Raw genomic sequence first — 225,073 nt, forward strand, 5'->3', positions numbered from 1 at the left:
GAGCGGCAGTATTTTATTATCTCCGGTCCGCGGAAGGGCGCGAGCGATATTTCGAGCGTGCGCATACGGAGCTGCGGCTTTATGTTGCGCAGCATCCCCTCCGCCGCGGCGGCGCTTTCGGGGCGCGCGGTCATGAATATCACGGCGGATATCTTCAGCTCGGAGAGGAAGACGCGCAGCGTGTCGAAAGATTTGTCGTCGAACCAGTGCAGGTCCTCGAATATAAATACGGGCTTGCCGCGGTCGCAGAGGCGCTGCGCAAGCGAGGCGAGCGCGCGCCCTACGGTGAGCGGCGTGCGCTCCGGGGAGAAGGCGGCGCTCATAGGCGTCTGCCCGCCCATGAAGCCGTAAAAGACCGAAGAGAGCATCGCGCGCTCCGCTGGCGAGGGCTCGACGCCGCGTTCCGCGCAGAGCGCGCCCATAGCGGAGGCTATGCCGTCCCACGACGAATATTGGAATTTCTCGCCGACCGAGAGCGGGGAGGCGCGGAAGACGCCAGCGCCGCCGAAGGCCGAGCGCAGCGCCTGCTCGACGAGCGCCGTCTTTCCGACGCCGCCCTCGCCGTGGATGAAAATTACGTCGAGGCCTCCGCCGCTCTGCGCGAGCTCCAGAATTTTCTTTATCTCGCCCTCGCGTCCGCAGAAGAATTCTCCGGGAGACTTCGCCGCCTCGAGGGCTTGCCTATAGTGAAGAGGAAGCTCTTCGCGCGTTCGCTCGGCTCTATGCCGAGGTCGGCGCGCAGCTTTTCGCGGTATGTGTTGTAGACGGAGACGGCCTTCGACGGCGCGCCCTCGTCGCGGTAAATTTCCATCAGCTCGAGGACGGAATCCTCCTCGTAGGGCTCGAAGAAAAGCAGCGCCGAGAGCGACTCCGCCGCCCCGTCCATGTCGCGCGCGTCGTAGCAGGCCGTGATGCGGTCGCGCAGCGCCGAGACGGTCCTTTCGCGCAGCCGCGCGCGCGTCTCGCCGAGCCACTCCGCGAACTCCGGCCTGTCGAGCATGTCGAGGCCGCTCAGCGGCTCGCTGAAAATAGCCTCGGGCAGCGGTTCCGCGCGCGAGGCCAGCCTGTCTATAACGTCCGCGTCGCGCGTGAAATCCGCGAGGCGTATCTCTTTTTTATTCGCGGACTATATTTCCCGGGAAGTTCCTGCGCAGCAGGCATAGCGCGTTGCGCAGGCTGCCCGCCGCCTGTTTTTCGTTCTTGTCGCCCCACAGCAGAAAGGCTATTTTTTCCTTCGGCGCGCCGCCCTCGGAGGCGAGGAAGAAAAGCAGCGCCTCGGCCTTTTTGAAAGGAAGCTGCACGGCTTCGCCGTCTTTCGTGACCTGCGGTTCGCCGAAAAAAGAGAAATTCAGAGACATCGTGCGCGCTCCTTCCGTAAATCTCGCCTGTACGCAGAAATTATAGCAAAAAAGAGCGGCCTCCCGCGCTCCGGACGAGCTTCGGAAGGCCGCGAAATTTCGCGCTCCGGCGCGCTTAGAAGGCGGGGAGCACGCCCTTGCTCGCGAGCTCCTCCGTGATGAACTTCTTCACCTCGGGCGAGTTCAGCGCGGCGGCGAGCGCCTTTATCTGCGGCTTGTCCTTGTCCTCTCCGCGGCAGGCGAGCACGACGGCGTAGGGAGAATCCTTGTCCTCGAGCGCGAGCGCGTCCTTCGACGGGTCGAGCCCCGCGTCCACCGCGAAGTTCATGTTTATGACGGAAATCGTCGTGTCGCTGAGCGTGCGCGGAAGCTGCGGCGCTTCGAGCTCGATTATCTTGAGGTTCTTCGGGTTCTCGAGAATGTCGCGCGCCGTGAGGTTCACTCCGTCCTTCATCTTGAGCAGCCCTTCGCGCTCGAGCAGCTTGTAGGCGCGGAAGCCGTTTCGTCGGGTCGTTCGGCACCGCGACGACGGCGCGGTCCCCGACCTCGGCGAGCGACTTGATTTTATGCGAATAGATGCCGATGGGCAGAAGGTGCACCTTCGTGATGGCTACGATGTCGAGGTTCTTTTCGGTCCTCATATTTTCGAGGAAGGGGAGATGCTGGAAGAAGTTCGCGTCGAGGCTGCCGTCCTCGAGCGCGAGGTTCGGCTGGATAAAGTCGGTGAATTCTTTGATTTCGACCTCGTAGCCCTGCTTTTCGAGGACCTCCGCCGCGACCGCGGCGATCTCCTGCGCGGGGAAGGGCGTCACGCCGAGGACAATCTTCTCGGCGGCCTGTGCCGCCGAAGCGAAAAAGAGCAAAGCGCAGAAAACAGAAACAAGTTTTTTTCATTCGTCATACCTCCGTCAAAATTTTGCCAATGGCCCGAAGGCCGCCCGTTTGCCGCAGACGCCGCGCGAAGCGCAGAATTTCCTTCCTTTCCATCACTCCTCCGTAAGCGCGTGAAAATAAAAAAAGACCGGACCCGCACCAGCGGATCCGGTCCCCTAATCGACGACGCGAAGTCTAAGCGCCGGTCAATTCAGGAGAGGAGCCGCCGCAGCCGCGCATCATCATGCACATTATCATCGTAAAGTTCGTATAAGCCATGACGTTTCCTCCGTTCCCCGAATGTCGGCTGACCGCCGCAAAACATGCGGAAATTTTACACGGCGCGCGGCGCGCCTGTCAAGCCCGAAGCGCGCCGCCGCGTATTATAATTGTCGTAAACTCGACGGAGGTGCTGCTTTATGAGGGAAATAATGCTCAACACGGAGATACATAAATTTGAAACCTGCGCGGAGTTCGCGCGCGAGTTCGCGCTCGGCGCGGATGACCTGCTCTTTACGATAAGGCCGATATACGAGGCGCACTTCGCGCCGCTCGGCCTGCCGGTCAAGACGCTCTTCTGGGAGGACTTCGGCAGCGGCGAGCCGACCGACGTGATGACCGACGAAATAATCGCAGCGGCCTCGAAGCTCGGCTTCAAGCGCCTCGTCGCGGCGGGCGGCGGCTCGATAATAGACATCGCGAAGGCCGTCGCCGTCTCCGGCGGACGCACGACCGACGAGCTCTACGCCGCCGCGCCGGATATCAAGCGAAGCTGCGGCCTCGTCATAGCGCCGACGACCTGCGGCACGGGCAGCGAGGTGACGAACATCTCGATAATCAACCGCACGCGCCTCGGCACGAAGATGGGGCTCGTCGCCCCCGCGCTCTTCGCCGACCAGTGCGCGCTCATCCCCGAGCTGCTGCACGGCCTGCCCTTCGAGGTGTTCGCCGCGAGCTCGATAGACGCGCTCGTCCACGCCGTCGAGTCCGCGCTCTCGCCGAAGGCGACGGAATTTTCGAAGCTGCTCTCCTACAAGGCCGCGGAGATGATAATAAGACACTACGAAACGATAGCGCGCGAGGGCCGTGAGGCGCGGACGGCGATGCTCGGCGGCTTCCTGCTTGCCTCGAACTACGCGGGCATAGCCTTCGGCACCGCGGGCTGCGCTGCGGTACACGCGCTCTCGTACCCGCTCGGCGGAGCCTACCACGTCCCGCACGGCGAGAGCAACTACGCCGTATTCACCGGCGTCATGAAAAATTATCTCGAAATCAAAACGGACGGCGAAATCTCGAAAATGATGGACTTCATCGCCGCGCTGCTCTCCTGCGAAAAATCGCGCGCGTGGGACGAGCTCGAGAAGCTTCTCGACACGATACTGCCGAAGAAGCCGCTGCGCGCCTACGGCGTGAAGCCCGAGGATCTGCCGCGCTTCACCGAGGCCGTCATGACCGCGCAGGGCCGCCTTATGAGCAACAACTTCGTCCCGCTCGACGAAGCCCGCGTGCTCAAGATATACGAGGAGCTATATTAGCGCGCCTCCGAGCTTTTTGCGGCGCGCGCCGAAGCGCGGCTTTATGAACTTACAGAACAAAATTGTTCCAAACTTTGCCGCGTGTCATAAAGCGCGCGCCCTCCGCAAAATTATGCGGACACGGCTTGAATTTGCCCCCTTTTCAAATCGGCGGTTTAATGATAGAGTAATTACGTCAGCAAGAAAAAATAAACACCGGCAATTACTAAGTTCACAATAAAAATTTACAAGGAGGACGACACAATGCTCAGCACTCAGCAGATCATCGACAAGACAAACGAACTCGGCGCACACAACTATCATCCGAAGGACGTCGTTATAGTCGAAGCCGACGGCGTAATGGTCCGCGACCCCGAGGGACGCGAATACTTCGACATGCTCTCCGCCTACTCGGCGCTGAACTTCGGCCACCGCCACCCCGAGATAATCGAAGCGGCGAAGCAGCAGCTCGACAAGGTCACGCTCACCTCGCGCGCCTTCCACAACTCGGTGCTCTGTGACTTCTATGAGAAGCTCTGCGGGCTGACCGGCAAAGAAATGATCCTCCCGATGAACACCGGAGCCGAAGCCGTCGAAACCGCGCTCAAGACCGCGCGCCGCTGGGGCGTGGAGAAGAAGGGCGTCGAGAACGGCAAGCAGGAAATCATCGTCTGCGAGAACAACTTCCACGGGCGCACCATCGCCATCATCAGCTTCTCGACCGACCCCGACGCGCGCATCAACTACGGCCCGTACTGCCCCGGCTTTAAAATCGTCAAATACGGCGACGCCAAGGCCCTCGAAGAGGCCATCACGCCGAACACCGTCGCCTTCCTCGCCGAGCCGATACAGGGCGAAGCCGGAATAATCGTCCCGCCCAAGGGCTACCTCAAGGAAGTCCGCGAAATCTGCACGAAGCACAACATCCTTTTCATCGCCGACGAAGTCCAGACCGGCTTCGCGCGCACGGGCCGCATGTTCGCCTGCGAGTTCGAGGAAGTCGTCCCCGACATGTACATCCTCGGCAAGGCCCTCGGCGGCGGCGTAATGCCGATATCCGCTGTCGCTGCCAACAAGGACGTCCTCGGCGTCTACACGCCCGGCACGCACGGCTCCACCTTCGGCGGAAACCCGCTCGCCTGCGCCGTCTCCATCAAGGCGATGGAAATCCTCGTCCGCGACAACTATCCGAAGCAGGCCGAAGAGAAGGGCAACTACTTCATGCAGAAGCTGCGCGAGATAGACAACCCCGAAATAATGGAAGTCCGCGGCTCGGGCCTCCTCATCGGCGTAGAGTTCACCGTCAACGCCGCGCCCTACGTCAAGAAGCTCATCGCGAACGGCGTACTTGCGAAAGAGACGCACGAGCGCACCATCCGCTTCGCGCCGCCGATCGTCATCACCTACGAGCAGATAGACAAAGCCGTCGAAGGCATCAAAAAAGCATTCGCGAAATAAGACTAATTCGCCTGCCTTTCCGTTTCCTCAGAAGGGGCGCGCCCGAGCGGCGCGCCCCTTTCATATGCGCGCACCTTCGCGGAAGCCGCGCATATTCTGCGCGCCCGCCGCATGTTGTATAATCGCCGTAAACTTATCGAACGGCGGTGTTGTTTATGATAGATTTGACATTGGGCTTCATCGGCACTGGCGGCATTGCCTCCGCAATGGTGCGCGGCTTCTGCGCCTCGCCCGACTTCTCGGGCGGAATCAACCTCACGGTACATAAAAACCGCGAAAAGGCCGACGCGCTGAAAAAACTCTTCCCCGACAGAATTTCCGTACACGAATCGAACCAGGCCGCCGCCGACGGCTCCGACGTAGTCTTTATATGCGTGCTGCCGCAGCAGCACGAGGCCGTAGTGCGCGCGCTGCGCTTCCGCGCGGACCAGCGCGTCATGCACATAACCGGCGGCGCGAAGCTCGCCGACTCGCTCGCGCTCTACGCCCCGGCGAAAAGCGCGGCGCGCGCGATACCGCTGCCCTTCGCGGCGCGGCGCACCGGGCCTCTGCTCTTCTACGGCGAGGACGAAACGCTCGCGCAGCTCATGTCGCTCATAGGTACGCTCGTGCGCGTAAAGAGCGAGCGCGAGCTTGAGATACTCGGCCCCGTCACGGGCATGATGGTGCCCTACTACGCGCTGCTCGCCGAAAGCGTCCGCTGGGGCATAGACAAGGGCCTCGACTTTCGCACCGCGCTCGACTACTCGTCGATAATGAACGAAACGCTCTCCTCCTTCATGCGCACCGACTGCGGCGAGGACGTGGAGAAGTTCCTCGTCGAAAATTCCACCCCAGGCGGCGTCAACGAACTCGGCCTGAAGCTCCTGCGCAAGCGCGGCTTCTACGGCGAATGGCGCGAAGTCCTCGAAAAGGTGTACGAGCGGTACAACTCGATGGGGAAGGACGGCGCGCGCTGATTCGCGGAAAACGCCGCGGATTGAGGCGGAAGGGCGAACTCGGCCGGGAACGGAAAATGTTACGAAACAGCAACGTGTTATAAAGCCGCGTCAAAAGCGCGGCGATGGCGTGAAACTCAAATGATGGTATAATACGAGATAGGAAGAGAGAGGCCCGCGGAAGGGTAGCGGGAAATCTCCTCTCCGGCCTGCCTAGCTGAGCTTCGGACTCAGCCTAGACGTTTAAGGCCAAGTGTTCAGTGGCGTTAGCGGAGAAACTCCGCAAGAGCTGCAATAAGCGCCGCGAGCGCCGTTAGCAGCTTGACGATTAGGGTCGCCCATTCATAAGATGAGCGGCCTTTTTCGTTTTTTGCCATCCGGTTCCCTCCTTCCTAGCCGAGGGAATCCCGTTGCTCGGCAGTTCCCGGCTATACTGCCAGGGCCCTTCCGCGAACATTATACAATACAAGTTAAGACGCCGCGCGTGAAATCGTTAGGCAGTGAAAACAAAAGGAGAGGCTAGAGCCTCTTCCTTTTGCGCTGTTTGTGCGTGTCGCAATATAAGCATTTCAACTCACGCGTGCTCAAAAGACGCGGATGTTTTTATGCCTGTTCGCAAGCGTCGGGGCCGTCTCCGCCGTCCGGCTGTACGGCGTATAAAAAAGAGGCGGGGAGCCGAGGCTCTCCGCCCTATTGGTGTTGTGCAGTCCGCGCTACTTCACCAGCGGCAGGACTTCTGTTTCAAAGAATTCCGTTACCTTGTCCGGGGAGACTGAGTAGAATTTGTCGTCGACGGTGACGCAGACGCCTTCCTGGCAGCGGCCCATGCAGAAGACGCCGCCGAGGTTGATTTTGTCTTTGAGCTTGCGCTCGGCTATCTGGTACTGGAGCCCTTCGACTACGCGGCGCGAGCCTTTTACGTGGCAGGCGCTTCCTATGCAGACTTTGATTTTTATCATTTCATTTACCTTCCTTCGGCTCGCTATTCGTAATCGGCGACGTTGGTCCAGTGGCGCAGGAATTCCGCCTCTTCGGCGCGTCCTGCGGCGAGGCGCTCCGCGGCGCGCAGCGGTATCCACGCCTGCACGGCGGATTTCGGCAGACCGCTCTTGGCGCAGTAGAGCTCGAGGTATTCTTCCGCGCCGTCTATCTCGCCGTTCAGCCAGAAGAGCAGATATGTGCGGGCGGCGTCGGCCTCGGGGGAGCCCTGCGCGGCGCGCGACCAGTCAACGGCGCAGTCTCTGCCGTCGCCGCAGGCTATGAGGTTGCTCGGCGCGAAGTCGCCGTGGCAGACCTTGTCGCCCTGCGGCAGCGATTCGAGCTTCATGTGGAGGTCGTAGAGCGTCGCGGAGGAGAGGCCCGCTTCGAAGAGGCTTTCTTCTATGCGCTCCTTGAGCTTGGCGAGGCCGCGCGCTTTCGTCGAATTTATGCGGAGCTGCGCGTCGACGAAGCGGCTCATGTATTCTCCGCGCTTCTCGGGCTCTTCGTCCATGAGGCGTTCGATCGTCTTTCCGGCTATAAATTCGGAGACTATCGCCCATTTGCCCTCTGTCTTGGTTACTTCGAGTATTTTCGGAACGTCGAGCCCCGTTTCCTCGATTTTCGCGTGGGTCGCGGCTTCCGCGAGGATTCTGCTTTTCGCGTAGTCGTCCCCGAATACCTTGATGCAGAGCTCTCCGTCGCGGTAGACGGTCTTTGAGGTGCGGACCGCTATTATCCTTTCGAGCTTCATTGCCTCTCCCTCCTATTTACCGTAATAGGCTTTGAGATACATTTCTTTTATCTCGGACATCAGCGGATAGCGCGGGTTCGCGCCGGTGCACTGGTCGTCGAAGGCCTGCTCGGTCATTTCGTCGAGCGTCGCGAGGAAGTCCTCTTCCGCTATGCCGTAGTCTTTTATCGCGTTCTTTATGCCGACGCGCTCTTTGAGCGCGTGTACCGCGGCGATGAGACTTTCGAGCTTTTCTTCGTCGGTGCTTCCCGCGAGGCCGAGATAGTTCGCGATTTCCGCGTAGCGCGCGAGCGTGTGCGGGTAGGCGTACTGCGGGAAGGTCCCCATCTTCGCCGGAACTTCGGCGGCGTTGTATCTCAGCACGTATTCTATCATCAGAGCGTTAGCGACGCCGTGGGGCAGGTGGTGGAAGGCGCCGAGCTTGTGCGCCATCGAGTGGCAGACGCCGAGGAATGCGTTGGCGAAGGCCATGCCCGCCATCGTCGCGGCGTGGGCCATTTTTTCGCGCGCGACGGGGTCGTTCGCGCCGTCGTCGTAGGCGCGCGGCAGGTAGTCGAATATCGAGCGCAGCGAGCGCAGAGCCATAGCGTCGGTGAACTCCGTCGCCATCAGCGAGGCGTATGCCTCGAGCGCGTGGGTGACGGCGTCGATGCCGGAGGCCGCGGTCAGCCCCTTCGGCGCGTTCATCATCATGTCGGCGTCGACTATCGCCATGTTGGGCATCAGCTCGTAGTCGGCGAGCGGGTATTTGACGCCGCTCTTTTCGTCGGTGATTACCGCGAAGGGCGTCACCTCGGAGCCTGTACCCGCGGAGGTCGGCACGGCGATGAAGTACGCCTTTTCGCCCATCCTCGGGAAGGTGTAGACGCGCTTTCTGATGTCGGCGAAGCGCATCGCCATGTCCATGAAGTCCGCTTCGGGATGCTCGTAGAGCACCCACATGATTTTGCCGGCGTCCATCGCGGAGCCGCCGCCGACCGCTATTATGCAGTCGGGGCCGAAGTCCGTCATCGCCTTCGCGCCTTCGCGCGCGCAGGCGAGCGTCGGGTCGGGGGCCACGTCGAAGAATGTCGCGTGCTTTATGCCCATTTCGTCGAGGCGGTCGGTTATCACCTTCGTGTAGCCGTTGTTGTAGAGGAAGCTGTCGGTTACTATGAATACCTTCTTTTTGCCGAGCACTTCCTTGAGCTCGCGCAGCGCGACCGGCAGGCAGCCCTTCTTTATGTATGTTTTCTGCGGCGTGCGGAACCAGAGCATGTTCTCTCTCCTTTCGGCGACGGTCTTGATGTTGAGCAGGTGTTTCACGCCGACGTTCTCCGAGACGGAGTTGCCGCCCCACGAGCCGCAGCCGAGCGTGAGCGAGGGCGTCGTGTCGAAGTTGTAGACGTCGCCTATGCCGCCCTGCGACGAGGGCGTGTTGACGAGGACGCGGCCCGTCTTCATGTGCGCCTTGAAGTAGTCGAGCTTTTCGCGCTCCGTCACGACGTTGAGGTAGACCGCCGAGGTGTGGCCGAAGCCGCCGTCCGCGACAAGGCGCTCCGCCTTCGCGACGGCGTCCTTGAAGTCCGCGGCGCGGTACATCGCGAGCACGGGCGAGAGCTTTTCATGCGCGAACTCCTCGCTGATGTCTACGCTCTCGACCTCGCCGATGAGTATCTTCGTGCTCTCGGGGACCTCGACGCCCGCCATCGCGGCTATCTTGTGCGCCTTCTGCCCGACTATCGCCGCGTTGACGCCGCCGTTGACGATTATCGTCTTGCGCACGCGCTCCGTCTCCTCTTTGTCGAGGAACCAGCATCCGCGCGCGGCGAACTCGGCCTTGACCTTGTCGTAAATCGAATCGACGGCGATGACCGACTGCTCCGAGGCGCATATCATGCCGTTGTCGAAGGTTTTTGAATGAATGATTGAGTTGACGGCGAGCAGTATGTCGGCGCTCTCGTCTATAACCGCGGGCGTGTTGCCGGGGCCGACGCCGAGCGCGGGCTTTCCGCTGGAATACGCGGCCTTCACCATGCCAGGGCCGCCAGTCGCGAGTATCAGATCCGCGCCGCGCATGACGGCGTTCGTCAGCTCGAGCGACGGAACGTCTATCCAGCCGATGATGCCCTCGGGCGCTCCCGCCGCGACCGCCGCGTCGAGAATCGTCTTCGCCGCGAGAATCGTCGAGCTCTTCGCGCGCGGGTGCGGGCTGATTATCATTCCGTTGCGCGTCTTGAGCGCAAGCAGCGTCTTGAAAATCGCCGTCGAGGTCGGGTTCGTCGTCGGAATGACGGCGGCTATCACGCCGACCGGCTCCGCTATCCTCTGCGTGCCGAACTCCTTGTCCTCTTCGATGACGCCGCAGGTTTTGACGTTCTTGTAATAGTTGTAGATGTACTCGGCTGCGAAGTGGTTTTTGAAAATCTTGTCCTCGAGCACTCCCATGCCGGTCTCTTCAAACGCCGCGCGCGCGAGCGGAATGCGCGCCTTGTCCGCCGCGACCGCAGCCGCGAGGAAAATTTTGTCGACCTGCTCCTGCGTGTACGTCGCGAACTTCCTCTGCGCCTCGCGCACCTCGGCCATCCGCGCCTCGAGCGTTTCGAGACTGTCGACCGTCATGCTCCTGTTGTCCTGCTCCATATTACACTCCCGTCCTTTCTTGCCCGGACGAAAATTCGCCGCGCGTTTAAGTGAAAAAAATCTCAAACTCACTGAGGACATGATACAGGAGAAAGCGCGGAAGCAGAAGATACGGAAAAGAGTATATCGCTATACCAATATCGATATGACATTATCCATAAACGTGCGGCCGCGGCGCAAAGCTTCGGCGCGCGCGCGGTTTGACAGCGAAAAACTAAACTGCTATCTTTTAACGCGGAATTCCGGACGGCCGTCGGGAAAGGAGGCGGAGGCTGTGGACGAAGAAAGAGCGCGCGAGCATCATAAGATGGCTTCGATTGAGGAGCTTGCGGAGAAGATGCCGAAGGAGGAGTCCTTCGGGCAGGTCGCCTCCGTCTTTCAGCAGATTTCGGACTGCACGCGGCTGCGCATACTGTGGCTGCTCTGCCATACGACGGCGAGCGTCGGCGCGATCGCGCGCGCCGTCGGCATGAGCGACTCCGCCGTGTCGCACCACCTGCGCGTCCTGCGCGCGGACGGCCTCGTCAGCGCGAAGCGCAGCGGCAAGGAGGTCTACTACACACTTGCCGCGAGCGACAAGGCGCGGCTTCTGCACCGCACCATCGACGCGATGTTCGAGATAGCCTGTCCGAGCGAGGACGACTGAAACGCACAAAGAGATAAATATAAGAAGAGGGCGCGTCCGTGCGGGCGCGCCCTCTTCTTGTGGCGGCAGCGTGAAAGAGCGGAGAAGTCTGCGCTTTCGTCATTCTTAGAGAAACGCGCCGTTGCAGACCTGGAGTACCTGCCCGCGCACGGCGCGGCCCATTTTGCTTGCGAGGTAGAGGCAGGCGTAGGCCTGGTCTATCGCCTCGCACTCGGGGCCGGGGAAGTAGACGAAGTGTCCGCTGTATTTGAGCATCTCCGCGCCGCCGGGCTGTTCGCCCGCCTTGTTTGCGAGGTGTGCGGGCGTTATCGTCGCGCCGGGCGCTACGGCGTTGCAGCGGATGTTTGTGTCGATTAGGCGCATCGCGACGTTTTTCGTCAACGTGTTGAGTGCGCCTTTCGTCGAGGTGTATGTCGCGCCGCAGAAGGGGCGTGTGCCGTTGACCGACGAGATGTTGATGATGACGCCGTCGTTCTTCGGCAGGAAGATTTTGAGCGCCTCGCGGATGTAGCGCATCGGGCCGCCGAGGTTGGTGTTCATGACGTAGAGCATCCACTCGTCGTCGGTCTCGTCGATGAGCTTCTGCTCGCCTATTCCCGCGTTGTTGATGAGAATGTCCACGTCGCCGAACTCGCGCAGCGCCGTCTCGAATACGCGCTTCGTGTCCTCGGTCGAGCAGGTGTCGGCGACTACGCCGACGGCCCTGCCGCCCCTGTCGTTTATCGCCTTAACGACCTCGTCGAGCTTTTCTTTGCCGCGCGCCGTAATTACCACCGACGCGCCCTCTTCTGCGAAGAGCTCCGCCATCGTGCGCCCCATGCCGTAGCTCGCGCCCGTTATTATCGCTACCTTGCCATCAAGCATTTTTGCGTCCATCGATATATTTCTCCTTTGTCTGATTTTTTCTTTTCGGCGGTTTTGCGGTTTTTGTCCGCGTTCCCCGTAACTGCGGAAAGTCTAATCCCGCGCAGGACGAATAGCAAATGCTTAGTATTTATAGGCTGGCTATGCCTTTGAGGTATATGTAGGACGGAGTTGCGAGGGTGCAAAAAAACCGGCGGGGGAGCCGAGGCCCTCCGCCGGTTTTGTAATTTGTCGTTTGCGCTACGCTATCGCCTTCGCGACTATCGCGCGCGCCTCTTCGTTTATCTTTTCGAGATGTTCCTCGCCCTTGAAGCTTTCCGCGTAGATTTTGTAGATGTCCTCGGTGCCGGAGGGGCGCGCGGCGAACCAGCCGTTCTCCGTCGTCACCTTGAGGCCGTCTATCGGCGCGCCGTTGCCGGGCGCGTTGGTCAGCTTCGCCGTTATCTTCTCGCCCGCGAGCGTTTCGGCGGTCACGTCGGTGGGGGAGAGTTTCTTTAATTTGTCCTTCTCCTCGCGCGTCGCGGGCGCGTCCTTGCGCGAGTAGCAGGGGCAGCCGTAGCGCGCCGTCATCGCGTCGTAGAGCTCCGAGGGGCTCTTTCCCGTTACGGCGGTGATTTCGGCGGCGAGCAGACTCATTATGAAGCCGTCCTTGTCGGTGCTCCAGACGCTGCCGTCCATGCGCAGGAACGACGCGCCCGCGCTCTCCTCGCCTCCGAAGGCGAGCGAGCCGGAGAGCAGCCCGTCGACGAACCATTTGAAGCCGACGGGGACTTCGTAGATTTTACGCCCGACGCCCGCCGCGGCGCGGTCTATGATGGAGCTAGAGACGAGCGTCTTGCCTGTCATCGCATCCGCGCTCCATAGCGGCCTGTGCGTGAAGAGGTATTCGACGGCGACCGCGAGATATGCGTTCGGCTTCATCAGCCCCGCCTTCGTCACGATGCCGTGGCGGTCGTAGTCGGGGTCGTTGCCGAAGGCCACGTCGTATTTGTCCTTAAGCGCGACGAGCTTCGCCATCGCCCACGGCGACGAGCAGTCCATGCGCACCTTGCCGTCGTGGTCGAGCGGCATGAAGGAGAAGGTCGGGTCGACGGCCTTGTTGACGACCTCGATGTTGAGACCGTACTTCTCGGCTATCGGCTCCCAGAAGTATATGCCCGAGCCGCCGAGCGGGTCCGCGCCTATCTTGAGGCCCGAGGCGGCAATCGCCTCCATCTTTATAATCTCGCCGAGGCCCGCGACGTAGCCCTGCACGTAGTCGACGAAGCCGACGTTCGGCGCTTTGACGGCGCGCTCGAACGGTACGCGCTTGACCTCCTTCAGGCCGTTCGCGAGGATTTCGTTCGCGCGGTTCTCTATCCATTTCGTCACGTCCGTCCCCGCGGGGCCGCCGCTCGGCGGGTTGTACTTGAAGCCGCCGTCGCTGGGCGGGTTGTGCGAAGGCGTGATGACGACGCCGTCCGCCGTCGTGCCGTGCTTCGCGGCGTTCCACGTCAGTATCGCGTGCGAGACGACGGGCGTCGGCGTGTAGGTGAAGCCCTCCTGCATGCGCAGCTCGACGCCGTTCGCGGCGAAGACCTCCGCCGCGGTGCGCAGCGCCGCCTCGGAGAGCGCGTGCGTGTCCATGCCCATGAAGAGCGGCCCAGCGATGCCCTTTCCGGCGCGGTACTCGCATATCGCCTGCGATATCGCGGCTATGTGGTCCTCGTTGAAGCTGCGCTTCAGCGACGTGCCGCGGTGGCCGGACGTGCCGAAGGCGACGCGCTGGTCCTTCTCTCCGGCGTCTGGATGCTCGGTGTAGTAGGCCGTCATAAGCCTTGGAATGTTGATCTCCGGACGTTTTTCCATCTGATGTCCCCCTGCCTGTTTTATATGTTTCCTTGCTGCGTCTATGATAGCTCAAATTTCCGATTTGTGCGATTTTACGTCCCGTGTCACGCAAAACGTTACAAAGCCGTCACTTTTTTCGTCATTGTTAAGTCGTTCACTATTTTGTTAAACTCCGGCAAGCAGTTGAGTTTTATATTTCTGGCAGAAAAAGGAGGAAAACTATGAAGCTGGAAATTGGAAAATTCATGGTCAAGGACATAGTCTTTGGCGACAAAACGGCTTACGCGAACGGCGTTCTTACCGTAGATAAGGACGACGCTCTCGCGTGCGTCCGCGAGGACAAGCACATCACCGACGCCGATCTCAGGATCGTGCACCCCGGCGATATGGTGAGGCTCTGCCCCGTTAAGGATTCTGTCGAGTTCCGCTGCAAGGTCAGCGGCGGAGAAGGCGCCTATCCCGGCGTAACCTCGCCGCTCGGACAGGCGGGCATGGGAAGGACGCACGTCCTCGACGGCGTTTCGCTCCTTTCCGTCGGCAAGCACTGGGGCGGATTCCAGGACGGACTTCTCGACATGGGCGGCCCCTACCAGCACTACACGATCTGGGGCGACATGCCGAACCTCGTCCTCATCGCCGACACCGACGAGCTTGACGAGCAGCGCGAGCAGCAGAAGCGCAACCACGCTATCCGCTGGGCGACGCTCCGCCTCGCCGAGCACATCGCCGAGTGCGTGCGCGACATGGAGCCGGAAGAGATAGACACCTACGAGCTGCCGCCGCTTGCTGAGCGCAGCGAAGAGGTCAAGAAGCTCCCCGGCGTCGTCTACGTGCTCCAGCCGCAGACGCAGATGGAAGCCCTCGGCTACAACACGCTCATCTACGGATGGGACGGCAACAGAATGCTCCCGACGCTCATGCACCCGAACGAGCTCCTCGACGGATGCCTCGTCTCCGGAAGCTTCATGCCGAGCTCCTCGAAGATTTCCACCTACGAGTTCTCGACGAACCCGATGCTCAAGCGCCTCTACGCCGAGCACGGCAAGACCATCAACTTCCTCGGCGTCATCATGTCGACGCTGAACCCGAAGATGGAAGAGAAGCAGCGCTGCGTACAGATCGCGGGCCAGATAGCGGTCGCGATAGGCGCGCAGGGCGCGGTCGTCGCCGAAGAAGGCTACGGCAACCCCGACGTCGACTACACGGCGATGCTCGTCGAGCTTGAGCGCCTCGGCATCAAGACGATAGGACTCTCCGACGAGGCCACCGGACGCGACGGCGCTTCGCAGCCGCTCGTTTCGATGAACCCCGCCACCGACGCCCTCGTCACCACCGGAAACGTCTCGCAGTTCTACGAGATGCCCGCGATGGAGGTCATCGGAGAGCTTGAAGCGCTCGCGCGCGACGGAAACTCCGGCGGCTGGGAAGGCTGCATCAACCCCGACGGCAGCTGCGTAATGGAAAACAACGGAATGTTCTGCGCCAACCACATCAGCGGCTACTCGCGCAGAAGCTGCGCCGATTTCTAAGGAGGACGGAATAATGAAGGCTATACATTATATCAACCAGTTCTTCGGACAGGTCGGCGGTGAGGACGCGGCGGACGCGAAGCCGATATTCCACGACGGCATAATCGGCTGCTCGATGATGCTCAACGGCATGATGCCGGACGTCGAAGTCACGAACACCATCGTCTGCGGCGACAACTACATCACCAACCACACCGAAGAGGCTCTCAAAGAGATATTCGCGTGGCTCGACGGCAAAGAGTTCGACATGTTCTTCGCGGGCCCGGCGTTCATGGCCGGACGCTACGGCGTAGGCTGCGGCATCATCTGCAAGGCCGTCAAGGAGCGCTACAACGTTCCCGTCTTCAGCTCGATGAACGAAGAGAACCCCGGCGTCGCCGAGTACAGAACCGAGTTCCCGATTTTCAAGGGCGGACGCAAGGCGACCTTCATGAAGGACGACCTCACCGCTATGGCGAAGTACGCCGAGAAGATAGCGAAGGGCGAGCAGCTCCTTCCCGCGGCTGAGGAAGGCTATTTCCCGCGCGGAATCCGCAGCGAAATCCCCGCTCCGGGCAACGTCATGGCCGCCGACCGCGTCATCGACATGCTCGTCAAGAAGCTCAACGGCGAGCCCTTCCAGACCGAGCTCGTCATCCCGAAGACCGACAAGGTCCCGCCTGCACCCGCAGTCAAGGACCTCAGCCAGTGCACGATAGCGCTCGTCTCCTCGAGCGGCGTCGTACCCCTCGACAACCCCGACCACATCCAGAGCGCTTCCGCTCAGAAGTGGGGCAAGTACAACATCGCCGGTAAAGACTGCCTGCCGCCGACCGAATTCAAAACGATTCACGCCGGATTCGACCCCGCGGCCATGTGCGCAGTCCCCGACCGCGGAGTTCCCGTGGACGCGATGCGCTTCTTCGAGAAGCAGGGCAAATTCAAGAAACTCTACGACTACTACTATGTAACGGTCGGAACGGGAACCACGCAGAACTTCGCCGCGAAGTTCGGTAAAGAGATAGCCGCCGAGCTGCACGCCGCGGGCGTCGACGCCGTGATCCTCACCGCCACCTGAGGAACCTGTACTCGTTGCGGTGCAACGATGGCTAGAGAAATCGAGCGTACAGGCATCCCCGTCGTCGTCATGTGCAACCTCCTCGACGTTGCCAAGACGGTCGGCTCCAACAGGATAGTCCCGACGGTCTCCGTCCCCTATCCGCTCGGAGATCCGAACCTTTCCAAGGAAGAAGAGTGGACGCTCCGCACCCACCGTGTGGAAGTCGCGCTCGACGCCCTCACGAAAGAAGTCGAAGGACCGACGGTATTCAAAATATAACGGTACATCCTCCGGAGAGCGACGCATTCCTCCGCTCTCCGGGGGCTTTTCGTTCCTCAGCATTGTGAAAGGAGTAACTTTTAGCCATGGCAAGCAACAGCTCAGAAACTAAGAGCAATTCCGTATACATAGTTTCTCTCGTGATTACCATAGCCGTCGTCGCCTGGGGCCTCATTTCCCCGGACAGCTTCGGCGCGTTCGCCAAGGCGCTCAACGGCGGCCTTACAAAATACTACGGCTGGGGCTATCTGCTTACGATGAACATCTTCGTCGCCTTCTGCCTCTTCATCGGATGCAGCCGCTTCGGCAAAATGCGCCTCGGCCCCGAGGATTCCCGCCCCGAGTACAGCAACCTCTCGTGGGTCGCGATGCTCTTCTCGGCCGGTATGGGCGTCGGCCTCGTCTTCTACGGAGCCGCCGAGCCGCTCTTCTACTTCGGCTCGACCCCGCTCGGCGCTGAGCCCGGCTCCATTCAGGCCGCGCGCGACGCTATGCAGATAACGGTCTTCCACTGGGGGCTCCATCCCTGGGCCGGATACTCCGTCATCGCCCTTCCGCTCGCCTACTACCAGTTCCGCCACAACGCGCCCGGACTTATAAGCACGATCTTCATCCCGCTCGTCGGTGAGGAGCGCGTGCGCGGCGCCTTCGGAAAGACCGTCGACATCCTCGCGATATTCGCGACGCTCGCGGGACTTACGACCTCGCTCGGCCTCGGCACGCTCCAGCTCAACAGCGGACTGAAAGAACTCTTCGGTATCCCGCAGACGACGATAGTGCAGCTCTTAATCATCGCCTTCCTCGTATTCCTCTACACCGGCTCTGCGGTGCTCGGCATAGACAAGGGAATCAAGTTCGTCGCCGACTGGAACATCCGCATCTGCTTCGTCATTATGGCGGCGCTCTTCTGCGTCGGCCCGACGCTTGCGATACTCAACTCGACGGTCATGAGCTTCGGCGACTACGTCAGCGGCCTCATCAAGGAATCCTTCATGACCGCGCCTTACGGCGGCGGCTACGAGGATCACCTCCGCAACTGGACGCTCTACTACTGGGCCTGGTGGATTGCGTGGGCGCCCTTCTCCGGCTCCTTCATCGCGCGTATCTCGCGCGGACGCACAATCCGCGAGTTCATCGCCGGCGTCCTCATCGTCCCCGCGCTCGGAAGCCTCACCTGGTTCGGCATCTTCGGAACCTCCGCGCTTAAGCTCGAGCTCGTCGACAAAATCAACATCTCCGCCGCGGTCCTTCAGGACATCTCGGTCGGTATATTCAAGATGTTCCTCAACTACACGGGCGGCTTTGCGATGTCCGTCCTCATGCTCGTGCTCATCGTGACCTTCTTCGTCACCTCGGCGAACTCCGGCACCTACGTCCTCTCGATGTACTCGACGGAAGGCTCGCTGAACCCGCCGAAGAGCAAGATGTTCGTCTGGGGCATCCTCATGGGCGCTCTCGCTATGGTTCTTCTTCTCACCGGCGGACTTCAGAACCTCCAGACCGTCTCGCTCGCCGCGGCCATGCCCTTCTCGCTGATCATGGTCTGCTCGTGCGTCGCGTTCTATAAGGTCCTTCTCAGCGAAGAGAAGAAAGCGCAGCTGAAGTAAAAAAATAAAAGGGGAAGGAAAGATATGTCGGAACAGACTCTGCTTTTGTACGAAGAAAAGTTCCCGTGCTGGGACGAAGAGACGGCCGCCCTTGCGGGCGAGGACGCCGCTTCGCTCGCCGAGCTCGCGGAGCAGGGGCTGCTCGCCGAGGCGGGGAACGGCTACGTCCTCACCGCCGCGGGAGAAAAAATGCGCGTCAAGCTCGCGCGCGAGTCCTTCCTTCCCGTCTCCCCGATAGGCGAGTTCAACGCGGAGAAGGCGCTGTGGAACAACCGCTTCTATCATCTGATGGACTGCCGCGCCTTCACTGGGCTCTTCCCGATGGGGCTCAAGGAGTACACGGTGGACGAAACTCTGCCGTTCGCGCCCGAGCTCTCGCGCAAAGAGCTCTGGACGCGCGAGGGAGGAAAGACGCGCTATATATGGCCCGAGCACAAGCTCGTGAAGTCATTCCTCAAACGCTTCCCCGACTGGGGCATGGCCTCGCGCGGCAAGCCCGTGCCGGGACAGGCGGCGCTTGACGAATGGCGCGCGGAGAGCGGCGCGAAGGTCGGCACGGTGAACTTCAACCTCGTGCTGCGCGGCCGCTACGACTTCCAGGCCTACCGCGAGCTCGAGCGTCTGCCCGACGACATATTCCACATCAAGGACGCGGACAGGTTCTTCTTCCTGCGCACCTCGGACAAGACGCCCGAGGATATATACGACGCGATAGGGAAGCTGCACCTCTTCATGCTCGACCAGCGCCGCGTCTACGTCCCCGGCTACGCCGACGACGACTCGATGGACCAGGAGAACTGGACGATACTCGTGCTCGCCGCCGACACGGAGGCGGAGCTCGAAGAAGTCCGCGCGCGTTATTCAGCGGACGGACAGAACCTCATCGAACCCGCGATGCCTATGTACATCATCGGGACGAGCGTCGAGCGGCTGCGCCGTATGCGCGAACCGAAGGCGAACTACTACGACTGGTTCGGCGAGGACACGGTGCATATAGTCAGGGCAGACGAAAACATCTAAACGCAACGCTTTCGGCCCGCGCTTCGGCGCGGGCCGTTTTTTATGGCGGAGGCGCGGAAAAACGGGTATTATTATCGCAGGCGCGCGCGAATTTTTTTGACGCGCTTCGCGCGCGGCGCTTTTCGTCGTTTTTGGGCTTTATCAAAAAACAGATGCGGGGAGGAATCGCCATGGAGAAGAACGTAACGAAGGAAGAAATTCTCGAATTTACGCGGGCGAAGGGAGCCGACGTCTGCGGCATAGCGGACCTTACCGCCGCCGCGGATTTCGTGCGCGCGACGTACGGCGATTCCTTCGCGGAATATCCGCGCGCCGTGTCGTTCGCGCTCTTTTTCCCGAAAGAGGTCGTCAACGAACAGCTCAAAGGGCCGACGCGGAACTACGAGACCATATACCTGATGCTGAACCGCGAGATAGAGCGCATCAGCACGGCTGTCGCGATAAAGCTCCAGCGCGCGGGTTTCCGCGCCTATCCGCTCGACGCGACGGACTACCGCCCTACGGCGCACCCGGAAAAGCTCCACTACGCCGTCGCGGCGGCGGACGAGGCGGGCGAGAAGCTGCCGAAGCTGGGCTTTGAGATAATCGACGTGTTCAGCCACAGGCTCGCCGCGGCGCACGCGGGGCTCGGCTGGATAGGGAAGAGCTGCTGTCTCGTCAATCCGGAGGTAGGCCCGCGGCTGCGCCTCGGCACGGTGCTGACCGACGCGCCCTTCGAGCCGGACGCACCGATAGAGAACCGCTGCGGCTCGTGCCGAAGCTGCATAGACGCGTGCCCCGCGCACGCGCTTCACGGGCGCGCCTTCGACGAGAAGGACCCGCTCTCCGCGCGCATAGACGTGCAAAAATGCTACGACTTCTTCGACAAGGTGGAGGCGGTCTACGGCATTGGCATCTGCGGCCTCTGTCTCGGTTCGTGCCCGTTTGGCAAGTAACATAAATGTAATTTATTGAGGCAAAGAAGGTTTTATAAACGGCTATGGACGGCATTTTAGAGCAGGACGGCATATTCGCCAGGTTTTTTTACGAGCAGGAGTTCAACCCGATAGCGCTCTATAAAATAGAGCCGGATATCGGCGTGGCGGGCTCGAGCGCCATACGCTACATCGACGTGAACCACGCCTACGAGGTCGTCAACAAGATAAAACGCGAGGACGTGATAGGCAAAACCTTCGGCGAGGTCTGGCCCTACGTGGAGCCGCACTGGTCGGGGATAATAGAGCGCTGCGTCATTGAGAACCGCGCCGTGCAGGTGGAGAGCAAGTGCGAGGTCACGGGCAAGTACCTTGAGGCCATAGCCTTTCCTCTGCCGGGGAGCAAGGCCGCGACGATATTCCTCGACATGACGGAGCTCAAGAAGTCCGAAGAGGAATTGAAGGAAAAGCAGAAGACGCTGCTCGAATACCAGTCCAAGCTGCGCGAGCTCGCGACGAAGCTGACGATAAGCGAGGAGACGACGCGCCGCGAAATTGCGACCGACCTTCACGACAGCATAGGACACTCGCTGCTCGCGCTGATGCTCGAACTCCGCAGGCTCAAAGAGATATACACCGGCGACGGCGAGGCCGGGCTGATAATCGACAACTCCATCAGGGCGACCGAAGAGATGATAACCGAGAGCCGCGCGCTCATCTTCGAGCTCAGCCCTCCGATACTGCTCGAGGTCGGCATAACGCCCGCGCTTGAGGCGCTCGCCGACAAGCTTCTGATACCGCGCGGCATAAAATGGTACGTCACGACGCGCGGCAGCATGAAGGACTATTCCGCGGACGACGCCGTCTGCATCATACTCTACCGCCTCTCGCGCGAGGTGCTGATAAACGTTATAAAGCACGCGAAGGCCAAGTCCGTCCACATAAGCGTCAACCGAGGGCCGAACAAGATACAGGTCGTCATCGAGGACGACGGCGTCGGCATGAGCCCGGAGCTTGCGGAGAAGCGCGGACGCAAGAAGGGCGGCCTCGGCCTGTTCAGCATAAGGGAGCGGCTGGAGCACATCGGCGGCGAGCTGCGCATAATTTCAAACGAATCGGGGACTACCGTCTCCATGCTCGCGCCGCTCAAACTGCGCGCGAATGAAGAAGGGGAGGGCGGCGAAGCCGAATGATAAAAATTTTCCTGGCGGACGACCACGAACTTTTCCGCGAAGGGCTGCGCAGCCTTCTGACTAAGGAAGAGGACTTCGAAATAACAGGAGCCGCGGCCGACGGAGCCGAGGCGGTCAAAGCGGTGCTGGAGCTGCGCCCCGACGTGGTGCTGATGGACGTGACGATGCCCGGCATGAACGGCATCCTCGCGACCGAAAAAATCTGCGAGGCCGCGGACAACATAGCGGTCATCATAATTTCGATGCACAACGACCGCCGCTACATCGCCGAGGGGCTCAAAGCCGGAGCGCGGGGCTACGTGCTGAAGGAAAGCTCGCCCGAGGTTATGCTCGAAGCCATCCGCACCGTGCGCGGCGGCGACGTGTTCCTCTCGCCGAAGGCGTGCACAGTGCTCGTCGAGGACTATCTGCGCCTGCTCGGAAGCGAGGACGCGCGCGACTCGAACCCGCTCTCTGAGCGCGAACGCGAAGTGCTCGCGCTGCTCGTGAAGGGACGGACGGCGAAGCAGATCGCGGACACGCTCGCGATAAGCAAGAACACAGTAGACACGCACCGCCGCCGCATAATGGACAAGCTCGGCTGCGACAGCATGGCGGAGCTCACGCGCTACGCGATACGCGAAGGCTTTCTGACGCTGGAGTGAAAACGCGCTGTTCTCAGACCGATATTCCCGCGCCGCGGCTCGCCGCCCGCGGGAAATTTTATACCTGCCGAACTTTATATAGGAGACGGCCGTTCCGTCGCCCCGCGCTTGACGCGGAGGCCGGCGGCTCCAGAGGCCTCGCCAGTAGGACGCCGGTAATGCGCCGGGGGAATTCGGGATTTTCCGCTAATGTGGGCGGCGCATTGCGTCTCTGCGCGGAATCACAAAATGCGCCGCGCTCTATAAGGCGCGGCGGCTCTCCGCAACCTCGCCGTCATGTCTCAGAACGCGCCTATTTGCACGCACAGACGGGCCGCGTCCGCAAATTTTATTTGTATATATCAGGCCTATTTTATTTTCCTAATGTCTGACTATATAATATGTGCATCTGAACGGAGGTGTTTTGTTTGATGCCCATTTTGATAGGGGCCGGATTGGCGATTATTCTGGCCGTCGTCTACGTCGCCTTTTCGATGTCGCGCTTCCGCGAGAGCGCGGGCGCGATGGAGCAGACGGCGCGCGAGCTGCTGACGCGGCTGCAAAGCGTCGAGGCGAGGCTCGACGAGACGGAGGAGACTCTGGCGAAGAACCTGACCGCCATGCGCCGCGAGCAGAACGAGACGGCGGCGGCGGGACGCGCGGAGCAGGCGCGGAACTTCGCCGTCCTCGGCGACGCGCAGGCGAAGCGCGTGATGGAGATAGGCAGCGTGCAGCGCGACAGCTTCCAGAACTTTGCGAAGCAGCTCGCGGCGCTCGGAGAGGCGCAGGCGGCGCGCATAAAGGAGATAAGCGAGAGCCAGACGGAGAGCCTCGCGGCCTTCTCGAACCAGCTCGCGAACATCAGCCGCCTCAACGAGGACAAGCTAGAGGCTATGCGCTCGACCGTCGAGGAAAAGCTGCGCGAGATGCAGAAGGGCAACGAGGAAAAGCTCGAAAAGATGCGCGCGACCGTGGACGAGCAGCTTCACGCGACGCTCGAAAAACGGCTCGGCGAGGCCTTCGCCTCGGTCTCCGAGCGGCTCGAGCAGGTACACAAGGGGCTCGGCGAGATGCGCGCGCTGACCTCGGACGTCGGCGATTTGAAGAAGGTCCTCTCGAACGTCAAGGCGCGCGGAACGTGGGGCGAAATGCAGCTCCGCGCCCTGCTTGAGCAGATGCTGACGAAAGAGCAGTACGCGGAGAACGTCGAGACGCGCCCCGGCAGCGGGCAGCGCGTGGAGTTCGCCGTCGTGCTCCCGGGCCGCGGCGAGGGCGGCGCGACCGTCTACCTGCCCATCGACTCGAAATTCCCGATGGAGGACTACCAGCGCATAACGGCGGCCTCCGAGCGCGGCGACGCCGCGGCGCTCACCGAGGCGCAGAAGGCGCTGCGCGCCCGCGTGCTTGACGAGGCGAAGGCGATACACGACAAATACATCGAGCCGCCGCACACGACCGACTTCGGCATACTCTACCTGCCCGTCGAAGGGCTCTACGCCGAGGTGCTGCGCCTCGACGGCCTCTGCGAGCGCATATCGCGCGAGTACCGCGTCGTCCCCGCGGGGCCGACTACGATATGCGCGCTCTTGAACAGCCTGCAGATGGGCTTCCGCACGCTCGCGATAGAGAAGCGTTCGAGCGAGGTCTGGGTGCTGCTCGGCAAGGTAAAGACGGAGTTTGAAAAATTCGGCGTCGTGCTCGAAAAGACGCGCGAAAAAATAGAGGCCGCGGGCAAGGAGCTAGACAACGCCGGCGTGCGCACGCGCGCGATAAACCGCGCGCTGAAGAACGTCCAGCAGCTCCCGCTCGAAGGCGGCGAGGACTTCCTTACCGCGGGCGAAGACAAGGCGCAGCAGGGAAAGATTTTCTAAAGAGTATAAAGCCGCATAAAACAGCGGCGCGCGGGCAAAATCCCCGCGCGCCGCTTAATTTCATTCAAGAAACGGACACCTCGTCACCCCGCGCTCCGACGCGGGGTCCAGCGTCGTTAAATACCGTAACGCATCGGAATTTGAAGCCGCTGGATGCCGCGTCAAGCGCGGCATGACGGTTAACAGACGTTTCTTTAAAAAGTTGAATGAGTATAATTTTGCGCTCTTTCGTAAAACGGCCCTATTCTTCGCTCTCGGCGCGTCTGTTAGGAGGCGTGCGGACGCCGACGATTTCCGCGGTCACGTCGCCTGGGTTCATGAGGCGGAAGGGCTTCGAGCTTTCGTAGTATATGCTGTCGCCCTCGTTGAGCGTGTAGACGCGCCCGTCCTGCTCGAACTCCACCGCGCCGCTGAGCACGAGGAAGCACTCCTCGCCAGGGTACGAGGCGTACACGCCGTCGGGGTCGCTGTAGTGCGGCGCGAGCTTCATTATCGAGCATTCCATCTTCTTATTCGTCACGTCGTGCTGCAGCATCTCGTAGGTAATCGGCGCGCGCGGGCTGCTGATGATCTTGCGCTCGTCCCTCCGCACGACGATGTCTTCGACCGGGTCTGTGTCGAAGAAGTAGAGGAGCGGCACCCTGTAGTACGACGAGAGCTTGCGCAGCACGGAAATCGACGGCTCGACCTTGTCCGTCTCAATCTGGCTGAGATATCCCTGCGAAAGCCCGGAGGCTTCGGCGACCTGCTTCAGCGTCGCGCCGCGCTCTTTCCTCAATCTTTTTATGCGCTGTCCAAGCATCTTCCGTTCGTCACCGCTCTTTCAGTATTTTTACTTAGAGGCTTCTTTTATAATTATAACAAAAATTTCTAAATTTGATAGATAACGGCAAAAGGTTTATTGAGCTGAATATTTTGTAATGTAAATATTTTCGTAATAACAAAAATCTTGAGCGAACAGGCGCTTTACGGGAGAGGCGCGAAATGCGCGCTTATGCTAAAATTTATTCCCGTGCGGAGCGTTAGTGAACGCCCGCTCATTGTTTGCTGGGGGCGCTGAGTTTTGGCGGAGGTTCCGTTCTTCATAACGTTCGTATTCATCATATTCCCGGCTGCGGCCGTCGCCGCGGCGCTGCTCTACAGCCGCCGCTCCGATTGGAGGGCGGGACGCGCGGAGGCGGGGGAGTGCAGGAAATGAGCGCGGCGCTCGCCGTCTGCGCGCTCTACTTCGCCGTATTCATCGCGATAGGCTTCGCGGCGGACCGGCGCGGCTCCGGGAGCGCGGAGAGCTTTTACCTCGGCGACCGCAATTTCGGCGCGGTGCCGACGGCGCTGTCTGTAGGCGCTTCCGACTCGAGCGGCTGGGTGTTCACCGGCGCGGTCGGCTTCGCATACGTCTACGGCGCGTCGATGATGTGGATATGCGTCGGCTACACCGTCGGCATATTCTGCAACTACGTCTTCGTCGCGCCCGCCCTGCGCCGCTTCACGCGGCGGACAGGCGCGGCCTCGCTCCCTCATTATTTCGCGCTGCGCTTCCCCGAGTGCGGCGCGCGGCTGCGGCTCGCCGCCTCTGCTCTCATCGCGGTATTCTTCACCGTCTACGCGGCGGGGCAGCTCACGAGCGCCGGCAAGGTATTCGAGGCCTCGGGCTTCAGCTACGGCGCGGCGGTCTGGGCCGCGGCCTTCGCGGCCACCTTCTACACCTTCCTCGGCGGCTACAGGGCCGTCGTCTGGACCGACGTCGCGCAGGGCGTCGCGATACTTGCTGTGCTCGCGCTCTTCCCCGCAGCCTTCGTCATGCAGGCGGGCGGCTGGCACGCCTTCTGGGCGAAGCTCTGGACGATAGACCCCGCGCTGCTCTCGGCGGGCGGCGGACACACCGGCGCTTCGGCCTTCGCCTTCGCCGCGGGGCTCGCCTCGGGCGGCCTCGGCCTCATGGGACAGCCGCACATCTTGCAGCGCTTTATAACGGCGCGCGACGACCGCTCGCTTTCGCAGGCCGCCGTCCTCGGCGTCGCGTGGGTGCTCGTCCAGGCCTCGGGCAGCACTCTGCTCGGCCTTTCCTGCCGCCTCATGCTTCCCTCAGTCGCAGACCCCGAGTTCGCCTTTCCGGCGCTCGTCATGCAGAAATTCCATCCGATAATCGCGGGCGTCGTAGTCGCCGCGGTATTCTCCGCGATACTCTCGACGCTCGACTCGCTGATCGTGCTCGCGGCGCAGACCGTCCACCTCGACATCATCGAGGGAGTCTGCGGGCGAAAGCTTTCCGAACGCGGCGCGAAAAAGGCTGGCCGCGCCGTCATCGCCGCCGTCGGCCTCGTCTCCGCGCTCGCCGCGGCATCGGAGTCGCGCATGATATTCTGGTTCGTCCTCTACGCCTTCGCCGTCATGGGCGCGGCCTTCGCGCCGCCGCTGATTCTCTCGCTCCACTGGAAACGCACGACCGGGCGCGGCGTCCTCTGCGGAATGCTCGCAGGCGTCGCCGTCAGCGTGATTTGGTACAACGTCCCCTTCCTCAAGGCGCAGATGTACGAAATGCTCCCCGCAGCCGCCGTCTCGGCGTTGGTCACGGCCGCGGTCAGTCTCTCTTCGCCGCTTCTCAAAGACGCCGACCGCCGGATAACGTCGACGAAGAAGTAGCTGCTCCGTTTCGCAGCATCCGCCTATCTCGTTTTTGGGGCGCGCTCCGCAAGCTGTACTCCGAGATTGTATGCGGCGCGGCAGTCGAGCGGGAAATGTTCCTCGCGACGGCGGCGCTTCTCTTCCGCTGAAAAGATGGAAGATTCATACTTCGAGTAGTCGGGGAACTGCCACGTGTCGTAGACGCAGAGGACTTCAGGCGCTAGCCCCAGCACCTCCGTAATCGAGCGGCGGTACTTTTCGAGATTCGATTCCAAATGTACGCGCTGCGCCTGTTCCATGGTTATGTTCATGTCGTAGATGAAGCCGGTGGGGATGGCCTTCGGAAAGACCGTCGGTATCTCTTCGCTGTATATATAATTTGAAAAGAGGAATCGTTCAAGGAACGCCGCCATGCCTGACGTAATGTTGTCGTAATATATAGGCGAACCGAATATTACGGCGTCAGCCTCTTTTAGTTCGGACAGAAGCGGCGAGAGCGCGTCGCTAAGGGCGCACACCCCGTGCGGGCGGTCTTTGCGCTTGCAGTAGAAACAGCTGACGCAGCCTTTGTAATCCATCGCGTATAAATCCACTCGCTTTGTCTCCGCTCCGTTGTTCCGCGCTCCGGCGAGCGCGTTTTCAATAAGTTCCGCCGTGTTCCCGTTTCTTCTGGGACTCCCGTTGACTGCGATTATTTTCATCGTTCTTCCTCCGTCCATAAATTTTTCAACGGCGCGCCGTGCGCTGGGCGCGGCTCTCACTGTTCGGTTATTTTATGGCGTCGGATGCGGTGCAACAAATACCGTCTTTCTATATAATGCTATGCCTCCTTGGTATTGCGCCGCGGCGCATAAAAAACGCGGCCCCGTAAAGGAGCCGCGCGGTTTTTCTATTTACTTTGCGCGTTACGGATGCGCGTATCTTCCGATGAAGAGCAGCGCTCCGCTCGCGTTGTCGCGGATCATGTAGACGAAGGGCCTGTCGGCGCAGAAGATTACATGCTCCTGCGGCGCGAGCGAGGCGCGCATGACTATGACGGCGGTCGCCGCGGCGGCCTCGGTGCCTTCTTCGGAGACTTCGACGAAGGTCTTGTGCAGGACGCCGCTTATCGCCATGTCGCGGTTTCCGGTGATGCCGGAGAAGTCCGCCGTTCCCGCGTCGAAGGCGGAGCCCATTCCTAGCGCGGCGAGCGTCGTGCTGAGGTCGTAGCTGCTTTCCTGCTTGAACTTGGGCATGAATATCTCGACCTCGGCGGGGCGCATTCCGGCGCTCCACTCGGCGACGCTTGCGGCGTTCATTCCGGCTTCGAGCGCTTCAAGCGAGGAATCCTCGTCGGGGAGCAGCACGAGCATGGAGAAGCGCCCGTCCTTGTAGGGCATCTCTATCATCTGCGCGCCGTCGAGCTTCGCGTAGTTGAGCTCCTTCGCGCGGCGGTTCATCATCTGGACGTTGACGGATTCTTCGGGCGTGATCCAGAAGGGGCGCTCCTCGGTGTTTTCTGCCTTGAACTCTTCCTGCCATCCAGCCTTGAAGTAAACGGCGTTGGTCAGCACCATCTTCGTGTCCTTGCCGAGCGCGCCGCCTGGGATGATGTCGGTTATCTTGCCGGCGGTCTGGTCTTCAACCCAGTTGTTTATCGTTTTGCGCGCGCTTTCGGGGCGCTTCGCGTAGTCGAGCTGAGTGAGCCCCGCGCGGTAGTCGCGGCGCACGAGCTGGACGAATTCGGGCAGGAGCTTCTCGCCCTTCGCGGGCCATATCGCGTTCGCTGTCCTGACGGTCGCGACGCTGTCGGGCACGGCGTTGATTGAGCCTATCAGCGCGCCCATTCCGGCATGTACGTCCGGCGCGAAGTGCAGCGCCCGCGCCATTTCTGCCTCGGTGACGCCGCGCGCCCCCGCGTAGGTCATCGCAAGCGCGGTCGATACGCTGTAGGGTGAGAGGAATACGTTTTCCCCCGCGGCTCCGGCGGCTGCCGCCTTATAGAGGTCGAAGGTGAATTCGTTGATGGAGAGGGCCGCGTCCTCGACGAGCGCCTGCGTGCCGTGCGAGAAGCTCTCCGCCGAGCCCTCGTCGGGCAGTCCCGCGCGCATCGCGCATATCTCTATGTCGCATCTCACGGCGTCGTAGTCGTAGCCCGCGCCTTCGAACGCGTCCTTGTAGGCCGCGGCGAGACGGCGCAGCTCGGAGAGCTCCGCGGCGCCGAGCTTCGTTATGTCGCGCTCCGCGCGCTTGACCGCCATTACAACCATCGAGGCCACCTGCTCGGGATTGTAGGCGCTTTTGCCGGGCGTCACGCCGGCGTCGATGAGATCGCTCTGCGCGAGGCCGCCGAGCGAGCGGTATGTCCAGTGGAAGGACGGGATGAGCTGCGAGGCGTCCGCATACGCCGCGCCGGCGAAGGCGAGCGTCAGGACGGCTAACGCAAGTATTGCTGTTCGTTTCATTTCTATACCTCCGTTGTTCGGCCCTCGGGCCGTTCTGGCAAATGAATTATAGCCTATATTTGTGTGAATCGTGTGTGCGCGCGCACGAAACGCCGCGCCGCGCGCCTTGGTGCTAAAATTATGGCGGGAATGTGGATTTTACCGGAGGGATGAATATGAACCTGTTCAGCGTAAATATGGAAAAATGCGTGAAATGCGGCGTCTGCATAAAGGCCTGCCCCGCGGGCATCGTGCAGTGGGGCGACCTCGGATATCCGGAGGTCGAGGAGAAGCGCGCCGGGCGCTGCATCGGCTGCGGCCAGTGCGTGATGATGTGCCCGTCGTGCGCGGACGAACTTTCGTTTATGAAAGACGCTCAGACGGTGCGCACGGCGGAGCTGAAGCTGCCCTCCGAGGAGGAGGCGCTGAACCTCATCATGTCGCGCCGCAGCGTGCGCATGTTCAAGGACGAGACGATACCGCGCGAGACCTTTGAGAAGCTTTTCAACGTCGTGCGCCAGGCTCCGACGGCGGTCAACAGCCAGAACGTGCGCTGGATAGTGACGCTCGACCCCGCGAAGACGAAGGAGGTTACGAACCTCATACTCTGCTGGTTCCGCGAGGAAATTTTCAAAAATCCGACGAGCCGCGCGGCCCTGCTCGGCGCGGGCATGATAGCGAAGGCCAAAGAGGGCGACGACCGTCTGCTGCGCGGCGCGCCGCACGTCGCTATCGCCGTTACGCCTGCCGAATACGGCTGGCCCGAGGACGGCGCTATCGCGCTGACATATCTCGAGCTCGCGGCGCACGCAATGGGAATAGGCTGCTGTTGGGGCGGCTATCTGACGACCGCGATACGCAGCTTCAAGGGGCTGCGCGAATATCTCGGCATCGGCGAGGACGAGCACGTCTGCGGCGCGCAGATGATGGGGTATGCGGCGCTGAAGCCCGCGCGCCTCTTCGCGCCGCGCCGCGAGGTAAAGGTTGACTGGATTGGATAAAATTCCGCGCCGCCCGCTGACGATAGGCGTGCTCGCGCACGTCGACGCGGGCAAGACGACGCTGACGGAGCAGATGCTCTTTCAGGCCGGGGCGGTGCGCTCTCTGGGCCGCGTAGACGACGGCTCCGCGCACACGGACTTCACGGAGTTCGAGCGGCGGCGCGGGATTTCCGTGCGCGCGGCCTCGGCTTTCCTTTCGTGGAACGGCGCGAAAATCTACGTCATCGACACGCCTGGCCACAGCGATTTTTCCGGCGAGACGGAGCGCGCGGCGCGCGCGATGGATTTCGCCGCCGTCGCCGTCTCCGCGGTCGAGGGCGTGCAGGCGCAGACCGAGGTTATATGGCGCGCGCTGTCGAAGATGGGGATTCCCGCGCTGTTTTTCATCAACAAGACGGACCGCGAGGGCGCGGATGTCGATTCCGTCCTCGCGGAACTGGCGGAGCTGACGGGGCGCAGGCCCGCGCGCGTGCCTCTGGACGACCGCGCCGCGCTCGCCGAGACGCTCGCCGAGCACGACGACGCGGCGCTCGAAAAATATCTCGAGGAGGGCGCGGAGGGCTTCTCCGACGAGGAGCTCGCCTCGCTGCTGCTCGAATGCTTTTATTCGAAAAAACTGATTCCGTACGTAACGGGCGCGGCTCTGAAGGGCGAGGGCGTGGCGGAACTGCTCGACCTGCTCGCCGCGCTCGCGCCGCGCGCCGGTGGAACGGAGGCTCCGCTCTCTGGCGTCGTCTTCAAGGTGGAGCACAGCCCGGCGCTGGGCCGCGTCGCGCACGTGCGCCTTTTCTCCGGCGAGCTTAAAAACCGCGACGCGGTCAAATGCTCACCCTCTGGCGCGGAGGGCAAGGTGACGCAGATACGCGAGGTGCAGGGCGCGAAGGAGCGCGACACGGGGCTGCTGCGCGCCGGCGAGGTCGGGGCCGTCTGCGGCCTTTCGCGCGTGGTCTGCGGCGACGCCTTCGGCGACCCGTCGCTCGTGCCGCCGCGCGCCGAAATGTCCGCGCCGCTGCTGCGCGTCAAGCTGACGCCGCCATCCGACGCCGCCTATCCCGCGCTCGTCGCGGCGCTCGAAGAATTGTCCGCGGAGGACCCGCTGCTCGACGTGATATGGGAGAAGGAGGTGCGCGAGCTTCTCGTGCGCGTCACAGGGCTCATGCGCGTCGAGACGCTGCTGCTCGCGCTGCGCGGGCGTTACGGCATAGAGGCGCGCGCGGGCGAGCCGATGGTGATTTATAAAGAACGCCCGATAAAACGCGCCCGCGGCTTCGTCGAGTACACGATGCCGAAGCCATGCTGGGCCGTAATGCTCTTCGATATAGAACCTCTGCCGCTGGGGGCCGGCGTGATTTTCGAAAGCGTCGTCCCCGACGATAAAATCTTCCGCCGCTATCAGGCGCAGGTGCGCCAGACCCTGCCCGAGGCGCTGCGGCAGGGGCCGCGCGGCTGGGAGGTCACGGACTTGAAAATAACGCTCATAGACGGCGAGCACCACGTCGTCCACACGCACCCGCTCGACTTCGCGCTCGCGACGCCGATGGGGATTATGGACGGGCTTGTAAACTGCGGCACCGAGCTGATGGAACCGGTGCTTGACTTCAAACTGACATATCCGGAGGAATGCGGAGGCAGGCTGATGGGCGAGCTGCTCGCTATGCGCGCGGCGTTCGACAGCCCTGTCGTGCGCAGGGGGATGTTCACGATGACGGGCCGCCTGCCGCTCGCGACGAGCATGGATTTCCCGGCGCGGCTCGCCTCGCTTACCGGAGGGCGCGGAACCTTCTCCGCCGTTCCCGCCGGTTACGAGCCGTGCCCGCCCGGCGAGGGACGCGACGTGCCGTACCGCGGCGTCTCTCCGCTTGACCGTGCGAAATATATACTTTACAAACGCGGCGCGCTCGGCGCGTAGAATAGAAAGGAGACCAAGCCGTGAACGGCGAATACACACTCGCGACCACGATAAGGGTCCGCTATAGCGAGACCGACCAGATGAAAATAGTCTACAACGCGAACTACCTCGACTGGTTCGAGATAGCGCGCACAGAACTCTGCCGCAAATTCGGCAGGCCATACACGGAATGGGAGGCGCAGGGGCTTATGCTGCCCGTCGTCGAAGCCTACTGCCGCTACAAGAGCCCCGCGCATTACGACGACGAGATAGAGCTCTGGGCGCGCATGACCGAGGTCAAATGCCACAGCGTAAAATTCGAGTACCGCGTGAAGCTCGCGGACGGCGGCAGGCTTCTCGCCGAGGGCTGGACGAAGCACGGCTGCACCGACCCTTCCGGAAAGCTTTATAAGAAGGAGCATCCTTTCTACCTCTGGGTAAAATCGCTTGAAGGGGAGAGCGCGTAGCGCACGGCGCGGCTTCTCGCTCGTCGAACTGCTCTGCGTCCTGCTTGTTCTATGCGTCGTCGCAGGAGCGGCGGCCGTGACGTTCCGCGGCGCGGACGAGTGCAGAATCGTGCGCGACGAGGCGGAGGAGCTGCGGGCGTGGCTCTCTTCGCGCATGGCGCAGGCCGCGCGCGAGAGCGCGGAGTTCAAGCTGATAATAGACGCCGACAAGACCACGCAGGAGCTCGGCTTCACGATAGAATGGTACGGCGGCCCGCGGGACCTCGAGACGGAGACATACGCGCCGGGGCGCGCGGCGATAGAACGCGACAGCCTCGCGAACGAACATACATTCGACGGAGAATGGTTTACGCTCACTCCCGCCGCATCGTTTATAATAAGGTCACGCAGGGAGCGCGATATCGCGGCTCTCGTCACGGTATCGGGCGTCGGGTACGTTGACGTTAAGGAAACTTTGAAGGAGCAATAGCCGTGGGAAACAACAGCTGGCATGACGAAATAGATTTTCACTGCACCTTCGGGGCGTGGCCCTTCAAGAAGAGCCTCGACATAACCCCCGCTGGCTTCCTCTACTGCGGCGAGCTCTTCCCGCTCAAGACGATAACGCGGCTGCGCTGGGGCGTAGACCAGAAGCGCGGCGGCATACTTCCGAAGGTCCTCTACCTCGCCACCTTCGGCACCGCGACGCGGGAATTCACGATAAAGACGAAGCAGCGGGATTTCTACGAGCACCTCACGGAGCGCTTCTGGCGCGCCGCGGGACGCCGCCTCATGGCCGAGATGCTCGACGGCCTGCGCAAGGGCGGCAGCTTCGTCTTCGGCGGCTTCACGATATCGGACGAAGGGCTCACCGTCAGGCCGAAGGGAATATTCAAGGCCGGACGCGCGGAGTTCTTCGAATGGGCGAAGCTTAAATGGGGAATAGTAAACGGCAACCTCGTCTTCACAAAGGCGGATTCGCCGGAACAACCTATAGCGAGCGCTTCGTTCCTGTGGGTCGACAACGCGCACATACTTAGCGTCGCGCTGGCGCTTCTCCAGGAACGCGCTGACAAGAGGAGGCTAAGCGCTATAGCGGATTAAATGGAAAAGAGACCGAGACGCATTCCGATGCCGGAATGGATAGAGATAGACCCCGAGAGCGCGGCCGCAGTCGGCCCGCTTTCTTCTTTCGCGCCGTCGCCCTATTTCGCCGCGCCGGATTTCTACTCGATGCGCAGCAACGACAAGGGGCTCACGATAATCGGCGAATACCCGACCTACCAGCAGACGAAGGGCTACAGCTGCGGCCCGAGCGCCGTGCTCACGATACTCTGGCACTTCGGCGTCACGCACTACGACGAGGATACGCTCGTCAAGCTCTGCGGCACGCTGACGAAGCCCAACGAGCGCGGCGAAGGCGGCACGCCGACCGAAGGAATATGCCGCTTCTTCGAAAGCATAGGCTGGAACGTAGAGTCGAGCCTCTACGCGCCAGTGCGCAACAGCGTCATATTCGACAGCCCCGCGAGCTTCCGCGCCTACGCGCTCGAAAAGCTGCGCGCGGGAATCCCGATAATGGTCGAGAACATCTGCATGGGCGCGCACTGGCGCGTGCTCATCGGCTACGACACCATGGGGACGGAGACCGTCGCGGACGACGTGCTGATATTCATGGACAGCTCCGACACGCGCGACCACTGCCACGACGGCTACGCCGTCGAGAACGCCGAGGAATTCTTCGACACCTGGCGCGACTACTGCGCCCTCCCCGCCGACCAGAAAATCCAGCAGTTCATAGCCGCGTGGCCGAAGGAACGATAAAACGGAGCAGATTTCTGAAATTAGCAACAGCGCCGCCGCGTAACGCATAAAGCGAGACGCGGCAGTTTTTTCATCGTGTGTTTCCATGTCCGAAAAGTGCCGTACTACCGCTGTGGTTTTGCTATAATCGCCTCAAATCCGAGCGGGGAGGCGAAGTTTATGCTAGACGATAAAAAAGCTCTCTACGCCGCGCTTTTGGCGCGCGACGCGCGGTTTGACGGGCGGTTCTTCGTAGGCGTCTCGTCGACCGGCGTATACTGTCGCCCTATCTGTCGCGTGAAAGCGCCGAAATTTGAAAATTGCGCGTTTTTTGCGACGGCAGCCGAGGCGGAACAGGCCGGATACAGGCCGTGCCTGAGATGCCGGCCGGAGCTTGCGCCCGGCTCGTCCCCGATGGACGCCTCGTCGTCGCTCGCGCGCGCGGCGGCTCTGTCGATTGAGGAAAACTGCGGCGACGGAGAAAGTCTTGAGACTGTCGCCGCGCGCTTCGGATGCACCGCCCGACATCTGCGCCGCGTCTTTGAAGCGGAGTATCGCGTTCCGCCCGTGCGCTGGAGGCTGACATGCCGTCTTCTGCTCGCGAAGAGCCTACTTGCCGACACCGCCCTTCCTATCGTGGACATAGCGGCCGCCTCCGGCTTCGGAAGCCTGCGGCGCTTCAACGACGCTTTCAAAAAATATTACAAAATGAGCCCTTCAGAGATGCGCCGCAGCGCGGCTAAGAAGCGCTCAAACGACGGCGCAATAACGGTTTCGCTTGGATACCGTCCGCCGTATCTCTGGGATGAAATTCTGCGCTTCTTCGTCGCGCGCGCAATTCCCGGCGTGGAAACCGTGCGGAACGGCGCGTATATGCGCACGGCTCGTTTCAAAGGCTGCGGCACGGATGGAGTGGATATATGCGGATGGTTCTCAGTCTCGCACAACCAAGCGAAGAACGCGCTTGATGTGACGCTCTGCGAAACTCTGCTCCCCGTCCTTCCACGCCTGCTTTCACGGGTGCGCGCGATGTTCGACCTGTACTGTGAGCCGTCGGAAATATATGCGGCGCTCTCTCGGATGAACGATATAAGGCCCGTGCTGTGCCGCCTCGGTACGCGCGTGCCGGGCTGCTTCGATGTCTTTGAAATGGCCGCGCGCGCCGTCCTCGGACAGCAAATTACGGTCAGGGCCGCCTCTGCGCTCGCCGGCAGAATAGCCGCGGCTTTCGGCGCGTCTGTCGAAACCGGCGTCGAAGGGCTGACGCGCGTCTTCCCGACGGCGGCGGCGATGCTTTCGCTCGAAGGCGGCGCGGAACGTCGTCTTGTCGAGCTCGGCGTAATATCGGCGCGCGCGGCTGCGATAAGAGCGCTTGCGGAATCTTTCGTAAATCATGAGATAAATTTCGGCCTATGCCCGTCGCCCGAAGAGGAGATAAAAAAGCTGCTGGAGATACGCGGCGTCGGAAGCTGGACGGCGCGCTATATTGCGATGCGCGCGATGTCGTGGACGGACGCCTTCCTCGAAACGGACGCTGGGATAAAAAAGGCGCTCGCGGGATACGCGCCAAAAGAGCTGCTCAAAATGTCGGAGGCGTGGAAGCCGTGGCGCAGCTACGCGACGGTCAACATCTGGAACTCGCTTTACAAGGAGGTCTGAAAATGTTCTATTCAACCACATACGATTCGCCGGTTGGGAGGATCACGCTCGCGGCGGACGGCGCGGCGCTTAACGGTCTCTGGATAGAAGGGCAGAAATATTTCGGCGACACTATACCGGAGGAGATGACGGAGCGCGGCGGCCTGCCGGTGTTCGACGCTGCGAAGGCGTGGCTCGACAGGTATTTCGCCGGAAAAGCGCCGCTGCAGTGCGAGCTTCCGCTTGCTCCGATAGGCGGCCCGTTCCGTCAAAAAGTTTGGAAAATCCTCTGTGAAATACCATACGGCGGCACGATTACCTATGGGAGCATAGCGAAGCGTATGGCTGCGGAGAGCGGCAAAGCGTCCATGTCGGCGCAGGCAGTCGGCGGAGCCGTGGGGCGCAACCCTATTTCTATAATAATTCCCTGCCACCGCGTCGTCGGCGCAAGCGGAAGTCTCACGGGCTATGCTGGAGGAATCCGCACAAAGGTTTGGCTGCTGACGCACGAGGGCGTCAATATGGAAAATCTGACCGTTCCGAAGAAAGGCACGGCGCTGTAATTTTTTTGAGAAATCGCAAAATTTTGGAGGTCCGCCATGATTACAGAAAAACAGAGAGAACGTGCGAAAATTTTTTCAAATATGCACAAGGAGCGTAAAATGTTCGTCCTGCCGAACGCATGGGACGCGGGAAGCGCCGTAGTCTTTGAGCGCGCTGGATTTGCCGCCGCAGCGACTTCGAGCGCTGGAATAGCCTACGCGCTTGGCTGCCCGGACGGTGAGACAATAACGTTCGACGAACTTCTGTACGTTGTTGAGAGGATGGCGCAGCGCATCGGCATTCCTCTCTCCGTCGATGCCGAGCGCGGATATGCGGAGACGCCGGAGGGCGTGAAGGAAAACGCAAAAAAGCTGCTCGAAGCCGGGGCCGTCGGCTTCAATATAGAGGACGGCCTTCCAGACGGCACGTTATCGCCGCTCGATTTTCAGCTCGACAAGATAACGGCGCTGGTCGAGCTGAAGCGCGAGACGGGGCTGGATTTCGTCATAAACGCGCGCACCTGCGCTTACTGGCTCAACGTCGCGGGCGAAGAGGGAAATTTTGAAATCGCACTTAAACGCGGAAACGCTTTCGCCGATGCAGGAGCCGACTGCGTTTACGTCCCCGGCGCGCTCTGCGAAGAGACCGTCGCGAAACTCGCGCTTGGGATAAAAGCTCCGCTCAACGTCATATTGAACGGCGCGTTCCACGATTTTGCTAAACTCGAAACGCTCGGCGTTCGCCGCCTCAGCGTAGGTTCGTCGCCAGCGCGCTTCATATACGGTCAAGCGATAGAGATGTCGCGCGCGCTGCGTGCCGGAGACCCGTCGCTGCTGCTCGGCACGAAATTCAGCTATGCCTCCGCGAACGAATTCTTCGCATGACGCTTCGCTGAAGACCGACACGCGTGACCACTGCCACGACGGCTACGCCGTCGAGAACGCCGAGGAATTCTTCGACACCTGGCGCGACTACTGCGCCCTCCCCGCCGATCAGAAAATCCAGCAGTTCATCGCCGCGTGGCCGAAGGATAGGTAAAACCTCGCCGCGTGGGGCGCAGTTGCAAAAAAAGTAAAAATCGTTTAATATAAACCGCTGTTTGAAGGAGAGTGACGGCGCAGGCCGCGCCCGACGGAGAACCGACAGTTCGAAACCATCCTGTCGTTAAACAAAACTAGGGACAAAAAGCAGCGCAGCGAAGGGCCGCGCTCCCGGTTATGCGGGAACGGCGCGGCGCAGCGCGAACAATCGTTTTTGAAATCCCCGGTTTTCAGATGAAGCCGGGGATTTTTATTTCGGAGGCTGAAAAATATGGAAAACGCAAACAACATGACCCGCCTGCAAAAGCTGACCTTTTCCGCTATGGTGATGGCGCTTTACATCGTCGTGCTCTGCCTCACGTCGAGCTTCTCCTTCGGCGCGTACCAGATCCGCATAGCGACGAGTTTGTACGCGCTCGCCTATCTCTTCCCGTTCCTCGTCGTTCCGCTCGGCCTCGCAAATTTGCTGTCGAACATGCTCTTCGGCGGCTTCGGCGTCGCGGATATGCTCGGCGGCTTTCTCGTCGGCGTTACGACTGCGGCCTGCATCGTCCTGATACGCAGGAAAAACTTGAACCGTATGCTGATGGCCGTGCCGATTGTACTGGTGCCGGGGCTCGGCGTGGCGACCTATCTGTCTTACATCCTGGCGATACCCTATCCGCTGATGGCGCTCAACCTCTGCGTCGGGCAGCTCATTCCATCCGTCGCGGGCGTTGCGCTGGTGAAGCTTCTCGAACGCGCGCGCCGGCCCGCGGCCGCGGCTGAGCACGGCGGAAGCTGCTGATATTATGACAAGGAGCGATAAAATGAGCGGACGTACAAAAGAAGAGCTGGAGGGTGTTTCACTGCTCGGCAATCGTAAGGTCTCGTACCCGGACGACTACGCGCCGGAGCTTCTGGAAACCTTTCCGAACAAGCACACGGAGAACGACTATTTCGTAAAATTCAACTGCCCCGAGTTCACAAGCCTCTGCCCGATGACCGGACAGCCGGACTTCGCGACGATATACATATCCTACGTACCGGGCGAGCGCATGGTGGAGAGCAAGTCGCTGAAGCTCTATCTGTTCAGCTTCCGCAACCACGGCGACTTCCACGAGGACTGCGTGAACATCATCATGAAGGATTTAATACGCCTGATGGAGCCGAAGTACATCGAGGTGTGGGGCAAATTCACGCCGCGCGGCGGCATCTCCATCGACCCGTACTGTAATTACGGCAAAAAGGGCACGCCGTGGGAGAATATAGCGTTCGAGCGGCTGGCGCATCACGACATGTACCCGGAAAAGGTGGACAACCGCTGATAGAGGCTTAATTATGCTGATTTAACTTTATAACAAAAATTATGTCGCCCTGGAAATCTTCTGTGCCCGATGGAGCGGGGCAGACTCTCCAGGGCCTCCGTCCTACTCGTTAGAGGTCGAAACGAAGCGCATATGACGCCTTGCTGTCTCTAACGTTTCATGATGGAGGCCCCGTGCAGAAAATTCACGGGGCGACATAATTGTTTTGTTTTTAAGTTAATGGTCTATAAGCATAAAAAGCGGGCGGTGGGCTGAACGGCGGAATTGTTCCGCCGGAAGCCGCCGCCCGCGCAGTTTGGGCGTTACTTCTTTTTCAGTCTGAGCGCAAGGAACAGAGCGCCCGCCGCAAAGAGCGCCGCCGTTCCGCCGAACGCATTGCATCCGCCGCCGCTGCCGCCGGAGGCCGCGGCCGGACGTTCAGACTCAGGGCGTATGCGCAGCGTAGCGACCTTGTAGAGCTTGAGCGGGCCGTCCGTGTCCTGAGAGACGGCGGCGCTGCGCGTCTCCGCGCCGCTCGCTTCTGAGCCGGACTCCATCGCGTAAATGACTACGTCCTCCTCCCAGTCGTCGGTCTGCGTGACTGTGATTTGATTGCCGTTGATTTTTATCACTGTGTCCTCGTCGCCCTGCGCGTCGCTCTCGAGGAGAAGCTTATACTCGGACGGGTCTACTACCTCGCCGTTTGCGTCCGTCAGCGTCACGGTCACGACGGCCGACTGGTTGGGGACGGTCCATACCGTGTCCTCAGAGAACGAAAGCGCGTAGCCTTCATTGCTTTCAACGGCGATGTCGGCCGGCACTTCGTATTCCGTCGCCTGCGATTCAGCGTCCCCAGATATCAGTTTCATTTTCACATTAAGCACGGCAAGGCCCGACAGCCCCGGCGTTACGGTAATCGTCCGCTCTGCTTCGTTTATATCAAGGCCGCACACGCTGTCTACTCCTGCCGTTGTGTCGCCTTCATCTCCCTGAACCGTCCCTTCTCCGGATTCGCCGCCCTTGTCTTCACCGTAGGGCTCGATGTCTGCGGATATGATTGTATACTGGTCTTTGCTCAGGATATTTCCTGTGTAATCCGCCATCACGGCGGAGACAACCGCCGGTTCGCCGCGTTCTTTCAATATTATGATGGAGGGCTCAATCCCGGCTTCGTACTGCTTCGCATTTTCTCTGACGTACCATAACCCGTCCGCTTTTAGTTCCATTATATCTTCCGGCTGCTGGTCGATTGTCGGTATAAGCATCAGATAATCCGTGGGGTCTGTGTCAAATGCGCCGCGATGTATGCCGAGCAGCTGTATAGCGTCGCCGTATTCGTCCTTGCCCATTTCGGCGAGCTTTACTCCGTTCGTGAGGATTTTGCCGCAGCCATCCGGATTTTCGTCTGTGATGCGGAGCGATTCTTCTATGTCGAAGAGCGCTTCAGCGCCGCTGTATGTTATCGTAAAGTTGTTAAGGTCAAGCTCCGTGTCGCCGGGCGCGGCGTAAAGCTGCGTCGAGCCCTCTACGTCGGCTGTAAGCGTTACGCTGCCGCCGTTTGCAAGCGCCGCCTCAAGCTCTTCCCACGTGCCTGCTTCTTGAGCCTTCGCCGTATCCGCAAACGCCGACGTCAACAATAAAAGCGCCGCGGCAATCAACAAAAGCGCTCTGGATTTCCTGTGCATGTTTCTTCCTCCTTCGCTTGATGCACGCGCGGCGTGTATTTTTCCCTCCGCGCCCGCTGAATGCACTTCCATATCAGTATAATTGAAAAGTTTACAAGCTTGCAATGCGCAAGACAAAAATAAAAGCCCCTGGCGAGTCAGGGGCTTCTTGGTGCTTTTGGTGATTGATTACAGGGTTACTTTGCTGTACTGATCACGCATTCCTTTGACTGCGGCAGCGAGCGCCTCGGGGTCAAGGACCATTTCCATCATAGAAATCTGCTCTTCCCACTGGGCGGGATCGCACTCTTCACGAATGACCGGGTCAAAGATGTGATACACGGGGAGTCCCAACGAGACTCCAGCAAGCGGGCCTGCAAAGGTCGGGTCGCCGTTCGTTACGGTTTCGGCGTAGATTTCCGCGCCTTCCGCATCCGAAGAACCGAGTACTACTACGCAGTTCTCGGCGCCGTACTTTTCAGCAGCGTCTTTAATGCGCTGCTGGTTCTGCAGGTCCATTGCTCCTGCCGCGGTTCAGACAAAGCATTCCGTCGCGGAGAAGACTATCTCTGCGCCGGAATCCTTGAGGCACGCTTCCATAGCGGGCCCAGGAACGCCGTCTCTTTCACCAAGCAGGAGTAATTTCTTACCATTGAGTTTTCCCATGGTCAGATACCTCCTAGTTGTGATTTATTGCTAAACCGGCGGCGCTGCCGCCGGCTCTCGCCAATGTTGGATTAAAGTAACTTACGCTTCCTTCGCGAGCTCTTCGATGGCCGCGCGGATGGACTCTTCGGTGCACTCTTCCTTGGAGAGGCGCTTCACTTCGACGCCGTTCTTCCAGAAGAGGAAGGTGGGGAGGCCCATGACGCGGAAGCCCATCGCGACTCTCTTGTTGGTCGAGCAGTCGACCGCGGTGAACTTCACTTTGTCGCCGAACTCGTGCTCCATCTCGTGGTACTTCGGCTTAAGAGCCATGCAGGGTACGCACTGGGGGCCCCAGAAGTCGACTACTACGGGTTTGCTGGTTTCCTGGCGCACTTCGGCGTCGCAGTTTTCTTTGGTAAGATCAATCATTGTATTTCTCCTCCTATTGATTATTTTTTATATGTACTTTGTTGCATACAGCGCTATCTTAGCATCTCGCGCGCGGAAAGTCGATAGCGATTTTCCTGCGCTTTATTTATCTTCTTCCAGGTCGAGGAGCATTGCGTCGCGCAGCGAGCGCTGGAGCATCTGCCTGTCGATTATGCCGAAATCTTCGCCTGGCGTCGGAAGGTTCGGATGGTTGCGCTCTATCACGTAGCGTTCGCGCGCCTTGTGCAGCGCGATGAGCCCCTCTTTGTCGTACCGGCGGTCGTTCTTTTCTATGACGAGCGACCTGTACGGGCCGCGCATGATTGGAACGTTCGGCGGCAGCGGGGCGGAGACGAGCTTCCAGCCCTGCTGGAGAAGTTCTTCGGCTTTGTCGAGCGCCGCGAAGGGGTCGCCCTCGACGAGCGTTATCTCGTAGGGCACGGCCGCGTTGCGCTCTATCCACGGGTTGTTCGTCACTATACGCAAGATTCTTTCCGTCATGGCACTACCTCCAAGGCCGATGCCGCACGGCCCCGTTTGTGACAAAAATATTTTACTTCAAAAGGTTGCGGAAGTATTCGTGCAAATACACAAAGATATAAAAAACGGGCGGCGTTTTCGCCGCCCGTTTTTGTGTTGCGCGTTAGTTTTTCTCGAAGATGGTCTGCTCTTCGATCTTGGTGGTCATAGCCTTGAAGGCGCGCATGAGAAGCTCGCGGCGCGCGGCCTTGTCGACTTCGGGTCCGAGCTCGGGCTCTCCGACGGGATGCGGAATCGCGACGCCCGGGACTATTCTGTTGCTTCCGACCGTGAGCATGATAGGAACGATGGTCGCTATCTGAACGACGGGGATTCCGGCAGCGTTTTCAATTTCTCTTGTCATCGATGCACCGCACCGAGTACAAGTTCCTCAGGTGGAGGTGAGGATCACGCCGTCAACTCCCGCTTCTTTGAGCTTCTTGCCTATCTCCTGGCCGAACTTCTCAGCGAAGGCGACTGCGGTTCCCGTTCCGGTCGTCGTGTAGAATTTGTCGTAGAGCTTTCCGAAGACGCCCTCTTTCTCCAGTTCGCGCATCTCGTCGAGCGGGACGACGACGTCCGGGTCGAGGTTCGCCCACTGACGGTCGTAGCCGCCGTGGATGGACTCGTAGTTGTCCGGATTGAGGTCGGTCAGCTGCGAAATGTCGTACTCGCCGAAGCTCTCAGCCGAGGAGACGCGGATGTGGTCCGGGTTGCCCTTCGGGACGATGCCGCCGGAGGTGACGAGCGCGATGGTCGCGTGCTTGAGGTCCTTGATGGGCTCTGCCGGCGGGATCTTCTTGAATACCGGCATCTCGTACTCCGTGCGGAACTCTTCGCCGCGGAGCTTCTTGAGGAGCATCTCTACCGCGCGCTCGGCTCCGCTCTTCTCCTGGAAGAAGGATTTGCGCATGCCGCGGTGGATGTAGCCTTCGATGCGGGCGGGGCCCATCGGCTCGTGCTTCGCGAGCTTGAGTCCGAGCTTCGCCATCGCGGGAAGGGCCTTGCCCATGCCGCGGGCGCTGTCGGCGCAGGGTACGATGTAGGTGTTCGGGTAGTCTTTCTTAGCGTAGAGCTCGACGCCCGGGTTCTCGTGGTACATCGCAGTGACCGCGGGAATGCCGAGTTCGTTGCCTACCGTGGCGGCGATGTCGCCGCAGGCGAAGCCGTAGCGTCCGGCGTTGAAGGCCGGTCCCGCGATGAAGAGGTCGGGCTTCTGCGCCTTGACGAATTCAAGGCACTTCGCGCGCGCTTCGTCGGTGTGCTCGCCGTAGAAGCCGTCTCCGCAGATGACGGTGGCTACGACCTGGGCTTCCTCGCCGAGGGCCTGCTGGAGTCCGAGGCCGGGTCCGACTACGCCTTCACGAACTTCGGGCTGGTGGTCGGCCTTCTCTTCTCCGCCTATGTTGGCGAAGAACTGGTTGATGTAATGTACAACTCTGATGGTCATGTCAGTTACCTCCCTATACCCACTCGCAGCCGAGTTTGTTGAAGCCTATCTCGGCCGTGGAGGCGATGATGGACTGGAGCTCGACGTACATCGATCCGTCGGGACGCAGGCTTTCCGCCGCACCGCCGGAGAGAAGCGCTATCTGCTCGGGGTATCCGATGACCTTGTCCATCGCGGGAACTTCGATCATCTCGTTGACGTTTCCGGTCGAGATGAAGGCGTCGAGTTCCGGCGTGGCGTCGGCAAGGCTCTGGCTCGCGCCGTCGGTTCCCGCCGATTCGTCGGAGACGAGGACGGCCTTGATGCCGGCCTTCTCGAAGTTCTTCGCGTTGAGGCAGAGGTCGGTGTCCGGGTTGCCGTAGCCTTCCTCGGAGACGATGACGCCGTCGGCGCCGAGCTGCTGCGCGATCGACAGGTTGAGCTGCGAGGCGCGGAGCTTACCGGCGAGGATCGTGCTTTCCTGGGTCGGAACCATGCCGAGGAAGTTGATTTCCTTGCCGTGGCGCGCGTAGAGCGCCTGGACTATCGGGTTGTGGCAGTGGTGCCAGGTGGTGTTCTTGTCGCAGCCGGAGACGCAGTTTCCGGAGACCATGGCGCCGTCGAGCACTTCGTTCGGGTGAATGAGCGTCGGCAGCGAGGGACGGAGGTCGGCCGCGTAGAGGTAGGTGTCGTGGAGAAGTCCCTGCGTGATGTTCATGCAGACGTAGATGACCTTCGGGAGGTCGGGGTACTTCTGGCTCTCTTCGAAGGTGTCGCCCTTCTCGAATACGGTGACTTCGTCGGCCTTGGCGCCCTGCTCGTCCGCGCACTTCGCGAGGTAGACGGCGAGCTTGAGTCCCGCTTCGCGGAGCGAGGTCTCGTAGAGGTGCTTCTCGAGGTCGTCGACGGGAACGACGGAGAGAACTACGTTGTAGGTCTCGGAGAACGGCGTGTACGGCGCGCCGGGGCCGCTCATGTCGATGAAGCCTTCCTGGAAGGCGACGATCGGTCCGCAGGTGATTACCGCGGCGCCGTCAAGGACGAGGGTCTGTCCCTCTCCGGCCTTGCCCATCGGGGCCATGAAGCCGGGGAAGTAGTTGCCCTTTCCCATCTTGACGCGGGGCTCGACGGCATCCTTTACGGGGATGATTCTCGTCTTGTCTCCGGGGCAGGCGAAATCTATGCTGACCTCTTTGAAGTTTCTGTCCTCGGCGATGAGGGCTTCGGCTTCGGCCTTGTTCACATAGAGAACGCCGTCCTTCACATGTGTGGTGTCTGCAAAAGCGAGTCCTTTGATATGGACCTTATGCAATTCCAAACGCATGCTGCATTCCTCCTTTTGTTTTGTAGAGATGATGAAACGGTACATTGTTTTGCGCGGGGAAACCTGCGTCGAAAAGCCGCTTGTTTCCTTATTCACATTTTACTCTTTTCGGCCCGCAAAATACATTATTCCTAAGAACATAAATATAATGTATAATAATTATCGAACTATGCTCTTGAATAAAATCCCGGGAGTGTTTTCTATGTTTAAAAAGATGGCGCAAAGGATAGCGGAAAGCACCAGCGAAGTCATCGGCCGCGGCGTGCTCGTCACGGACGAAAACGGGATCATCATCGGCTGCAACGTCCGTAAGAGGGTCGGCACCTTCCACGAGCCCTCCGTCAAGGTGATGCAGGAGAACAAGCCGAGCGTCACCGGGCGCGAGGAGGCGAAGAAGATGCCTGGCGTCTACCCCGGCTACACGCTGCCGATACAGTTTTTCGGAAAGGTCATCGGCTCCGTCTCGATAGCGGGCATACCTGAGGAGGTGGAGCGCTTCGGCCTCCTCGTGCAGAAGCAGGCGGAAATCATGCTGCGCGAGCAGGCGTTCCTCGAATCGAACCTCATCCGCGAGCGCGCGCTGCGCGACCTCGTCGAGAACGTCGCCTCCTACGACGGCTCGCAGGGCATGAGCGAGCTCATCAACATGCAGGGCAAGGAGCTGGGCGTCACGCTATCGCGCTGCAAAAACGTCATCATAGCCGAGATGAAGTCGTGGAAGGACGACTCGAGCGAGAACGCCTACCAGATTATGGTGCGCGAGCTGCGCTCCGCCTTTTCGCATCCGCGCAACGTCATCTGCCCACAGCGCAACCGCCGCGTCACGGTCTTCGTCACGCCGAACAGGCCCGGGACGAACGACGACGTGACGCAGAGCATAGAAAGCACCGCGAAGAGCTTCGTCGAGAACCTCGAGGTCAAGGGCATAACGGCCGACGTCGCCGTCGGATTCCCCGCGAACGACATGAACGGCCTCGCGATTTCGCTGCGCTCGGCGCGCGACGCGATGCGCCTCGGCGGGCTGCTCAAGATGAACGGCGTCGTCTCGGCGCGCAGCCTCACGAGCGAAGCGCTGCTCGACATGCTGCCCGTCGGCAAGCGCGAGGAGTTCGCGCACAGGACGCTCGCGGGGCTCGAGGGCCGCAGCGACTACGACGAGATGCGCGACACCTTCCTCGGCTGGTGCGAGTCGCCCTTCGCGAGCGGCGAGGTCGCCGAGCGCCTCTCGATGCACCGCAACAGCCTCCAGTACAGATTAAAGAAGATACGCGCGCTGACCGGCAAAGACCCGTGGAACTTCAAGGACGCCTTCGAGCTCTGGGCCGCCTTCGTGCTGAAGAACATCAGCGAGGAAGAAAAAAGCTGAAGGCCGCGCCCGCGCTCTGGCAGGCAGCCGCATAGAAAATTACGAAACGCCGCGCTCGTTACGGAGGCGGCGTTTTTTCGTGTGCGCGTCCGCGCCTCTGCCGCGCGTCGCTGAACGGAGGCGCGCTCGTGAAGCCGTCGGAGGCGCGCCGTTTTGCGGCGCGCGGCGCAAATCATGGAAACTTTCAAGACTTCGGAGGAAATCGTCTAATCGATGCGAAGGGCGCGAATCTGCGGAAGCGCGGACGAATCATCGCAGCCGGGCAAAACAGGCGGACAGCCCGGACATTCTGCGCCGCCGGCTTCCGCTGCGCTCGAATGCCCAATGCCGGGCGTCGCGCAGGGTCACTATGCCAATACTGCACACATATACGACCCCGCCGTCAATTCTCCGGGCGCGGCACAGCCATGCTCCGCGTCGATGATTTTACGCGCGTCCCGCGCGTTTGACCTGCCCTTGCGCTGTGTATATAATTACACGATGTATGAGAAAATTCTTCGTATGAAGGAGAGATATAGATGCCGTACGATTTTGCCTCCATCGAGCCGAAATGGCAGAAAGAGTGGGCCGACTCGAAAATCTTCGAGGTTGAGGCCGACCCGTCGAAGGAGAAATTTTACTGCCTCGAAATGTTCCCCTATCCGAGCGGCGCGCTCCACATGGGCCACCTGCGCAACTACACGATAGGCGACCTGATGGCGCGCTTCCAGCGCATGAACGGGAAGAACGTCCTCTACCCGATGGGCTTCGACTCTTTCGGAATGCCGGCCGAGAACGCGGCGATAAAGCACAAGACCGCGCCGTCCGACTGGACGTGGAGCAACATAGAGCACATGACGCAGCAGCTCAAGCACGCGGGCTACAGCTACGACTGGAGACGCCGCGTCGAGACCTGCAGCGAGAGATACTACCGCTGGAACCAGTGGCTCTTCCTCCAGTTCTATAAGAAGGGGCTCGTCTACCGCAAGCACGCGCCCGTCAACTGGTGCGAGAAGTGCCAGACGGTGCTCGCGAACGAGCAGGTCGTCGGCGACGGCGTCTGCTGGAGATGCGGCACGCCCGTCACGAAGCGCGGCCTCGACCAGTGGTTCATCCGCATCACGGACTACGCGCAGGAGCTCGTTGACTGCCTCGACGAGCTGACCGGCTGGCCGGAGCGCGTCGTCACGATGCAGCGCAACTGGATAGGCCGCTCGGAAGGCGTCCACTTCGAAATGGAGATAGCGGACACGGAGCTGAAGCTTGAAGCCTTCACGACGCGCATCGACACGATTTTCGGCGTCACCTTCGTCGCGATGGCGGCGGAGCATCCCTACGTCGAGGAGTTCGCAAAGCGCCTCGGCGGCAAGAAGGCCGAGGAGATGCTCGACTTCGCGAAGCGCATGTCGAACCGCAGCGCGATCGAGCGCACCGCGGTCGGCACGGACAAGCAGGGCATGGACACCGGCTTCTCTGCGATAAACCCAATCACCGGCGAGAGAGTCCCCATCTGGATAGCCGACTATATCCTCACCGACTACGGCACGGGCGCGATCATGGGCGTCCCCGCGCACGACCAGCGCGACTTCGACTTCGCGCGCAAATACAACATCCCGGTCATCACCGTCGTCCGCCCCGCCGACGGCGAAGCGCCCGACGGAGCTACGATGCCCGCCGCGGTGGCCGCCGACGGCGTCGCCTGCAACTCCGGCTTCCTCGACGGGCTTCCGACGCCCGAGGCCATCAAGAAGGCCGCCGACTGGTTTGAGGAGCACGGCAAGGGCAAGCGCGAGGTGCAGTTCCGCCTGCGCGACTGGCTCATTTCGCGCCAGCGCTACTGGGGTACGCCGATACCGATGGTCTACTGCGACCACTGCGGCATAGTCCCCGTCCCCGAGGACCAGCTTCCCGTCAAGCTCCCGCTCGACATCGAGATGCCGGCGAACGGCGGCAACCCGCTCGCGCTGCGTCCCGACTGGTATGAGACCACCTGCCCCGTCTGCGGACGCCCCGCGCGCCGCGAGACGGACACGATAGACACATTCTTCTGCTCGTCGTGGTACTTCGACCGCTACACCTCGCCGTGGAGCGAGGACCAGCCCTTCGACCCGAAGGCCGCGGCCTACTGGATGCCCGTCGACCAGTACATCGGCGGCATCGAGCACGCCTGCCTGCACCTCATCTACGCCCGCTTCTTTACGAAGGTGCTCTCCGACCTCGGCCTTCTGCCGAAGGACGTGCGCGAGCCCTTCAAGCGTCTGCTGACGCAGGGCATGGTAATCAAAGACGGGGCCAAGATGTCGAAGTCTCTCGGCAACGTCGTCGACCCCGACGAAATAATCAAGAAATACGGAGCCGATACGGCGCGCCTCTTCATCCTCTTCGCGGCGCCGCCCGAGAAGGACCTCGACTGGTCCGAGCGCGGCGTCGAAGGCGCGAACAGATTCCTCGGCCGCGTCTGGCGTCTCGTCGAAGGCAGCCTCGACCAGCTCAAGGCCGCCTCGCCCGAGCGCGTAGCGATGAAGGACATAACGCTCAAGGAAGAGCGCGACATGAAGCGCGTCATACACAGCACCCTCGACCGCGTCACGAAGGACATCCGCGACGAGCGCCAGTTCAACACCGCCGTCGCGCGCCTCATGGAGCTCGCGAACGCGCTCATCGCCTACGCCCCCGCCGACGAAAAGGGCTGGAGCGTCAAGCGCGAGGGCGTCGAAACGCTGCTCTGCTGCCTCTCGCCCTTCGCGCCGCACATCACTGAGGAGCTCTGGCACATGCTCGGCAACGACAGCTTCCTCTCCGTCCACAAGTGGTTCGAGGTGGACGAAACCGCGCTCGTCGAGGACAGCGTGACGATAGTCCTCCAGATAAACGGCAAGGTGCGCGAGCAGTTCACCGTCCCAGCCGGCCTCTCGAAGGAAGACCTCCTCGCCGAGGTCATGGGCCGCGAAGAGACGAAGAAGCGCGTCGAAGGCAAGGAAATAGTCAAGACGATAGCCGTCCCAGGCAAACTCGTCAACATAGTGGTGAAGGGCTGATGCCGCAGCTCCTCCTGATAGCCGCGTCGGGAACGGCCCAGAGACGGCTGCTGGAGGAGACCGCGGCAGCGCTTGAAAAAGAAGGATACACGGCCGCCGGAAAGCAGGAGGGAGGGGAGTGGAACTCCCTTCTCTCCGACAATATGACCGGCGGCCTTTTTGACGAAAAACGCTTCGTCGTCGTGGAATCGGCCTTCACGATGGGGCCGTTCCCCGAAAAGCTCGCCTCCGTCGTAGAGCCTCAGTCCGACGTGATACTCCTGCTCGTCTACGAAAGCGACGCAAAGGCGCAGCCCTCTAAATTTATTCCGAAAGACGTTCTATCGAAATGCCGCGTCGTCAAGCCCGTTGAATTTCCGCGCTGGCCGCGCGAACGTCAGGCGTGGGTGACGCGCCTCGCGGGAGAGCTCGAAGCGCCGCTCACGGCGCAGGGCGCGGCCATGATCGTCGAGCTCCTCGACGACCCCGAAGAAATCCGCGCTCAGCTCAAAAGCCTGAAGCTGCTGAAAAAAAACGGCGCGATAGACGCCGCCGACGTGCGGCAGATGTGCCTCGACGACGGCAGCCGCAACCTCCTGCGCCTGCTCGACGGCCTCTGCACAGGCGACGCCGTGGGCGTGGTGAAAAGCCTGCGCGCGATGTCCTCGTCCGCCGACCTCATCCCATCCATAACCCCGATACACAACAGAATGCGCCTAGCATGGTATGCAAGCCTCGGAAACGATGGGGCCGCGATAGGACGCGCGCTCGGCGCGAAGGACTACGCCTGGCGCATGGCCTCCCAGGCCGCGCGCCGCTACGGCCGCGCCGCGCTGACGGACTTCATCTCCGACCTCCTGCGCATCAGCATCGAAGAAAGAAGCGGCCGCGGCGCAGGCTGGAACGGCCTCGAAACCGCCGTCATAAAGCTGCTCGCGCGCGGGTAGAGGCACGTTTTAGCGCCTCTTAGCAAAGTTCTAGTGCATGATTATCGAATTTGCTTTATGAACGCAGAGCATAACCCGCCGCATTTCCATGTCCAATATGGGGAATACGCCGCGGCTATCGAGATAGATTCATTGGAAATTTGTGACGGTTCGCTGCCGAACAGAGCTTACCAGTTAGCCGTCGAATGGGCGAGACAGCATCAAGACGAACTTCGCAGAATATGGGAGACGCAGGAATTTATACAGCTGCCGCCGCTCGAATAATCGTGCGGCCTTTCTTTAGGAGGTGCAGTCAGATGTTTCATAAAGTAGCGACGATACAGCCGGAAAAAGATTATAAGCTGCTGGTCGGCTTTGTCAGCGGAGAAAAGAAGATATATGACGTGAAGCCGCTTTTTAACAAATGGGCGGCGTTCCGTGCCTTAGCCTCCACGAATGGACTGTTTGAAGCCGTGCGCGTTGATGTGGGCGGCTACGGTATCGTATGGAACGACGATATAGATTTATCGTGCAATGAACTGTACGAGAACGGACAGCCGGCATGACTACGTCCGAGGGCGGCGCGATACAGCGTAGAACATCTGATGAACAAGCCGACGGTGGCGGCGTTGTTGCGCTCGTCAACGAGATGATAAAAATCCGAAAGGAATTGGGCATCTCTCAGCGGAAGCTAGAGGCGAGATGGCGGGCGTCAAACAATCTGTCATTGCGCGTCTGGAAACAGGCAAAACATCGCCGACGCTCAGCACAATGATGAAGCTGTTGTGCGCGATGGGAAAGACGCTTTACATGGTTGATTCCCCGTCCTCGTGCGCAGCGGCAGAATTGCACCGATAGGCTGCCGTCTGCCAGCCGATTTTTTGTACAAATCCGCGCGCCGTCATGGATTGCTGACGGCGCGCGGATTTGTTAGTCGTTTTCGACGATATATTCGTATGCGACGTTGCCGCGCTCGTACTCGCAGTGTCCCACCGGGCACTCGCGGAAGCCGGCTTTCTTGAAAATATGCAGCGCGGGGCCGAGCTTGTCGTTCGAGACGAGGAAGAGCCGCTTCGCCCCGCGCTCTATCGCGTAATCCCTGCATTTCGCAAAGACGGCGTAGCCCGCGCCCGTTCCCGTGTACTGGCCCGCCGCGCCCATCTTGCACATCTCCCATTCTCCGCCGCCAGTGGGCTTCGCCATGCACGCCGCGAGCACCTTTTCGTCCTCGACGGCGAAGAATATCATAGCGCCCTCCGCGATGAGCTCGTCTATATGCTCGAAGGTCTCGACGTCGTCGGGCTCGATTTTTCCGAAAAGCTTGGTTATCCACTCGGTGTTGAGGTCGATGAAAGCCTGCCTGTATTTGTCCTCGAATTTTACGATTTTCATGGCGCGCCCTCCGTGCCGTGGTCTTTCGTCCGCCTTAAAAATAAAACTTTTGATACAAAAAAAGACGCTTACGCAAAACGTAAACGTCTTAATTCTTAAAAGGTGGTGGGCCCATCAGGAATCGAACCTGAAACCATCCGGTTATGAGCCGGGAGCTCTAACCAATTGAGCTATGGGCCCTCCTATGTGTCCCGCTAGAAAACCTCTATCGCCGACACCGGGCAGCTGTCCGCGGCCTCTTTCGTCAGGGGAGTTACATCCTGAGAGATCACGAGGCTCTTGCCCTCTATTTCGTCCAGCTTAAAGTTTTGCGGACAAAGTTCGGCGCACACGCCACACCCGATGCAATCGTCAAGGTTTACCTTAATGCTCATGGCGGAGTCACCTTCCTTCCACAAGAGGGAATTCTACGACATTTTTCCCAAAACGTCAAATACTTTTTGTATTTTCGCGAAAAACCTTAGCGCGCGTCCTCCGGTGTGACGGTCAGCCGCTGTTCGCCGCCAGCGTCGTGGCGCAGCGTCAGCAGCGAGCGGTACTCCGGCACGGCCTTTTCTTTCGGCTCGTCGTAGGCGATGAAGACGCCTATGCCGGCGACCTCGGCGTCGAACTGTTTCGCCATGAGCAGCATGCCCGACGCGGTGCTTCCGCCGCGCATGAAGTCGTCTATTATCAGCACGCGGCCGCCGCGTTTCATCTGGCGCGTGCCTATGTACATCGTCTTTACGTCGCCGCTTGCGGTCGGGTAGTGGACGCCGACGGCCGCGCCGTCGCTCGGACGGTTGCGGAAGCGGCAGACGGCGAGCGGGACGCCGAGCGCGTAGGCCGCGAACATCGCTATCGGGATGCCCTTGACCTCCGAGGTCATCACGACGTCGGGCTCGGTCTCCGTGAAGAGCGACGCCATGCAGTAGCCGAGCAGTATCGCGGATTCGGGGTTGAATATGAGGTCGCTGTAGTAGATAAGGCCGCCCGGCAGATTTCTCTCAGGGTCGGCGAGCTTTTCGGCGATTTCCGTGAGGAACGCGCGGCGGTATTCCGGCGTGCAGACGGGGATGAAGCGCGCACCGCCGCTGCGGCCGCGGTCGACCATCATCTGTCCGAAGCCCTCGGCCTCCATCGCGGAGTTTATCACCTCGACGTCGTCGCTTATGACGGTCTTTGAAACGTTGAATTTAGTCGCAAGGTCCGTCAGCGATACGAGCTTCGACGGACACATCATGAATTTCGCGGCGAGCCTGACGAGCCGCTCAGTCCTCTGGCCTCTCATTGCAATCACTCCACTGTATATGTTTTCAGCACCCAGTCCATGCTTTCGAAGGCCCGCGCCGCCTCCGCGGCCTCTTCCGCGCCCGCGTAGAGCGCGAAGAAGGCGCTGCCGCTTCCGCAGAGCCCCCAGCCGCGCGCGCCGGTCGTCTCCGCCGTTCTTTCTGCGGCGGCGTATTCGGCGTGCTCCGCCGCCGAGATCTCGTAGAAGTCGTTCGGCATCAGCCCAGCGCGTTCTCCGCGCGCGAGAGCATCTACGAGGCGCATGTCCGCCGCAGTCTCGACGTTCCGGCGCTCTCCGCGCGCTTCGCGCAGCGCGTCGAGCTTCGCGTAGGCCTCCTTCGTCCCGGAGCTCCATTCGGGGAATACGAGAAGCCACCGTAGGTCGAAGGGCGGCGCGAAGGGCGTCATCTTTTCGCCGACGCCGCGCGCCTCGGCCATGACGTGGTCCGAAGCGAGGAAAGCGACGTCGGCCCCGAGGTGCGCCGTTTCTTCGGCGCTCAGCCTCGCGCCGTATTTCGCGGCGAGCAGCTTCAGCATCGCGCCGGCGTTGCCGCTGCCCGCGCCTATGCCGCTGCCCGCGGGGAAAAATTTCTCCAGCTCGACGTCGAGCGGCGGTATCTCCGCGCGTTTCCGGGCGGCGGCGAGGGCCTTCGTAACGAGATTTTCTCCCTCGATTTTCATTCCCTCAATGTTAAGAGAATCTCCTATAATTTCATCGTATTTCGGACGAATTGTCAACCTCTCTGTCGCCGTTTTCTGCCAGAAGAGCGAGTAAATTTCATGATAGCCGTTCGGAAGCTTTGAGAACACTCTCAATATAAGATTTATTTTTATCGGGCACCGTATTACGTCCGCCATGCGCGCGTCCGCCTTTCGTATGGGAATATCAAAAAGCCCCGGCGCTTGAGCCGGGGCTTCGTTCGGGCAAAGAAGCTCAGAAAAGATTTTCTCCGCTTGGTTCCAACTGCAGCTCCACCTCTTTGGTAAGAAGGTCCGAGTAGCTGAACGAGACTGTGCTTTGCTGGGACTCTATGAATACCGTGAACAGGCTAGGATATGTCTCCTGGATTACGCCGGAGCGTTCCTCTATCTTGCGCCTTCCGTTCGTCGCACGGTATGAGATCCTTGACCCTTTGTGGAGAGATATTATCTCGCGGATTGATTCTATCGTATTGGGCACACAAATCACCTCCACAATGACCTTTACAGATTGTACATCAAAATGTGTAAATGTGCAACTTATTTTGAACCAGAGGTCGTTTTGTGGCGTGTGCCGCAACTTGTTATTTTTTCATCAGTATCCGCTTGTCTCCGACCCTCCGCGTCACGCCCTTGCTGTCGAAGTATTCGAGCAGCGGAAGCGCGTACTTTCTGCTGCTGCCCGTCGCGTCGCGCACGGCGGCGAGCGTTATGTCTCCCTCTATCGAAGAAATTTTATCCATGAAGGCCGCCTCTATCTCCGGGAAGAGAAGGAAGCCGCCCGTCACTATCGCGACGCCCTTGCGCTCGCGCAGGTAGGAGATTATGCGTTTCATCTGTTCGGGCGAATAGCCGAGCGCATCCTGCGCTTCGTCGAGCGTCGGCATCGAGAAGTCCTTCTTGAGCGCGAAGCTTCTGAGCGCCGCAACGTCGGAGGCGAAGGCGTCCTCGTCGAATGGCTCGAACTCCGGCAGCGCCGCGCGGTCGTCCTCGAATTTTATAATCTCGCGCTTCGCGAGCAGAGCGAGCAGCTCGCGCGCGAATTTCGCGTCGCCGTTCGCTATCGCCTTCGCGCATTCGTCGCAGGGCATTCCCTTGCGCTCCGGGTGCTCCTTGTGGAATTTTTCGAGCGCGAGGCGCAGCGTGTCGGCGAGCTCTTTGAGCTTGTCGCCGGAGATCAGCGTCGCGTCAGCGCCGCGCGCTATGCCTATCTCGCCCTTCGCCTCGCACGAGGATATCGCGCGCATCAGTTCCGTCACGGTTATCTCGTTCATGCGCGCCGCCTCCGCGGCCGTGATGATTTCGCGGTAGTCGATGAGCGCGAGGATGCGCTCCTTGAGCGGCGGCTCCGCGGCGAGCGTGTCGAGGAATTTTATCAGCGCCGTCTTTTCGTGCTTGCTCTTCGGACGCTCGCCCGCTGGCATCAGTATCTGTCCGCCCGCCACCGTTACGAGCGGACTGTAGGTGCGCAGGATGAAGCAGCTCTTCATGGAGGTGACGACTGGCTCTTCCGTTATCAGCTGCGCCGCCGCAGTTTCGCCGGGGCGTATGAGCTCTTTGTCGAGCAGCGAGATGCGCGCGAGCGTGTCCGCCGTGCCCACGTGCAGGCGGAGCCGCTGCCAGTGCTTTACCGGCTCCGCGTCCTTGAGCAGCTCTATGCGCGCGTCGAGGCAGCACGACGGCGTGAAGCAGTCCTTCGCGGCCACGACGTCGCCGCGGTGTACCTCTTCGAGCGAAATTCCCGCTAGGTTCGCCGCCGTGCGCTGGCCCGCCGTCGCGACCTGCACCGGCGTGCTGTGTACCTGGAGCGAGCGGATTTTCGAGACGTGGCCCGCTGGCAGTATCTCGACCTCGTCGCCCTCGTGTATCTCGCCGTTTATCGCCGTTCCCGTGACGACCGTGCCGAAGCCCGAAATGTGGAAGGCGCGGTCGACGGGGAGGAAGAAGGCGCCTTTGCGGCTCTTGCCCTCGGAGGTCTCCGTCATCTTCTGAAGCTCGGCCTTCAGCGCGTCGATGCCCGCGCCCGTGACGGCGGAGGCGGGGACGATGGGCTTGTCCTCGAGGAAGGTCCCCGCGAGCAGCGTGCGCGCGTCGTCTATCGCCATCTCGAGCATCTCTTCGTCCACGAGGTCTATCTTGTTGACTACCGTGAGGCCGGCCTTGATGCCGAGCAGCGAGAGTATCGCGAGGTGCTCGCGCGTCTGCGGCATTACGCCGTCGTCGGCCGCTATGACGAGCATGACCGCGTCGATGCCCGCGGCTCCCGCGACCATCTGGCGGATGAATTTCTCGTGTCCCGGCACGTCGACGATGCTGACCGTCTTGCCCGACGGCAGCGTGAAGGGCGCGAAGCCGAGCTCTATCGTCATGCCGCGCTTCTTTTCCTCGGAGAGGCGGTCACAGTCGACGCCGGTCAGACGCTTGACGAGCGTCGTCTTGCCGTGGTCGATGTGGCCCGCCGTGCCTATTACGAACGGATATTCGGAGAAAGCCATAACTATATTTTCCTTTCGCGCGCGGGCGGCAGTATGTCCGCGAGCGCCTCAAGTATCCATTTTTCGTCGCCGGGGCGCACTGTGCGCATGTGGAAGAGCACTCTGTCTTCGCCCGCGCCCGTTATGACGGGGTGCGCGCAGAGGCGCAGCCGCTCGGCGAGCTTGCCCGCGCTGCCCATCTCGGGCAGCCGCAGCGCGACGGCCCAGCCGCGCAGCACCGACTGCGGGAAGGAGCCGCCGCCGACGGTGTCCTCGACGGGGACCGGCTCGATATATACGCGCTGTATCCTCGTGTTTTTGAAGAAGGCTTTGAGCCTGCGCGCGAAGCGCTGCGCCGCGGCGCGGAGCTCCTCTTCGGGCTTGAATATCATTTCTATCGTCGGGATGTCGTTGTGCCTGCCGCGCAGGTAGAGGCGCAGCGTCGCCTCGAAGGCCGCGAGCGTCATCTTGTCGACGCGCAGCGCGCGAAGCAGCTGGTGTTTCTTCAATTTTGCGATGAGTTCTTTCTTGCCGACGATGCCGCCTATCTGCGGGCCGCCGAGCAGCTTGTCGCCCGAGAAGGTGACGAGGTCGCAGCCGGCCTTGAGCGACTGCGCGACGGTCGGGTCGTTCTCGCTCGAAAGGCCCGCCGCCGAAAGGTCGATTAGCATTCCGCTGCCCAGGTCCTCCATGAAGATGAGGCCGCGGCTGTGCGCGAGAGATGCCAGCTCCTCGCGCGGCACGGCGGAGTGGAAGCCCGTGACGCGGTAGTTCGAGGGGTGAATCTTGAGCAGCATCGCGCATTCTTCCGTTATCGCGGCCTCGTAGTCGCGCAGGTGCGTGCGGTTCGTCGTGCCGACCTCGACCATCTTCGTGCCCGAGAGCGCCATGATATCCGGTATGCGGAAGGAGCCGCCTATCTCGACGAGCTCTCCGCGCGAGACGACGGACTCCTTGTCCTTCGCGAGCGCCGAGAGCGCGAGGACGACCGCCGCGGCGTTGTTGTTGACCGCGAGCGCCGCCTCCGCGCCGGTGAGGCGGCATAGAAGCCATTCTACGTGGTCGTTGCGCTGGCCGCGCTCGCCGCGGTCGAGCGAGTATTCGAGCGTGTTGTAAGCGCCCGCGACTTCGTTGACCGCTTCGACCGCCTCTTTCGCGAGCAGCGAACGGCCGAGGTTCGTGTGTATCACGACGCCGGTCGCGTTGACGACGCGGCGCAGGCTGTGCTGCGCGCGGCGCGCGAGCAGGCGGCGCGCGTCGGCTGCGATTGTGTTCGCGTCGAAGGCCGTGTCGCGGTTCTTGATTATCTTCGCGCGCTGGGCCGCGAGCAGGTCGGAGAGCAGCGCCTTCACCGTCTCACGTCCGAGCCGCTCCTCAAATTCCGCTATCCACGGAAGCGCGAGCAGCTTGTCCATCGACGGGATGTTTCTCATTATTTTCTGTATCTCTGCGTCCAAGGGAACTCCTCCCTCAATTTATGTTCTTTACGTATTGTATATGAAATTTTTGAAAATGCGGGGCGGGCGGCGCAATTTTGTGCGCGTACCCTAGCCATGCAGTCCACACCCCGCGCGCGCCTACCGTGGACTGAGAGGCTGTAGGCCGCGAGACCTACTGCACGTGCTGCAAGGGCAAGCGTAACCCTTGCAATAGGCGCAAGGGGCGGCGTATGCGCGCGTTATACGAGCTCTTCCCAGATCAGGTTCGCGACGCGCATTCCGCTCTTCGTGAGGCGGATGCCGCGTTCGTCGGATTCGTATAGATTTTTCGGAAAGCCGCCCATTATGCGCTCGACGCGCGAAAGCGCGGCCGCGCCGTATTCTCGCGCGAACTCCGCGCGCTCTATGCCCGCGGCTGTGCGCAGCGAGAGCACAGCCGCTTCGCGCCCGCGCGCCTCCGCGTCGAGCCTCTCGCTCTCGCGTATGGGCAGGCGGCCCTCGTCGAGCGCCGCGGCGTATTCGCGCAGAAGGCCGTAATTTTTCATGCGCGCGCCGTTTATGTAGCTCGCCGCCCCGGGGCCGATTCCGAGGTATTCGCCCTCGCGCCAGTAATTTAGGTTGTGGCGGCTCTCGCGTCCAGCGCGCGCGAAGTTCGCTATCTCATACTGCTCGTAGCCGTGACGCGGCAAATACCACTGCGCCCAGCGGTACTGCGCGTAGCCGTCGGGCAGTACCTCGCGCGGGAGATTTTCCCACGGCGTGCCCTCTTCGAGCGAGAGCTGGTAGAGCGATATGTGCGAAAGCCCGCAGCGCACCGCCTCGCGCAGCGTGCGCGCCCAGTTTTCGAGGCTCTGGTGCGGAAGTCCGAAGATGAAGTCCGCGTTGACCGCGAAGCCCGCCGCGAGCGCCGCGGAGAGCGCCTCGTGCGCCTGCGCAGCGCCGTGCAGGCGGCCCATCATTTCAAGCTCCGCGCCGTCGAAGCTCTGGACGCCGACGCTGACGCGCGTCACGCGCCATTCGCGCCACGCGAGCAGGTGCTCGGCACGCAGCGAGTTCGGGTTCGCCTCGACGGTCACTTCCGCCTCCGGCGCGAAGTCGAAGAACTCTTCGAGCGTTTCAATCAGCTCGTCCCACGCGAGCGGCGGGAGCGCGGTCGGCGTGCCGCCGCCTATGTAGCAGGTGCCGAGCGTAAGTTTGCCCAGCTCCGCGCGGCGCAGGGCGAGCTCTTTTTTCAGCGACGCGAGGTAAAGCTCGAAGTCTCCCGCCCGCGGCGGCGCGCTCTCGAAGGCGCAGTAGTTGCACTTGCGCTCGCAGAAGGGCACGTGAACGTAGAGTGAGCGGCACGAAGCGGCGCGCGCGCCGGAAAAAAGGCCGCCGTCATTGCGCGCGGCGGCTTTCTGCGAATTATCGTCAGTCTGGGTAAATTTATTTGTCATCGGCCTTCGTGACGTCCATGAAGGCGAGGAAGGCCTCCTGCGGAATCGAGACGCGCCCGACCTGCTTCATGCGCTTCTTGCCTTCCTTCTGCTTTTCGAGCAGTTTGCGCTTTCGCGTCACGTCGCCGCCGTAGCATTTCGCGAGAACGTCCTTGCGCACGGCCTTTATGTTCATGCGCACGATGACCTTCTTGCCGACGGCGGCCTGCACCGGCACCTCGAAGAGCTGGCGCGGGATAAGTTCCTTGAGCTTGCCGACGACGGCGTGGCCTCTGTGGTAGGCCTGGTCGGCGTGGCAGATGAAGGAGAAGGCGTCGACCGGCTCTTCCTGGAGCAGGACGTCGACCTTCACGAGGTTAGCGGCGCGGAAGCCGATGTGCTCGTAGTCGAGCGAAGCGTAGCCGCGCGTGCAGGATTTCAGCCTGTCGTGGAAGTCGAGGATGAACTCCGCGAGCGGCATGTCGTAGGTGAGGCGCACGCGCTCCGGCGTGATGTAGTCCATGCCCACGTAGGTGCCGCGCTTCTCCTGACAGAGCTGCATCGCCGCGCCGACGAACTGCTCGGGCATGAATATCGAGAGCTTTATGTACGGCTCGCGAATCTCCTCGATGCGGCCCGGGTCGGGGAAGTCGGAGGGACGGTGCGCCTCTATGACCTCGCCGTTCGTCAGCACTATCTGGTAGACGACGTTAGGCGCGGTCGCCACGAGGTCGACGCCGAACTCGCGGTTGAGCCGTTCCTTCGCAATCTCCATGTGCAGCAGGCCGAGGAAGCCGCAGCGGAAGCCGAAGCCCAAGGCCGCGGAGTTCTCCGGCTCGAAGCTTATCGCCGAGTCGTTGATCTGTAATTTTTCGAGCGCCTCGCGCAGCTGGTTGATGTCCTCGCGCTCGACGGGGTAGAAGCCGCAGAAGACGACGGGCTTCACCTTCTTGTATCCCGCGAGCGGCTCGGCGGCGGGGGAGGCGGCGTCCGTTATAGTGTCTCCGACGTGCGCCTCGTCTATCGTCTTTATGCTCGCGCAGATGAAGCCGACCTCGCCGGGGCCGAGGCTGTCGACCTTCACCATGTCCGGCTTGAATACGCCCACCTCGTCGAGCTGGTACGTCTGGCCCGTCGCCATGAAGCGGACTGTCTTTCCCGCCTCGAGCGTGCCGTTGACGACGCGCACGTAGCAGATGACGCCCTTGTAGTTGTCGTAGACGGAGTCGAAAATCAGCGCCTGAAGCGGCGCGTCCGCGTCGCCCGAAGGCGCTGGGATGTCGCGCACGATGCGTTCGAGCAGCTCCGGCACGCCCTCGCCCGTCTTCGCCGAAATCATCACGGCGTCGTCGGCGTTGATGCCGATGATGTCCTCGAGCTCCTTTTTGACCTGGTCGGGGTGCGACGACGGGAGGTCTATCTTGTTGAGCACCGGCACGAGCTCGAGGTCGAGGTCCGCCGCGAGGTAGCTGTTGGCCACCGTCTGAGCCTCGACGCCCTGCGAGGCGTCGACGACGAGCACCGCGCCCTCGCAGGCCGCGAGCGAGCGCGAGACCTCGTAGGAGAAGTCGACGTGGCCCGGCGTGTCGATGAGGTTCAGCACGTAGGTGCGCCCGTCGTGCGCCTTGTAGTTCATGCGCACGGGGACGGATTTTATCGTTATGCCGCGCTCGCGCTCGAGGTCTAGCATGTCGAGCAGCTGCGCCTTCATGTTGCGCTTGTCTACCGTGCCCGTCGCTTCGAGCAGACGGTCTGCGAGCGTCGACTTGCCGTGGTCGACGTGGGCGATGATGCTGAAATTTCTGAGATTCTCCAGTTTCATAAAAATTCTTCACTCCCTGCAAATCCACACTGTATTTTATCCGATAAGGCGAGTTTGCGGCAATGATAAATTTCGCGCGCGCATGATAAAATAAAAAGAGCGCGCCTCGCGGCGGCGAAAAAATTTTCTCTCGAAGGCGTTGGACGAATGGCGGAAAAAAGACGCTTCATAAACAACACGGACATTGGACAAAATTTTCTCATAGACGAATCGGTCGTCGCCTACACGGTGAAGCGCGCCGCGGTGACGCCCGACGACGTGATTCTCGAAATCGGCCCGGGCGGCGGCATCCTGACGCGCGGCCTGCTCTCTGCCGGGCCTCGCGCGCTCTGCGCCGTCGAGGTGGACGAGCGGCTGCGCGAAGGCCTTGAGGCCCTCGCCTCGCGCGACGGGCGGCTGCGCCTCTTCTGGGGCGACGCCGTGCGCTTCGACTACCGCGCCGAACTGCCGGAAACTCCGACGAAGATAGTCGCGAACCTCCCGTACCACATCACGACGCCGATTCTGTGGACTTTCCTCGAAAAGCTCATCCCCGCGGGCGTCGGCTACATGCTGCTGATGGTGCAGCTCGAGTCCGCCGAGCGCATAGCGTCGCCCGAGCGTTCGCGCGCGCGCTCGCCGCTCGGCGTCACCGTCGAGGCGATGGGCGGCGCGGAAATTCTGCGCAAGGTCCCGCCGCAGGCCTTCCGCCCGCAGCCGCGCGTCAACTCCGCGCTCATAGAGATAAAGATAGAAAAGAACCGCGGGCTCGCTAACGACCGCACGTGGCGCGCGCTGCTCGCGCGCTCCTTCACGCAGCGGCGCAAGACGCTCGTCAACAACTGGACGGCGGGCTACGCGGACATCGACCGCGAACGCGCGCTCGCAATTCTCGACGCGCACGGCCTTTCCGCGACGGCGCGCGCCGAGGAGCTCCCGCTTGAAAAATGGTTCGAGCTCGCAAAAGAGCCGGACTTTCAGATAAAAGAAAAAGGCGGTGTCCGCAATGTGGTGGAACCTTAACGAGGTGATCGTCGCGCAGAACGGCGGCCTCCCGATAGACTGGGCGGCGCTCTCGCCCACGGGCAAGGTAATCGTCGAAATAGGCTTCGGCAACGGCGAGTTCCTCGAATTCCTCGGGCGCTCGAACCCGGACAAGCTCGTCGTCGGCGTCGAAGTCTCGCAGTGGTGCGCCGCGAAGGGCGCGAGGCGCGTCCTCGCCGCGGGGCTTGCGAACGTGCGCATCATGCACGGCGACGCGCGCTTTCTCCTGCGCCGCTGCTTCGCGCCCGAAAGCGTCGAAAAAGTCTACATGAACTTCCCCTGCCCGTGGCCCAAGGCGCGCCACGCGCAGCGCCGCGTCACAGTGCCGGCCTTCGCGGGGCTCATAAACTACCTGCTCGTCCCGGGCGGCAGCTTCGAGCTCGCGACCGACGTCGACTGGTACGCGGAGGAGACGGCGGAGGTCTTCTCGACCTGCGCGGCCTTCCGCGCAGACGCGGTCGTAAAAAATCCCGAGCGCCCCTACGTCACGAAATACGAAAGAAAATGGAAAGCTATGGACAAGGACACGTGGCTGCTCGTCGTACACAAGGACGGCAGACTCGAACAAAGGCCGGAACAAGAGGAGGAATGGCCGATGGAATGCGAAGCGGAAACTAAAAAAAGCGTGAAGGATGTGCTCGCCGCGCTGCGCGGCGCGGAGGGCGCGGGCGTCGGCGGCAAAGGCCACTGGGTCTTCCGCGAGGCCTTCCTCTCCGACGATGGCGTCGGCCTGCTGCTCGTAATAACGGCGGACGAAGGATTCGAACAGCACTTCTATCTCAAAGTCCTGCCGCACCACCGCGGCGTCACGATAAAGGTCGACTCCGTAGGCCACCCCTACCGCACGCCAGCGATGCGCGCCGCGCTGCTCAAGGCGCTCGCCGAAGCGCAGAACTGACGCGCACGTAAAATTACGAAAACAGCCCAAGCGTCGCCGTCCTTTCACCGAAGGGCGGCGCTTTCTCATATTTTGCGCCGCGCGGCAGGGCTTCGCCTATATACAGCGCGGCGCTCCGCCGTTATACTTTTCGCATCAACAGCCGCGGAGGGATGGCATTGAAGGAAATGAGGCCCACGTCCGGCAAAGTTCTGCTGGCGCTCTTCAACATACTCGGCAACATACACGGGAAGAGCTTTCTCGACCTCTTCTCGGGCAGCGGGCGCGTCGCCGCGACGGCGCGGCTCAAGGGAGCGTCCCCCGTCGTCCTCGTCGAAAGCGACCGCAAACGCCACGCCGCCATTGTTAAGAGCGCGCCCGACGGAGTAAAATGTCTCTGCGCAGACGTGCGCCGCGCCGTGCCGCGGCTCGCGAAGAGCGGCGAGCGCTTCGACGTGATATTCTCCGACCCGCCCTACAATCTGGGCTGGGGCGAAGAGTTGCCCGCGCTCATAGCCGCGAACGAAAGCATCCTCGCGCAGGGCGGCGTATGGATATTCGAGCGCTCCGAAGAAGAAGAGCCCGCGCCGCTCGACGCGGAGAAATGGGAGCGCGAGGACAGAAAATACGGCGGCACAGTGCTGAGCTTCTACACCAGGAGGAACGACGAATGATCAGAGCCGTGTACCCCGGCTCGTTCGACCCGATCACGAACGGCCACATCTATATATCCGAGCGAGCGGCGGCGCTCTTCGACGAACTCATCGTCGCCGTGCTCGTCAACCCCGAAAAGCGCTCGACCTTCAGCGAGGAGGAACGCCAGATAATGGCGCGCGAGGCGCTCGTCCACCTTCCGAACGTCAAGGTCAAATACTTCAACGGCCTGCTCGTCGACTTCATGCGCCAGCAGCAGAGCCGCATAATAATCCGCGGCTTGCGCGCGCTCTCCGACTTCGAATACGAATTCCAGCTCGCGCAGATGAACCGCCAGCTCGCGCCCGAGATAGAAACCTTCTTCATCGCCACCGACGCGAAATACTCCTACCTCTCGAGCCGCGGCATCAAAGCCGCCTTCCAATTCGGCGGCGCCGTCCGCGACATGGTCCCCCCCGGCGTCTACCGCCGCCTCCGCGAACGCATCCCGCCGCGCGAGATGTAGAAAAGACAGCAAAAACGGCCCCGCTTGTTCACCGCGCGCAGGGCCGCTTTTTTATTCCTCTTTCCGTTAATTTATTACCTAAAATCCGTGATTGAGCGTCAGAGTTACCGACGTTAACTTACCAAGCATTTTAAATTCGCCGGAAACAACTTCGTCGGCGCTGACGTGTACCTTCGATCCGTCATAAGAAACCAAGTCCCATTCATTCTCATCTTTATTCATAATTTTCTTCAGCGCCAACTCGCCTTTGTAAAAAACGAGCACAATGTCGAAATTCTTGACAACCTCTTCCGGATTTATAACGGCTCTGCTCCCTTCCGGATAACCGAAAGTTTTGTTGTTGCCTCCGTATAGTTTTACTGCAAACGGAAGATTCGACGCGCTGAAATTGTGTCCGATATCGGCCTTAGGAACGCCGATGCGCGAACGTCTTTCGTAAGAGAATGAATTGGTTCTGCACGCACTTACCAGCTCCGACATGGATACAATAGGAATGCGGATACAGTCAATATCAGCAAGCAGGTGGAAAGATGACTGGTGCATGCGCCACATCTGTTCTGACGAAGCTGGGAGCACTATGCTGTCAGTTTCACCGAGTAAATAGCTGACTGTTGTGTCAAAGGTCTGCGCAATATCCAACAGAAGAGCCTTAGAGGGAGTCTTTTTGCCTCTCTCTATTTCGCTGAGGTATGACTGCGTAATGTGCAGTTTCCTGGCTACTTCGTTCTGAGTCTTTTCCCCGCGCAGCCTTCTTATTCGAGCAGCAATGATATCTTGATTTTTTTTCCTCATGTCATCACTATAGCCCATAGCAATATAGCAAAATGCCACGATAAAATGACTTAATATAGCAAATTGCATTTGGCATAATATCGCTAATAGCTATAATCAAAATGCGTTCTATTTTGCGTCAAATTATTCTGTACAGGAGGTCGTCGTCATGAAACAACTCATTAGCAGTCGAAACGTCTCAATTGTCGGAAAGTTATGCGCGGTGATGCTTTTTGTCATGTTGCTGTGTTCATCGGCATGGGCTTTATCAGAACCGTGGGACGGAACGCTTGGCACCTTGCCAACGCCAGAAGGGAATGTTTATACGATAACAACGCCCGGGCAGTTGGCAGCTGTTGCGCAAGTTATGGATAGACTGACAGATTTAACAGAGTCTCTAGCCTCTTCATCAGGCGGCTCTGCGCCAAGTGAAGAACTCGTTAGATTAAACGCCCAATACGAGCAATTCCGAGGAAAGACTTTTGTTTTAGATGATGATATAAATTTAAATAATCGTGAATGGACTCCGATAGGCACAATGATGTATCCGTTCCTCGGAAATTTCGATGGTCAGGGACATTCAGTTACGGGATTAAAAATAAGTAGGGTAAACTTAAGCTCTAATCCTTCGTTCAATATGTTCGTTTTAGGCTTATTCGGCGCTGTATCAGGCGGGGATATTAAAAATGTTGAAGTTTCTGGAGAAATTGGAGTAAACATCGTCGACACGTCTGTGTCCTATGTGCATATTGGAGGTGTTGCCGCCGATGTGACTGACGGTGACGTTATAGCGTGTGTTTCAAACGTAAAAATCACGTTCGGAGCATACGAAGATGCTGCATCAAGTGCAGCTTTTGCCGTCGGTGGAGTAAGCGCTTCCGTTACAAAAATTGACGAGGCAGCCTCAATATATAAATGCTTAAACAATGGAAACATTACATGCACTAGCGAGTATGAATTTATCGAAGTTGGCGGTATTGTCGCGACAACTAACTGCAATATGGATAGCTGCAAGAATGTCGGTAATATGAACGTTGTTCGAGTCAATTCTGAAGAAGGCAACATATATTATGAAGGATTAGTTGGCGGCGTTGTCGCCTCAACTGTCGATAATACAGTATCAAGATGTATCAATCGGGGAATTATAGAATTTGATATGTCGAACTCTTATGTCGGAGGTGTTACTGGATACTTTGGTAACAGTACACTGATTGGCTGTGAGAATTATGGAGATATTACGGAAAGCAGTAATTCTCCGACAAGTGAGAGCAACAGGGTCGGCGGGATTGCTGGTACAAGCAGTTTCTGGAGTAAAGCAGCTGGGAACTGGGTAGATTGGAATGACATTAACGTGATAAATGCCTGCGTTAACGAAGGGGATGTCACAGTCAATGCCGGACAAATGGTCGGCGGAATTACGTCGTCATTAGATGGAAGATTAGACGGCAGCGTTATCAAGAACTGTGTCAATCGTGACAACATAAGCAATATCTATGTCGGAGGGTGGTCTCAAGTTGGCGGAATAGCTGGATATAGCAGCGAGCCAGTCATAAACTGCGTCAATCTAGGTGATGTATATGGAAATTACTATGTCGCGGGTATAGTTGGGTGTATTTTGGACACTGAGGTTTCTGTTTCTAACTGTACTGCGATATGTGATGTAGTGGCATCAAAAGGCAGTCAATATAATTGGGTTGGAGGAATAGTAGGTACCACATCTGGTTCAGAAAATGCGTTAGTCGAGAATAGTGTTTACTGCGGACAGTTGGCCGGAGTCATTAGAGGGGCTATTATTGGGGAAGGCGTGTATTATAGTAAATATAGCGATGACAGTTTGACTATAAGTGACTGTGCATGGGTGATGACTGTCGGTAACGACATGGGCGCTTACGGGGAAAATCCTGATTCTTTTGAAGAAAATATCACTACAGTTATCAATTCTGCACAAGTAGATAAACTCGAAGACGCTCCAAACGTAAGTGTCTACGTCAAGGGCTATACGCAGATGTTCAGCGTTGGAGATGAGAACACATTCGAAGCAGTAGTTTATCCCAACGACAACGGAGCCATTGAGTATCAGTGGACATCGGAGGATAACAATATATTCAGTATTTCGGATAGCGGAAATAAAACAGTGTCTTCGCAAGCAATTTCTACAGGGAACACCTCTTTTACGCTGCGTTTTGGTGAGAGCGGTATGGAGCAAACCGCTTTCCAGTTCCCGATAACGGTCAGTGATTGGGACAACGGCGCTATTATTGAACCTACGCCTACACCAACGCCAGAACCTACGCCTACCCCCGAACAGCCTTCGACCGGCGGCTCCGGCGGTGGCGGCGGCGGATGCAATGCGGGCTTCGGCTTCGGCGGTCTGCTTGCACTTGCGGGGCTTGCCGCGATTTTACGGAAAAACGGCGGACGTTAGGAAAGTTTGGTAAGTGAATGCGCGCCGCTTCGCTTTGCGGCTTCGGCGGTGCGCTTTGCGGTTTTTGACGATTTCGGGAAATTTTGATGATTTTAGGTAAGGAGTGGCTTTTCGTGTCGTTTTTGCGCAGGTTTGTTTTTCTTTTGATATTTGCGGCTGTTATGACTGTTTTGCCGTCCGCTCTTGAAGCGGCGGGGCGCGAGCGCGTTCGCGTCGCGGTTATGGATTTCCGCGACAATTCCAACGCGGCGGCTCCGGCGCGCGCGATTCAGGATATGCTGTCCGGCGAGCTGGCGAAGATTCCGGCGTTCTCTGTCGTCGAGCGCATGCATCTGGACTCTGTGGCGCAGGAGCAGCGCATGTCTGCGCAGGGGCTGACCGAGGAATCGACGAACGTCGAAATGTCGCATATCAAGGCGGCACAGTATCTTATCGCTGGCGCTATAACGCAGTACCACTATCAGGCGAGCGGCGGTGCCGTGCCGGTTCCCGTGACGTTCCTCGGCGGCGTCGCTGTGGCCTCTGAGGAGGCGCACGTCACGCTCGACGTGCGGCTTATAGACACGACGACGAGCGAGGTGGTCGCGACGCTGCGTCAGACCGGAGTGGCGAACCAGACGCAGGGCGGCATCGCCACGTCCTACGGCGGCTTCGGCACGGGCAAGGCCGGCGGCCTGCTCTCGCAGGCTACGTTTGAGGCCGTGACGAAAATCGTCTACGAGCTTCAGGAGAAGCTGCTCGGCGACAGCGGGGCGTACCGCGTGCTTTCCGCCTCGACGAAGGAGGTCATGTGCAATCTCGGAAGCGCGAACAGCAGCGTCAAGAAGGGCGACAGGTTCGTCGCATACCGCAGGGGCGAGGTCATTCGCGATTTCGACGGGACTGAGCTCGGCGTTGAGAAGAATTATCTCTGCATGTTCCAGATAACTTCGGTCGACACCGGCTATTCTACGGGGAAAATCATAAAGGGCTGCGTGCCTCGCCGCGGCGCGCTCGTCTCGCGCGCTCCGTCGAACTGGAAGGAATTGAAGTACGCGGCCGACGATTACGGCGACGTTGGCGGCTTCGATATCGACGCGGCGATGGAAGAGAAGCGCCGCGAAATGAACTGACGGGGCGGGCGATGAAGGCTTTCCGTAAATTGCCGTTGCTTCTGGCGGCGCTGGCGCTGTTTGTATGCGCGCCGTCGGGCGCGGCCTTCGCCGCCGTCATTCCGCTTGACAGCCGTATCGCGGTCGCAGTCAGCGGCGGTTACTGGATAGAGGGGGATGTGAGCGTGGCGGTCGCGGATAAGTTCTCGCGCTTCGCCGAGAGCGTCATACGGCGTGAGCTGCGGGCCGCGGGCTTCACAAAGATAAGCGCGACGAACCTCACGCAGAAACAGCGCGCAATACTGAACGGCGGCGCGGACGGAGCGGCTTCGCTCGCGCGCAGCCAGAAGGTGAAGTATCTGCTCTGCGGCAATATCACGGAGGACGGAGCGGACTTCAATTCCTTCGGTACGTTCACCGCCTCTGTGTCGATGACGCTCCAGATTGTCGCGGCGTCGTCGGGCGAGTATGTCTTTGACGGCATGTCGTCGGCCAAGGCCGTAGGCGGCACGCGCGAGGAGGCGACGCGCAAGGCTGTGGAAAAGGCGGCGCGTGATGTCGTGTCGCAGATTGCGGGCGGTTTCTAGCGGGCGGCCTTTACGGCGGTTTGCCGTATAAATTGCAATATTTTATAAAAAATTCTGAAAAGACGGCTATCTGTATATAATTTCCGCCGCGCCGCAGCTTTTACGGTGCGGCGCTTTTTTGCGCTTGCCGCGCCGGTCCGCGCGGTTTTGCTATAATGATGGGCGAGTTATGTATGGAGGTTGTTTGTCCATGAAACGTCTGGCTGTTTTTGTTTTTATGGCCTTCCTTATATGTTCGGCGTGTGCGGCGGAGTGTGCGGTTTTTGCACGGCCTAATCCCGAGTTCGTCGAATGGCAGCGGCGGCAGGCGCGTGACGGTGATTCCGGCGCGGCGCGGACGCGCTCGCTTTCTTCGGACGGGGAGGCGCGCGTGCTGCGCGACGTTCCGCCTTCGCCGGTGGACCTTTCTTATCTCGACGGCGCGGATTTTTCTGAGTTTATAGGGAGCGCGGCGGAGGAGTTCGCGCCGGGCGGCGGGACTGCTGCGGCGCGAAACGCTTCGAACGACGGCGGGGAGGCGGGGCTTTTCCCGCGCCGCTACGATATGCGCGATTACGGTTTTCTCACGCCGGTGCGCAATCAGAGCGCGCTCGGCGTCTGCTGGGCTTTCAGCTCTTGTGCGTCGATGGAGTCGAATCTTCTGAAGAAGGGGCGCGGCGAGTACGACCTTTCGGAGTGGCAGCTCGGATACCAGAGCCGTCAGGACGTGTCGCCTGACAAGCCCTCGTTCTCCGTCAACCCGGACCCTTTGCTTCCGGGGGACTGGAGCGTCGGAATAGAGGTCTCGTCGGGCAACAACGCGATGGCGACGGCTTTCCTTGCGCGCGGCACGGGGCCGGTGTTTGAGAGCGAAGCGCCGTACCCCTGCGGTGAAAGCTCGATGCTGATGCCGCTGTACCGCCCGGCTGATTTTACGCCGAAGCTGCGGCTGCGGCGCGCGGCGGAGCTGACCTTTGCGCAGCCGGAGCTTATCAAGGCGGCGGTCGTCAAGTACGGGGCCGTGAGCTTTCTTTTCAACGCGATGACCGGCAGCACTGAGAACCCGGACGACAGCGGCTTTACCTACTGGTACGACAACTATTTTTATTCGACGGAAGATTCCGGAAGCAGCCACCTTGTCGCTATAGTCGGCTGGGACGACGATTACCCGGTCGATAATTTCCGTGAGGACCGCCGCCCGTCGAAGCCCGGCGCGTGGATAGCGCGCAACAGCTGGGGCGAGCTTTACGGCGAGGAGGGGTATTTCTATATCTCCTATGAGGAAGGCTCGCTGAAGGACGCGTCAGTCTACGACGTTGAGACGCGCGCCGGCACTGGCGAATATGTCTACGAGTACGACCCGCTGGGACAGGTAGGCCATATGTCGCCCGAGCCCGGCGTCTTTGAGGGCTGGGGCGCGAACGTCTACACGGCGCGCGGAAGCGAGGTAATAACGGCGGTAGGCTTTTATTCGCCCGCGCCCGGCGCTGAGTATGAGCTGAGCGTCGAGACTGGGCTCGCCGAAGGTTCGCCGCGCGGCGACGCGCGCGCTTCGGCGAAGGGGACGCAGCCGCTCGCGGGTTATGTGCGCGTCGAACTGCATTCGCCGGTCTCCGTGAGCGCGGGCGAGGATTTCTCCGTCGTGCTTAAGCTCAAGATGCCGGAAGGTTTTTCTCTGCCGCCCGACTCGCAGAACGCCGGCATACTCTTTGCATATGAATATGCGGCTGAGGAGTATACGGAGAAAGCGAAGAACAATCCCGGGAAGTCTTTCTATTCCGCGGACGGCGCGGAGTGGGAGAGCATGGGGGAGCACGGCGACCTCTGCATAAAAGCCTTCGCCTCGGAGGATTCGTCGGGCGGCTGCTCGGCATTCGGCGCGCATGCGGTGCTGCTAGCGGCGGCGGTGTTTTTTGCGGCATCGCGCGTGCGGCGGAGGAGATAGCGGTTTTTCTGAAAATTTACGGCGGCGGGGAGGCCTTTGCGCGGCTTCCCCGCCTTTTCGTTATTGCCGTGATTTATGCCGTCACGAGATAATCAGGCGGCGCTTGTGCTCCTCGCCGAAGCGTCCGTTGGGTACGAGCTCTTCCCAGAGCTCGCAGGCGAGCAGCTCAAAGCGCGCGCATTCCGCGGCATAGGGGGAAATGCGCGCGGCCTGTCCGTACGTCGTGACTATGGGGAGAGCCGCGTTCTTTTTCATCTCGTGCAGCAGTGCGCGTCCCGTTTCATTCATGGCAAGCGGCCTGATGTACGGCGGGCCGAGGCGCTGGGCCGCGCGGTTGGACCAATGGCCGAGGCCCAGCGCTGCGTGTACGGCGGCGCGGCGGATCCGCCCCGCGGGGTAGCGTTTCGACGTGCAGGCGTCCGTCCATTCCTCAAAGCTGCGTGCCGTGAGCGCCGCTTCGCGCATCCTGTATTCTATGCCTTCGGAGATTTCGGCGAAGCCGCGCAGCTCCTCCGGCCGCGCGCGGAGCAGCAGTGCGCGCAGCAGACGCCGCCAGTTTTCATAGTCAAGGCATAAACGTCCGTCCGCGAGCGCGCGTTTGAATATGCGCGCCGAAGCTTTGGGCATGGATGCGAAGGCTTCGTCAGTCCGCCCGTCGCGCAGAGCGCGGCGGATCGCGGCGGCGCTCGCAATTTCTTCGAGCCTCTCGCTGTTGTAGGCCGCGCCTTCGCGCAGCACCGGCAGCGGCGCGAGCGCGTAATTTTTTTTCTTTATGCGCGCCATGTATGCGAGCGCGAGCGTGTTGTTGCTGCCCGCGAGCACGCGCGCGCTTCCGGGAATTATCTCGTCCGCGGCGCGCGCGCGCGCTTCGACGAAGGAAAATCCCTCCGCGAGATGTTTTTTCAGCGACAGCTTGAAAGCCTCGGGCTCTTCGAGTATCATATCAATGATACTGTCTGTCAGACAGTCCGGGTTCTCCGCGCCAAAAGATAGGTGCGTCACTGCGCGCGCCGCGGCGAGGATGTCGACGGCCCCGTTTGCGAACACTCCGGCGTTGTGCGCCGAGAAGAGGACGGGAAGCTCGAGCACCAGGTCGGCCCCGCAGGCGAGCGCGGCTTTCGCGCGCGTCCATTTATCGGCGAGCGCGGGCTCTCCGCGCTGGACGAAGGCTGAGGACAGCACGGCGACGGCGGCCTGCGCGCCGCAGAGCTCGCGGGCTCTGCGTATGTGGAGCAGGTGGCCCTTATGGAACGGGTTATATTCGGCGACAATCCCGACGACGGGATATAGCATAAAGTTTTCACCGTCCTTTCCTTTCATAAGGATAACACAGCGGCGGTACGATAATTTAAGGGAGGCAATCCAGTTCTAATGAAAATTCTTGTTCTCAACTGCGGAAGCTCATCGCTGAAGTATCAGCTCATCGACATGGAAGGCGAGAAGGTCCTCGCGAAGGGCCTCGTCGAGCGCATCGGCATCGAAGGCTCGCGCATCAAGCACACGAAGACCGGCCTCGACGCGGTGACGCGCGAAGTTCCCTTCCCCGACCACTCGGCGGCTATCAAGTACGTCCTCGACATCCTCGTCGATCCCGAGCTCGGCGTCCTCAAGAGCCTCGACGAGCTCGGCGCGACCGGCCACCGCATAGTCCACGGCGGAGAGAAGTTCACGCAGTCCGTCCTCGTCACGCCCGAAGTCGTCAAGGGCATCGAGGAAGTCATTCCTCTCGCGCCGCTCCACAACCCCGCGAACCTCATGGGCCTCAAGGCCGTCATGGACGTGCTCCCCGGCAAGCCGAACGTCGTCGTCTTCGACACGGCCTTCCATCAGACCATGCCGCCCAAGGCCTTCATCTACGGAATCCCCTACGAGTACTATGAGAAAGACCGCATCCGCCGCTACGGCTTCCACGGTACGAGCCACGGCTACGTCGCGAACCGCGCCGCGGAGATACTCGGCAAGGATATAAAGGACCTCAAGATAGTCACCTGCCACCTCGGCAACGGCAGCTCCATCACAGCGGTCGACGGCGGCAAGTGCGTCGACACCTCCATGGGACTCGGCACCGCCGAAGGCCTCCTTATGGGCACGCGCAGCGGCAACGTCGACCCGCTCGTCGTCATCAACCTCATGGAGAAGCTCGGCGACGCGCAGAAGGTCAGCGACATCATCCACAAGAAATCCGGACTCCTCGGCGTTTCCGGCGTTTCGAGCGACCTCCGCGACGTTGAAGAAGCCGCGGCGAAGGGCTGCGAGCGCTCCAAGATAGCCCAGGACATCCTCATCACCGGCGTCAAGAAGTACATCGCCTCCTACGCCGCCGAGATGGGCGGAGTGGACGTCGTGGTATTCACGGCCGGCATCGGCGAGAACGGCATCACCTTCCGCGAGGCCGTCTGCAAGGATATGGAATTCATGGGCATCAAGTTCGACGCTGAGAAGAACAACTGCCGCGGCAAAGAGGTTGTCATCAGCACGCCCGACTCGAAGGTCACCGTCATGGTAGTCCCGACCGACGAAGAGATGGCTATCGCGCGCGACACGAAGAGATGCGTGGAGGAAGCCGGCAAGTAAGAAATGCCCGAATATCTTGAATCTGCTCCCAAAAGCTGGAAATGCAGGCTCGTCCTGGCCGCCGTCCCGCGCGACGGCGCGCCTTACGAGGACGAGTTCACGCTGCCCTTCGACAGGGCCGTCAGCTACTGGGACCAGATATACCAGCCGCTCTCTGATTTGAATGTCAGGGTGACGGCCTTCCGCTCAGAGGGGCGCGTCGTCGCCGAGGTCTCCGTCGAGACGGAGGTCGAAGCGCCGTGCGCGCGCTGCCTCGAGCCCGCGAGAAGCCGCATAAAGGGAGAGCTCCGCTACATATTCTCGCTGCGCCGCGACGAGCAGCTGCGCGAGAAGAACGAGGGCGAGCAGGACGGCGACGAGGAGATAATACTTCTCGACTCGTGGGAGGACGAGATAGACCTGGCGCAGATGGTGTGGGAGACGCTGATAACGGCGCTCCCCGCCGCGCTTCTCTGTTCGCCCGACTGCCGCGGCCTCTGCCCGCAGTGCGGAGCGAACCTCAACAAGGGGCCGTGCTCGTGCAGAAGCGAGAGCGGGGACCCGCGTTTTGAAGTCCTGTGGAAATTTATGGAGAATCAATAAAAATAAATACTGCAAAAAACTGGAATCAGTGATACAATTACCCAGTTGGCAATATGTACCGGTGAAGATCTAAGGGGGGAAAAGACAATGGCAACTCCAAAGAGGCGAGTATCCCACTCCCGCACGCACAACCGCAAAGCTCACTGGCTTGGTTCACTCGAGGCTCCCAGCCTCACGACGTGCAAGCACTGCGGCGAGGTCATCGAGACCTACCGCGCCTGCCCGGCCTGCGGCTTCTACAAGGGCCGTCAGGTCCTCAAAATCACAGAAGAGAAGACCGCTGAATAAAATTTTTCAGACAGACTTTCGCCTCGCGGCTCCGGTTTACGCTTGGGCCGCGATTCTTTTATGCGCATCGTTTTCCCCGCCGCGCGAATTTTATAAAAATTCCCGATGAAATTGCGCCGAATGCTATTGACAACGGCGCGCGCTTATAATATCTTGTCTGCTGTTAAGACCAGCTCATAATATGAGCTTGTTTTTAGGAGAAGAAGATGCGTTCCGAAAGCAGAAAGCGGCGTCACAGCCAACTCTTACAACTGATAGAGACGAACCCGCTGCTCACCGACGAGGAGATATCAACAAAGCTCGGCGTGAGCCTCAGCACCGTAAGGCTCGACCGCGGCCTGCTCGCGATACCGGAGCTTCGCGAAAGGACGCGCGCGATGGCCGAGCACGCGGCGAGCCGTCTGAAATCGCTGCGCGACGACGAGGTCGTCGGCGAGCTTCTCGGCCTCGAGCCGAACAGCTGGGCGCTTTCGACGCTTCAGATAAATCCCGACATGGCCTTCCGCAGGACGGATATGGTGGGCGACTACTACATCTACGCGCAGGCCGCTTCGCTCGCGATAGCGACGATAGACGCGGAGATGGTCGTCTCCGCTGCGGCGCGCCTCAAGTACTGCCAGCCGGCATATATCGGAGAAAAGATAGTCGCGCGTTCGAAGGTCGGCACGCACAAAGGCAACAAATACGTGGTGAGCGTTCATTCAAAAATCGGCGAGCGTGAGATATTCGTAGGGCGTTTCGTCGTCGCCGCGATAGACAGCCACAATACCGAAAAATTGGGGGACGAGAAATGCTGATTGCACTTGACGCCATGGGCGGGGACCACGCCCCCGAGGAGCCCTGCAAGGCGGCGATACAGGCCTGCCAGCACGATCCGGAGCTTTCCGTCGCGCTGGTCGGCGACAGTGAAAGGATAAAGCCGATAATAGAGAAGGCGGACGCCTCGGTCCGCTCGCGGCTCAGCATCGTCCACACGGACGAAGTCATAACGGGCAGCGACTCCCCGTCGCTCTCGATACGCCGGAAGAAGAACTCGAGCCTCGTCGTCTGCTTCAACATGGTGCGCTCGCACGAAGCCGACGGCATCGTCTCCGCGGGCAACACCGGAGCGATAGCCGCGGGCGCGGTGCTCCTTCTCGGACGCATCCCCGGCATCGACCGCCCGGGCCTCGGCGCGGTGCTCCCCGTGCTCAACCGCTGCACGCTGCTGATGGACGTCGGCGGCACGGTGCGCTGCAAGCCGGTCAACCTTCTGCAGTTCGCCCAGATGGGCTCTATATATATGAAGCTTTTCAGAAACGTCGAAAATCCGTCGGTCCGCCTGCTCAGCAACGGCGAGGAGGCGACGAAGGGCGACGAGGTCATCTCCGCGGCGCGCGTGCTCATCGAGCAGACGAAGCTCAACTTCCAGGGCTACGCGGAGGGCAAGGACATCCCTAACGGCATATCGGACGTCGTCGTCTGCGACGGCTTCACGGGCAACGTCGTCATCAAATTCGGAGAGGGGCTCGGCGAGCTCATCCAGAGCCAGCTCAAAGAAGAATATAAACACCACATGCTTCCGAAAATCGGATGCTTCTTTATGCTTCCCGCGATGAAGCGCATAATGGGGCGCTTCGACTGGGAGAGGTACGGCGGTTCGCCGGTGCTCGGCGTCTGCGGCAGCGTCGTGAAGGTACACGGCCGTTCGCGCGCTAACGCAATCGCCAACGCGATAACGAGCGGCGCGAATTTCATACGGCGCAACGGCGTTGAGAGAATTCAGAACGAAATAGCGAAAGGCGCGGAGGATAACAATGATTAGCGGATACCCCGTCAGAATCGCGGGAACGGGGAGATATATCCCCGAGAAGGTAATGACGAATTTCGACTTCGAGAAAATTCTCGACACGAGCGACGAATGGATAGTGACGCGCACCGGCATCAGAAAGCGCCACTTCGCCGCCGAGGACGAGAAGTGCAGCGACCTCGCCTATAAGGCCGGCCTCGCGGCGCTCGAGGACGCGGGAATCGCGGCCTCGGAGCTCGACCTTATAATCGTTGCGACGGACACGCCTGACACCGTATGCCCCTGCACGGCGTCGAAGGTGCAGGGAATGCTCGGCGCGGCGAACGCAGGCACCTACGACGTGCTTGCGGGCTGCACCGGAAGCCTCACCGCGATGACGACCGCCATCGGCGGCATCGCGAGCGGCATCTGGAAGAACGTCCTCGTGATAGGCTCCGAGGATTTCGCCGGAGTGCTCGACTGGACGGACCGTTCGTCGTGCATACTCTTCGGCGACGGCGCGGGCGCCGCGGTGCTCTCGCGTTCTGAGGAGGGCAAGGGGCATTTCATCGCCGCGGAGCTCAAGGCCGACGGCGCGAAGCACGCCCTCATAACGATAGACAAGGAAGAGGGCCGCGAGGATCCCGTCCTGCGCATGCACGGCGCGGAGGTCTTCAAGTTCGTCAACGTGCATCTTCCTCCCTTCATAAAGAATTTCTGCGAAGAGTCCGGCGTCGAGCCATCTGAGATAGGCTTCTGGGTGCTCCACCAGGCGAACACGAGAATCATCGACAGCCTCTTCAAGCGCCTCGGCGTGCCGACCGAGCGCACTCTTATGAATCTCGAAAATTACGGAAACACGTCCGCGGCCTCGCTGATGGTGACGCTGGACGAAGCGATGAAATCCGGCTGTATCAAAAGCGGCGAAAAGGTGCTCTTTATGGCTTTCGGCGCGGGTATGACGCTGGGCGCGATGTTATACGAAGCATAAGGAGCGGATTGATAGATGTTTGAAAATAACGCGATAACCAAACTGCTTAAAATCAAATACCCGATAATCCAGGGCGGCATGGCCTGGGTCGCCGACGCGGACCTCGCGGCGGCGGTCAGCAACGGCGGCGGCCTCGGAATTATCGCGGCGGCGAACATGCCGCCGGAGCTTCTCGAGCGTCAGATACAGAAGATAAAGACGCTCACCGACAAGCCCTTCGGCCTCAACAACGCGCTATCTCAGAGTACGGCTCCCGACGCGCTCGAGCTCGCGGCGAAGTACCGCGTCCCCGTCGTCACGACGGGAGCGGGACAGCCCGGCAAGGTCATCGAGCGTCTCAAGCCGCTCGGCACGATAGTCATCCCCGTCGTCGCGGCGGTCGCGCTCGCTGAGCGCGTCGAGAAGCAGGGCGCCGACGCAGTCGTCGCGGAAGGCATGGAGTCCGGCGGACACATCGGAGAGACGACGACGATGAACCTCGTCCCGCAGGTCGTCGACGCGGTCAAAATCCCCGTCATCGCGGCGGGCGGCATAGCCGACGGACGCGGCATGGCGGCGGCCTTCATGCTCGGCGCGAGCGGCGTGCAGATGGGCACGCGCTTCGTCTGCGCGACCGAGTGCAACGCGCACATCAACTACAAGGAAAAGATAGTCAAGGCCAACGACAGGGCCACCGTCGTAACGGGCCGCAGCCTCGGACACCCCGTGCGCGCCCTCAAAAATAAATTCACGAAGCAGTTCGAAGAGCTCGAGGGCAGAAACGCCCCCGCGGCGGAGCTCGAGGCTCTCGGCGCGGGCAAGCTGCGCCTCGCCGTCGTCGAAGGCGATTCGGACATGGGGTCGTTTATGTCCGGCCAGTCCGCCGGGCTCGTCCACGCGATAGAGCCTGCGGCTTCCATTATAGAAAGCGTCGTAACACAAATGGAATCTATCCTTTCAGGATCGGAGAGATACGTCAGATGAAGTACGCGATGATATTCCCCGGACAGGGTGCGCAGCGCCCGGGAATGGGGAAGGACGTCTGCGATAAATATATCGCGGCGAAGAGGATTTTCGACGAAGCGGACGAGGCGCTCGGCTTCTCGCTCAGCGACATAATATTCAACGGCACGCCGGAGCAGCTCGCCCACACCGAGATAACGCAGCCCGCGATACTCACGGTCAGCGTCGCGATGTTCCGCGCGCTCGAGCAGGAGCTCGGCACAGCCGTTGAGCCGGTCTGCATGGCTGGCCACAGCCTCGGAGAATACACGGCGCTCGTAGCCTCGGGCGCTCTCTCGGTGAGAGACGGCGTCAGGCTCGTCCACAAGCGCGGCGGCCTCATGCAGAGCGCAGTCCCGCTCGGAGTAGGCTCGATGGCGGCGATTATCGGCCTCGAGCTGCCGACGGTCGCCGAGGTCTGCGCCGAGGCGGCGCAGGGCGAGGTCTGCGAGGCGGCCAACATCAACTCGCCGAAGCAGATAGTCATCTCCGGCCACGCGACCGCGGTCGAGCGCGCCGTCGCGCTGATCGAGCAGAAATACACCGCGAAGGTCGTCCCGCTGCGCGTGAGCGCCCCCTTCCACTGCGCCCTCATGCGCCCCGTCGCGGACGAGCTCAAAGAAGCCTTCGCGCAGATTGAGTGGCACGACCCGAAGTTCCCGATAATCGCGAACGCGACCGCCCTGCCCGTGCAGAAGGCGCAGGCCGTGCGCGAGGCGCTCTACGCGCAGACCTACTCGCCCGTCCTCTGGTCGCAGTCCGTCCTCGAGATGGAGAAAAACGGCGTCGACGGCTACATAAGCTACAAGGTCGGCCCCGGCAGCGTCCTCTCGGGACTCGTCAGAAAGATATGCAACGGCAAGCGCCCCTACGCAGTTTCGAACTCGCAGGAGCTTCTCGCCGCGGCGGACTATCTGAGGAGCGGCGGCAATGCCAGATAAAAAAGTAGCGCTCGTAACGGGAGCCGGACGCGGCATCGGGCGCGCGATAGCGCTCGAGCTCGCGAAGCGCGGCTGCACGGTCGCCGTCAACTACAGCCGTTCCGAGGGCCCCGCGAACGAAGTCGTCGAAGAGATAACGGCGGCGGGCGGCGAAGCCTTCGCCGTGAAGGCCGACGTCTCGAACGCCGAAGAGGTCAAGGCGATGTTCAAGGCCGTCGCCGAAAAGCTCGGCCCAGTCAACATCCTCGTCTGCAACGCCGGCGTGACGCGCGACAATCTTCTCATGCGCATGAAGGACGCCGACTGGGACGACGTTATAAAGACGGACCTCAGCTCGCTCTACTACTGCGCTAAGGAGGCCGTTCGCCCGATGCTCAAGGGGCGCTGGGGCCGCATCGTCGCGGTCTCGTCGATAAACGGACTGCGCGGCAGCGCCGGGCAGTGCAACTACGCGGCGGCGAAGGCCGGGGTCATCGGCTTCGTCAAGAGCCTCGCGCGCGAGGTCGCCTCGCGCGGCGTGACTGTAAACGCGATAGCGCCGGGCTTCATAGAGACGGACATGACCGCCGTCTTGTCCGAGGACGTGAAGTCGCAGTTCATCGCCTCGATTCCCGCCGGACGCGCGGGAACGCCGCAGGACGTTGCGGGCGTAGTCGCCTTCCTCGTGTCGGACGACGCCGCGTATCTTCAGGGACAGGTCATCGCCGTCGACGGCGGCGTGACGATGCAGTAAAAAGGGAAAAAGTTCCTACGGGACTTTTGGATAAACAAGAGACATAAATACCGCAAAGGAGAGATTTGCAATGAAAATGGAAGAAGTACAGCAGAACTTAAGGAAATCGTAATGGACCGCCTCAACGCCGAAGAGGACCAGATCAAGCCGGAAGCTTCGTTCGTAGAGGACCTCGGCGCCGACTCCCTCGACATCGTCGAGCTCATCATGGGCATCGAGGAAGAGTTCGACATCGAAATCCCCGACGAGGACGCCGAGAAGCTCACCACCGTCGGCGAGGCCATGGCCTACGTCAAGACGAAGCTCGGAGTCGAGGACTAATTAACGACTGAGACAATTGGGGGACTGCCGTCAGTCCCCCTCTTCCAGGGAGGGAACCTATGACGCCGATGAATAACAGAAGAGTGGTAATCACAGGTTGCGGTGCCGTCACCCCAATCGGAATCGGAAAAGAAGAGTTCTGGAGCGCGCTTGAGCGCGGGGAGAACGGCGTAGACTACATCACGCTCTTCGACACGGAAAAGCACACCACGAAGATAGCCGCTGAGGTTAAAAATTTCAATCCTGAAAACTGGCTCGACAAAAAGAGGTCCGCCGCACCGACCGCGTGCTTCACTTCGCGGCCGCCGGAGCCGACCTCGCCGTACAGGACGCCGGCCTCGACCTTGAAAAACTCGACAAAGAGATGTTCGGCGTGTACGTCGGCAGCGGAGAGGGCGGAATCCACACGATAGAGGAAAACTTCCGCCTGCTCTACGAAAAAGGGCCGAGCCGCGTCAGCCCCTTCATGGTGCCGATGATGATCACGAACATGCCCGCCGGATACATAGCGATACGCCTCGGAGCAAAGGGGCCGAACATGGCCGTTGTCACGGCCTGCGCCAGCTCGACCCACAGCATGGGCGAAGCCTACAACTGCATCATGCGCGGCGACGCCGACGTCATGATCACCGGCGGAGTAGAAGCCGCGATATCGCCGCTCGCGACGGCCGGCTTCAGCTCGCTGAAGGCGCTTTCGGGACGCAACGACGACCCGAAGCACGCCTCGCGCCCCTTCGACGCGGACCGTGACGGCTTCGTAATCGGCGAAGGCGCGGGAATCCTCGTCTTTGAGGAATACGAGCACGCGAAGACCCGCGGCGCGCACATCTACGCCGAGGTCAAGGGCTACGGCCTCTCCTGCGACGCGCACCACATCACAGCGCCCGCGCCCGACGGCGACGGAGCCTACCGCGCGATGGCGATGGCCGTCCGCAAGGCGGGATGGAAGCCCGAGGAGATAGACCTCATCAACGCGCACGGAACCTCGACGCCGCTCAACGAGAAGATGGAGACCGCCGCGATAAAGCGCCTCATGGGCGACGCCGCGGACAAGGTCATGGTTCAGGCGACGAAGTCGATGGTCGGACATGCGCTCGGAGCCGCCGGCGCGGTCGGCACGATAGCCGCCCTGCTCGCCTTCGAGCGCGGAATAGTGCATCCGACGATAAACTTCCAGACGCCTGACCCCGAGTGCGCCATCAACGTAGTGCCCAACAAGGCCGTGAGCGCGAAGGTCGAGAGAGCCCTCGTCAACAGCTTCGGCTTCGGCGGACACAACGGAGTCATCGCAATCGAGAGCTGCAAGTAACCCATCAATGAAAGACGACAAAAGGCGCGAAGAACAGCTTCGCGCCTTTCAATTAAAATTAGGCTACGAATTCAAGAACGCGGAGCTTCTGACAGAGGCTCTGACGCGCTATCTCAGAGTGAAAACAACGCGGCCTACAACGAGCGGCTTGAGTTCCTCGGCGACGCCGTGCTCGAGCTCGTCACCTCGGCGCGCCTCTTCGCCGCATATCCGGCTTCAGCGAAGGCGAGCTCACGCGGCTGCGCGCGCGCCTCGTCTGCAAAAACAGCCTCAACGACTGGGCCTCGGACAACGGCCTGAAGCCGCTCATACGCCCTCGGCAAAAGCATAAAAAGCCCGACCACTCGATGGCCGCCGACTGCGTCGAGGCGGTGTTCGGCGCGGTCTTCAGCGACGGCGGCTACGAAGCCGCGCGCGGCGTGATATCGCGTTTCCTCGACACGAAGGACGAAGCCGCCGCGCCGGTTATGGAGAAAGACCCGAAGACCGAGCTTCAGGAGCTTTTGCAGGGCGAAGGCAAAACCGCGCCCGTCTACAAGCTTATAGAACGCCGCGGCCCCGAGCACGCGAGCAGCTTCAAAGTCGCGCTCTCCGCAGAGGGCGGCCTCGCCGCCGAAGCGTGGGGTCCTTCCATAAAAGAGGCGGAATTCAAAGCCGCTAAGGCCGCGCTTGAAAAGCTGCGCCGAAGCTGACGCCGCGCCGGAACGGAGGCAAAACCCGCGCCGCGCCCGCGCGACGCCGCGGCTCGTGCTCATATACGTGCTCGCCGTATCGGCTGCGCTCGTCTCCCTGCTCGCACTCGCGCTTAACACGGTGCAGAAAACGGCGGAGGAAGATCTCGCCGCCGCGCGCCGTCTCCGCATAGAAAACATAGCAGCGCAGGCCTCCGCCGCGGCAGAGGCGTGGTTTTACGACAGCGCCGCCGCGATAGCGGAGGAGGCGGGCTTCGAGGCCGGCGCCGCGCCGGAGAGCGACCCGACGCCGGACGTGCCGGAGGGCATATTCGCCGCGCTGCGCGGACAGTTCCCGGACTGCGTCATAAAGTGCGTCTGCTACGACCTTCATTATCCAGATTCATTTTCCGAAAACGCTACGCCGCGCGCATCCCGCGCATACCGCCGCGCGCGGCCGACGAGGGCGGCGCAGTCCGCGCATATTACATAAGGACGACCGTGAGCGAAGCCGGAGACGAAAAATATAAAACGACCGTCACGCTCGGCATGCGCGTGGAAAAATCGTCCTCCGGCGTGATCTCCGTCCGCACCGCGGGCGTTACTGAATAAAAAATTTACGCCGCGCCGCGCGCGCACGGCACTTGCAATCGCGATGAAACGATATAGGATAGTAAAAGTTTTGTATAAAACGGGGGATAGTCATGAAAATATCTCTTATCCAGCTCCAGATACTGCCGGGGGAGGAAAACGGGCGGCGAGGCCGCTCGTCGAGCGCGCCATGGGGCTGATAGATTCCTGCGCCGGCTCCGACCTCATCGTGCTTCCGGAGCTCTGGCACGTCGGCCTGCTCAGCTACCGGACGATATGGAACTTCGCCGAGGAAAAGGACGGCCCCGCTCATGCGCCGCATCTCCGAAAAGGCGAAGCAGCTGAACGCCTTCATCCACTGCGGCAGCTTCGCCGAAAAATGCGGAGACAAGCTCTACAACTCCTGCATACTCTTCGACCGCAAGGCACCGACCTCGCGGTATATCATAAAATACACCTCTTCTCCTGCTACGGACACGAAGCCGACACCTTCACGCACGGAGACAAGGCCGTCGTAGTCGACACGGAGGAATTCGGCAGGGTCGGCCTCTCGATATGCTACGACATACGCTTCCCGGAGCTCTTCCGCCGCATGACCGCGGGGCTCGGCGCGGAGGTATTCATCGCGCCGACCGCGTGGCCCTACCCGCGCAAGGACGCCTTCACGATGTGCGCCCGCGTGCGCGCGCTCGAAAACTCCCGCGCACTTCTTCGTCTGTAACCTCGCGGGACAGTACAAGCACCTGCGCATGCTCGGCAACAGCGCGATGATAGACACCTGGGGCGACCCCGTCTACCAGCTCGGCGAAGAGCCCTGCATACTTCACTGCGAGTTCGACATAGAGACGACGAGACGGCCAGCGCCGCGACTTCCCGACGCTCAACGACCTGCGCCTCGGCATGTTCGACTAGCGCCGCGCCGGTAGTAGGCACGCCGCGAAAAATATGCGGCCCGTCCCGCGTCCTCGTCGCCGCCGCAAATTATTATGCCCGCGCGCGCAAATTCAGCGCCGCGGCATGAAATTACGAAAATTCCGCAGAATATACGAAAAGCGCGCCGCCTCGAGGGCGGCGCGCTGCGTTTACCCTTCCGGCGCAAAATCGCCGGACATTTCCCAAATTATTCCCGCGAGTGCCCACTTGAGCAGCTCTTCCGAAATTTTGTCCTTCACTGCGTGCTCTATGCCGCGCGCGCCGTTTTCGCCGTCGAGCGTCCACGCGAGCGAAGCCGCGACGGATTCCTCGTCGACGTGCTTTCTCTCCTCCTCGGACAAAGCCGCGGTGGCCTCCCTTATCCTCTTCCGCAGTATCTCCCTCTGCGTCTCCTCCGAAAGCGGCTTGAACTCTATCACGGAGTCGAAGCGCGCGAAAATCGGAGCGCCGAGCCTCTCGCGCGCCTCCTCCGCCGAAGCGTAGTTCGACGTGCAGATTATCAGCGCGCGGCGCGCGTCCGCGCGGTAGTTCCTGTCCTCGTATATCCCTTCGTCGAAAACCTGATAGAAGGCGCTGTGAAAGACCGGGTTCGGCTTGTCGAACTCGTCGAAGAGTATCACGTTCGACTCGCGCTCCATGAGGTCCTTCGCGAGACAGTTGCCCGTGTGCCGTCCGCCGAAGAGGTACGACGAGAACTCGTTGCTGTGGAACATCGAAAACTGCCTGCGCAGCAGAGTCTGTCCCATAACGTCGCTGAGATACTTCGCCGTCTCCGACTTGCCGACGCCCGTCGGCCCGTAGAAGAGAAGCACGGCGGGCTTCTCCGACGAGCCCGAGGCGAGCGGATAGAGCGCCTTCAGCAGCTTCTCCTTCACCTCCGGCTGTCCGATGATGACGCCGTCGTACTCGCGGTTGATTCTGCGCAGGCAGTCGAAGTCGAGCGTGCGGTAGTCGTAGCGTATCGTCTTGACGCGGCTGTGGAGGCTCTCGAACTGCGAGACGACGTGCATCGGCGGGTTCTGCAAATATATCGAGCCGACGTCGAACTGTCCGATGAAGCTGAGGAAGGAGTTTATCGCGCTCTCGCTGATGGAGGCGTACTGCTCCGAAAAGGCGACGAGGCACGGCACCTGCAGCCGCTCGGCCTCCTTCTCCGGATTCTCCGCGCCGCGGCGCGCGCTCTGTATCTTGAAGGTGTGCTCGCGCATCTTCCTGTCGCTGTATATCGCGAGCTCGCTTATCGTCGTGATGGGCAGACGCTTGGGGAGGTGGCGTCTGAAACCGGACTTCGGACCGTAGTAGAAAACTATCTTCTGAGTCATAGCAGCATAACACTCCAAATATAAAATTTACATTTTTAAAATATTGTCGGCTTTTGAACCGCTCTGCGCCTCAATCGTCCGCGGGCTCCGCGCCGAGCCGCTTGATGAATAAAATCTCCATCGGCTGCGCGAAAGCGCCGAAGGGAATGGAAAGAGCCCCCGTCTCGCGGTAGCCCATCTTCCTGTAAAAGTGCTGCGCGGCGTCGTCTGTCGGGATGGAGCAGAGCGCCGCGTCGAAGCCCGCCGCAGCCATCTTTTCCTCCCACAGCCGCAGCGCCTCCGCCGCGTATCCGCGTCCTCGGAGCTCCAGCCTGACGTGCATAAAATAAAGATAAGGTATGTAATCCCAGAGATACCCCCAGCGCAGGACGCCCGCAGTGCAGTCTCCGTCCTTTATCAGAAGCACCTCCTCCGGGCTTCGTTTCAGCTTTTCGCGCAGCCTCTCCGCCGGTATGTAGGAGTCGAACTCTTTTATCGTCTCCGCGTCGCAAGGTTCAGATATCTGCAAAGTAACCATAATATTTCTTCCCGTCCGTAAAATAAGGATTTTCCCGGTGCTGGCGCGGCTTTCCGGCGTTTCCAGCGTTCTGATTTGTCAGAAAATTGCATTGACATTATCACTAATTAGTGTTATTCTACAGCCAACAGGGCATAAGTCAATCTGTCGCAAGTTAAATGGGTAAGGGACTTTGAAATGAATTCTAGGGATCGTTTGAATGGAAAGCTAATTATAGCTTTAGGACGAACCTACAGAAACGCCCATCGAAAATCAAGTGAATTGTTTCGCGAGAAAGGATTGACGCTGGCCCAGTTCACCGTATTAGAACTTCTCTACAACAGGGGAGAGCAGACGGTGCAGAGCATAATCGACAAGGTGCTTTCGAGCAGCGGCAACATTACCGTCGTCGTAAGGAACCTTGAACAGATGGGGCTGGTCGGCCGGCGCGACAATCCTGAAGATGGTCGTTCCTATCTGATCGGTATAACGCCTAAAGGCAAAGCATTGATGGATGAGACCTTCGCCGCGCATATGGCGAATCTGGAGGAGGCTTTTTCAAAGCTGACGACGGAGGAAAAAGAAACGGTCGTCGCTCTTCTGAAAAAGCTGAAATAACAGAAAAAAGGAATTTCGTCCACTTTATATTTTTTAGAGAGATATCACTAATTAGCGATATCTTTACTGTTGTGTTGTTGTCTCAAAAAACTAACTGGAGAGTGATGCGTCGTCGGTGAAGTGTCAGTTTAGTGTTTAACGCCATCAACGGCTAAAACAAATTCCAAACTCACATAAAACTGAAAGGAATGATCTTATGCTGGAACATTGGACGCCTTATCGCCCGGAGCTCGCGAAGGAGTATGAGGAAAAGGGATACTGGAAGAAAGAGAACTTCTCTCAGGTATTCGACAATATAGCCGAACGCTTCTGGGAGCGCGAAGCCTTGGTCGGAGGCGATCAGAGGTACACTTACGGCGAACTGAAGAAGGGGACTGACCGCCTCGCGCTTCATTTCGTGAAGATGGGGCTGAAACACCAAGATCGGGTTGTGGTGCAGCTCATAAACATTCCGGAGTTTGTCTTCATCTACATCGCGCTTCAGAAAATCGGAGTTATCCCGGTAATGTGCCTGCCGCAGCACAGATACACGGAGATATCCCAGATCGCAGCCAAAGCGGAGGCGGTCGGTTACATTATACCAGGTTTTGCCAAGAAGTATAATTATGTCGAGCTCGTCGAGCAGGTCGCCGCAGACCTTCCCTCGATGAAGCTCAAGATGATCGCCGGCGTGAACCAGGAAGTTCCCGAGGGCTACTACTACATCAACGAGCTTCTCAACACGCCCATCGAAGGCGAGGACGACGCGGAGCTTCTCAGAAGCTACCTGCCCGACCCGCACGACGTCTGCATCATCCTTCTCTCCGGCGGTACGACCGGAATTCCGAAGCTCATTGCGCGCGAATACAACGCCTACCGCTACGTTGCGGAGGAGTCGAGCCGTGAGCTCGGGTACAACATGTACACCGTCCAGCTCGCAGTCGCCCCCGTCGCGCACAACATGGTGCTCGCGGCCCCCCGGAATCCAGGGCGCGTTCTCGTTCGGCGGCAAGGTCGTAATGTCGACCTCCCCGAAGACCGAGGATATCTGCAAGCTCATCGAAAAAGAGCACATCACGCACGTCCCGATGGTCCCCGCTATGATTATCAACATGCTGAACTTCGAAGACCGTCAGAAGTACGACCTCTCCTCCTGGGAGATCGTCATCAAACGGCGGTTCGAAGATCGAGCCGGTCGTCGCGGCCCCGCGTCTATCCTGAGCTCGGCTGCCGCCTCATCTCGCAGTTCGGTATGTCCGAAGGCACCATCACCCAGACGAGCCTCTTCGACAGCGAAGAAGTCACCTACAACACGATAGGCCTGCCGGTCTCGCCGGCCGACGAGTGGAAGATCGTCGACAAGGACGACGGCCACGTCATCGCCGAAAGCGTACACGACGGCACAGCGCGCTGGAAGGGCGAAGCCGAGAAGCCCGGAGAGATAATCTTCCGCGGCCCGTACACGATTCGCGGCTACTACAACGCCCCCGACCACAACAAGAAGGCCTTCACGGAAGACGGATACTATCGTTCGGGCGACCTCGCGGCCATGCACGAAAGCGGGAAGGGCTTCGTAATCATGGGACGCATCAAGGGACGCCATCAACCGCGGCGGCGAGAAGTTCAGCTGCGAAGAGGTCGAGAACCTCGTCCTCAAGAACGAGAAGGTCCACGACGCGGCGCTCGTCCCGATGCCCGATCCGGTGCTCGGCGAGAAGGCCTGCCTCTTCGTCTCCCTCAGAGACCCCGAACGAGACGATCACGCTCGAAGAGATAATCACCTTCCTCGACGGCAAGCTCGCGAAGTTCAAGCTCCCCGAGCGTCTTGAGGTCCGCCCCGACCTGCCGCACACGAACATCGGCAAGGTCAAGAAAGAGGGAGCTCCGCCAGGAAATCTACGCGATTATGGCGGAAGAGGAGAAGAACAAGAAGTAAACAACAGTCGTTCGACTGTACGGCCACTGTGCGGAGACTGGGTGTTCTCCGCACCGATTATACAAATTGGAGGTAGCTTTTTATGCAGATATTAGAGCCTGTAAAATTTAGGAATCTCGAACTCAGAAACCGTCTCGTGTGGCTCCCGGCAGTCACCTGCATGGCGGACGAAATCGGCTTCGTCACCCGACGAGCTCATCGAGCGCCACGTTGCGCGCGCGAAGGGCGGCTTCGGACTTATCGACGTCGAAGCCTGCGGCGTCCTCGACAGAAAGAGCCCGCACCTTCTCCGTATATGCGACGACAAGTTCATTCCCGGACTGAAAGAGATGACCGACGCGGTACACGCCGAAGGCTGCAAGATGACGCTCCAGCTCATCCACTACGTCAAGCAGTCCGTCCGCACAGGCTGGAAGCAGGCTATCGAAGATCTCAGCTATGAAGAAATCGACGAGATAAAGAAGCAGTTCGTCGACAGCACGATCAGAGCCCGCAAGGCCGGCTTCGACGGCGTCGAACTCCATGTCGCGCACGGCTACACGCTCTCCTCGTTCATCTCGCTCCTCAACAAGCGCACCGACAAGTACGGACGCAACACCGAGGGCCGCTGCCGCATCGTCACCGAGATAATGGACGACATCCGCAAGGAAGTCGGCTACGACTACTGCGTCGGCTGCCGCATCTCCGGCGAAGAGTTCGTCATGGGTGGCAACACGCTGAAGCAGACGACCGAAATCGCGAAGATATTCGCGCAGGCCAGCATGGACTTCATCAGCGTATCGGCCGGCGGCAAGACCGAGGACGGCCCGTGGTACACCGGCTACAGCGGAAGCCGCTGCATGGCGACCGCGAACCTGCCCTACGGCTGCCACGTCTATCTCTCGAGAGGCATTAAGAACGCCCTCCGCGAGATCAACTCCGACATCCCCGTCATCGTCTCCGGCAAGGTCAAAGACCTCCAGCACGGTGAAGAAATCTTCCAGGCCGGCGACGCGGACCTCATCGGCGTCTGCCGTCCGGCGCTCGCCGACCCCGACTGGATCAAGAAGCAGGTCGAGGGCCGCGAGAAAGAAATGATTAAGTGCGTCTACTGCAACGGCTGCCTCGAGCGCGACCAGAGACACGAAAAGGTCAACTGCGTCATCGCCGACAAAATAGCCGAGCGCAAGGCCGCGCAGCAGGCTCAGCAGAACTAGTTGAAATTATCCGTCCGCGCGGGGGCGCGCAAGCGCCTCCCCGCGCAGCGACGTACAGCGAACAGTTGGGCGTCCCTGCGGCGCCAGACTGGGAGGTATGCCAATGGATATTCTGGGTAAGGTAAACAAAGTCCCGGGTGGCATTATGGTCGTTCCGATGCTCATCACGGCGGTCATAAACACCTTTGCGCCCGGCGCGCTCAAGATAGGCGGCCCCGTGACCGGAGCTTTCAGCGGCTACGGCGCTATGGCCTTCATCGGAGCGCTGCTCTTTACTGCGGGAAGCCAGGCGAAATACAGCGACCTTCGCCTGATTTGCTCGCGCGGCGGCGTACTCGTAGTCGTCCGCCTTCTCGTCGCCTACATCGGCTCGTGGCTCACGATTAAGTTCTTCGGCCTCGACGGCTTCTGCGGAGTCTCCGCGATGGCGATAACGATCCTCCTCGCGAACTGCAACCCCGGCGTCTACATGGGGCTTATGCAGTCCTACGGCGACAACGTCGACAAGGCCGCGATGGGCATTATCAACCTCATAGCGGTCCCCGCGACGCCGCTCGTCATCCTCGGCATAGCCGACGGCACGGGCTTCGACTATATGAGCGCGGTATCCACGCTCGTTCCGTTCACGCTCGGCCTGGTGCTCGCCAACGCCGATGAAAAAATACGCAAGATGTTCTCGACCGCGACGCCCGTCGTGCTTATGTTCGTCGGCGCGTGCCTCGGCGCGAGCATCAACATGAAAGCGATAGCCAACGTCGGCGTCGCCGAAGTTATCCTGATAGCGATACACGTCTTCGTGTTCCTGCCTATCATGATAGCCGCCGACAAGATTATACTGAGACGCCCCGGCTACGCCGCAGTCGCGGCGACATGCCTCGGCGGCTTCGCCGTCGTAGCGCCGCGCTTCATCGGCGAGAGCCTGCCGCAGTACGCGCCATATGTCGAAACTGTCACCGCTCAGATGGCGGTCGTCCTCGTCGTTTCGATAATAGTCTACCCGTACATCACGAAGTGGATCGTCTCGAAGTTCGGAAGCGGCGCGCAGCCTGCGCAGCCCGCTGCGAAATAACCTCCGGCGCGCAGCTCGGCCGGACAAGCCAGTTTTATCTTCCCGCCGTTTCTCGCTGAACGGCGGGAAGCTTGGGGAACAGGGGGAGCGTTATGAGCAAAGTCATATCTTCATCGTCGGGCAATATCACTAATTAGAGATAATTCTGTGGTAGGCATCGGCGGGTTCGGAGGCTGCTCCGCGCCTGACGACATTCTGCGCGAGATGGCGAAGTCGTACTCTGCTCACGGAACTCCGAAAAACCTCTGCGCCGTATGCGGCGTATCCCCGGGCGACCTCTCTGAGGACGGCTGGGGCCTCAGCATAATAAAAGCTCCCGGCCTCGTCACGTCGATATACGCCGCGCACGTCGGCATGCCGCCCGCAGTCGGGCGCGCCGTCAGCGCGAACCAAATCGCCGGCTACACCGTGCCGCTCGGCGTCTACGGCCATCTCCTCCGCGCGATTGCCTCGCGCAAGCCGGGCGTTATAACAAAAATAGGGCTTCATACTTTCTGCGACCCGCGCCTCGAAGGCTGCAAGGTCAACGAGCTCGCGCGGGAATCAGGGCGCGAGGTCGTGTCGCTCATCAACATAGACGGGACGGAGTATCTGCATTACAAGCCGTTCCGTCTCGACGCGTGCATAATCCGCGGCAGCTATGCGGACGAATACGGCAACATATCTCTGGAAGAGGAAGCAATCTACAGCGAGCAGGCCGCGATGGCGGCCGCCGTCCACAACAACGGCGGCACGGTCATCGTGCAGGTCAAGGGCATATTCAGACGCGGGCGTCCTCGACCCGCGCCACGTCGCGATACCGGGCGCGCTCGTCGACTACGTCGTCGTCGCGAAGCCCGAGAACCACTTACAGTGCTACGACGGAGCGCCGTTCCGTCCCGAGCTGATCGGCGATGTGCGCGCGAGGCTCGACTCGATAGAAGCCGATGGCGCTTACGCCGCGCAAGATATGCGGGCGTCGCGCGGCCTTTGAGATAAAGGGCGGCTCCGTCGTCAACCTCGGCATCGGAATGCCCGACAGCGTCGCGAGCGTCGCTAACGAAGAGGGCATAAGCCATCAGGTTACATTCTCGCTCGAGACGGGAGTTTTCGGCGGCGTTCCGATACTCGGCGTCGCTTTCGGCGCGGCGGTCAACCCGGAGGCGCTGCTTTCGATAACGGACAACCTCGACATGTACCAGGGCGGTATGCTCGACGCGGCCATCTCCGGCCTCGGCGAGGTCGACGAAGAAGGCAACGTGAACGTCTCGAAGTTCGGCGCGCGCTGCACGGGCCCCGGCGGCTTCATCGACATAACGCAGAGCACAAAAAAAATCTGCTTCATAGGAACCTTCCTCGCGGGGCAGATGGAATATAAAACGGGCGACGGAAAGCTCACGATAGTCAAAGACGCGGAAAAGAAGAAATTCCGCAAAAAAGTCCAGCAGGTGACCTTCTCGGCGCAGTTCGCCCCACGAGACGGGGCAGGAAATACTTTACATAACGGAGCGCGCCGTCTTCCGCCTCGAGCCGGAGGGCGTGACTCTCATAGAAAAAGCGCCGGGCGTCGACGTCGAGCACGACATCATAGCGAAGATGGACTTCGTCCCGAGAATATCGCCGAACCTGAAGCTTATGGACGAGCGGATATTCACCGACAAAAAAATGCGAATCAGCTTCATCGACGAATGAGGCACGAATATACAACAAAGCGCAGAAAGGGGAAAATTTCAATGGCGGAAGAAAGAAAACATACGACGCTGTCGGGCTACGAGCTGAAGCGCGTATACACCGAAGAAGACATAAAGGGCGAGGACCTCAAGGCCCAGCTCGGCGAACCGGGCCACTATCCGTTCACGCGCGGCATCCGCGAGAATATGTACCGCGACGGCAAGCTCTGGACGATGGGGCAGTACGCGGGCTTCGCCTCCGCTGAAGAAGCCAACAGACGCTTCCGTTACATCATAGAGCAGGGCGGCACGGGCTTCTCCGTCGCGCTCGACCTGCCGACGCAGATGGGCTACGACTCCGACGACCCGATGTCCGAAGGCGAAGTCGGAAAGGTCGGCGTCGCGATAGACTCCCTCGCCGACATCGAAGCGCTCTTCAAGGGCATACCTTTCGAGAAGGTGCGCCAGATACGCACGACTGCGAACGCGAACTCCATCATCATGCTCGCCTTCTACGTCGCCTTCGCGAAGAAGAACAACATAGACCCGAACTCGATAGGCTTCTTCCTCCAGAACGACATCCTTAAAGAATACATGTGCCGCGGCACCTACATCTTCCCGCCGGCGGCCGGCGTCAAGCTCTCCGTCGACGTGCTCGAATACTGCGGCAAGCACCTGCCGCACTGGACGCCGATAGCGGTCTCCGGCTACCACATCCGCGAGGCCGGCGCTACCGCGGCTATGGAGCTCGCCTTCACGCTCGCCGACATGATCGAGTACTACGACGCGGCGGTGAAGCGCGGCGTCGACATTGTAGCCGCGACCTCGAACAGCTACTTCTTCCTCGGCGCGCAGCTCGACTTCCTTGAGGAAGTCGCGAAGTACCGCGCGGCGCGCCGCCTCTACGCGCGCATCATGAAGGAGCGCTACCACGTCACAGACGAAGAGGCGCAGCGCCTTAAGATATTCGCCTTCACGAGCGGCTCGGCGCTCACCGCGGAGCAGCCCATCAACAACGCCGTCCGCGTCACCATGCAGACGATGGCGGCCGCCGCTGGCGGAATCCAGACCTTCCACGCCTCCTCCTACGACGAAGCCATCTCGCTCCCGACGCAGGAGGCCGTCACCCTCTCGCTGCGCACGCAGCAGATAGTCGGCTACGAGTCCGGCCTCACCGAGACCGTAGACCCGCTCGGCGGTTCCTACGCGGTCGAAGCGCTCACCAACGCCATTGAGAAGGACGTCCTCGCGCTCCTCGACACCATCGAGAAGAAGGGCGGAGCGATGAAGTGCATCGAAGAGGGCTTCCAGCAGAGAATGCTCGCCGACAACGCCTACAAGTATCAGAAGGCCGTCGACAATAAAGAGCGCATCGTCGTCGGAGTCAACGAGTTCAAGGACGGCAAGCCCATCGAGCCCGCGCAGTTCACCGTCTCCGAGGACGTCGCGATCAAGCAGACCGAGAAACTCAACAAGCTCAAGGCGACGCGCGACAACGAGCGCGTAGCGAGAGCCCTCGCCGCCGTCAAGGAAGCCGCGCAGAAGGACGAGAACCTCGGCGACTACATGATCGAAGCCGTCGAAGCCTACGCGACCATCGGAGAGATATGCGGCGTGCTCAAGGAAGTTTACGGCAAATACACGCCGATGAAGATTTACTAAAGGAGGAACCGTCACTATGGTAAAAGTTTTGATAGCAAAACCCGGACTTGACGGCCACGACCGCGGGGCGAAGGTAGTAGCCCGCGCATTCGAAGAGGCCGGAGCCGAAGTCATCTACACCGGCCTTCAGGCGACGCCCGACGAGATAGCCGACATCGCGGCCAAAGAGCACGTCGACGCGGTAGGCGTAAGCCTTCTCTCCGGCGCGCACAACACGCTCATGCCGAAGGTCATCGACAAGGTGAAGGCCAAAGAGGGAATGGACAAGACCGTATTCATCCTCGGCGGCATCATCCCGCAGCAGGACATCCCCGCGCTCATGGAAAAGGGCGTCAGCGGAGTCTTCGGCCCCGGCACGCCGCTCGACGAAGTCGTCGACTTCACCTTCGAGCAGATAGCGATGGCGAAGGCCGAGGAGCTCGCGGAGAACGCCGCGCAGGATATGACGAACAGGGCTTCCAACATCTAACCAAGCATATAGACGAGTTGTAAAAAGGGAGGAACCTACATGAAAGGAATACTTGACGGAGTAAAAGTTCTCGGTCTCGAGCAGCAGGTCGCAGGCCCCACCTGCACCATGATGCTCGCCGACCAGGGCGCCGAGGTGCTCAAGGTCGAGCGCCCCGGAACGGGAGACACGGCGCGCGAAATGGCGCCGCTTCTCAAGAGCGAAGAAGGCGGAGTGCAGAGCGGATACTTCGCGCGCTTCAACCGCGGCAAGAAGAGCATCACCATTGACATGCAGTCCGCGGACGGACAGGCCGTCCTCTGGGACCTCATCAAAGAGGCCGACATCGTAATCGAAAACCTGAAGCCCGGACTCATGGACAAGCTCGGCTTCACCTATGAGAAAATCAAAGAGGTCAACCCCGGCCTCATCTACGTCGCGATAAGCGGCTTCGGACGCTCCAAGAAATATGAAGGCCCATACGCGAAGCGCCTCGCCTACGATATCATCGCCCAGGCTATGGCCGGCCTCATGTACACCTGCGGAAGCGACCCGCAGGGTCCGCCGACATGGCTCGGCTTCGCGCTCGGCGACTCCGGCACCGGCGTCTACGCCGCCTACGCCGCTATGCTCGGCTACGTCAACAAGCTCCGCACCGGCAAGGGCGAGTACTTCGACGTGTCGATGTACGACTGCATGGTCGCGCTCGCCGAGCGTTCGCACAACGTCTACGCCTTCACCGGCAACGTCGTCACGAGAGGCCCGGACAAGCTCATCGCTCCGTGGGGACCGTTCAAGTGCAAAGACGGCTACGTCGCCATCATCGTCCCGACCGAATCGATGTGGAAGAAATTCCTCACCGCCATCGGACACCTCGAGCTGCTTGAGAACCCCGAAATCCAGTCCGGCCCGGGACGCGGCAAGTACATGGAGACGCTCATCCGCCCGATAATCAACGAGTGGCTCGCCGACAAGACGAAGGTCGAGGCCTGCGAGATATTCATGGCCCAGGGACTTCCCTGCGGCCCGGTCCAGAACTCCGAGGACGTCGCGCACGACGAGCACACCAAGAAGCGCGAGATGATAGTCACGCTTCCCGACCCGATCATCGGCAAGATTTCCATGGTCGGCTGCCCGATAAAGATGGAAGAGCACGAGCCGACCTACAAGCCGCTCCCGAACCTCGGCGCCGACACCGACGAAGTCCTTAAGAAAATCGGCTACAGCGACGAAAAGATAAAAGAGCTCCACGACAAGAAGGCCATATAACCGAAGCTTTTTATAAAAGGGGATATTGAAAATGGAAAACGTAGTCATCGTATCCGCAGTCCGCACCCCGTTCGATAAATTCGGCGGAGTTATGAAAAATGAAAACACCGTAGCCCTCGGCTCCTTCGTAGTCAAAGAGGCTATGGAGCGCGCCGCGGTAGACCCCGCGGAGGTCGAGGAGACCTACATAGGCATCAACATGCCGACGGCGAACCGCTCGATAGCGCGCCAGATTTCGCTCGCGTCGGGCATGCCGCCCGAGGCCAACTCGACCACCGTCGACCGCGCCTGCTGCTCCTCGATGGTAGCCATCGCGATGGCGAAGCGCGCCATCGAGCTCGGCGACGCGAAGATAACCGTCGGCGGCGGCTCCGAGAACATGAGCAACGTCCCCTACTTCCTCGAAGACCTCCGCTGGGGCAAGCGCATGGGCGACGTCGTCCTCAAGGACATCATGGTCGTCTCCTGCCCCTACACCGGCGAACCGCGCGCGAAGCAGGCCGGCGACGTCGCGCTCGAGCTCGGCATTTCGAGAGAGATGCAGGACGAATGGGCCTACCGCAGCCAGATGTACTACCAGGAAGCCTTCAAGGCCGGCAAGTTCAAGGATGAGATAAAGCCCTACACCGTCCACACGAAGAAGGGCGACATAGTCATCACCGACGACCAGCAGCCGCGCCCCGACACGACGCTCGAGGGCCTCGCGAAGCTCAAGACCGTCAACCAGAGCCCGACCGTCACCGCGGGCAACGCGCCTGGACTCAACACCGGAGCCAGCGCCCTCGTCCTCATGGCCGAGAGCGAAGCCAAGCGCCGCGGAATCAAGCCGCTCGCGACGATAGTCTCCCACGCGCAGGCCTCAGGACACCCGAAGTACATCGCGACCATCCCCGCCTTCGCCGCGAAGAAGGCGCTCGACAAGGCCGGAATGACCGTCGACCAGATGGACGTCATCGAAATCAACGAAGCCTTCGCCGTCATGCCGCTCGCCTCGACGATATACCTCGGCGACAACGACCCCGCGAAGGTCGAAGCCATCCGCGCGAAGACCAACATCAACGGCGGAGCGATCGCGATAGGACACCCGACCGGAGCCACCGGCGGACGCCTCGTCATGACGATGGCCTACGAGCTCCAGCGCCGCGGCGGCGGCTACGGACTCTGCACGATATGCGGCGGAGTCGGCGAAAGCGAAGCGTTCATAATCAGAGTGTAGTTTCTGCACCATCTCCACACATCCTGTGCGCCGGCCTACCTCCCGGCGCACAGCTTAACAGGAGGGGATTGAAATGGAATTCAAAGATATAATCTACGAGAAGTACAACGGCAGAGCCAGAATCACCATCAACCGTCCCGACGCGATGAACATGTTCACGCAGCGCACGCTCGTTGAGATGATAACGGCCCTCCAGAGCGCGTGGAGCGACAAGGAAGTCGGCGCGGTGATACTCACCGGAGCCGGGAACCGCGCCTTCACGATAGGCGGCACGCCCGCCGAGGTCGCGGAGAACGCCGCGCCCGTCGAGAAGCTTCCGATGGTCAGCCTCTTCGCCCAGCTTCTCACCACCGTGCGCAACATACCGAAGCCGGTAATCGCCGCCGTCAACGGCTACGCGATAGGCGGAGGCCACGTGCTCCAGGTCGTCTGCGACCTCACGATAGCCTCGTCCGCCGCGAAGTTCGGCCAGGTAGGGCCGAAGGTCGGCACCTTCGACGCGGGCTACGGCAGCGCATACCTCGCGCGCATAGTCGGCGAGAAGAAGGCGCGCGAGATGTGGTACCTCTGCCGCAAGTACAGCGCCGACGACTGCCTCAAAATGGGGCTCGTCAACGCGGTCGTAGAGCCCGACAAGCTGCTCGAAGAGACCGACAAATGGGTCGACGAGATAGTAAATAACAGCCCGACTGCGCTCGCGGCGCTCAAAGCCTCCTTCAACGCCGACAGCGACGCGCTCTGGGGAGTGCAGTCGATGGCGGGCGTCGCGCTCGGCGTCTACTACGGCACCGAAGAGGCCAAGGAAGTCGGCGCGGCCTTCCGCGAGAAGAGAACGCCAGACGTGGCGAAATACCGCTAGAATTTATACGGCACAGATAAAATTTTGAAAGGGGAGCATAATTCATGGCTATAGCAGCTGGAGACAGAACTCCTAAAACTCCTGAAGAAAGAGGATTCCAGATAATAGACATACACGCGCATCCGTTCATCCGCGGAGGATATCCGCCGGCAATGAAGGCGATGCTCGCTTCGAGAAAATACACCCAGCCCAACTGGCGCGGCAAGTCCGGCAACGCGACGCTCGAAGACCTCAAGGCCGAGTTCGACGAGACAGGGCCGGAGGTAATGGCGAACGACGCCAAGAGCCACGGCGTCAAGATGCAGCCCGTCGCGTGGGACGCGACGAGCGGAATGGGCGAGCCGCCGACGAGCAACGAGTTCGTCTACAACCTCTGGCAGCAGTACCCCGATTCGTTCTTCGGAGCCTGGGGCTCGGTCGACCCGTGGCAGGGGCAGCAGGCCCTTCACGCGGCGGAGCACGCGCTCGTAGACCTCAAGCTCATAGGCCTTAAGTTCCAGCAGTGCACGCAGAAGTTCCGCGTCAACGACCGCCGCTTCTTCCCGCTCTGGGACCTCTGCCAGCAGCTCGGCGCGCCTGTGCAGTTCCACATCGGCTACACCGGAATGGGCAGCGGAGCCCCCGGCGGCGACGGCCTCTACAGCATGACCTACTGCCAGCCGCTCGACGTCGACGAGGTCGCCGCGGAGTTCCCGCGCCTCAAGATAATCGCGCTCCACGTCGGTGAGCCGTGGCCCGAAGTCATCAACCACGTCGCGATGCACAAGACGAACGTCATGCGCGAGACCTCCGGCATGTGGCCGAAGTACTTCCCGCAGTGCATGCTCTACGAGATGAACCGCCGTCTCCAGGACAAATTCATATTCGGCTCCGAGTGGGGCGTCTTCAAGCTCAGCGAGATACTCAAGGAGTGGGAAGAGCTCGACCTCAGACCGGGAATCATGGAGAAGGTCATGTACAAGAACGCGCTCAACTTCCTCGGCGAGCGCTTCGAGCAGTGCGGACTCGACCTCAGCCCCTGGAAAGGGTTAATGTAACGGACAAAGCGAAAGCTTTCCGCGCCGCGCGCAGCCGTAACGCGCGCGGCGCGTTTTGACAGTACGGCGAAGCTTTTCGGCGTTTTTTCTTTTTTATAAAATTTATTCAAATCTTTGCGGCGCGGAGCGCGGAACCTCTCTTCCCGTTCGCGTCCCGCCTATAGGGAGAATGGTCAAATGAATCAAAGTCTTCAGACTATGCTTGATCTGAAAGCGCACATCATGCTTCAGGGCGGGCAGGAGAGGATCAACAAGCAGCACGCCAAAGGCAAGCTGACCGCGAGAGAGCGCGTCGATCTGCTCTTCGACCCCGGCACCTTCGTCGAGTACAACATGTTCGTCAAGCCGCGCGCGACGCGCTTCGGCATGGACAAGGTGGACGCGCCCGCCGACGGCATCGTGACGGGCCACGGCCTCATCAACGGCAGAAGAGCCTTCGTCTACTCGCAGGACGCGACCGTGCTCGGCGGCTCGATGGGCGAGATGCACGGCCTGAAGCTCGCGAGGATGCAGGAGCTCGCGCTCGAAGCGGGCGTCCCCATCATCGGCCTCAACGACTCGGGCGGCGGCCGCCTTCAGGAGGGCCCCGGCGCGTCGGTCTACGGCACGGTCTTCTACAACAACGTCAACTCGTCGGGCGTCATCCCGCAGATTTCCGCCATCATGGGAAGCTGCGCGGGCGGTGCCTGCTACTCGCCGGCGCTCACCGACTTCGTCATAATGGTGGACAAGTCGAGCAAGGCCTTCATAACCGGGCCGAAGGTCATCCAGCAGGTGACCGGCGAGGTCGTCGACCTCGAGACGCTCGGCGGAGCCGCGACGCACAGCACGAAGTCCGGCCTCTGCCAGCTCGTTGCGCGCGACGACTACGACTGCATCGCGCAGATAAAATGCCTGCTGAGCTTCTTCCCCGACAACTGCACGCAGATGCCGCCCGTCTACCAGTGCGGCGACGACGTGAACCGCAGGATAGAGGAGCTCAACGACATCATCCCGGACAACAAGCGCAGGTCCTACGACATGAAGAGCATCATCACGAAGATCGCCGACGACAACTTCTTCTTCGAGATTTCGCCGATGTACGCGCGCAACATAATAATAGGCTTCGTCCGCATGGGCGGAATGCCCGTTGGCGTCGTCGCGAACCAGACCGGCTGCATGGCCGGCTGCCTCGACATCAACGCCTCGTGCAAGGCCGCGCGCTTCATCCGCACCTGCGACGCCTTCAACATTCCGCTGCTCTCGATAGTCGACGTCCCGGGCTACCTGCCCGGCGTCCAGCAGGAGCACGACGGCATCATCCGCCACGGTGCGAAGATGCTCTACGCGTGGGCCGAGGCGACGGTGCCGAAGATAATCATGCCGATACGCAAATCCTACGGCGGAGCGACGCCCGCGATGTGCAGCATAGACATGCACGCCGACTTCGTCATGGCGTGGCCGACCTGCGAGCGCGCAGTCGTCGGAGCTGACGCGGCCGTCGCGGTGCTCTACAAGAACGAGATAGAGCAGGCTGCCGACCCAGCGGCTGCGAGGGAGATGTACAAAAAAATGTACGAGGACGAGTTCCTCAACCCCTACCGCTCGGCCGAGCTCGGAAAGTTTGAGGACGTAATAGAGCCCGCGGAGTCGAGGAAGAAAATAATCCAGACGCTGCGCATGTTCTGGGGCCGGAAAAAACAGCGCCCCGCGCGCAAGCACGGCAACATCCCGCTCTAAGCGGAGCGCGCGCACGGAACGCCGGCAACATAGAATAACTTCTCCACCAACCCCACCCATACTGTGCACCGGCCTCGCCGCCGGTGCACAGATTCATATGAAAATTTTTTGACGACCCTTTAAGGAGGTTCTTTCAGCGATGAATATGCTGTTGTTAACGGGAGTAGTCGGAGCGCTGGCGCTTGGATACGCGGCGGTGGCATCCGGCAAGATAGGCGCGTTCAAGGTAGACCACGCGCGAGTGAACGAGCTGTCCGGAATCATCCAGGGAGGGGCTATGGCCTTCCTTTACAGAGAATACAAAGCCCTGGTTCCATTCGTAATCGTAGTCGGCGCGCTCCTCGCATGGAAAAATAAACCCGCAGAGCGCCGTCTGTTTCGTCTGCGGAGCCGTATGCAGCGCCCTCACCGGCTACGTCGGAATGAGAGTCGCCACCAAATCCAACGGTAAAAACCGCCTTCGCCGCAACCCACGGCATGAACGACGCGCTCAAAATAGCCTTCACCGGCGGCAGCGTCATGGGAATGACAGTCGTAGGCGTAGGCCTCCTTGCGTAGTAGTCATGTACTTCATCTTCAACGACGCCAACATAGTCACAGCCTTCGGCTTCGGAGCCAGCTCCATAGCCCTCTTCGCCGAGTCGGCGGAGGCATCTACACCAAAGCCGCCGACGTAGGAGCAGACCTCGTCGGCAAAGTAGAAGCCGGAATCCCGAAGACGACCCGCGCAACCCCGCAGTCATAGCGACAACGTCGGCGACAACGTCGGAGACATAGCGGGAATGGGAGCCGACCTCTTTGAATCCTACGTCAACTCAATAATAGCCCGCAATGGCCATAGGAGCCCTCGTCATGGACCAGGGCGGAGGTCATCTACCGCTCCTCCTCTCCGCCATAGGCATAATAGCCTCCATACTCGGCACCTTCTTCGTCAGAGTCAAAGAAGGAGGAGACCCCGCCAAAGCCCTCAGAATAGGCCTCGGCTCCACCGGCCTCTTCATGATAATAGGCGCCTACTTCCTCACCAACTGGATGTTCGGTGACCTCACCCTCTTCTTCGCGGTCATCTCCGGAGTAATCTGCGCCTGCCTCATAGGAGCCGCCACAGAATACTACACCTCCGGCGACTACGGCAGCGTCAAAGAAAATAGCCGCCGCCTCCGAAACCGGAGCCGCCACCAACATCCTCGCCGGCCTCGGAGTCGGAATGAAATCCACAGCCATCCCCGTAATCCTCGTCTGCATAGCGACCCTCGCCGGCTACCAGTTCGGCGGCCCTCTACGGCATAGCCTGCTCCGCAGTCGGAATGCTCGCCATCACCGGCATGGCCCTCTCAGTAGACGCCTACGGCCCCATCGCCGACAACGCCGGCGGCATAGCCGAAATGGCCGAACTGCCGCATGAAGTACGCAACATCACAGACAACCTCGACGCCGTAGGCAACACCACCGCGGCCGTCGGCAAAGGCCTCGCCATAGGCTCCGCGGCCCTCACCGCCCTCGCCCTCTCGTCGTCGCCTACGCCGAAGCCACCAACCTCACCACCATAGACCTCAAAGACCCCAAAGTCATGGTAGGCCTCTTCATCGGAGGACTCCTCCCCCTTCCTCTTCAGCGCCCTTTCGATACAGGCAGTAAGCCGCGCAGCTGAGAAAATGATAGAAGAAGTCCGCCGCCAGTTCAGAGAAATCCCCGGCATAATGGAAGGCACCGGCCGTCCCGAATACGAACGCTGCGTAGACATCCTCCACCGTCGCGGCCCTCAGAGAAATGATAGTCCCCGGCCTCATGGCCGTCCTCGTACCCGTCATCGTCGGACTTGCGCTCGGCGCTCCCGCGCTCGGCGGACTCCTCGGCGGCTCCATAGTCACCGGAGTCATGATGGCCATATTCATGTCCAACTCCGGCGGCGCGTGGGACAACGGCAAAAATACATAGAAAGCGGCAACTTCGGCGGCAAAGGCACCCCTGCTCACGCGGCTGCGGTAGTCGGCGACACCGTAGGCGACCCATTCAAAGACACCGCGGGCCCGAGCCTCAACATCCTCATCAAGCTCATGTCCGTCGTCGCCACTGTCTCGCTCCGCTCTTCGCGTTATAAAGAGGCGCGGAACGCGTGCGCGCTGTTGCGGCGCGCGCCGAAATGTGCTAATATCTCTCAGTTGACTAAGGTCAATGGGTTCAAGCAGAGGAATGCGCCTCTCGCCCGTCGGTTCAGCTTGCTGCCGGGCTTGCCCCTGAAGATATGATTTCAGGTCCGAGTGCATTCTTATGCGCTCGGACTTTTTTATTTGGAGAATTTTACTCAGGAGGTGTAATGCCATAGCAAACACAAAAGAGGACGAACCGCGGCGTAAATTCGAGATCAGATGCCCCGGAGGTTCTTCTCATAGACGAGTCGAACGTGAAGCGCGGAGTAGTCGGCATTCAGGAAGCGCTTAAAATGGCCGAGGCGGCGGAGCTCGACCTCGTGGAGGTCGCCCCGCAGGCGAAACCGCCGGTCTGCCGCATAATGAACTACGGAAAGTACCGTTTCCAGCAGCAGAAGCGCGACAAGGACGCCCGCAAGAAGCAGAAGAATCAGGTCGTCAAGGAAATCAAGATGCGTCCGAAGATAGACCTGCACGACTACGAGTTCAGGTCAAGGCGATCAAGGCCTTCCTTGAGGACGGACACAGGGTCAAGGTTTCGATATTCTTCCGCGGACGCGAGATGGCCTTCCTCGACAGGGGACGCGACGTGCTGAACAAGGTGCTCGACGCCGTCTCCGACTACGGCAAGATTGAGATGGAGCCGCGCATGGAGGGCGCTTATATGCGCATCATGATAGCGCCGGCCGCGGATTCGCCGGCGAAGAAGCAGGCGCAGAAAAAGCAGCAGAAGCCCGCTGAGGAAGCGCAGGCCGCGGCTCCGGCGCAGCCCGCTCCCGCGAAGCCGCAGAAGGTCAAGAAGAACGTCCTGCCTGATGCAGACCAGATATAAGAATATGCCGCAAACTGGCAGAAATTAGAGGAGGAACCTAGCAATGCCTAAACTGAAAACACTTCCGCAACGAAAAAAACGTTTTAAGATAACGGGCACCGGTAAGGTCAGCTTTAAGAAGAGGCGGACGCGGACACCTTCTTTCGTCGAAGAACTCGAAGCGCCTCCGCACGCTGAGAAAGAAGGGCATCCTTCTTCCGGGCATCGGAGGCCCACGTCAAGAAGATGCTCCCCTACGCGTGAGCGCGGGGCCCGGACGTTTCATCTTAAAACAAAATCTCAAGGAGTGACTTATAATGCGAGTAAAGGGTTCAAGCGCCAGCCGCAATAAACATAAGAAGCTGTACAGCATTACGACAGGACTCTGGGGACGCAAGAAGAACGTCTACCGCCGCGCGCGCGCAGAAGCTCTCCTGCACGCGCTGACGAGCGCCTTCGCGGGCCGCAAGAACAGAAAGCGCGACTTCCGCAAGATGTGGATCATCCGTATCAACGCGGCCGCCCGCGCCAACGGCATCGCCTACAGCGCGCTCATCAACGGCCTCAAGAAAGCCAACATCACCCATCAACCGCCAAGATGCTCGCCGACCTCGCGGTGAACGACGCCCCGGCGTTCGCCCAGCTCGTGGAGAAGGCTGCGCGCGGCTCTGTAAGACAGCCGGGCCTTCGGGCCGAAGCCGTGCGAAATTGCAAATACACACCTCTTACAAAGTAGAGAGAGTTATCGTCCTAGGCTTCCTGCTGGTAATATTGGCAGGAGCCTTTCTCTTATGGCTCTCCAATAATTTCGTCCACGACATACCGATGACGCCCGTCGACGCGCTCTTCATAGCGACTTCGGCGGTGTGCGTCACCGGGCTCAGCGTTATAGACGTTTCCAAGGAGACGGGCGTCGTCTCGCAGCTCGTGCTTCTGTCGCTGATTCAGATCGGCGGCTCGGCATCATGACGGGCATGATGTTAATGTCGCTCGTCGTGAGCCGCAGGGTCGGCATCAAGGGCAGGATATTCTTCCTCGGAGGCTTCGGCGTCGACGGCATACAGGGCGCTGTGAAGCTTTTCTTCACCGTCATAAAGTTCACCTTCGGCTCGAAGCGATAGGCGCGCTGATTTTTATAGCGGGCTTCCTGCTCGACGGCGAGAGCTTTGGGCGGGCGGCGTATCTTGCGATATTCCACTCGATAAGCTCGTTCTGCAACGCGGGCTTACTCTCCGTGCCCGGGCCGGCCTTCAGGGCTACGCGACGACGCTTATAGTCCCGGGCGCGGCGATGGCGCTCATCATACTCGGCGGCATCGGCTTCCCCGTCTTCGCCGAGTGCGCGGCGCGCTGGAAGAACAGAACCTTCCGCCTCTCCGCCTACGCCAAGCTCGTCGTCGGCATGACGGCGGGGCTCGTCTTCGGCGGCGCGCTGCTCCTGCTGCTTTCGGACTGGAACGGCGCTCTGCGCGACTATCCTGTGTGGGCGAAGGTATGGAACGCGCTCTTCATGAGCGTGACCACGAGAACCGCCGGTTACGACACGGTCGCGCCCGGCACCTTCTCCGGGCTCGGACAGGCCGTCATGGTCGTGCTGATGCTAATAGGCGCGTCGCCCGCCTCGACCGGCGGCGGCGTAAAGACGACGACCTTCGGCGTCCTCGCGGTCGCGGTGTGGAGCGAGCTCCACGGACCGCGGCGGCTCGACCTTCATGGGGCGCAGCATCTCGCCGTCGACGGAGCGGCGCGCGCTCTCGGTCGTCGCCGTCTACCTTATGACGATGCTCGCGGGCACGGTGCTGCTGACCTTCACGGAGAAGATGCCCTATTCGGCGCTCATCTTCGAGGCCGCCTCCGCGCTTGCCACGACGGGGCTCTCCGTCGGCATCACGCCGGAGCTCTCCACGCCCGGCAAGCTCATCATAACGACGCTGATGTTCTGGGGACGCGTCGGCCTCTACACATTCCTCTCCACTCTCATAGCTCCCGACGGCGGCTCCGAGATACGCTACCCGAGACGCACGTCCCGATAGGATAACGAAGGGGATTCAACCATGAACGGCAAAGAACAGAAGACATATCTCATTGTCGGCCTCGGACGCTTCGGAACGGCGCTCTGCGAGAAGCTCGCCTCTCTCGGGCAGAACGTCATCGGCGTCGACAGCTCCGCAGCGCCCGTCGCGGAAATCGCCGATAAAATCTCGGTCGCGGCGCAGATGGACGTGACCGACGAAGCGTCGCTGATAAAGATCGGCGCGAAGGAGGCCGACGTCGCGATAGTGACGATAGGCGAGGCCGTCGAGCCGAGCGTGCTTTCCACGTCGCTGCTCGTCGAGCTCGGCGTTCCCGCTCGTCATAGCGCGCGCATGCAGCAATATCCACGCGCGCGTGCTCGAGCGCGTCGGCGCGCACCGCGTCATCTTCCCGGAGGTGGGACATGGGCGCGCGCATAGGCGAGGCGCTCGTATATCCGTGGTATTCGTCCTTCACGAGGATAGACGGCGGAAATTTCGTCATAGGCAAAATTTCGCCGCTTCCCGAAATGGATAGGGCACACGATGGCCGAGCTGAAATTTTCGCAAAAATACAAGGTTATTGTTATACTTATGGAATATGGCGGAAAGCAGCACAGCCCCAACCCGATGCGTCCCATCGAGGAAGGGGACAAGCTGTGGATACAGGGCACGATAGACGACATCCAGGCCCTCGTCGGCGCGGAATAGCCGCCGCGCGGCGCTCCGCCAGAAGATGAAATTTACCGGCGTATGTAAAAGCGCGCGGCAGGAGGCATAAAGATGCAGACGCGCTATCTCAGAGTGTTCGAAGGCCCCGCAGGCAGCGGACGGCGGCCTTCTCGAAAGATTGGAAAAGATAAAGGAGTCGGGGCTTCAGAAGATAGCGGAGAGCACGCTGCCCGACCAGCTCCAGCTTGTCAGGGCGAATCTGCTCGGACGCAAGGGCGAGCTCACCGACATCCTGAAGAGCGTCGGACAGGCCGCGCCGGAGCTGCGCAAGGCTCTCGGACAGGCGGCGAACGAAGTCAAGCAGATACTCTCCGACGCGGTGGAGAAGCGCGGCGAAGAGCTTCTCAATTCGCTCTCGGCCTTCGAGGGCGAGGCCGACATAACGGTCCCCGGCACGGTTCCGTTCCGCGGCGGGCTGCATCCCGTTACGCAGATGTGCTACGACCTTTAACGACGCCTTCCGTTCGCTCGGTTTTGAAATTTTCTCCGAGCCGGAGATCACGAGCGAGAAATACGCATTCGACAATCTCAACTTCGCGCCGGAGCATCCTGCGCGCGAGAGCATGGACACCTACTGGCTGAAGGGGCACGATGAGGAGCGCGGAGCCAAGCGCCTCTGCCTGCGTCCGCACCTCACGGGAGCTTCTGTGCGCTATCTCATGGAGCACGGTGCGCCCGCCCGCTTCGTATATCCTGGACGCGTCTACCGCAACGAGACGACCGACGCCCGCCACGAGAGGGCTTTCTTCCAGTACGAAGCTCTCATCGTCGACAAGGATTTCTCATTCGCCTCTGGCATGGTACTCATCAAGACGATCCTCGAAAAGGTCTTCGGACACGAGGTTGACGTGCGCATGCGCGTCGGATTCTTCCCGTTCGTCGAGCCCGGCTTTGAGATAGACATGAAGTGCCAGGTCTGCGGCGGCGCGGGCTGCAAGGTCTGCAAGCACGTCGGCTGGATTGAAGTCATGCCGGGTGGCACGCCGCACCCGAACGTCCTTCGCGCGGCCGGCCTCGACCCGTCGGTATGGTCGGGCTTCTACATCAACATCGGCCTCGACCGCCTCGTCATGATGCGCTACGGCGTAGACGACGTGCGCCTTTTCCACAGCGCCGACCTTCGCTTCCTTCAGCAGTTCAAGTAGGAGGATGAAATTATGAAGCTTTCGTTAAACTGGATAAAACGCTACGTCGACCTTCCCGCTGACCTCACGATGGACAAGCTCGCCTACGACCTCACGATGTGCACCGTCGAGGTCGAGGACGCGACGAACATCGGCGAGAGCCTCGCAGGCCTCGTCGTCGGAAAGAATCTGACGGTCGACAAACATCCCGACGCGGACAAGCTGCGCGTCTGCACCGTAGACGTCGGCGACCCCGAGCCGTCCGTGATAGTCTGCGGCGGAATCAACCTCGCGCCGCAGCAGCTCGTCGCCGTCGCGAAGCCCGGCGCGTGGGTCAAATGGCACGGCGAGGGCGACCCCGTCGAGATAAAGCCCGCGAAGCTGCGCGGCGTCATGAGCTACGGAATGATCTGCGCCTCGGGCGAAATCGGCCTCGCGGACCTCTTCCCGACGACGCAGCCCGCCGAGATAATGGACATCACGGAGTTCGCGGCCGCCCCCGGCACGCCGCTCGCCGACGCGCTCGACCTGAACGACGTAATCCTCGAAATAGACAACAAGTCGATGACGAACCGCCCCGACCTCTGGGGGACACTACGGCATGGCGCGCGAGCTCGCGGCCATCTATAAATGCCCGCTCAAGCCCATCGAGCCCGTCGCGCTTCCCGAGATGAGCGAGGAGCTCAAGGTCGAGATACAGGACGACGCGCGCTGCACGCGCTACACGGGCTACATCATCAAGGGAATAAAGAACGTACCGTCGCCCTTCTCGCTCAAGAGCATGCTCTGGCGCGTCGGGCAGCGCCCGATAAACCTTCCCGTCGACATCACGAACTACATAATGTTCGCGACGGGGCAGCCGACGCACGGCTTCGACCGCAAGCACATCACGGGCGGCATTTACGTGCGCCGCGCCTATGAGGGCGAGCAGCTCGTGCTTCTCGACGGCGAGACGCTGACGCTCACCTCCGAGGACCTCGTCATAGCCGACGAGAAGACGCCCGTCGGCCTCGCGGGAGTTATGGGCGGCAAGCTCGACTCGATACTCGAGGATACGAACGAGCTCATCCTCGAAATAGCTAACTTCAGCCCGCTCGGCATACGCCGCACCTCGCAGCGCTTCGAGCTGCGCACCGACGCCTCGTCGCGCTATGAGAAGGGCATCGACCCGCAGCGCGTTGACGACGCGGCCGCCGTAGCGCTCGCGGCCTTCAAGGAATATTTCCCCGAGTCGCAGGTCACGGCGCACACAGACGTATATCCGCGCCCGCTTGACTGCGCCGTCGTCGAGGTCAGCCTCGACTTCCTGCGCAAGCGCCTCGGCCGCGATTTGTCCGCCTCCGACGTTGAAGAGATACTCGACCGCCTCGGCTTCAAGACCGAGGAATGCGGCGACGTCCTTCGCATCACGGCTCCGTCGTGGCGCTCGACCGGCGACATATCGCTGCCCGACGACATACTCGAAGAGGTCGCGCGCCTCATGGGCTACGTGAACTTCCCGTTCATCGCCCCGACGGTGACGCTCGACCACGCGATAAACCAGCGCGGCCCGCAGCTTGAGCGCGCGGTGCGCGAGTATCTCGCCTTCCGCTGCAACATGCAGGAGATCTTCACATATCCGTGGATCGACGACCTCTACATCGAAGCCTCGGGCGTAGAGACATCCGACATGCTCGAGCTTTCGACGCCGCCCGCGCCCGAGGAGAGACGGCTTCGCTCGACGCTCGTCCCGGACTGCTCGGCGCGGTCGTGACGAACCTGCGCTATTTCTCCGACTTCCGCATCTTCGAGCTGACGCAGGTATTCCTCGACAGGAACTACCACAGCGTAAACTCCGAGGACGAGCTTCTGCCCGAGATGGCGCGCCACCTCGGAGCGGCCTTCGTCGGAAGCGACGCGCGCGCGCTGTTCCGCGAGGCGAAGGGCGTGCTCGAATACATGCACCGCGCAGTGCAGATGGAGCCGCTCGGCTTCGTCCAGAACGACAAGCCGTCATGGGCCGACGACAAGCTCTGGGTCAACGTCACGCGCGGCGGCGAGGTTATAGGCTCGCTCGGCCTCGTCTCGCCGAAGTGCGCGAAGGCCGCGGGCATCAAGCGCAGCCTCGTCATGCTCTTCGAGATAGACGTCGAGAAGCTCGTGCCGCTCGCGTCGCGCCAGAACGAGTTCGCCCACCTGCCGGGGTACCCGCTCTCGGACTTCGACCTTTCGATAGTCTTCGACGAGAGCGTAGCGTGGCGCGACATCGAGGCGATAGCGCGCAAGGCCGACCTCGTGAAGGACGTCCGCTTCATCGACGAATACCGCGGCAAGCAGGTCGGCGCGGGCAAGAAGTCCGTCTCGTTCAGAATATGGGTCGGCTCGGACAAGGGCACGCTGACCTCGGAGCAGATAGAGAACGTCGCCAAGCAGGTGACCAAAAAGATAAACAAAAAATTCGGCGGAGACGTGCGCGGAGCGCAATAGTCTGCTAGACTTATGCGGGGAGGGCTTCGGCTTTCCCCGCGCGCCGTACCGGCGAAAAGAACACGGAGGTGTCTTGCAATGATGGAGCAGTTTGAAAAATTCAACGAGGCGCTCGACCGCCTCGAGGCGATACTTACAGAGATGAAGAACGACAACGAGGCGCTGCGCCGCGAGAACGCCGAGCTCAAGGGCGTAATCGAGGACAGGGACCTCGAAATCCTCCAGCTCCAGGAAGACGCGGAGAAGGCCGCCGCCGCCGCGAAGGCCGAGAAGGACGAGATAGGCAACACGCTCGATAGCCTGCTCGGACGCATGGGACGCCTCGCCGCGCAGCCGAAAGAGACTCCCGCGGAGTAGCCCGGCCCCGGTAGGCCGCGGGCCGCGCCAAGATGGACGAACTTAACGAAATAAAATCGCTCGGCGACGGAAGGTACTCCTTCTGGGTCGGGCGGCAGAAATATACGCTCGCCACGAAGCTCGAGCCGGCGCGCTTCTGCCGTATAGCGGAAGGCGTCAGCTCGCTCGTTGCGGGCTTTCCGCCTAATCTGAGCCAGGACGAACGCCTCGTGCTGGCGCTGATGTCGCTCGCCTTCCGCCTCGAGGATATGGGCGAGCGCGTCGGCGGCCTCTGCGCCGAATTCGGCGGGGAGGAGAAGAAAGCGTGAGCATCGCCGGTTTCAGCTGCTGGGATATATTCTTCGTCGTCCTCGGAGCGTATTTCATCCTCCGCGGACTCTGCCGCGGCTTCGTCGGCGAGGTCATAGCGCTCGTAGGCTTCCTCGCCTCGTTCTACTGCGCCTTCCAGTTCTCGGGCGCCTTCGGGCGCTTCATCGCGGGCACGATGGGGATAAACCCATACGCCGCGCAGGCGATTGCCGGCGTCGTGATATGGCTCACGATAGCAATGGCCGCCTCCGTCGTGCGCATGGTGCTGAGGGGCATAATAAGAGCGATAAGCCTCGGCGGGATAGACAAGCTGCTCGGCCTCTTCTCCGGCGTCGTCAAAACCTTCATCGCGATATACGCGATAATGACGGCGGGCATACTTCTCGCGCCCGTCGCGAACCCGACGTGGATGTCCGACAGCGACGTGCTGCGCTACGCGGGACGCAGCTGGCCGCAGTTCCGCTCGGCGCTCATAGGTCTCGGCCTCGTGCCTCAGGACACGTCGCTGCCCGACGGCACGCTCGAGGAGATACTGCGCCCATACCGCACGCGCTATCTCAGAGTCGACGGCTACGATTACTACAACGATGAAAATTACGGCGGCGGCGGAGAATCGAACGGACTTCCGCCCGCCGGCGAAGAGCTCCCGCCGCACGACGGCGGGGCGAGCGGCGTCTGAAGCCGCATAGATTTACGCGAAAATCCCTTTTCCCACCAACGACATGTACATCGAACAATCTGCATACAACAGCCTTGAAATATCGAAAATTACCGCGCTGATCTCGCGCCGCTGCCGCAGCGAGCTCGGCGCGCTCGTCGCCGAAAACATCGCGCCCGCCGCGGATTTGAGCGAGCTGACGAAGCGCCGCGAGCTCTTCGAGGACGTGGAGAAGTACCGCGGGCGCAAAGGCGAGCTGCCGTGGACAGACGGCCTCGTATCGGTCGCCTTCATGCTCGAATTCGCGGAGGAGAACGGCCTTCTGTCGGCGAGGAGCTCGTCAAGATACGGCTCATGCTCACGCTCGCGGGCCGCATGCGCGAGACGCTGACCGAAGCGCGCGACGAATATCCCGCCTTTTCCATCCTTCTGCGCAGCATGCGCGACTTCGCCGAAGAGACGGAAATGCTCTCGGTCATAGACGACGAGGGACATCTCTACGACTACGCCTCGGAGAAGCTCGCCGCGGTGCGCCGCGAGATGCGCGGCCTGAAGGATACGCTGCGCCGCAAGGGCCACGCGCTGCTGGGCGACCCGCGCATCGCCTCGATGCTCCAGGAGCGCGTCCTGACGCTGCGCAACGGACGCCACGCCTTCCTCGTGCGGCAGGACGCGATATCGCAGTTCCCCGGCGCGGTCATAGAGCGCTCCGGCTCCGGCAACAGCGTCTACATGGAGCCGCACTCGCTGATGAGCCTCAACAACGAATACAGTAAACTCTACGGCGAAGAGATGCTCGAAGAGACGCGCATCTTCCGCGAATTCACGGCGCGGCTCATAAAACGCAAGAAAGGCATACTCGACACCGAAAACGTCCTCGGCACCGTGGACCTCTTCTACGCGCTCTCAGAGACGGCGCGCCTCGACAAGTGGCGTATGCCCGACCTCTCGAAGCGCACGGAGTTCTCCTTCGTCCGCGCGCGCCATCCTCTGCTCGGCGCGAAGTCCGTGCCTATAGACTTCAAATGCGGCGATAAATTCCGTATTCTCGTCATAACTGGGCCGAACACCGGCGGCAAGACGGTCGCGCTCAAAACCGCGGGCGTCTGCATATACTTCGGCTGGCTCGGCTTCCCGGTGCCCGCCGGCGAAGGCTCCGTGCTCGGCGACATAGGCGAGCTCTTCGCCGACATCGGCGACGAGCAGAGCATAGAGCAGAGCCTTTCAACCTTCAGCGCGCACATCACGCACGTCACGCAGATACTCGACAGGGTTACGCCGCGCTCTTTCGTCATGCTCGACGAGCTCGGCGCGGGCACGGACCCCGAGGAGGGCGCGGCGCTCGGCATCGCGCTGCTCGACTGGCTGCGCGAGCGCGGGTCGCTGGTGCTCGCGACGACGCACCACAATCCGATAAAGCGCTACGCGCTTGCCGCCGACGGCGTAGAGACCGCGAGCGTGGAATTCGACAGCTCGACGCTCTCGCCGACCTACAGAATACTGATAGGCATACCGGGGCGCAGCAACGCGCTGCTCATCGCCGGTAAGCTCGGCATGAAGAAGCAGATAATCCGCCGCGCCGAAGAGGCGATAAACGGCCGCGAGGTCTCGATGGAGGACCTCATCGGCGAGCTGCACGAAAAGCGCGCGGCGCTCGAACGCGAAGCGCGCGAGGTAGAGCGCTCGCGCCAGAAGCTTGCCGCGCTCGAAAAGGACTACGAGGCGAAGATAAAGGCCATCGAGGAGAAGCGCGACGCGCTCATAGCGAAGGCCGACAAAAAGGCGCTCTCGATAGTGCGCAACGCCGAGGACTCGGCGCGCGCGCTCATCAAAAACATGGAGAACGCCGAGGCCGAGTCGCAGGCCCGCCGCGAGCTTGAGAAAAAGCGCAGCCACTTCCAGAAAATCGAAAAGTCCGCGATAAAGCGCGAAGAAAAGAAAGAGACCGCGGAATCGGTCGTCGCGACGGGGCAGGAGCTCAAGGCCGGCGACACGGTGCAGCTCATAGGCACGAGCAAGAGCGCGACCGTCATCGAGGTAAGCGGCAAAAAGGCGCGCATCCGCGCCGGAATAGCCGAAATGGAAGTGCCGCTGACGAAGCTCAAGGTCATCTCGCGCAAGGCCGCGCCGCCGCAGCCGACGGTGCAACGCGCTATCTCAGAGTCCGTCGGCGTGCCGTCGTCGATAATGGTGCGCGGCATGACCATAGACGAGGCGATGCCGATGGTCGAGCAGTACCTCGACCAGGCCTACTGCGCCGGATACGACGTCGTGACGGTAATCCACGGCCGCGGCCAGGGCATACTGCGCCGCGAGGTGCAGGAGCTCTGCAAGCGTCTGCCGTACGTTGCGGAACACAACCTCGGCGGCCCCGGCGAAGGCGGCTACGGCGTCACGGTCGTGAAGTTCCGACGCTGACGGCACGCCGCGCGGATTTCCATAATTCAGTTTTCTTACAGTAACAACGGCGGACGGTGTCATACTGTCCGCCTATCTTGCTATACCGCATTCCTCTGCTATAATACGCTGTGCAGAAGTCGATTACGGCTTTTATCAACTGGCGCAAGATGCTGAGACGCATACGCCGCTTTTTTTGACGTTAGAAACGTTGTCGTAACTTTGTCTGATTTCCGTAAAACAACATAATCCCGCAGGAGCGTTCGCGCGCTCCCGCTGACGCCGTTTGCTCCGGAGGTGCTGCCCATGAACGGTGAAGGCTCTTATTTTCTCGTAAAATTCTGCCGGCTCGACGATTCCGGCGTGAAGGTTCTCGAAGATATGCTTTCTGAAAAAACAGAATACCGTCAGAAAATAGATTGGGGCGGATTTTCGTCGCGCGCCCTGCTCCATGAGGCGAACCGCGAGCGCTCGTCGGTTTCTCTGATACTTTTCGACCTGTCGGGGCGTATGCGCCGCGCCTCGGAATCCAAGCTGCGCGACGAAATAGCGGAAAGCCTCCGCGGTCTCTTTGACGTGAAGGTTTCGAAAATATCCGCCGAGGATTTGTCGAAGACGCACCCAGAGATTGAAAAAAGGATACTCTCGGCGCTCGCCTCGCGCGGCGTAAGGTGCGACGGATCGTCCGCGGCTCTGACGCTGAAGAGCGAAAAGCAGATCATTGAGGAAGCCTCAGGCGTATGCGGATGGGGTGCGTTCAGCGAGGCTCTGGCGCGCATAGCGCGGCGCATGGACAACGATGCGAGCGGCAGGCTGAATCTGAACGCCGCCTTCGTCGCCGACGCGGAGAACTGCGCTGGAGACTACATCCGCGTCCTCTATGATTTTTATTTTGCGCGCGGAGCCGTCACCGCCCCGTATATATACCGAGGAGATTTGAGCGACGCAGCCTCGTCTCCCGACGGCGGATTTATGTACGTAGTGTCCGAAGGCTTCGGCGAGCAGGAGGACTTCATCGTCGTCGGACGAAGCGACATATCGGAAAGCCTGCGCGCTCTGCGCTTAAAGAAGAACTCTGTCGTCGTATGCGAGCTGACTAAAAAGGAGTACGAAGCTGTCGCGGGCAATCCTCTCTTTGAATGCGTATTCCCGACTGTCATCCGCATCGAGGAGCCGAGCGCGGAGGAAAAGCTAGCCTTCATCAAGAGGGAGGCCGCGGCCTACAACTTTGAGCTTTCGCCGGACGTTTTGCCAGAGACGCTGAACGGCGCGGCGCTGGACAGGCTGCGGGCGAGTCTGGTGAAAGCAGTTTCGACGAAGCTCGAGGAGGAAGAATGCAGCTATATGCTTACGGCCTCAGACCTCGCTGCGGAAACAAAAAGCATTCCGGAGCGCCCGCCCTTCGAGGAGCTCGACGCGCTCATCGGCCTCGACGGCGTAAAGCGCACCGTGCGCGAGATAGCGGCCTTCGTCGAGCGCCGCGGGAAGGACGCCGGGCTCTGCCTGCATATGGTTTTCCGCGGACGTCCCGGCACGGGCAAGACGACCGTCGCGCGGATAATCGGCAAAATCTTCGGCGCCGCCGGAGTGATAAAGAACCCTGATAAATTCATCGAGGCTGACCGCGCTGCGCTTGTATCGAAATATCTGGGCGGCACAGCGCCGCGCGTCAGGGACGTCGTGACCGCCGCGCTCGGCGGCGTGCTCTTCATCGACGAGGCGTACTCGCTCTGCGAGGACGGCGGGCGCGGCTACGGGCACGAGGCCGTCGCGACGCTCGTCAAGCTCATGGAGGACCACAGAAAAGAATTCGTCTGCATACTCGCGGGCTATCCCGACGAGATGGACGAAATGCTCGACATGAACCCGGGGATGCGCGGGCGCGTGCAGTTCTACATAGATTTCCCGGACTACAGCGCCGCGGAGATGCTCGAGATATTCGACTCGATGTGCCGCGCCGAAGGCTACGCCGCGAGCGAAGGAGCGCGTGCCGCGCTTGAGGAATTTTTCGAAAAGCTGACGCGCGAGGAGGACTTCGCGAACGGCAGAACGGTGCGCCGCGTATTCGAGCAGATACGCATCAAGCAGGCCGTCCGCAGCGAGCGGATGGACATCGAGGAAGAGGACGTGCGCGCAGTAATGGAGGCGATGCCGCTCCGCGGCGCTTCGCATCGCGCGAGGGCGATAGGCTTTCTCGACGTGGCGTAGCGCTAAAGCCCCGCCCCGGCCCTCCTGCGGTCGCGCTTTTGCATCACCTTGTACGTCGCGACGCAGACGGAGGCGACCGCTATGTCCATCATAGGCTGCACGGACATTATGCCGTACATCGGCCAGACGATGTTCATAAACGCCATCAGCGGAATGTCTATCGGCCCCTTGCGCAGGAACGAGAGGACGAGCGCGGGCTTTCCGCGCCCCGTCGCCTGGAAGAAGGCTATTATCAGCGAGATTATGGAGAGGAACGGAATGGATACGCAGTGCAGCCGCAGGAACACCGAGCCCGCGGAGACCGCGGAGGCGTCCTCCATGAAGATGCGGATGAGCGCGGCGGGGATTGTCTCGCACATCGCGAGATATGAGAGCGTGACTGCGAGCGAGCAGAGCCCCGCGAACGCGCTATCTCAGAGTCAGAGGCGTTTGTAGTCGCCCGATGCGTAGTTGTATGCGAGCAGCGGAATGACGCCGCTGCATATCCCCTGCACGATGTAGGTCGGCACCTGGTCGATCTTCTTGACGATGCCGACGGCGGAGAGCGCGCCCGCCGTGTAGGCCGACATCAGGTAGTTCAGCGTGATGTTCGAAAGCGCGTTCATGACGAGCTGCACCGTCGCGGGCAGGCCGACGAAGAAAATTTCGCCCGCGGCGTTCCTCGCGAGGCTGACGTATCGCGGCGAGAGCGAGACGACGTTGTCCTCGCGCGGCTTCATCAGATAGTACAGAAGATAGAGCGTCGCTATCGCGTTCGACAGAGCCGTAGCGATCGCCGCCCCTTCCATAGCGAGGCCGAAGCCCCAGTCGTAGATGAATATCGGGTCGAGTGCGACGTTGAGCACGCCGCCGAGGCTCATGCCGAAGCTCGCGCGCTTCGACTGCCCTTCGGCGCGTATCAGGTGTGCCAGCACCATATTCATCGAGGTAGGCAGGCCGCCGACCGTCACAGTCCAGAAAGATAGGCGCTAGCATGAGGCAGCGAATTTTCGTCAGCTCGAGCGCGGAGAGCAGCGGCTCGCGCCAGACGAACACCGCGAGCGAATAGACGAGCGTCGCAGCGGCGGCGAGCCACGCGGCGGAAGCCCCCGCGCGGCGCACCATCTCGTAATCGCGACGCCCGAGCGAACGCGACAGCAGGCTCGCGCCGCCTATGCCGAAAGGTTCGCGACCGCCGAGAGCATGAGAAACGCGGGAAAGACGAGCGTCACCGCCGCCATCATGCCCGTGTCGTTGAGCTGGCCGATGTACCACGTGTCCGCGATGTTGTAGACCATCGCTATTATCTGGCTGATGACCGTCGGCACGGCGAGCGCGGCGACGGCCCTCGGCACGGGCATCGTCTCGAAAATCTCTATCTCTTTTTCGCTGAGCTGGTTTTTCACCGCGCGCCTCTAAAACATGCCGCGCCGCGCAGAAATTATGTAGACCGCGGCCGCGGCTGGGACCGCGAGAGAAAGCGCGGGGTAGAAAATTTCAAGCGGCGCGTGGCCGAAGAGCAGCCCGCCGCAGACCGGGCCGAGCATCATGCCGAGGTCGAAGCCGATGTAATAGGTGCTGTTCGCGAGGCCGCGGTGCTCCGGCCCCGCGACGAGCATCGCCGTAGACTGGCAGACGGAGCTCATTATGCCGTAGCTGCCCGCCATGAAGGCCGCTGCGAGGAACAGCAGCGTATTGTCGCGCATCAGCGTCAGGCAGATTATCGCGGCGAGCGTGCAGACAGACGCGCCGGACTGGAACATCTTGAACGGCAGCTTGTCGAACAGGCTCTTGAGGCAGAGGCGCAGCACGAGAAGCACCGCCGCGTAGAGCGGAAAGAAGAGGCCGACCGAGACGTGCAGGCCGCGCGCCTCCGTGTAGCCGACTATGAAAGACTGCGTCGCGCAGTAGGGGATTGCGAAAAGCATGATGATGAGCGCCGCGGGCACGACCTTCACATAGATGAAGCTGAAGCCGCCGCCGCGCCGCGCGTCCGCGGCTTCGCGCGGTTCTCCGGCGCGCCGCCCTTCTTTATGAACATTATGGTGAACGAGCTGACGAGCGCGAAGAGCATCGCGACGCCGAAGGCCGCGCGGTAGCCGAACAGCCTGTAGGTGAAGATGCCGAGCGCGGGAGCCAGCGCCATAGCGAGCGCGTTCATCGCGCCGTAGAGCCCCATGCCCGAGCCTATCTTGTCGCGCGGCAGAAGGTTCGACATCCATGTCGCCATGCAGACCGAGCAGCAGGCGAAGCCGACGCCGTGGAGACGCGGAAGGCCGCCACGACGCGCGCGTCGAGCGCGAGCATATAGCCGAGGCATGCCGCGGCCATCATCCAAGTTCCCGCTATCGAAAGGCGGCTCTTGTCGATTTTGTCCGCGAGGTTGCCCGCGAAGGGGCGGCAGAAAAGCGAGCAGAGGTTCATCATGCCGCCGATGAGCCCCATCAGAGCGGCGGAAGCGCCGAGCGAGCCGGAAAATCCCGTGATTATCGGCGTGACGAGCATCGGGCACGAAAAGTAGAAAAAGCTCGCCTCGAGAATAAGAAGGATATCCCGTGAATAAAGCCTTTCCTCCGCCATCCGCTCCGTCCCCTTCAGCCGTCGATTACGCGATTTGCCCGAGAGAGCGCCGCGTTCGTTATGTTATATTATTATTTCATGGCTTTGTCAAAGAACGTCCCTGCCGCCGCGCGTCCGGCGCGGCGTTGACTCCGCTCCCAATAAATAGTATAACGTTCGCGTAAGTTTCGCGGCCAAAGGCGGCGAAGGCGCGCGGCGCTCCGCAAATCGGATTTAAGGAGAGAGCTGTTCATGGAAGAAGAAAGAAAATACTCCGCAGATATCGCGGCGGCGGTCAATAAATTCCTCGTCGACGACGACTGGCGTTTCGACTTCAACGAAGGCGAAGGGTGCTTCCGCTTTACTCTGACGCTCGACGGCAAGCTTAAAGAGGCGAGATACTGGATATTGATCAACGAGGACGACTACACTGTCTACGCATACTCGCCGATAGGCGCGGACAAGGGCGACGAGCGCATGATGTCGGCGATGGCCGATTTTATATGCCGCGCCAACTACGGCATGAAGAACGGGAATTTCGAGCTGGACATGATGGACGGCGAAATCCGCTACAAATGCTACGTCGACTGCGACGGCGCGCTGCCGTGCGATGATGTTATCAGGAACAGCATCTATTGCCCCGCGCAGATGCTCGAACGCTACGGCGCGGGCATCGTCGACATCGTCTGTCTCGACGGCTCGGCGGCGGACGCTATAGCGAAGTGTGAAAATTAAAGAGAGGGCGCGCGGCGTTAAGCGGCCTCTGACGTACAACAATGCCGCCCCTGACGGAAACGTTCAGGGGCGGCGGCGTTTTCGTTATAAAATTAAATTACCGTCTTAGCTCTTTTTGCTTCTCAATATCACGGGCGTTCCGCCTACATCAGCGTCCCGAAGGTGCGCGTTACGTTCAGCCGTTTGTTGAGCGCCCAGACTAGCGCCGCGCCGATGACGGCTCCGGGTACGGAGCTGACGAGGAACGAACCCGAGAAGAAGAGGAAGCCGACGCTCTTGCCTATCGCGGGGCCGAGGAGCTTCGCGCCTACCCACGCGCCGACGATTCCCGTGCCTGCGGGCTCGGCGCAGGCGGCGGCGATTTTGTATTTGTCGGGCAGGGCGCGCGCCGCGAGGCCGACGAAGAGCGCGCCGAACATGCTGCCGGGGAAGGCGAAGAGGCTGCCCGTGCCGAGCAGGTTGCGGATGACGCTCGTCGTGAATGCCGCGCCGACGGCCCACCACGGGCCGAGGACGATTCCCGCGACGACGTTGATTGTGTGCTGAATGGGAAGCACTTTGTCGGCCCCATCGTATGGAGACGACGGAGAGCGCGACGCCCGCCGCGGCGAGCACGCCCGCGAGCACCGCTTTTCTGAAAATCAGGCTGTGTTTGTCGTTCGTCATTTTTTATCTCTCTTCTTATCCGAAATATTTGTTTATCTCGTTATCAGCGCGCGGGCCGCTTTTTCGGGGTCGCCGGCGCGCACTATCGCGCCCGAGAGCGATATTCCGCTCGCGCCGCAGCCGGCGAGCTCGCGCACGTTCGCAAGCTCTATTCCGCCTATCGCGACGGATGGAATTGTTATCGCGGACAGCGTTTTTTTGATCCCGTCGGGGCCTATGACGACCGCGTCGCCCTTCGTCGCCGTGCCGAAGGCCGCGCCGCAGCCGACGTAGTCCGCGCCAAGCCGCTGCGCCTCGCGCGCAAGTTCCGGCGTGCGCGCCGTGCCGCCTATTATGAAATCCGGCCCTGCTATCGCGCGCGCGGCGTCCACCGGCAGATCCTTCTGCCCGAGATGCACGCCGTCGGCGCGCGCTGCGAGCGCCACGTCGAGCCTGTCGTTGACGAAGAAGAGCGCGCCGCGTTCCGCGCAGAGCTCTTTCAGCTTCAGCGCCGTTTCGTAGGTTTCGCGCCCCGTCCAGCTTTTTACGCGAAGCTGCACGGCCGTGACGCCGCCCGCGAGCGCCGCGCGCGTCTTTTCGATCACGGCCCCGGGCGCGTCGCCCTCGCCGCATATAAGATAGAGGCGAAGCCTATCCGCGAGTTTTGCTCTATCGTACATTTTTCTCTTCCTCCGAATTGAGCTCTGTCAGCCAGTCCATGAAGGCGGTGCGGAACGAGTAGGGACCGGCCGATGCACTGTCCTTCTCCGCGAGCGCGGCGGCGCGGCGGAAAAGTTTCAGCGCGCGGCGCGACGCCTCGAAAGGCTCGTACTCCGCGCAGAATAGCGCCGTAGCGCTGCCGAGCGCGCAGCCTATGCCGCTCGTCATTGCGAGCAGCCGCGAGCCGCCATCTATCACCTCGCGCCTGTCGCCTGCGGCGTCGGACAGAAAATCGCGCTCTCCGGTGCAGTAGACCGCCGCGCCGAATTTCCTCGCGCATTTGGCCGTTATCTCTGCGGCGCGCGTCTCCTCGCATTCGCTCGAAACGCCGCGCGGAGCCGCGCCCTCGCCGCAAAGCGCCGCGATTTCCGAGAAGTTTCCTTTTATTACGGAGAATTTTATCTACGCGCTATCTCAGAGTTCCGCCGCCTCGGTGCGAAACGCGAAAAGCCGTAGCCGACAGCGTCCATCACTATCGGGCGTCCAGCCGACGCCGCCGCGCGGGCCGCCGTCAGGTAAAGCTCGCGCGCGCCGTCGGGCGGCGTGCCGATGTTTATCAGCAGCGCGTCGCAGGCAGCGGCTATCTCCGCGGCCTCGCCTTTCTGCGGCGTCATTATAGAGACGCCTCCGAGCAGCGCGACGCAGTCGGCCTGGAGCTGCGCTGAGACGGAGTTCGTTATCTGGTAGACGAGCGGTTTAGCCATTGATTATCTCGGTCCACGCATCGTAACCGCGTGGCCGAGGCAGCCTGCGCCGTGTCCCGCGGTGACGCCGTAGTGCAGCCCTGCGCGCAGATAGAGCCGCGGGCGAGGCGCGCCACTGCCTCTTCAAGTCCGCAGCCCGATGCGAGCTCCGCGCTATCGCCGAGCTCAGGGTGCAGCCGGTGCCGTGGTTCGCCGTAGTGTCGATGCGCCTGTCCTCGAAGAGCGTCATTTTGCCGTCCGCGTACAGCACGTCTGTTATCACGTCCGGCTGCCGCCGAGTGTCCGCCCTTGACGAGCACCGCGCCGCAGCCGAGCTTCGCTATTTCTCTGCGGCCGCCTTCATTTCGTCGACGGTGCGCACCTTCATCCCAGTCAGTTTTTCTGCTTCGGGCAGGTTCGGCGTGACGATCATCGCCATCGGGACGATGCGCTCTTCACCGCGTCGACGGCGTCGGCCGCAAGCAGCGAGTCGCCGCTCTGCGCGACCATCACCGGGTCGACTACGAGCTTTTTTATCCCAAGCTCGGCAAGCCCTTCGGCGACGGCGCTGATCGCGCCGCGATTGCCGAGCATTCCAGTCTTCACCGCGTCGATAGGGAAGTCGCGCCCGACCGCCAATATCTGCGCCTTTATGATCTCCGGCGGAACGGGATGAATGCCCGACACTCCGACGGAGTTCTGCACAGTGACCGCCGTTATCGCCGACGTGCCGAAAACCTTGAGCGCTGCGAAGGTTTTCAAGTCCGCCTGAATCCCCGCGCCGCCGCCTGAGTCGCTGCCGGCGACGGTCATCGCGAGCCCTCTGTATATGCCGTGTCTCATATGAGTCCCCCTTGATAAAAACGTCCGGCGCCCAAAACGCGCCGCATCGCAATTCCCGCGTCTTACGCGGCGCTCGTGGACGAAGTCTACGGCGCATAAAATTATCATGCACGCGCTATCTCAGAGTACAAACGCGGCGGCGCTTGCTACAAATTGCGCGGAAAGGCGGTGCGCCGTTGAATTTGTTGGAATTGCCGTATATTACGATAGAGGGCGGTGCGCGCGTGGAATCCGCGCCGCTCGTCATGGTGCTCGGAGGGCGCGCGCCGTCGCCGGAGTTTCTCGCGGCGCTCTCGCGCGGCTGCGAGCTCTGGGCCGTCGACAGGGGAGTGGAGGCATGCCGCGCGGCGGGAATCGCGCCCGCGGTGCTCGTGGGCGACCGCGACAGCGGCAGCGCGGAGGGCTGGCGCTGGGCCGCGGAGCGCGGCGCTGCGACGCGCGAGTATCAGAGCGACAAGGACCTCACGGACTTTCAGCTCGCGCTCGAAATTTTTGCGGACGAGCGTAAAAACAGCGAAAAAAATATAATTTTAACGGGCGCGCTCGGCGGCAGGTTCGACCATCTGTGGAGCCTGACGCTCTCTTTTCTGAACATGACGCGCGCCGGAGTTCCGTTCGGCATGATGGACGACTGCGAGGGCATGATATTCGTCCGCGGCGGCGAACGTTACGCGCTCGCCTTCGCGCGCAGGCCGAAGGCGCTCTCGCTGCTTGCGTTCTCGCCCGTCTGCTCCGGCGTGAATTTGAGCGGCGTACACTGGCCGCTGACCGGCGCGGAGCTGCGATGCGACGTCCCGTACGCCGTGAGCAACCGCGTGGAAGGGGAGGGGCGCGTCGAAGCTTCGTGCGCCTCCGGCACGCTCGGCCTCTACTGGACGTGGGGCGACGCCTTTTAACGTGCCGCCGCGTTCTTTACTAATGCCGGGCAGCCCCCGCTCATGGTAGAATAGGCCGGTAACTGGAAATATAAGGATGTGAGTCGATGTTTGGACATATTTTCTCGCCCGGCGGACTGGCGAACCTGCTGCTCAGCGTTCCCGCCGTTCTTTGGGCGATCACCTTTCACGAATTCTGCCACGGCTTCGCGGCGAAGATGCTCGGCGACCCGACCGCCGAGCGCGAGGGGCGGCTCTCGCTGAACCCGCTCGACCACCTCGACCCGGTCGGCGCGCTCTGCCTCCTGCTCTTCCGCTTCGGCTGGGCGAAGCCCGTGCCTATCGACACGCGCTACTTCAAGCACCCGAAGCGCGACATAATCATCGTGAGCCTCGCGGGCGTCGTCGGCAACCTGCTGACCGCCTTCGTCTGCGCGCGGTTCGTGAGCTTCTTCCCCGGCCTCTTTTCGAGCTGGGGCGCGCAGCAGTTCATCCTGCTCATGATATACATCAACCTCGGCCTCGCGGCCTTCAACATCATCCCGATACCGCCGCTCGACGGCTCGCGCATACTCTACGTGCTGCTGCCCTACCAGTGCATGAAATACTACTACTGGCTCGAGCGCTACGGGATGTTCGTAGTCGTCGGCCTGCTCGTGCTCGGCATATTCCCGTACATCATGTACCCGATAATGACCGTGCTCTTCCACATCGTCATGTTCTAGGAGAAAAGCCGTGAAGAAGATACTCGTGACCAACGACGACGGCGTTTACGCCGAAGGCATAGGGACGCTCGCGCGCGCGCTGCGCGATGCGGGCTGTGAGGTCCTCGTCTGCGCTCCGGACAGGGAGCGCAGCGCCTCTGGACATTCAATGACGATGGACCGCCCGCTGCAAATCAAGCGCGCGGACGCGGCGCGCACCGGCGGCGCGGAGGCGTGGTGCTGCGACGGCACGCCGACCGACTCAGTCATAATGGGGCTCGAGGTGCTGAAATTCCCCGCCGAGTTCGTAATATCGGGTATCAACTGCGGCCCGAACCTCGGCGACGACATCACCTACTCCGGCACGGCCTGCGCCGCGATGGAGGGCGTAATCGCGGGCCTTCCCTCAATGGCCGTCTCGCTCGTTTGCAGCTCGCGCGACAAAGTCCTGCATTACGAGACCGCGGCGCGCGCCGCGGTTGAAATCCTCGAATGGACGAAAAATCACCCGATGGAGCCGGGGCTCTTCTACAACGTCAACGTGCCGAACGTCACGGCCGGCGAGCTGCGCGGCGTGAAGCTTGCGCGCAAAGGCAAACGCCGCTACCACGACAAAATCACGGTAATCAAAACGCCCTTCGGCGGCGAGGCCTACTGGGTCGGCGGCCGCATAGAGGACGACATGGCGGAGGACACCGACGTATTCGCCGTAGCGCACGGCTTCGCCTCGCTCACGCCCGTTCATCTTGAAATGACCTCGTTCGCGGCGCTCGAGAAAATCTCCGCTCTCGACATGGAGCGCGAAGTGAACGCGGCCCTCGGCAAAAACTAAACGCGGACGGCGCGTTGGTTCATTTTGAACACTGACGCGCGGACGGTTGACAGAATCTCGTTATCTGTTAAAATGTTCCACAAGTTTTAAGAAAGGAGGGGCGGCTGTGAGGCTTTTATCTGTTGGACGAATAAGACGTATACGACGAATCGACCGTACTGGGCATAACGGGTTATGCAGTGACGGGGACATGAGTTCGATCATTCGGCGACAGAGATGAGGAGCCACCGGCTGAAAGCGCCTCTCGCAAAGAAAATCAAAACTTCGCACCCCTGAGCGTAACGAAACGAAGCGGACGCGAAAAAGCGTCAACCAGGGTGGCACCGCGGGTAATAAGGCCCGTCCCTATCTTAAAAGGATAGGGACGGGCTTTTTTATATTTTAGAAAAACATAAAAAATTTCTAAGGAGGAAATTCAAATGGCAGCAGAGAAAAAAGGAAAGGTAATACTGGCTTACAGCGGAGGACTCGACACATCGGTCGCCATTCCGTGGCTCCACGAACAGGGATACGAGGTCGTCACGCTCACGATGCACGTCGGACAGCAGGCAGACAACCTTGAAGAGATAAAGGAAAAGGCCTACGTCGCCGGAGCCTCGAAGGCCTACGTCGTCGACCTGCGCGAAGCCTTCATTGACACCTTCGTATGGCCCGCGCTCAAGGCCAACGCGACATATCAGGGCGTGTATCCGCTCAACTCCGCGCTCTCGCGCCCAATGATAGCCCAGGCGCTCATCTGGTGCGCCGAGAAGGAAGGCGCTGTCGCCGTCGCCCACGGCTGCACCGGCAAGGGACAGGACCAGGTCCGCATCGAAGTCGCCTGCAACGCGCTCAACCCCGACATCGAAGTCCTCGCGCCCGTCCGCGACTGGGGCTTCACGCGCGAAGAAGAGATGGACTACGCCGCGGCGCACAACGTTCCCGTACCCACGACCAGAAAGAGCCCCTACAGCATTGACGACAACCTCTGGGGCCGCTCCATCGAGTGCGGAATCCTCGAAGATCCGTGGAACGAGCCGCCGAAGGACGCCTATAAGCTCACCGTCGACCCCGTCGACGCGCCCGACGAGGAAATCACGCTCGAAATAACCTTCGAGGCAGGCGTCCCCGTCGCGATCAACGGCGAAAAAATGGGCTCCATCGAACTCATCGACTACATGAACAAGGCCGCGGGCAAGGCCGGCTTCGGCAGAATAGACATGATTGAAGACCGCCTCGTCGGCTTCAAGAGCCGCGAAGTCTACGAGTGCCCCGGCGCGCTCGCGCTCATCGCCGCGCACAAAAAGCTTGAGACGCTGACCCTCTCGAAGGACGTCCTCAAGACGAAGAGAGAGCTTGAGACCAAATTCGGCGAGCTCACCTACGAGGGCTACTGGTTCTCGCCGCTCATGGAAGCGATACAGGCCTTCGTCGAAACGACGCAGAAATCCGTCAACGGCACAGTCCGCATGAAGCTCTACAAAGGCAACTGCATCATCGACGGCATGAAGTCCGACACCTCCGTCTACAGCAAGTCGCTCGCGACCTACTCCGCCGGAGACATTTTCGACCAGTCAGCCTCCGTCGGCTTCATCAAAATCTGGGGCATGCCGATAAAAACCTGGCGCCAGGTCCACAAGGAGAAGAACATCAACCCAATCGACAAGCTCGTAATGGAAAAAGGCAAAGACGCGACGAAGTAACAAAACATACAAACGTACACGCGCCCACTCCGATTTTTGAGCGGGCGCGTGTACGTAATGTAAGTAGCCCCTAAAAAACCTCCCGCGCTTCACGGCTTTTTCACCGTTTGGCGCGGGAGTTTTTATTTTGCCGGTTTGTTGAGAGAGCGGCTATTTCTTTCCGGTGCTGCCGAAGCCGCCTTCGGCTCTTGCGGTTTCGCCTAGTTCGTCTGCCGTTTCCAGTTCGGCTTTTGTGACGGGGGCGAAGACCATCTGCGCTATGCGGTCGCCGGGCTCTATCGCGAAGTCTTCTTCTCCGAGGTTTATCAGGATTACTCGGATTTCTCCGCGGTAGTCTGAGTCTATTGTGCCGGGCGCGTTGAGGACGGTGACGCCGTGTTTGAAGGCGAGGCCGCTGCGCGGGCGCACCTGCGCTTCGTAGCCCTCGGGTAACTCGATGTAGAGGCCCGTGCCTACTATGCCGCGCTTTCCGGCCTTTATGACGGCGGCTTCGCTCGCGCGGAGGTCCATGCCGGAGGCCCCCGCGGTGGCGTAAGCGGGCGGCGTTACGCCGCCCGCGGCTTTCAGCTTAACCTTTATTACGTCCATTAGTTTTTGCGCTCGCGCTCGAAGCGGCGCGCGGGACGGTGCGGCTTTTCCTCGAAGTCGTCCGCCTCATGCCTCTGGTCGCGCTCGCGGCGTTCGCCTCTGTCGCGGTCACGGTCGCGGCCGCCCCTGTCGCCGCGTCCGCCTTCGCGGCGCTCGCCGCCGCCGCGCGGGAACTGCGAGTAGCGCTCCTCGCGCGCCTTCTCGACGGGTATCTGGTCGCGGAACTCGGGCTCGAGCGCGAGCTCGTCGAGCCTGTCGAGCAGCTTCTTGCGGCTGAGGTTGACGCGGTGCATGTCGTCTATCTCTTTGACGGTGACGAGCACCTTTTCGCCTATCTCGAAGGCGTCCTCGACGGAGGGCACGCGGTAGTTGCTTATCTCGCTCACGTGGAGCAGCCCTTCCTTGCCGGGCAGCACTTCGATGAATACGCCGAAGGTGAGCATTCTCGTGACGGTGCCGACGAAGGTCTCCCCCGCCTCTACTTCGCGGACGAGGTCTTTGATTATCTTGACGGCCATCGCGGCGGATTCTTCGTTGACGGCGGCGACGCTGACCTTACCGCTGTCTTCGACGTCGATTTTCGCGCCGGTCTGCTGGACTATGCCGCGTATCGTCTTTCCGCCGGAGCCGATGACGTCGCGGATTTTTTCAGGATCGATGTTGAAGGTGACGATTTTCGGAGCGGTGGGCGCAAGCTCGGGACGCGGCTCGGATATGACGGAGTCCATGATGTCGAGTATCTGGTAGCGGCCTTTCTTCGCCTGCGCGAGCGCCTGGGTCAGTATCTCGCGCGTGATGCCGCCGGCCTTGTTGTCCATCTGGAGCGCCGTTACGCCGTCGCGCGTGCCGGCGACCTTGAAGTCCATGTCTCCGTAGTGGTCACGCGCTATCTCAGAGTCGGTGAGGATGCAGACCTGTCCGTTGTCGGCGATGAGGCCCATCGCTATGCCCGCGACGGCTTTCTTGACGGGGACGCCAGCCGCCATCATAGCGAGGCTTCCGCTGCAGACCGAGGCCATGGAGCTGGAGCCGTTGGACTCTAGTATGTCGGATACCTGGCGCACGACGTAGGGGAAGGATTCTTCCTCGGGGAATACGGCGCGGAGCGCGCGCTCCGCGAGCGCGCCGTGGCCTATCTCGCGCCGTCCGGGGCCGCGCATCGGGCGCACCTCGCCGACGGAATATGGCGGGAAGTTGTAGTGGAGTATGAAGCGCTTCGACGGCTCGTCGAGCTTGAGCCCGTCCATGACCTGGTCGTCGGTGCCCATCATTCCGAGCGTCGTGACGCCGAGCGACTGCGTCTCGCCGCGCGTGAAGAGCGCCGAGCCGTGGGTCATCGGCAGTATGTCGACCTCGCAGGTTATCGGGCGAAGCTCGTCCATCGCGCGTCCGTCGGCGCGTTTTTTGTCAACGAGGAGCAGACGGCGCACGGCCTTTTTGACCATTTCGTCCATTATCGTCGCGATGTACTTGGCGGAATCGGGGTAGCTCTCGGCGAAGAAGTCCTCGGCCTTCTGCTGAGCCGCCGCTATTGCCGCGCCGCGCGGCTGCTTCTGGTTGATCTGCACCGCCGCGTAGATTTCGTCGGTGAGGTTGTCGCGCATCCAGTTATCGATTTCTTCTATAACTTCGGGGGCGGGGAGCTGCGCCTTCGGCTTGCCTATCTCGGCGACGACTTCGTCGATGAAGTCCATTATTTTGCCGATGGCCTCGTTCGCAAGCTCCATGGCGTCCACGAGCAGCTCTTCGGAGACTTCTTTGGCTCCGGCCTCGACCATCGTAATGCCGCCGCGGTGTCCGGCGACGGTGAGGTCGAGCGTGCTGTTCGGGAGGTCTTTCTCGTCGGGGTTGACGACGAGCTTTCCGTCGATGCAGCCGATGCGCACCGCGCCTATCGGGCCGTTCCACGGAATGTCGGATATCGCGAGCGCGAGCGACGCGCCGTTGATGCCGAGGATGTTGGCGGGGTTTTTCTGGTCGACGGACATGACGGTCGCGACGACGTGTACGTCGTGGCGCATCCATTCGGGGAAGAGCGAGCGGATGGAGCGGTCGATCATGCGTCCGCTGAGTATCGCGGACTCGGACGGACGGCCCTCGCGCTTGATGAAGCCGCCGGGGACTTTGCCGGCCGCGTAGTAGCGCTCTTCGTAGTCGACGAGCAGCGGGAAGAAGTCGAGGCCCTCACGCGCCTTTTCCGCGAGCACCGTCGTCACGAGTATCACCGTGTCGCCGTGTCTCGCCAGCACCGCAGCGTTGGCCTGCTTCGCCACGCGTCCGATTTCGAATGACAATTTCTTGCCATAGAAATCAAGTTCGTAGATTTTCTTCAAGGTTATTCCTCCTGCCTATTATTCATCACGATAAGAAGGATAACACAAAATAATAAAAAATGGCGAAAGGGAGAGCCCTTTCGCCATGAAATATGCGAAAAAATCGCGCGGGATTAGTGGCGGAGTCCGAGGCGCTGGATGAGCGTCTGGTAGCGTCCGAAGTCCTTGTTCCTGAGGTACTGGAGCAGGCGGCGGCGCTTACCTACCATGATGAGGAGTCCGCGGCGGCTGTGGAAGTCCTTCTTGTGGACCTTCATGTGCTCGGTGAGCTCGCGGATGCGACGCGCTATCTCAGAGTACTTCCGTGGAGCCGGTGTCCGCCTCGTGCGTCTTGTACTCTTCGATGATCGACTGTTTTCTTATCCTTCTCTATCATACCTATCACTCCGTTCCGGGCCTTGCTTTGCCCTTATTTCCCCCAACTCAGGCATGTTGTGGTGACGCATGTCCGTGTAGGAGGTCTTGGGTATATTACCAGAAAGCCGCCGCTTCTGGCAAGCCCCCGCGCGCGCCTTAAAAATACAAACGTTTTTTGATATTTCCACGCCGCAAAAAAGCGGGCGCAAAGCGCCGCACGCGCCGTTTTTTATGCAAAAAATTGCGATTTTTTATGATATAAATAACGAAGTGCAAAAACAGGCGCGGCGCGACGCCGCCGCGCGAACAACGGAGGAATGAAAATGCCATCGTCGCCGTGGAATCTGCCTAATATGCTGAGCCTTTTCAGGGTGATACTGGTTCCCGTCATACTTGTATTTCTTACGCTGCGCGGACAGCTCGGTTACATAATGGGGCTGAACGTCGGAGACTGCATCGCCGCCGTCGTCTTCATCATCGCGTCGATAACGGACGCCGTGGACGGCTACATCGCGCGCAAACGCAACATCGTCACGAACCTCGGAAAGTTCATCGACCCGCTGGCGGACAAGATACTCGTCATCGCAGTTCTGACGGCGCTCGTCGAGCTGCACCGCTTCCCCGCGTGGATGGTGGTCGTGATAATTTCGCGCGAGTTCATCGTCTCGGGGCTCCGCATGGTCGCGGCCTCCGAGGGCGTCGTGGATAGCGGCCTCGAAGGGCGGCAAACTGAAGACCGTGACGCAGATAATAGGAATAATCCTTCTGCTCTTCAACATCCCGGGCGCAATGGCGGTCATGTGGCTCGCCGTCATCCTCACGGTCTGGTCCGGCATCGAATATATCCGCAACAGCATGGACCTGCTGAGCTGACGGAAAATCGGGAAAAAAGCAAAATTCAAGCCGCCTGCGCGAAACGCGGGCGGCTTGTTTGTTTTACCTATGCGCCGTTATGCCGGCGTGTTTTCGTCTTGCATCTCCGACTGGAAACGCCTGCGGCGCGGTTCGGAGCGCGTGCATTCCTTTACGACTTCACCTTCGCCTCCGTGCCCTTCATGAGCGGTCGATGTTCGAGCGGTGACGCCACGACGAGAGGCAGGCGAGGAAGAGCGCGGCGAAGGAGTACGGCTTCGGCATCCCCCACGCGAATGTGAAGAGCGCAGCGGCGAAGAGCCCGGCGAGCGAGGCGACGGAGACGTACTTCGTGAAGCGCATGACGGCGTACCACACGAGGCCGCCGAGAATCGCGGGCCACGGCGTGAAGAAGTTTGAAGAAGGCTATGACGCCGAAGGTCGTAGCGACGCCCTTGCCGCCCTTGAAGCCGAGCCAGACCGGGTAGTTGTGGCCGAGGACGGCGCAGACTCCAGTGAGCGCGAGAAGCGCGTGCTGCTGGACAAAGCACGAGGCCGCAAGCACGGCGAGGCCGCCCTTGAGCATATCGAAGACGGCGACCGCGACGGCCCACTTCTTCCCCATGAGGCGACCGACGTTCGTCGCGCCTATGTTGCCCGAGCCATAGGCGCGTATGTCCGCGCCGCAGACGTATTTCGCGACGAGGAAGCCTGTCGGGCACGAACCCGCGAGATAACCGAAGAGCGCGCATAAAATAAAGGACATAATTATCACCCGCATAAAAAGATAAAGACGGCAGAAGCCTAGCCGATTTTACGCCGCGCGCGCGCGCGCGTCAAATCCGCGCCGAGGCGCAAAAAAGCGGGAGCCGCGCGAAACGGCCCCCCGCTGTCGTAAGTTATGGCTTTTCTCTCAAAGCGCGGCGAAGCTAGAGAATCCTCTCTATCTTCTGCGGCGCTATGCCGTGCTTGTCCGCGTAGCCCGTGAGCATGAGCGTCAGAGCGCCGTCGCCCGTTACGTTGCAGGCCGTGCCGAAGCTGTCCTGGAGCGCGAATATCGTGAGCATGAGCGCCGTGCCGGAGTCGTCAAAGCCGAGGATGCCCGTGATAAGTCCGAGCGAGGCCATGACCGTGCCGCCCGGGACGCCGGGGGCCGCTATCGCGAAGATGCCGAGGAGCAGGCAGAAGAGCACCATCGTCTCAATCGGAGGAATGGCGCCGTAGAGAATCTTCGAAATCGTCATGACGAAGAAGACCTCGGTCAAGACGGAGCCGCAGAGGTGGATGTTCGCGAAGAGCGGGATGCCGAAGTCGACCATGTCGTCGCGGAGCGGCGGCTCGGACTTCTTCGCGCAGCGCAGAGCGACGGCGAGCGTCGCGGCGGAGGACATCGTTCCGACGGCCGTGATGTAGGCCGGGCCGTAGTTCTTGATTATGTCAAACGGGTTCTTGCCGGTGTAGATTCCCGCGAGGCCGTAGAGCAGCGCCATCCAGATGTAGTGGCCCGCCATGACGATGAGGATGACCTGGATGAATACCGGGAGCTGCTTCGTGATGCTGCCTTCGTAGGAGAGCGAGCAGAAGGTAAAGGCGATGAAGAACGGAAGAAGCGGGATGACTATCTTCGTGACTATCGCGAGGACGATGAGCTGGAACTCCTCGAGGGCGTTGGTGATTGACTTCGCCTTAGTCCACGCGGCCGCGAGGCCGAGGCACATCGAAAGCGCGAGCGCGCTCATGACGGACATTATCGGCGGGATGTCGAGCTTGAAGACGAGATCCGGCAGCGCCTGGAGCCCTTCGACGTTCGTGACGATGGACAGGTTCGGGATCATGATGTAGCCGGCTGCCATCGAGAAGAGCGCCGCGCCTATCGACGAAATGTAGGCTATCGTGACGGCGACGCCGAGCATCTTCGAGGCGTTGTTGCCGAGGCGCGTAATGGACGGAGCGATGAAACCGATGATGATGAGCGGGACGCAGAAGAGAATCAGCTGTCCGAGGATGTAGCGGACCGTGACGACGACGTTCATGAGCGCGACGCCCGCGAACTGTCCGACCGCGATACCTGCGATGACGCCGAGCAGCAGCTTCATGGGCAGGCTGGTTAGAAATTTCATGAATATCCACTCCTTGTCTTAATGATTTGACGATGATGAATATGCCGCTGTATGCCCTCCGGCCTCGCCGGAAAGCGCCGGCTCCGCCCCGCGCGACGCCGCTCCTGAGTTTTCCTCCCTTCCGCGCGCAGTGTCCGGCGGAGATAATGCTCCATAAAAAAGTTTTTTCAAAGCGCGCGGCCGCGGCTTCTGCGCCGCCCGCGCGTACCAACCGATGCGGAACTTCTTCACTATCATACCAAAAGAGGCGCTGTTGTCCATATCCGCGGCGTTATTTCCACTTTTGCGCGAACTGCGCGCGGTTTTGCACAGTCGCTAAAAATATAATTTTATTATATGCGTATAAAATAATATATAGTTCTGTTATTCTACTGTAATTTTACGTCTATTATCTGAGATTCTCGCGTTTTGAAGAGCATTGAACCGAAATTACGCCGAAAAGCGACAACCTGCAATCCGGCGAAAGATTTTTTTGTAATTTTGTTTGATTTTTCGGATTTAGGCGTATAATATCGGGGTCGTCTCCGGCGGTGGTACGGAGCGATAGTTTGCGAATGAAATTATGAAGCAGCGCGAATAGATGAAGGGAGCACCAAGAATGAGAACTTTGATCAAGGGCGGCCTCGTCCTCGATCCCGCGAACAGAATACAGAGCGTCCTTAACGTTCTGATGGAGGACGGCAGGATTGCCGCCGTCACAGAGGCCGAGCCCGAGGCCGACGAGGTGGTCGACGCCGCGGGGCGCGTCGTTGCGCCTGGATTTATCGACATCCACATGCACGAGGACCCGCTGAACGAGGACGGCACTCTCTACCGCGACGAAGACAAGGCGATATTCAACTGCATGCTGCGCATGGGCGTCACGACGGCGATAGGCGGCCAGTGCGGCATCAACGTACACAGGCCGTCGGAATATCTCGACGTCATAGACCGCGAGGGCGCGGCGGTGAACGTCGGCATGTTCGCGGGCCACGCATTCCTGCGCGAACAGGCGGGCCATGCGGACAAGTACAGCCGCGTCACGGAGGACGAGCTGCGCGCGATAGAAAATTCGGCGGCGCGCGAGCTCGACGGCGGCTGCCTCGGCGTATCCTTCGGCATACGCTACGTGCCGGGCATCGACGCGGAGGAGCTGCGCCGCACCGCAGCGCCATGCCGCAGGGACGGCAAGGTCATCGCGGCGCACATACGCGACGACGCGGCGCAGGTAGTCCCCGCCGCGCGCGAGCTGCTCGAGGCGGGGCGCGTGCTCGGCGTATCCGCGCAGGTCTCGCACATAGGCTCGATGGGCGGCTTCGGACAGATGCGCGAGCTGCTGCGCCTCGTCGACGGCTACCGCATAGGCGGCCTCGACGCAAGCTGCGACTGCTACCCCTACACGGCCTTTTCCACAATGATAGGCTCGACCACCTACGACGACGGCTGGCGCGAGCGCTACGGCTGCGGCTACGACGCAGTCGAGATATGCGAGGGCAAATACCGCGGCCGGAGATGCACCGAGGAAATCTTCAACGAGGTGCGCCGCGACAACCCCGAATGCCTGACGGTCTGCTACGTCATGGCCGAGAACGACATCGACATGGCGATGGCCCACCCGAACGTCATGCTCGCGAGCGACGGCATCATGAACCACGGGCAGGGGCATCCGCGCGCGGCGGGGGCCTTCCCGCGTCTCTTCGCTGAATACGTCCGCACAGGCAAGCTGCCGCTCTACGAGGCCGTTCGCATGGCGACGATAATGCCCGCTGAGAAGCTCGGCCTCAAAAGCAAGGGCCGCCTCACGCCCGGAGCGGACGCCGACGTGATTGTATTCGACCCCGAAAAGATAGCCGACCGCGCCACATTCATGGAGCCGACGCTGCCGCCCGTGGGAATAGACGGCGTATGGATAGGCGGACGGCTCGCGGCGAAGGACTGCCGCATAGTGAACGGCCGCCTGGGGAGCTCGGTGCGCAAATAATTTACAGAGCAAATAAAAATATTGGAGGAATCATAAAATGGAATTCGGTTTTTGGTCCGTTGTGCCGCCGGTCGTGACGATAGCGCTTGCGCTCATCATCAAGAACGTCTTCGTCGCTCTCTTCGTCGGCATAACGCTCGCCTCGCTCATACTGAGCGGCTGGAACGTATTTACGGGAATCAACGGCGCTTTCTACAGCATCGTCCACACCTTTGAGAGCAGCGGCAACACGATAGTCATAATGTCGATGTTCCTCATCGGCGCTCTGATTTATCTCATCGAGCACTCTGGCGGCATCGACGGCTTCGTCGACATCATGGTCAAGAAAAAAGGAATCATCAAGACGAAAAAATCCGCAGCCTTCTTCACGTGGCTGCTCGGCATCGTCGTCTTCACCTCCGGCTCGCTCAGCTGCATGGTCACGGGCTCCGTCTCGCGCCCGCTCAACGACACGATGAAGGTCTCGCACGAGAAGGCGGCCTTCCTCGTCCACACCACCTCGACGCCGTGGTGCGTCCTCTTCCCGCTCAGCGGCTGGCTCGCCGCGATGACCGGCTACCTCACCTCAGGCGGCGTCTCCGAGGGCGAGGCGATAAGCACGCTGCTGCGCTCGATACCGCTCAACTTCTACTGCATAATCGCGATAGTGTTCTCCATGCTCTCGACCTTCCTGCCGCTCGACTTCGGCCCGATGAAGAGAGCCGAGCTGCGCGCCGAGACGACCGGCGAGCTCGACGACCCGCGTTCCGCCGTCGAAGACGAAGGGGCCGTGGCCGCGGTGAAGCGCGACGTGACGCCGCGCATGAAAAATATGGTAATCCCGATGCTGACGATGGTCGGCGTCATACTCGCAGTCCTCATAGTCACCGGCGACGGCAACCCGACCGCCGGCAACGGAATGCAGGCGCTGCTCTGGGGCTGCATGATCTCCGTCCTCGTCATAGCCGTCATGTGCCGCGTCGAAAAGCTCTACAGCCTCGAGCGTCTCGTAAACGAAGTACTCAAGGGCATGGCGACGATGCTGCCCATAGCCTGCATCCTGCTGTTCGGCCTCACGATGGGCGGCCTCGTCAAGCAGCTCGACACCGGCAACTACCTTTCGTCGATATTCATGAGCGCGCTCGTCCCCGAACTGCTGCCGCTGCTGACCTTCATCATCTCGATGATGCTGTCGTTCGCGACAGGCACCTCGATGGGCACGATGGCGATAATGTCCGTCATAGCGCTGCCGATGGCGATAAACATGGGCATGGACGTGCCGCTCGTCGCTGGCGCGCTCTTCGGCGGCTCCATCTTCGGCGACCACGTATCCCCGATATCCGACACGACGATAATGTCCTGCGCCACCACCGGCTGCAACATCATCGACCACGTAAAAAGCCAGCTCCCCTACGCCGTAGGCTTCGCGCTGGTTTCAATGGCGCTCTACGCGGTGCTTGGGTTTATAATCTAAAGTAGTTCGGTCAAGATAGAAGCAAAGAGCCGTAGGAAAACGCGACGTCGCGTTTTCTTACGGCTCTTCGTTTTTTAAGGATTTTTTCTATAAACTACGCCGCCCGCCGCAAAATACGCGTGGCGGCGCAGAGTTTATGCCGTCTATCCGGATGCAGCACCGAAGCTTAACGCTTCGACTTCTCCTCCAGGATCTCCACCATCGCCTTCTCCGTGCCTGTCATGCCGGGCGAGGCGATGTACCCCATATTTTTCATCGTGAGCTCGGGCGTCGCGCCGTTTATGCCGTGGATGTCCTCGATGCAGACGCCGTTCATGGCGAAGTCGACGGAACGGAATGCGGCATCTACGGCTACGATTCCCTTCATCGTGCAGCCGTGGTTGCCGCCGTCGCATATCATGCCCGTGATTGAGCTCGCCATGTTGTTGACGACGCGCGTCAGCTCGTCCGCGCCGCCGCCGCGCAGGTAGGCGAGGCCGCAGGCCATGCCCGTCCCCGCGGCTATGGCGCAGCCGCAGAAGGCCGACAGTCTGCCGGAATATTCTTTAATATAGGTGCAGACCAGATAGCTCAGCATCGTGGCGCGGCAGAGCGCCTCGTCCGAGTACCCGCGGATGCGCGACGCGGCGTAGAGCGGCAGAGTCGCGATGATGCCGTGCGCGCCGGAACCCGTGATGCTCATCGCCGGCTTGCTCAGCCCGAGCACGCGCGCCTCTATAGCGCCGTTGCAGAGCAGAGAGGCCGTCGCAGCTTCGTCGTCGGATATAACCTTTTCGCCGTTCTTTTTGAAAAGGAAATGCGTGAACGGCGTAACGCCGCTGTCGAGGGCCAGCTGAAAGAGCTCCATGTTCATATCGTAAGCGCTTTTGACAAACTCGATTTCCTCGTATGGAACTGTGCCGGCGTATTCAAGCAGCCGGGCCAGTGAATATTCGTGGATGAGACAATCGCCGTGCTCCTCCTCTGCGGCTTCCGAATCGCGCGCCAGTATATCTTTGCCGTCGACCGTCACGCGCACGATGTTCGTGTGCGAATCTTTTATAAGCACTGTCGCCCGGCGCTCCGCGTTGAAGACCGTCGCCTCGATATATATGCGGCTGCTTATCATCCCGAGGCGCACCTTTACACGCCCTTCTGCGACCATTTCGCGCGCCTTTTCGTTATCCGCGTCCGTCACAGCCGCAAGACACTCGAGTCCGAGCTCCGGCTTCGCCGCTATAAGCCCGAGCGCGGCGGCGTACTCGTTGCCGAAATACGGGCTGTTCGGTATGCCGCAGGTGAAAGCGTTTTTGTACATGCCGCTGTTCAGCACGACCTCGGCGCGGTCCCCGCCGCCGATCCGCTCCGCCGCGGACGCCACCGCCAGCGCGATCGCCACGGGCTCCGTAACTCCGAGAGCCGGCTTCATGTCGTCTTTGATAAGCTTTGTAAGCGCGTGCATTGTCGTTTCCCCCTCTTTTGATGCTTTTCTTCGAAGCGCAAGGATAACAAAAAAGCCCGGAAAATCCGGGCTGCCGCTGACTTTATTGGGATAAAAATGGTGTCAAGGAGGCTACTATTAACCGTGATTACAACCGGCTTTAGCCCTTTAGCGTCACTAATATTAGGGGTGTTAGTGACGACAGTCAAGGGACTATAGCACTATTTTTTAGCTTATGTGCATCAGAATAATTACTAGCGTCCGCTCCAACTTGCAATAGTAGCGTCTATATCGCTACGTAGCCATTGCAGGGGCTTGCGGCAGTGCTCGCCGTATAGCCGCCATGTTACGGGCTTCGGGAGTGTGCCATCCCTTACGCGCCGCTTTATCGTTGCAACGCTCCAACCTAACATATTTTCCAAATCTCCGGCGTCATAAAATATTGTCTCTGCCATATCTCCATACCTCGCTAATATCTAATAGTGTCAACGTCGCGCAACGTCTTTCAATGTCTGACACTATTAAAATAGGTTTGGAACGACTAAACAAGAGGCAATTTTTATGCGCAAAAAAGAGACGCCCGAAAAATGCCGGGCGTCCCGTAATACGGAGGTTTAGAAGGAGACAGAGACAGAAAAAAAGGCAGAAATTACATTTCCATGCCGTTAAAATCGCTCATGCTTCGCGTTATGTCTTTCATCTGATTTTCTAGCGCTTCTTTGGCGCTTATCCAGTCGGCTAGCGCTTTGTCGAGGCCGTTGGCTGTGATGTATGTTTCAATTATTTCTAATTTTTCTGACAATTCAACTGTTTTATTTTCAGCTTCATTGCATCTGTCTGACAAGCTCTTGTTAACTTTATTAGCGTCATTTAGTCTATTGGTTATTTCTTTTATATTTTTTTCAAGTGCGCGCTTTTCGTTGCCGTCGTGGTATCTCTGCATCTGCGTCATATCGTAAGAATCGCGCATATTATGATAGTCTTTGTAGACAGCCGCTAGCTTGTTATATTCTTCGGGGTCTAGTGTTACTTTGCCGGTCAGTCGGTTAATCTTGGGTTCTGTCAAGGTGTCCTCGGCTAAGTCTTGTTTTTTGATGCTGAAAATTAGCTCGCTGTTACGTTCGCGCGCTTGCTTTAATAACTCTATTTCCTCGGCTTGCACCGCCTCTAGCTCCGCATGCACGTACTGGCTCGCTATATCCTGCGTGCCAAAATCTTGTATAGCTCTATCCAGCGTTTGCCCGTCTATCCTATCGCCGATATTGTCAACATTGCTTATTGCGTCAAATACCATAGGCAATATGTATAGCGCTCTGTTTTCCGGCCTATCCGCCGCCGCGCTCACCGCCGCCGCTATCATCGTATCCGTGCCGCGCAGTACGGCGTTATTTTTACTCCATGCTTCGCGCTCATACATGGCGGCCAACTCATCATAGGTTGGTTGTGTCTCTCTGATTCCGCTTTGATTGATGTAGTCGATGTAGTTTGAAAAATCCTTGTTTTCCGCCGCTGTGGTATTGATTCGATTTTTTACATTGTCCCGTATTATGTTTCTTTCTTCTGATTTCATTGTCTTAATATCCTCCGCAAATTGTTTATTTTCTGCGCGCAATTCTATCAGCGCGTCCCGTCTCCTGTTGTTTTTGATAATTTCAGCTTTTAATTCTGCGATTTCTCGCGATATTTCTTTCGCCTGTGCCTTGCGATTGTGGCGTATCAGTCTATCCAGCGCATAGGGCAATACTACCAACGCCCCTAACGCCGGAGATAAAGCAAACATAACGGCGGCGGCTGTCATGTCTCTTGCAGTTAAGCGCATGGGCGGACGTTGTGCGCGTATCTTCTGCCATGTCTGCCGCTGTTCGTCATATAAGGCGGCTAACTGCTGATAGTGTTCATTGTTTAGCTCCTGTAGCCCTCGCGTCAGCTTGTTTATACCTATTCGCTTTATGTCGTCCCGAAGGTCTACGGCAATCGTTGGATTAGCTATGTATTTGTCAAGGGCTTCGCGGTACTGTTTAAACTCCTGCGGGCCGAACGCCGTTTCCTGCGGCTTGCGTCCTATCAGCTCTAGCAGATAAGCATTATCGCGTGATGGCTGATAGTCTATCTCTTTTTGCAGTTGTGCCCACTTAGCATTAACTTTTGAACCTGTGTATTTGTGCTCACCTAAGCAAAAACTAAAGCCATTTACACGGCCCGTACTTGCGATGTTGGGGCGCGCCTCTATGCCTTCTTTTCGTAAGGCTTCAATAAATTCTTTTGTTGTGAGCTTTCGCGGCGCTGTGTCTATCACTCGCCGGATTGCGTCATGTACTTGTTGCCGTGGTATGTCTTGACCTTTTGCTTTGCGTCCTTCTTCTTTTTTAGTAGGACGGAATTTTTTATCTGTATTATCGCGGTCAGCTGTGTCTCTTAGATAGTCTTTTTCAGCCTCTAGCTGTCGGGTTGCTTCAATAGCTCTAAATACATCTCTATCTGCATACCAAACGCCGCCGTCAGTTGTAACGCGGTTAAGTAGTATATGCACGTGCTGATGCGCCTTGTCTTTGTGCTGGACGATGCAGAATTGATTGTCCTTAACGTCCATCTTGTGCAAGAAGTCCGCCGCGACTTCGCGCCATTGTTCCACGCTTAAACTGTCACCGGGCGGCAAAGACAGCGAGACGTGCCAGACGGGTCTAGCGATGTCCGGGCGTTGACAGCGTACAGCTCCAAACTCCGCAGATAGTCCGGCCTGTGTAGTCGCCGCCATGTTGCCGCCTATCACTTCGCCGCGCTCTTTATCTAGTAAGTAATTGACTACGCCGCGAAAGCCCGCGCCTTTACTGATTTTAGCTTTCATTACTTGAGCTTTATATTAAGCAGTTCTAACCTCAAATTAGATATTAGTTCTTTGATTTCTGCAATTTGGGCGTCAGAAAATACGCCTCTGCGACTGCCGATAGCGTCCAGCCGATTACTTATATTTAGTAATGTATTATAGGCCTGCATATTGATTTCGGGCATCAGCTGGGGTGTTACGCCGTTAATGAGCATACGCAGATACACGCCGCGTTGCATCTTGCCGCGCAGTTTGTCCAATTTGGCAGCTTCGGCACTGTCCAGCCGCGAACACACCGCTATTGTTCTTGGCTCTTCGCCGCTCTTTGGGGTCTTTCTTACGCGCTGATTTGGGTTTTTCTTCTTTGTCGGCATCGTTATCACTCACTCCGTGTATATATGATGATACTTGCGTTTATGCTTTTGACTTTGGTTCTTGTCGCCTCTGGCGACCGAGGTTCAGCAAGCACAGCGCAGGTGATACCTCGCTCCATTCTTCTTATGCTTCTAATATATTGAGGAAATTACGTTGAAACAACGCTTTTTAGTGTATATACTACACGTTATCACTAACGTTAACAAAACGCTTTTACGGAGGTAATAGCATGGTTGAGAATATAAGGACATTGCGTAAAGAATTAAAAGCCGCAGAACGTCAGTCTGCACGTGAGCGGCAAGCACGATTTCAGCAGAAGCAAAAAGCAGAAGGCAAACAGCGCATAACTGCATGGGTTACGCCGGAAGATGCCGAACTAATACGCCTTGTGTTAGTAGCTCCGACTTCGTTCCGAAATCAGATGCGGGACTACCTACGGCGTGCAAAACAATCACTATAACGCTAGTAGTTGACGATCTGTTTTAGTGTGTTCAATTCTTATGCTTTGCTAGTCGGGGTATGTTTTGCCTTATGCTCTATTTATATGTGGGATAGTTGGGGTATGGTTTGCTTTATGTTCATTTCTAATTTGTTATGCTTGATAGCGTTCTATTTGATGAAGGATATAGAAAGGATATAGAGAGACAATTTCGTTGATAGTAAAGTAATAATAAAGATATTGAGATATGGTTTGTGTAAAGGACACAGAAACATCTTGATAATGGATAATAAAGATATGATAAAAGTATAAAGACACGACAAAACAGTAGACACCTAACCCGGGATTGATGCCTACTGTTCCGTTATTGGGTTGTTCTTAATAAAAAAGGCGGCGGCCTTTCCTGCTCATGTAAGGGGCGGGGGGAGAAGATAATAACATTGTTATAGGAGACGGCGGGGCGCGTGTAGTACCCTGCCGCTCTGCTTTGTCTTGGTAAGAAATTGCGTACAAATGAGCTGATAGCCTGCCGGACTGCTCGCAGATATAGGACATAGCGCCGAGGAGAACGTCTGAATAGCTCGCCTATGCGTCCGGCGGCGGCAAAAAATAGGTGAGACAGCACAGACGGGTCAGACAACGCCGCTATGCGTCTATCCGGCATGATGCGGCGCAGTATAGACTTTTTAGCGGATAATTCATATCTGATTAGCCCGCCTTTGGCATAGATTTTGATTTCTCCGTTTTTCGTGCCAATATAGATAGTTATTTCGTTGGTTAAGATTGCGCGCCTTAATCTCTTTGCAGAGCGCATAAAATACGGTTTAGTAAAAACGGCTTTAGTTTTTCCGTCGTCGCCCTTTCGTATTAGATACCATATATCTTCTTTCTTGTCATATATGTATAGTCCTTGCTTTGCGGCGACCTTGATGTAACGCGCTCCACTTCCGCGCCCATGCCGGACGTAATAAAGCAGGTCGTCCGGCGTGGGAATAATAGACGGCGGCAAGTCCAACGCTGTATCTAGGCGCGTTATTTTAGGCGTGTAATGGTAGTAATATTTGGGGTCAGAGATTAGCGCCTCGAAGCTCTCACGCTCGCCGGGGCGTATAGTTTCCATGTAGCCGTTGTAAATGCGGTCTATCGCGGCGCATACGCCTTTAGCCGTTGGAGGGTTAGTATTGTTCTGCTGATGCGGTGGCAGCTTTTTACGGCTTTTTTGTAAGATGATGTCATACCATCGTATAAATAGCCTCGCTTCGACAGGGCGGCGCGTGAAGCAATAAGCAAGGAACAATAACAAACCTGCGCCGTTGTCGTCCGTCGCGCATGGCGTGTAAGAGCCGTCAGCTGTGTAGCGTGATAGCTCTGCCGTTGTGTACCAGTGATTTTTTTCGCTGTGCCGCCAGAATGTGACGCCGTTTGATGCTGTAATTTTCGGTGCTTTGTGTGAGCTGAAAAACGGGAAATGTGCGCCGATGCTGTCTAATACACCGCGCGAATCTCTTACATCTGACATATTGTTACCCCCATACAGTTGCGAATTGCTGTTGGGGTGTATGTCGGAAAATTTATTTGCTTTCCGTGACGCTAGAAAAGCACTAAAACGCAGTAAATACGGTGATAGACTGGATTTATAGGCTACTTGAGATAAATTAGAACGAATAATCTTAATATTTAGACTTTAGCAACGCTAGCACGTTATCGCCGCGTAAAAATTGACTCCGGCGTGCAGTCCGCCGGAGCCGCCGAAGGCGTGATTTTGTTTTTTAACTATTTGCCGTTATGCACTTACGTTTTTAAGGCGGTAAAATTACGATGCGCAAGCTATTACTTTTTATTTTATGTATTAAAAAAGCCTCGGATTTCTCCGGGGCTTCTGGGGTATAATTGATTTGGGTTGATATACTTGATTTGTGAGGCGGGGTTTGCCGATATGATGATTACTGCTTAGGCAGTCGCGGCTATAAAATCCGCCTCTTCTCTTTCCCGTAGCTCCGTACACTCTTTTATTAGCGCTAGAGCTTCCGCTACAGCCGTATCATGTACAGCCGCACGCTGTAACTGAGGGAATGCGCATAGATATAAACGCAAAAACTGCAAATATATCGCCTCGCGTACATCACACAGCCGCGTAATGTCCGGTAAGTCCATTTCAAACCGGCACAGACGCAATAGCGTAGTGCATACGTCCCACATGCACGCTCTATCTTCCGCGCAATCGGATTTTTTCAGCATCTTTACATAGTTTCCGGCTATGGTTATCTCGTCTACGATGTTATTAACGTTGGTTTTCATTATCATTGTCTTTTCTCCTGTTTTCTTCTTAATATTCTAAATATTCTGCATCTATCATACATAGACATATTGCATCACGATAAGCCGCAATTTCCGGGTTGTCCGCGTACCATTGGACTGACGGCCAAACCTCTGCAAGCAATAACTTGTAACAATTCGTGAGGTCTGTTAGATAATTGCCGCCTGTTCCAGTTTCTACGATTTCCGAAATATGATGTTTCAGCCGCTCAATCAGCGCGCAGATGCTTTTAACTGCATCAGCTGTTATTTCTGCCTCTGACCTTGCCGCAAAGTAAGTTTCCAGATACCGTCTTGAAAGTCAAACATAAATGTAAGGCATCTCGCTGTCTTTCGACAGCATCATCATAACTCTGCGGCATGTATTGTCTCTTGTATGTGTACGTGCCGCTTTTTGTTGTGCCTTGTACTGTTTTTCGCCTGCCGTCCACAGCCTAGGTTTATGCCGGTGCGTACTCCGGATCGAATTTTACCCTGTGTGTAAGCACTCCCCAGATTATGTGAAGCAGTTTACGCATGCTTGCTATTACAGCTAGCTTTTTGCATTTCCCTCGCGCCAGCAGTCTGTTGTAGAAAGCGCTTATCACCTTGTTTTTTCGCGTAGCTACAAGCGCCGCCATGTACATGGCGTGTCTCAGCACTGCGCTTCCCATGCGGCTCATCACAGGCTTTTTGTGTATCGATGTACCCGACTGGTTTTCGCAGGGTGCTATCCCAAGACGTGAGACCAGCTGTTTTACGCTCCTATATCGGCTTATGTCTCCGGCTTCGCCGATAAACGACGCGGAGCTTACTTTGCCTATGCCGTCTATGCTGCGGAGCAGCTCCGCCGTATCTCTTAATCCGGCATCGTCTATGTGTTTCTCTATCGCTTCGTCTATCTCGCGTATCTGCTGTTCAAGATGGGCTATGAGTTCTTGTACGCTCTCTATGACCGGATGCGGATGGCTGCCGCCGGCTCTGAATTTTTCAAGCCTGTTATATTCAGCTTCCCTCAGCGTTACAAGCTCAGCACGTCTCCGTGTAAGTTCTCTCAGCAGACGTTCCGCCAGGCTAGGGGCCTGCCACGGCGTGATCTGTCCTGTCGTAATCATTGAGATTAGGTACGAGGCTATGAGTCTTGCGTCAGCGGCGTCGTTCTTGTTGAGATGCATCGTCGCCTTTCTGTAAGATTTCACTGCAAATGGGTTCAGCACATACAGGGATATTCTGCCGGACATATTATTGTCTGCGAGGTAATAAGAGAGCTGTTCCCCGTATACTCCTGTGGACTCCATTCCTGCGGCTATAGAATAGTCATCCCCGTCTGCATGTTTTGAAGCAATCTTTGATGCGTGTTCAACCATCTGTTTGAAACCCGATGGTTGGTTCGCTATTTTTTTGCTTGACCACAGCACCTTGCTGTCGGAGCTCATAAGCACGACGGAAAGAGAAGCCTTAGAGACGTCGATTCCAAGATAGAAGTTATACGGCATTTCGTCACCTCCGAAAAGATAAAAGTAAAAGATTCCACAATGCACTGCGTCGGAGAGCGCCTGGTTTCAACATACTCGCATATTCAAGTTCGCGTCAACATATGACGGACTTAGGATACCTGTTCGTTGTAAAGCAGGGCGGTTGACCAATCTGGACCACAGTATCTATGTACTCAGCGTCTTTCCGGTCTTTCCGACACCTGTATCATAAGGGCTGACGCCCGAATGAACCAGTGATGACAGCTTACTTTTTCTACAATCACCTCATTTTTGTTTGCGTTACTGTATTATACGAGCGTTTTTCTCGCAAGCTGGACATCAGTTTTTACAGTCATTATTATTCCCTTTGTAATTCTTGTTTTCCCTGTATTTTACTAAGCGGTTATATCTGTCTGCTTTTTCAATATCTAGGTACAGCCTATCAAGCATCGCCATGCACTCGCTACAGCTTGCGCATATATCATTCCGTTCGGCTAGTTTTGATAGCTCGTCTCTAAACAATTTGTTAGTTATCAAAAGATACGTTTTAGCTAATAATTCAACTAAATACTCGTCGTCAGTTAGGCCGAGTGCTTGCTTGCGACTCAGTATTACAATGAGCTTGCTAATGTACGCTACAGTGCGCGCTATAGCTATCGTATCGTCTTTAGTCAGATATTCGTTTTTATCCAGCTCGGCTAGAATGACATCTAACTGCCGTATCACTAATGCAAAATCGGATCTGTTTTTATCCTCTGTACTTCTTGTGTCCTTCACAAGTATTCCGTATTCCATATCTTTTTACCTCCGTAATTTCCTTCTTATGCCTCTAACCTATCGAGCGCGTTGTTGACTTGTATATCAACCCAATCAGCCCATGACTGCATCATCTCCTTTCTTTGCTGTAGTTTTGTAGATTTGTTATAGATTCGCGCAACTTCCGTGCCTATAACATGGTTAAGTTGCATTTCAACTAAATTGTCGTCGGCGTTAAGATATTCGCGCAAATATGTACTTGCACAACTGCGGAAGCCATGCGCGGATTGCTCGGCGCGCGGTATGCCCAGCTGTGTCAGCTTGCACGTCGGCATAGCGTCGGACATCGCGTATTTAGGGCCTCGTTGTGATGAAAAAAATATATAGTCGTTCGGTAGTATGGGCGTAGAACGCCGCTTTTTCTGCCGCTCTAAAAGCTCCTGCACTTGCCGCGACATTGGTATTATGAGCGGCTCTTTAGTTTTAGTTTGCTCTGCCAATAGCTTTATAACGCCGTCTTTCCATATTACATTATGCCACTGTAACAAGCGCGCTTCGCCCGGTCTTGTAAAGCAGTAGGCTAAAAACAATAACAAACCTGCGCCGTTGTCGCCCGTTTCGTACTGCGTGCGGACACGCAAAACAATATTCCCGAAGCGTCCGGGGTCGTCTGTTACTGCCGCGCGGGGGGATTCATTCAAGGGTTTATCAAAGACATATCTGAATTCCGGGACTGGATTCACAGCGTCCAGATACCCCGAGCCGATAGCATATCTAAATATCATGTTATAGATGCTGTGTACTTTTCGCGCGGTCTGCGGCTTATTACGGATTTTCCGTAGTTCCTCGCGGATTTCTAGTTTTGTAACGTAGGCTATGCGTTTTGTGTAAAACGGCGCCTTTTCGATGTAGTTTTTATATCTGTATTCCGTTGATTCTACAGTGCTGTTTCTGCGCGCTCCCGTATAATCCTCTAGCCATTCCTCGGCTATGTCTCTAAACGTCTTTGTAACTTGCTCTATGCTCTTTTCTTCGCGTACAGCTCCGCGAATTAACGCCGCCTGCTCTTTCGCGGCTACTAGCGTCATGTGTTCCTGCTTGTTTGGGTCAAATATACCTATTTTCTTCATTTTTTGCCCTTGTCCTGCCGCCGGGGTATATCTAACGCGCCATACTTTTGAGCCTGTAGGCTCAATATAAATAAATAAATTTGTGTCAATTTGCTTCGTAAATCGTTTATTCTTGGGAACTATCCCCGCTATAGCCGTATCTGTCCATATTTTCGTCACTAATTTTTTCGCCCTTCCTGCACAATGCTAAAAACTGACTAACGTTGCTCTTATTGTTCATTAGTACAATAGTAGATTTTTAACGACTAAACAATAGCTATTTTTTCGTCACTAATCCGTCACTAATAGCGTTGAAAAGGGCTGTAAAAAGTTGGTCGATGTTGGAAGATGCAGATAACAAAAAAACCCGGAAAATCCGGGCTATTACTTGTTTCGTTGCTTCTCTATGGTTGAAGTTGACCTATCTTGACATAAGCCAATATACAATCTTGGTGTCAAGGAGGGGAATTGAACCCCTATGGGCTAGTGCCCACTAGATCCTGAATCTAGCGCGTCTACCAGTTCCGCCACCCTGACGCCTCAACGCATGAGATTTTATCAGCTGCGCGGCGTTTTGGCAAGGCTTTGGGCGAGTTTTTTGCGCTGCGGAGTTTGTTTTTTCACGATATTTTTGCTCACTTTTGATTAGACAGAATTAAACAAAAGAGCTGCGCACAAAGTCCCCGTTCTTACATTTATGTTAGAATTTAGATATTGGGGAGGGCGCGGGGCTCCGTTCCGCCGCGCCTTAAAAAATTGAATAAAAATCGGAGGGATTTGTGTGAGAATCATGCAGGTGAACGCTGAGAAATGCGTTCAGTGCGGCGTGTGCATGGAATCGTGCTCGACCGCATATTTCAAGGAAAATTCACGCGAGCTTTCAAGGGTCCAGGTCAACGATTTCGCCGGTTTCCCGAATATCAATATCTGCACGCAGTGCGGCGCGTGCATCGCCGTCTGCCCGACGCAGGCGCTCGAGCGCGACGCGAACGGCGTCGTGCAGGTGCGCAAGGACAAGTGCACCTCGTGCCTGATGTGCGTCGGCTTCTGTCCGTCGGCGAGCATGTTCTTCAACGGCGACAAGCAGACTGAGCCGTTCAAGTGCATAGCCTGCGGTATCTGTGCGCGGAAGTGCCCGACCGGGGCGCTCGAGATTATCAACGTGCCCGCGAAGGCATAGAAGGAGGAGATTTCTTATGGCTAACGCTCCGATGAAGGTTCTTGCGGAATGGTCGTATGAACCGGCGAAGATTCATCACGGCTATTCCAAGGAGACGCTTTATATAGGGCTCGGCAACAAGGACGGGAATTACAAGTTTGAGAAGCGCCCCGTCTCCGAGGATATGATAGAGAAGTTCACGGGCGGACGCGGCTTCGGCCTCAAGCTGCTCTGGGACGCGGTTACGGAGAATACCAAGTGGGACGACCCGGAGAACGAAATCGTCATAGCGGGCGGCCCCTTCTGCGGCATCACGCAGTATCCCGGTACGGGAAAGTGCTATTCCGTATTCCTTTCCCCCGCGACTAAGCAGACCTACAACAGCAACGCGGGCGGATATTTCGCGCCGTTCCTCAAGTTCGCCGGCTTCGACGCGCTGGAGCTTCAGGGCAAGGCCGACCGTCCCGTCGTAATTTTCATCGACGGCGACAATTACAAGATAACCGTTTACGAGTCCACGCTCGAGGACCCGAACGCCTACGCCGTGTCGGAGGACCTTCACGAGTATTTCGCGAAGGACGAGGCGGACAAGCGCACGATATCCGTCATTTCGACGGGCATGGCGGCCCGCACGAGCTACTGGTGCGGGATGAACTTCAGCTTCTACGACGTGCGCCGCAAGGCCGTTCGTCTGAAGCAGGCCGGACGCGGCGGCGGCGGCACCGTGCTCTGGGACAAGAACGTCGCGGCGCTCGTGGTGAAGCGCACTCACTTCACGGGCCTAGAGAACGACCCGGTGGATGTGAAGGCCATCCAGCGCTGCGGCGCGAGCATCCACAAGCGCATCCACGACCTCGACGACAAGCAGAGCAAGATGCGCTCGGTCGGAACGGCGCACCTTATGGAGATAATGGACGCCTACGACCTTCTTCCGGTCAACAACTACAAGTTCGGACGCCACAAGGACATCGACAACGTCAGCTCCGACGCATACAAAAAGCTCTTCACGCAGGGAATGGCGGACGGTTGCTGGTACGGCTGCTCGATGGCCTGCGCGAAGGCCGTCGACCACTTCCCGCTCCAGACTGGGCCGTGGAAGGGCAGAGAGGTCATTGTAGACGGCCCCGAGTACGAGACTGCCGCGGGGCTCGGCTCGAACCTCGGCATCTTCGACCCGTACTGGACGATAGAGGCCAACTTCTACGCCGACCACTACGGCCTCGACACGATATCGCTCGGCACCGGCCTCGCCTTCGTCTGCGAGTGCTTCGAGCTCGGCCTTATCAATAAGGAGAACACGCACGGCCTCGACCTCAACTTCGGCCAGAAGCACGACATCATGGAGCTCATCCACCGCATCGCTCGCGGGGCCGACGAGTTCGCGATAGCCTGCGGCCACGGCGTCGAGCAGGCGCGCGAGCACTTCGCGAAGGAATACGGCGCGGACATGGATACCATGATGAAGATAGGCATGGTCTGCCAGGGGCTCGAAGCTTCCGAGTACCGCTGCCAGGAATCCATCGCTCAGTGGGGCGGCTACTTCCTTACGCTCAAGGGGCCGCAGCACGACGAAGCGTGGCTCATCTTCATGGACATGGTCAACAAGCAGCTGCCGACCTACGAGGACAAGGCGGAGGCGCTCTTCTTCTTCCCGAACTTCCGTCTCTGGTTCTCGCTCCAGGGGCTCTGCAAGCTTCCGTGGAACGACATCGAGCCCGCCGACAACGGCATGAAGTACAAGGGCATCGAAGCCGCCAAGGTTCCCGAGCACATCCAGAACTACCTCGACATCTACGAGGCCATCACCGGCAAGCATCTGACGCGCGACGGCCTCATCGAGCAGTCGGAGAAGGTCTACAACTTCGAGCGCATCTTCAACCTGCGCATGGGCAAGGGCACGGCGAAGTACCACGAAGCGCCGGACCGCGGCCTCGGCCCCGTCTGGGAGGACGAGTGGAACGCGCGTCCCGACTACTTCGACGGCAAGCTCAGGGAGTTCGGCGAGAGCACCGAGGGCCTCAGCGTCCGCGAGAAGATAGACCTGCTCCAGAAGCACCGCCGCGAGCAGTGGGAGATGCTCAAGATGGCGGTCTACAAGCGCCGCGGCTGGAACAAGAACGGAATCCCGACGCTCGAGACGGCGCACCGCCTCGGCATAGACTATCCCGACGTCGTCGAGCTTCTGAAAAAGCATCTGAAGCCGGAGGACGAATTCGAAGCGTAACGAAGGAGGAGGCCGCATGATAACCGTCAACGGAGATCCGTTTCCGTGGAGAGAGGGGCTCACAGTCAGCGAAGTGATGAAGGAGAAGAACTTCAAGTTCCGTCTCATCTCCGTCTGGGTCGGAGACAACTTCATCGACAAAGAGCGCTACGCGGAAGTCAAGATTCCGGACGGAGCGGACGTGCAGGTCATTCACAACATCAGCGGCGGCTAAGCGCGCCGCGCATGAAAGTACGGCGGGCCGGAGACATCCGGCCCGTTTTTCGTATTCCGGCCCGTTCGGAGGCCGTTTCGCGCGAAAAAACCTTTTATATCTAAGCATAAAGATATAGTCCTATCCGTCGCGGCATATTTGTATCTCTGCATAATCATTTCGCGGTTCCGCTTTAACCTTTTTACTACGCGCCCAAAATGTGATATTGTACAGATGTTACAAAATTCACATCCGAAAGGTCGTGCTGCAATGGACAACAACAAAGTCAGTTGGGTCAATGTCATCAAGTTCGCGGGCGCAGTCATCGCGTTCTTGATCGGCGCCGGTTTCGCCACCGGTCAGGAAGTCCTCCAGTATTTCGCCGGGTACGGGTATGAAGGGCTGCTCGTCGGAGCTTTCGTTCTCATCTGCTTCGTCTATCTCTGCTCCAGCTTCATGTGCGCGGGGTATGACGAGCACTTCCCGAACACGAACGATATCTACCGCTACTACTGCGGCAAGTATATCGGCGGCTTCTACGATTATTTCTCCATCGCGTTTATTTACATGTCGTACATAGTCATGCTCGGAGGAGCCGGCGGAACCTTCAACCAGTACTACCACCTTCCCCCCGCGTACGGCGCGATCTTCATGCTCGTCGTCTCCGTCGGCGTCGTCATCCTCGGCCTCGGTAAGATAGTCGACGTCATCGGCTCCATCGGGCCGCTGATCGTCCTCATCGCGCTCGGCGTAGGAGCCGCGGCCATCATCACGAACCCCGGCGGCATCGCCCAGGGCGTCGCGCTCATCGACTCCGGCACGCTCGACCCCGAAAAGTTCATCCGCGTCGGAAGCAACTGGTTCATGTCCGGATTCTCCTACGTCGGCTTCTGCCTCCTCTGGCTCGCGGCCTTCTGCGCGGCTATGGGAACGAAGGCCAACAGCAAGAAGGAAGCCGTCATGGGCGCGACGCTCGGCGCTACCGGATTCGTCGCCGGCGCGCTCGTCCTCGCCTTCGGTCTTCTCACGCAGTTTGAGTCGCTCTACGCCTCCGACATTCCGTCGCTCATCCTCGCCGAAAAGCTCTGGCCGCCTCTCGCCTCGATATTCTCCGTCGTAATCCTCGCCGGTATATTCACGACCGCAGTCCCGCTTCTCTGGACCGTCTCCGCGAGATTCGCCCAGGAAAAGACGACGAAGTTCTACGCCCTCACTGCCGGCCTCGGCGCAATAGCCTGCTTCGTAGCGCTCATGCTGCCCTTCCGCAAGATCGTCAACATCATCTACGGAATCAACGGCTACGTCGGCATCCTCGTCATTCTCTTCATGTTTGCGAGGACCTTCGGCCTTACGAAGAAGCTCGGCAAGTAACGGATTTTCGCAGAAATCAGCCGATAAAGGGCGTCCCGCGCGGGGCGCTCTTTTTTCATGCGCCTGAGACGGCGCGGCGGCGGCGCGCCATGTGATATAATCTCGCTATATATGCGTAAACGCTTCGGAGGTATCGAAAGAATGTCCCGAACCAACAAGGACGACAGGGATTTTTCCCTGGCCAATAAAAAACCGCGCAGAAAAAAATCATTCGCTTCCAAATTTTTCGCCTCGTTCATGCTCACGGCGGCCGTCGCCGCGGCCGTGATAGCCGTCGCGTCGCTGCTCTTCCTCAAGGAAATCACCGAGTCGCTGCCCACGACGCCCGAGATACTCGCGCACGAGCCGAGCCTTGCGACGAAGGTCTACGACCGCAAGGGCAGGCTGATAACGCAGCTCTTCCAGGAAAACCGCACGTGGGTGAAGCTCCAGAACGTTTCGCCGTGGATGGTGAAGGCCATCCTCGCCGCCGAGGACGACAAATTCTACGAACACGGCGGCATCCGCCCCGTTTCCATAGCGCGCGCCTTTATGGTGGACGTATTCCACGGCGAGGCGAAGCAGGGCGCGAGCACGATAACGCAGCAGCTCGCGCGCAACCTCTTCCTCTCCAACGAAAAGACGATAATCCGCAAGGCGCGCGAAATAGTCCTCGCGATACGGCTCGAGCGCATCTACACCAAGGACCAGCTGCTCGAGATGTACCTCAACACGATATACATGGGCCACGGCACCTACGGCATAGAGGCGGCCTCGCGCGAATATTTCGGCAAGGCTCCCGCTAAGCTCGACATCAACGAATCCGCGGTGCTCGCCGGCCTCGTAGCCGCGCCCGAGAAATATTCGCCCTTCCGGCATGCGGGCAACTCGCAGGCGCGCAAGTCGTACGTCCTGCGCAGGATGCTCGACCTCGACTGGATATCCAAATCCGACTACGACGAGAACATAAACAAAGCGCCGAAGCTCGCGGAGAGCGCGCGTCGCGGCAACCCGATAACGCTCGAGGACGCGCCCTATTTCGTCTCCTACATACTTTTCAGCCACCTGCTGCCCTCCTACGGCGCCGACAGGATTTACCGCGGCGGCCTCAGCGTACACACGACGATAGACAAAGACCTCCAGGCCAAGGCCGAGGAGCTCGTCTCCGCGATGAAGCACGAAGGCGCGCTCGTCGCGATAGACCCGAATACGGGAGAGATACTCGCGCTCGTCGGCGGACGCGACTTCAACAAGAGCAAGTTCAACCGCGCGACGCAGGCCTTCCGCCAGCCCGGCTCGGCCTTCAAGCCGATAGTCTACGCCTCCGCGCTCGAGCAGGGCTACCGCGGCGTGGACCACGTGCTCGACGCGCCGCTTGAATTCCCCAACGGCTGGGCTCCGGGCAACTACACATCCGACCAGTACGACGGCGAGATAACGCTGATGCGCGCGCTCGCCCGTTCGATAAACACTTCCGCCGTGCGCCTCGCGCAGATAAGCGGCGTGCGCAACATAGCCGACCTCGCGCGGCGCATCGGCATAACGACGCCGCACCTGCCGGACGACCTCTCCGTCGCGCTCGGCACGGCGAGCCTGACGCCGCTCGAAATGTGCGTCGCATATTCGGCGTTCGCCAACAACGGCTATCAGGCGAAGCCCTACGCGATAAAAGAAATACTCTCGCAGCGCAATGAGACGCTCGAGCAGAACGGCCCGCAGCTCACGCCCGCCATGACGCCCACGGTCGCCGTCACGATGCGCTCGATGCTCCAGCAGGTGACGGGCTGGGGCACCGGCGCGCGCGCCAAGGTCGGCGGATATGAGACCTTCGGCAAGACGGGAACGACGAACGAATGGACCGACGCGTGGTTCGTCGGCGGAGTACCAGGGCTGGTCGTAGTAGTCTACGTCGGCAACGACGACCACAAGCCGCTCGGCGGCAAATCCACGGGAGCCGTCGCGGCGCTGCCGGTCTGGAAGAATTTCGTGGAATACGCTGTAAAGACGCTCAACCTCCCCGCGACATTCTCGATACCGACGGACGCCGAGGTTGAATCTGTACGCGTCTGCAAGGCGACGGGCTTCCTCGCCGCGGCGGGCTGCGAGGCGACGGAGCTGCTGCTGCCGCTCGGACACGCGCCCTCGTCGCTCTGCCCGTGGCACGGCGGCACGCTCGCAGGAGCGCTCGCCGACGCGAACGCCCCCGTCCTCCTGCTCGCGCCGATAGACGAAGAAACCGACATAAACCGCTATGCGCTGCACCTCGGCGGCGCGCCAGCCGTACAGCCGCAGCCCGGCGCTGAAACTGCCACAGGCCCGACGGAGCCAGACGCGCCCGCAGCGCACGTCACGCCGACGCAGAAACCTCATGTGCAGGAGCCGGCGAAGGTCCCAAGCGCGAAGCCCGCGCCGGCCTACCAAAAGAGAAATTACGACACGCCGGAGGCCGTCGAAGACCGCTACCAAGAGTTGCTGAAGCAGTACGGAATAATATAAAAGAAAAAGGGGCGCGAAGCCCCTTTTTTCATACCTGCGAATAATGTTTTGATTTTACGTATCAAGCTCGTAATAGTAGAGCCTGTTCGCCGCCGCGTCGAAAATTGCGAACGTGAAGTTCATTGATGCGCGCGAAAGCAAATCTGCGCCGCTGTCGGAATTTGCCTCCTCGTGCCTGTCCTTGAAGAAATAATATCCCTTTTCTATCGCGGGAAGCAGAGCGCTCCCGCCGCGCCCCGTGACGAACGGCCCGGTCTGACGCGGGCCTTCGCGCAGGCCGTAGGCAAGCGCCGTCAGCGACCGGTCGAAAGGCAAGGGTTTCCACGTTTCGCTCGCCTCAAGCTGCGCCGCAAGCGCACGCCCGTCCTCCGCGCCGAAGTCCATCACGATAAACCTATGCCCGTCGCCATGGCATCCGCCGTGCGTATCCTCGCTGCGGACGACCTGCCCGCCCTCGGGGGTAAAGCCCAGAACCGCGGCGGCCTTCGCAACTTCGCCGCTCGAACGCATATAGACGGATAGAGCGATGACGGCGGCGAGAAGCGGAATTATATATCTTCGCAGCGCACCGGCGGCCGTCATATCCCGACGCGCGCGGCGCTAATTTCCGCCGTTTCCGAAGGCTTTGGCGAAAATCTCGTCCTGCTCCGGCAGATGCGTCACGAAGCCGACCGGGATTTTATTCCCCGTCGCCTCGATGACGCGGCGAGCATCCTCCGCCTTGAAAGCTCCGCAGAGCTCTATACAGCCGACGCCCTCTTTCAGCAGCGCCGCAGCCTCGCGGCAGGCCGCTTCGACGGACGGCACCCCGATAATCTGCGCCGCGCCGCCGTGAATCGCGGCCCTGTCCTTCGACGAATCAAAATCCCCCATTATAAGAAAAGCGAACTTCATCATTGCGAAACCTCGTAAAAACCCGTCACCTTCGGCCACGGACGCGGCACGAAGCTCTTCTGGAACATGTGCAGCGCGAAGCGGTCCGTCATGCCCGAAATCATATCGACCGCCTCGCGCGCCGAGCCGCCGTTGCTCTCCATCCGCTTGTTGAAAAGCGCCGTAATGACATGCTCCACGCGCGACTCCTCGATAATCGCGTTCGTCCGCGCATAGACGTGCTCGTACAAAAAGCTGCGCAGCCGCTCAATCTCGCCGAGCATATCCGCGCTGAAGCCGATCGCCTCCGGCGTACTGTTCGCGACCACGTCCGTAATCATGCCGTCGATGCGGCGCGAATTGCGCATAGTTATCAGCGCGCGCATATCCTCCGGCATCTCGTCCGCATCAAGCAGCCCGGCGCGCAGCGCGTCGTCGATGTCGTGATTCAGATAAGCGAGCGAGTCCGAAATGCGCACCACCCACGCCTCCATGCTCGACGGATTCGTCAGGCCGTAGCCGGAACGCACGTCGACCTGCCCCTTGGAATGCTGAAGGATGCCCATGCGCACCTCCCACGTGAGATTCAGCCCGCGTCCGTCCTTTTCGAGACAGTCCACGACGCGCAGGCTCTGCGCAGCGTGATGGAAGCCCGACAGGCCGTTCTCGCGCGCGAGCCTGTCCAGCACGCGCTCGCCCATGTGGCCGAAGGGCGTATGGCCGAGGTCGTGCCCCAGAGCGATAGCCTCCGTCAAATCCTCGTTGAGCCGCAGCGCGCGCGAGATAGTCCGCGCAATCTGCGAAACCTCGAGCGTATGCGTCAGCCGCGTCCTGTAATGGTCGCCCTCCGGAAGAAGAAGGACCTGAGTCTTGTATTTGAGCCTGCGGAAAGATTTGCAGTGGATGATCCTGTCCCTGTCGCGCTGGAAACAGGTGCGTATCGCGCACGGCTCCTCATCCCTCTCGCGCCCGCGGCTGTTCGACGACAGACAGGCGGAAGGGGACAAAATCGCGCGCTCGACCTCCTCCCACCGTTCGCGTATATTCATATCACAAGCCTCCCAACAGTGAAAAAATTCAGCGTCCGCGCCGGAAGCCGTCCAGCACATGCGAGCGGCTCACGTAAAGCGCGAGCGGCACGCCGATGCCGAAGCATATAGCCGACTGGCTCAGCGCTATATAGACTACCGAAAGCCAAACGGGCGTCCCCGTCAGAAACGCGAGATAAACGCCGACGACCGCGGCGTTGACCGCGACCGGCGGCACCGCGGCGAGCCACACGTTCGGCATCCGCGAAGTCAGCCACGCCGCCGCGAGAGTGGCCGCGCTCCCGAGCACGACGTCCGCGAGTCCGAAGCCGCCGAGCAGATTCGAAAGCAGACAGCCGGCGAAAAGCCCAGGCACAGCCTCCGGCACAAAAAACGGCAAAAGCGTCAGCGCCTCCGCGACGCGGAACTGCACCGGCCCGAAAGAGAGCGGCGCAAGCGCCATAGCAAGCCCCGCATAAAGCGCGGCAATCAAAGCCGAAAGCGCGATTTTATAAGACGGACTAAAAGTAAAATTTCTCATAGAGCTATTATATCAGATGCGCCCGCGCGCAAACCGCGAAAGCCGCATAAAACAACCGTCGCGCCGCGGACGCGCCCGCGGCGCGATAAAACGCGCAGAGCCTCGGACAAATATGCCAAACAGCCCGGCGAGCGGAATCTCACCGGGCTGTTCGATGCTGAATGCGGACGCGACAATTATCAACGCCGCCGCGAAATTGTTTTGTCTATCAATCCTCCGGCGGGTTGATGCTACGCCAGTACACTGCGGGGAAGGTGCTTATGACGCCGTACCAGCGTCTTTTGAGATTCACCGTTCCCGGGCATACGTGGAAGGACATGTGGACGTACTGCGCCAGCGCGTAGTTGAGCTTGTCCTTGTCCGCGACCAGGACGTACTCGTGATTTTTGGGCTTCTCGTGGGGGAATATCTTCCAGCGGCATTGTTCTTTTAGATTTTCGATTTCAAGCTCCAGCCTGCCCCGGTATTCGTTCATATGCGCATTGTCGTCGGAATGCATCAGAAATTCCCCTTTCGTCAGAGCTGTAGAAAAAAATATCCGTTCTGCTAGCAACATTATTGTACCATGCCGTGCAGGATGTTAAAGCATTATAACGGCAAATCGCAAACGCCGGCCTGCGTTTGCGCCCGGCACAAAAAAGCCCGGTGAGCTGAATTCTCACCGGGCTGATTGATGTTGGTGGAGACGCGGAACTTCGCAAATTTTACAAAATACAGCGATATAGCGTAATTATTTACACATTATCACTTTGTGTAGTGCTTTTTATAGTGATATTTCTTCAAAACCTCACCACCGAATAAGTCACCCCAACGCCGCAGACAGCCTCGTCTCTAAAGGGGTCATATCCGCCGAAGAAGCCAATCGCCCACGGTGAGCTAAGGCGCTCGTTCCGCTGCGCGAGCTTCTCAGCCTCATCCTGCCACGCCTTGCGCTCTTCCGTTACGGCGGCCTCCAGCGCGCTGAATTCTCCGGCAATCTGCTCGAGGCTCGCGTTCTGCGCGGCGAGGTACTCGCGCAGCGCGCTCAGCTCCGCCGCCTGCGTCTCTATAAGCTCCACCGTGTCGCGCCCGTCGCGGACCGGCACGATGTATGCCGGCGCGGCCAGCTTATAGCCCTCCGGCCGCAGTTCTATACTCCCGGTACCGCCCCAGGAGGCCGTTCCAGCGATCAGCGATACAAGCATCATCAGCGTCAGCAACATCGCGCATGACGTTATCCTTCGCATTCTTCACCACCTCCGGCAATTTGTTCTTTCTCTGCTGCGCCTCTGTTATCGTCTCGCCTATCTTCCTTGACGCTTCGTCGGTTATGGACGCCTCCATGACGGGCGCGTCGACGTGTTCCGCGTTCCTCGCATTGAGCCATATCGCGGCCAGAGCGCCGGCCGCGAAGACAAGCAGCGCCGCAGCGCCCCACAGCCATTTATGCTCGTTAAATATCTCTTTCAGGCTCACACTCATAACGCCCTCCTCGCGGCCGCTTCACGGCTTCATACCCAGACTTCCCCGCGGCGGCCGCAAAGACAACGCCGCCGAAATATATGCCGAGCTCCTTCGCGTTCACGGGTACGTCTTTGGAGAGCAGCCACGCCCCGACGAAGACGAGCATGTTCACGCCCCACGTCAGTATCGCAAGCGGCTTCGTCCACGGCAAAGTGTTGAGGAAGCCGAAGAGCCTGCTAATCTTTCCGTCCTTCATCGTCTTTCATCCTCCCCACTTCGAGCCTCTGGTCGACAATCCTGTCTATCCACCCGCCGCCCTTGTGCACTGCTACGGCGACCATCGCGGCTATGCCGTAAGAGCCGAGGTCAAGCTCGCGGCCTATGCACGTCACGACGAAGGCTAAGAACATGTCGGAAATCATTCCGACTATCAGCTTCGTCAGCTTAAAGCGCTCTTTGCCGAGGTGCTTCTGGAGGAAATCGACGAAGCTCGTGACGAGTCCGACCATAAGAAATGGAAACAGCAGCGTGAACACCCTGCGGCAGCTCTCGAAGAAGTCGCTTATCTCCTGCTGGCTCATCTTCTTACCTTTTTTTCGTCCTGTAGTCCCAGCGCGCGCGACGGCCTCGCACGTCGACGTGGATGCCCCAGTCGTATATGCCTATGCCGCCGTTCGCAAATTCCGGAATCTCTTCGGCAAACTTCTTCAGCTCCTCGGGAGTGAGGTTCTCGCACCATATATCTGCCGCGAGCCCTTTCACATGCATACTGCCTTTCGAGCCGCCCACTACTTTGTTCCATTTCGGGCATCTGTACCCTGAGCTGACGAATATCGCCTCGCCTATGAGGTCTCGAAGCTTCTGCAGCGCGTCTATAAGCTCCTGCCTTATTCCGTAGTGCGGGCAGTCGAAACGGCTGCACTTGCAGGCGAACTCGGAGAGCTTGAAATTCTTCGTCCCATGCGCGAGAGCTTCAGTCATGCCGTTCCGTCTCCTTCAGCCATTCGCCGTATTTCCTCCACAGCGAGCAGACGCTCCTCGCGTAGGCGGAAGAGCTTCCCGCGCCGTTGTACCTGCCAGCGACGGCACGGATTATCCCGCCGTCTATCTCCTTCCTCTTCCCCATAATGAGGTTGACGGCGGTATTATGTTTTGCGAGTTCCTTCCGAAGCAGTACGGCAAGATGCGCCGCGCCGAAGCGGACGTTCTGCGCGGGGTCGCACAGTGTCGCGACGACGTTTCCGTCTCTCTGCTCCTTGCTCATATATCCCCACGCAAGCGGAAGCATAAGCTGCATAAGGCCGTAACTGGATGCGACGCAGGGAACGGCTATATCCGCCTCGTCGGAGATTTCCTCGCACCTTGCTTTGTATCTCTTTTCATATTCCGGCTCGTAGCGCACCGCGTCCTTGTCGCCGCCGGACTCCTGCTCGATGACGGCAAGAATAAGGGCCGCCGGACATTCCGTCTGACGGCCCCAGTATTCGGCCAGCTTGCGCCACTGCGTGACTTTCTCGTTAGGTTTCCAGTCGTTCAATGCGAAATCCTCCTTCACACAAAAAATGGAGAGGCAAGCCTCTCCATAGCTATCGACTAATCCCTTGTAAATTACTTGGACCCCGGTACAAATATAACTAATACAGCGCTATCCTATGTCGCGGAAGCAGATCTTTCAGCACGTAATATCTATGGTAGGTAGCAGCCTGATGAAATTTATAACAGTCAAGTGTAAGGCCGTCCTCCGACCTAGCAAGGTAGCCAAATTTTTCTATTTCCATTGCCCACTCGTTTTTATCATAGCGCGGAGCATCCTCTGGAAGCAGGCCAGATTTATACCATGCGTCCGAACGAGTCTCCTTGTCGCCGACAACATTAAGTACAGAGAGAACCCTGCCGCGTATATCATCATACGCTACCGGCTGCGTGTCAGCATATTTCTTTTCTGCGTATGCACGCAATTTCATATACAAGGCTTTGCATCCTTCAGCGAAACTGGCGACATTATCCCTTACAGATAAACAGCCGTTGCCCGGGCGAGGCTTCTCAAAATAGAACTCCCATTTAAGAAACGGCATATCCGGCAGGGACATCACGGCTCCATGCCCCAGGGCAGAATCTCCGCCTTCCGCAAAATCGCTTTTTACTTTATCCCATAAGAAGAAAAACGGAACTTCACTTTTTAATATCATTCCTATTTTTTCAAATAGACTGGGATATGCGTATTCTCCATTTACCTTCATAGAAGAAGATTTTATCCGATTGAAATCCGAGCTGAAACCTGAGAAGCCATAATGTGAAAAAGTGTCCATGTAAACATGTGCAGCAACACCTAGCAGATGGAGGCCATAATCGTAATCTCCCCTGTCCTTAAGAGCATAGTCTATATGCTCGTCAAACATTATATTCGCTATCTCGCTGTTTCTCTGACATATCGCACGTTCTTCAAGCGTCTCTCCCTTGCCTCCAGGGAGAAAATGATTCGGGACCCATACTTTTCGCTGTATCTCTTTATTGTACATTACAGTATCTTGTAACTTGTCACTGTAATCCGCCACACCTGCTACCGTATCGGCTATCATAGTCTTAGCGGAATCTATAAGCTCGTGCGACGTAGTAAATGTAACAAGCATTCCGCCGTCGTTATTGCATCCATTCTCGTGACTGGACGAATCGTCAACGAATTGCGAAGCATAAGCTATGATTCTTGCTTTTTCTTTAGGAATGCCTGCTGCCAGAGCCATTGCTAACGTACCGTAATAGTGCATATCCACTTGCATTCATATCACTTCCTTAACCTATTTTGACTAATTGTATCAACACTATAAAAGATGTACAAGGATATAAAAGAACCCGGCGTCATGCCGGGCCCTACCGCTGTTATTTATGCTAGTTTAATTCCTCGTTTCTGCCGCTCATTCAAATTCGATAATGCCGGCGACTATGTCCACAGCGTCAAAGACTATATCCTCAGGAGCAGTTTCAATGAACTCAGCATTCCGGCTCACGATATCAAGTATTTTCGCCTGGTCGCACATCACGACCCCAGTCGTGGAAGTTCTTTCGTCAAGCCTGACATGCAGCTCGCTTCCCCTGTCCGTGTTGGTGATGGGACACACCATAGCCGCCGACCTCGTGTAGTCGTTGAACGTGTCGTTGCTTATGACGAGCGCGGGCCTGCGCCCCGCCTGTTCGTGGCCGGACTGCGGGTTCAGGCTCAGCCATATAATATCTCCACGCCTGGCTCTGTACGCCATTACAGCACCTCGCCTCCGCACGGCGCTCCGGTATCCCATTCCTCAAAAGAATACTCGCCGCTCGCGTTTGCAAGGCGTTCCTTCAGCGTTTTATGCCTGCGCCGCACCTTCGTTATTACTATCTTATCCTCTTCGGCGGAAAACGTAACAACGTCGTTCTCCTGAATCAACGCTGCGGAGAGAATCGATTTCGGCAGACGCACCGCGTGGCTGTTGCCCCATTTCTGTATAGTACCGTTCATCGCCATTCCTCCTTTGTCTTACAACAAAAGTATAGACAATGTAGATACTTACGTCAAGAAACAGATCTGCGCGCTATAATAACAAACGAAAGGATGTGACGCATATGTGCGACAGCAACTGTCCAAACGCCGTAAAGCATTCTTCACAGCCGCATGATGCGGCTGACAATGAAGTATACGCCATATCCTCACGCCTGATTATACGGAATCGGGAAGCGTACTTGAAACTCGCCGGAGATGCAATTAAGTCTGCCAAAGACAAACCTTCGCTGAATCATTAAGCGCTACGCCGCCCCCGTCACCTCCGTCCACTGCCAGAGCCCCGCGGTGTCCGGCGGCCAGACGCAGGCGGGCATGTCGGTTTCGGCTTTATAAAGCTTGCCGTTATAGCTGTAGTAACTGTCTTTCTCCACGTCCATGCCGTAGATGAAGATATAAGGATTGTCCTGCGTGCCGTCCGGCTCCGTGCCTGTTTCGGGATCGACGGAGAGCGGCCGGTAGACGGCGAGCATACCCTCGGCGCTCGGCGGCTGGTGTTCCTGCGCCGTGACGCCGCCCGAGGATACTACTTCGTAGACTATGCCTTCGTGCTGTATCCTTCGGCCTTGCGGGTATGTCTCGCCCGCCGTCCAGACGGGGAAGAGTTCGGCTTTGGCGAGCAGGCTGAACTCGGCGGAGGTGAAACTCATGGTCTGTACCATGTTCACGCGGGATTTGGCTGCGAGGACGGCGTCGGCTTCACGTTTTGCCGCCGCTAGTTCCGCCGCGGCTATTTCTTCTTCAGTTGGCACGTATGGCTCTTCGAGGATTACTTCTTCGGGGTGTTCTTCGGCGTATGCGTTTATCTCGGCCCATTCTTCGGCGAATTCGCCTTCGTTGGGGACGTGGTACGGAAGGCCGTTTTTGTCGATTACGTAGCTGTTGTCAGCTGTTCGTTTGATTATGGACATGTTTTATTTCTCCTTTTTGTTTTTTATGATTGTGGTTTGTGGATGGTGGTGTGCCAGTAACGCGGGCGTAGGCCCCCAGGGCCCCAGCGGTGTGTACACGGGGCCTTTGAAGCCTACGACGAGTTACTGGTGCGCTGCGCTACATGGCTCGACTGTCATTGGTACTCGCCCAGCATACCTTGACGTTTATCTTCCCTCTGGCGGCACATGGTGTTATACGTTTCTTGATGCAGCCAATATGCTAAACCTCACAACAAGAAGCGGTATTGCAGCTGGCGGGAATACCATAGGACGCCGAACTTTCACTTCAAGCACTGACACTACATCTTCTAAGGGACAGCCAGCTCTCTTTGTTTTATGCTGGCGTATCCAGTAATTTTATTGAATACGCCAGCAAAAAGACTGTGAGGTATTACGGTCAGTGCTTCCCATTAGGCTGCCACCTGCTGCAATCGTTGCTTGTTGGTCTGCTCCGTCATATCCCGAAAACCAATAAGCCCACGTACCACCAGACGGTAGATAAGGTCTTTTGCTGCCACTGGAACCGCATGTCCAGTAACTCGTCGTAGGCTTCAAAGGCCCCGTGTACACACCGCTGGGGCCCTGCGGCCCCTGCGGCCCGGTGGCACCTTTCGGCCCCTGCGGGCCTGTGGCTCCTGTGTCGCCTTTATCGCCTTTATCTCCCTTCGGCCCTTGGGCTCCAGTGGCTCCCGTATCGCCTTTCTGGGCTATGAGCGCCCAGTACGTCGTGTTCGTTACGGCGGTGCCTGCGGGCGCGCCGTCCTCCGCTATGCAGACGTAACTCGAGCCGTCGTGCATCACCATGTCGAGAAAGTCGTAGTCCGCCGTCTCGCTCCATTCGCCTTTGCGGAGAGGGAATATCGCCCCTACTTCGATCTCTGCCATTGCTTTTCCTCCTTATGTTTATTTGATAATTCTTCTCGTTCCCTTATGCGCTTCTGCCCGTTTACCCGTTCGTGATTATGACGAGCCTGTTGCCTTCAAGCCGCGCGCCCGTCACGCTCACTCCCTGCGGGCCCTGCGGACCTTGTATCCCCTGAGGCCCCTGTTCTCCGGCGGGCCCCTGCGCGCCTGTGTCCCCTGTGTCGCCTTTATCGCCCTTGTCGCCTTTTGGCCCCTGTTCGCCCTGAGGCCCCTGCGGGCCCTGTATCGTTCCGTTGTCCACCCATTCGGTGCCGCTCCATATATAGATGCTGTAGGGCGCGGAGGCGCCTATGCCGTAAGCGTCTCCGGTTTCGGGCGAGGAGACGGCGCTCTCTAGCGCGGAGAGGCTTTCGTAGTAGCCGGAGATGGTGAAGTCCTTGCCGGGGTCTCCTTTATCCCCCTTGTCTCCCTTCGGCCCCTGCGCGCCCTGCGGACCTGTCTCGCCCTGTTCGCCCTGCAGCCCCTGGGCTCCGGTGTCGCCCTTTTCGCCCTTGAGTCCGGCGAGCTGCTCCGGCGTGAAATCCTCGTATGTAAAGGCGTCTCCCTTGTCGCCTTTCGGGCCGGTAAGCGCTTCGAGCTGCTCTTCCGTGAAGTCCGCGTATGTGAAGGCTTCTCCCTGCGGCCCGGCGTCTCCCTTCGCGCCGTAGAGCGTCCACACATCGCCCTCCTCCGGAGCTATGCCCACGGTTTCGTCCGTTCCTATATGCAGCCACCACGAGCCGCCGTACTTCACGCAGTCGAGGAAGGAATAGGCTGCGTCCGCGCCGTAGTCGCCGAGGAAGGCGACGCGCACGCGCCCCGCGTCTATCTTCTCCTCGCCGTCGGAATAGACTATAACGTGGCCGGACGTATTTATTTTTATGTCGTCATTGCCCGCGTCGCCGTAGTAGTCGACTACGAGCCTGTTGCCCTTGATGCGGAATCTGCCGAACGAAAACGGGATATAATCCTGCGCGTGTTTGCGCGCCTCTTCGGCATATTCCTCCGCGTCCTCTATAAGCCCCTCCATCTCCTCGACCGCCGCGTCAATCTGCGCCTTGTTCTCCGCAGAGAGATTCTCCGCTATCTGCCGGGCGGCGGCCATCGCGGCCTTCGCCTCTTCCACTGCGTCGAGCAAGGTCTGATACGCCTCGCCGGAATCCGTCTGGTCCACCGGCCCGACCACCGCGCGGCGCAGAGTCTCCGTAATCTGCTGAATCATCATGACGACGAGGTCGAACTGCTTCTCAATATCCTCGGCGAAAAACTCGCCCTGGTTCAGCAGGTCGAGCAGCTGAAGCACCGGCACGACGCGCATAATGATGATCTGGTCCTCCGCGGAAAGCGGAGCCTCGCCCGTCCCTTCGGGCGGATAGGTCACCGTCTTTTCCTGTTCGTTCAGCACATACCCCCTTTCAAGAAGCGCGGACTCCTCGTCCCCGCGCTTCACCCACACCTGAAGGTGCGACGCGTCGTACAAAAGAAACGTATACGGCCACACCCTCGTCACGCCGTTGCCGGCGTAAATATGCTTGTTCACGTCGCTTGGCACCGTCACGCGGCCATCCCCTTTCCTGCGTCAAGATATGAAAAAAGCGCCCCGTGCGGAGCGCTTTTGTTCCTATATTGTTAACGGACCGGCATATTGTTTGATTTTCTTTCGCTGTCCTATCATTGATTGCAGAGCGCGTAAAAAATCTCCGTTGCCTGCTTCCTGAGCGGCAAGATATAATCTTTTAGCGCCGACAACCGGAAGCGGCGCAGTTATCAGCGACATACCTTCAACTATATTCCATATTCCGCGTTCAAATTTAGTCATTCCGGTATATTTACTTACTTCGTCCGGGTCTTCGGATGTAACGTCCTCGTACCCCTTCAATATTTTTGAAAGAGGCGCGACAAACGCGGAATAAGTCGTTCCGTTGTATCCTTGGCCTGAAAAAGATTCCCAGAAGGACATCAGCTCTTTGCCTACGAGCGGAATAGATTCCACCGTCTGCTTAGTGAAAGCTGACAGCACCCACGCAGTCCAGCTTTCGTCATTGTCGTCGTCGGGCATTCCGTCAACTATTGCCTTCATCGCTACAGCGCAAATTAAACAGGCTGCAATGCTGCGTAAGGCTTCAGGATGTTCACCACGTTTTATTGCCTGAGCCATATCATAGGCCGTCATCCCGAGCAAAGGAGCCGCGTCAGACGTGAATATCATCATGAGCCTTGCAAGGCCGCTCTGCCGCCATATCATCGGCGCGTCCTTAAGCATGGGCGTCTGCTGCGTAAGCAGCACCGCGCGCTGAGCAGCCCTTATAGCCTGCTCGCGTGACAACTTTTTCTTGATATTCGAGTCAAACGTGGCTTTCCACCCAATAGCGGCGACCACCCTATCCATGTACGATATGGGCGCGATGAGAGTCTCCATCGTCTTCTTATAGGCATACTTCGCACTGGCGGTCACAGTCGGATCATACTTGTCCAAGCCGAAAAACGCGTTCGGCAAACGGTCGCGCATCTGTGGATCCATTGCATATATATCCTCCAGGAACTGTTTAGGATGCCTTACATATTCTGCCACGGCATTCGCCAACTCCGCCGGACCTGCCGTGACGATAAATCTGGGAATGGAGGTAGTCTGCTTCAGCACAGTCCCCAGATTCGCGGCCAAATACGTATATGCCATATTCGTGCCGAGAAAGTTTCCAAGCTTATCAAAAACGCTTTTGCCGAGCGTCAGTCTGTCGCTGTTCACAAGATTGATATATTCCTGTACAGCACGCCAAGTCCCTGCGCCGAACTTCTCGCGAATAAGTTTCGGAAGATTGTATGAGCGGCCGCTTAAGTCGTCAAAGTTCTCTGTGAACACGGAATGGAGGTCCGGTCCTATCTGCGCGAAAGCCGCTGTGTGCTCCATGGCGTCGACCTGCGTATTCCAAATGGACAGCAGCCCCAGTTGTATCGGAGCCTGTCGGTTGCGCCCTATTTCCTTGCCCGGGATGACACGGGGATTTAAGAAGCCTCTTTCCAATCCCGCTTTTCTTGCCCCTGCCTGTTCGGCGAGGCCTCTCGCGTAGGCCGCTTCGTCTGCGTCTTCAAGTCCATGGTTCGACGTGTACTCCAACCGGTGCATCGGCGTATAGTTCTCCTCCTTGAGCATGCCCTGGTTGAAGTTGACTATAAAGATGTCGTTCATACGCTCGTAGTTCGCGTCGTACTCCTGGACGACATAGTCGGCAAGCTCCTTTTCTTTCGGGGTCAGAGCCTTGATGCACTCCCCTATATGCGCGAGCACTGCGTCCGGTGCAGGCACATCGTTACCGGGAGCGTTAAGAGCCTTCGCGTTCTCCTTAAACCATTCGTCGGGAATAAGATTACGCATGTTGCCGTAGATGAGCGCCTGAGACGATTTGTCGTTCTGCATCGCAGTATAGATAGACAGCAGTTCGTCGACACTGTACTCATGCCCTCCTATTCTGCGTTTTTTGCTCAAGTCATGCAGCGTTATCCCGAGCGACTTCATCTTCTCGTTCATTGCGTCGTGGCGTTCATGAATGTGCTTCAGCTTTGTATCATAGGCGGCGTTCACCTCGTCGACGCAGTGCTTTGAAAAAGCGCTGTTGAATTTTCCCTGTCCGTGCCCTATCCAGTCGAATAGGCGGATTGCGCCGAGCGTGTTCGCGTATGTCCAGTCCTTCAACTTTTCGGCCTGTCCGCGTATGCCGTCATACTGCTTTGAGAGGTCTTCCGAACCAGAGACAGGGCCGGATTTTATTTTGCTCTCAGTCTTAGCAAGGTCTTCGGCACATTCAGTTCGTATCTTGTTTCGTCTCTCGACAATACCGGCGCGCCACACTTCATACTCTCTGCGACCGCGATCATGTATCTCGTTTATCTCTTTTGCGAGGGCAGCAATCTCAGAGAGCTTCGCGTCGGAAAGACGAAGGTCGTTCAGCGTCATGCCTGACGCTTCGAGCTTTTCTATCAGCCTTACGAACGGAGCATCCTTAGGGTTAATGTCTCTATAATCCAGGCCAAGGTCCTGTTTTATGGCATCCATAAGAGACGCAGCCATCTTCATCCTTTCCGTAGGATAGACGGCGGCGAACTTAGATTTGCGCCGCCTCCGTCCGGGCCGTTTTTTGTCCAGCTCCGTATCGTTGAGATTGACTATCTGACGGCTTTCTTTCAGTTTAGTGAGCATCTCCTGCTGTACGGACCATATCACTTTATCGTCGTTGACATCATGATTGATACTGTTCAGCAGCTCGTCTATGTCTCTGAGCATTGCACGCCTTTTTTCAAGACGTTCGAACATAGCTTCACGTTTGCTTTTTGTCTTGTAATCGAAGCCAGGACGCTGAAATTTTGCGCCGCGTTCTCCTTCGCTTCTTCCTCTATCGTAGCCAAGCGCCTCGCCGAGCCGGAATTTATTTCGTGCTTCACGAGTATTGCTCTTCTCAAGCTCAGAAATACGCTCTTGAAGCACATCGATTTCTTGAAGAAGGTCAGCAATCGTCGCGTCAGCTGAGTACGACTCATCCATTTCCTGCGGCGTAGCGAGCAAACGGTCGAAAACGTCCTGGACTTCAGGCGTGATTTCTTCTCCGGCGAATTTCGCGTTCGAATAAATCTCCAGCAGCCACATACGCATTTTCTTGAAGATAGAGCGAAGCGATTTCGACGGCGCTTCTCCTGTCATCACGTAGGTCTCCATGGCACGAGCCCATTTCTCATGCGCCTCCGTCAGTCTCGCACGCTGCGAGTCGTCGAGGCTGTTCAGATCAGAGAGGTCCATGTCGGAAACGCCGAGGTAGTCAAGGACAGTTTTCAAGTCGCCGCTTATTTCTGTATCCGCTTCAGCCTTATATCCGTAACGAATGAGGTCGTCCAGGATAAGATGCCCCATCTCATGGATGAAGGTGCTCCTGTCTGCCGTGCGGAAAAGCGTCACAAGCGCTTCGCCGGTATTACGGTTGAACGTAATCCCTCCGCGCTTGCCTTTGGCAGCGGATTGATAGAACCGGTTCAGCTCCTCGTTCACCTTCTCGTACTTCTCCGCCAGCCGCGCAAAACCGTCGGACGAGACAGCCTGCGTTTCGCCCTGCGCAGATGCCTCAGCGGCTTCGGAGGCCGGTTCGCCGGATACGGCTTCCTCAGAGTTGACATTATCCTCGCTTTCTGATACGTTAAACGTGCCTCCTGTTGGCTGTGCTATCTCTTCTTCTGTAAGAGATGTACGGAGGGTACCGGGAGGCATTTTTTCTGCTTTCAGCAGCTCAAACGATACCAGCTCAACAGAATAAAGATTATTGTCCGTTCCACGTACCTCGCGCACAGTTATATAAGCAATAGCAGCGTCTTGGCCGTCTGGCACGACGACCGGCGCGCCGAAACGTTTTATCTGCGTTACGTTGGGGCGTTGTTTTTCATCTTCTTGAGTAAAAAGCAACTCTGAATTCTTATAAAGTTTTAGGATATTTGCGACGGCTGTGATATGGTCTCGAAGAGTAAAGCCGTTGGCAAATGATTTCTCGGTTGCCTTTTCTGAAAGCATCTTCTTTATCCCGTTAGCCGCCAGCGAAACCGTAATCCCGTCGCTCTCGTTATCTACACCTTTCTCGGCTTTCTTTATCTGTTCTCGAAGATAAGCCCGCGCCGCGTCAAATGAATTAAACACCTTATCGGGCATAGCCCTGCGCAGATTCTCTCCGGCGTTCGCACCCTGTTGATAATACGTCTCGGCGATATTCACATCCGCGTCGTCGAAAATGACGTAGTTATAACTGCCCTCGCCCAAGTACCTGCTGTTCCCGTCGAGGTATTTTATTCCGGGAATACCCGCATCTTTAAGCAGCAGACTTGCCTCTCTGTCTGAACCGAGAAGGTCGCTCAATTCCTCGTAAAAGCTTCTGCCATCCCCGCCCCATAATTTAACCAGTGCATCATGCGGCATATCATGAACTGAGAAACGGTCTTTATTCTCTTCGAGCCATGCGAGTCTGCTTTCTGACGCTTCGTCCTTCTCGTTTTCATAATATTGCCGCGTCGAATTTACGGCTTCTTCAAGCGATGAACCGTAAAAGACTTCGTTCTTTATCCGGCGTATCACATGCGCGCCGTCGCCGCCGTACATCTCCGTAAGAGCGCCTGCATCGCTGTCCGCTAAGCTACGGCCGTCAAGCAGCAAATCCTTCGGAAGCTCAACGCCTTTGTTTTCGAGCGCCGCGAAGACCTTATCTGCCTGTTCTGTGGGTACATCCCTATCCCAGAGCAGATAATCCCCGTCGTCAGGAATATCGACTTTATACAATGCGCCGGGGTGTATTTTGTAATGCGCGAAAGTTTTATCAAACCATTCTATCGCTTCTGGGGACAGCCTTTTTTGTTTCGCTTCGTTTATCGTTTTGACAGGATTACCGTGTATCGAAAACGTGTCTAGTATTTCCATACAATCGCGGTATAGCTGGGCTTTTTCTTTGTCAGAAGTTACCCGCTCCTCTAAATAATTCCACCATTCCTCTATATTGCGGCCATCGTACTTTATTTCAAATATATCTTCGTATTTCGGCCTTGTGAGATTATCGCGGTACCACTCGCTGACTTTCTTGTTGCCAGCGAAATACAGCCCCCAGCCGAACGCCTGCGCCCCCTCGCCCGTGCCGATGTTCTCCGTGCTGAACCTGTCGAAGCGGAAGGGCGAGCCGTGCCACGCCGTCTGATAATAAGCAGCAGGACCGTCGTTATCGCCGCTTTCAACACGCAGACGATGTAGTTCCTTAGGACTCATATTCAAACGTTTGCCGAGCGTGTACAGATAACGGCTGTAGAGGTCTGCGTTGGCGACGCTCGCCTCGTCGTCCATGCCGGCTTCGCGGAGTTTCGAAGATATCTCGCGGCGTACCTCCACAGCCTCCTTCGCATAGCTGTCGCTCTGCTCCAAAGGGTCCTGAAGCTTTCTGTTCAAGCGTTCAGCCGCTTCTCTTTTTGTAACGCCTCGCGCCCCGTCGCGAACGTCCATATCTACGGATTTTGCGAATTCAGGATGCTCTGCCGCAGTTTTTTCAAAATTCTCACGTTTTACAGCTATCTCGCCGAGCTCGTTTATGACGCTGTCTTCTGTTATCCCGAGAGACACAGCAACGTCTTCGGCGGCCTCCGGATTCGACTGGAAGAATGTGTCGACCGCGTCCTGTCCGAGAAAAACGAGACCGTCTCCCGCCGCTGGAACAGCGCCTTCGGCAGAATCGGCCGCAGCGTTGTCCGATATCACAGCCGGCGCTGCAGCATTTTCCGAAGCGGAGAGCTTTTCTGCCGCCGCAGTTCTTATTCCTTCAGCGGAGTTCCGGTAACGCATTGCACGCCTCACGCCGCCCGCCGTCGAATACGCAGAGCCCGGAGTCATCATAAGCGTGATGGACGGCAGGGCTTCAAGCCCCGCTCCGGCTATGTTCGCAAAGGCTTCCTCCAACGTCATGTGGTCATATTCCGGAAGGGTCAGCATTTTCAGAGGCTCGCCTATTATGATTGACGCGGCTTCCTGCATCATCTCTTCCACGTCTTCGTCCCATACGCGCCCGGCAAAGTTCAGCGCGCCCGTTTTCAGAGCGCCGGAGACCGTCGGATTCTTTGCGGCTTGTTTTGCCATAAAGGCAGCCGTAAGCTTTTCCAGCTTAGAGGCAACGGCGGGGTGAGCTGCAAGCCCTTTTACAGCGCGTTTTCCGTAACGGCGCAGGTAGTCCATGATCATATCGCCGCCGATTCTTTCTCCAAACGAAGAAAGTACGCCGGAAAACATGTTGCGCTCTATCCCGGCCGAGACCGCGCCGTAAAGGAACGAAGCGGGTAGCGCGGCCGTTTGCGGAACGCCTTCTTTTACCAAGTCCTCGTTGAATTCAGCCGACTCTCTCAAAAACATGCGCGACAACATCGATGAATCGTAGGCTATCCTTGCAGCTGCAAGCGCCGTCGCTCCGGCTGCTACAGTCCCGGTCACTACTCCGGCCGGCACAAGAAGCGGCGCGGCCAAAGCGCCGGCGGCGAGGCCGGCTCCGGCCGCCCAAAGGTCGCGTTTGTCCACCCACGACGCAACGCTTCCGGCGGCGTCGAAAAACGCCTGTTTCAGCCCCGGATTATAGTCGGGCGGCGAGAGTTCAGCGATTTCCTTGTCTATCTCGTCCATGCGTTTCGCAACGCCGTCAGACGGATGAAAAAGGTTGTCGTAATACAGAGCGCCGCGTTCATCACGCAGTTTGGATATTTTTACACCGTTGACTATATTTTGCGCGATACTCATGCGCTCTTTTACGAGGCCGCTTGACTTTGCCATGCGGTAGAATTCTTCGTCTGCGAAAAAAGCCTCCGGGTTCACTCCGACGGCCTCTGCTTCCTGCGTGCGAAGATACACCTCTTTAGGCTCAAGCCCCGTAACTTTCGATATAGCCTCTATGCGGTTCATCTGCATATAACGCTTGCGCCTGGATTCAGATTCATCTGTGCGGCCGAAAAGCGAATTAACCTCTGATGGTTCCTTCCTCAACAGCATCTCGCCTTCATATTGAGACAGACGTTTAAGTATTGCATCGTCGGAATAACCTCTGGCACGGGCTTCGGTTATCGCGTCCTTCTTACTGGGATAAGCCAGAAAAAGATAATCGTCGTCCGCGCGTATCTCTTTGCGTTCAGAGGTATATGTCGGGTCCTGTGCAAGACGGAAAGAATCTTCATCGAAGTTTTTAGTCAGAACGGTGCCATCTTGCCGCGAAGGAAATATAGTCGCTTCCGCCCCCTCTTGTGTCTGACTTAGAAGTTCTTCATCCATACAAATACCTCCTATTCAATCTCGGAGCTCAATTCGAGAATATCGTCGAGAAGATTCTGCACAGCCACGGTCCCGCTCTTTTCAGCTGCTCCGTCTCTGGCCGGCGTATCCTGCGGCAGCCAAGGACGCGGCGGCAGATCGCGTTCAACTTCTCTGAATTCGATAGAGTCAACGGCCTTTTTTAAGGTTCCTAGTTCACTGTCGCTGTCCCATATAATTCCAGTGTCTATGTATGGGACGCCGGCGTTGTGCTGGTCCTCTATTGCCCGCAGCATCGCGCGCCGCGCAGCCTCGTCGACCTGTCTCTGGAAGTCGTCGGCTGCTGGGTCGACCTTGCGGCTTTCTTCACGGAAGTAAAAGACCGCGGTGTTTCTGTTGGGATTCTGCGTCCCTCCGAAAAGGCTGCCGCCATGATTTTTCAGGAAGAAATCTATGTTCTTCTCTTTCATCTTCAGATAGTCTTTATTTCCGGCGCTCAAGTTCTTGCTGTATTCGATAATTTGATTGGCCTCGTCGTTGGAGAGATACCCCATAGCGACCGCCTTTCTGAGTTCGCCGTCGGGGAGCCCTCTGAGCTTCGCCTCGCCGAGCTGTGCGAAATAAAGGTCGTGCTGTTCTTCGCTTATACCGAGCCTCTCTCGTACCAGCCGTTCCTGCTCGTCCTGAGGGAGGCTTACATATTCCGGATTGAAATAGGCAAGCTGGCGCACCGCTTCCGCTCTTGTAACCGGAGTGCGGGTAAGAGAGATTCCGGGCTTAGGGGCGAATACGCCGGTTCCGTGCACTCGATCATTATCGACCTGCAAACTCAGCGCCCACGCCTCGCCCTGCGCTCCGTACCCCTTGAATTTTTCTCCGTATGAAGATATAAGCCGCTCGACATCGCTGTGCGAGCCTCCGCCGTACAGCAGTTTTTGTACCTCAAGTTCCGCAGATTCCAACTCGGCAAGGTGCGCCTTCCTTGTTTCAGAATAGAGAGAGCTGACATAGCTGCGATAAACGTCTTCGTCTTTTCCTTCGTGCGTTTCCCTCACTTCGGCAAGAGCGTCGGAAAGACCGTCTATCCCGTATTTTGACATCAGGCGCGCAGCCTCGTCCTGCGCCTTCACCGGCAGCGCCGCCTTGCTCACCGCCTGGCGCAGCTTCTCGTAGCTCACGCCGTCGAAGGCCTTGCGGAACCGTTCGAGCATAGCCTCGGCGCGCATCGGGTCGTTGCTTAAAAGCGAATCCAGCCCGTAGCCTATGAGACGGCGCATAATGTCCATCTCGTTTTTGTCGTTCGTCTCGGCTCCCTGGTCCCCGTTTATCGTCAGATTCACCTGCCGCACGGACGATATGGCGGCGTCCACAGCCTCGGGCGAGTCGAAGCCCGCGGCGAGCGTTACGGCCTCGTTCTTCAATCGCTCCTCCGCCTGCTCGGCGTTCCACTTGCGCACCTCCGTGGACTCCTGACGCGAAAGCGCGAACGTCGCGGCGCGCTCGTGCGGCATAATGGCCTCTCGGAACATCATGCGCTGACGGTCGTTCTCAAGCTCTCCCGCCATCGTCTCCGCCTGATTCGCATAAATATCGAGCGACCTGTCGTAAAGGCCGTTCGCATTTGCGCCAGTCGTGAACATAAGCCCCTTCTGCGGGTCGAACCTCGTCTCCTGGTCCCACTTGAGATAACGAGAGACCGCCTCGTTCACCTTCGCATTGTCCCAGTCGTCCTGGCGGCGCTTCGTCACCGCCTCAAACTGCGCCGCCGCCTTCTTCGCGGCATCCGCGAAAACCTCGCCGGAGCGGTCGACGACGCCGAAAGCCCCCTGCGGGGCCGCCGGGCTGCGCCTTATACGCTCCACAGGCTCCTTAGCCACGACTCGCCTCATACGTTCAACCTGCACAGCGCATCACCCCCAGTATCCGCTGTCGAACAATCCGGTCCCGCCCGAAAGCGAGCCGGAAGATTTCTTACGCTTGCCGCTGCTTCCGCCCGTCAGATAGTCCCATTTGCCGGCAACCAGAGAAGCGCCGCCAAGCAGAGAGCCCCACAGAGCCGCCTTGCCGGTGTTCGTAGTCGCGCGAGCCGCGTTCTCGCCGCCTATGCGAGTGGCCTGCGCGTTCCACGAAGACTGCTGCGCCTCCGCTATACGGCCGCCGCGAGATCTCATCGCGTTGAAACGAAGATTGGCCGTATCCTGCTCCTCTATATGCGCCGTCTCGCGCAGCAGGTCCATCGACGAACCGGCTCCGGCGTTCAACCCCGAAGCTCCCGCCGCCGCGCGCTGCGCGCCGCGTATCTGCGCCGCTTTGTTTCTCAGCTCGCGCTCCTCTTCGGCCGCGCGCGCCGTGATATCGTCCGCCTCGACCCTCGCGCGCTCCGCGTTGAACTCGTGCTGACGCGCCGCGTACTCCGCCTGCTGTCGCTGAACCTCCGCCTGCTGCCTTGCGGCGCTTGCCTGCGCGATGCCGCCCAACACCGTAGAGCCTACAGAAAGGGCCGTCGCCGCAACCATACCCATCTAAACCGCCTCCTTCGAATGGGAAAAAGGAATAAAATCCATGCCGTAAACGCCGTAAGGCTGCGGCGCGCCGAGCTTAAAGCCCATAAAGGTCAGCCAAGCAATACTCTTTTCGTGCCTCGCGTCCACCCGGCTGCGCATATATGGATAACGGGCGAAAAGACGCGACGCCACGGAACGCGAGCCTTTAAGAAAAGCGACCGGAAAGCGCGAAACCTCCGGCGTCGAAAAAGCCCACGGCGTCACCCACTTCCAGTCCTCGCGCGCAAGGCCGAAGACGAAGACGCAGCGTCCTTCGTACACGACGCTCCAGCATCGGAAACTCATTAAGAAACAATAATGCAGCGCCGCCTCCGGCCCCGTTCCTACGGCGGCCATAATCTCGGCTCTGTCCGGAAACGAAATATTCCGCGCGACCTCAAGACAGTCCGCGAGGCTGCCGCCGCGCACGTAAGGCCTACCGTCCACTTGCGACCGCCACCTTCGGAAGCAGCGAAATGACGGTGCAGGGCAGCGGCTCGTCAGCTATTACGCGCACCCTGCCCGACGAATAGCCCGCGTTCAGCCCGAGCGTCATAATGCCCGTCGTGAGCGATATAGGCGCGCCGTAGGGCTCTGTGCTGCGCTCCTTGAACTCCATAGCCTCAAACGGCACCGGATCGCCCTCCGCCGCCCCTATCTTTATTCCCCTGCTCTTCTCAACGCGCACGGCTACCGAGATAAGCCGCGCGCTGCGCCCCTGCTGCGTGCCGTCCTGACGCGGAAGCGTGAGGTCGAGCGTCTCAAGCTCCGCGCGGTACGGCAAGCCCACGTGTACGACCGAAGCCGGATGCTTCAGCGTAATCTTTCCGTTCTCGACCGTAAGCCCCTTTATCACATTGCCGTCCGCAAGAACGGCGGCGTCTCTCCCTTCAAGGTGCGAAAGCCCCGTAATCTCCGACTGCGGCGTCTCGTATCGTTTCGTCACGCCGCAGTCCACAAAGAAACATTCCTGAGGGCTCTCCGCGCTCCTCGCCGCCATCTGCTCGATAAACCGCTTATAACCGTCTCCGGACTGTCTTTTTACGGCGAGCCACACCTCGTCGCGCTCCGCAGAAGAAAGACAGCAGACCGACTCCACCTCTCCGTCCGTTTCGATACGGCTCCACGCGACGACGTCCTGCTCGCGCAAATAAGTCAGGGCCAGCAGAGAGCCGTCGTCGAGCGCCACCCATACGATAGAATCCGGGTCCTGCTGGTAATCCATCGCGGCGACTGTCCTGTCCTTGAAAAGATGCGTCGCGAGCACGGTCAGGTCGTTGCCGCTGTAGCTGTCGGATTCAAAGGCATAGCCCAGGTCGCGGATAATCTTCCCCTGCTTCTGCACGAAAAGCACCATATTGCCAATGACAACCGGAGTAACCATACTCGCGCCCCTGTAGCCCTGCACGTTCGCCTCAAGCGACGACGGCGTAATCGCGCTCTTAGTGCCGCCCGCCGAAATAGTCCACTCCGCCCCCGCCGTGAGCACGACGAGCGAAGAAAGTGGGACGAAGGCGCGCACCGGCGAAACCTTGCGCGAAACGAGCGAAGCGGTAACGGCGTCATCGTCCTGCAAAACGAGATGCCGCTCGAAGTTGTAATAATCCCCCGTCACGCTCATCCATACGTTCTGCGGCTCCGAGGCGTTCCCGCCGAAACAAAGCCTGTCCTGGTTGAACCCTACGGCGCAGGGCCAGCCGCGATAGTCGCTCCACGCGCCTTCCGACCAGTTCCGCGTCGTACGCGTCGAGGCGGCGTCCTTTTCAAAAGTCCCCTGTGCTACAGTAGCGGAAGTCACCGAATTGATACGTATGCAGCACTCATAATCCGCCGCTTCAGCGGTAAGCTCAAAATAGCCGCGATCCGCATCAGTATTGCCCTCGGGCAGAAAAGTCTCAAAAGATTCCGCAGTCAGCCGGAACCTGGTAGGTTCCTCGACCGTGCCGGATTCGTCGTAATTCTTGCAGCTCGTCTTGGTGCTTCCCGACGTAAACGTATAAATATCGGTCCAGCGCGCCTCGTCCTCGTCGTAGCGCTGAAGCCTGACTGTACCGCCCCAGAAGCCGGAAGAAAGCACGTGCCAGCCCTCGTAGGCCGTTATTTCGAGCGGCCAGCCTGCGCCTTCTGAAGAAATCAACACCTCACCGGTGAATACTTCCAGCTGCCATTCCGGCGACGGCGAAAATTCAATGACGTTGCCGCTGACTGACTGGACGACGCTGTAAGTATCACCAAAGCGCACCAAACTCCCAACGGTAAGCTTCGCGAGCTGCTCTTCATCTGCGCATACAAGCACCGGCACCATATTGATCAAAGTACCCTGGATAAATACACTCTCCCACACCTTGCCGTCGTTTCCCGAGGTCTTCTTCGTCACCTCGTCCACATGATGAAACACCGAAAACAGAGCCCCGGCGTGCCCCGCGTTGAAAAGAGCGGCCGAAGCCGTCAGAGTAACGTTTCCAGTCATAGACGAAAGCGCTATCGTCGTATCGGTCGAGTTCATCGTGCGAAACGGCCCGCCCTTAAAAGAGCACTTCTCGAGCGTCCAGCTCGTGTCGGCATACCGCGCGAGCTCCATAGGCGGATGGTTCGGATGCACGATGAAAAGCACATCCGCCGACTGCGCGAACGAAAGCGCCCGAAGCTCGCCTTCGAGATACGGCGTCTCAAGCTCGTAGGGAGAGCCGTCCTTCGCAAGCTGCGCGCCGTTCTTGTAAAACCTCACATATTCGTCGCCGAACTCAAGCAGATAGGCGTCCGCGTCGGAATACTCGAACGGCACGAGCCGCACGGCCTTGCCGGCGTGCTTCGCCTCCGCGACGTACCGCATCCCCGCGCGGTTCGAGACGCCGCCGTGCGGATGCACAGTGAAATTCTTCAGCGTCCGCAGCCCGACCGCGTACTTCGCGAGGTCCTCGCGCCCGTAAAGCGACGGGGCGAGCTCGCCGGCCGCGAAGCTGACCTGAGAAGGAAAATAGGCCATCTAAATCACCTTATATCCAGATAATCGCATGGCGAGACGCGAAGCCTCGTCCGTCCCTCGTTCGCGTCGGCGGCGCAGGCGTCGCCGTAGGCCACGATGAACTGCTTCGTAATCTCGTCGCGCATATTCATCGAAACGTCAGCGACCGACCAGCAGGCCATGCGCGCGAGGTTCCAGCATAAAGCCTCTTCAAACAAAGGCGGGAACAACGTAGGGTCGGAGACCATGACGGTGTACTGCGCCGTAGTCGCGGGGAAGTCCGAGCAAATCACGCGGCTTCCGCCGTGCATCCCGATACGGAAATCGCCGCTCCATCTATGACGTAAATCAGCCTCCGTGCGGAAAAGCCGCAGCACCTTCGCGCAGTTGTTCGGATACTGATAGGCGTAAGCCGCGCCCGGGACGGAGCCGACAATATCGGCCAAATCCGTCATGCCGCGGCAGAAATTCCAGTCGTTGCGCGAAAGCAGAGAGGTCAGCGCAGCGTCGTAATAACGTTTCATAACATTGGCTTCGGCGGTCGCCTCCATAAGAGAGGTTATCGTCCGCCCCACGCCCATAAAGCCGAGAGCCTTGTTGCATATCGAAACCTGGCTACTCTTCGTCCAGGCGCCGTTTTCCATAACCTTCGCCCCCTCGTATAAAAAACGGACGAAGGCGAAAGAGCCCCCGTCCGTGCAGTCTGCATACAGCGCCAGCGCGCTACATATTCACGTCCGGCGTAAGATAGCCCTCTATCGTGCCGCCAGTGAAAGTGCCGGTCACGGTAAAGTGCAGCCTAAGATACTTGTCGCAGCCGAGCGGCATACGGACCTTCACATGCTCCGTGTCCGCAGTAAGCGCGGCAAGCGCTATTTCTCCGGAGGTGAAAAGGTCGACCGGAGAAGTAAACGCTTCGTCCGAGGCCGTCTGGAGCTTGACGACGACGCTTGTTCCTCCGGCTCCGGCCTCTATGCCTCTCACGACGAGCCAAAGGCCGACGTAGGCATCTCCCTTGAATCCCGTCTCTATAACGTCGCCCGCGCCGGTCCCGTCCGAAAGGTCGTAGGCCGGGAAGATACATTTAACGTCGCGAATACTCATAACAATTCCTCCTTTACGCGAAAGAAATCTGCGCTTCCGACGTGCTTATCGCGTCGCACCTGCGCACCGGAATCTCGTCGAAGGCCAGCACGCGCTTGCCCGCGACAGTGTCCCAGGTCAGATTGACGTTGTTCTTTTCGAGAATCTGATTGCGCAGCGCCGTGCGCACCTCGCGCGTGCAGTAGAACGCGGGCTTGCAGAGGCCGAGCTTCGGTATAATCTCGGAGGCCTCTATCATCAGCTTCATGAGATTCGCCGGAGTGTCTCCCGCGAGCGTATCGAGGTCTATATTCGCTATGCGCACGATATAGCGCCAGTCGCGGACGCAGAGCCCCATGCGCCACGTGTAATGGCCCTTGTAGGCCATATAACGGCCGCCCTCAGCGTCATGCGCCTCCTTGCGGCCGAGGTCTTCGTGCTGGAGCCCCGCCTGCGTCCCCTTCGGGAAAATGCCGTGGACCGTGTCGTTGCCCCAGCCGACGAGATAGACGCTCGAGCGCCTCGTCCCCGCGTCGCCGCTCATGCCGCCGTTTAAGATATTCTCGCCGCTCTCCGCAGACTTCAGCGCGAAACGCGGCGCGATGCCGAGGAACTTGTCCGGCGTCTTGCGCAGGTCTCCGTAGAAGACGGTCTCCGCCATCTCCTGATTCATCGCCTCGATGAAAGGCCTGTCCTCCGAAAGCCTGAAGGCCGAAACGTCGGCAGCGAGCTCGACGAGCGCCTCGTCTATCTCGGAGAAGGCCTCGAGCCGTCCGCATACGTCCGTGTGCTTCACGGTCGTCGACTTCGACGGCTGCACGCCCTTGTTTATCTGCCTCCACGCAACCTTCGGCAGCCCGGTGCGCATCGTAGTCTCGTGGCCGGTCGGAAGGTTGCCCTCCACGAACGGCATATCCTCGAGGATGTCGTTCGTCTTGTTCATCATCTCGACTATCGCGGGAATGCGCCCGTTCGGGTCCTTCCTCGTCGCCCAGTCCATAAGCGTAAGAAAATCGCTCTTAATCGTCGCCATTGAAAAACCTCCTTATTTCTTCTCTTCGGCCGCGCCGCCGTAAAGCAGCGAAGCCGTATCCTTCGCCTGAGGCGATTTATTCCCCACATAAGAATCCTCGGAAATGGCGAGGCCGACCTTATGGAAGAACCTCACGACCGCGGGATGATATTCGAGGCCGCTGTCCTGAAGTATCTGCACCAGCTCGCCGTCGCCGAACCTGTTCAGCGCCTTGAGGCCGACGCCGAGATTCTGTTTAAGGTTCTTGCCGCCTATATCCGGGTCGGAAACGAGCTTTTTCTTCCACTCCTCGACCATCTCGCCGTTGCGCTCGTGGAAGCCGTCGAGCTCTTTCTGCACCTTCTGCGTGACGAGGTCCGCGAGCGCCTGCGCGTCCTCGTTCGTGACCTTGTACTTCTGAAGCAGAGGCGTCGCCGCGTCCACCATCTCCGTGTCGAGCGCAAAGCCGTCCGGGACGTGAAGCTCGTAAGGCTTAGGCTCTGCGCCGCCTACGTCATCGTTACCATCTCCCTTCTTATCGTCACCCTCGCCGCCGTCTCCGGCCTTCGCGTCGCCCGCCGTCGTGAGGCCGGGAATATCCGCACCGCCCTTCTGCGCGTCGTCTTTATCGGACGGCTGCGGCTCTCCTGCCGGCGGCGTATCCTGCGCGCCGTTTCCGGCGTTTCCATCGTCCGCACCGGTAAGCCCGACGCCTGCGTCCTGTGCCTGCGTACCTTCTCCGCCAGTCTGCTGCGGGTCGAGACCTTCGCCCGCCGCTGTGTTTTCGCTCATATATGACCGCTCCTTTCGCGTTTAGTAGTAACTTGCTCTGAAAATGTCCGGGTTCTCCGTGCATTCGCCGTAGACGGATATCTCCGTGACGTTCAGTTCCTTGTCTTTGGCATTAAAAAATGCCTCCGCTTTCGCGGAAGCACTTCCGGGGTCGTCTGCCCTCACTATGACCGATTCCCTTTTATCCCACGGGGAATTCTCCGTGTCTCCCGTCAGGCTCTCCTTCGGAGGCATGAGCGTGACACGGAATAATTTAGGAAGAGGCGGATTCTCGTTCGGATATAGTTTGTTCAAGCGTTGTCACTCCTTTTTAGAAAATATCGTCCCTTTGTCCCCTGCGCGCCCTGTCCGCCGCGCACTCTGAGGCGTAGACGCCGGCGCATTTGCAGCAGGCCGCAGGTCCGCAGTACCGCGATATGACGTTCCTGAGCCATATCCCGACGGAGCGCCTTCCTTCATTCGCGCAGGTCGCGTAGATGTTCCCCACGTCTAGCGAGGGTTCGTCCACGCCGCTGCGCGAAAGCACGAGGCCGAGGAAGAAACAGCCCTCGCGCGTCGAAAGCAGCCCCTTGACCGCCTTTTCGGTAAGCTTCGCGGCTTCGTTCCCGTCGCGTTCTTCCATTAGAAACCGCCTCCGACCATCTCAAGCAGCGAGCCGCCGCCCGTCTCCGTCTCGCTCATGAGCTTCGCGCCCTGCGCCGCCTGTTCGAGGCTCTGCACGGATTGCTGCATCTCAGCCATCTGGCGCGCCTGTTCCTCCTGCGCCGCGCGCGTCTCGCGTATCGATTCGACCTCCTCGTGCGAACGCAGCACGTCGGCGGGAATTGAAAGCAGGTCCGCGTAGCGCCGGACTGCCGCGTCCATGTTTATCACGTCGATGAGCGACGGATCGGAGCCCATAAGGCCGCCCGTGAAGGATATGAACTGTTCAAGCGGCGCGCGCCCGCTCATCTTCTGCGCCTGCGCGAATATGGAGGTGTACTCTATCTTGAGCGATTCGCCCTCTATATCATCCGGCGGTTCGGGCAAAAGCCCCGCAGCGCGGCAGTAGTGGACGCAGGCCTCGATGGAAGGGCTGTGCTGCTCCTTGGAGAGCCGTTCGAGCACGGGGCCGAGAACAGACAGCTTTTCTTCGTGAAGCTCCGCAATCTCGCGCGCCGTCTTATCTCTGTCCTGCGCGTTCGAGACCATCATGAAGAGGTCCACGAAGTAGCTCTCGCGTATAGCCTGCCGCGCGTCGTTTATGCCGGCGAGCAGCGCGTTCATGTCCGGCTTGATGTCGAGCGCGGGGATGACCGGCTTTCCGCCGGCGGTGCCGTTCATGGAGACGAAATATATCTCCCCGGGCGCGAAGTCCATTATGTCGTTCTGGTAGGCAGCGTCGGCGAGCATAGGCGGGTCGACGAGCTTCTTGACGGCGTTGAGGTAGTCGCGCTTCATGAGCTGGAGCGTCTTGTTGTCCTCGATGCACTCGTCCCCGGGGCCGTAGCCGTATATGTCCGAGCTGCAAAAGTCCCAGCGCGGAGCGAAGACCGGAAAGCGCTCGAAGCCCGAGAGGCGCAGGAACTTGTCCTGCTCCCCCGCCTCCTCCCAGTAGGCCGAGAGGAAGGGAAAGCCGAAGGCCCCGAGCGAGCCTTTCACGTAGTCGTCGTTCGGCTCTATCGCGTGCACTACGGTGAACCACCTGTCGGGGTTGTTCCTGAGAGCTTCTTTGACGGATACTGAGACGTTCTCCGTCCCGAACTCTGAGGCTATCTGTCCCGCCGTCATCTGTATGTCCTCGTAGAAGACGTCGACGCGCCCGCGAGTGCCCGAGGTGCCGAGGTAATACTCGCCGCCCGTGAAGGTGTGGCAGCGTATCACGTCGTCGTAGTCGGGAAGCATTATCATCGCAGATGTTCCGATGGTCCCGATCTCCTCATAGCTCGCGTGCGTGCAGGTGTAGTAGTTGCTCCCGGCGAGCACCTCGTAGACGATATCCTCGACCTCGTTGCACCACTGCCGCATGGGCTTGTAGTCGTACATGTCGGGATTGCCGGGAAGCAGCGTAAACCACTTCTGCGACGGCGAAGTAAGGCCGCTCTGCATGCCCGCCGCAAGGATGCGCACGGCCTTCTTCGCGGTCGAGTCGAAGAGCTTCATCTTCTCCTTGCCGTTTGGCGGTTCGTTCCGCAGCCTTCCGCGCCTCGGGTAGATGTAGTTATACAGTTCGTCCCATTCCGAGGCCACTTTCTGACGTTCAAGCTTGAGCGCCCCCTTGCGCCGTCCGAGCTTTTGTCTAAGTTCAATGAGATTGCGGCCCATATTTACTCACCGAGCTTCTGTTTCTTGCCGGCAGCGGCTGTCGAAGCGGAACTGTTCTGTACGGCGCTGCTGCGCATAGTGCTCGCGTAGCCTCTTCGCTTTCGTTCCTGCTCGTACATGCGGCTGACGGCCGCCTCTCCGTCGGAGACGGAAGCCCTGCTCACGCTTGTAGCCTCCGGCGCAAGCGAAGGCGTCGGCGGAAGCGCAGCCTGTTTGCTGCTGCCCCCGAAAAGTCCTCCCATGTGCATCACCTCCTAAAATGGATCCTTTGAACGCGAAGGACGGCGGCGGACTCTTCGCGCCGAATCTGACGGCGGCGCTACCGGGGCGGCGAAGGTCAAAGCCAAGGCGTCACCGTCGTCCGGCGAAAGAAGGCCGCGTTCTTTCATATCTTTTTTGCTTTCGAGCTGCATAAGCCCTTTCTGGTTGTAAAAGAACTCGGGGCCGATTAGGTCCTCGAATATGTCCTGAGCCTCGCGTCCGTCTTTCGGCAGCGAGCCTCCGTTTTCGAGCCAGTTCTTGACCGAGCTCCACATCTCTATGCGCCTGTTGAGGAATACGCGGCTGTCCGAAGCCTTCTCCTGGAAGAAAACGCCGAAAACGTTCCTGTGTCCCCACGAAGAAAGATTGTCGTATACGGCGGCCCCGACGTTGCCCATGTCGATGAAGCAGGCGTCCGGCTTATGCTCTTCGAGCAGCTTGCCGAGCGTTACGGAGAACTGCATCGTGTTTATCCGCTGCGTCTTATAAACGCGCTTCGCGCAAAGCCCCTGCCGCATCCAGACGGAGCACGAGTCCCCGCCTTCGCGCGCTATGTCGACGCCGAATATCTTCGGAACGCCGTCGAGCACGTCTTCTTTGTAAATTCTCGACTGCGCCGCTTCGACGAGAGCGGACGAAATAAGCTGTCCCGCCGCCTGGTCCGGGAATTCGCCGCGAACTCGGATGCGAAAGAAGTCCGAATCCTCGCCGTACTGTTCTTCCCATTCGCTGAGCAGCTCCTTGTTCGTGATGTCGACCGTGCGGGAATCTACCTTGAAGGTTTTCCATGCCCCGCGGTATTTGCGGAAGCACTCGCGAAAGCGTCCCGTGTTGCGCGTAGGGTTGCCGAAAGCGAGCCAGATGATTTCGGTCTCCGCGTCCGTGAGAGCTCCTTCAGTGACTTCCCATATCTTGTCGTCTATAGCGGAGGCCTCGTCCATTATCACGAGTATGCGTTTGCGCCTGTTGTGCAACCCTGCGAACGCTTCTGTGTTTGATATGCTCCACGTCACGCCGTCGCAGCGCCACGTAGCCTCGAAGCCTTTCTGCGCGGAAAACCACATACGCAGCCCCTCGCACGAGAACCAGTCCCTGACGATTGACCTCTGCCACCATGTGCTTATCTCTGGGAAGGTCTTCGTCTTGAGCTGAGGGAAAGTATTCGCCGTGACGACTACGCGAGTGTTGGGAAATGTAGCGAGCCCCCAGTTCACATACCATGCGACGATGGCCGATTTTCCGATTCCGTGTCCCGACGATACTGCGACGCGGATGGGGCTGTGCGGTTCTTCACGCAACCTGCGGCCCACATAGTCCAGGTGCTCGCGCTGCCATTGCTGGGGACCGGACATTCCGGACAGCGGCCCGTCCGGCTCGTTCCATTTATATGCGTAGAGCACCCAACGTAAGGGGTCGTGCGCCATGCGCCCCATGTCGGCGGCCAGGACGCGCGCTTCAGCCTGAGTCATTACGCGCCTCCGAGGCCGCTGCGGCTGCGCGCCGCGTTGATGTCGTCGACAAGGTTGATGTTCACGGCCGTGTCTGCTTCTTTGAATCCCGCAATCTCGGCCAGCAGCTTAATGGCGGCTAGACGGTCATACGTTTCTATCTCCATTCCAAACTTGCCCTGCTTTATTGATTTAAGCGCGCCGGCTTCGTCGTCGGTAAGGGCGTGCGTCGGAGTGATGAGCATATCCCCAAAGTCGAGAAGCGTCTGCCCTCCGTGGCACGAGGCAAGTTCTTTGAGAACCTCCTCGCGGTTGGGATCGTCCTTATCCGGAGATATGTTCACGAAGTCCGTCAGCCGCGAAGTCGCTATTCCGACAAGCTCCTCGATACACGTATCGCGCAGCATATCGCGGTCCCAGCCGCTCGCCGCAAGCCGCTCTTTTTTCAGCTCCGCGATACGCGCCCGAATCTTGACGTTCCTTGACAATCTCGACGCATGCTCGCCCGCCGACTTTCTGTTCTCGGAATAACCGGCCCTGATGGCCGCCTCCGTTCCGTTGCCGCGGCACTCAAAGACATAAGCCTGACAGAATCTCTCCTGCCTATCGTTCAGTTCGACGGCCACATTTACCACCTCCATACAGAAAAAAATAGCCACGAAAAAAGCCGCCTTCCTCAAACGAGGAAAAGCGGCTCTCTCTTCTTGTCCTCCGCCCCTGCCGGGCGGTTCGTTTCCTTACGGCTTTCGCCAGTGTAAAGATTATAGCACGAAAAACGTTGCAATTTTTTGCAAACAATTCTCTACAATTCAGCGCTTGCGGACTTTGACCAAAGAGAATGTTTATTGCATATAAATGTACGATAGCGGCTTATTAGTTCATTTTACGCGTCCCAGCCGCCACTCTTCCACAAGCTCCTGCACTTCGAGAAACGGGCGGTAAAGCAGATTAAGGGCTTCGTTGCGCAGCTGATAGACGCGCCGCACGCTGAACTTTATTTCACCGGAGATTGCTTCGGCATCGAGCCGCCGCCAGTACATGAGCGCGACCACGCGCCTCTGCCTCTCATTAAGCCCTTTGAAAGCCGCATATACCGCGTTTACAATCGTCTCCAGCGCGCGGAAAGTCTCGTCGCTGTACCTGTCGAGATACCTGTCGGCCGGAGAGCATTGGCGGCCGCCGTCGACACGTTCGGACAGAAGCACGCCTCCGGCGAGCGCGGAAAGGTCGAGAAACTGCTTATATCTCTGGTAGTCGCCGTTTATATCCGGGAAATCCTTTAATACGGCCTCCACCATCCTGTGCCTGTACGACGCCACCGTCATTCCTCCTTCTTTGAGCTGTTCGCATACCGTTCGCGTGCCGCTCGCTTGAGCTGTTCGCACCCGCAAAGCATTGGCAATGCTGAATAAAATCGACCTTGCGAACAGTGCGAACACTATACCCCTTAGTTTTAGATAATCATTAAAAAGTGAACAAAAAATCTATTTATAGCCGATTTTCCGAAATAGCTGTTCGCAGGGTATAGGAATCCCTTGTGATACCAACGATTTTTTTGCGCGAACAGCTCTGCGAACAGCTTTTCGAGGTGTTCGCGGGAAATCCCGAAAACCCTTGCTATAACCGGCTTTTCCCGTGCGAACGGCTTGCGCTATCTATTTGGCCGTCCGCGCGGATAGAAGTTACTTTCTGTCCTCAACCTCCTCGTCCGTGTATTCCTTCGGCATCGTCCGCTTCGGCGGGACACGCCACATTCTCGCGTTCGAGTGGCCCATAGGCCTGGATTTTTCGCCTGTGAGGCGCGCCAATACCTTCGCAGCCTTGACGAGCTCGCCTGGCTTTGGGGAGACGGGAGGATAACCGCAGTCGTGCAGTATCTGCGTCGTCGTCCTCAGATGCCACAGCTCGCGCATGCAGTCCCATTCGAGCCCGGCCACTATCATCTCTTCTATGCCGGATGGCACTTCGAACTCGTGGTTGAGCTTCTCAAGAAGTATATCCTCTTCTTTCGTAAGCCACCACTGGTAATCCTCGTTATTAGGTTCTCTCAGGTGCGCGAGGTAGAAGCGCTCGTAGACCTCGCGCCACATCTGCTGCATCTCGCCGCGGTCGAGCTTGTTTATGCGCGAAAGCGGGACGCACCACCATCTTGCGTTCCCCGTGTCGTCCAGCAGGAACTGCCGCTGGTTGACTGTGGCCCCGTATATCGTCCTGCGCTGGAAGTCGGATTCTTTCCGGCTCCACGGCATTCTTATTTTATCCGAACTTCTCGTGATGAATGCCTTGAGCGTCGGAATTTCGGAGCGGCTGAAGGTCCCTTCCAGCTCACCGTATTCTACGCCCCATGCGGATATGGCGGACTTTATGCTGTCCTTGTCCCGCAGGTTGAGGCCTACGCCCTCGGAGAAGAATTCGTCCTTGCCAAAGAGCGTTCGGAACCAGCTCGTCTTCCCTATACCCTGGCCGCCGACGAATGTCAGGACGCCCCGGCAGTGGAATCCGCGTTCCATAAAGACGGCCGCTATGCCTGATATAAGCCACCGCTTTACTAGTATTTCTTTGAACTCGCGAGGGAAGCCTCGTTCCTCTACGAGCGAATCATAGACGTTCTGGATCCTCCCCATGCCGTCCCAGGGCTCCGAGAGTATCCAGTCTTTGACGGGATTGCTTATGTTCTGGGAGCCTATGTTCGATATGAGCGGCTCTATGTCGCTTTTCGGGAAGCGCCAGCGCGAGCAGAGCGAGAGTATCTCTCCCATCGCCGCGTTCTTGGCGTTGTCGCCGCAGTACGAGCGTCCCGGCATGCTGAATACCTCTTCTTTTTTTATTTCGTTGTATGAGACCGTCATTCCTGCAAAGGCGAGAAGCGCGCGCAGGTTCTCTACTGTGCCGAGCACGCGCCCTCCGTCTGTGAGGTCGACGAACTGCGGGGCCGAGTGCTTGAGTTTATACAGCCCTTTTTTCTTGAAGGCGTCGAGCTTTTTGAGCATGTGCGCACGGCAGCGCTTCACGCCGTAGAGACAGGCGAAGTCGTTCCAGTCCGTCCCTTCGTCGCCTTCGCAGAAATTGGGATAGACGAACGGGACTCCGGTCTCTTCGAACACTTTTATCGCGGCGTTGACGCCGGGGTTGCCGTTCGTCTTCCGGTCGTTGTCGGCCGCTATGATGAATTCTTTTTCCGGCCACGCGCGGCGGACGTTTTTGACTACGGGCATGAGGTTGCCGCAGTCGACCGCTATCACGACGCTTTCTCCCGTTGCGTCGGCCACTGTGCAGCCTGTAGCCCAGCCTTCGGTTATCCAGACGCGCGAAGAGAGGCCGGAGCCGAAACCGCGCGCCGGTCCCTCTTCGTTTTCTTCCGGATATCCGCCGTCCGGGCCGGCTTCGCCTTCATGAAGATATTCCTCGTGCGGCTGCGGAAAGTACGGCGTTTCGGGGCTTTCTTCCCCCTCTGTTCCCGCCCGCGGATGGGCGGAGCCGGAGGGAAGGGGATGCAGAAGAAGGCCGAAATTCCCCGTCTTCGGAGCGCCTGTCTGCGGCCGCTTGACGCCCTGCGTCGTTATCGTCTGGATGTTGACGATCTCGCCGGAAGCGTCGTACATCGGCCAGATCAGATCAGAGCCGAGAAGCCGCGCGCCGTAGACGTTCGTGAGGCGCTTTTTCATGGCGTATGTATGGGCCGGAGAAGCAGGAGTGGCCGCCTCCCATTTCGAGCGAGCAAGCGCCGACGCCTGCGCCTGGGAGAGCGCTTCGCGCCTTTTCTTCTCGGCGCGCTCCGCCTCCCATTTCTCGGCGAGTGCGCGCTTCTCCTCGTTGGACATCGAGCTGAATGCGGAATCCCCGTTTTTGTGAGGGTCCCACATATAGAACTCGTCCGTCTTCCAGTTGTGCAGCCAGCCGCGCGGCCACTCGTCGGCGAATATCCTGTATTCTCCGTTCTTGCTGCGCGGCTTGTCGCCCGAAATGGTGCAGCGGTGCTTGCGGCCGTCTATTTTGAGAGTCTCCCCGGAGGCGAGGTATATCCCCTCGTACCCGAGAAAATCCAGAAATTCCCTCTCTATGTCGCTGATGCTGTATTCCAGCTTTACCTCACCTCGCTTTCAGGGCAAAGTGTTATCCTAAGCTTTCCCCGCCTTATCCAGCACCATTGCGACGTGACAATACGGGTCGCACTCTCCGGCGCTGCGCTTGCCGCACGGCGAGCATACGCGCTCGCGGACAAGCCTCGTCAAAGCAGAAATGGCGTCAGATTTTCTGGCGCGTGATTCGCGCTCCTCGCGCTCGCGTTCCTTGCGGCGGTATTCGAAAATCCCGCCGGCGCGTTCTACGTCTTCACAGTATTTAGCGTAGCCGTCGCTCATTGGTGTTCTCCTTCGGCGCATTCCGGCGCGGCAGCGGCTTTCTTCGGCCGCCCGCGCTTACGCTTCGCGCCGGAACGAGGCAGAGCCTTGACGCCTGTCTCAGCTTCATAGCGTTTGTCTATCTCGTTGAAAAATTTGGCCAGAAGGTCGACGGAAATACCGACCGTGACGTTGGAAATTATGACCTTGTGTATGGACTTCCACGAGTGGCCGGCAAGCCTTGCCGCGCGAATTTCGGTATAAAGAGCGTCTACAAGCTCGCGTTTTATCTTGCGGAAGCTCTCAGCACCGCTTCTGTAGCTTGGCGACTTAGAGAGCTCCGTCAGCCCCATCCGCGCCCTGCCTATACCGGGCATATCAAAGTCGGCCATCTAGCGCGCCTCCTGATTCCAGCAATCCTCGCAGCTCATAGGACAAGAAAGTCCCCAGCAGTCGCGTACCGGCGCACAGTCGAAAATATTGCCGGGACAACACGACCTCGGCGTAAAAGTAAAATCCAAAAGATGGCGCACAGTAGCAGCTTCCTTAGGCAAAAACACCTCGGCGTCGAGCCGGATGCCTTTATGCAGCTTCTCGAAATACGTCATAACGCCGCCTCCTGTCCTTCAATGTCTTCGATGAGGAAACGGAAGTCGCGCAAAGCGTCAGGCCCCGTTTCTTTCCCCCTTTGACTGTTGTCGATAATGTTGTCAAAAGCTGTTATACATGAATCCAATTCGTCGCATATATCCTCAAGGCGCTCCATAAGCTCGTCAAATCTATCACGCTGTTCCGTTGATATGTTTTTCGTCCATGAAGGAATCCCCATAGGAGCAGACGCTTCGAATCGTTCCGCCAGCTTTTTCAGCGCGTCGAGCTGTTTTTCTGTGATTGAATATCGTCTCTCTGTCATGAGCGTTTCTCCACCCTCGGCCCCCAGCAGCCGCGCGCGAACTTCGGGCACTTCATACAGCCCAGCGGTTCAAGTGGAACGCGCTCCGGCATCTCGCGCCCGACGTAACAGTCTCGGTCGGAACAGCAGCACACGACAAAATACGCGGGGTCTATCCGCATAAGCCGCGCGGCGACAGCCTCGACCCGTTCGCGCACGCTCGGCAGCCGAAGCCCCTCAAGCATGAAGTTATCACCGAACGTCAAAACAAAGAGCCCCCTTCCGCAGAAGCAGCTAAAGTTACAGCGCCGGAATCGACCATCTTCTGAACAAGTTCTCTCGTCCATTCCGCAGCCTTAGGCGCACGGAACGCCATCCTGTCGAGAAATTTATCTAGTGTCAAAAGCTCATTACCGGCCATAAGCTTAACGACTCCGCACAATTCAGTTTCCGGCGCTACCAGCAATATATACGTATGTCTGAAGGTTTCGGGAATCCTGATGCCCATGTTGACGGGGAGTTTTTCGCCTGACTCCGACTCTGCGCCTAAAGCGGTGTCCTGAAAACCGAGCTGAAGTAATTTTTCTCTATCGACCGACGTTATCCAAAACCTGTTACCCATCGCATATATCCTCCTTTTCCTCCGGTGAAGTCGCCGCCATGCGCGCCATCCGCTTCGCATAATCGCGATACCCGCGCAGCCTATCCTCGAGCACGGCAATCTTCTTCTCATACTTTTCGCGCGTCTTCTCGACGGAAGCCGCCGAATCCTCGCGCGTTTCGGCCTCCTCGCGCAGCCGCGCAATCTCCGCGTTCGCGCACTTCAGCCGCTCGCGGAAATCCTCCGCTTCGATACGCCAGCGCTCCAAAGCAGCGGAAAGCTCGGCCGCCTCTCGTACATTCTCCGCGGCGGCGGCCACCCCGTCGCGATAGGCCATATACTCGCGCCGCAAATCCTCGCAGGCCTTGGAAGCCCCGGAAAGCATAGCCTTATAATTGTCCCGCTCCTTCGTAACGGCGCGCAACTCGCGCGAAAGGCGAATAACCTCGCCGCCCTTATCTGAGAACTCCCGCATCTCGTTTATAAACGCCGCCAGCCTCTCGTTCTGCTCCGGCGAAAGAAAATCGAAATTACACTCAAAAGCCATAACTAAAAACCTCCGTTCGGACTAACCGAGCCGCACTTCGCGGCGTCTCCGTTCAACGTGACCGCACTCAAAAGCGTGCCGGACGGCAGCCGCGTCGAAACGCGCCGGCGCGTTCTTCGAAAGCCCCTCGAACTTCAAAGGCTTCGGATAAATATCCATATGCCGGTAATAAGTCGCCTGTGAAATCTTCCACGCCGCGACGATCTCCTTCATCGTAACCGTCCCCTCGCGCGGGAACGGCACATACTCCAGCTCGACCGCCGGCGCGAAGCTCGGTTCCGCAGCGCGCACAGTCTCATGCTCTGCTCTTTTCATAGCGGCTTCTTCGTGAAGCATAACCGGCGCCGGCCGGTGTAAGGCGTTCTCCTTCACCTCCTGGCGAGAGTCGTGCCCGCCATGCGGCTCGCCACTCGTTCCTTGATGCCCGCTGAATATGCTTTCCAGCTCACCGGAAAGAAGCAAAGACTCAATCCTTTCCGCGTGCCTGGCGAGACACCGCTTCAGCTCCGCCGCCAGTACGTCGTAGTCTTCGCCGCGCGGGAAACAAATCTGCACCTTCGCGCCGAAATTCCGGTCGCACAGCTTAGCTGTGACATTCAACATCACCCGCGCCCCCTCTCGTCCGTCTTCACCGGCGCGTACTGAACACGCAGCGCGCGGCATATTCCCTTATATTTCTCGCTTTCTTCATACAAGTTGCAGAATTTGCATCTAAGCTTCAGCTTCGCCATCTCGCGCAGCACCGCGACCTGCGTTTTATTCTCCCGTTCCGAAAAAACTTCCTTGCGGTCGAGGCGGTCGCATTGCGCTACCATACGGAATACCGTACTCATAGCTCGCTACCGTCGCACGGCTCTGCCGGACGGCTTCCGGCGGCAAGCCGCTCCGTCCACTCTGCGGTCGACTCCCCATCGCGCCGCTCGCAGGCCTCGGCAAAAGCCTCCGGCGACTGCGAAGCGAGAAAAGAAAGCGCCATATAAATCTCGTCCGCCGTAAAATCCCTTGAATAACGCAGGGCAAAAGCCCCGTCGTCAGTAAAATCGATACCAAAATACTTCCTCGGCAAAGTACACCGAACCATAACCTCGACCTCCCGTCAAACCCCGTGATACAATAACGGGACACCAATTTATCCAAGCTGTTGCTCCTCCCTATGCGGTATTCGCAGTACCGCATAGGGAAACAGCTCTATTCATCATCCAAAAGCCCGCGCAGCTCCCTGTCGCGCCGGATATGGCGGTAAATATCCGCCACATCGTAAGCCTGGATATACTGCACAGAAATACCGTCCTTAGCCATGCGCTCAAGCACCGCCGCGCCGATGTCTTTCCACGAATAACCGCAGTTCTGCGCCTGCGCAATCTCGTCGAACATATCGTTCACGACGGGATACAACAGCCGCAGCTCAGCCTTCGGCTGCTTCCTGTACCTCCTGCGCGGCTCCGCGTTCTTCGCGTGAAGATTTTCAACAAGCGTCATAGCCCTTATTCCCCCGTCTGCGTGGAACACAAAGCTTCATACTCGCGCCATTTGGATTCTTCCGCTTCTATCAGCTCGCTGCGCAGCTCGTCGGTAAGAGCGTCGTAAGTTTCCAGCTCGTAATATTCAATTTTCGGGATGCACGGGAAAGTAACGAACGTGCGGCTTGACTGATTGGTAAAACAGCAGCCAGAATCCTTTTCCTTAAAAACGCGCCCTTCAATAAAATACGTAAAACCGTCTCCACGCTTGAACACTCGGAAATCCCGCCTGTTTTGCCTTGTCCCGTCGGTAGGGTCGAAAACCTCTCCCCACTCGTCGTCAGTGCCCTTCAACGGAGAAATAACCTCGAAATTTGCCAGGCGCTTAAAAAGCGATATGAGATAACCGGCGGAAACGCCGCTGTGTCCTTGCCCCTCCATATTGAGCAGCAGTGAAAGAACGCAATCGCACATCATCTCCTGAGCCTCATCGTTGAAACGCCCGTCGGCGTCCATCCATCCGGCATACTGGAACTCCGACAGTGCGTGCTTTACAAGCCCGCCGCCGTTTTTGTACTTTTCAGCCAACGTCATAGCTTTATCCTCACTCCTGCCGCGTAAACTTCCGCATAACGCTCCGGCGAAATGAATCATCGGAAGCCTTCGTGGCTGGATAAGCGCCGTTTGTAGGGCTCGATGACGCTTCGATGTCTGCTGCTGATTCCGCCCTTGCTATATGCTTCTTTAAGACGACTATAAGCGCGGACATACGCTTCGCCTCTTCCTCAAGCATAGGAATAATCATCAATATCAGTTTCTCGTGGTCGAAGCATTCTACGACGGGGCTTTCCTTGCAGAATACCCATTGCAGATAAGAAATAGGCTCCTGTGCCGGAAAGTAATAAAAACCCTCCTCATCTTCAAGGCCGACAACGGAATTAACCTCGCGCCTAAGCGCCTCCAAATCCATAGCCATAACAGAAACAGCCTCCCCTAAACAAACTCCTCAAACGCGTCCGCAACGTCGCGCAGCCCCAGCGCGTCCAGCAGCCGCACCACCTGAAACATCGCCAGCATGCGCGCCCTCTCCTCGTCGAGCTCCTCCGCGCGGATCTTCTCAAGCCTCTCCCGCGCGCGGTCGACCGCCGTCTCCTGCTTCACAGTCAGCTGAATCATAAGAAACACCTCAATTCGTCGCACATGTCATTTCGCCTCCATATAAGTCTTAAAGTTTCGTACTCTATCTACCAGCCCATGCGCATCGCCGTCGAAGCATATGCCCCTGTCGTCGATATACGCGACTGCCGGAGGCTTTCTCCCCTGAACGCCGTCCACCTCAATATCGTGCTCCATGAGCCACCTTTCAATGGCCTCCGTCCCGCGCGTGTCGACGCACCGCGTAGAAACGACGACGACTTCATAGCAATATTCCCTGCGCAGCGTGTCGATCGCTTCGCGGATGCCAGGGACGGGCCCGTCCGGTATAACGTCGACGCCCTTCCAGCCGCTCACATAGCTGTGGATCACGCCGTCAAAATCAAAAACCACCCTTTTGCGCAAATACTTTTCCTTGAAAAGAAATTCGTAAAACTCGGCGAGCAGCTCCTTAAATTCGCCCAGCTTACGGCAAAAACCGTCGTTATGCACCCCAGTCATATAAGATTCATCCTCAATCCATCGAATCATCCGGTGCAATTCATTTTTCGTCATTTTTTGCGTCCCTTCAGCCCGCACCATCTGAGCCAGTAAAACAAAAGCACTAGCTGAAAAACAAAGTTCGCAAGCGCCGCGTATAAGAGAACAGGATTACGTTTTAAGTCCGTGGCGATTACAAACGCCAGAAGCCCGACCGAGGCGCATAGAATAAACAGCTCAACGGCGTACTTCATATCGCGTCCCTGCCCGCAGACCGCAGCGCGGCAATCGCGGCGGCCTTCGCCTTATCGAAAAGCGCGGAAACATCCGCTTCGCTTGCGTCCGCACGGCTAGTGCCGCAAAATTCCACGTGCGGCCTCCCCGCTATAAAAGCAAGCTGCACCCTCATCTCGTTTTGAACTCCTGCAGATTGCAAGTTAGTCATAATCCTCGCTCCTTCCTCACGGATAACAATCTCCAGCCTCAAAGCTGGAGGCTCTGCGCCTGTCTCCCCCCGGACCCCCGCGGAACACGTTTCCTCGCCACCTTCCGGGGAATCTGAGGGTTTGCCTCTTCCAGCAGTTCTTTGACATCGTGAAGCCCCAGGGCGTTCTTGATACAGACAAGAATTTCCGTCGTGGTATCTCCCTGTCCTTTCTCGATGCGTGAAAGCTGCGTCTGGCTTATGCCGATAGTCTTGGCAAGCTCCGCCTGAGACAGACCGCGCTCAAGCCTATGCGTTCTTACCTTCTCGCCGTTAATCACAGAATCACCTCCATCTCTCTCTAAAATCAAGCTCAAGCCATATTATAGCAATATACGAATATATATCAAGCCTTATATGAATAAAAATATGCGTATATTCGTTTGATTTTTTATGCAAATATGTTTAAATGAGCGTATGACGTACTTAAAAGGACTTGGCGCTCGAATCGAATCATATGCAAAAACGGTAGGGCTCACGCAAGCAGCTCTGGGAAAGCTATGTGATATTTCGCAGACCCAAATTTCGCGCATCTTTAATGGCTCTGGAGATACTACAACAGAAAAACTTAAATCAATGTGCTGTGTACTCAAAGTGTCGCCAGAAGATATATTATTTGCGGAAGATGAAGCATTTGATTTCTTATACCGACATAACGATACAAAAGATACTCTGTCCAATGCTAACGTGACAGCGGAACATTCTGCACCCCAGCATGTCCAGAGCCATGAAATAATAAAGATGCTCTCAGACCTAAACTATAAACTGGCGACTGAACACACTCCGACAGAGGACTTAGATACAATCGAAGCACTGCTGAGGACATGCCTCAGCTCCCTTCATCGGGAATTAAAAAACGATACGGAATCCGCACCGGCGAAGACGGCATAATTTATCTTTTTAGTAAAAATTGACTATCCGCTATGGGGTGACATAGATGGGCTTACTGGTTATTTTTGTCATTGGTTGTCTCCTATGTTATGTCGTAGATACAAGCTCTTCCTCTAAAAGTCAAGAAAATATCATTACAGAGCTTCGCGCCGAAAATAGTCAACTAACGCAACGCTTGCAGGAAGCCTTAGACGACTGTGATACTATTTCCGACCTCGAAGACGAGATTGAAGCTCTGGAAAACGAAGCGGCAGAGAAACGCGAAATTATAGACAATTTAATCAACAAGCCCCAGAAAACATATCCGTGGATAGCGAGAGCCTACGCGGATTACATAGCCGCTAAAGACAAAAAATTCGCCGACGCGGCTCTATATGACATATACAACGCAAAGGACTACATCTTGAAACTTGCGGACGAAAACGCCGAATTAGCCGAAGAACTGAAAAACACGCAATACACTTTAGACTACATCACGCACGCCAGCGACATCAAACAATACGACGAAGCTCTGGCAGCTAAGAAAAAAGAAACTGCCGTCCAGATAGCCGAGTTCGATAGGAGAATACGTAGGGTCAGGGCGATAAAGGAATCTCTCGACAGCGATATAAACGCAGCTTTCCCATACCTCGCTTCCTTCATAGCAAATGCCGAAGAGGCCGACGCTTTGCAGGCGAGCATTTATCTTGAAAACAAAAAGAACAAAGCTGAGAAAACCGCGAAGGAAATCCGCGAGCAGCTCAGCAAAAAGATAAAAGAATATTCACAGCGAGCCGTCGCCGCAGAGGCGAAGCTCGCATACTACGAAGCGACCGTTCCCGTGCTCGAAGAGCTTTCCGAAGGCCCCGCCATCAGCGTGCATGCCGGCGACGAGGACGAGACAAGAAACTGGCTGACGCGCGAAGAATATGAGCGGCTCACGCCGGCGGAGCGCAATCAGCGCGCGCTGGACAACTACAAAGCCTCGCACAACAAGAGCAAGCGACAGATCGGCCGCGATTACGAGCGATACGTCGGATGGCTCTACGAGAGCAAGGGCTACAGCGTCGAGTATAAGGGCATCCTTGCCGGCCTCGAAGACCTAGGCCGCGACCTTATCTGCCGCAAAGACGGCCGCACCGTCATCATTCAATGTAAATATTGGTCGAAGGATAAGCTCATTCATGAGAAGCACATCAATCAGCTGTTCGGCACATATATGCACTATATGATAGAGATGCACAAGGACGGCGCGCAGAACGGCCTCTTCGACGTTTTCGACCTGGCACGCGACAGCGGATGCTCCGCCTGCTTCTGGACGAAGACTGCTCTTTCCGATACGGCCCGCGCCTTCGCCGATGCTCTTAATATCGAAGTCCACGAGCACGAAGAGATAGGCGACTACCCCATGATCAAGTGCAACATAAACAGAATGACCGGAGAAAAAATCTACCACTTGCCGTTCGACATCAATTACGACAAAACCGTCATAGACCCCGCCCACGGAGAATTCTACGCCGCCACAGTCCCCCAAGCCGAATCCGCCGGCTTCCGCAGAACGCACAAGTGGACGGGGATGTAATAAGAAATCACAAACTATATCGAGAGGAGATAGCAAACATGTCCATAGAAACGATAAGAGAAGCGCTGACAAATTTATGCTATGATAAATCGTGGAAATGCGTCCTCGTAAGATATAAGCACAAGACGCATCCGAACGAGTTCATGTCCTACGACTTCTCCTTTCTGCGCCATGCAGAACTTTCGGCTCTGCTAAAAGATATATGCGACGCGACTATGGCAGTCATTGATAAAAATCACTGCACCGTGCAGTGCTATACCTTATCAAACGCTAAGAACGTGATAGAAAAACTCTCGCTTGAGTCCCAGGATATAAAAACTGCGTGGACGGCTTTCAGCAACAGCGTGGAAAACAGCGATGACTCTATAGACTGGCACAAAGTTAAAGCCTGCGCCTATGTTTTTCGCGGCACATATATAACAAAAGACGGAAAGAAAAACATATATTTGATTTCCAAGAAAAACCCCATTAAAACTTTCGGGAATAAGACATTTATTGAAACAATCATAGGAGGAGGAAGAAAAAACTCCGTAGAACAGTTTGAGAAGCCATTGCTCCAATTCAACGCTGTTTTTGACTGCATGGTGATTGACAATAACCTTTATGGTATGAATCTAAATTTTGAATCTATCTTTAACCTGCCGTATACGAGAAAAGTGCTGACAGAGGCCAGCCTGACGAAGATAGAATCATATGACATCATAGAAGAAAATTCTCTGAAAAATCTCAAAGAATTCTCTATGAAAGGGCACAACCCAAAACGCTATCTAACGTTCCAGGAAGATAGGCTGGAAGTATTAAAAGACTTACGTAAGAGAAAGAATCGCGCCGCTCTTCTTGAACTCAAGCTAGACCCGGACAGCAAGAAGTTTATTCTAGAAACAGACGAGGAGGCAAAACAACTCGTTAATTATCTATGTAAAAAATTGGCCACTGATATTGAGGATAACACAAAGGTAGAATATTAAAAAGTCAGTCTATATCCGTCTTTGCTATATAAAAAGGCTTGTCCAACGGGGCTATTGATTTCGTTGAGTCACGCGCGGCGACTAAGTTTTCCCTGCTTAGCACTATGCCTTGTATGGCCTTTATATCTTCTTGAGCTTTCAGTTTTAATTCACAGCTATAAAATTTATACCCGAGGACTTCAAGCCATAAGTTTGCATATACATTGTTGTTCCTTATGCAGAGAAACGCTAACGTAACGTAATATATAAGGAACTCAACGCATCCGCTCCACAGCGTAAAGTCAAAGGCAAACAACGGCAGAATATAAGACAAAAGAAACTCAGACGTAATACCTTTCTCTTGGACGGCACTCACGATTATATAGTCGTTGAAAAACGTTTCGTGAAGACTGGATTTCATCGCGCTATGTATACGCCATACAGATAACGCATTACAAATTAAGATGCAGCATATACCTATTATTTCAGAATATGGCGACATGGCGCCATTATACAGAGCAAGAACGTCTGTAAATAAAATGGTAAACCACAGCGGAAAAAAGGATGTCACAAAAATCGAGATTTTAAATGCCTTGTCCATTATGCACCTCTCAAATTCTTATACGTCCATTCCAAGCCAAATTATATATCACGCAAATATTGGGAACATCTCAGCTTTTAGCTGTACAATTACGAACAGCATGATTCGCCCCCTTTTCATTTCTGTCTTTGAACAAGTGTGGAAATCGGGCGGATTTTCTTATATGCGTGATATATTGACGCTGAAAGACTACAGTTTTCTTCTGAAATATACGCATTGACAATACTAAAAAATATGGTAAGAATCGCTCTTTTACAAAGAGGTGCTGTTATTGTATGATACAGCTACTCAAGAAATTGAGATGTCCATCCCTGACAGTACGCGCTTTCGCAGAGTCCAGAAAACGCCGAGCTCAGGGATTATTTTTTAGCAGAGACGTTTCTACGAGGTGACAGCTTATTCTCCATCCCTCAGCCTATCCAGCTCGTCCGCATACCACTGCATCATACGAACGCGCTCCGGCATGTACTTCGCCTGGTTGTAAATCTCGCGGACGCCGCCGGAGCTGTGCGCGAGCTGCATCTCTATCGCGTCGGCGGACCACAGGCCGGACTCGTTGAGGATCGTGCTCGCCATGTGGCGGAAGCCGTGCGCGGACATCTTATCCGCGCCGAACCCCATCGAGCGTATAGCCATGCGCACGGTGTTCTCCGACATCGGCCGCGCGGATGAACGCTCTGACGGGAAGACAAAATCCGAAACGATGCCGAGCCCGTCAAGCAGCGCGCGCTCGTTCTCAAGCACATTGACGGCCTGGCGCGCAAGAGGAACGACGTGCTCGCGGTTGCCCTTCATACGCTCGGCCGGGATACGCCACTCACAGCGAGCGAAGTCCACCTCGCGCCACAGAGCGCCGCGTACCTCTCCTGGACGGCAGAAAGTATAAGCGCTGAAATAAAGCGCGTTGCGCACGCGGCTCTGGCGGTAAAAGCGGATAGCCGTCATCAGCGCCGCGACGTCGCGCCGGTCCGTCAGCGCGGCGAAGTGCGAAGCGCGCACCGGCTGTAAATTCGCGGATAGCCCAGCCGTCGGGTCCGCCGGCACGATACCCGTAGGAATGCCGAACTGAAAAACCGCCGCGAAAATATCAAGCACGCGATGCGCCGTCTCGACGAACCCCGCCGCCTCTATCTCCTTGCAAAGAGCCAATATCTCCTTGCCCTTGATAAAAGCGACGGGACGCCCGCGAAACCCAGGCAGAAGATACTTATCCAGCCTCATGCGCACCGTGCGGCTGTAATTGGCAGACAACGGCAGGATGCGCGTCTTGTACCATTCCTCGGCGAGCTCTTCAAAACGCACGCCCGGCACGTCGAGTCCCAACGCGATACCGACCTCGCGCTTCTTCAGCACGCATGCCTCGCGCGCTTCCTTCAGCGACAAATCGGGATATTTACCGAGCGCGAACTTCTTCCTCTTGCCTCCGGCCTGCGAGACAAACCACCAATATTTGATACCGGACGGGACTACCTCGATATACAGCCCGTCCCTGTCGGCCTTCATAAAACGCTGCGCCCTCGGCTTCAGGTCGCGCACCGCGATTTCAGTCAGCATCAGCCTTCCTCGCCTCCTAAGCACTACAAAAATAAGCGTAGTGCTTATTTTTTAATTTTGTAGTGCTGAATATTCGTGACTAGGCTTGAAAAGAGCTGAAAATATACGAGAGAGAACCGACAAGCCGTAATCACGATTTATTCAGTATTATACGGCATTCGTCAGAGTTTTGAGAAGGCTTAAAAAACGAATCAAGCCCCCGTGAGGGGGCTTGAAATAGCTTTCTGGTGGAGACGCGGGGAATCGAACCCCGGTCCAACAGAGGACAATCTGGAGGGCGCTACGTGCGTAGTCTATGCTTTAAAATTCGGGGCGGAGGCTCCCGTAGACAGGATACTCTTTCCCTAGCCTCTCTGGATCTCGGACGCCGGCCGAAAGGCGGAACCGTAATCCCAGCCGTCTTTGTGACGCTCTATCGGGACCCGACGGCGGAAGCCCCGGAGAGCGCGCTGCTTTTAATTAAGCAGCGAGTGCGTAATTGTCTTCGACAATTATTTTTTCGGAGCCGGATTAACGAGGCTTCCCCATCCTCGGCACGCTCCCCCCGACCCTCCGCCTGCTGTCGAAACCTGTCGTCCCCGGAGGATTGGAGCGGTGTTGCGCTGCGCGAGCCGCAGGCCCGCGCGTTAATAGTCGCCGCGAACCTTGCGGCGTACCGCTCTGTCTATTTCGCGCGCCGCGTCGCGTTCGGCGGCGCTGTCGCGCTTGTCATGGAGCTGCTTGCCCTTCGCTACGGCAAGCTCTATTTTCGCCCATCTGCCCTCTTTGAGGTACATTTTGAGCGGCACGAGCGTGAAGCCCTTTTCGCGCGTCTTTTCTACGAGACGGCGGATGTCGGTCTTGTGGACGAGCAGCTTGCGCGGGCGGAGAGGGTCCTTGTTGTAGATGGTCCCCTTCTCGTAGGGCGATATGTGTACGTTGTAGAGCCACAGCTCGCCGCCTTCGACGGAGGCGAATCCGTCCTTGAGGTTGACGCGCCCGTCGCGCACGGATTTTATCTCCGTGCCGGACAAGACTATGCCGGTCTCGAAGGAGTCGATGATGAAATATTCATGTCTCGCCTTCCGGTTCTGCGCGACCGTCTTGTCCTCAGCCACTGTCCTCACCTCGTGCGCGCATTATACCCGTTTGAGCAAATTTAGTCAAACCCTGCGGCGCGCGCATTGTGCTACTCTTTTGTCAAAATTTCGGACGGGGGGCCCGGCTATGGCGTCAGCGGATAATGTTATAGAAAGGGCCGCACGCGCCTTCGCGGGCGTGCGCGGCGTGGAGTCCGTCGTGCTCGGCGGCTCGCGCGCCGTGGGATGCGCGGGCGCGCACTCCGATATCGACATCGGGATATATTACGACGCGCGCACATTCGACGCGGAAGAGCTGAGACGGCGCGCCGCTGAGCTCGACGACGCGCGACGCGCTGACGCGGCTACGGAGCCCGGCGCGTGGGGGCCGTGGATAAACGGCGGCGGCTGGCTCACGGTCGACGGCTTCCCCGTCGATATTCTGTACCGCGACATCGCGCGCGCCAGCGCCGTAATCGATGACTGCCTGCGCGGGAACATCACGATAGATTACCAGTGCGGCCATCCGTTCGGCTTCGTCAATTCGATATACATGGGCGAGGCGGCCTGCTGCGTCGAGCTCTTCTCCGCTTCCTCGCGGCTACGCGAGGAGAAGACGCGGCTCTCGCCGTTTCCGGAGGTTTACAGGGCAGCCGCAATCGACAAATTTTTATGGGAGTGCGGATTTTCTCTGCTGTGCGGCAAAAAAGCGCTCGGACGCGGCGACGCGGTGTACGCCGCAGGCTCGCTGTTCCGCTGCGCGGTTTCGCTGTTTCACGTCCTATACGCGGCGAACGGCATGTACATGCTCAACGAAAAAGGCGCGCTCGCGCGGCTCGTAAAATCCGGCGCGCGTATGCCTGAAGGCTTCGCCGAGGAGGTGACCGCCGCGCTCTCAAACTGCGGCGGCGAGCATGAAGCCGCGGCCTTCGGCAAAATCGAGCGGCAGTACGAGAACGTCTGCCGGATGACGGGCAGGGATAGGCCGCTGTAGAAATCCATCGGCGGGACGCAAATGACTGCTGTGCGGCCAACCGTTGCAACGCCGGCGCAGCGCAGCCGGCGGCGGCCTCGCCTCTCTGTTTACACCGTGCGCTTGATTCGCCACCGTCAGACGCCGGCGCGTTCCCGCTCGGCGGCCTCCTGAAGCTCGCGCAGCTTGTCAGCGCCGCATTCCTGCACGCCGCGCAGCGGAAAGTCTATGCCCAACGCTTCATATTTATGTATGCACAGCTTGCGGAACGGCAGAAGCTCGAGCTTTTCTACATTGCTGTATGACGCGGCGATGCGTCCGAGCTCGCGCGCGTCGGACGGAGCGTCGTTGATCGACGGGACGATGACCTGCCGTATCCACAGCGGCACGCGCATCTCCTCCGTCAGCGCGATGAAGTCCAGAGTACGCGACAGCTCGCCTCCGCAGTATTTTTGAAAAAGCCCGGCGCGAGCGAACTTCACGTCGCAGATGACGAGGCTGGTATGGCGCAGGACCTCGCGGACGGCATCTCCCGCGCCGAAGCAGCCGGAGGTGTCGAGCGCCGTGTGGAATCCGCGCCTGCGGAGGGCGGCGAAGAGCCCCGCGGCAAACTCGGGCTGCATTAGGGGCTCGCCGCCTGAAAGCGTGAAGCCGCCCTTTTTTATGTAGGGGCGCACCCGCTCCGCCTTCTCCACAAGCTGTTCGACGGTGAACTCGCTTCCGCCGTCCGCCGCCCACGTTTCCGGATTATGGCAGTAGGCGCAGCGCAGGGGACAGCCCTGCGCGAAGGCGACGAAGCGAAGCCCGGGGCCGTCCACCGCGCCCATGCTCTGAAAGCTGCTTATGCGCCCCTTCATGCTACATCGCGCTGTGGAACGTGCGCGAAACTACCTCTTCCTGCTGCGCGCGCGAGAGCTTGTGAAAATTCACGGCGTAGCCGGAGACGCGCACGGTGAGGTTCGGATACTTTTCGGGGCGGTCCATCGTCTCGCGCAGGCGTTCCCGGTCGAGCACGTTGACGTTCAGGTGATGCGCGCGCTGCGCGAAATAGCCGTCGAGCAGCGCCGCGACGTTTGCGCGGCGCTCTGCATCGTCGTGGCCCAGAGCCTCCGGTACGATTGAAAACGTGTTTGAAATGCCGTCGCGGCACGAGGCATACGAAAGCTTTGCGACGGAGTTCAGCGAGGCGAGCGCGCCGTTTTTGTCGCGGTTGTGCATCGGGTTCGCGCCAGGCGCGAAGGGCTCTCCGGCGCGCCGTCCGTCGGGCGTCGAGCCCGTCTTTCTGCCGTAAACGACATTCGACGTTATCGTAAGAATTGAAAGAGTGTGCTCCGCGCCGCGGTATGTCGGGTTCTTTCTGAGCTCCTCCAAGAACAGCTCTATCTGTTCGCGCGCTATTGAGTCCACTCGGTCGTCGTCGTTGCCGAAGGCGGGATATTCGCCCTCCGTTATAAAATCGGTGATAAGGCCGTCCTCGTTCCGCACCGGGCGCACGCGCGCGTATTTTATTGCGGACAGCGAGTCGGCCAGCACCGACAATCCGGCCGCGCCGAAGGCCATATAGCGGTGCACGTCCGTATCATGAAGCGCCATCTGCGTCTTTTCGTATGCGTATTTGTCGTGCATATAGTGGATCATGTTCATCGCCTTGACATAGGTGCGCGCGAGCCATTCGCGGTAGAAGTCCATTCTTTCAAGCACCTCGCCGTAATCGAGGACCTCTCCCGAATACGGCTCCCGCGCCGGGCCGACCTGCGCGCCGCTTTTTTCGTCGCGTCCGCCGTTCAGGCTCATCAGCAGCAACTTTGCGAGATTCGCGCGCGCGCCGAAGAACTGCATCTCCTTGCCTATCCGCATAGCCGAGACACAGCAGGCTATCGCGTAATCGTCGCCGTATATCGAGCGCATAAGGTCATCGTTTTCATACTGAATGGCGTCCGTGTCGCACGACACCTTGGCGGCGAAGAGCTTGAAGGGCTCCGGCAGAGCCTCCGACCACAGCACGGTGAGGTTCGGCTCCGCGGACGGTCCGAGGTTGTAAAGCGTGTTGAGCATACGGAAGGAGCTTTTCGTCACCAGCGTGCGGCCGTCCTCGCCGACGCCTCCGAGCGCCTCCGTTATCCACATCGGGTCGCCGGCGAAGAGGTCGTTATATTCCGGAGTACGAAGATGGCGCGCCATGCGCAGCTTTATCACGAAGTCGTCGATTATCTCCTGCGCGCCGCTCTCGTCGAGCGTTCCGCGCGCGATGTCGCGTTCAAAATATATATCCAGGAAGGTTGAGACGCGCCCAAGCGACATAGCCGCGCCGTTTTGCTCCTTTATCGCGCCGAGGTAAGCGAAGTAGAGCCACTGCACAGCTTCGCGCGCGCACGAGGCGGGACGGGAAATGTCGTATCCGTAAAGCGCCGCCATCTCTTTGAGCTTGCCTAGAAAATTTATCTGCTGGTAAAGCTCTTCGAGGAGACGTATCTGATCCTGGAGCATGACGCCGGAATCGGCGACAGCGGCCTTGTCCTTCTTCTTCTCTTCAATGAGCCTGTCGACGCCGTAGAGCGCGGCGCGGCGGTAGTCGCCTATTATGCGCCCGCGTCCGTAAGAGTCCGGCAGCCCCGTGATAATGCCGCAGTGACGCGCCGTCTTTATCTCGTCGCTGTACACGCGGAAAACGCCGTCGTTGTGCGTCGTCCTGTACTGGAACTCGCGCTCTACTTTATCGGAGAGAGTGTAGCCGTAGGCCTCGCACGCCTTGCGCGTCATCGCTATGCCGCCGAACGGATTCACCCCGCGGCGCAGCGGCCTGTCCGTCTGGAGGCCGACGATTATCTCCGAAGCTTTGTCGATATAGCCCGGGCCGTAGTTCGTCAGCGAGGTCACCGTCTGCGTGTCTATGTCCAGCACGCCTCCGAACTCTCGCTCGAGCTCGAAAAGGCGCGAAACCTTCTTCATAAGCCTTTCCGTCCTTGCCGTCGCGCCGCACAGGAACGACTCTCCGCCCTCGTAGGGGGTGTAGTTGGTCTGAATAAAATCCCTGACGTCGATCGAAGCCTGCCACTTACCGGCCTTGAAACCCTTCCATTCTTCATATATAACAGCGTTCCTCCTAATGTATAAAACATCTCCGCAGCGCCCATTTTTCAATATAAAAAATGGGCGGCATCGGAAGGATGCTGCCCAGACGGTCGGCTTGTTTAACATATGAACTCACTGTGGTGCTCCACAATTATCCGTCAGAGTCCATAAGCCTCTTGCATGGAGATATTATATAGTATGATCATATATTTGTGAACTATGTTCATGATATTACGCGCGATAAATTTTTTATTGTTGCGGTTTTATCTCGTCGTCGCTCTTTACAAGCTCCTTCAGCGACGCGGCGAGACCCGCTGCGCCTTGTATCGAAGCAGCCGGACGAGGCGAAAATCAGAACAACGCCACGCCGAGCGCGGCGCTGAGGCAGATCACCTTCGGGACGCTGACTTTCCATTTTATAAGCAGCGCGGCGTCGAGGATCGATATCGCAGCGAAGGGGATTATTCCTTTATCCATCATCGCGCCGTAGTTTGAGAGCGCGAGCTGGAGCGTCACGCCGAGTATCATGCCTATGCACGCGGGGCGCACTCCGACCATCGCGTGGGCCATTCCTTTGCTTTCCTTGAAAAATCCGTAGAAGAAGGCGGCGAGCGCGCCTATCGTGAAGGTCGGCGTCATCACGCCGAGGCTCGCCGCTACGGCGCCCGGCATGCCCGCGGCGTGGATTCCGGCGAAGGTCGCGCAGTTTATGCCGAGCGGGCCGGGCGTCATCTCGGCTATCGCTATTATGTCCGTAACCTCGGCTGCGGTCATCCAGCCGTGGCTCAGCATCTCGCTTGTAATAAGCGGTATCATCGACAGGCCGCCGAAGCTAGTGAAGCCTATCTTGACGAAGCTCCAGAATAGGCTAAGCAGCACCATCGCCGCCGCCTCCTTTCCCCGCGCGGCTGAGCAGCAGTCCCGCGGCTATGCCGCCGGCGATGAGCCAGACGCAGTTGACGTTGAAGAAGAAATAGGCCGCGAGAGCCGCGGCCGCGACTGCGTAGCAGGCGCGCATCGGGAAGGCTCCGCGCAGAAGTCCGAGAAGGGCGCTCGCCATTATCGGGACGACTGCGGCGCGCACGCCTGTCATGCCCGCCATAACTGTGGCCTGCGTGTGGAATATCGTGTAGAAATACGTGATGAAGCTGAGAACTATCATCGGCGGTATGACCATGCCGAAGAGCGCGGCGAATGCGCCGGGGTAGCCCGAGTCTCGGTAGCCGTAGAGAAACGCGACGTTACCGACGAAAAGGCCCGGCAGGCTTCGCGCGACGCTCGTGAGGTCGAGCAGCTCGACGCTGCTTATACGCTTCTCTTCGTCGACGTACAGGCGCTGCATCTGCGCGATTATGTTGAGCCCGCCGCCGAAGGTGAAGCAGCCGAATTTCAGAAACTGCAGGAATATCCGAAGCGCGCCGCGCGCGTTTTTCATTGCGTATCCCCCCAATGCCGAGAGGGTAACGCCTACACTTGGTGTAAGGTCAAGCCTCCGCGACGGGCAGCCACATGACGCGGTATCTTATGCCCCCGCCGTTCCTGTTTATCGAGAGGAATGTGTGCGAGACGGGGTCGCCCGCGACGGTCAGCTTTTCGCGCTCCGCGTATTCTTTCAGAGGCTCCAGGTAGGATGCCGATATGAGCGGGAAGCGCCCTTCGATACGCATGACGGCGCGGATGCATGGGCATGGCGGGTAATATATGCCGCGCCCGGCGATGCGCTCCGCGCCGAGCAGCTTCGCGTCGCTTTCCATGAGGCCGAGGCCCGCGACGTTTTCGTCGAGTCCTTCGCGGAGAAACTTCTCCCAGTTGCCGCGCAGCGACGGGAATACGAACGGCGACAGCTCGCGCCATTTTCTAAAGAGTGAGTAATCCTCGGGACGCAGTATCAGGTCGCCGCCGCGCATGAACTCGAGGCGGTAGAAGGCCGGGCGCTCGCGCAGCTCTACCCTGCCGAACTCGGACGGAGCGTTCTCTATCATCCTGCGGTTTTCGCGCATCCGCTCGAGTATCAGCTTCTTGCGGCGGATTTCCGCCTCGAGCTTCTCCTCACGGCGGCGCAGGCTCTCGGCGACGAAGTCCGGATCGTCGGTGTTGACGAGCACCTCTGCCTCGCCGAGCGTAAAGCCGCAGCCGCGGTAGGACATGGCGAGCATGAGCGAGACGATGTCCGGCCTTTCGTAAAAGCGGTAGCCTCCGTCGCCCTCGCGCTGCGAACGCACGATTCCGCCGCGCTCGTAAAGCCTTATGCCGCCCGCCGAGAGGCCGAGCAGCTTTGAGATTAAGCCGATGTGGTACTTCATTTACGCAAAAGCGGAGCGCACGGCCCCGCCTCGTTATCTTGCGTCTCCGTCTCCGAACGGCGGCTGCGGCGCCGTGTGCGCGCCGTTTGCCGAGAATAATGCCGCCGGGGCTGACGCCGTTTTCTTCGCCGGCTTTGCGCCGTTCTGCGCTTTCTCCGCGCCGTCGGGGATGACGAGCTCCTTCAGCGACGCCGCGAGACCCGCTACGCCCTGTATCTCGGAGGGGATTATTATCTTCGTCGCCTGTCCGTCGGCGGCTTTTTCGAAGGATTCGAGGCTGCGCAGCGCTATGACCTCGCGCGTCGGCGCGGCTTCGTTAAGCATTCTTATGCCGTCGGCGACGGCCTGCTGCACGGTGCGGATGGCCTCGGCCTCGCCCGCCGCCTCGCGGATTTTCTGCTCGCGCACGGCGTCGGCGCGCAGTATCGCGGATTCCTTTTCGCCTTCCGCTATCAGTATTTTGCTTTGCTTTTCGCCCTCGGCGAGCAGTATCGACTCGCGCTTCTCGCGTTCAGCCTTCATCTGACGCTCCATCGCGGCCATTATCTCCTTCGGCGGCTCGATGTTCTTGACCTCGACGCGGTTGACCTTGATGCCCCATTTGTCGGTCGCCTTGTCGAGCGTCTCCGTTATGCAGGAGTTGATGTGGTCGCGCGAGGTGAGCGTGTGGTCGAGCTCCATCGAGCCGATGATGTTGCGCAGCGTCGTCGCGGTGAGGTTCTCTATCGCGGCGAGCGGGAACTCGACGCCGTAGGTGAGCATCTTCGCGTCGGTGACCTGGAAGAATACGACGGTGTCTATCTGCATCGTGACGTTGTCCTTCGTTATGACGGACTGCGGCGCGAAGTCTACGACCTGCTCCTTGACCGAGACCTTGTTCGCTATGCGGTCGATGAAGGGCACCTTGATGTGCAGCCCCGCGCCCCACGTGCAGAGGTAGGTGCCGAGGCGCTCGATGACGTAAACGCTGGCCTGCGGCACGATGCGCACGTTGGCCGCGACGACCATCACGAGCAGGAACACTATGAACACAAGAAATATCGTCGAAAGCATTTACTTTTCCTCCTGTTTCTCTTTTTCTACTATGAGCGTGACGCCGCGAAGCTCGAGTATCTTCACGACCGCGCCCTTTTCTATTTTTCCGCCGTCCGCGCTGCGCGCCTCCCAGTCGAGGCCGCCCGCGCGCACGCGGCCGCGCTCCGCGATGTTGTCTATTTCTGTGACGACCGCGGCTTCCGCGCCGATGAGCATGTCGGCGTTCGTAGGCGTGTGGCCGACGTGCAGCACGCGCTTGAAGAACGGGCGCGTGAAGACGAGCGCCGCGGCGCTCGCCGCTATGAACACGGCTATCTGCACGTTGAACGACGCGCCAAGCCACGCGGGGGCCATCGTGACGAGCGCCCCTATCGCGAACCATACGGAGAAGAGCCCCGCCGTCGACGCCTCTATGACGCCCGCGGCTATCGCGACTATCAGCCAGAATATGACGGGATTTGAAGTTATAAGCGCTGCGAGTCCGTCCATCGTCTCACCCTTTCGTCCGGGGCGGCATCTCCGCCGCCCGCGCGACAAGCATATCACAACCGCGCCGCCTTTGCGATTAATTTTTACTTAAGCGGCGAATGCGCGCCGTTTTGACATTCGCGCGAAATCCGCTATAATTTTAGCGTTGCGGCGCGTCTTCGCGCCGTCGAGCGCCTTTTGCAGGGGTTCCAGTCCCATGCGGCGCAAGCCCGTGAACCTCGTCAGGTCCGGAAGGAAGCAGCGATAAGCGGAATCTTGCGGGTGCCATGGGAGCGCTGGAGCTCCTGCAAAGGGCGCTTTACTTCTACGCACCTCCTAAGGACGGTAATCTCGATGAAAGAAGCTCCACGGAAATTTCTTCCGCTCAAAGCCGAGCCGGAGCCGGGCGACAGGCTCGTCGCAGTGCCGTGCTATGTCCTTTCGGCGAATATGGCCGAACGCGGGCTTCTCACGCGGCTGACTGTAAAAGAGGTCACTGCGGTCGTAGACGCCGCGCGCGGCTCCGCCGTGATAGTCGACGGCGCCGTGGAGCCGCGCGAGATGCCGGAAATCCCCGATGACATCAAAATCCTCCCCGCTCGCCTCAAGCCCTCCGAGGCCGAGGGCGCTGCGCTCGCCGCAGTCTCGGCGGCGTCGCCGCGCGGCTGGAAGCGCGGGCTGCGCCATTCCGAGCTTTTCTTCAAGCACAGCGGCGAGGACGTCTCCGCGCTGCGCCTCTATATAATACGCGGCCCCCTGCTCATAGACGCCTTTACGGGCGAGAGCAGCGGAGCCGCGTCGTTGATCGAATTTATTATCTAGTCTAATCCTTCGGAAGCGTTATCACGAAGGCCGCGCCGCCGAGCCTGCTTTCGCCGAGCTCGAGGCTGCCGCCGTGGCGCTCCGCTATCCTGCGCGAGATGGAAAGGCCGAGGCCGTAGCCGCCGTTCTTCTTCTCCTTGCCGCGCGCGCGGTGTCCGTCGCCGCGGCGGAAGCGTTCGAAGATTATCTCCTTGTCCATGTCGTGGACGCCCGGGCCGTCGTCGTCGACGGTTATCCTCCACGAGCCGCCGGCGTCCTCGACGGAGACCTTTATATGTCCAGCCTCTCCGCCGCCAAGCCCTATGTACTTGTGCGCGTTCTCCATGAGGTTCAGCAGAGCGCGGCGCAGGTCGCCGTAGACGCCCTTGACCGAGGCGTTCTCGGGCGCGCAGACCTCTATCGATATCTCTTTCTTATGCGGAAGGGCCTCTATCTCGTCGCGCACGTCGAAGATGAGCTCGCGAAGATTCACATCGCCGAGCGCCTGAAGCTCCGGCACTGCGTCGGCGTCGAGGCGGACTAGCAGAAGCATGTCGTCGACGAGGCTGCTCATGCGCTCCTGCTGGCGCAGCAGGCTGTTTATCGTCTCCACGTCCTCGGCGCGCTCCGGCTCCTTCATCTGCGGCGCGCTCTTCATAAGCTCCAGGCCGGTCCGCATTATCGTCAGCGGCGTCTGGAACTCGTGGCCCGCGTCTATGAAGAAGTCGCGGCGTGCCTCTTCAAGCCGCAGCTTTTCCGTGAGGTCCTGCAGCACGATCATGCGCCCGCGCGGAAGCACCAGCGTCGTCGCCTCGACCTCCACCCTGCCGCCGCGCATCACGGAAATCACCCGTTTGCCGTCCGGCTCGTCGAGCATCTGGAACAGCTCGCCCGAGGGGATGATGACCTCGACCGAAGAGCCTCGCGCCGGAAGCTCGCCGCCGCCGTTTCCGCGGCAGATACGCGCCGCCTCGCGGTTGATGTAGCGGATGCGCTTGTCGTCGTCGATGAGTATGACGCCGACCGGAAGCGCGCCGACTATCTGCGCGAGCTCCTCCTTGCGCTCCTGGGCTTCGTGTATCGTGCTCGCGAGCGAATCCTGCATGTTGTTCAGCGTGTTTGCGAGCGTCTGTATCTCGTCGTCGGCCGTTATCGGGAAGCGGGCCTTTTCGCCGCGCGCTATCTGCGCCGCCGCCTCGCTTAAGTTGTGGAGCGGCGTCATAATCGAGCGCAGCACGAGGTACGTCCCGAGCCATATCAGGACGAGCGCCGCGACGAAATATTTAAGGAACGGCGCGGTGATGTTCTGCACTATCGACGAAAGCGCGGAGACGGGATATGAGAGGCGCACGACGCACTCACCGCCGCCCGGCAGGACGGCCTTGCGCGCCGAGTAGACCTGCCACGCATCGAGCGTCTTGCTGTAGCGCAGCTCGAAGCCCTCGCCGGTCTCGAAGGCGCTTATGACCTCGCCGCGCGTGTAGTGGTTCTCAAGCTCTCCGGCGTCGGCCTTGCTGTCTATCAGCACGCGCCCGTCAGAGGCTATCACCGTCATGCGTCCGTCGGGATACATTTCCTGCCATACCTTCTCGGCGTGGGCGAGCCCGGCCAGGCCTTCGCGCTCCGCCGACGACACGGCGACCGTCAGATAGCGTCCGAGCGTGTCGCGCGCGCCCTCGACGGCGCTTCCGCGCTGCGCGCTGTAGACTATAAACCACGCCGCCGCGCCTATGACGCAGACGGCGAATGTCATCAGCAGCGCTATTTTCTTTTTCATTGCGAGCGAACGCATTGCGGACATCTTATTCGCCCTCCTCCCAGGTCAGCCTGTAGCCGCGCCCCCGCAGAGTCTGCGCCGAGAGCGTCGGTTTCTTTCCGTCGTCGAGCTTCCTGCGGAGCCTCGACATATGCACGTCGACCGTGCGCGTGTCGCAGCTTCCGAGCCCCCATATCTTGCGCAGCAGCTCGTCGCGCGATACGGTGTGCCCCATGCGGCGCGCGAGCACCTCGAGTATCGAATATTCCGTCGGGCTGAGGTCTATTATGCTGCCGCGCAGCCAGACCTCCTTCTCGGCGGTGTCGAGCTTGAAATCCCTGTCCTCGATGACCTTCTTCGTGTCTGCCGGCCCCTGCGAACGGCGCAGAAGCACGCGCACGCGCGCGAGCAGCTCGTCGAGCGGGAAGGGCTTTCTCATATAGTCGTCGGCCCCGAGGTCCAGCCCCTGCACGACGTCCTCGGCGGAGCTGCGCGCCGTCAGCATCAGTATCGGGATGTGGCGCGTCTCTTCGTCGGACTTCACGCGGCGGCAAATCTCCCAGCCGTCCATGAGCGGGAGCATGAGGTCGAGTATCACCAGGTCCGGCATCTCCTCGTAGACCAGCGAGAGCGCGTTGTCGCCGTCGTATGCGCAGACCGTCTTGTAGCCCTGCTGGCGCAGCGCGCGGCAGACGAACTGCGCGAGGCTCTCTTCGTCGTCGACGACGAGTATCTTCTGTGCCATCGCGCTACAGCTGCCTCCTGCGGCGGTAGTCGGAGGCCTTCACCTGGCGGCCCGTGTACATGTAGGCTATCCTCTCCGCAACGTTCGTCGCGTGGTCGCCCGCGCGCTCGAGGATGCGCGAGACGCTCATGAGGCTCAGCGACTGCTCTATGCGCTCCGGCTTCTCCATGATGAGCAGCAGAAGCTCGCGGATTATCTGCTTGTCGAGGTCGTCCATGTCGTCGTCGTAGGGGAACACCTTGAGCGCCGCCGCGCCGTCATGCTTGTCGAGCGCCTCCATCGCGGTCGAGAGCATCGTCTTGAGTATCTCGACCATGCGCGGGATGTCTATCAGCGGCTTGAGCTGCGGCTTCTTCGAGAGGTCGAGCGCCGCCTTCGCGATGTTCTCGCCGTAGTCGCCTATGCGTTCGAGGTCGACCGCTATGTGCATGAGGCTGACGACGACGCGCAGGTCCTCGCCGAGCGGCTGGTAGCGCGCCGCGAACTCCATGCAGCCCGCGTCGACCTTCTCCTCGAGCTCGTCTATCAGGTCGCCGTCGTCGATGACCTTCTGCGCGAGCTCCGCGTCGCTGTTCTTGAGCGCCCAGACGGCCTGCTCGACGGACTCTGCCGCCATGCCGCCCATGCGGTAAATCATATTCTTCAGGGCCGAGAGGTCCTCCTCCAGCCTTTTTCTCGTGTTTATCGTAGCCATTTTTTTACGCCCCGCTCCAATCTTCCATAAAACTCCAAGGTTTAGCCGAATCTGCCCGAGATGTAGTCCTCCGTGCGCTTGTCGTGCGGGGAGGTGAACATCTTCGCGGTTACGTCATATTCTATCAAATCGCCGAGCAGAAAGAAGGCCGTGTAGTCGGATATACGCGCCGCCTGCTGCATGTTGTGCGTGACTATGACGACCGTGTAGTCCTTTTTCAGCTCGTTGACGAGCTCCTCTATCCTCAGCGTGGACATCGGGTCGAGCGCGGAGGTCGGCTCGTCCATGAGCAGGATGTCCGGCTGCGTCGCCGTCGCGCGCGCGATGCAGAGACGCTGCTGCTGTCCGCCCGAGAGGCCCGTGCCGGGGGTCTTGAGCTTGTCCTTGACCTCGTCCCAGAGCGCCGCGCCTTCGAGGCTCTTCTCGACTATCTCGTCGAGCTTGTCCTTGTCCTTTATGCCGTTGAGGCGCGGGCCGTAGGCTATGTTGTCGTATATCGACATCGGGAAGGGGTTCGGCTTCTGGAAGACCATCCCGACCTTGCGCCGCAGGCCGATGACGTCGGTGCTCGGAGCGAGGATGTTCTCGCCATCGATGTTGATCGTCCCCTCGACGCGCGCCGACGATATGAAGTCGTTCATCCTGTTGAGGCACCTCAGATAGCTGCTCTTGCCGCAGCCGGAGGGGCCGATGAACGCCGTGACCTTGTTCTCGCCCATGTCGAAGGTTATGTCCTTCAGCACCTGGCGTTCGCCGTAATAGAGGTTGACGTGCTCCGTCTTTATCTTCGTGACGAAGGCCGCCTTTTCCTCTTCCTGCCGCGCGCCGCGGTCCCTGACCTCGACGCGGATGTTCTCTTTGCCTTCCATTTATCTGCCGTTCCTTTCCGCAAGCCGCGCGCGCGCTATTACGCCCGCCGCGCTAGTTCCCATGACCAGCCCTATGAGCACCAGTATCGCGCCGTACTCTATCGGCTCCGCCGCGGCCGGGTCGGTCGCGGAGGTCGCGAGCACGTATATGTGGTACGGAAGAGCCATGACCTGGCTGAAAAGGCTCTTCGCTATATTCGGGGCGAAGTACGCCGCGCCCGTGAACATTATCGGCGCCGTCTCGCCGGCCACTCGGCCTATCGCGAGAATCGCGCCCGTTATTATCGTAGAAGCCGCCGAGGGCAGGACGACCTTGAAAATCGTCTGCGCCTTCGTCGCGCCGAGAGCGTATGAGGCGTCGCGGTAATCCTGCGGCACCGCGAGGAACGCCTGCTCAGCAACCGTCACAACGAGAGGCAGCGAGAGGCAGGCGAGCGTCAGCCCCGCAGAGAGCAGGCACGAGCCGAACTGAAGGAAGACGACGAAGAGCGAAAGCCCGAACAGCCCGAAGATTACCGACGGGACGCCCGCGAGCGAGCGAATCGAAATCCTCATGAGCCTGACGAACCACGTATCCTTCGCGTACTCGGCGAAGTAGAGCCCCGTTATCACGCCGACCGGCAGAGCGACGCCCATCGAGACAAGGACGAGCTGCATCGTGCCGATGAGCGGCGTCAGTATGCCGCCCGCCATCATTCCGTCGCGCGGCGGCTGCGTCAGAAATTCTATAGAGAGCGTGCCCGCGCCCTTCTTTATCAGATAGAGCGCGACCGCGCCGATGACCGCGACCAGCGCGAGCGCCACAAGGCAGAAAAGAGCCGTCGAAAGCCTGTCGAAAAGCCTGCGTCCGTAAGTGCGGTTCATCTCTTTTCACCTCTTTTTTCCACATAGAGAGAAGCTAAGTTGATTGCCAAAGTCATAATCAGAAGTATCAGGCCGGCGAAGAAGAGCGCGTGATAGTGCGTGCTTCCGACCGGCGTCTCGCCCATCTCCGCCGCAATCGTCGAGGTGAGCGGGCGTATCGGGTCGGTGAACATCGACGGAAGAACCGCCGCGCCGCCCGCCGCCATGAGGACGACCATCGTCTCGCCTAGAGCCCTCATCACGCCGAGCAGCGTCGCGGCGATGATTCCGGGAAGCGCGCTCGGGAATACGACCTTGAAGATCGTCTCGAGCCGCGTCGCGCCGAGCGCGTAGGAAGCGTCGCGCAGCTCGCCCGGCACCGCGGCGAGGGCCTCGTCCGAAAGCGAGGCGACCGAGGGGATTATCAGGAATCCCAGCAAAATCGAAGAGTTGAGAAGGTTCAGGCCGCTCGGGATGCCGAGGCCGACCTGCATCCACGGGGCTATTATCATCATTCCTATGAAGCCGAGGACTATCGACGGCAGGAAGCCGAGCATTTCAAAGAGTACCTTGAAGCACTGGCGCACCTTGCGCGGCGCAATCTCGGCGGAGAAAATCGCGAGCGCGATGGAGACCGGGATCGCCATCACGCTCGAAAGGAGGGTGGCCGCGAGCGTGCCCGCTATCAGGGCCACCATCCCAAGCGCCGGGGGTTCTTCCGTCGGGTACCAGTCCTTCGAGAAGAACATCTCCCCCAGCGACGTCGATTCAAGGACGGGCAGCCCGTTCGCGATCAGGAACCCGAGGATGAAGATCAGGATGACTATTCCCGTCACCGCCACGCAGAAGACTACGCGCGACATTATCCTGTCTCCGGTACCTCCGAAAGCCTGACCGGCTCTGGACGCCGTTTTGTTTCCGCTGGTGTTCATAAGGGCTGTCCGCCTTCTTCCTTTTATCTCAGACTACTTCACTTCGCGGAGCGAGACGTAACCGGTGCTGTTGACTATCTTCTGTCCCGCGTCGCTCTGCATGTACATGAGGAAGTTGAGGACTTCGCCCTGCGGCCAGCCGTTGGTGAACATGTAGAGGAAGCGCGAGAGCGGGTACTGTCCGTTGCGCGCGGTCGCGGCGCTCGCCGCCACGCCTTCGACCTTGACGCCCTTGACGGTGTCGTTGACGTAGCCCATGCCTTCATAGCCGATCGCGTTGGGGTTCTTGCTGACCGTCGCGAGCATAGCGCCGCTGGAAGCAGTCACCTGAGCCTTCGCCGTCACGCGGGTCTTCTCGCCGGAATCCATGATCATTTCCTGCCAGGTGCCGTAGGTACCGGAGCTGGTATCGCGTCCTACTACGACTATCGGAGCGTCGGCGCCGCCGACTTCCTTCCAGTTGGTGATCTTGCCGGAGAAGATGTCCTTCAGCTGAGCCTTCGTGAGGTCGGCTACCTTGTTGTCCTTGTGGACGATGGGAACGATGCAGTCAAGGGCGACCGCGAAGGGAACGGGATATACTTTCTTCGAGATGCAGTTCTGGATTTCGGAATCCTTGATGAAGCGCGAGGCGTTCGCTATCTGGGCGGCGCCGTCGGCGAGGGATTTGAAGCCGTTGCCGGTGCCGGTGCCGGAAACCGAGAACTGGACGCCCTGATGCTCTTTCATGTACTGCTCGACCGCCGCCTGGCCGAAGGGAAGGACCGTCGTCGAACCGTCCATGACGATCGGCGCCGCCATCGCAGCCGAAGCCGCGGCGAGAACCAGAGTTGCTACCATTGCCGTTAATACTTTCTTCATTGCTACTCCTCCTAAAATTTTGTGATTGAAAGTATAAGCCGGAGCAGTTAACAATGTGTGTAGGAAATGTAACGGTAATGTAAAGGCGAATAAAGCCGCTCACAGCGCGGACTTTTCGGATTTCCGCCGTAAGCGGCGCGCCCGTCGCGCGATAAATGAAGAGCCGCGCGTCTGCGTGAGACTCGCGGCTCTTCCGCTTTGTCGTATCGTTTTCGCTTAAAGCGCCAGCTCCGCTCTTTCCGGCGAGACCGGAAAATATCCGAAAAAATATACCGATGCCGCAAGCGCGGCGAAGTAGAGCGCGAAAATCGCTCCTCGCGACATGCGGCAATCCGTCAGCCGCGCGAGCGTCTCGCCGTACTTGATGAGTACGAAGACGTTCGCCGCGAAGACGATTATATAAACGAGGCTCGCGCGCATCGAGAGCATGAAGCAGGCGAGAAAATACTGCACGAGCAGAAAGCAGACGCTCTCTGCTGCGATTTCAAGCGATTTCGGAAATTTCCTCATGCCCGCGCCGCTCCCCGCGCTCGCAGCTGCTTAAGCTTTTCGCCGAGTTCGCGCGCCTTCCGCTTCCACTCTTCCTCGGTGCCGTCGTTCGTGAGCACGAAGTCGGCCCTTGCGATTTTTTCCTCGCTTGGCAGCAGCTTCGCCTCGCGGCGCGCGACCTCTTCCGCGTTCCAGTTCCGCTTCGCGTTGCGCGCGACGCGCTTCTCGAACGGCGCGGCGGCGTAGACGACATAGTCGAGCCACGAGTCGTGGCCGCCCTCGTAAAGCAGCGGAATTTCCACTATCACCCAGCCTTCGGCCTCGCGCGCCAGTTTTTTCAATTCTTCGCCCGTGCGGCGGTGTATCAGCGCGGAGGCGAATTTATATTCCTCCGCGTCGTCGAAGATCTTCGCCGCGATTTTCGCCCAGATCGTCTTGTGGTCGGGCTCGTCGAAGAAGCCCGCGCCCCAGCGCTTTTCCGCCTCGGCGCGCACCTCCGGCCTGTCCCACATCGAGCGCGCGACGGTGTCCGCGTCTATGACGCGCGCGCCCATTTCGCGCCAGACGGAGCAGAGCGTGCTCTTACCAGCGCCAACGTCGCCTGTCAGCCCTATGATCGACATGGTATCCCTCCCCTGCCTCGTCGCTGAAGTCTCTCACTTCCGCGGGAATCTCGTTGATGAAGCGCGACCGCGGATTTCTCTGTATTCCGCCGAAGAGCAGGCGGCTTGCCGAGCAGCTCATGTACAGCCGCTCTCTCGCGCGCGTCATGCCGACGTAGCAGAGGCGGCGCTCCTCGGACAAATCGCCCTCGCCCTCGACGGCGCGAGCGCTCGGAAAAATTCCCTCCTCGAGCCCTATGAGGAAGACGACGGGGAACTCGAGCCCCTTAGCCGCGTGCAGCGTCAGCATGTTCACTGCGTCGGGAAGCAGCTCCGCGGAGTCCTGGTCGGTCATCAGCGGAATCTCCGTCAGAGCCTCGACGATGCCGCTGCCCGGCGTGACTATGGAGAGAATTTCCATGACGTTGCCTACGCGCTCCTCCCAGTCGTCGTGATATTCGTCGCGCAGGTAATTTTCATAGCCGTTCGTATAGAGTATCGCGCGCAGCGCTTCGCCGGCGTCGTCCTTGTTTGCGAGTATTGAGAGCATATCGAAGGCCAGCGCCTTCGCGCCCGCGGCCTGCTTGCCTTTCAGCCCAGCGCCGCTCTTTTCCACTTCGCGCCATAATTCTTCGGCGTTTTCGTGGACTATCTTCGAGAGCGCTTCGCCGAGGCGCTCGACCGTCGTCTTGCCTATGCCGCGCGCGGGTATGTTCGCGGCACGCGCGAGCGAGACCATGTCGAGTGGGTTGACGGCGAGGCGCAGCATCGAGAGCGCGTCCTTGACCTCGGCGCGCTCGTAGAAGGCGACGCCGCGGATGATGTTATATGGAATCGAACGTTCGAGCAGCGCCTGCTCCATGCCGCGGCTCAGCACGTTCATACGGTAGAGTATTGCAATTTCTCCGTAATTGTAGCCCTCGTCGTGAAGAGCTTCGATGTTCTTCGCTATCCACTCGGCCTCGTCGGAGTCCTTGAGGAAGCGCTTCACCTGAATTTTCCGCCCTCGGTCGGAGGCTGTCCACAAATCCTTCGGATGGCGGCCGTCGTTGTTGCGTATGACGCCGTTCGCGCCGTCGAGGATGTTGCCGGTCGAGCGGTAGTTCTGGTCGAGCACGGTCACCTTCGATCCTTTGAAGTCGCGCTCGAAATTGAGAATCATCGCCATCTCCGCGCCGCGCCAGCCGTATATCGACTGGTCCGGGTCGCCGACGACCATTATTTTGCGCCCGCCCTCGACGAGGCAGCGCAGCAGAAGATACTGCGGCATGTTCACGTCCTGGTACTCGTCGACGAGCACCCAGTCGAGCCGCGCGCGCTCGCGTTCGAGCACATCTTTGTCGGTCGCGAGTATGTGGAGCGGCAGCACCATAAGGTCGTCGAAGTCGAGCGCCCCCTGCGCCTTGAGCGCGTTCTGGTACGTATCGTAGAGCGTGCGCCAGCGCTCGTGAACCTTCGGCTCGCGCGAAACGGGGTTCGCCTTGGTCTTAGCGTTCGAAATCATGTCGAGCGCATCGGCGACGCTCAGCTTTTTCTCGTCGATGTTCAGCTCGTTCATCGCGCGCTTCAATACGGACTTCGTATCGTTTCTGTCGAAGATGACGAACGGGTATGGATAGCCGAGCGCCTCCATCGCTTCGTGGTAGCGGTGCAGGAAGCGCAGACCGTAGGCGTGGAAGGTGGAGATTTCAAGGCCGCCAAGCTCGCCGTCGAACATCGCCTCGGCACGGCTCTTCATCTCGCGCGCCGCCTTGTTCGTAAATGTCAGAGCGAGAATGCGCCACGGGCGCACGCCCTGCTCACGCACGAGATAGGCTATCTTCGTCGTCAGCACCTTCGTCTTGCCGCTGCCCGCGCCCGCGAGCACCACCTGCGGCCCGCCGCAGTACTCCACCGCCTCGCGCTGTCTCGGGTTCAGATTATCTATAATGCCGCCCATTCAAACACGTCCTTACAAAAATATAGATTAAGTTACCGCGGCGGCGCGGATAGGTCAAGCCTTCGCGTCGCCGCGGCGCAAAGGTGGCGGACCAACGGCGCAAAAATCCCGCCGTTCCGTATGAAGCGCGGGGCGCGCGGAACGGCGGGATTTTTTTAGCGCTGTGCGGACGCGGCGCTAGCCGATTTTTATAAGCTGACCGTCAATATGCAACGGCTCCCCGCTTGACAGTTTAGAACCTACCACTTCAAGGCCGTCGATGTGTATGCCGGCGTTATCGATAGTCAGCTTGTGCGCACGGCCCGACGTCGTCTTTATTATAACGGTCCCCGCCTCCATAGTAGCTGCGTCCCCGTTCAGATCCAAGCTCGCCGCGTCGTTCGAGATGCAGGCGTGATTATCCTCGACCCCCACTATGCTTGTGTTGTTGTATCGGAGAATAGCGCCGGTATGATCCGACTTCATACCGGAAAATTCACTGTCCCTGACCGTATCGGCCTGCGTCGGATAGTTCCCCGTCACTACACCGAGCCTCACTTCTCCGTCAGACGGAGCGTAGCCAAGCCACTGTTTCTGCTTCAGGCTCATCGTAGCGCCCTTGGAGCCTCCGCGCGCTATAACGCGGTTGTCGGCGTAGTCCACCCTGTCTCGCTTTGAGATCGATACGGAATCCGTAGATCTGTCATAAATCAGCTCTGATATTGACGCTATACTTTTCGGCCGCTGCGCGTTTAGATTGACCTTCTGATCGGTGCATAGGAAATTATAATCTTTGTCAATAACGTCTTCCGCGATTCCATGAGCGGCGTCAAGTCCGACGCCCCAGTGAGCCGGTCCTTTAATGTCCGCGCTTTTGAGCGCCGCATGAACTCCGTCCGTACCGGCGAGCGCGGGCGTGTTGTTCAGCGGCGCGCCCGCCGCGGGCAGCGCTCCCGCGTGCAGCAGGATGCTTCCGTCCGCGTGCGCCGTGACGGTCGTTCCGGCGTTCAGGTTGACGTTTTCCTTCACTGCATTCAGCGAAATTCCGCCGAGCTTGCTTTCCTGTTTACAGGCGGCGATCATCGTAACTATGATCGACGTCAGTTCAGGCAGAAGCGCGGCCGCAGACGAAGTCGTGTAGCTGCGCTGCGCCGCCGCCTTGCTTACCTTGTTAAGATCCTTGTCGTAGCGTAGCTCGTTGCCGTCCTCGTCGTAGCCTGCGGGTTCACCTGCGAATGCGTTCGCCGTGTCTATTCCGGCGCTGTACAGACGAAGCAGCAGGCTCGACACCAGCCCGAGCATCTCAGGAATACCGGCTTTGGCCTGCACAAGCGAGGTCGCGGTACTGTCGTCCTTGACCGTCATCGCCATATTATAGGAACTTTGAGCCCCCATGCCCATATTTATGGTCTGGAGCAGAAGGTTGAGCACAAGCATGGCGTCCTTGACTCCGCCTGCGCTCCACGAGAGTATGTTCGACGTGTCGCCGGAGAATGCTTTGCTGAGCGTGCTGAGAGTGTCGGAGCACATGGTACCTACAGCAGAACAGGTCGAGGCCCATGTCGTTAGTGATTTCGGGTCGCTCGTCGAACACGTCACCGAGCGGAAGCCGCAAAGGTTGGTCTTCAACACTCCTGCAAGATCGGTGCTGCACGTCGAAGTAGCGGCGACAGCCGTATCTGTTGCGTTTACTGCAAGGTCTGACGACCCGGCGGACATCATGATGCCGCTGCCGGTAGGCATCATCATAGAAATTCCCTGTTTGTTATCCTCGTCGTTTATCGTTATCTGGTTGCCGCCCGCCGTGCGCAGCCCCGATATATTCTGGTTGCCGGAGCCGTAGATCGATCCCGTCTCGCCGCTTGCGAGGACTCCCGAGATGTAAGGGCGGTCCGGGTCGCCCTCCTCGAACGAGACGAGCGCCTCGACGCCCGGCTGCACCGGCAGCGCGAGACCGCTGTCAGGCCCCGCCTGCTGCTGCGACATACGTATCCAGCAGGAACCGTTTCCGCCTTTTCTGCCCGATATGTCGAAGGGGAATATAAGCTTGTAGCGTCCGTACTCGTCGGTCTCGGCGCGCGCGCCGCTGCCAGCTCCGTCGACGAAGGCGCGCATAACTCCAGTTATCTTCGCGCGCGGCGCTTTTCGTTCAGGGCGGTACGGAGTATCGGATTCTATGCAGCGGAATTCGTTGCGGTAGAAGAGGTGCTCGACCGCGCCGCGTATCGGTATGCCGAGCCCCATCGATATGAACGCTTCCTGCGCGCCCTCGTGAGTGACCTCTGTGACCATGTAGTCGCGGTTGAATTTTTCGTTATAGTGGCGGTCGAGCGTGAAGACCGCGCCCGGGCGCATGAGCGGCGAGGCGCTTACGCCGCTGTAAATTTTGCTGCGGCATTTCAACTCTTCGGCGCGGATTTCCGCTATTCTCTGCGCGTCGGCATGAGTCTCCGCAGGCTCGTGAGCGAGGTAAACGTCGCCGAAGCCGCGCGGCGAGACATCCGCCTCAGCGACAATCGGGACGTTCGGATTTTTCCAGCTATAGCTGCGCACGACGACGCGCGCCGGCAGCGGCGTCTGACAGAGCGAGAAGGAGGTCGCCACTTCGCCTGTTTTGTCGCCTTCGAGGCCGGTTGCAGGCGAGTAGTATATCGTCCCGGCCGGGCCGTCGTGCGACTGAGGCGAGTCGGAGAATATCACCTTGTCGCCGTCGGGCGCAAAGTAAAAGTACGCGCCCTGCTGCTCCATGCGCCATGCGATGTAGTCGTAGACGCTTTCTTCGTGCTGCATCGCAAATTCCTGCTTCGGGTATTCCGCGGTGAGGCGCATTTCAAAGCTGAGCGGGAAGCCGCGCTCTTCGGAGATGAGTTCGTCCACAGTCTCCGGCGCGGTTTTGTTGAGGAATATCGCGCTCTGCACAAGCTGCGTGAATTTCCAGAAGGCGGGGCGCAGAGTGACGGAGTAGTAGGCGTATTCTCCGAAGCTCCCGGTCTGGCGCGCCGCCGCTGGACGGCCCGCGAAGACCGCGTCGGGGAGATCTCCGCCGCGTTTTATAGTTAGCTTCGCGTCGGAGGCGAGCAGTTCCTCCAGGCCTAGCGACATATCTTTACTTACAAGTTCTATGTCGAAAGAGAACAAGCTCGACAGCGCCTCAGTCCCCCGGAAGCTGAGAACATGGAAGGCGTCCCTGTCCATCCCCTCGACTTCGAAGCGGAAGAGCTCCGTATATTTGCTTTCTGCCATGTATCCGTCAGTCCTTTCGCAGCAGTGAAAATATCTTTCCAGTTTTTTATATTTTTATTTGCTCGCGGCTTTACGCCAGCGCGAGACGGCGGAGCTGCGTAATTTAAAGCGCGCGGGCGCGGTTCTAGCCGATTTTTATAAACTGACCCTTAATCTGCAGCGGCTCCCCGCTCGAAAGCTTTGAGCCGTTTACTGTTAGTCCGCTAAGTACTATCCCTGACTCGTCGACGATTATTGCGTGCTGGGTACCGGTGGTATTGCTGATTTGGATGGTTTTCGAAGAAAGGCTGGCCTTATTCGTTTTCAGTTCAACAAGAGAGCCGTTCTGCATCCCTACGAGCACGGAATCACTATTAAGCTCGACTCCATTCACATCTTTAAACTGCAGCCTTGCGCAATATTTGTCTGCAATCATGCCCGACAGTTCGTCGTCTGTTACGGTATCGGCTTGCGCCGGATAGTTCCCGGTAACCGTCCCGATTTTTACCCTGCCGTCTGACTGCGTGTAGCCAAGCAACTGTTTCTCTTTCAGGCTCATCGTCGCGCCGTTCGCGCCTGCGCGCGCCGTGTGCGTGTTGCCAGCAAATTCGACCTTGTCCTTCACCGTGACAGAAACGGAGTTGTTGGCCCTTTCATAGAGAAGGTCCTCCGCTATCGAGGCGATGTAGTGTCTTTGCGTCTCCATCTGATCCATCGTTATGTGCTGCGCCGTATGCAAAAATTTGGAATCTTCTCGGAGAACGGGCCTGACTACGCCGTTATGAGAGGTTGAGGCGGCATCCGGGACGCCCCAGTGCGACGGGCCATTCGTGTCGTTGTTCATAAGCGTTTCATGGGCTTTCGACATATCGTCGAGCGACACGCCTGCCATTACGGCTCCTCCGGCAGCGTCTCCAGAGCCGGCGTGGAACAAGATTCCTTCGCCAGCGTGGGCCGTCACGTCGGTCGCCGCCGTCATGTTGACGTTCTGCTCTTTCGCGTTGAGCAGGACGCCGCCAAGCTTCTCGGCCTGCTTATTCGCCGCTATGGTCATGACTATGAGCGACGTTATCTCTGGAATGAGGCTGGCCGCCGACGATGTGCTGTAGCTGCGGACGGCCTGGGCCTTGCTGACCTTGTTGAAGTTTTTGTCGTAGTATATATTGTCTTCACCTACGGGGCTGAGTTCGCACGCGTCGGCGATGTCGAGGCCAACCTCGGCTGCTTTGAACGCCGCGAAGCCAAGCCACAGCGCGACGAGCTGCGCCGTCGTAACCTTGGCCTGCACGAGGGACTGCGAGGTTTTCCCGTCGGAGTTGAGCGATACGCCGTAACATGTCGCGCCCTTTCTCCCCGCGTCGATACACTGGAGAATAAGGCTGAGAACGACTGAGAAGTCCTTGACTCCGTCCGCGCCCCACAGCCTGGCGTTCTCTTCGCTGCCTGAGACACCCTTACTGTGCGCGGTAAGTACGTTAGAGATAAACGAACACGCGGAAGCCGCGACGCCCTCCCATGCGCTTATGGTCTTGGGGTCGAAAAGCGATGCCGTCGTGCTCGATCGGAAACCGCAGAGATTATTGCGGAATATTCCGGCGAGCGAGTTCATGCTGACTGAGGCTGTGTGGAGATCGCTGTCGGTGCGGCTCATCATGAGATCAGACGACCCGGCGGTCATTGTTATACCGTTGCCGTTCGCCGTTAGCAGAGACATCCCCTGCTGCTTGTCCTCGTCGTTTATCGTTATCTGGTTGCCGCCAGCCGTGCGCAGGCCTGAGATGTTCCTGTTGCCGGAGCCGTAGATCGAGCCGGTTTCGCCGTTCGCAAGGACTCCAGAGATATACGGGCGGTCCGGGTCGCCCTCCTCGAACGAGACGAGAGCTTCGACGCCGGGCTGCACGGGAAGCGAGAGGCCGCTGTCCGGCCCCGCCTGCTGCTGCGACATGCGTATCCAGCAGGATGCGTTGCCGCCGCGCCTGCCTGATATGTCGAATGGGAACACCAGCTTGTAACGTCCGTACTCGTCTGTCTCGGCGCGCGCGCCGCTTCCAGCGCCGTCGACGAAGGCGCGCATGACTCCCGTTATCTTCGCGCGCGGCGCTTTGCGCGGCGGGCGGTACGCAGTATCTGCTTCTATGCAGCGGAATTCGTTGCGATAGAAGAGGTGCTCCGCCGCGCCGCGTATCGGTATGCCGAGCCCCATCGATATAAACGCCTCCTGCGCGCCCTCGTGCGTTACCTCCGTAACCATGTAGTTACGGTTAAATTCCGCGTTGTAGTGACGGTCGAGCGTGAATAGAGCGCCGGGACGCATGAGCGGCGAGGCGCTGACGCCTTCGAAGACGCGGCTCGCACAGAGCAGCTCTTCGGCGCGTATCTTCGCTATGCGCTCCGCTTCCGCCTGCGTTTCAACCGCTTCGTGAGCGAGGTAGACGTCGCCGAAGCCGTCGGGCGAGACCTCGGCCTCCGCGACTATCGGGACGTTAGGATTCGTCCAGCTGTAGCCGCGCACGACGACGCGAGCGGGTACAGGCATCTGACAGAGCGAGAAGTCGGTCGCTACTTCGCCGTTTTTGTCGCCTTCGAGCCCCGTCGCGGGCGAGTAGTATATAGTTCCGGCAGGGCCGTCATGCGACTGGGGCGAATCGGAGAATATCACCGTGTCGCCGTCCGGCGCGAAGTAGAAGTACGCGCCTTCGCGCTCCATGCGCCACGTGATGTAATCGTAGAGGCTTTCCTCGTGCTGCATTGAAAATTCCTGCGCCGGGTAGGCGTTTTCGTCGAGGCGCATTTCGTATTTGACGGGGAAGAAACGCTCCGCCCCGAAGATTTCTTTCACCGTGTCGGGCGCGTTTTTGTCGAGGAATACGGCGCTCTGCACGAGCTGCGTGAATTTCCAGAAGGCGGGGCGCAGAGTGACGGAATAGTATGCGTATTCGCCGAAGCAGCCGGTCTGGCGCGCCGCAGCGGGACGTCCAGCGAAGACCGCGTCGGGAGCGCCTTCGCGTTTTATCGTGAGCTTCGCGTTCCCCGCTAGCAGCGCTCCGAGGTTCAGCGATTTATTTTTACTGACGAGATTTATTTCAAAGCGGAAGAGGCTGGACAGAGCCTCCGTACCTTTGAAGCCGAGCACATGGAACGTATCCTCCGGCATTCCGTCCGCCTCGAAGCGGAAAAGTTCGGTGTATTTGCTTTCTGCCATTTTTTATCTTTCCTTTCTGCCGGAAGATTCGGGAGCGGCGCTCCCGCGGCTAGTCCGTTACGCTCACCTTGCCCGACGAATTTATCCTCGTCATAAGCTTGACGGGCAGAGCATCCGTCCCGGTCAACACGAGCTTCGCGTCGAGGACGAAGTTGATGCTGAACGGTTCGTTGGGGTCTGGCGCGTAGGCGATTTTCACGTCGCACAGCCGCGGCTCGCAGCGTTCTATGAAGCGCGCTATTTCCTTCTCGATGCGCGGGATGTCGTCGCGGTTGTAGCTGACGCCGAAGCCGGTGAAGTCCGGTATGCCGAACTCCTCGTCGAGAACGCTGCTGCCGCGCCGCGTGTTGAGCAGCTTGCTCACGTAGACTATGACGGAGCGCAGCACCTCGTTCACGTCCTCGAAATTCGCGCGCTCGGAGCCGTGCTGCATCGCGCGCAGCCTTTCAAGAAAGCGTATCGACGACACCGCTATTTTCCTTTTTCAGCGCCCGCGGGCGAGAATACTACCCGTACCGCGTTTTTCCCGGCGGAGTATTCGGCGCGCGCTTCAAGTTTCGCGACGCCGTGCGCGGC

Annotated in this window: 235 protein-coding genes, 2 tRNA genes, 2 other RNA genes and 9 pseudogenes (2 of these 248 only partly in view); 113 read left to right on the forward strand and 135 right to left on the reverse strand. The window is 58.9% G+C overall.

The features are described 5' to 3' along the window. From ABGT66_RS02945 to ABGT66_RS02965, 5 genes and pseudogenes are all read right to left on the reverse strand, one after another. Window positions 1-623 carry the start of an AAA family ATPase gene (locus ABGT66_RS02945; RefSeq protein WP_346689231.1) on the reverse strand. It extends 1,654 nt beyond the left edge of the window, so only the first 623 of its 2,277 coding nucleotides appear in the window; it begins with the start codon at window positions 621-623; its stop codon lies off the left edge, out of view. Beyond that, window positions 620-1,000: a BTAD domain-containing putative transcriptional regulator gene (locus tag ABGT66_RS02950; RefSeq protein ID WP_346688752.1), complete on the reverse strand. Its 381-nt coding sequence runs from the start codon at window positions 998-1,000 to the stop codon at window positions 620-622. Before ABGT66_RS02950 ends, ABGT66_RS02945 begins: the two co-directional genes overlap by 4 nt. A gap of 115 nt (window positions 1,001-1,115) precedes the next feature. Next, a complete protein-coding gene (locus ABGT66_RS02955) occupies window positions 1,116-1,358 on the reverse strand; it encodes a hypothetical protein (protein WP_346688754.1) in 243 nt (80 codons plus the stop codon). Between the two features lie 115 nt (window positions 1,359-1,473). After that, window positions 1,474-1,812 (reverse strand): MetQ/NlpA family ABC transporter substrate-binding protein, encoded by a 339-nt coding sequence (locus ABGT66_RS02960; RefSeq protein WP_346688756.1) that lies wholly within the window; start codon window positions 1,810-1,812, stop codon window positions 1,474-1,476. A gap of 106 nt (window positions 1,813-1,918) precedes the next feature. Further along, a pseudogene (locus ABGT66_RS02965) lies at window positions 1,919-2,170 on the reverse strand (MetQ/NlpA family ABC transporter substrate-binding protein); the annotation flags it as partial. A gap of 480 nt (window positions 2,171-2,650) precedes the next feature. On the opposite strand from ABGT66_RS02965, the gene ABGT66_RS02970 reads away from it, so the two are divergent. The 3 genes from ABGT66_RS02970 to ABGT66_RS02980 all read left to right on the forward strand — a co-directional run bounded on the left by ABGT66_RS02970 (window position 2,651) and on the right by ABGT66_RS02980 (window position 6,162). Next, window positions 2,651-3,766, forward strand: coding sequence for a 4-hydroxybutyrate dehydrogenase (locus ABGT66_RS02970; RefSeq protein WP_346688758.1), 1,116 nt, complete (start codon window positions 2,651-2,653; stop codon window positions 3,764-3,766). A 243-nt stretch (window positions 3,767-4,009) separates the two neighbouring features. Next, a complete protein-coding gene (gene rocD, locus ABGT66_RS02975; protein ID WP_346688760.1) occupies window positions 4,010-5,203 on the forward strand; it encodes an ornithine--oxo-acid transaminase in 1,194 nt (397 codons plus the stop codon). Window positions 5,204-5,358: 155 nt separating this feature from the next. Further along, the gene (locus ABGT66_RS02980; protein ID WP_346688761.1) at window positions 5,359-6,162 is read left to right on the forward strand and encodes an NAD(P)-binding domain-containing protein; all 804 of its coding nucleotides are present in this window, start codon (window positions 5,359-5,361) and stop codon (window positions 6,160-6,162) included. A 692-nt stretch (window positions 6,163-6,854) separates the two neighbouring features. Here ABGT66_RS02980 and ABGT66_RS02985 read toward each other — a convergent pair. Genes ABGT66_RS02985 through adhE form a run of 3 tightly spaced genes read right to left on the reverse strand, consistent with a single transcriptional unit; the run spans window position 6,855 to window position 10,495 of the window. Further along, window positions 6,855-7,100: a (2Fe-2S) ferredoxin domain-containing protein gene (locus tag ABGT66_RS02985; RefSeq protein WP_294194101.1), complete on the reverse strand. Its 246-nt coding sequence runs from the start codon at window positions 7,098-7,100 to the stop codon at window positions 6,855-6,857. Window positions 7,101-7,123: 23 nt separating this feature from the next. Beyond that, window positions 7,124-7,873, reverse strand: coding sequence for a phosphotransferase (locus ABGT66_RS02990; RefSeq protein WP_346688763.1), 750 nt, complete (start codon window positions 7,871-7,873; stop codon window positions 7,124-7,126). Window positions 7,874-7,885: 12 nt separating this feature from the next. Then, on the reverse strand, window positions 7,886-10,495 hold the full coding sequence (gene adhE, locus ABGT66_RS02995) for a bifunctional acetaldehyde-CoA/alcohol dehydrogenase (protein ID WP_346688764.1): 2,610 nt from the start codon (window positions 10,493-10,495) through the stop codon (window positions 7,886-7,888). A 274-nt stretch (window positions 10,496-10,769) separates the two neighbouring features. Here adhE and ABGT66_RS03000 point away from each other — a divergent pair, with 274 nt between their 5' ends. Beyond that, window positions 10,770-11,141 (forward strand): metalloregulator ArsR/SmtB family transcription factor, encoded by a 372-nt coding sequence (locus ABGT66_RS03000; protein ID WP_346688765.1) that lies wholly within the window; start codon window positions 10,770-10,772, stop codon window positions 11,139-11,141. A 105-nt stretch (window positions 11,142-11,246) separates the two neighbouring features. On the opposite strand, the gene ABGT66_RS03005 is transcribed toward ABGT66_RS03000, so the two are convergent. Both ABGT66_RS03005 and pgm read right to left on the reverse strand, forming a co-directional pair. Then, a complete protein-coding gene (locus ABGT66_RS03005) occupies window positions 11,247-12,017 on the reverse strand; it encodes an SDR family NAD(P)-dependent oxidoreductase (protein WP_294194105.1) in 771 nt (256 codons plus the stop codon). 228 nt (window positions 12,018-12,245) lie between these two features. Further along, window positions 12,246-13,901, reverse strand: coding sequence for a phosphoglucomutase (alpha-D-glucose-1,6-bisphosphate-dependent) (gene pgm, locus ABGT66_RS03010; RefSeq protein ID WP_346689232.1), 1,656 nt, complete (start codon window positions 13,899-13,901; stop codon window positions 12,246-12,248). 155 nt (window positions 13,902-14,056) lie between these two features. Between pgm and ABGT66_RS03015 the strand changes: the two genes are divergently transcribed. The 8 genes from ABGT66_RS03015 to rmuC all read left to right on the forward strand — a co-directional run bounded on the left by ABGT66_RS03015 (window position 14,057) and on the right by rmuC (window position 23,910). Next, window positions 14,057-15,364 (forward strand): glycine/sarcosine/betaine reductase component B subunit, encoded by a 1,308-nt coding sequence (locus tag ABGT66_RS03015; protein WP_300262910.1) that lies wholly within the window; start codon window positions 14,057-14,059, stop codon window positions 15,362-15,364. 10 nt (window positions 15,365-15,374) lie between these two features. After that, window positions 15,375-16,682 (forward strand): glycine/betaine/sarcosine/D-proline family reductase selenoprotein B, encoded by a 1,308-nt coding sequence (locus ABGT66_RS03020; RefSeq protein WP_346689234.1) that lies wholly within the window; start codon window positions 15,375-15,377, stop codon window positions 16,680-16,682. 86 nt (window positions 16,683-16,768) lie between these two features. Then, window positions 16,769-18,289 (forward strand): BCCT family transporter, encoded by a 1,521-nt coding sequence (locus ABGT66_RS03025; RefSeq protein ID WP_346688767.1) that lies wholly within the window; start codon window positions 16,769-16,771, stop codon window positions 18,287-18,289. Window positions 18,290-18,313: 24 nt separating this feature from the next. Continuing rightward, the gene (locus ABGT66_RS03030) at window positions 18,314-19,309 is read left to right on the forward strand and encodes a hypothetical protein (protein WP_346688769.1); all 996 of its coding nucleotides are present in this window, start codon (window positions 18,314-18,316) and stop codon (window positions 19,307-19,309) included. 170 nt (window positions 19,310-19,479) lie between these two features. Beyond that, complete coding sequence (locus ABGT66_RS03035) at window positions 19,480-20,244, forward strand: 4Fe-4S double cluster binding domain-containing protein (RefSeq protein WP_346688770.1); 765 nt, start codon at window positions 19,480-19,482, stop codon at window positions 20,242-20,244. 44 nt (window positions 20,245-20,288) lie between these two features. Continuing rightward, a complete protein-coding gene (locus ABGT66_RS03040; protein ID WP_346688771.1) occupies window positions 20,289-21,416 on the forward strand; it encodes an ATP-binding protein in 1,128 nt (375 codons plus the stop codon). Then, window positions 21,413-22,060 carry a response regulator transcription factor gene (locus ABGT66_RS03045; RefSeq protein ID WP_346688773.1) on the forward strand — a complete coding sequence of 216 codons (648 nt, stop codon included), beginning with the start codon at window positions 21,413-21,415 and terminating at the stop codon, window positions 22,058-22,060. Before ABGT66_RS03040 ends, ABGT66_RS03045 begins: the two co-directional genes overlap by 4 nt. Window positions 22,061-22,470: 410 nt before the next feature. Continuing rightward, on the forward strand, window positions 22,471-23,910 hold the full coding sequence (rmuC, locus tag ABGT66_RS03050; protein WP_300263000.1) for a DNA recombination protein RmuC: 1,440 nt from the start codon (window positions 22,471-22,473) through the stop codon (window positions 23,908-23,910). Window positions 23,911-24,151: 241 nt separating this feature from the next. Here rmuC and ABGT66_RS03055 read toward each other — a convergent pair whose 3' ends face one another. After that, complete coding sequence (locus ABGT66_RS03055) at window positions 24,152-24,712, reverse strand: helix-turn-helix domain-containing protein (RefSeq protein ID WP_294194758.1); 561 nt, start codon at window positions 24,710-24,712, stop codon at window positions 24,152-24,154. Window positions 24,713-24,973: 261 nt separating this feature from the next. On the opposite strand from ABGT66_RS03055, the gene ABGT66_RS03060 reads away from it, so the two are divergent. Together ABGT66_RS03060 and ABGT66_RS03065 are read left to right on the forward strand one after the other, a co-directional pair. Further along, entirely contained in the window at window positions 24,974-25,108 is a 135-nt protein-coding gene (locus ABGT66_RS03060; protein WP_346688775.1) for a hypothetical protein, read from the forward strand. Beyond that, window positions 25,105-26,553, forward strand: a complete 1,449-nt coding sequence (locus ABGT66_RS03065) for a sodium/proline symporter (protein ID WP_346689235.1) — start codon at window positions 25,105-25,107, stop codon at window positions 26,551-26,553. The genes ABGT66_RS03060 and ABGT66_RS03065 overlap by 4 nt, the downstream gene beginning before the upstream one ends. A gap of 23 nt (window positions 26,554-26,576) precedes the next feature. Here ABGT66_RS03065 and ABGT66_RS03070 read toward each other — a convergent pair whose 3' ends face one another. Next, entirely contained in the window at window positions 26,577-27,236 is a 660-nt protein-coding gene (locus tag ABGT66_RS03070) for a flavodoxin family protein (RefSeq protein WP_346688777.1), read from the reverse strand. A gap of 204 nt (window positions 27,237-27,440) precedes the next feature. Then, window positions 27,441-28,979, reverse strand: a complete 1,539-nt coding sequence (locus tag ABGT66_RS03075) for a serpin family protein (protein ID WP_346688778.1) — start codon at window positions 28,977-28,979, stop codon at window positions 27,441-27,443. A 155-nt stretch (window positions 28,980-29,134) separates the two neighbouring features. Between ABGT66_RS03075 and ABGT66_RS03080 the strand changes: the two genes are divergently transcribed. The 12 genes from ABGT66_RS03080 (at window position 29,135) to queF (ending at window position 38,624) form a co-directional block, all read left to right on the forward strand. After that, window positions 29,135-29,959 carry a nitroreductase family protein gene (locus tag ABGT66_RS03080; RefSeq protein ID WP_346688779.1) on the forward strand — a complete coding sequence of 275 codons (825 nt, stop codon included), beginning with the start codon at window positions 29,135-29,137 and terminating at the stop codon, window positions 29,957-29,959. Continuing rightward, window positions 29,952-31,868, forward strand: a complete 1,917-nt coding sequence (locus ABGT66_RS03085; RefSeq protein WP_346688780.1) for a translation factor GTPase family protein — start codon at window positions 29,952-29,954, stop codon at window positions 31,866-31,868. Before ABGT66_RS03080 ends, ABGT66_RS03085 begins: the two co-directional genes overlap by 8 nt. Window positions 31,869-31,888: 20 nt before the next feature. Beyond that, window positions 31,889-32,314 (forward strand): thioesterase family protein, encoded by a 426-nt coding sequence (locus ABGT66_RS03090; RefSeq protein ID WP_294194769.1) that lies wholly within the window; start codon window positions 31,889-31,891, stop codon window positions 32,312-32,314. Next, a complete protein-coding gene (locus ABGT66_RS03095; protein ID WP_346688782.1) occupies window positions 32,295-32,783 on the forward strand; it encodes a prepilin-type N-terminal cleavage/methylation domain-containing protein in 489 nt (162 codons plus the stop codon). The genes ABGT66_RS03090 and ABGT66_RS03095 overlap by 20 nt, the downstream gene beginning before the upstream one ends. Window positions 32,784-32,785: 2 nt before the next feature. Further along, the gene (locus tag ABGT66_RS03100; protein ID WP_294194773.1) at window positions 32,786-33,397 is read left to right on the forward strand and encodes a hypothetical protein; all 612 of its coding nucleotides are present in this window, start codon (window positions 32,786-32,788) and stop codon (window positions 33,395-33,397) included. Then, window positions 33,398-34,117 (forward strand): papain-like cysteine protease family protein, encoded by a 720-nt coding sequence (locus tag ABGT66_RS03105; protein WP_346688783.1) that lies wholly within the window; start codon window positions 33,398-33,400, stop codon window positions 34,115-34,117. It abuts the gene before it with no gap. A 159-nt stretch (window positions 34,118-34,276) separates the two neighbouring features. Then, window positions 34,277-35,755, forward strand: coding sequence for an AlkA N-terminal domain-containing protein (locus tag ABGT66_RS03110; RefSeq protein ID WP_346688785.1), 1,479 nt, complete (start codon window positions 34,277-34,279; stop codon window positions 35,753-35,755). Window positions 35,756-35,757: 2 nt separating this feature from the next. Next, window positions 35,758-36,297 carry a methylated-DNA--[protein]-cysteine S-methyltransferase gene (locus ABGT66_RS03115; RefSeq protein WP_346688786.1) on the forward strand — a complete coding sequence of 180 codons (540 nt, stop codon included), beginning with the start codon at window positions 35,758-35,760 and terminating at the stop codon, window positions 36,295-36,297. A gap of 36 nt (window positions 36,298-36,333) precedes the next feature. Then, the gene (locus tag ABGT66_RS03120; protein WP_346688788.1) at window positions 36,334-37,161 is read left to right on the forward strand and encodes an isocitrate lyase/phosphoenolpyruvate mutase family protein; all 828 of its coding nucleotides are present in this window, start codon (window positions 36,334-36,336) and stop codon (window positions 37,159-37,161) included. Further along, a complete protein-coding gene (locus ABGT66_RS03125; RefSeq protein WP_303148810.1) occupies window positions 37,133-37,315 on the forward strand; it encodes a hypothetical protein in 183 nt (60 codons plus the stop codon). Before ABGT66_RS03120 ends, ABGT66_RS03125 begins: the two co-directional genes overlap by 29 nt. Before the next feature lie 273 nt (window positions 37,316-37,588). Then, window positions 37,589-38,104, forward strand: a complete 516-nt coding sequence (locus tag ABGT66_RS03130) for a QueT transporter family protein (protein ID WP_346688790.1) — start codon at window positions 37,589-37,591, stop codon at window positions 38,102-38,104. A gap of 22 nt (window positions 38,105-38,126) precedes the next feature. Next, window positions 38,127-38,624 carry a preQ(1) synthase gene (queF, locus tag ABGT66_RS03135; RefSeq protein ID WP_346688791.1) on the forward strand — a complete coding sequence of 166 codons (498 nt, stop codon included), beginning with the start codon at window positions 38,127-38,129 and terminating at the stop codon, window positions 38,622-38,624. A 302-nt stretch (window positions 38,625-38,926) separates the two neighbouring features. On the opposite strand, the gene ABGT66_RS03140 is transcribed toward queF, so the two are convergent. The 6 genes from ABGT66_RS03140 to ABGT66_RS03165 form a co-directional block, all read right to left on the reverse strand. Further along, window positions 38,927-40,288: a hypothetical protein gene (locus tag ABGT66_RS03140; protein ID WP_346688793.1), complete on the reverse strand. Its 1,362-nt coding sequence runs from the start codon at window positions 40,286-40,288 to the stop codon at window positions 38,927-38,929. A 168-nt stretch (window positions 40,289-40,456) separates the two neighbouring features. Continuing rightward, window positions 40,457-40,933 (reverse strand): glycine/sarcosine/betaine reductase complex selenoprotein A, encoded by a 477-nt coding sequence (gene grdA / locus ABGT66_RS03145; RefSeq protein WP_294194185.1) that lies wholly within the window; start codon window positions 40,931-40,933, stop codon window positions 40,457-40,459. An 81-nt stretch (window positions 40,934-41,014) separates the two neighbouring features. Then, the gene (locus tag ABGT66_RS03150; protein WP_294194187.1) at window positions 41,015-41,344 is read right to left on the reverse strand and encodes a thioredoxin family protein; all 330 of its coding nucleotides are present in this window, start codon (window positions 41,342-41,344) and stop codon (window positions 41,015-41,017) included. 102 nt (window positions 41,345-41,446) lie between these two features. Then, window positions 41,447-41,845 carry a GrdX family protein gene (locus ABGT66_RS03155; RefSeq protein WP_300262858.1) on the reverse strand — a complete coding sequence of 133 codons (399 nt, stop codon included), beginning with the start codon at window positions 41,843-41,845 and terminating at the stop codon, window positions 41,447-41,449. Between the two features lie 142 nt (window positions 41,846-41,987). After that, window positions 41,988-43,313, reverse strand: a complete 1,326-nt coding sequence (locus tag ABGT66_RS03160; protein ID WP_300262855.1) for a glycine/betaine/sarcosine/D-proline family reductase selenoprotein B — start codon at window positions 43,311-43,313, stop codon at window positions 41,988-41,990. A gap of 13 nt (window positions 43,314-43,326) precedes the next feature. After that, complete coding sequence (locus tag ABGT66_RS03165; protein ID WP_294194193.1) at window positions 43,327-44,616, reverse strand: glycine/sarcosine/betaine reductase component B subunit; 1,290 nt, start codon at window positions 44,614-44,616, stop codon at window positions 43,327-43,329. Between the two features lie 202 nt (window positions 44,617-44,818). Here ABGT66_RS03165 and ABGT66_RS03170 point away from each other — a divergent pair, with 202 nt between their 5' ends. The 5 genes from ABGT66_RS03170 to ABGT66_RS03190 all read left to right on the forward strand — a co-directional run bounded on the left by ABGT66_RS03170 (window position 44,819) and on the right by ABGT66_RS03190 (window position 50,470). Continuing rightward, the gene (locus ABGT66_RS03170) at window positions 44,819-45,982 is read left to right on the forward strand and encodes a sugar diacid recognition domain-containing protein (protein WP_346688795.1); all 1,164 of its coding nucleotides are present in this window, start codon (window positions 44,819-44,821) and stop codon (window positions 45,980-45,982) included. A 518-nt stretch (window positions 45,983-46,500) separates the two neighbouring features. Continuing rightward, complete coding sequence (gene leuS, locus ABGT66_RS03175; RefSeq protein WP_346688797.1) at window positions 46,501-48,999, forward strand: leucine--tRNA ligase; 2,499 nt, start codon at window positions 46,501-46,503, stop codon at window positions 48,997-48,999. Further along, complete coding sequence (gene holA / locus ABGT66_RS03180) at window positions 48,999-49,925, forward strand: DNA polymerase III subunit delta (RefSeq protein ID WP_346688799.1); 927 nt, start codon at window positions 48,999-49,001, stop codon at window positions 49,923-49,925. Before leuS ends, holA begins: the two co-directional genes overlap by 1 nt. A 33-nt stretch (window positions 49,926-49,958) precedes the next feature. Beyond that, window positions 49,959-50,189, forward strand: coding sequence for a DUF4160 domain-containing protein (locus tag ABGT66_RS03185; RefSeq protein WP_346688800.1), 231 nt, complete (start codon window positions 49,959-49,961; stop codon window positions 50,187-50,189). Window positions 50,190-50,221: 32 nt separating this feature from the next. Then, a complete protein-coding gene (locus tag ABGT66_RS03190; RefSeq protein WP_346688802.1) occupies window positions 50,222-50,470 on the forward strand; it encodes a DUF2442 domain-containing protein in 249 nt (82 codons plus the stop codon). A gap of 364 nt (window positions 50,471-50,834) precedes the next feature. On the opposite strand, the gene ABGT66_RS03195 is transcribed toward ABGT66_RS03190, so the two are convergent. The 10 genes from ABGT66_RS03195 to lepA all read right to left on the reverse strand — a co-directional run bounded on the left by ABGT66_RS03195 (window position 50,835) and on the right by lepA (window position 60,414). Further along, on the reverse strand, window positions 50,835-51,296 hold the full coding sequence (locus ABGT66_RS03195) for a GNAT family N-acetyltransferase (RefSeq protein ID WP_346688804.1): 462 nt from the start codon (window positions 51,294-51,296) through the stop codon (window positions 50,835-50,837). Between the two features lie 103 nt (window positions 51,297-51,399). Beyond that, window positions 51,400-51,476, reverse strand: a tRNA-Ile gene (locus ABGT66_RS03200). Window positions 51,477-51,490: 14 nt separating this feature from the next. Continuing rightward, entirely contained in the window at window positions 51,491-51,670 is a 180-nt protein-coding gene (locus tag ABGT66_RS03205) for a ferredoxin (RefSeq protein WP_294194202.1), read from the reverse strand. Window positions 51,671-51,756: 86 nt separating this feature from the next. Beyond that, entirely contained in the window at window positions 51,757-52,566 is an 810-nt protein-coding gene (locus ABGT66_RS03210; protein ID WP_294194203.1) for a phosphoribosyltransferase family protein, read from the reverse strand. A gap of 5 nt (window positions 52,567-52,571) precedes the next feature. After that, the gene (locus tag ABGT66_RS03215; protein ID WP_346688807.1) at window positions 52,572-53,423 is read right to left on the reverse strand and encodes a 4-diphosphocytidyl-2C-methyl-D-erythritol kinase; all 852 of its coding nucleotides are present in this window, start codon (window positions 53,421-53,423) and stop codon (window positions 52,572-52,574) included. Window positions 53,424-53,499: 76 nt separating this feature from the next. Next, a complete protein-coding gene (locus tag ABGT66_RS03220) occupies window positions 53,500-53,745 on the reverse strand; it encodes a Veg family protein (RefSeq protein ID WP_294194206.1) in 246 nt (81 codons plus the stop codon). A gap of 103 nt (window positions 53,746-53,848) precedes the next feature. Then, the gene (gene selB / locus ABGT66_RS03225) at window positions 53,849-55,759 is read right to left on the reverse strand and encodes a selenocysteine-specific translation elongation factor (protein ID WP_346688810.1); all 1,911 of its coding nucleotides are present in this window, start codon (window positions 55,757-55,759) and stop codon (window positions 53,849-53,851) included. A 2-nt stretch (window positions 55,760-55,761) separates the two neighbouring features. Then, on the reverse strand, window positions 55,762-57,195 hold the full coding sequence (gene selA, locus ABGT66_RS03230; protein WP_346688812.1) for an L-seryl-tRNA(Sec) selenium transferase: 1,434 nt from the start codon (window positions 57,193-57,195) through the stop codon (window positions 55,762-55,764). A 221-nt stretch (window positions 57,196-57,416) separates the two neighbouring features. After that, on the reverse strand, window positions 57,417-58,613 hold the full coding sequence (gene hemW / locus ABGT66_RS03235; RefSeq protein ID WP_346688814.1) for a radical SAM family heme chaperone HemW: 1,197 nt from the start codon (window positions 58,611-58,613) through the stop codon (window positions 57,417-57,419). Next, a complete protein-coding gene (gene lepA / locus ABGT66_RS03240) occupies window positions 58,603-60,414 on the reverse strand; it encodes a translation elongation factor 4 (protein WP_346688816.1) in 1,812 nt (603 codons plus the stop codon). Before lepA ends, hemW begins: the two co-directional genes overlap by 11 nt. Before the next feature lie 147 nt (window positions 60,415-60,561). On the opposite strand from lepA, the gene rsmA reads away from it, so the two are divergent. The 4 genes from rsmA (at window position 60,562) to coaD (ending at window position 63,473) form a co-directional block, all read left to right on the forward strand. Then, window positions 60,562-61,416, forward strand: coding sequence for a 16S rRNA (adenine(1518)-N(6)/adenine(1519)-N(6))-dimethyltransferase RsmA (rsmA, locus tag ABGT66_RS03245; protein WP_346688818.1), 855 nt, complete (start codon window positions 60,562-60,564; stop codon window positions 61,414-61,416). Next, a complete protein-coding gene (trmB, locus tag ABGT66_RS03250) occupies window positions 61,400-62,335 on the forward strand; it encodes a tRNA (guanosine(46)-N7)-methyltransferase TrmB (protein WP_346688819.1) in 936 nt (311 codons plus the stop codon). The genes rsmA and trmB overlap by 17 nt, the downstream gene beginning before the upstream one ends. A gap of 167 nt (window positions 62,336-62,502) precedes the next feature. Beyond that, window positions 62,503-62,988, forward strand: coding sequence for an RsmD family RNA methyltransferase (locus ABGT66_RS03255; protein WP_346689236.1), 486 nt, complete (start codon window positions 62,503-62,505; stop codon window positions 62,986-62,988). Beyond that, window positions 62,985-63,473: a pantetheine-phosphate adenylyltransferase gene (gene coaD / locus ABGT66_RS03260; protein WP_087362868.1), complete on the forward strand. Its 489-nt coding sequence runs from the start codon at window positions 62,985-62,987 to the stop codon at window positions 63,471-63,473. Before ABGT66_RS03255 ends, coaD begins: the two co-directional genes overlap by 4 nt. 78 nt (window positions 63,474-63,551) lie before the next feature. Here coaD and ABGT66_RS03265 read toward each other — a convergent pair whose 3' ends face one another. Next, window positions 63,552-64,283, reverse strand: a complete 732-nt coding sequence (locus ABGT66_RS03265; protein WP_346688821.1) for an XRE family transcriptional regulator — start codon at window positions 64,281-64,283, stop codon at window positions 63,552-63,554. A gap of 130 nt (window positions 64,284-64,413) precedes the next feature. Here ABGT66_RS03265 and ABGT66_RS03270 point away from each other — a divergent pair, with 130 nt between their 5' ends. The 4 genes from ABGT66_RS03270 to ABGT66_RS03285 all read left to right on the forward strand — a co-directional run bounded on the left by ABGT66_RS03270 (window position 64,414) and on the right by ABGT66_RS03285 (window position 70,271). Continuing rightward, entirely contained in the window at window positions 64,414-66,669 is a 2,256-nt protein-coding gene (locus ABGT66_RS03270) for a hypothetical protein (protein ID WP_346688823.1), read from the forward strand. 161 nt (window positions 66,670-66,830) lie between these two features. Further along, window positions 66,831-67,781 carry a CsgG/HfaB family protein gene (locus ABGT66_RS03275; protein ID WP_346688825.1) on the forward strand — a complete coding sequence of 317 codons (951 nt, stop codon included), beginning with the start codon at window positions 66,831-66,833 and terminating at the stop codon, window positions 67,779-67,781. 29 nt (window positions 67,782-67,810) lie between these two features. Continuing rightward, entirely contained in the window at window positions 67,811-68,347 is a 537-nt protein-coding gene (locus ABGT66_RS03280; RefSeq protein WP_346688827.1) for a hypothetical protein, read from the forward strand. Window positions 68,348-68,717: 370 nt separating this feature from the next. Continuing rightward, on the forward strand, window positions 68,718-70,271 hold the full coding sequence (locus ABGT66_RS03285; RefSeq protein WP_346688829.1) for a lectin like domain-containing protein: 1,554 nt from the start codon (window positions 68,718-68,720) through the stop codon (window positions 70,269-70,271). Between the two features lie 81 nt (window positions 70,272-70,352). Here the strand turns inward: ABGT66_RS03285 and ABGT66_RS03290 are convergent, their stop codons facing one another. Beyond that, window positions 70,353-71,591 (reverse strand): nucleotidyltransferase family protein, encoded by a 1,239-nt coding sequence (locus ABGT66_RS03290; RefSeq protein WP_346688831.1) that lies wholly within the window; start codon window positions 71,589-71,591, stop codon window positions 70,353-70,355. Between the two features lie 51 nt (window positions 71,592-71,642). On the opposite strand from ABGT66_RS03290, the gene ABGT66_RS03295 reads away from it, so the two are divergent. The 15 genes and pseudogenes from ABGT66_RS03295 (at window position 71,643) to ABGT66_RS03365 (ending at window position 82,947) form a co-directional block, all read left to right on the forward strand. Further along, on the forward strand, window positions 71,643-72,845 hold the full coding sequence (locus ABGT66_RS03295; protein ID WP_303148860.1) for an acetate kinase: 1,203 nt from the start codon (window positions 71,643-71,645) through the stop codon (window positions 72,843-72,845). 3 nt (window positions 72,846-72,848) lie between these two features. Beyond that, complete coding sequence (locus tag ABGT66_RS03300; protein WP_346688833.1) at window positions 72,849-73,427, forward strand: DUF177 domain-containing protein; 579 nt, start codon at window positions 72,849-72,851, stop codon at window positions 73,425-73,427. An 87-nt stretch (window positions 73,428-73,514) separates the two neighbouring features. Beyond that, complete coding sequence (gene rpmF, locus ABGT66_RS03305) at window positions 73,515-73,715, forward strand: 50S ribosomal protein L32 (RefSeq protein ID WP_087362859.1); 201 nt, start codon at window positions 73,515-73,517, stop codon at window positions 73,713-73,715. A 206-nt stretch (window positions 73,716-73,921) separates the two neighbouring features. Next, on the forward strand, window positions 73,922-74,512 hold the full coding sequence (gene fapR, locus ABGT66_RS03310; protein ID WP_346688835.1) for a transcription factor FapR: 591 nt from the start codon (window positions 73,922-73,924) through the stop codon (window positions 74,510-74,512). Next, on the forward strand, window positions 74,506-75,519 hold the full coding sequence (gene plsX, locus ABGT66_RS03315; protein WP_346688837.1) for a phosphate acyltransferase PlsX: 1,014 nt from the start codon (window positions 74,506-74,508) through the stop codon (window positions 75,517-75,519). Before fapR ends, plsX begins: the two co-directional genes overlap by 7 nt. Then, window positions 75,512-76,474 carry a beta-ketoacyl-ACP synthase III gene (locus tag ABGT66_RS03320; protein ID WP_346688838.1) on the forward strand — a complete coding sequence of 321 codons (963 nt, stop codon included), beginning with the start codon at window positions 75,512-75,514 and terminating at the stop codon, window positions 76,472-76,474. Before plsX ends, ABGT66_RS03320 begins: the two co-directional genes overlap by 8 nt. Before the next feature lie 15 nt (window positions 76,475-76,489). Beyond that, window positions 76,490-77,437 (forward strand): enoyl-[acyl-carrier-protein] reductase FabK, encoded by a 948-nt coding sequence (gene fabK, locus ABGT66_RS03325; protein ID WP_346688839.1) that lies wholly within the window; start codon window positions 76,490-76,492, stop codon window positions 77,435-77,437. Next, the gene (gene fabD, locus ABGT66_RS03330) at window positions 77,434-78,396 is read left to right on the forward strand and encodes an ACP S-malonyltransferase (protein WP_346688840.1); all 963 of its coding nucleotides are present in this window, start codon (window positions 77,434-77,436) and stop codon (window positions 78,394-78,396) included. Before fabK ends, fabD begins: the two co-directional genes overlap by 4 nt. Next, window positions 78,386-79,129 carry a 3-oxoacyl-[acyl-carrier-protein] reductase gene (gene fabG / locus ABGT66_RS03335; protein ID WP_346688841.1) on the forward strand — a complete coding sequence of 248 codons (744 nt, stop codon included), beginning with the start codon at window positions 78,386-78,388 and terminating at the stop codon, window positions 79,127-79,129. Before fabD ends, fabG begins: the two co-directional genes overlap by 11 nt. A gap of 111 nt (window positions 79,130-79,240) precedes the next feature. Then, on the forward strand, window positions 79,241-79,450 hold the full coding sequence (gene acpP / locus ABGT66_RS03340; protein WP_346688843.1) for an acyl carrier protein: 210 nt from the start codon (window positions 79,241-79,243) through the stop codon (window positions 79,448-79,450). Between the two features lie 59 nt (window positions 79,451-79,509). Further along, window positions 79,510-80,759 (forward strand): annotated as a pseudogene (gene fabF, locus ABGT66_RS03345) (beta-ketoacyl-ACP synthase II). Between the two features lie 206 nt (window positions 80,760-80,965). Further along, window positions 80,966-81,451 (forward strand): putative dsRNA-binding protein, encoded by a 486-nt coding sequence (locus ABGT66_RS03350; protein ID WP_346689237.1) that lies wholly within the window; start codon window positions 80,966-80,968, stop codon window positions 81,449-81,451. Window positions 81,452-81,506: 55 nt separating this feature from the next. Further along, complete coding sequence (locus ABGT66_RS03355) at window positions 81,507-81,923, forward strand: hypothetical protein (protein ID WP_346688845.1); 417 nt, start codon at window positions 81,507-81,509, stop codon at window positions 81,921-81,923. 288 nt (window positions 81,924-82,211) lie between these two features. After that, window positions 82,212-82,742 (forward strand): nitrilase-related carbon-nitrogen hydrolase, encoded by a 531-nt coding sequence (locus ABGT66_RS03360; RefSeq protein WP_346688847.1) that lies wholly within the window; start codon window positions 82,212-82,214, stop codon window positions 82,740-82,742. 28 nt (window positions 82,743-82,770) lie between these two features. Further along, window positions 82,771-82,947, forward strand: a complete 177-nt coding sequence (locus ABGT66_RS03365) for a hypothetical protein (RefSeq protein ID WP_346688849.1) — start codon at window positions 82,771-82,773, stop codon at window positions 82,945-82,947. 156 nt (window positions 82,948-83,103) lie between these two features. Here ABGT66_RS03365 and ABGT66_RS03370 read toward each other — a convergent pair whose 3' ends face one another. Both ABGT66_RS03370 and ABGT66_RS03375 read right to left on the reverse strand, forming a co-directional pair. Next, a complete protein-coding gene (locus tag ABGT66_RS03370) occupies window positions 83,104-84,276 on the reverse strand; it encodes an AAA family ATPase (protein ID WP_346688851.1) in 1,173 nt (390 codons plus the stop codon). Between the two features lie 70 nt (window positions 84,277-84,346). Continuing rightward, window positions 84,347-84,793, reverse strand: a complete 447-nt coding sequence (locus ABGT66_RS03375) for a GNAT family N-acetyltransferase (protein ID WP_346688853.1) — start codon at window positions 84,791-84,793, stop codon at window positions 84,347-84,349. 279 nt (window positions 84,794-85,072) lie between these two features. Here ABGT66_RS03375 and ABGT66_RS03380 point away from each other — a divergent pair, with 279 nt between their 5' ends. The 37 genes and pseudogenes from ABGT66_RS03380 (at window position 85,073) to ABGT66_RS03560 (ending at window position 114,652) form a co-directional block, all read left to right on the forward strand. Further along, window positions 85,073-85,390, forward strand: coding sequence for a MarR family transcriptional regulator (locus ABGT66_RS03380; protein WP_294194728.1), 318 nt, complete (start codon window positions 85,073-85,075; stop codon window positions 85,388-85,390). Window positions 85,391-85,586: 196 nt separating this feature from the next. After that, on the forward strand, window positions 85,587-87,146 hold the full coding sequence (locus tag ABGT66_RS03385; protein WP_346688855.1) for an AMP-binding protein: 1,560 nt from the start codon (window positions 85,587-85,589) through the stop codon (window positions 87,144-87,146). 398 nt (window positions 87,147-87,544) lie between these two features. Further along, entirely contained in the window at window positions 87,545-88,501 is a 957-nt protein-coding gene (locus ABGT66_RS03390; protein ID WP_346689239.1) for an NADH:flavin oxidoreductase, read from the forward strand. A gap of 103 nt (window positions 88,502-88,604) precedes the next feature. Beyond that, entirely contained in the window at window positions 88,605-89,570 is a 966-nt protein-coding gene (locus ABGT66_RS03395; protein ID WP_346688857.1) for a 2-keto-3-deoxygluconate permease, read from the forward strand. Between the two features lie 147 nt (window positions 89,571-89,717). Further along, entirely contained in the window at window positions 89,718-90,548 is an 831-nt protein-coding gene (locus ABGT66_RS03400) for a CoA-transferase (protein ID WP_346688858.1), read from the forward strand. Then, window positions 90,497-92,881, forward strand: coding sequence for a methylmalonyl-CoA mutase family protein (locus ABGT66_RS03405; RefSeq protein WP_346688859.1), 2,385 nt, complete (start codon window positions 90,497-90,499; stop codon window positions 92,879-92,881). Before ABGT66_RS03400 ends, ABGT66_RS03405 begins: the two co-directional genes overlap by 52 nt. A 16-nt stretch (window positions 92,882-92,897) precedes the next feature. Further along, a complete protein-coding gene (locus ABGT66_RS03410; RefSeq protein WP_300263318.1) occupies window positions 92,898-93,350 on the forward strand; it encodes a cobalamin B12-binding domain-containing protein in 453 nt (150 codons plus the stop codon). Between the two features lie 39 nt (window positions 93,351-93,389). After that, window positions 93,390-94,598: a CoA transferase gene (locus tag ABGT66_RS03415; protein ID WP_346688860.1), complete on the forward strand. Its 1,209-nt coding sequence runs from the start codon at window positions 93,390-93,392 to the stop codon at window positions 94,596-94,598. Between the two features lie 31 nt (window positions 94,599-94,629). Continuing rightward, complete coding sequence (locus ABGT66_RS03420) at window positions 94,630-95,814, forward strand: thiolase family protein (protein WP_346688861.1); 1,185 nt, start codon at window positions 94,630-94,632, stop codon at window positions 95,812-95,814. A 73-nt stretch (window positions 95,815-95,887) separates the two neighbouring features. After that, window positions 95,888-96,673: an enoyl-CoA hydratase-related protein gene (locus ABGT66_RS03425; RefSeq protein WP_346688863.1), complete on the forward strand. Its 786-nt coding sequence runs from the start codon at window positions 95,888-95,890 to the stop codon at window positions 96,671-96,673. Between the two features lie 44 nt (window positions 96,674-96,717). Then, entirely contained in the window at window positions 96,718-97,710 is a 993-nt protein-coding gene (locus ABGT66_RS03430) for an amidohydrolase family protein (protein ID WP_294194747.1), read from the forward strand. 198 nt (window positions 97,711-97,908) lie between these two features. Then, window positions 97,909-99,429, forward strand: coding sequence for an acyl-CoA carboxylase subunit beta (locus tag ABGT66_RS03435; RefSeq protein WP_346688864.1), 1,521 nt, complete (start codon window positions 97,909-97,911; stop codon window positions 99,427-99,429). Window positions 99,430-99,574: 145 nt separating this feature from the next. Next, on the forward strand, window positions 99,575-99,880 hold the full coding sequence (locus ABGT66_RS03440) for a sodium/proton-translocating pyrophosphatase (RefSeq protein WP_346689240.1): 306 nt from the start codon (window positions 99,575-99,577) through the stop codon (window positions 99,878-99,880). A gap of 26 nt (window positions 99,881-99,906) precedes the next feature. Beyond that, window positions 99,907-99,987, forward strand: a complete 81-nt coding sequence (locus ABGT66_RS03445) for a hypothetical protein (RefSeq protein ID WP_346689242.1) — start codon at window positions 99,907-99,909, stop codon at window positions 99,985-99,987. Between the two features lie 294 nt (window positions 99,988-100,281). Next, window positions 100,282-100,719, forward strand: coding sequence for a sodium/proton-translocating pyrophosphatase (locus tag ABGT66_RS03450; RefSeq protein ID WP_346688865.1), 438 nt, complete (start codon window positions 100,282-100,284; stop codon window positions 100,717-100,719). Continuing rightward, the gene (locus ABGT66_RS03455) at window positions 100,613-100,834 is read left to right on the forward strand and encodes a hypothetical protein (protein ID WP_346689244.1); all 222 of its coding nucleotides are present in this window, start codon (window positions 100,613-100,615) and stop codon (window positions 100,832-100,834) included. Before ABGT66_RS03450 ends, ABGT66_RS03455 begins: the two co-directional genes overlap by 107 nt. Beyond that, window positions 100,737-101,114 (forward strand): annotated as a pseudogene (locus tag ABGT66_RS03460) (sodium/proton-translocating pyrophosphatase); the annotation flags it as partial. The gene ABGT66_RS03455 and the pseudogene ABGT66_RS03460, both read left to right, overlap by 98 nt. A 103-nt stretch (window positions 101,115-101,217) precedes the next feature. Continuing rightward, window positions 101,218-101,678, forward strand: a pseudogene (locus ABGT66_RS03465) (sodium/proton-translocating pyrophosphatase). Between the two features lie 155 nt (window positions 101,679-101,833). Next, the gene (infC, locus tag ABGT66_RS03470) at window positions 101,834-102,175 is read left to right on the forward strand and encodes a translation initiation factor IF-3 (RefSeq protein ID WP_346688867.1); all 342 of its coding nucleotides are present in this window, start codon (window positions 101,834-101,836) and stop codon (window positions 102,173-102,175) included. Next, window positions 102,121-102,411, forward strand: a complete 291-nt coding sequence (locus ABGT66_RS03475; protein WP_346689246.1) for a hypothetical protein — start codon at window positions 102,121-102,123, stop codon at window positions 102,409-102,411. Before infC ends, ABGT66_RS03475 begins: the two co-directional genes overlap by 55 nt. 296 nt (window positions 102,412-102,707) lie before the next feature. Further along, a pseudogene (rplT, locus tag ABGT66_RS03480) lies at window positions 102,708-103,126 on the forward strand (50S ribosomal protein L20). A gap of 35 nt (window positions 103,127-103,161) precedes the next feature. Continuing rightward, window positions 103,162-103,359: a hypothetical protein gene (locus ABGT66_RS03485; RefSeq protein ID WP_346688868.1), complete on the forward strand. Its 198-nt coding sequence runs from the start codon at window positions 103,162-103,164 to the stop codon at window positions 103,357-103,359. Next, window positions 103,356-103,511, forward strand: a complete 156-nt coding sequence (locus ABGT66_RS03490) for a hypothetical protein (RefSeq protein WP_346688870.1) — start codon at window positions 103,356-103,358, stop codon at window positions 103,509-103,511. The genes ABGT66_RS03485 and ABGT66_RS03490 overlap by 4 nt, the downstream gene beginning before the upstream one ends. A gap of 91 nt (window positions 103,512-103,602) precedes the next feature. Next, complete coding sequence (locus ABGT66_RS03495; RefSeq protein ID WP_346689248.1) at window positions 103,603-104,427, forward strand: potassium transporter TrkG; 825 nt, start codon at window positions 103,603-103,605, stop codon at window positions 104,425-104,427. 16 nt (window positions 104,428-104,443) lie between these two features. Then, complete coding sequence (locus ABGT66_RS03500; protein WP_346688872.1) at window positions 104,444-104,842, forward strand: NAD-binding protein; 399 nt, start codon at window positions 104,444-104,446, stop codon at window positions 104,840-104,842. Window positions 104,843-104,935: 93 nt separating this feature from the next. Further along, a complete protein-coding gene (locus tag ABGT66_RS03505; RefSeq protein ID WP_346689249.1) occupies window positions 104,936-105,112 on the forward strand; it encodes a TrkA C-terminal domain-containing protein in 177 nt (58 codons plus the stop codon). Window positions 105,113-105,251: 139 nt separating this feature from the next. After that, window positions 105,252-105,584 (forward strand): hypothetical protein, encoded by a 333-nt coding sequence (locus ABGT66_RS03510; RefSeq protein WP_346688874.1) that lies wholly within the window; start codon window positions 105,252-105,254, stop codon window positions 105,582-105,584. Continuing rightward, window positions 105,553-106,278, forward strand: a complete 726-nt coding sequence (locus ABGT66_RS03515; RefSeq protein ID WP_346689250.1) for a hypothetical protein — start codon at window positions 105,553-105,555, stop codon at window positions 106,276-106,278. Before ABGT66_RS03510 ends, ABGT66_RS03515 begins: the two co-directional genes overlap by 32 nt. A 12-nt stretch (window positions 106,279-106,290) precedes the next feature. Continuing rightward, window positions 106,291-106,887, forward strand: a complete 597-nt coding sequence (locus ABGT66_RS03520) for a hypothetical protein (protein WP_346688875.1) — start codon at window positions 106,291-106,293, stop codon at window positions 106,885-106,887. After that, entirely contained in the window at window positions 106,859-108,010 is a 1,152-nt protein-coding gene (locus ABGT66_RS03525) for a phenylalanine--tRNA ligase subunit beta (protein ID WP_346688876.1), read from the forward strand. The genes ABGT66_RS03520 and ABGT66_RS03525 overlap by 29 nt, the downstream gene beginning before the upstream one ends. Beyond that, window positions 108,007-108,723: a hypothetical protein gene (locus ABGT66_RS03530; protein ID WP_346688877.1), complete on the forward strand. Its 717-nt coding sequence runs from the start codon at window positions 108,007-108,009 to the stop codon at window positions 108,721-108,723. Before ABGT66_RS03525 ends, ABGT66_RS03530 begins: the two co-directional genes overlap by 4 nt. A 78-nt stretch (window positions 108,724-108,801) precedes the next feature. Continuing rightward, window positions 108,802-109,080 carry a hypothetical protein gene (locus ABGT66_RS03535; RefSeq protein WP_294194864.1) on the forward strand — a complete coding sequence of 93 codons (279 nt, stop codon included), beginning with the start codon at window positions 108,802-108,804 and terminating at the stop codon, window positions 109,078-109,080. Window positions 109,081-109,112: 32 nt separating this feature from the next. Next, window positions 109,113-109,388 carry a hypothetical protein gene (locus tag ABGT66_RS03540; protein ID WP_294194865.1) on the forward strand — a complete coding sequence of 92 codons (276 nt, stop codon included), beginning with the start codon at window positions 109,113-109,115 and terminating at the stop codon, window positions 109,386-109,388. Beyond that, on the forward strand, window positions 109,385-110,068 hold the full coding sequence (locus ABGT66_RS03545; RefSeq protein ID WP_346688879.1) for a CvpA family protein: 684 nt from the start codon (window positions 109,385-109,387) through the stop codon (window positions 110,066-110,068). The genes ABGT66_RS03540 and ABGT66_RS03545 overlap by 4 nt, the downstream gene beginning before the upstream one ends. A 43-nt stretch (window positions 110,069-110,111) precedes the next feature. Then, window positions 110,112-110,438, forward strand: a complete 327-nt coding sequence (locus ABGT66_RS03550) for a hypothetical protein (protein ID WP_346688881.1) — start codon at window positions 110,112-110,114, stop codon at window positions 110,436-110,438. Beyond that, window positions 110,402-112,465 (forward strand): Smr/MutS family protein, encoded by a 2,064-nt coding sequence (locus tag ABGT66_RS03555; protein ID WP_346688883.1) that lies wholly within the window; start codon window positions 110,402-110,404, stop codon window positions 112,463-112,465. Before ABGT66_RS03550 ends, ABGT66_RS03555 begins: the two co-directional genes overlap by 37 nt. A 285-nt stretch (window positions 112,466-112,750) precedes the next feature. Next, window positions 112,751-114,652, forward strand: coding sequence for an AAA family ATPase (locus tag ABGT66_RS03560; RefSeq protein WP_346688885.1), 1,902 nt, complete (start codon window positions 112,751-112,753; stop codon window positions 114,650-114,652). 2 nt (window positions 114,653-114,654) lie between these two features. Here ABGT66_RS03560 and ABGT66_RS03565 read toward each other — a convergent pair. From ABGT66_RS03565 to ABGT66_RS03585, 5 genes and pseudogenes are all read right to left on the reverse strand, one after another. Further along, window positions 114,655-115,602, reverse strand: a pseudogene (locus ABGT66_RS03565) (MATE family efflux transporter). A gap of 201 nt (window positions 115,603-115,803) precedes the next feature. Then, entirely contained in the window at window positions 115,804-116,037 is a 234-nt protein-coding gene (locus ABGT66_RS03570; protein WP_346688887.1) for a hypothetical protein, read from the reverse strand. A gap of 9 nt (window positions 116,038-116,046) precedes the next feature. Beyond that, window positions 116,047-116,589, reverse strand: coding sequence for an MFS transporter (locus tag ABGT66_RS03575; protein ID WP_346688888.1), 543 nt, complete (start codon window positions 116,587-116,589; stop codon window positions 116,047-116,049). After that, the gene (locus tag ABGT66_RS03580) at window positions 116,586-116,861 is read right to left on the reverse strand and encodes an MFS transporter (protein ID WP_346688889.1); all 276 of its coding nucleotides are present in this window, start codon (window positions 116,859-116,861) and stop codon (window positions 116,586-116,588) included. Before ABGT66_RS03580 ends, ABGT66_RS03575 begins: the two co-directional genes overlap by 4 nt. Then, the gene (locus ABGT66_RS03585; RefSeq protein ID WP_346688891.1) at window positions 116,819-117,211 is read right to left on the reverse strand and encodes a hypothetical protein; all 393 of its coding nucleotides are present in this window, start codon (window positions 117,209-117,211) and stop codon (window positions 116,819-116,821) included. Before ABGT66_RS03585 ends, ABGT66_RS03580 begins: the two co-directional genes overlap by 43 nt. Window positions 117,212-117,442: 231 nt before the next feature. Between ABGT66_RS03585 and ABGT66_RS03590 the strand changes: the two genes are divergently transcribed. Further along, window positions 117,443-117,925 (forward strand): YbjN domain-containing protein, encoded by a 483-nt coding sequence (locus ABGT66_RS03590; RefSeq protein WP_294193905.1) that lies wholly within the window; start codon window positions 117,443-117,445, stop codon window positions 117,923-117,925. A gap of 143 nt (window positions 117,926-118,068) precedes the next feature. Here the strand turns inward: ABGT66_RS03590 and thiW are convergent, their stop codons facing one another. From thiW to ABGT66_RS03625, 7 genes are all read right to left on the reverse strand, one after another. Then, complete coding sequence (gene thiW / locus ABGT66_RS03595; protein ID WP_346688894.1) at window positions 118,069-118,482, reverse strand: energy coupling factor transporter S component ThiW; 414 nt, start codon at window positions 118,480-118,482, stop codon at window positions 118,069-118,071. 141 nt (window positions 118,483-118,623) lie between these two features. Beyond that, window positions 118,624-119,250: a thiamine phosphate synthase gene (gene thiE / locus ABGT66_RS03600; RefSeq protein ID WP_346688895.1), complete on the reverse strand. Its 627-nt coding sequence runs from the start codon at window positions 119,248-119,250 to the stop codon at window positions 118,624-118,626. Then, on the reverse strand, window positions 119,240-119,692 hold the full coding sequence (locus tag ABGT66_RS03605; protein WP_346689252.1) for a hydroxyethylthiazole kinase: 453 nt from the start codon (window positions 119,690-119,692) through the stop codon (window positions 119,240-119,242). Before ABGT66_RS03605 ends, thiE begins: the two co-directional genes overlap by 11 nt. Continuing rightward, window positions 119,689-119,994, reverse strand: coding sequence for a hydroxyethylthiazole kinase (locus ABGT66_RS03610; RefSeq protein WP_346688897.1), 306 nt, complete (start codon window positions 119,992-119,994; stop codon window positions 119,689-119,691). The genes ABGT66_RS03605 and ABGT66_RS03610 overlap by 4 nt, the downstream gene beginning before the upstream one ends. Beyond that, window positions 119,987-120,256: a bifunctional hydroxymethylpyrimidine kinase/phosphomethylpyrimidine kinase gene (locus ABGT66_RS03615; RefSeq protein ID WP_346688899.1), complete on the reverse strand. Its 270-nt coding sequence runs from the start codon at window positions 120,254-120,256 to the stop codon at window positions 119,987-119,989. Before ABGT66_RS03615 ends, ABGT66_RS03610 begins: the two co-directional genes overlap by 8 nt. Window positions 120,257-120,313: 57 nt before the next feature. Then, window positions 120,314-120,412 carry a bifunctional hydroxymethylpyrimidine kinase/phosphomethylpyrimidine kinase gene (locus tag ABGT66_RS03620; protein ID WP_346688901.1) on the reverse strand — a complete coding sequence of 33 codons (99 nt, stop codon included), beginning with the start codon at window positions 120,410-120,412 and terminating at the stop codon, window positions 120,314-120,316. Further along, complete coding sequence (locus ABGT66_RS03625; protein ID WP_346688903.1) at window positions 120,403-120,816, reverse strand: bifunctional hydroxymethylpyrimidine kinase/phosphomethylpyrimidine kinase; 414 nt, start codon at window positions 120,814-120,816, stop codon at window positions 120,403-120,405. The genes ABGT66_RS03620 and ABGT66_RS03625 overlap by 10 nt, the downstream gene beginning before the upstream one ends. A 191-nt stretch (window positions 120,817-121,007) precedes the next feature. On the opposite strand from ABGT66_RS03625, the gene ABGT66_RS03630 reads away from it, so the two are divergent. The 4 genes from ABGT66_RS03630 (at window position 121,008) to ABGT66_RS03645 (ending at window position 124,909) form a co-directional block, all read left to right on the forward strand. Then, entirely contained in the window at window positions 121,008-121,712 is a 705-nt protein-coding gene (locus ABGT66_RS03630; RefSeq protein WP_346688905.1) for a thiamine diphosphokinase, read from the forward strand. Window positions 121,713-121,798: 86 nt separating this feature from the next. Next, window positions 121,799-122,416, forward strand: a complete 618-nt coding sequence (locus tag ABGT66_RS03635; RefSeq protein ID WP_294193911.1) for a site-2 protease family protein — start codon at window positions 121,799-121,801, stop codon at window positions 122,414-122,416. 10 nt (window positions 122,417-122,426) lie between these two features. Continuing rightward, on the forward strand, window positions 122,427-123,227 hold the full coding sequence (surE, locus tag ABGT66_RS03640) for a 5'/3'-nucleotidase SurE (protein WP_346688907.1): 801 nt from the start codon (window positions 122,427-122,429) through the stop codon (window positions 123,225-123,227). Between the two features lie 419 nt (window positions 123,228-123,646). Continuing rightward, window positions 123,647-124,909 carry an argininosuccinate synthase gene (locus ABGT66_RS03645; protein WP_303147565.1) on the forward strand — a complete coding sequence of 421 codons (1,263 nt, stop codon included), beginning with the start codon at window positions 123,647-123,649 and terminating at the stop codon, window positions 124,907-124,909. A 150-nt stretch (window positions 124,910-125,059) separates the two neighbouring features. Here the strand turns inward: ABGT66_RS03645 and dut are convergent, their stop codons facing one another. From dut to rpsO, 3 genes and pseudogenes are all read right to left on the reverse strand, one after another. Continuing rightward, entirely contained in the window at window positions 125,060-125,497 is a 438-nt protein-coding gene (gene dut / locus ABGT66_RS03650) for a dUTP diphosphatase (protein ID WP_346688909.1), read from the reverse strand. Beyond that, window positions 125,497-127,830: a polyribonucleotide nucleotidyltransferase gene (locus tag ABGT66_RS03655; RefSeq protein WP_346688910.1), complete on the reverse strand. Its 2,334-nt coding sequence runs from the start codon at window positions 127,828-127,830 to the stop codon at window positions 125,497-125,499. Before ABGT66_RS03655 ends, dut begins: the two co-directional genes overlap by 1 nt. 113 nt (window positions 127,831-127,943) lie before the next feature. Further along, window positions 127,944-128,206 (reverse strand): annotated as a pseudogene (rpsO, locus tag ABGT66_RS03660) (30S ribosomal protein S15). 86 nt (window positions 128,207-128,292) lie between these two features. Between rpsO and ABGT66_RS03665 the strand changes: the two are divergent. The 3 genes and pseudogenes from ABGT66_RS03665 (at window position 128,293) to ABGT66_RS03675 (ending at window position 129,060) form a co-directional block, all read left to right on the forward strand. Then, a complete protein-coding gene (locus ABGT66_RS03665) occupies window positions 128,293-128,508 on the forward strand; it encodes a hypothetical protein (protein WP_346688912.1) in 216 nt (71 codons plus the stop codon). Window positions 128,509-128,540: 32 nt separating this feature from the next. Further along, window positions 128,541-128,828, forward strand: a pseudogene (locus tag ABGT66_RS03670) (CDP-alcohol phosphatidyltransferase family protein); the annotation flags it as partial. 97 nt (window positions 128,829-128,925) lie between these two features. Continuing rightward, on the forward strand, window positions 128,926-129,060 hold the full coding sequence (locus ABGT66_RS03675) for a hypothetical protein (RefSeq protein ID WP_346688913.1): 135 nt from the start codon (window positions 128,926-128,928) through the stop codon (window positions 129,058-129,060). 180 nt (window positions 129,061-129,240) lie between these two features. Here ABGT66_RS03675 and ABGT66_RS03680 read toward each other — a convergent pair whose 3' ends face one another. From ABGT66_RS03680 to ABGT66_RS03690, 3 genes and pseudogenes are all read right to left on the reverse strand, one after another. After that, entirely contained in the window at window positions 129,241-129,402 is a 162-nt protein-coding gene (locus tag ABGT66_RS03680; protein WP_346689253.1) for a glycerol-3-phosphate acyltransferase, read from the reverse strand. Window positions 129,403-129,514: 112 nt separating this feature from the next. Next, window positions 129,515-129,820 (reverse strand): annotated as a pseudogene (locus ABGT66_RS03685) (glycerol-3-phosphate acyltransferase); the annotation flags it as partial. A gap of 148 nt (window positions 129,821-129,968) precedes the next feature. Further along, window positions 129,969-131,159, reverse strand: coding sequence for a dicarboxylate/amino acid:cation symporter (locus ABGT66_RS03690; RefSeq protein WP_294193852.1), 1,191 nt, complete (start codon window positions 131,157-131,159; stop codon window positions 129,969-129,971). Between the two features lie 598 nt (window positions 131,160-131,757). Between ABGT66_RS03690 and ABGT66_RS03695 the strand changes: the two genes are divergently transcribed. Then, window positions 131,758-133,119 carry an amidohydrolase family protein gene (locus tag ABGT66_RS03695; protein ID WP_346688915.1) on the forward strand — a complete coding sequence of 454 codons (1,362 nt, stop codon included), beginning with the start codon at window positions 131,758-131,760 and terminating at the stop codon, window positions 133,117-133,119. 37 nt (window positions 133,120-133,156) lie between these two features. Further along, on the forward strand, window positions 133,157-134,572 hold the full coding sequence (locus ABGT66_RS03700) for a Na+/H+ antiporter NhaC family protein (RefSeq protein WP_346688916.1): 1,416 nt from the start codon (window positions 133,157-133,159) through the stop codon (window positions 134,570-134,572). 166 nt (window positions 134,573-134,738) lie between these two features. On the opposite strand, the gene ABGT66_RS03705 is transcribed toward ABGT66_RS03700, so the two are convergent. The 3 genes from ABGT66_RS03705 to ABGT66_RS03715 form a co-directional block, all read right to left on the reverse strand. Continuing rightward, the gene (locus ABGT66_RS03705; protein WP_346688918.1) at window positions 134,739-136,013 is read right to left on the reverse strand and encodes an L-serine ammonia-lyase, iron-sulfur-dependent, subunit alpha; all 1,275 of its coding nucleotides are present in this window, start codon (window positions 136,011-136,013) and stop codon (window positions 134,739-134,741) included. A 628-nt stretch (window positions 136,014-136,641) separates the two neighbouring features. Further along, complete coding sequence (locus ABGT66_RS03710; RefSeq protein WP_346688920.1) at window positions 136,642-138,837, reverse strand: relaxase/mobilization nuclease domain-containing protein; 2,196 nt, start codon at window positions 138,835-138,837, stop codon at window positions 136,642-136,644. Next, window positions 138,837-139,190 (reverse strand): hypothetical protein, encoded by a 354-nt coding sequence (locus ABGT66_RS03715; protein ID WP_346688922.1) that lies wholly within the window; start codon window positions 139,188-139,190, stop codon window positions 138,837-138,839. Before ABGT66_RS03715 ends, ABGT66_RS03710 begins: the two co-directional genes overlap by 1 nt. A 230-nt stretch (window positions 139,191-139,420) precedes the next feature. Here ABGT66_RS03715 and ABGT66_RS03720 point away from each other — a divergent pair, with 230 nt between their 5' ends. Continuing rightward, the gene (locus tag ABGT66_RS03720) at window positions 139,421-139,651 is read left to right on the forward strand and encodes a hypothetical protein (RefSeq protein ID WP_346688923.1); all 231 of its coding nucleotides are present in this window, start codon (window positions 139,421-139,423) and stop codon (window positions 139,649-139,651) included. Between the two features lie 343 nt (window positions 139,652-139,994). Here ABGT66_RS03720 and ABGT66_RS03725 read toward each other — a convergent pair whose 3' ends face one another. The 5 genes from ABGT66_RS03725 to ABGT66_RS03745 form a co-directional block, all read right to left on the reverse strand. After that, the gene (locus tag ABGT66_RS03725) at window positions 139,995-141,149 is read right to left on the reverse strand and encodes a hypothetical protein (protein WP_346688925.1); all 1,155 of its coding nucleotides are present in this window, start codon (window positions 141,147-141,149) and stop codon (window positions 139,995-139,997) included. Between the two features lie 1,237 nt (window positions 141,150-142,386). Beyond that, complete coding sequence (locus ABGT66_RS03730; protein WP_346688927.1) at window positions 142,387-143,421, reverse strand: IS110 family transposase; 1,035 nt, start codon at window positions 143,419-143,421, stop codon at window positions 142,387-142,389. Window positions 143,422-143,739: 318 nt separating this feature from the next. After that, window positions 143,740-144,195 carry a hypothetical protein gene (locus tag ABGT66_RS03735; protein ID WP_346688929.1) on the reverse strand — a complete coding sequence of 152 codons (456 nt, stop codon included), beginning with the start codon at window positions 144,193-144,195 and terminating at the stop codon, window positions 143,740-143,742. A gap of 26 nt (window positions 144,196-144,221) precedes the next feature. Next, entirely contained in the window at window positions 144,222-145,445 is a 1,224-nt protein-coding gene (locus ABGT66_RS03740) for a tyrosine-type recombinase/integrase (RefSeq protein ID WP_346688931.1), read from the reverse strand. Window positions 145,446-145,715: 270 nt separating this feature from the next. Continuing rightward, a tRNA-Leu gene (locus tag ABGT66_RS03745) sits at window positions 145,716-145,802 on the reverse strand. Between the two features lie 253 nt (window positions 145,803-146,055). On the opposite strand from ABGT66_RS03745, the gene ABGT66_RS03750 reads away from it, so the two are divergent. The 5 genes from ABGT66_RS03750 to ABGT66_RS03770 all read left to right on the forward strand — a co-directional run bounded on the left by ABGT66_RS03750 (window position 146,056) and on the right by ABGT66_RS03770 (window position 152,687). Continuing rightward, window positions 146,056-146,445 carry a 4Fe-4S binding protein gene (locus tag ABGT66_RS03750; protein ID WP_294193858.1) on the forward strand — a complete coding sequence of 130 codons (390 nt, stop codon included), beginning with the start codon at window positions 146,056-146,058 and terminating at the stop codon, window positions 146,443-146,445. A gap of 16 nt (window positions 146,446-146,461) precedes the next feature. After that, window positions 146,462-148,648, forward strand: coding sequence for an aldehyde ferredoxin oxidoreductase C-terminal domain-containing protein (locus ABGT66_RS03755; RefSeq protein WP_346688933.1), 2,187 nt, complete (start codon window positions 146,462-146,464; stop codon window positions 148,646-148,648). A 16-nt stretch (window positions 148,649-148,664) separates the two neighbouring features. Then, window positions 148,665-148,862 (forward strand): sulfur carrier protein ThiS, encoded by a 198-nt coding sequence (gene thiS / locus ABGT66_RS03760; RefSeq protein WP_294193837.1) that lies wholly within the window; start codon window positions 148,665-148,667, stop codon window positions 148,860-148,862. A gap of 249 nt (window positions 148,863-149,111) precedes the next feature. Continuing rightward, window positions 149,112-150,212, forward strand: a complete 1,101-nt coding sequence (locus ABGT66_RS03765) for a hypothetical protein (RefSeq protein WP_346688934.1) — start codon at window positions 149,112-149,114, stop codon at window positions 150,210-150,212. Between the two features lie 111 nt (window positions 150,213-150,323). Next, entirely contained in the window at window positions 150,324-152,687 is a 2,364-nt protein-coding gene (locus tag ABGT66_RS03770) for a PBP1A family penicillin-binding protein (protein WP_346688936.1), read from the forward strand. A 54-nt stretch (window positions 152,688-152,741) separates the two neighbouring features. On the opposite strand, the gene ABGT66_RS03775 is transcribed toward ABGT66_RS03770, so the two are convergent. From ABGT66_RS03775 to ABGT66_RS04025, 51 genes are all read right to left on the reverse strand, one after another. Beyond that, window positions 152,742-153,269, reverse strand: a complete 528-nt coding sequence (locus ABGT66_RS03775; protein ID WP_346688938.1) for a hypothetical protein — start codon at window positions 153,267-153,269, stop codon at window positions 152,742-152,744. A gap of 18 nt (window positions 153,270-153,287) precedes the next feature. Beyond that, on the reverse strand, window positions 153,288-153,584 hold the full coding sequence (locus tag ABGT66_RS03780; protein ID WP_346688940.1) for a DUF6506 family protein: 297 nt from the start codon (window positions 153,582-153,584) through the stop codon (window positions 153,288-153,290). After that, entirely contained in the window at window positions 153,581-154,609 is a 1,029-nt protein-coding gene (locus tag ABGT66_RS03785; protein ID WP_346688942.1) for a deoxyguanosinetriphosphate triphosphohydrolase, read from the reverse strand. The genes ABGT66_RS03780 and ABGT66_RS03785 overlap by 4 nt, the downstream gene beginning before the upstream one ends. 28 nt (window positions 154,610-154,637) lie before the next feature. Further along, window positions 154,638-155,129: a QueT transporter family protein gene (locus ABGT66_RS03790; protein WP_346688943.1), complete on the reverse strand. Its 492-nt coding sequence runs from the start codon at window positions 155,127-155,129 to the stop codon at window positions 154,638-154,640. Between the two features lie 208 nt (window positions 155,130-155,337). Beyond that, a complete protein-coding gene (locus ABGT66_RS03795; protein WP_300263173.1) occupies window positions 155,338-155,604 on the reverse strand; it encodes a hypothetical protein in 267 nt (88 codons plus the stop codon). A 304-nt stretch (window positions 155,605-155,908) separates the two neighbouring features. Beyond that, window positions 155,909-156,214: a hypothetical protein gene (locus ABGT66_RS03800; protein ID WP_346688945.1), complete on the reverse strand. Its 306-nt coding sequence runs from the start codon at window positions 156,212-156,214 to the stop codon at window positions 155,909-155,911. A gap of 22 nt (window positions 156,215-156,236) precedes the next feature. After that, window positions 156,237-156,584, reverse strand: a complete 348-nt coding sequence (locus tag ABGT66_RS03805) for a hypothetical protein (RefSeq protein ID WP_346688947.1) — start codon at window positions 156,582-156,584, stop codon at window positions 156,237-156,239. Beyond that, the gene (locus tag ABGT66_RS03810; protein ID WP_346688948.1) at window positions 156,562-156,828 is read right to left on the reverse strand and encodes a hypothetical protein; all 267 of its coding nucleotides are present in this window, start codon (window positions 156,826-156,828) and stop codon (window positions 156,562-156,564) included. The genes ABGT66_RS03805 and ABGT66_RS03810 overlap by 23 nt, the downstream gene beginning before the upstream one ends. Beyond that, a complete protein-coding gene (locus ABGT66_RS03815; RefSeq protein ID WP_346688950.1) occupies window positions 156,809-157,153 on the reverse strand; it encodes a hypothetical protein in 345 nt (114 codons plus the stop codon). Before ABGT66_RS03815 ends, ABGT66_RS03810 begins: the two co-directional genes overlap by 20 nt. 4 nt (window positions 157,154-157,157) lie before the next feature. Next, on the reverse strand, window positions 157,158-157,553 hold the full coding sequence (locus ABGT66_RS03820; protein WP_346688951.1) for a D-Ala-D-Ala carboxypeptidase family metallohydrolase: 396 nt from the start codon (window positions 157,551-157,553) through the stop codon (window positions 157,158-157,160). Continuing rightward, complete coding sequence (locus ABGT66_RS03825; protein WP_346688952.1) at window positions 157,546-158,109, reverse strand: lytic transglycosylase domain-containing protein; 564 nt, start codon at window positions 158,107-158,109, stop codon at window positions 157,546-157,548. The genes ABGT66_RS03820 and ABGT66_RS03825 overlap by 8 nt, the downstream gene beginning before the upstream one ends. Window positions 158,110-158,206: 97 nt before the next feature. Further along, the gene (locus ABGT66_RS03830; protein ID WP_346688953.1) at window positions 158,207-159,349 is read right to left on the reverse strand and encodes a DUF6765 family protein; all 1,143 of its coding nucleotides are present in this window, start codon (window positions 159,347-159,349) and stop codon (window positions 158,207-158,209) included. Between the two features lie 135 nt (window positions 159,350-159,484). Continuing rightward, entirely contained in the window at window positions 159,485-159,826 is a 342-nt protein-coding gene (locus tag ABGT66_RS03835; protein WP_346688955.1) for a type II toxin-antitoxin system PemK/MazF family toxin, read from the reverse strand. Beyond that, the gene (locus ABGT66_RS03840; RefSeq protein WP_346688956.1) at window positions 159,826-160,068 is read right to left on the reverse strand and encodes an AbrB/MazE/SpoVT family DNA-binding domain-containing protein; all 243 of its coding nucleotides are present in this window, start codon (window positions 160,066-160,068) and stop codon (window positions 159,826-159,828) included. The genes ABGT66_RS03835 and ABGT66_RS03840 overlap by 1 nt, the downstream gene beginning before the upstream one ends. A 284-nt stretch (window positions 160,069-160,352) precedes the next feature. Then, window positions 160,353-161,018, reverse strand: coding sequence for a hypothetical protein (locus ABGT66_RS03845; RefSeq protein WP_346688957.1), 666 nt, complete (start codon window positions 161,016-161,018; stop codon window positions 160,353-160,355). 378 nt (window positions 161,019-161,396) lie between these two features. After that, window positions 161,397-161,924, reverse strand: a complete 528-nt coding sequence (locus tag ABGT66_RS03850) for a hypothetical protein (protein ID WP_346688958.1) — start codon at window positions 161,922-161,924, stop codon at window positions 161,397-161,399. Between the two features lie 61 nt (window positions 161,925-161,985). Next, on the reverse strand, window positions 161,986-163,500 hold the full coding sequence (locus tag ABGT66_RS03855; RefSeq protein ID WP_346688960.1) for a hypothetical protein: 1,515 nt from the start codon (window positions 163,498-163,500) through the stop codon (window positions 161,986-161,988). 63 nt (window positions 163,501-163,563) lie between these two features. After that, entirely contained in the window at window positions 163,564-170,754 is a 7,191-nt protein-coding gene (locus ABGT66_RS03860; protein ID WP_346688962.1) for a hypothetical protein, read from the reverse strand. Window positions 170,755-170,765: 11 nt separating this feature from the next. After that, entirely contained in the window at window positions 170,766-172,610 is a 1,845-nt protein-coding gene (locus tag ABGT66_RS03865) for a hypothetical protein (protein WP_346688963.1), read from the reverse strand. A gap of 33 nt (window positions 172,611-172,643) precedes the next feature. Next, entirely contained in the window at window positions 172,644-173,255 is a 612-nt protein-coding gene (locus ABGT66_RS03870) for a hypothetical protein (RefSeq protein WP_346688965.1), read from the reverse strand. After that, the gene (locus ABGT66_RS03875; RefSeq protein ID WP_346688966.1) at window positions 173,256-173,723 is read right to left on the reverse strand and encodes a hypothetical protein; all 468 of its coding nucleotides are present in this window, start codon (window positions 173,721-173,723) and stop codon (window positions 173,256-173,258) included. Next, window positions 173,713-176,262, reverse strand: a complete 2,550-nt coding sequence (locus ABGT66_RS03880) for a hypothetical protein (RefSeq protein ID WP_346688968.1) — start codon at window positions 176,260-176,262, stop codon at window positions 173,713-173,715. Before ABGT66_RS03880 ends, ABGT66_RS03875 begins: the two co-directional genes overlap by 11 nt. Before the next feature lie 5 nt (window positions 176,263-176,267). Then, window positions 176,268-176,885, reverse strand: coding sequence for a hypothetical protein (locus tag ABGT66_RS03885; RefSeq protein ID WP_346688970.1), 618 nt, complete (start codon window positions 176,883-176,885; stop codon window positions 176,268-176,270). A gap of 79 nt (window positions 176,886-176,964) precedes the next feature. Continuing rightward, window positions 176,965-177,345, reverse strand: a complete 381-nt coding sequence (locus ABGT66_RS03890) for a Bbp16 family capsid cement protein (RefSeq protein WP_346688972.1) — start codon at window positions 177,343-177,345, stop codon at window positions 176,965-176,967. A gap of 13 nt (window positions 177,346-177,358) precedes the next feature. After that, the gene (locus ABGT66_RS03895) at window positions 177,359-178,357 is read right to left on the reverse strand and encodes a major capsid protein (RefSeq protein WP_346688974.1); all 999 of its coding nucleotides are present in this window, start codon (window positions 178,355-178,357) and stop codon (window positions 177,359-177,361) included. 12 nt (window positions 178,358-178,369) lie between these two features. Then, the gene (locus ABGT66_RS03900) at window positions 178,370-179,128 is read right to left on the reverse strand and encodes a hypothetical protein (RefSeq protein ID WP_346688976.1); all 759 of its coding nucleotides are present in this window, start codon (window positions 179,126-179,128) and stop codon (window positions 178,370-178,372) included. 21 nt (window positions 179,129-179,149) lie between these two features. Beyond that, on the reverse strand, window positions 179,150-179,422 hold the full coding sequence (locus ABGT66_RS03905) for a hypothetical protein (RefSeq protein ID WP_346688978.1): 273 nt from the start codon (window positions 179,420-179,422) through the stop codon (window positions 179,150-179,152). A 16-nt stretch (window positions 179,423-179,438) separates the two neighbouring features. Then, window positions 179,439-179,750 (reverse strand): hypothetical protein, encoded by a 312-nt coding sequence (locus ABGT66_RS03910; RefSeq protein ID WP_346688980.1) that lies wholly within the window; start codon window positions 179,748-179,750, stop codon window positions 179,439-179,441. After that, window positions 179,750-181,432, reverse strand: coding sequence for a portal protein (locus ABGT66_RS03915; protein ID WP_346688982.1), 1,683 nt, complete (start codon window positions 181,430-181,432; stop codon window positions 179,750-179,752). The genes ABGT66_RS03910 and ABGT66_RS03915 overlap by 1 nt, the downstream gene beginning before the upstream one ends. A 2-nt stretch (window positions 181,433-181,434) precedes the next feature. Next, entirely contained in the window at window positions 181,435-181,674 is a 240-nt protein-coding gene (locus tag ABGT66_RS03920) for a hypothetical protein (RefSeq protein ID WP_346688984.1), read from the reverse strand. A gap of 12 nt (window positions 181,675-181,686) precedes the next feature. Further along, entirely contained in the window at window positions 181,687-183,162 is a 1,476-nt protein-coding gene (locus tag ABGT66_RS03925) for a hypothetical protein (RefSeq protein ID WP_346688986.1), read from the reverse strand. Beyond that, window positions 183,162-183,782 carry a terminase small subunit gene (locus tag ABGT66_RS03930; protein ID WP_346688988.1) on the reverse strand — a complete coding sequence of 207 codons (621 nt, stop codon included), beginning with the start codon at window positions 183,780-183,782 and terminating at the stop codon, window positions 183,162-183,164. The genes ABGT66_RS03925 and ABGT66_RS03930 overlap by 1 nt, the downstream gene beginning before the upstream one ends. A 237-nt stretch (window positions 183,783-184,019) precedes the next feature. Then, entirely contained in the window at window positions 184,020-184,466 is a 447-nt protein-coding gene (locus ABGT66_RS03935; RefSeq protein WP_346688990.1) for a hypothetical protein, read from the reverse strand. A 357-nt stretch (window positions 184,467-184,823) separates the two neighbouring features. Further along, entirely contained in the window at window positions 184,824-187,004 is a 2,181-nt protein-coding gene (locus ABGT66_RS03940; RefSeq protein ID WP_346688992.1) for a VapE domain-containing protein, read from the reverse strand. A gap of 255 nt (window positions 187,005-187,259) precedes the next feature. Next, on the reverse strand, window positions 187,260-187,502 hold the full coding sequence (locus tag ABGT66_RS03945) for a hypothetical protein (RefSeq protein ID WP_303147967.1): 243 nt from the start codon (window positions 187,500-187,502) through the stop codon (window positions 187,260-187,262). Next, window positions 187,499-187,873: a hypothetical protein gene (locus ABGT66_RS03950; RefSeq protein WP_346688994.1), complete on the reverse strand. Its 375-nt coding sequence runs from the start codon at window positions 187,871-187,873 to the stop codon at window positions 187,499-187,501. Before ABGT66_RS03950 ends, ABGT66_RS03945 begins: the two co-directional genes overlap by 4 nt. After that, entirely contained in the window at window positions 187,874-188,089 is a 216-nt protein-coding gene (locus tag ABGT66_RS03955; protein ID WP_346688996.1) for a hypothetical protein, read from the reverse strand. It abuts the gene before it with no gap. Then, entirely contained in the window at window positions 188,086-188,394 is a 309-nt protein-coding gene (locus ABGT66_RS03960) for a hypothetical protein (RefSeq protein WP_346688998.1), read from the reverse strand. Before ABGT66_RS03960 ends, ABGT66_RS03955 begins: the two co-directional genes overlap by 4 nt. Then, on the reverse strand, window positions 188,391-188,639 hold the full coding sequence (locus ABGT66_RS03965) for a hypothetical protein (RefSeq protein ID WP_346689000.1): 249 nt from the start codon (window positions 188,637-188,639) through the stop codon (window positions 188,391-188,393). The genes ABGT66_RS03960 and ABGT66_RS03965 overlap by 4 nt, the downstream gene beginning before the upstream one ends. Then, window positions 188,636-188,995, reverse strand: a complete 360-nt coding sequence (locus tag ABGT66_RS03970; protein WP_346689002.1) for a hypothetical protein — start codon at window positions 188,993-188,995, stop codon at window positions 188,636-188,638. The genes ABGT66_RS03965 and ABGT66_RS03970 overlap by 4 nt, the downstream gene beginning before the upstream one ends. Continuing rightward, a complete protein-coding gene (locus ABGT66_RS03975; RefSeq protein WP_346689004.1) occupies window positions 188,988-189,521 on the reverse strand; it encodes a hypothetical protein in 534 nt (177 codons plus the stop codon). Before ABGT66_RS03975 ends, ABGT66_RS03970 begins: the two co-directional genes overlap by 8 nt. Before the next feature lie 21 nt (window positions 189,522-189,542). Next, complete coding sequence (locus ABGT66_RS03980) at window positions 189,543-190,124, reverse strand: hypothetical protein (protein ID WP_346689006.1); 582 nt, start codon at window positions 190,122-190,124, stop codon at window positions 189,543-189,545. Next, on the reverse strand, window positions 190,124-190,354 hold the full coding sequence (locus ABGT66_RS03985; RefSeq protein ID WP_346689008.1) for a hypothetical protein: 231 nt from the start codon (window positions 190,352-190,354) through the stop codon (window positions 190,124-190,126). The genes ABGT66_RS03980 and ABGT66_RS03985 overlap by 1 nt, the downstream gene beginning before the upstream one ends. Then, entirely contained in the window at window positions 190,351-190,497 is a 147-nt protein-coding gene (locus ABGT66_RS03990) for a hypothetical protein (protein ID WP_346689010.1), read from the reverse strand. The genes ABGT66_RS03985 and ABGT66_RS03990 overlap by 4 nt, the downstream gene beginning before the upstream one ends. A gap of 212 nt (window positions 190,498-190,709) precedes the next feature. Then, window positions 190,710-191,000, reverse strand: a complete 291-nt coding sequence (locus tag ABGT66_RS03995; RefSeq protein ID WP_346689012.1) for a hypothetical protein — start codon at window positions 190,998-191,000, stop codon at window positions 190,710-190,712. Window positions 191,001-191,005: 5 nt separating this feature from the next. Then, window positions 191,006-191,575, reverse strand: coding sequence for a hypothetical protein (locus ABGT66_RS04000; RefSeq protein WP_346689014.1), 570 nt, complete (start codon window positions 191,573-191,575; stop codon window positions 191,006-191,008). 10 nt (window positions 191,576-191,585) lie between these two features. After that, window positions 191,586-191,957, reverse strand: a complete 372-nt coding sequence (locus ABGT66_RS04005) for a hypothetical protein (protein WP_346689015.1) — start codon at window positions 191,955-191,957, stop codon at window positions 191,586-191,588. A 17-nt stretch (window positions 191,958-191,974) separates the two neighbouring features. Then, entirely contained in the window at window positions 191,975-192,157 is a 183-nt protein-coding gene (locus tag ABGT66_RS04010; RefSeq protein ID WP_346689016.1) for a hypothetical protein, read from the reverse strand. Window positions 192,158-192,184: 27 nt separating this feature from the next. Beyond that, on the reverse strand, window positions 192,185-192,691 hold the full coding sequence (locus tag ABGT66_RS04015; RefSeq protein ID WP_346689018.1) for a hypothetical protein: 507 nt from the start codon (window positions 192,689-192,691) through the stop codon (window positions 192,185-192,187). 175 nt (window positions 192,692-192,866) lie between these two features. Further along, a complete protein-coding gene (locus ABGT66_RS04020; RefSeq protein WP_346689020.1) occupies window positions 192,867-193,103 on the reverse strand; it encodes a hypothetical protein in 237 nt (78 codons plus the stop codon). Further along, window positions 193,100-193,381, reverse strand: a complete 282-nt coding sequence (locus ABGT66_RS04025; protein ID WP_346689021.1) for a helix-turn-helix transcriptional regulator — start codon at window positions 193,379-193,381, stop codon at window positions 193,100-193,102. Before ABGT66_RS04025 ends, ABGT66_RS04020 begins: the two co-directional genes overlap by 4 nt. 136 nt (window positions 193,382-193,517) lie before the next feature. On the opposite strand from ABGT66_RS04025, the gene ABGT66_RS04030 reads away from it, so the two are divergent. The 3 genes from ABGT66_RS04030 (at window position 193,518) to ABGT66_RS04040 (ending at window position 196,520) form a co-directional block, all read left to right on the forward strand. Then, on the forward strand, window positions 193,518-193,991 hold the full coding sequence (locus tag ABGT66_RS04030) for a helix-turn-helix transcriptional regulator (RefSeq protein WP_346689022.1): 474 nt from the start codon (window positions 193,518-193,520) through the stop codon (window positions 193,989-193,991). 175 nt (window positions 193,992-194,166) lie between these two features. After that, on the forward strand, window positions 194,167-195,552 hold the full coding sequence (locus ABGT66_RS04035) for a restriction endonuclease (protein ID WP_346689024.1): 1,386 nt from the start codon (window positions 194,167-194,169) through the stop codon (window positions 195,550-195,552). Between the two features lie 38 nt (window positions 195,553-195,590). Then, complete coding sequence (locus ABGT66_RS04040) at window positions 195,591-196,520, forward strand: hypothetical protein (protein WP_346689026.1); 930 nt, start codon at window positions 195,591-195,593, stop codon at window positions 196,518-196,520. 4 nt (window positions 196,521-196,524) lie between these two features. On the opposite strand, the gene ABGT66_RS04045 is transcribed toward ABGT66_RS04040, so the two are convergent. From ABGT66_RS04045 to smpB, 4 genes are all read right to left on the reverse strand, one after another. Next, window positions 196,525-197,100, reverse strand: coding sequence for a hypothetical protein (locus ABGT66_RS04045; RefSeq protein WP_346689027.1), 576 nt, complete (start codon window positions 197,098-197,100; stop codon window positions 196,525-196,527). A gap of 396 nt (window positions 197,101-197,496) precedes the next feature. Next, window positions 197,497-198,654, reverse strand: a complete 1,158-nt coding sequence (locus ABGT66_RS04050) for a tyrosine-type recombinase/integrase (RefSeq protein ID WP_346689029.1) — start codon at window positions 198,652-198,654, stop codon at window positions 197,497-197,499. Between the two features lie 225 nt (window positions 198,655-198,879). Continuing rightward, window positions 198,880-199,234: a transfer-messenger RNA gene (gene ssrA / locus ABGT66_RS04055) on the reverse strand. A gap of 46 nt (window positions 199,235-199,280) precedes the next feature. Continuing rightward, complete coding sequence (smpB, locus tag ABGT66_RS04060) at window positions 199,281-199,751, reverse strand: SsrA-binding protein SmpB (RefSeq protein WP_294193436.1); 471 nt, start codon at window positions 199,749-199,751, stop codon at window positions 199,281-199,283. A 109-nt stretch (window positions 199,752-199,860) separates the two neighbouring features. On the opposite strand from smpB, the gene ABGT66_RS04065 reads away from it, so the two are divergent. Then, a complete protein-coding gene (locus ABGT66_RS04065) occupies window positions 199,861-200,706 on the forward strand; it encodes a nucleotidyltransferase domain-containing protein (protein WP_346689031.1) in 846 nt (281 codons plus the stop codon). 116 nt (window positions 200,707-200,822) lie between these two features. Here ABGT66_RS04065 and pflA read toward each other — a convergent pair whose 3' ends face one another. The 7 genes from pflA to ABGT66_RS04100 all read right to left on the reverse strand — a co-directional run bounded on the left by pflA (window position 200,823) and on the right by ABGT66_RS04100 (window position 207,584). Then, window positions 200,823-201,542, reverse strand: coding sequence for a pyruvate formate-lyase-activating protein (pflA, locus tag ABGT66_RS04070; RefSeq protein WP_346689033.1), 720 nt, complete (start codon window positions 201,540-201,542; stop codon window positions 200,823-200,825). 1 nt (window position 201,543) lies between these two features. Continuing rightward, entirely contained in the window at window positions 201,544-203,826 is a 2,283-nt protein-coding gene (pflB, locus tag ABGT66_RS04075; protein ID WP_346689034.1) for a formate C-acetyltransferase, read from the reverse strand. A gap of 282 nt (window positions 203,827-204,108) precedes the next feature. After that, window positions 204,109-204,639, reverse strand: a complete 531-nt coding sequence (locus ABGT66_RS04080; RefSeq protein WP_294193428.1) for a chromate transporter — start codon at window positions 204,637-204,639, stop codon at window positions 204,109-204,111. Further along, entirely contained in the window at window positions 204,626-205,192 is a 567-nt protein-coding gene (locus tag ABGT66_RS04085; RefSeq protein ID WP_346689036.1) for a chromate transporter, read from the reverse strand. The genes ABGT66_RS04080 and ABGT66_RS04085 overlap by 14 nt, the downstream gene beginning before the upstream one ends. Window positions 205,193-205,241: 49 nt before the next feature. Further along, window positions 205,242-206,060, reverse strand: a complete 819-nt coding sequence (locus tag ABGT66_RS04090) for a MerR family transcriptional regulator (RefSeq protein WP_346689039.1) — start codon at window positions 206,058-206,060, stop codon at window positions 205,242-205,244. Window positions 206,061-206,093: 33 nt separating this feature from the next. Then, window positions 206,094-207,113, reverse strand: coding sequence for an SPFH domain-containing protein (locus tag ABGT66_RS04095; protein WP_346689041.1), 1,020 nt, complete (start codon window positions 207,111-207,113; stop codon window positions 206,094-206,096). Next, window positions 207,114-207,584, reverse strand: a complete 471-nt coding sequence (locus ABGT66_RS04100; RefSeq protein ID WP_346689043.1) for an NfeD family protein — start codon at window positions 207,582-207,584, stop codon at window positions 207,114-207,116. It lies immediately after the preceding gene. Window positions 207,585-207,769: 185 nt separating this feature from the next. Between ABGT66_RS04100 and ffs the strand changes: the two genes are divergently transcribed. Both ffs and ABGT66_RS04110 read left to right on the forward strand, forming a co-directional pair. Next, window positions 207,770-207,869: signal recognition particle sRNA small type (gene ffs / locus ABGT66_RS04105), an RNA gene on the forward strand. A 48-nt stretch (window positions 207,870-207,917) separates the two neighbouring features. Beyond that, on the forward strand, window positions 207,918-208,385 hold the full coding sequence (locus ABGT66_RS04110) for a hypothetical protein (protein WP_294193419.1): 468 nt from the start codon (window positions 207,918-207,920) through the stop codon (window positions 208,383-208,385). A gap of 1 nt (window position 208,386) precedes the next feature. Here ABGT66_RS04110 and ABGT66_RS04115 read toward each other — a convergent pair whose 3' ends face one another. The 14 genes from ABGT66_RS04115 to ABGT66_RS04180 all read right to left on the reverse strand — a co-directional run. Further along, the gene (locus ABGT66_RS04115) at window positions 208,387-210,165 is read right to left on the reverse strand and encodes an ATP-binding protein (protein WP_346689045.1); all 1,779 of its coding nucleotides are present in this window, start codon (window positions 210,163-210,165) and stop codon (window positions 208,387-208,389) included. Between the two features lies 1 nt (window position 210,166). After that, on the reverse strand, window positions 210,167-210,865 hold the full coding sequence (locus tag ABGT66_RS04120) for a response regulator transcription factor (RefSeq protein WP_294193416.1): 699 nt from the start codon (window positions 210,863-210,865) through the stop codon (window positions 210,167-210,169). Between the two features lie 4 nt (window positions 210,866-210,869). Next, on the reverse strand, window positions 210,870-211,559 hold the full coding sequence (phoU, locus tag ABGT66_RS04125; RefSeq protein WP_346689047.1) for a phosphate signaling complex protein PhoU: 690 nt from the start codon (window positions 211,557-211,559) through the stop codon (window positions 210,870-210,872). Between the two features lie 41 nt (window positions 211,560-211,600). Continuing rightward, complete coding sequence (gene pstB, locus ABGT66_RS04130) at window positions 211,601-212,428, reverse strand: phosphate ABC transporter ATP-binding protein PstB (protein WP_303150274.1); 828 nt, start codon at window positions 212,426-212,428, stop codon at window positions 211,601-211,603. Beyond that, on the reverse strand, window positions 212,429-213,292 hold the full coding sequence (pstA, locus tag ABGT66_RS04135) for a phosphate ABC transporter permease PstA (protein WP_346689049.1): 864 nt from the start codon (window positions 213,290-213,292) through the stop codon (window positions 212,429-212,431). Next, window positions 213,289-214,203, reverse strand: coding sequence for a phosphate ABC transporter permease subunit PstC (pstC, locus tag ABGT66_RS04140; RefSeq protein ID WP_346689051.1), 915 nt, complete (start codon window positions 214,201-214,203; stop codon window positions 213,289-213,291). Before pstC ends, pstA begins: the two co-directional genes overlap by 4 nt. Window positions 214,204-214,236: 33 nt before the next feature. Beyond that, entirely contained in the window at window positions 214,237-215,064 is an 828-nt protein-coding gene (locus ABGT66_RS04145) for a phosphate ABC transporter substrate-binding protein (RefSeq protein WP_346689053.1), read from the reverse strand. Between the two features lie 216 nt (window positions 215,065-215,280). After that, the gene (locus ABGT66_RS04150) at window positions 215,281-215,574 is read right to left on the reverse strand and encodes a hypothetical protein (RefSeq protein ID WP_346689054.1); all 294 of its coding nucleotides are present in this window, start codon (window positions 215,572-215,574) and stop codon (window positions 215,281-215,283) included. After that, a complete protein-coding gene (gene coaE, locus ABGT66_RS04155; RefSeq protein WP_346689055.1) occupies window positions 215,571-216,176 on the reverse strand; it encodes a dephospho-CoA kinase in 606 nt (201 codons plus the stop codon). Before coaE ends, ABGT66_RS04150 begins: the two co-directional genes overlap by 4 nt. Further along, window positions 216,136-218,094, reverse strand: a complete 1,959-nt coding sequence (locus ABGT66_RS04160; protein ID WP_346689056.1) for a UvrD-helicase domain-containing protein — start codon at window positions 218,092-218,094, stop codon at window positions 216,136-216,138. Before ABGT66_RS04160 ends, coaE begins: the two co-directional genes overlap by 41 nt. Window positions 218,095-218,271: 177 nt before the next feature. Beyond that, window positions 218,272-221,316: a type VI secretion system tip protein TssI/VgrG gene (gene tssI, locus ABGT66_RS04165; RefSeq protein ID WP_346689058.1), complete on the reverse strand. Its 3,045-nt coding sequence runs from the start codon at window positions 221,314-221,316 to the stop codon at window positions 218,272-218,274. A 124-nt stretch (window positions 221,317-221,440) separates the two neighbouring features. Further along, window positions 221,441-224,497, reverse strand: a complete 3,057-nt coding sequence (gene tssI, locus ABGT66_RS04170; RefSeq protein WP_346689060.1) for a type VI secretion system tip protein TssI/VgrG — start codon at window positions 224,495-224,497, stop codon at window positions 221,441-221,443. 49 nt (window positions 224,498-224,546) lie between these two features. After that, window positions 224,547-224,966, reverse strand: coding sequence for a type VI secretion system baseplate subunit TssE (tssE, locus tag ABGT66_RS04175; protein ID WP_346689062.1), 420 nt, complete (start codon window positions 224,964-224,966; stop codon window positions 224,547-224,549). 2 nt (window positions 224,967-224,968) lie between these two features. Next, window positions 224,969-225,073, reverse strand: partial view of a hypothetical protein gene (locus ABGT66_RS04180; RefSeq protein ID WP_346689064.1) — the 3' portion only. The gene runs 474 nt beyond the window's last position; 105 of the gene's 579 nt are visible here — the last part of the coding sequence; its start codon lies beyond the right edge, outside the window; it ends in the stop codon at window positions 224,969-224,971.

This window comes from uncultured Cloacibacillus sp., assembly GCF_963926575.1.
Taxonomy (GTDB): domain Bacteria; phylum Synergistota; class Synergistia; order Synergistales; family Synergistaceae; genus Caccocola; species Caccocola faecigallinarum.

Bases quoted from the DNA above. Each gene is read 5' to 3' on its own strand.
- ABGT66_RS02950 (WP_346688752.1), bottom strand. From the start codon at position 1,000: ATGCTCGACAGGCCGGAGTTCGCGGAGTGGCTCGGCGAGACGCGCGCG.
- ABGT66_RS02955 (WP_346688754.1), bottom strand. From the start codon at position 1,358: ATGTCTCTGAATTTCTCTTTTTTCGGCGAACCGCAGGTCACGAAAGAC.
- ABGT66_RS02960 (WP_346688756.1), bottom strand. From the start codon at position 1,812: ATGAAGGACGGAGTGAACCTCACGGCGCGCGACATTCTCGAGAACCCG.
- ABGT66_RS02970 (WP_346688758.1), top strand. From the start codon at position 2,651: ATGAGGGAAATAATGCTCAACACGGAGATACATAAATTTGAAACCTGC.
- rocD (WP_346688760.1), top strand. From the start codon at position 4,010: ATGCTCAGCACTCAGCAGATCATCGACAAGACAAACGAACTCGGCGCA.
- ABGT66_RS02980 (WP_346688761.1), top strand. From the start codon at position 5,359: ATGATAGATTTGACATTGGGCTTCATCGGCACTGGCGGCATTGCCTCC.
- ABGT66_RS02985 (WP_294194101.1), bottom strand. From the start codon at position 7,100: ATGATAAAAATCAAAGTCTGCATAGGAAGCGCCTGCCACGTAAAAGGC.
- ABGT66_RS02990 (WP_346688763.1), bottom strand. From the start codon at position 7,873: ATGAAGCTCGAAAGGATAATAGCGGTCCGCACCTCAAAGACCGTCTAC.
- adhE (WP_346688764.1), bottom strand. From the start codon at position 10,495: ATGGAGCAGGACAACAGGAGCATGACGGTCGACAGTCTCGAAACGCTC.
- ABGT66_RS03005 (WP_294194105.1), bottom strand. From the start codon at position 12,017: ATGGACGCAAAAATGCTTGATGGCAAGGTAGCGATAATAACGGGCGCG.
- ABGT66_RS03015 (WP_300262910.1), top strand. From the start codon at position 14,057: ATGAAGCTGGAAATTGGAAAATTCATGGTCAAGGACATAGTCTTTGGC.
- ABGT66_RS03025 (WP_346688767.1), top strand. From the start codon at position 16,769: ATGGCAAGCAACAGCTCAGAAACTAAGAGCAATTCCGTATACATAGTT.
- ABGT66_RS03030 (WP_346688769.1), top strand. From the start codon at position 18,314: ATGTCGGAACAGACTCTGCTTTTGTACGAAGAAAAGTTCCCGTGCTGG.
- ABGT66_RS03035 (WP_346688770.1), top strand. From the start codon at position 19,480: ATGGAGAAGAACGTAACGAAGGAAGAAATTCTCGAATTTACGCGGGCG.
- ABGT66_RS03040 (WP_346688771.1), top strand. From the start codon at position 20,289: ATGGACGGCATTTTAGAGCAGGACGGCATATTCGCCAGGTTTTTTTAC.
- ABGT66_RS03045 (WP_346688773.1), top strand. From the start codon at position 21,413: ATGATAAAAATTTTCCTGGCGGACGACCACGAACTTTTCCGCGAAGGG.
- rmuC (WP_300263000.1), top strand. From the start codon at position 22,471: ATGCCCATTTTGATAGGGGCCGGATTGGCGATTATTCTGGCCGTCGTC.
- ABGT66_RS03055 (WP_294194758.1), bottom strand. From the start codon at position 24,712: ATGCTTGGACAGCGCATAAAAAGATTGAGGAAAGAGCGCGGCGCGACG.
- ABGT66_RS03065 (WP_346689235.1), top strand. From the start codon at position 25,105: ATGAGCGCGGCGCTCGCCGTCTGCGCGCTCTACTTCGCCGTATTCATC.
- ABGT66_RS03070 (WP_346688777.1), bottom strand. From the start codon at position 27,236: ATGAAAATAATCGCAGTCAACGGGAGTCCCAGAAGAAACGGGAACACG.
- ABGT66_RS03075 (WP_346688778.1), bottom strand. From the start codon at position 28,979: ATGAAACGAACAGCAATACTTGCGTTAGCCGTCCTGACGCTCGCCTTC.
- ABGT66_RS03080 (WP_346688779.1), top strand. From the start codon at position 29,135: ATGAACCTGTTCAGCGTAAATATGGAAAAATGCGTGAAATGCGGCGTC.
- ABGT66_RS03105 (WP_346688783.1), top strand. From the start codon at position 33,398: ATGGAAAAGAGACCGAGACGCATTCCGATGCCGGAATGGATAGAGATA.
- ABGT66_RS03110 (WP_346688785.1), top strand. From the start codon at position 34,277: ATGCTAGACGATAAAAAAGCTCTCTACGCCGCGCTTTTGGCGCGCGAC.
- ABGT66_RS03115 (WP_346688786.1), top strand. From the start codon at position 35,758: ATGTTCTATTCAACCACATACGATTCGCCGGTTGGGAGGATCACGCTC.
- ABGT66_RS03120 (WP_346688788.1), top strand. From the start codon at position 36,334: ATGATTACAGAAAAACAGAGAGAACGTGCGAAAATTTTTTCAAATATG.
- ABGT66_RS03125 (WP_303148810.1), top strand. From the start codon at position 37,133: ATGCCTCCGCGAACGAATTCTTCGCATGACGCTTCGCTGAAGACCGAC.
- ABGT66_RS03130 (WP_346688790.1), top strand. From the start codon at position 37,589: ATGGAAAACGCAAACAACATGACCCGCCTGCAAAAGCTGACCTTTTCC.
- queF (WP_346688791.1), top strand. From the start codon at position 38,127: ATGAGCGGACGTACAAAAGAAGAGCTGGAGGGTGTTTCACTGCTCGGC.
- ABGT66_RS03140 (WP_346688793.1), bottom strand. From the start codon at position 40,288: ATGCACAGGAAATCCAGAGCGCTTTTGTTGATTGCCGCGGCGCTTTTA.
- ABGT66_RS03150 (WP_294194187.1), bottom strand. From the start codon at position 41,344: ATGATTGATCTTACCAAAGAAAACTGCGACGCCGAAGTGCGCCAGGAA.
- ABGT66_RS03155 (WP_300262858.1), bottom strand. From the start codon at position 41,845: ATGACGGAAAGAATCTTGCGTATAGTGACGAACAACCCGTGGATAGAG.
- ABGT66_RS03165 (WP_294194193.1), bottom strand. From the start codon at position 44,616: ATGCGTTTGGAATTGCATAAGGTCCATATCAAAGGACTCGCTTTTGCA.
- ABGT66_RS03170 (WP_346688795.1), top strand. From the start codon at position 44,819: ATGTTTAAAAAGATGGCGCAAAGGATAGCGGAAAGCACCAGCGAAGTC.
- leuS (WP_346688797.1), top strand. From the start codon at position 46,501: ATGCCGTACGATTTTGCCTCCATCGAGCCGAAATGGCAGAAAGAGTGG.
- holA (WP_346688799.1), top strand. From the start codon at position 48,999: ATGCCGCAGCTCCTCCTGATAGCCGCGTCGGGAACGGCCCAGAGACGG.
- ABGT66_RS03190 (WP_346688802.1), top strand. From the start codon at position 50,222: ATGTTTCATAAAGTAGCGACGATACAGCCGGAAAAAGATTATAAGCTG.
- ABGT66_RS03195 (WP_346688804.1), bottom strand. From the start codon at position 51,296: ATGAAAATCGTAAAATTCGAGGACAAATACAGGCAGGCTTTCATCGAC.
- ABGT66_RS03205 (WP_294194202.1), bottom strand. From the start codon at position 51,670: ATGAGCATTAAGGTAAACCTTGACGATTGCATCGGGTGTGGCGTGTGC.
- ABGT66_RS03210 (WP_294194203.1), bottom strand. From the start codon at position 52,566: ATGAGAGGCCAGAGGACTGAGCGGCTCGTCAGGCTCGCCGCGAAATTC.
- ABGT66_RS03215 (WP_346688807.1), bottom strand. From the start codon at position 53,423: ATGGCGGACGTAATACGGTGCCCGATAAAAATAAATCTTATATTGAGA.
- selB (WP_346688810.1), bottom strand. From the start codon at position 55,759: ATGGCTTTCTCCGAATATCCGTTCGTAATAGGCACGGCGGGCCACATC.
- hemW (WP_346688814.1), bottom strand. From the start codon at position 58,613: ATGACAAATAAATTTACCCAGACTGACGATAATTCGCAGAAAGCCGCC.
- lepA (WP_346688816.1), bottom strand. From the start codon at position 60,414: ATGAAACTGGAGAATCTCAGAAATTTCAGCATCATCGCCCACGTCGAC.
- rsmA (WP_346688818.1), top strand. From the start codon at position 60,562: ATGGCGGAAAAAAGACGCTTCATAAACAACACGGACATTGGACAAAAT.
- trmB (WP_346688819.1), top strand. From the start codon at position 61,400: ATGTGGTGGAACCTTAACGAGGTGATCGTCGCGCAGAACGGCGGCCTC.
- ABGT66_RS03255 (WP_346689236.1), top strand. From the start codon at position 62,503: ATGAGGCCCACGTCCGGCAAAGTTCTGCTGGCGCTCTTCAACATACTC.
- coaD (WP_087362868.1), top strand. From the start codon at position 62,985: ATGATCAGAGCCGTGTACCCCGGCTCGTTCGACCCGATCACGAACGGC.
- ABGT66_RS03265 (WP_346688821.1), bottom strand. From the start codon at position 64,283: ATGGGCTATAGTGATGACATGAGGAAAAAAAATCAAGATATCATTGCT.
- ABGT66_RS03270 (WP_346688823.1), top strand. From the start codon at position 64,414: ATGAAACAACTCATTAGCAGTCGAAACGTCTCAATTGTCGGAAAGTTA.
- ABGT66_RS03275 (WP_346688825.1), top strand. From the start codon at position 66,831: ATGACTGTTTTGCCGTCCGCTCTTGAAGCGGCGGGGCGCGAGCGCGTT.
- ABGT66_RS03290 (WP_346688831.1), bottom strand. From the start codon at position 71,591: ATGAAAGGAAAGGACGGTGAAAACTTTATGCTATATCCCGTCGTCGGG.
- ABGT66_RS03295 (WP_303148860.1), top strand. From the start codon at position 71,643: ATGAAAATTCTTGTTCTCAACTGCGGAAGCTCATCGCTGAAGTATCAG.
- ABGT66_RS03300 (WP_346688833.1), top strand. From the start codon at position 72,849: ATGCCCGAATATCTTGAATCTGCTCCCAAAAGCTGGAAATGCAGGCTC.
- rpmF (WP_087362859.1), top strand. From the start codon at position 73,515: ATGGCAACTCCAAAGAGGCGAGTATCCCACTCCCGCACGCACAACCGC.
- fapR (WP_346688835.1), top strand. From the start codon at position 73,922: ATGCGTTCCGAAAGCAGAAAGCGGCGTCACAGCCAACTCTTACAACTG.
- plsX (WP_346688837.1), top strand. From the start codon at position 74,506: ATGCTGATTGCACTTGACGCCATGGGCGGGGACCACGCCCCCGAGGAG.
- ABGT66_RS03320 (WP_346688838.1), top strand. From the start codon at position 75,512: ATGATTAGCGGATACCCCGTCAGAATCGCGGGAACGGGGAGATATATC.
- fabK (WP_346688839.1), top strand. From the start codon at position 76,490: ATGTTTGAAAATAACGCGATAACCAAACTGCTTAAAATCAAATACCCG.
- fabD (WP_346688840.1), top strand. From the start codon at position 77,434: ATGAAGTACGCGATGATATTCCCCGGACAGGGTGCGCAGCGCCCGGGA.
- fabG (WP_346688841.1), top strand. From the start codon at position 78,386: ATGCCAGATAAAAAAGTAGCGCTCGTAACGGGAGCCGGACGCGGCATC.
- acpP (WP_346688843.1), top strand. From the start codon at position 79,241: ATGGACCGCCTCAACGCCGAAGAGGACCAGATCAAGCCGGAAGCTTCG.
- ABGT66_RS03360 (WP_346688847.1), top strand. From the start codon at position 82,212: ATGGGGCTGATAGATTCCTGCGCCGGCTCCGACCTCATCGTGCTTCCG.
- ABGT66_RS03365 (WP_346688849.1), top strand. From the start codon at position 82,771: ATGCTCGGCAACAGCGCGATGATAGACACCTGGGGCGACCCCGTCTAC.
- ABGT66_RS03370 (WP_346688851.1), bottom strand. From the start codon at position 84,276: ATGACTCAGAAGATAGTTTTCTACTACGGTCCGAAGTCCGGTTTCAGA.
- ABGT66_RS03375 (WP_346688853.1), bottom strand. From the start codon at position 84,793: ATGGTTACTTTGCAGATATCTGAACCTTGCGACGCGGAGACGATAAAA.
- ABGT66_RS03385 (WP_346688855.1), top strand. From the start codon at position 85,587: ATGCTGGAACATTGGACGCCTTATCGCCCGGAGCTCGCGAAGGAGTAT.
- ABGT66_RS03395 (WP_346688857.1), top strand. From the start codon at position 88,605: ATGGATATTCTGGGTAAGGTAAACAAAGTCCCGGGTGGCATTATGGTC.
- ABGT66_RS03405 (WP_346688859.1), top strand. From the start codon at position 90,497: ATGGCGCTTACGCCGCGCAAGATATGCGGGCGTCGCGCGGCCTTTGAG.
- ABGT66_RS03410 (WP_300263318.1), top strand. From the start codon at position 92,898: ATGGTAAAAGTTTTGATAGCAAAACCCGGACTTGACGGCCACGACCGC.
- ABGT66_RS03415 (WP_346688860.1), top strand. From the start codon at position 93,390: ATGAAAGGAATACTTGACGGAGTAAAAGTTCTCGGTCTCGAGCAGCAG.
- ABGT66_RS03420 (WP_346688861.1), top strand. From the start codon at position 94,630: ATGGAAAACGTAGTCATCGTATCCGCAGTCCGCACCCCGTTCGATAAA.
- ABGT66_RS03425 (WP_346688863.1), top strand. From the start codon at position 95,888: ATGGAATTCAAAGATATAATCTACGAGAAGTACAACGGCAGAGCCAGA.
- ABGT66_RS03430 (WP_294194747.1), top strand. From the start codon at position 96,718: ATGGCTATAGCAGCTGGAGACAGAACTCCTAAAACTCCTGAAGAAAGA.
- ABGT66_RS03435 (WP_346688864.1), top strand. From the start codon at position 97,909: ATGCTTGATCTGAAAGCGCACATCATGCTTCAGGGCGGGCAGGAGAGG.
- ABGT66_RS03440 (WP_346689240.1), top strand. From the start codon at position 99,575: ATGCTGTTGTTAACGGGAGTAGTCGGAGCGCTGGCGCTTGGATACGCG.
- ABGT66_RS03445 (WP_346689242.1), top strand. From the start codon at position 99,907: ATGAACGACGCGCTCAAAATAGCCTTCACCGGCGGCAGCGTCATGGGA.
- ABGT66_RS03450 (WP_346688865.1), top strand. From the start codon at position 100,282: ATGGACCAGGGCGGAGGTCATCTACCGCTCCTCCTCTCCGCCATAGGC.
- ABGT66_RS03490 (WP_346688870.1), top strand. From the start codon at position 103,356: ATGACGGGCATGATGTTAATGTCGCTCGTCGTGAGCCGCAGGGTCGGC.
- ABGT66_RS03500 (WP_346688872.1), top strand. From the start codon at position 104,444: ATGAACGGCAAAGAACAGAAGACATATCTCATTGTCGGCCTCGGACGC.
- ABGT66_RS03520 (WP_346688875.1), top strand. From the start codon at position 106,291: ATGAAGCTTTCGTTAAACTGGATAAAACGCTACGTCGACCTTCCCGCT.
- ABGT66_RS03525 (WP_346688876.1), top strand. From the start codon at position 106,859: ATGGCGCGCGAGCTCGCGGCCATCTATAAATGCCCGCTCAAGCCCATC.
- ABGT66_RS03535 (WP_294194864.1), top strand. From the start codon at position 108,802: ATGATGGAGCAGTTTGAAAAATTCAACGAGGCGCTCGACCGCCTCGAG.
- ABGT66_RS03540 (WP_294194865.1), top strand. From the start codon at position 109,113: ATGGACGAACTTAACGAAATAAAATCGCTCGGCGACGGAAGGTACTCC.
- ABGT66_RS03550 (WP_346688881.1), top strand. From the start codon at position 110,112: ATGTACATCGAACAATCTGCATACAACAGCCTTGAAATATCGAAAATT.
- ABGT66_RS03555 (WP_346688883.1), top strand. From the start codon at position 110,402: ATGCTCACGCTCGCGGGCCGCATGCGCGAGACGCTGACCGAAGCGCGC.
- ABGT66_RS03560 (WP_346688885.1), top strand. From the start codon at position 112,751: ATGAACGGTGAAGGCTCTTATTTTCTCGTAAAATTCTGCCGGCTCGAC.
- ABGT66_RS03580 (WP_346688889.1), bottom strand. From the start codon at position 116,861: ATGGCGACATGGATGTCGAACCTTCTGCCGCGCGACAAGATAGGCTCG.
- ABGT66_RS03585 (WP_346688891.1), bottom strand. From the start codon at position 117,211: ATGGCGGAGGAAAGGCTTTATTCACGGGATATCCTTCTTATTCTCGAG.
- ABGT66_RS03590 (WP_294193905.1), top strand. From the start codon at position 117,443: ATGGAAGAAGAAAGAAAATACTCCGCAGATATCGCGGCGGCGGTCAAT.
- thiE (WP_346688895.1), bottom strand. From the start codon at position 119,250: ATGTACGATAGAGCAAAACTCGCGGATAGGCTTCGCCTCTATCTTATA.
- ABGT66_RS03610 (WP_346688897.1), bottom strand. From the start codon at position 119,994: ATGGCTAAACCGCTCGTCTACCAGATAACGAACTCCGTCTCAGCGCAG.
- ABGT66_RS03620 (WP_346688901.1), bottom strand. From the start codon at position 120,412: ATGGCGATGATCGTCACGCCGAACCTGCCCGAAGCAGAAAAACTGACT.
- ABGT66_RS03625 (WP_346688903.1), bottom strand. From the start codon at position 120,816: ATGAGACACGGCATATACAGAGGGCTCGCGATGACCGTCGCCGGCAGC.
- ABGT66_RS03635 (WP_294193911.1), top strand. From the start codon at position 121,799: ATGTTTGGACATATTTTCTCGCCCGGCGGACTGGCGAACCTGCTGCTC.
- ABGT66_RS03645 (WP_303147565.1), top strand. From the start codon at position 123,647: ATGGCAGCAGAGAAAAAAGGAAAGGTAATACTGGCTTACAGCGGAGGA.
- dut (WP_346688909.1), bottom strand. From the start codon at position 125,497: ATGGACGTAATAAAGGTTAAGCTGAAAGCCGCGGGCGGCGTAACGCCG.
- ABGT66_RS03680 (WP_346689253.1), bottom strand. From the start codon at position 129,402: ATGCGCTTCACGAAGTACGTCTCCGTCGCCTCGCTCGCCGGGCTCTTC.
- ABGT66_RS03690 (WP_294193852.1), bottom strand. From the start codon at position 131,159: ATGAAATTTCTAACCAGCCTGCCCATGAAGCTGCTGCTCGGCGTCATC.
- ABGT66_RS03695 (WP_346688915.1), top strand. From the start codon at position 131,758: ATGAGAACTTTGATCAAGGGCGGCCTCGTCCTCGATCCCGCGAACAGA.
- ABGT66_RS03700 (WP_346688916.1), top strand. From the start codon at position 133,157: ATGGAATTCGGTTTTTGGTCCGTTGTGCCGCCGGTCGTGACGATAGCG.
- ABGT66_RS03705 (WP_346688918.1), bottom strand. From the start codon at position 136,013: ATGCACGCGCTTACAAAGCTTATCAAAGACGACATGAAGCCGGCTCTC.
- ABGT66_RS03710 (WP_346688920.1), bottom strand. From the start codon at position 138,837: ATGAAAGCTAAAATCAGTAAAGGCGCGGGCTTTCGCGGCGTAGTCAAT.
- ABGT66_RS03715 (WP_346688922.1), bottom strand. From the start codon at position 139,190: ATGCCGACAAAGAAGAAAAACCCAAATCAGCGCGTAAGAAAGACCCCA.
- ABGT66_RS03720 (WP_346688923.1), top strand. From the start codon at position 139,421: ATGGTTGAGAATATAAGGACATTGCGTAAAGAATTAAAAGCCGCAGAA.
- ABGT66_RS03725 (WP_346688925.1), bottom strand. From the start codon at position 141,149: ATGTCAGATGTAAGAGATTCGCGCGGTGTATTAGACAGCATCGGCGCA.
- ABGT66_RS03730 (WP_346688927.1), bottom strand. From the start codon at position 143,421: ATGCCGTATAACTTCTATCTTGGAATCGACGTCTCTAAGGCTTCTCTT.
- ABGT66_RS03735 (WP_346688929.1), bottom strand. From the start codon at position 144,195: ATGGAATACGGAATACTTGTGAAGGACACAAGAAGTACAGAGGATAAA.
- ABGT66_RS03750 (WP_294193858.1), top strand. From the start codon at position 146,056: ATGCAGGTGAACGCTGAGAAATGCGTTCAGTGCGGCGTGTGCATGGAA.
- ABGT66_RS03755 (WP_346688933.1), top strand. From the start codon at position 146,462: ATGGCTAACGCTCCGATGAAGGTTCTTGCGGAATGGTCGTATGAACCG.
- thiS (WP_294193837.1), top strand. From the start codon at position 148,665: ATGATAACCGTCAACGGAGATCCGTTTCCGTGGAGAGAGGGGCTCACA.
- ABGT66_RS03765 (WP_346688934.1), top strand. From the start codon at position 149,112: ATGGACAACAACAAAGTCAGTTGGGTCAATGTCATCAAGTTCGCGGGC.
- ABGT66_RS03770 (WP_346688936.1), top strand. From the start codon at position 150,324: ATGCGTAAACGCTTCGGAGGTATCGAAAGAATGTCCCGAACCAACAAG.
- ABGT66_RS03775 (WP_346688938.1), bottom strand. From the start codon at position 153,269: ATGACGGCCGCCGGTGCGCTGCGAAGATATATAATTCCGCTTCTCGCC.
- ABGT66_RS03780 (WP_346688940.1), bottom strand. From the start codon at position 153,584: ATGATGAAGTTCGCTTTTCTTATAATGGGGGATTTTGATTCGTCGAAG.
- ABGT66_RS03785 (WP_346688942.1), bottom strand. From the start codon at position 154,609: ATGAATATACGCGAACGGTGGGAGGAGGTCGAGCGCGCGATTTTGTCC.
- ABGT66_RS03790 (WP_346688943.1), bottom strand. From the start codon at position 155,129: ATGAGAAATTTTACTTTTAGTCCGTCTTATAAAATCGCGCTTTCGGCT.
- ABGT66_RS03795 (WP_300263173.1), bottom strand. From the start codon at position 155,604: ATGAACGAATACCGGGGCAGGCTGGAGCTTGAAATCGAAAATCTAAAA.
- ABGT66_RS03810 (WP_346688948.1), bottom strand. From the start codon at position 156,828: ATGAAGGACGGAAAGATTAGCAGGCTCTTCGGCTTCCTCAACACTTTG.
- ABGT66_RS03815 (WP_346688950.1), bottom strand. From the start codon at position 157,153: ATGAGCCAGCAGGAGATAAGCGACTTCTTCGAGAGCTGCCGCAGGGTG.
- ABGT66_RS03820 (WP_346688951.1), bottom strand. From the start codon at position 157,553: ATGACTGAAGCTCTCGCGCATGGGACGAAGAATTTCAAGCTCTCCGAG.
- ABGT66_RS03830 (WP_346688953.1), bottom strand. From the start codon at position 159,349: ATGCAAGTGGATATGCACTATTACGGTACGTTAGCAATGGCTCTGGCA.
- ABGT66_RS03835 (WP_346688955.1), bottom strand. From the start codon at position 159,826: ATGGCGTACAGAGCCAGGCGTGGAGATATTATATGGCTGAGCCTGAAC.
- ABGT66_RS03840 (WP_346688956.1), bottom strand. From the start codon at position 160,068: ATGAACGGTACTATACAGAAATGGGGCAACAGCCACGCGGTGCGTCTG.
- ABGT66_RS03845 (WP_346688957.1), bottom strand. From the start codon at position 161,018: ATGTCCATAATCAAACGAACAGCTGACAACAGCTACGTAATCGACAAA.
- ABGT66_RS03850 (WP_346688958.1), bottom strand. From the start codon at position 161,924: ATGGCAGAGATCGAAGTAGGGGCGATATTCCCTCTCCGCAAAGGCGAA.
- ABGT66_RS03860 (WP_346688962.1), bottom strand. From the start codon at position 170,754: ATGGATGAAGAACTTCTAAGTCAGACACAAGAGGGGGCGGAAGCGACT.
- ABGT66_RS03870 (WP_346688965.1), bottom strand. From the start codon at position 173,255: ATGGGTATGGTTGCGGCGACGGCCCTTTCTGTAGGCTCTACGGTGTTG.
- ABGT66_RS03880 (WP_346688968.1), bottom strand. From the start codon at position 176,262: ATGGCCTATTTTCCTTCTCAGGTCAGCTTCGCGGCCGGCGAGCTCGCC.
- ABGT66_RS03885 (WP_346688970.1), bottom strand. From the start codon at position 176,885: ATGGAAAACGGCGCCTGGACGAAGAGTAGCCAGGTTTCGATATGCAAC.
- ABGT66_RS03890 (WP_346688972.1), bottom strand. From the start codon at position 177,345: ATGAGTATTCGCGACGTTAAATGTATCTTCCCGGCCTACGACCTTTCG.
- ABGT66_RS03895 (WP_346688974.1), bottom strand. From the start codon at position 178,357: ATGGCGACGATTAAGAGCGATTTTCTTACGCTTATGGACTGGGCGACG.
- ABGT66_RS03900 (WP_346688976.1), bottom strand. From the start codon at position 179,128: ATGAGCGAAAACACAGCGGCGGGCGAAGGTCTCGACCCGCAGCAGACT.
- ABGT66_RS03910 (WP_346688980.1), bottom strand. From the start codon at position 179,750: ATGGAAGAACGCGACGGGAACGAAGCCGCGAAGCTTACCGAAAAGGCG.
- ABGT66_RS03915 (WP_346688982.1), bottom strand. From the start codon at position 181,432: ATGGGCCGCAATCTCATTGAACTTAGACAAAAGCTCGGACGGCGCAAG.
- ABGT66_RS03920 (WP_346688984.1), bottom strand. From the start codon at position 181,674: ATGGGAGGACTTTTCGGGGGCAGCAGCAAACAGGCTGCGCTTCCGCCG.
- ABGT66_RS03925 (WP_346688986.1), bottom strand. From the start codon at position 183,162: ATGACTCAGGCTGAAGCGCGCGTCCTGGCCGCCGACATGGGGCGCATG.
- ABGT66_RS03930 (WP_346688988.1), bottom strand. From the start codon at position 183,782: ATGGAGGTGGTAAATGTGGCCGTCGAACTGAACGATAGGCAGGAGAGA.
- ABGT66_RS03935 (WP_346688990.1), bottom strand. From the start codon at position 184,466: ATGACGGTGGCGTCGTACAGGCACAGGATGGTGGAGGCCGTATTAAAG.
- ABGT66_RS03940 (WP_346688992.1), bottom strand. From the start codon at position 187,004: ATGTGGGACCCTCACAAAAACGGGGATTCCGCATTCAGCTCGATGTCC.
- ABGT66_RS03945 (WP_303147967.1), bottom strand. From the start codon at position 187,502: ATGAGCGACGGCTACGCTAAATACTGTGAAGACGTAGAACGCGCCGGC.
- ABGT66_RS03950 (WP_346688994.1), bottom strand. From the start codon at position 187,873: ATGGCCGACTTTGATATGCCCGGTATAGGCAGGGCGCGGATGGGGCTG.
- ABGT66_RS03955 (WP_346688996.1), bottom strand. From the start codon at position 188,089: ATGACGTATTTCGAGAAGCTGCATAAAGGCATCCGGCTCGACGCCGAG.
- ABGT66_RS03960 (WP_346688998.1), bottom strand. From the start codon at position 188,394: ATGACAGAGAGACGATATTCAATCACAGAAAAACAGCTCGACGCGCTG.
- ABGT66_RS03970 (WP_346689002.1), bottom strand. From the start codon at position 188,995: ATGGGTAACAGGTTTTGGATAACGTCGGTCGATAGAGAAAAATTACTT.
- ABGT66_RS03975 (WP_346689004.1), bottom strand. From the start codon at position 189,521: ATGGCTTTTGAGTGTAATTTCGATTTTCTTTCGCCGGAGCAGAACGAG.
- ABGT66_RS03980 (WP_346689006.1), bottom strand. From the start codon at position 190,124: ATGTTGAATGTCACAGCTAAGCTGTGCGACCGGAATTTCGGCGCGAAG.
- ABGT66_RS03985 (WP_346689008.1), bottom strand. From the start codon at position 190,354: ATGAGTACGGTATTCCGTATGGTAGCGCAATGCGACCGCCTCGACCGC.
- ABGT66_RS03990 (WP_346689010.1), bottom strand. From the start codon at position 190,497: ATGGCGCTTTCTTTTCTCGCTTCGCAGTCGCCGGAGGCTTTTGCCGAG.
- ABGT66_RS03995 (WP_346689012.1), bottom strand. From the start codon at position 191,000: ATGACGCTTGTTGAAAATCTTCACGCGAAGAACGCGGAGCCGCGCAGG.
- ABGT66_RS04000 (WP_346689014.1), bottom strand. From the start codon at position 191,575: ATGACGTTGGCTGAAAAGTACAAAAACGGCGGCGGGCTTGTAAAGCAC.
- ABGT66_RS04005 (WP_346689015.1), bottom strand. From the start codon at position 191,957: ATGGCTATGGATTTGGAGGCGCTTAGGCGCGAGGTTAATTCCGTTGTC.
- ABGT66_RS04010 (WP_346689016.1), bottom strand. From the start codon at position 192,157: ATGATTCAGCTGACTGTGAAGCAGGAGACGGCGGTCGACCGCGCGCGG.
- ABGT66_RS04015 (WP_346689018.1), bottom strand. From the start codon at position 192,691: ATGACGAAAAATGAATTGCACCGGATGATTCGATGGATTGAGGATGAA.
- ABGT66_RS04030 (WP_346689022.1), top strand. From the start codon at position 193,518: ATGACGTACTTAAAAGGACTTGGCGCTCGAATCGAATCATATGCAAAA.
- ABGT66_RS04040 (WP_346689026.1), top strand. From the start codon at position 195,591: ATGTCCATAGAAACGATAAGAGAAGCGCTGACAAATTTATGCTATGAT.
- ABGT66_RS04045 (WP_346689027.1), bottom strand. From the start codon at position 197,100: ATGGACAAGGCATTTAAAATCTCGATTTTTGTGACATCCTTTTTTCCG.
- ABGT66_RS04050 (WP_346689029.1), bottom strand. From the start codon at position 198,654: ATGCTGACTGAAATCGCGGTGCGCGACCTGAAGCCGAGGGCGCAGCGT.
- ABGT66_RS04065 (WP_346689031.1), top strand. From the start codon at position 199,861: ATGGCGTCAGCGGATAATGTTATAGAAAGGGCCGCACGCGCCTTCGCG.
- pflA (WP_346689033.1), bottom strand. From the start codon at position 201,542: ATGAAGGGGCGCATAAGCAGCTTTCAGAGCATGGGCGCGGTGGACGGC.
- ABGT66_RS04080 (WP_294193428.1), bottom strand. From the start codon at position 204,639: ATGGTGCTGCTTAGCCTATTCTGGAGCTTCGTCAAGATAGGCTTCACT.
- ABGT66_RS04085 (WP_346689036.1), bottom strand. From the start codon at position 205,192: ATGAAAAACGCGCGCGGCGCGCTTCGGATATTCCTGCAGTTTCTGAAA.
- ABGT66_RS04090 (WP_346689039.1), bottom strand. From the start codon at position 206,060: ATGAAGTACCACATCGGCTTAATCTCAAAGCTGCTCGGCCTCTCGGCG.
- ABGT66_RS04095 (WP_346689041.1), bottom strand. From the start codon at position 207,113: ATGCTTTCGACGATATTTCTTGTGTTCATAGTGTTCCTGCTCGTGATG.
- ABGT66_RS04100 (WP_346689043.1), bottom strand. From the start codon at position 207,584: ATGGACGGACTCGCAGCGCTTATAACTTCAAATCCCGTCATATTCTGG.
- ABGT66_RS04110 (WP_294193419.1), top strand. From the start codon at position 207,918: ATGAAAGAAGCTCCACGGAAATTTCTTCCGCTCAAAGCCGAGCCGGAG.
- ABGT66_RS04115 (WP_346689045.1), bottom strand. From the start codon at position 210,165: ATGTCCGCAATGCGTTCGCTCGCAATGAAAAAGAAAATAGCGCTGCTG.
- ABGT66_RS04120 (WP_294193416.1), bottom strand. From the start codon at position 210,865: ATGGCACAGAAGATACTCGTCGTCGACGACGAAGAGAGCCTCGCGCAG.
- phoU (WP_346689047.1), bottom strand. From the start codon at position 211,559: ATGGCTACGATAAACACGAGAAAAAGGCTGGAGGAGGACCTCTCGGCC.
- pstB (WP_303150274.1), bottom strand. From the start codon at position 212,428: ATGGAAGGCAAAGAGAACATCCGCGTCGAGGTCAGGGACCGCGGCGCG.
- pstA (WP_346689049.1), bottom strand. From the start codon at position 213,292: ATGAACCGCACTTACGGACGCAGGCTTTTCGACAGGCTTTCGACGGCT.
- pstC (WP_346689051.1), bottom strand. From the start codon at position 214,203: ATGAACACCAGCGGAAACAAAACGGCGTCCAGAGCCGGTCAGGCTTTC.
- ABGT66_RS04145 (WP_346689053.1), bottom strand. From the start codon at position 215,064: ATGAAGAAAGTATTAACGGCAATGGTAGCAACTCTGGTTCTCGCCGCG.
- ABGT66_RS04150 (WP_346689054.1), bottom strand. From the start codon at position 215,574: ATGAGGAAATTTCCGAAATCGCTTGAAATCGCAGCAGAGAGCGTCTGC.
- coaE (WP_346689055.1), bottom strand. From the start codon at position 216,176: ATGTCGATCATAGGGCTGACAGGCGACGTTGGCGCTGGTAAGAGCACG.
- ABGT66_RS04160 (WP_346689056.1), bottom strand. From the start codon at position 218,094: ATGGGCGGCATTATAGATAATCTGAACCCGAGACAGCGCGAGGCGGTG.
- tssI (WP_346689058.1), bottom strand. From the start codon at position 221,316: ATGGCAGAAAGCAAATATACGGAGCTCTTCCGCTTCGAAGTCGAGGGG.
- tssI (WP_346689060.1), bottom strand. From the start codon at position 224,497: ATGGCAGAAAGCAAATACACCGAACTTTTCCGCTTCGAGGCGGACGGA.